This window comes from Embleya scabrispora (genome assembly GCF_002024165.1).
In the GTDB taxonomy this organism is placed as follows: Bacteria; Actinomycetota; Actinomycetes; order Streptomycetales; family Streptomycetaceae; genus Embleya; species Embleya scabrispora_A.
The window spans coordinates 615,880-846,565 of record NZ_MWQN01000001.1; the positions used below are offsets into that span (position 1 = coordinate 615,880).

At 71.7% G+C, this 230,686-nt stretch carries 193 protein-coding genes, 5 tRNA genes, 2 rRNA genes and 1 pseudogene (2 of these 201 running past the window's edge); 68 read left to right on the forward strand and 133 right to left on the reverse strand.

Going from position 1 to position 230,686, the window contains the following annotated elements; all coding sequences use genetic code 11:
- Together B4N89_RS03015 and B4N89_RS03020 are read right to left on the reverse strand one after the other, a co-directional pair.
- Positions 1 to 1,077: the 5' portion of an NAD(P)/FAD-dependent oxidoreductase gene (locus B4N89_RS03015; RefSeq protein WP_078974321.1), read on the reverse strand. It extends 321 nt beyond the left edge of the window; only the first 1,077 of its 1,398 coding nucleotides appear in the window; its start codon is at positions 1,075 to 1,077; the stop codon falls past the left edge of the window.
- A gap of 500 nt (positions 1,078 to 1,577) precedes the next feature.
- Positions 1,578 to 3,026, reverse strand: coding sequence for an aldehyde dehydrogenase family protein (locus tag B4N89_RS03020; RefSeq protein WP_078974322.1), 1,449 nt, complete (start codon positions 3,024 to 3,026; stop codon positions 1,578 to 1,580).
- A 293-nt stretch (positions 3,027 to 3,319) separates the two neighbouring features.
- Here B4N89_RS03020 and B4N89_RS03025 point away from each other — a divergent pair, with 293 nt between their 5' ends.
- Positions 3,320 to 4,780 carry an APC family permease gene (locus B4N89_RS03025; RefSeq protein ID WP_078974323.1) on the forward strand — a complete coding sequence of 487 codons (1,461 nt, stop codon included), beginning with the start codon at positions 3,320 to 3,322 and terminating at the stop codon, positions 4,778 to 4,780.
- 34 nt (positions 4,781 to 4,814) lie between these two features.
- Here the strand turns inward: B4N89_RS03025 and B4N89_RS03030 are convergent, their stop codons facing one another.
- Both B4N89_RS03030 and B4N89_RS03035 read right to left on the reverse strand, forming a co-directional pair.
- Entirely contained in the window at positions 4,815 to 5,420 is a 606-nt protein-coding gene (locus B4N89_RS03030; protein WP_078974324.1) for a CGNR zinc finger domain-containing protein, read from the reverse strand.
- Between the two features lie 71 nt (positions 5,421 to 5,491).
- The gene (locus B4N89_RS03035) at positions 5,492 to 10,090 is read right to left on the reverse strand and encodes a HEAT repeat domain-containing protein (RefSeq protein WP_078974325.1); all 4,599 of its coding nucleotides are present in this window, start codon (positions 10,088 to 10,090) and stop codon (positions 5,492 to 5,494) included.
- Between the two features lie 214 nt (positions 10,091 to 10,304).
- On the opposite strand from B4N89_RS03035, the gene B4N89_RS03040 reads away from it, so the two are divergent.
- The gene (locus tag B4N89_RS03040; RefSeq protein WP_078974326.1) at positions 10,305 to 11,213 is read left to right on the forward strand and encodes a GNAT family N-acetyltransferase; all 909 of its coding nucleotides are present in this window, start codon (positions 10,305 to 10,307) and stop codon (positions 11,211 to 11,213) included.
- A gap of 22 nt (positions 11,214 to 11,235) precedes the next feature.
- Here B4N89_RS03040 and B4N89_RS03045 read toward each other — a convergent pair whose 3' ends face one another.
- Together B4N89_RS03045 and B4N89_RS49585 are read right to left on the reverse strand one after the other, a co-directional pair.
- Positions 11,236 to 12,411 (reverse strand): chitinase, encoded by a 1,176-nt coding sequence (locus B4N89_RS03045; protein ID WP_201260955.1) that lies wholly within the window; start codon positions 12,409 to 12,411, stop codon positions 11,236 to 11,238.
- A gap of 274 nt (positions 12,412 to 12,685) precedes the next feature.
- Entirely contained in the window at positions 12,686 to 12,859 is a 174-nt protein-coding gene (locus B4N89_RS49585; RefSeq protein WP_161500604.1) for a hypothetical protein, read from the reverse strand.
- A gap of 420 nt (positions 12,860 to 13,279) precedes the next feature.
- Between B4N89_RS49585 and B4N89_RS03050 the strand changes: the two genes are divergently transcribed.
- Complete coding sequence (locus tag B4N89_RS03050) at positions 13,280 to 14,026, forward strand: GntR family transcriptional regulator (RefSeq protein ID WP_078974328.1); 747 nt, start codon at positions 13,280 to 13,282, stop codon at positions 14,024 to 14,026.
- Between the two features lie 109 nt (positions 14,027 to 14,135).
- The gene (locus B4N89_RS03055; protein ID WP_078974329.1) at positions 14,136 to 15,299 is read left to right on the forward strand and encodes an ROK family transcriptional regulator; all 1,164 of its coding nucleotides are present in this window, start codon (positions 14,136 to 14,138) and stop codon (positions 15,297 to 15,299) included.
- A 169-nt stretch (positions 15,300 to 15,468) separates the two neighbouring features.
- On the opposite strand, the gene B4N89_RS03060 is transcribed toward B4N89_RS03055, so the two are convergent.
- Complete coding sequence (locus B4N89_RS03060) at positions 15,469 to 15,915, reverse strand: nitroreductase/quinone reductase family protein (protein ID WP_078974330.1); 447 nt, start codon at positions 15,913 to 15,915, stop codon at positions 15,469 to 15,471.
- The gene (locus tag B4N89_RS03065; protein WP_078974331.1) at positions 15,912 to 16,550 is read right to left on the reverse strand and encodes an NAD(P)-dependent oxidoreductase; all 639 of its coding nucleotides are present in this window, start codon (positions 16,548 to 16,550) and stop codon (positions 15,912 to 15,914) included. Before B4N89_RS03065 ends, B4N89_RS03060 begins: the two co-directional genes overlap by 4 nt.
- A 101-nt stretch (positions 16,551 to 16,651) precedes the next feature.
- On the opposite strand from B4N89_RS03065, the gene B4N89_RS03070 reads away from it, so the two are divergent.
- Complete coding sequence (locus B4N89_RS03070; protein ID WP_078974332.1) at positions 16,652 to 17,053, forward strand: winged helix-turn-helix transcriptional regulator; 402 nt, start codon at positions 16,652 to 16,654, stop codon at positions 17,051 to 17,053.
- A gap of 40 nt (positions 17,054 to 17,093) precedes the next feature.
- Here the strand turns inward: B4N89_RS03070 and B4N89_RS03075 are convergent, their stop codons facing one another.
- The 6 genes from B4N89_RS03075 to B4N89_RS03100 all read right to left on the reverse strand — a co-directional run bounded on the left by B4N89_RS03075 (position 17,094) and on the right by B4N89_RS03100 (position 24,062).
- Positions 17,094 to 18,143, reverse strand: coding sequence for an SIS domain-containing protein (locus B4N89_RS03075; protein WP_078974333.1), 1,050 nt, complete (start codon positions 18,141 to 18,143; stop codon positions 17,094 to 17,096).
- 226 nt (positions 18,144 to 18,369) lie between these two features.
- Positions 18,370 to 19,437 carry a hypothetical protein gene (locus tag B4N89_RS03080; RefSeq protein WP_101896979.1) on the reverse strand — a complete coding sequence of 356 codons (1,068 nt, stop codon included), beginning with the start codon at positions 19,435 to 19,437 and terminating at the stop codon, positions 18,370 to 18,372.
- 609 nt (positions 19,438 to 20,046) lie between these two features.
- Positions 20,047 to 21,282 (reverse strand): ABC transporter permease, encoded by a 1,236-nt coding sequence (locus tag B4N89_RS03085; protein WP_078974334.1) that lies wholly within the window; start codon positions 21,280 to 21,282, stop codon positions 20,047 to 20,049.
- Positions 21,276 to 22,049 (reverse strand): ABC transporter ATP-binding protein, encoded by a 774-nt coding sequence (locus tag B4N89_RS03090; protein WP_078974335.1) that lies wholly within the window; start codon positions 22,047 to 22,049, stop codon positions 21,276 to 21,278. Before B4N89_RS03090 ends, B4N89_RS03085 begins: the two co-directional genes overlap by 7 nt.
- Entirely contained in the window at positions 22,046 to 23,464 is a 1,419-nt protein-coding gene (locus tag B4N89_RS03095; RefSeq protein WP_101896980.1) for a peptidoglycan-binding protein, read from the reverse strand. The genes B4N89_RS03090 and B4N89_RS03095 overlap by 4 nt, the downstream gene beginning before the upstream one ends.
- Before the next feature lie 10 nt (positions 23,465 to 23,474).
- Positions 23,475 to 24,062, reverse strand: coding sequence for a hypothetical protein (locus B4N89_RS03100; RefSeq protein ID WP_143657809.1), 588 nt, complete (start codon positions 24,060 to 24,062; stop codon positions 23,475 to 23,477).
- A 307-nt stretch (positions 24,063 to 24,369) separates the two neighbouring features.
- Here B4N89_RS03100 and B4N89_RS03105 point away from each other — a divergent pair, with 307 nt between their 5' ends.
- Positions 24,370 to 25,023 carry a response regulator transcription factor gene (locus tag B4N89_RS03105; protein ID WP_078979072.1) on the forward strand — a complete coding sequence of 218 codons (654 nt, stop codon included), beginning with the start codon at positions 24,370 to 24,372 and terminating at the stop codon, positions 25,021 to 25,023.
- A complete protein-coding gene (locus tag B4N89_RS03110) occupies positions 25,020 to 26,333 on the forward strand; it encodes a sensor histidine kinase (RefSeq protein ID WP_235618443.1) in 1,314 nt (437 codons plus the stop codon). Before B4N89_RS03105 ends, B4N89_RS03110 begins: the two co-directional genes overlap by 4 nt.
- A gap of 591 nt (positions 26,334 to 26,924) precedes the next feature.
- Here B4N89_RS03110 and B4N89_RS03115 read toward each other — a convergent pair.
- Positions 26,925 to 27,482 (reverse strand): DUF4291 domain-containing protein, encoded by a 558-nt coding sequence (locus B4N89_RS03115; protein ID WP_078974337.1) that lies wholly within the window; start codon positions 27,480 to 27,482, stop codon positions 26,925 to 26,927.
- Positions 27,483 to 27,755: 273 nt separating this feature from the next.
- Here B4N89_RS03115 and B4N89_RS03120 point away from each other — a divergent pair, with 273 nt between their 5' ends.
- Entirely contained in the window at positions 27,756 to 29,486 is a 1,731-nt protein-coding gene (locus tag B4N89_RS03120; RefSeq protein WP_143657810.1) for a hypothetical protein, read from the forward strand.
- A 197-nt stretch (positions 29,487 to 29,683) separates the two neighbouring features.
- Here the strand turns inward: B4N89_RS03120 and aceE are convergent, their stop codons facing one another.
- Positions 29,684 to 32,368 (reverse strand): pyruvate dehydrogenase (acetyl-transferring), homodimeric type, encoded by a 2,685-nt coding sequence (aceE, locus tag B4N89_RS03130; protein WP_078974339.1) that lies wholly within the window; start codon positions 32,366 to 32,368, stop codon positions 29,684 to 29,686.
- A 166-nt stretch (positions 32,369 to 32,534) separates the two neighbouring features.
- Here aceE and B4N89_RS03135 point away from each other — a divergent pair, with 166 nt between their 5' ends.
- Complete coding sequence (locus B4N89_RS03135; protein WP_078974340.1) at positions 32,535 to 33,203, forward strand: GntR family transcriptional regulator; 669 nt, start codon at positions 32,535 to 32,537, stop codon at positions 33,201 to 33,203.
- Between the two features lie 74 nt (positions 33,204 to 33,277).
- Here the strand turns inward: B4N89_RS03135 and B4N89_RS03140 are convergent, their stop codons facing one another.
- Both B4N89_RS03140 and B4N89_RS03145 read right to left on the reverse strand, forming a co-directional pair.
- Positions 33,278 to 33,664 carry a hypothetical protein gene (locus B4N89_RS03140; RefSeq protein ID WP_078974341.1) on the reverse strand — a complete coding sequence of 129 codons (387 nt, stop codon included), beginning with the start codon at positions 33,662 to 33,664 and terminating at the stop codon, positions 33,278 to 33,280.
- 176 nt (positions 33,665 to 33,840) lie between these two features.
- Positions 33,841 to 34,047 carry a DUF2191 domain-containing protein gene (locus B4N89_RS03145; RefSeq protein ID WP_078979074.1) on the reverse strand — a complete coding sequence of 69 codons (207 nt, stop codon included), beginning with the start codon at positions 34,045 to 34,047 and terminating at the stop codon, positions 33,841 to 33,843.
- Positions 34,048 to 34,312: 265 nt separating this feature from the next.
- Here B4N89_RS03145 and B4N89_RS03150 point away from each other — a divergent pair, with 265 nt between their 5' ends.
- From B4N89_RS03150 to B4N89_RS03165, 4 genes are read left to right on the forward strand one after another with little or no spacing between them, the layout of a single operon-like run.
- A complete protein-coding gene (locus B4N89_RS03150) occupies positions 34,313 to 35,059 on the forward strand; it encodes an amino acid ABC transporter ATP-binding protein (protein WP_201260775.1) in 747 nt (248 codons plus the stop codon).
- Between the two features lie 13 nt (positions 35,060 to 35,072).
- On the forward strand, positions 35,073 to 36,035 hold the full coding sequence (locus B4N89_RS03155) for a glutamate ABC transporter substrate-binding protein (protein WP_078974343.1): 963 nt from the start codon (positions 35,073 to 35,075) through the stop codon (positions 36,033 to 36,035).
- A gap of 15 nt (positions 36,036 to 36,050) precedes the next feature.
- Complete coding sequence (locus B4N89_RS03160; protein WP_078974344.1) at positions 36,051 to 36,695, forward strand: amino acid ABC transporter permease; 645 nt, start codon at positions 36,051 to 36,053, stop codon at positions 36,693 to 36,695.
- On the forward strand, positions 36,692 to 37,501 hold the full coding sequence (locus B4N89_RS03165) for an amino acid ABC transporter permease (RefSeq protein WP_078974345.1): 810 nt from the start codon (positions 36,692 to 36,694) through the stop codon (positions 37,499 to 37,501). The genes B4N89_RS03160 and B4N89_RS03165 overlap by 4 nt, the downstream gene beginning before the upstream one ends.
- A gap of 59 nt (positions 37,502 to 37,560) precedes the next feature.
- On the opposite strand, the gene B4N89_RS03170 is transcribed toward B4N89_RS03165, so the two are convergent.
- A complete protein-coding gene (locus B4N89_RS03170; RefSeq protein WP_143657811.1) occupies positions 37,561 to 39,282 on the reverse strand; it encodes a hypothetical protein in 1,722 nt (573 codons plus the stop codon).
- Positions 39,283 to 39,573: 291 nt separating this feature from the next.
- Positions 39,574 to 41,178: an alpha/beta fold hydrolase gene (locus B4N89_RS03175; RefSeq protein WP_078974347.1), complete on the reverse strand. Its 1,605-nt coding sequence runs from the start codon at positions 41,176 to 41,178 to the stop codon at positions 39,574 to 39,576.
- Positions 41,179 to 41,379: 201 nt separating this feature from the next.
- Here B4N89_RS03175 and B4N89_RS03180 point away from each other — a divergent pair, with 201 nt between their 5' ends.
- The gene (locus B4N89_RS03180) at positions 41,380 to 43,314 is read left to right on the forward strand and encodes a CHAT domain-containing protein (RefSeq protein WP_078974348.1); all 1,935 of its coding nucleotides are present in this window, start codon (positions 41,380 to 41,382) and stop codon (positions 43,312 to 43,314) included.
- Between the two features lie 200 nt (positions 43,315 to 43,514).
- Positions 43,515 to 44,882: a purine-cytosine permease family protein gene (locus B4N89_RS03185; RefSeq protein WP_078974349.1), complete on the forward strand. Its 1,368-nt coding sequence runs from the start codon at positions 43,515 to 43,517 to the stop codon at positions 44,880 to 44,882.
- A 15-nt stretch (positions 44,883 to 44,897) separates the two neighbouring features.
- Here the strand turns inward: B4N89_RS03185 and B4N89_RS03190 are convergent, their stop codons facing one another.
- Both B4N89_RS03190 and B4N89_RS03195 read right to left on the reverse strand, forming a co-directional pair.
- Positions 44,898 to 45,533, reverse strand: coding sequence for an NADPH-dependent F420 reductase (locus B4N89_RS03190; protein ID WP_078974350.1), 636 nt, complete (start codon positions 45,531 to 45,533; stop codon positions 44,898 to 44,900).
- Between the two features lie 59 nt (positions 45,534 to 45,592).
- Positions 45,593 to 46,405, reverse strand: coding sequence for an inositol monophosphatase family protein (locus B4N89_RS03195; RefSeq protein WP_078974351.1), 813 nt, complete (start codon positions 46,403 to 46,405; stop codon positions 45,593 to 45,595).
- A 116-nt stretch (positions 46,406 to 46,521) separates the two neighbouring features.
- Here B4N89_RS03195 and B4N89_RS03200 point away from each other — a divergent pair, with 116 nt between their 5' ends.
- Entirely contained in the window at positions 46,522 to 47,433 is a 912-nt protein-coding gene (locus B4N89_RS03200) for a LysR family transcriptional regulator (protein WP_078974352.1), read from the forward strand.
- A gap of 938 nt (positions 47,434 to 48,371) precedes the next feature.
- Here B4N89_RS03200 and B4N89_RS51170 read toward each other — a convergent pair.
- Entirely contained in the window at positions 48,372 to 49,370 is a 999-nt protein-coding gene (locus B4N89_RS51170) for a DUF5753 domain-containing protein (RefSeq protein WP_235618445.1), read from the reverse strand.
- A 219-nt stretch (positions 49,371 to 49,589) separates the two neighbouring features.
- On the opposite strand from B4N89_RS51170, the gene B4N89_RS03210 reads away from it, so the two are divergent.
- Positions 49,590 to 50,000, forward strand: coding sequence for a PPOX class F420-dependent oxidoreductase (locus B4N89_RS03210; RefSeq protein ID WP_078979075.1), 411 nt, complete (start codon positions 49,590 to 49,592; stop codon positions 49,998 to 50,000).
- A 63-nt stretch (positions 50,001 to 50,063) separates the two neighbouring features.
- Positions 50,064 to 50,438 (forward strand): VOC family protein, encoded by a 375-nt coding sequence (locus tag B4N89_RS03215; RefSeq protein ID WP_078974354.1) that lies wholly within the window; start codon positions 50,064 to 50,066, stop codon positions 50,436 to 50,438.
- Positions 50,439 to 50,456: 18 nt separating this feature from the next.
- Here the strand turns inward: B4N89_RS03215 and B4N89_RS03220 are convergent, their stop codons facing one another.
- The 4 genes from B4N89_RS03220 to B4N89_RS03235 all read right to left on the reverse strand — a co-directional run bounded on the left by B4N89_RS03220 (position 50,457) and on the right by B4N89_RS03235 (position 54,673).
- Positions 50,457 to 51,599, reverse strand: a complete 1,143-nt coding sequence (locus tag B4N89_RS03220; RefSeq protein WP_078979076.1) for an FAD-dependent monooxygenase — start codon at positions 51,597 to 51,599, stop codon at positions 50,457 to 50,459.
- Between the two features lie 67 nt (positions 51,600 to 51,666).
- Positions 51,667 to 53,112 carry a hypothetical protein gene (locus tag B4N89_RS03225; protein WP_078974355.1) on the reverse strand — a complete coding sequence of 482 codons (1,446 nt, stop codon included), beginning with the start codon at positions 53,110 to 53,112 and terminating at the stop codon, positions 51,667 to 51,669.
- A gap of 128 nt (positions 53,113 to 53,240) precedes the next feature.
- Positions 53,241 to 53,768: an ATP-binding protein gene (locus tag B4N89_RS03230; RefSeq protein ID WP_078974356.1), complete on the reverse strand. Its 528-nt coding sequence runs from the start codon at positions 53,766 to 53,768 to the stop codon at positions 53,241 to 53,243.
- A complete protein-coding gene (locus tag B4N89_RS03235) occupies positions 53,765 to 54,673 on the reverse strand; it encodes an MEDS domain-containing protein (RefSeq protein WP_078974357.1) in 909 nt (302 codons plus the stop codon). The genes B4N89_RS03230 and B4N89_RS03235 overlap by 4 nt, the downstream gene beginning before the upstream one ends.
- A gap of 518 nt (positions 54,674 to 55,191) precedes the next feature.
- On the opposite strand from B4N89_RS03235, the gene B4N89_RS03240 reads away from it, so the two are divergent.
- Entirely contained in the window at positions 55,192 to 57,417 is a 2,226-nt protein-coding gene (locus B4N89_RS03240; RefSeq protein WP_078974358.1) for an SDR family oxidoreductase, read from the forward strand.
- A 93-nt stretch (positions 57,418 to 57,510) separates the two neighbouring features.
- On the opposite strand, the gene B4N89_RS03245 is transcribed toward B4N89_RS03240, so the two are convergent.
- Positions 57,511 to 58,089: a maltokinase N-terminal cap-like domain-containing protein gene (locus B4N89_RS03245; protein ID WP_078974359.1), complete on the reverse strand. Its 579-nt coding sequence runs from the start codon at positions 58,087 to 58,089 to the stop codon at positions 57,511 to 57,513.
- A 56-nt stretch (positions 58,090 to 58,145) separates the two neighbouring features.
- The gene (locus B4N89_RS03250; RefSeq protein WP_143657812.1) at positions 58,146 to 59,378 is read right to left on the reverse strand and encodes a hypothetical protein; all 1,233 of its coding nucleotides are present in this window, start codon (positions 59,376 to 59,378) and stop codon (positions 58,146 to 58,148) included.
- Between the two features lie 245 nt (positions 59,379 to 59,623).
- On the opposite strand from B4N89_RS03250, the gene B4N89_RS03255 reads away from it, so the two are divergent.
- Entirely contained in the window at positions 59,624 to 59,842 is a 219-nt protein-coding gene (locus tag B4N89_RS03255; RefSeq protein ID WP_078974361.1) for a hypothetical protein, read from the forward strand.
- A gap of 78 nt (positions 59,843 to 59,920) precedes the next feature.
- Here B4N89_RS03255 and B4N89_RS03260 read toward each other — a convergent pair whose 3' ends face one another.
- On the reverse strand, positions 59,921 to 60,346 hold the full coding sequence (locus B4N89_RS03260) for an EboA domain-containing protein (RefSeq protein ID WP_078974362.1): 426 nt from the start codon (positions 60,344 to 60,346) through the stop codon (positions 59,921 to 59,923).
- 430 nt (positions 60,347 to 60,776) lie between these two features.
- Between B4N89_RS03260 and B4N89_RS03265 the strand changes: the two genes are divergently transcribed.
- Positions 60,777 to 61,211 carry an SRPBCC family protein gene (locus B4N89_RS03265; protein ID WP_143657813.1) on the forward strand — a complete coding sequence of 145 codons (435 nt, stop codon included), beginning with the start codon at positions 60,777 to 60,779 and terminating at the stop codon, positions 61,209 to 61,211.
- 10 nt (positions 61,212 to 61,221) lie between these two features.
- Here the strand turns inward: B4N89_RS03265 and B4N89_RS03270 are convergent, their stop codons facing one another.
- Complete coding sequence (locus B4N89_RS03270) at positions 61,222 to 61,506, reverse strand: guanosine polyphosphate pyrophosphohydrolase (RefSeq protein ID WP_078974364.1); 285 nt, start codon at positions 61,504 to 61,506, stop codon at positions 61,222 to 61,224.
- A gap of 223 nt (positions 61,507 to 61,729) precedes the next feature.
- Here B4N89_RS03270 and B4N89_RS49590 point away from each other — a divergent pair, with 223 nt between their 5' ends.
- On the forward strand, positions 61,730 to 61,885 hold the full coding sequence (locus B4N89_RS49590; protein WP_160161830.1) for a hypothetical protein: 156 nt from the start codon (positions 61,730 to 61,732) through the stop codon (positions 61,883 to 61,885).
- Positions 61,886 to 62,229: 344 nt separating this feature from the next.
- Here the strand turns inward: B4N89_RS49590 and B4N89_RS03275 are convergent, their stop codons facing one another.
- Positions 62,230 to 63,183, reverse strand: a complete 954-nt coding sequence (locus tag B4N89_RS03275; RefSeq protein WP_078974365.1) for a hypothetical protein — start codon at positions 63,181 to 63,183, stop codon at positions 62,230 to 62,232.
- Positions 63,184 to 63,500: 317 nt separating this feature from the next.
- On the opposite strand from B4N89_RS03275, the gene B4N89_RS03280 reads away from it, so the two are divergent.
- The 3 genes from B4N89_RS03280 to B4N89_RS03290 all read left to right on the forward strand — a co-directional run bounded on the left by B4N89_RS03280 (position 63,501) and on the right by B4N89_RS03290 (position 66,253).
- Positions 63,501 to 64,088: a hypothetical protein gene (locus B4N89_RS03280; protein WP_078974366.1), complete on the forward strand. Its 588-nt coding sequence runs from the start codon at positions 63,501 to 63,503 to the stop codon at positions 64,086 to 64,088.
- Positions 64,089 to 64,229: 141 nt separating this feature from the next.
- On the forward strand, positions 64,230 to 65,558 hold the full coding sequence (locus tag B4N89_RS03285; RefSeq protein WP_101896982.1) for a sensor histidine kinase: 1,329 nt from the start codon (positions 64,230 to 64,232) through the stop codon (positions 65,556 to 65,558).
- Entirely contained in the window at positions 65,555 to 66,253 is a 699-nt protein-coding gene (locus B4N89_RS03290) for a response regulator (protein WP_078979077.1), read from the forward strand. The genes B4N89_RS03285 and B4N89_RS03290 overlap by 4 nt, the downstream gene beginning before the upstream one ends.
- A gap of 109 nt (positions 66,254 to 66,362) precedes the next feature.
- On the opposite strand, the gene sigJ is transcribed toward B4N89_RS03290, so the two are convergent.
- Positions 66,363 to 67,253, reverse strand: a complete 891-nt coding sequence (gene sigJ / locus B4N89_RS03295; protein WP_078979078.1) for an RNA polymerase sigma factor SigJ — start codon at positions 67,251 to 67,253, stop codon at positions 66,363 to 66,365.
- Between the two features lie 310 nt (positions 67,254 to 67,563).
- Positions 67,564 to 67,812, reverse strand: a complete 249-nt coding sequence (locus tag B4N89_RS03300; RefSeq protein ID WP_078974368.1) for a hypothetical protein — start codon at positions 67,810 to 67,812, stop codon at positions 67,564 to 67,566.
- A 481-nt stretch (positions 67,813 to 68,293) separates the two neighbouring features.
- On the opposite strand from B4N89_RS03300, the gene B4N89_RS03305 reads away from it, so the two are divergent.
- Positions 68,294 to 69,931: a TROVE domain-containing protein gene (locus tag B4N89_RS03305; RefSeq protein ID WP_078974369.1), complete on the forward strand. Its 1,638-nt coding sequence runs from the start codon at positions 68,294 to 68,296 to the stop codon at positions 69,929 to 69,931.
- 108 nt (positions 69,932 to 70,039) lie between these two features.
- Here B4N89_RS03305 and B4N89_RS03310 read toward each other — a convergent pair whose 3' ends face one another.
- Together B4N89_RS03310 and B4N89_RS03315 are read right to left on the reverse strand one after the other, a co-directional pair.
- Positions 70,040 to 70,504 carry a hypothetical protein gene (locus tag B4N89_RS03310; protein WP_078974370.1) on the reverse strand — a complete coding sequence of 155 codons (465 nt, stop codon included), beginning with the start codon at positions 70,502 to 70,504 and terminating at the stop codon, positions 70,040 to 70,042.
- The gene (locus B4N89_RS03315) at positions 70,501 to 71,067 is read right to left on the reverse strand and encodes a hypothetical protein (RefSeq protein WP_143657814.1); all 567 of its coding nucleotides are present in this window, start codon (positions 71,065 to 71,067) and stop codon (positions 70,501 to 70,503) included. The genes B4N89_RS03310 and B4N89_RS03315 overlap by 4 nt, the downstream gene beginning before the upstream one ends.
- Before the next feature lie 257 nt (positions 71,068 to 71,324).
- Here B4N89_RS03315 and B4N89_RS03320 point away from each other — a divergent pair, with 257 nt between their 5' ends.
- The gene (locus B4N89_RS03320; RefSeq protein ID WP_078974372.1) at positions 71,325 to 72,242 is read left to right on the forward strand and encodes an NAD-dependent epimerase/dehydratase family protein; all 918 of its coding nucleotides are present in this window, start codon (positions 71,325 to 71,327) and stop codon (positions 72,240 to 72,242) included.
- Positions 72,243 to 72,269: 27 nt separating this feature from the next.
- Here the strand turns inward: B4N89_RS03320 and B4N89_RS03325 are convergent, their stop codons facing one another.
- Entirely contained in the window at positions 72,270 to 73,055 is a 786-nt protein-coding gene (locus tag B4N89_RS03325) for a GNAT family N-acetyltransferase (protein WP_235618446.1), read from the reverse strand.
- A gap of 159 nt (positions 73,056 to 73,214) precedes the next feature.
- Here B4N89_RS03325 and B4N89_RS03330 point away from each other — a divergent pair, with 159 nt between their 5' ends.
- Complete coding sequence (locus tag B4N89_RS03330) at positions 73,215 to 73,436, forward strand: hypothetical protein (protein WP_078974373.1); 222 nt, start codon at positions 73,215 to 73,217, stop codon at positions 73,434 to 73,436.
- A 25-nt stretch (positions 73,437 to 73,461) separates the two neighbouring features.
- On the opposite strand, the gene B4N89_RS49595 is transcribed toward B4N89_RS03330, so the two are convergent.
- Both B4N89_RS49595 and B4N89_RS49600 read right to left on the reverse strand, forming a co-directional pair.
- Complete coding sequence (locus B4N89_RS49595) at positions 73,462 to 74,724, reverse strand: PrsW family intramembrane metalloprotease (RefSeq protein ID WP_078974374.1); 1,263 nt, start codon at positions 74,722 to 74,724, stop codon at positions 73,462 to 73,464.
- Positions 74,721 to 75,215 (reverse strand): hypothetical protein, encoded by a 495-nt coding sequence (locus B4N89_RS49600; protein WP_161500605.1) that lies wholly within the window; start codon positions 75,213 to 75,215, stop codon positions 74,721 to 74,723. The genes B4N89_RS49595 and B4N89_RS49600 overlap by 4 nt, the downstream gene beginning before the upstream one ends.
- A 401-nt stretch (positions 75,216 to 75,616) precedes the next feature.
- On the opposite strand from B4N89_RS49600, the gene B4N89_RS03345 reads away from it, so the two are divergent.
- Positions 75,617 to 76,645, forward strand: a complete 1,029-nt coding sequence (locus B4N89_RS03345; protein ID WP_235618447.1) for an alpha/beta hydrolase — start codon at positions 75,617 to 75,619, stop codon at positions 76,643 to 76,645.
- Between the two features lie 40 nt (positions 76,646 to 76,685).
- Positions 76,686 to 77,780, forward strand: coding sequence for an alpha/beta hydrolase (locus tag B4N89_RS03350; RefSeq protein ID WP_201260776.1), 1,095 nt, complete (start codon positions 76,686 to 76,688; stop codon positions 77,778 to 77,780).
- Between the two features lie 355 nt (positions 77,781 to 78,135).
- Here B4N89_RS03350 and B4N89_RS03355 read toward each other — a convergent pair whose 3' ends face one another.
- The 3 genes from B4N89_RS03355 to B4N89_RS03365 all read right to left on the reverse strand — a co-directional run bounded on the left by B4N89_RS03355 (position 78,136) and on the right by B4N89_RS03365 (position 81,245).
- A complete protein-coding gene (locus B4N89_RS03355) occupies positions 78,136 to 78,945 on the reverse strand; it encodes a PaaX family transcriptional regulator C-terminal domain-containing protein (RefSeq protein ID WP_078974376.1) in 810 nt (269 codons plus the stop codon).
- Between the two features lie 37 nt (positions 78,946 to 78,982).
- Positions 78,983 to 80,635 (reverse strand): AMP-binding protein, encoded by a 1,653-nt coding sequence (locus tag B4N89_RS03360; RefSeq protein ID WP_078974377.1) that lies wholly within the window; start codon positions 80,633 to 80,635, stop codon positions 78,983 to 78,985.
- A 154-nt stretch (positions 80,636 to 80,789) separates the two neighbouring features.
- Entirely contained in the window at positions 80,790 to 81,245 is a 456-nt protein-coding gene (locus tag B4N89_RS03365) for a PaaI family thioesterase (protein ID WP_078974378.1), read from the reverse strand.
- 170 nt (positions 81,246 to 81,415) lie between these two features.
- Between B4N89_RS03365 and B4N89_RS03370 the strand changes: the two genes are divergently transcribed.
- Positions 81,416 to 82,507 carry a Gfo/Idh/MocA family protein gene (locus B4N89_RS03370; RefSeq protein WP_078974379.1) on the forward strand — a complete coding sequence of 364 codons (1,092 nt, stop codon included), beginning with the start codon at positions 81,416 to 81,418 and terminating at the stop codon, positions 82,505 to 82,507.
- 13 nt (positions 82,508 to 82,520) lie between these two features.
- On the opposite strand, the gene B4N89_RS03375 is transcribed toward B4N89_RS03370, so the two are convergent.
- Complete coding sequence (locus tag B4N89_RS03375; protein ID WP_078974380.1) at positions 82,521 to 83,555, reverse strand: phosphotransferase family protein; 1,035 nt, start codon at positions 83,553 to 83,555, stop codon at positions 82,521 to 82,523.
- 89 nt (positions 83,556 to 83,644) lie between these two features.
- Positions 83,645 to 85,606, reverse strand: a complete 1,962-nt coding sequence (locus B4N89_RS03380) for a heavy metal translocating P-type ATPase (RefSeq protein WP_201260777.1) — start codon at positions 85,604 to 85,606, stop codon at positions 83,645 to 83,647.
- A 6-nt stretch (positions 85,607 to 85,612) separates the two neighbouring features.
- On the opposite strand from B4N89_RS03380, the gene B4N89_RS50620 reads away from it, so the two are divergent.
- Positions 85,613 to 85,834: a hypothetical protein gene (locus tag B4N89_RS50620; protein WP_201260778.1), complete on the forward strand. Its 222-nt coding sequence runs from the start codon at positions 85,613 to 85,615 to the stop codon at positions 85,832 to 85,834.
- A 106-nt stretch (positions 85,835 to 85,940) separates the two neighbouring features.
- Positions 85,941 to 88,706: a hypothetical protein gene (locus tag B4N89_RS03390; protein ID WP_143657815.1), complete on the forward strand. Its 2,766-nt coding sequence runs from the start codon at positions 85,941 to 85,943 to the stop codon at positions 88,704 to 88,706.
- A 241-nt stretch (positions 88,707 to 88,947) separates the two neighbouring features.
- Here the strand turns inward: B4N89_RS03390 and B4N89_RS03395 are convergent, their stop codons facing one another.
- Positions 88,948 to 89,376 (reverse strand): DUF5709 domain-containing protein, encoded by a 429-nt coding sequence (locus tag B4N89_RS03395; RefSeq protein ID WP_078974384.1) that lies wholly within the window; start codon positions 89,374 to 89,376, stop codon positions 88,948 to 88,950.
- Positions 89,377 to 89,516: 140 nt separating this feature from the next.
- Here B4N89_RS03395 and B4N89_RS03405 point away from each other — a divergent pair, with 140 nt between their 5' ends.
- From B4N89_RS03405 to B4N89_RS03425, 5 genes are all read left to right on the forward strand, one after another.
- Entirely contained in the window at positions 89,517 to 90,116 is a 600-nt protein-coding gene (locus B4N89_RS03405) for a hypothetical protein (protein ID WP_161500606.1), read from the forward strand.
- Positions 90,117 to 90,337: 221 nt separating this feature from the next.
- Positions 90,338 to 90,616, forward strand: coding sequence for a hypothetical protein (locus tag B4N89_RS03410; RefSeq protein ID WP_143657816.1), 279 nt, complete (start codon positions 90,338 to 90,340; stop codon positions 90,614 to 90,616).
- 110 nt (positions 90,617 to 90,726) lie between these two features.
- Positions 90,727 to 91,389 carry a nitroreductase family protein gene (locus B4N89_RS03415; protein WP_078979082.1) on the forward strand — a complete coding sequence of 221 codons (663 nt, stop codon included), beginning with the start codon at positions 90,727 to 90,729 and terminating at the stop codon, positions 91,387 to 91,389.
- A gap of 134 nt (positions 91,390 to 91,523) precedes the next feature.
- Positions 91,524 to 92,051: a hypothetical protein gene (locus B4N89_RS03420; RefSeq protein ID WP_078974388.1), complete on the forward strand. Its 528-nt coding sequence runs from the start codon at positions 91,524 to 91,526 to the stop codon at positions 92,049 to 92,051.
- A 75-nt stretch (positions 92,052 to 92,126) separates the two neighbouring features.
- Positions 92,127 to 92,357: a hypothetical protein gene (locus B4N89_RS03425; RefSeq protein ID WP_078974389.1), complete on the forward strand. Its 231-nt coding sequence runs from the start codon at positions 92,127 to 92,129 to the stop codon at positions 92,355 to 92,357.
- A 293-nt stretch (positions 92,358 to 92,650) separates the two neighbouring features.
- On the opposite strand, the gene metK is transcribed toward B4N89_RS03425, so the two are convergent.
- Together metK and coaBC are read right to left on the reverse strand one after the other, a co-directional pair.
- Positions 92,651 to 93,844, reverse strand: a complete 1,194-nt coding sequence (metK, locus tag B4N89_RS03430) for a methionine adenosyltransferase (RefSeq protein WP_078974390.1) — start codon at positions 93,842 to 93,844, stop codon at positions 92,651 to 92,653.
- Between the two features lie 235 nt (positions 93,845 to 94,079).
- Positions 94,080 to 95,288, reverse strand: coding sequence for a bifunctional phosphopantothenoylcysteine decarboxylase/phosphopantothenate--cysteine ligase CoaBC (gene coaBC, locus B4N89_RS03435; protein ID WP_078974391.1), 1,209 nt, complete (start codon positions 95,286 to 95,288; stop codon positions 94,080 to 94,082).
- A gap of 206 nt (positions 95,289 to 95,494) precedes the next feature.
- On the opposite strand from coaBC, the gene B4N89_RS03440 reads away from it, so the two are divergent.
- The gene (locus B4N89_RS03440) at positions 95,495 to 98,929 is read left to right on the forward strand and encodes an SCO7613 C-terminal domain-containing membrane protein (protein ID WP_143657817.1); all 3,435 of its coding nucleotides are present in this window, start codon (positions 95,495 to 95,497) and stop codon (positions 98,927 to 98,929) included.
- Between the two features lie 18 nt (positions 98,930 to 98,947).
- On the opposite strand, the gene B4N89_RS03445 is transcribed toward B4N89_RS03440, so the two are convergent.
- The 13 genes from B4N89_RS03445 to pyrR all read right to left on the reverse strand — a co-directional run bounded on the left by B4N89_RS03445 (position 98,948) and on the right by pyrR (position 112,599).
- Complete coding sequence (locus B4N89_RS03445; protein ID WP_078974393.1) at positions 98,948 to 100,006, reverse strand: TIGR03617 family F420-dependent LLM class oxidoreductase; 1,059 nt, start codon at positions 100,004 to 100,006, stop codon at positions 98,948 to 98,950.
- 102 nt (positions 100,007 to 100,108) lie between these two features.
- Positions 100,109 to 100,372, reverse strand: coding sequence for a DNA-directed RNA polymerase subunit omega (gene rpoZ, locus B4N89_RS03450; protein ID WP_020551792.1), 264 nt, complete (start codon positions 100,370 to 100,372; stop codon positions 100,109 to 100,111).
- 91 nt (positions 100,373 to 100,463) lie between these two features.
- Positions 100,464 to 101,021, reverse strand: coding sequence for a guanylate kinase (gene gmk / locus B4N89_RS03455; RefSeq protein WP_078979083.1), 558 nt, complete (start codon positions 101,019 to 101,021; stop codon positions 100,464 to 100,466).
- A gap of 28 nt (positions 101,022 to 101,049) precedes the next feature.
- Positions 101,050 to 101,373 carry an integration host factor, actinobacterial type gene (mihF, locus tag B4N89_RS03460; protein ID WP_026218483.1) on the reverse strand — a complete coding sequence of 108 codons (324 nt, stop codon included), beginning with the start codon at positions 101,371 to 101,373 and terminating at the stop codon, positions 101,050 to 101,052.
- A 544-nt stretch (positions 101,374 to 101,917) separates the two neighbouring features.
- Positions 101,918 to 102,613, reverse strand: coding sequence for an orotidine-5'-phosphate decarboxylase (gene pyrF, locus B4N89_RS03465; RefSeq protein WP_078974394.1), 696 nt, complete (start codon positions 102,611 to 102,613; stop codon positions 101,918 to 101,920).
- A gap of 111 nt (positions 102,614 to 102,724) precedes the next feature.
- Positions 102,725 to 103,774 carry a dihydroorotate dehydrogenase gene (locus B4N89_RS03470; RefSeq protein WP_201260779.1) on the reverse strand — a complete coding sequence of 350 codons (1,050 nt, stop codon included), beginning with the start codon at positions 103,772 to 103,774 and terminating at the stop codon, positions 102,725 to 102,727.
- Positions 103,774 to 104,625, reverse strand: coding sequence for a dihydroorotate dehydrogenase electron transfer subunit (locus B4N89_RS03475; protein ID WP_078974395.1), 852 nt, complete (start codon positions 104,623 to 104,625; stop codon positions 103,774 to 103,776). The genes B4N89_RS03470 and B4N89_RS03475 overlap by 1 nt, the downstream gene beginning before the upstream one ends.
- Before the next feature lie 8 nt (positions 104,626 to 104,633).
- Positions 104,634 to 107,945, reverse strand: coding sequence for a carbamoyl-phosphate synthase large subunit (gene carB / locus B4N89_RS03480; protein ID WP_078974396.1), 3,312 nt, complete (start codon positions 107,943 to 107,945; stop codon positions 104,634 to 104,636).
- Complete coding sequence (gene carA, locus B4N89_RS03485) at positions 107,938 to 109,071, reverse strand: glutamine-hydrolyzing carbamoyl-phosphate synthase small subunit (protein WP_078974397.1); 1,134 nt, start codon at positions 109,069 to 109,071, stop codon at positions 107,938 to 107,940. The genes carB and carA overlap by 8 nt, the downstream gene beginning before the upstream one ends.
- 5 nt (positions 109,072 to 109,076) lie before the next feature.
- Entirely contained in the window at positions 109,077 to 109,673 is a 597-nt protein-coding gene (locus tag B4N89_RS03490; RefSeq protein ID WP_078979085.1) for a hypothetical protein, read from the reverse strand.
- 23 nt (positions 109,674 to 109,696) lie between these two features.
- Complete coding sequence (locus B4N89_RS03495; protein WP_078974398.1) at positions 109,697 to 110,983, reverse strand: dihydroorotase; 1,287 nt, start codon at positions 110,981 to 110,983, stop codon at positions 109,697 to 109,699.
- Positions 110,980 to 111,960, reverse strand: coding sequence for an aspartate carbamoyltransferase catalytic subunit (locus B4N89_RS03500; protein WP_078974399.1), 981 nt, complete (start codon positions 111,958 to 111,960; stop codon positions 110,980 to 110,982). Before B4N89_RS03500 ends, B4N89_RS03495 begins: the two co-directional genes overlap by 4 nt.
- 3 nt (positions 111,961 to 111,963) lie before the next feature.
- Positions 111,964 to 112,599, reverse strand: coding sequence for a bifunctional pyr operon transcriptional regulator/uracil phosphoribosyltransferase PyrR (pyrR, locus tag B4N89_RS03505; protein ID WP_078974400.1), 636 nt, complete (start codon positions 112,597 to 112,599; stop codon positions 111,964 to 111,966).
- 386 nt (positions 112,600 to 112,985) lie between these two features.
- Here pyrR and B4N89_RS03510 point away from each other — a divergent pair, with 386 nt between their 5' ends.
- Positions 112,986 to 113,489 (forward strand): transcriptional regulator, encoded by a 504-nt coding sequence (locus B4N89_RS03510; RefSeq protein WP_078974401.1) that lies wholly within the window; start codon positions 112,986 to 112,988, stop codon positions 113,487 to 113,489.
- A 111-nt stretch (positions 113,490 to 113,600) separates the two neighbouring features.
- On the opposite strand, the gene B4N89_RS03515 is transcribed toward B4N89_RS03510, so the two are convergent.
- The gene (locus tag B4N89_RS03515; protein ID WP_078974402.1) at positions 113,601 to 114,617 is read right to left on the reverse strand and encodes a LacI family DNA-binding transcriptional regulator; all 1,017 of its coding nucleotides are present in this window, start codon (positions 114,615 to 114,617) and stop codon (positions 113,601 to 113,603) included.
- A 409-nt stretch (positions 114,618 to 115,026) separates the two neighbouring features.
- On the opposite strand from B4N89_RS03515, the gene B4N89_RS03520 reads away from it, so the two are divergent.
- Complete coding sequence (locus tag B4N89_RS03520; RefSeq protein WP_078974403.1) at positions 115,027 to 116,379, forward strand: MFS transporter; 1,353 nt, start codon at positions 115,027 to 115,029, stop codon at positions 116,377 to 116,379.
- A 1,673-nt stretch (positions 116,380 to 118,052) separates the two neighbouring features.
- Here the strand turns inward: B4N89_RS03520 and B4N89_RS03525 are convergent.
- Positions 118,053 to 118,712 carry a TetR family transcriptional regulator gene (locus B4N89_RS03525; protein WP_161500607.1) on the reverse strand — a complete coding sequence of 220 codons (660 nt, stop codon included), beginning with the start codon at positions 118,710 to 118,712 and terminating at the stop codon, positions 118,053 to 118,055.
- 141 nt (positions 118,713 to 118,853) lie between these two features.
- Here B4N89_RS03525 and B4N89_RS03530 point away from each other — a divergent pair, with 141 nt between their 5' ends.
- Together B4N89_RS03530 and B4N89_RS03535 are read left to right on the forward strand one after the other, a co-directional pair.
- Positions 118,854 to 120,485: an MFS transporter gene (locus B4N89_RS03530; RefSeq protein ID WP_078974405.1), complete on the forward strand. Its 1,632-nt coding sequence runs from the start codon at positions 118,854 to 118,856 to the stop codon at positions 120,483 to 120,485.
- Positions 120,486 to 120,707: 222 nt separating this feature from the next.
- Positions 120,708 to 121,208, forward strand: coding sequence for a MarR family winged helix-turn-helix transcriptional regulator (locus tag B4N89_RS03535; protein WP_161500608.1), 501 nt, complete (start codon positions 120,708 to 120,710; stop codon positions 121,206 to 121,208).
- Here the strand turns inward: B4N89_RS03535 and B4N89_RS03540 are convergent.
- From B4N89_RS03540 to B4N89_RS03565, 6 genes are all read right to left on the reverse strand, one after another.
- Positions 121,168 to 121,719, reverse strand: a complete 552-nt coding sequence (locus B4N89_RS03540) for a methyltransferase domain-containing protein (protein WP_101897237.1) — start codon at positions 121,717 to 121,719, stop codon at positions 121,168 to 121,170. The two genes, B4N89_RS03535 and B4N89_RS03540, sit on opposite strands and share 41 nt — an antisense overlap.
- Positions 121,720 to 121,931: 212 nt before the next feature.
- Positions 121,932 to 122,279: a DUF202 domain-containing protein gene (locus B4N89_RS03545; RefSeq protein ID WP_201260780.1), complete on the reverse strand. Its 348-nt coding sequence runs from the start codon at positions 122,277 to 122,279 to the stop codon at positions 121,932 to 121,934.
- Complete coding sequence (locus B4N89_RS03550) at positions 122,279 to 122,653, reverse strand: YidH family protein (protein ID WP_078974408.1); 375 nt, start codon at positions 122,651 to 122,653, stop codon at positions 122,279 to 122,281. The genes B4N89_RS03545 and B4N89_RS03550 overlap by 1 nt, the downstream gene beginning before the upstream one ends.
- Positions 122,654 to 122,753: 100 nt before the next feature.
- Positions 122,754 to 123,182, reverse strand: coding sequence for a transcription antitermination factor NusB (gene nusB / locus B4N89_RS03555; RefSeq protein ID WP_078974409.1), 429 nt, complete (start codon positions 123,180 to 123,182; stop codon positions 122,754 to 122,756).
- Complete coding sequence (gene efp / locus B4N89_RS03560) at positions 123,182 to 123,748, reverse strand: elongation factor P (protein WP_078974410.1); 567 nt, start codon at positions 123,746 to 123,748, stop codon at positions 123,182 to 123,184. The genes nusB and efp overlap by 1 nt, the downstream gene beginning before the upstream one ends.
- A gap of 72 nt (positions 123,749 to 123,820) precedes the next feature.
- Positions 123,821 to 124,948 carry an aminopeptidase P family protein gene (locus B4N89_RS03565; RefSeq protein ID WP_078974411.1) on the reverse strand — a complete coding sequence of 376 codons (1,128 nt, stop codon included), beginning with the start codon at positions 124,946 to 124,948 and terminating at the stop codon, positions 123,821 to 123,823.
- Between the two features lie 222 nt (positions 124,949 to 125,170).
- Between B4N89_RS03565 and B4N89_RS03570 the strand changes: the two genes are divergently transcribed.
- Entirely contained in the window at positions 125,171 to 127,111 is a 1,941-nt protein-coding gene (locus tag B4N89_RS03570; protein WP_078979087.1) for a trypsin-like peptidase domain-containing protein, read from the forward strand.
- A 73-nt stretch (positions 127,112 to 127,184) separates the two neighbouring features.
- On the opposite strand, the gene aroQ is transcribed toward B4N89_RS03570, so the two are convergent.
- The 12 genes from aroQ to rpsD form a co-directional block, all read right to left on the reverse strand.
- Positions 127,185 to 127,628: a type II 3-dehydroquinate dehydratase gene (aroQ, locus tag B4N89_RS03575; RefSeq protein WP_078974412.1), complete on the reverse strand. Its 444-nt coding sequence runs from the start codon at positions 127,626 to 127,628 to the stop codon at positions 127,185 to 127,187.
- Positions 127,625 to 128,719: a 3-dehydroquinate synthase gene (gene aroB, locus B4N89_RS03580; RefSeq protein ID WP_078974413.1), complete on the reverse strand. Its 1,095-nt coding sequence runs from the start codon at positions 128,717 to 128,719 to the stop codon at positions 127,625 to 127,627. The genes aroQ and aroB overlap by 4 nt, the downstream gene beginning before the upstream one ends.
- A complete protein-coding gene (locus B4N89_RS03585) occupies positions 128,716 to 129,342 on the reverse strand; it encodes a shikimate kinase (RefSeq protein ID WP_078974414.1) in 627 nt (208 codons plus the stop codon). The genes aroB and B4N89_RS03585 overlap by 4 nt, the downstream gene beginning before the upstream one ends.
- Positions 129,343 to 129,346: 4 nt before the next feature.
- The gene (gene aroC, locus B4N89_RS03590; RefSeq protein WP_078974415.1) at positions 129,347 to 130,531 is read right to left on the reverse strand and encodes a chorismate synthase; all 1,185 of its coding nucleotides are present in this window, start codon (positions 130,529 to 130,531) and stop codon (positions 129,347 to 129,349) included.
- A 185-nt stretch (positions 130,532 to 130,716) separates the two neighbouring features.
- A complete protein-coding gene (locus B4N89_RS03595) occupies positions 130,717 to 131,451 on the reverse strand; it encodes a prepilin peptidase (protein ID WP_078974416.1) in 735 nt (244 codons plus the stop codon).
- A gap of 179 nt (positions 131,452 to 131,630) precedes the next feature.
- On the reverse strand, positions 131,631 to 132,476 hold the full coding sequence (locus B4N89_RS03600) for a shikimate dehydrogenase (protein WP_235618448.1): 846 nt from the start codon (positions 132,474 to 132,476) through the stop codon (positions 131,631 to 131,633).
- The gene (gene mltG / locus B4N89_RS03605) at positions 132,473 to 133,639 is read right to left on the reverse strand and encodes an endolytic transglycosylase MltG (RefSeq protein WP_078974417.1); all 1,167 of its coding nucleotides are present in this window, start codon (positions 133,637 to 133,639) and stop codon (positions 132,473 to 132,475) included. Before mltG ends, B4N89_RS03600 begins: the two co-directional genes overlap by 4 nt.
- Positions 133,636 to 134,133, reverse strand: a complete 498-nt coding sequence (ruvX, locus tag B4N89_RS03610) for a Holliday junction resolvase RuvX (protein ID WP_078974418.1) — start codon at positions 134,131 to 134,133, stop codon at positions 133,636 to 133,638. The genes mltG and ruvX overlap by 4 nt, the downstream gene beginning before the upstream one ends.
- A gap of 133 nt (positions 134,134 to 134,266) precedes the next feature.
- On the reverse strand, positions 134,267 to 136,936 hold the full coding sequence (gene alaS, locus B4N89_RS03615; protein WP_078974419.1) for an alanine--tRNA ligase: 2,670 nt from the start codon (positions 136,934 to 136,936) through the stop codon (positions 134,267 to 134,269).
- Positions 136,936 to 137,295 carry a DUF6167 family protein gene (locus B4N89_RS03620; RefSeq protein ID WP_078974420.1) on the reverse strand — a complete coding sequence of 120 codons (360 nt, stop codon included), beginning with the start codon at positions 137,293 to 137,295 and terminating at the stop codon, positions 136,936 to 136,938. Before B4N89_RS03620 ends, alaS begins: the two co-directional genes overlap by 1 nt.
- Positions 137,296 to 137,298: 3 nt before the next feature.
- The gene (locus B4N89_RS03625; RefSeq protein ID WP_078974421.1) at positions 137,299 to 137,733 is read right to left on the reverse strand and encodes a DUF948 domain-containing protein; all 435 of its coding nucleotides are present in this window, start codon (positions 137,731 to 137,733) and stop codon (positions 137,299 to 137,301) included.
- A 185-nt stretch (positions 137,734 to 137,918) separates the two neighbouring features.
- Positions 137,919 to 138,530 (reverse strand): 30S ribosomal protein S4, encoded by a 612-nt coding sequence (rpsD, locus tag B4N89_RS03630; RefSeq protein WP_078974422.1) that lies wholly within the window; start codon positions 138,528 to 138,530, stop codon positions 137,919 to 137,921.
- Positions 138,531 to 138,784: 254 nt separating this feature from the next.
- Here rpsD and B4N89_RS03635 point away from each other — a divergent pair, with 254 nt between their 5' ends.
- Together B4N89_RS03635 and B4N89_RS03640 are read left to right on the forward strand one after the other, a co-directional pair.
- Positions 138,785 to 139,558: a DUF2470 domain-containing protein gene (locus tag B4N89_RS03635; protein ID WP_078974423.1), complete on the forward strand. Its 774-nt coding sequence runs from the start codon at positions 138,785 to 138,787 to the stop codon at positions 139,556 to 139,558.
- A gap of 326 nt (positions 139,559 to 139,884) precedes the next feature.
- The gene (locus tag B4N89_RS03640) at positions 139,885 to 141,384 is read left to right on the forward strand and encodes a threonine/serine ThrE exporter family protein (RefSeq protein ID WP_235618450.1); all 1,500 of its coding nucleotides are present in this window, start codon (positions 139,885 to 139,887) and stop codon (positions 141,382 to 141,384) included.
- Positions 141,385 to 141,462: 78 nt separating this feature from the next.
- Here B4N89_RS03640 and B4N89_RS03645 read toward each other — a convergent pair whose 3' ends face one another.
- Positions 141,463 to 142,251 (reverse strand): NAD-dependent epimerase/dehydratase family protein, encoded by a 789-nt coding sequence (locus B4N89_RS03645; RefSeq protein WP_078979090.1) that lies wholly within the window; start codon positions 142,249 to 142,251, stop codon positions 141,463 to 141,465.
- Between the two features lie 552 nt (positions 142,252 to 142,803).
- Between B4N89_RS03645 and B4N89_RS03650 the strand changes: the two genes are divergently transcribed.
- A complete protein-coding gene (locus B4N89_RS03650; protein WP_078974424.1) occupies positions 142,804 to 143,532 on the forward strand; it encodes an alpha/beta hydrolase in 729 nt (242 codons plus the stop codon).
- Positions 143,533 to 143,551: 19 nt separating this feature from the next.
- Here the strand turns inward: B4N89_RS03650 and B4N89_RS03655 are convergent, their stop codons facing one another.
- The 8 genes from B4N89_RS03655 to B4N89_RS03690 all read right to left on the reverse strand — a co-directional run bounded on the left by B4N89_RS03655 (position 143,552) and on the right by B4N89_RS03690 (position 156,410).
- Entirely contained in the window at positions 143,552 to 146,125 is a 2,574-nt protein-coding gene (locus B4N89_RS03655; RefSeq protein ID WP_078974425.1) for an ABC transporter permease, read from the reverse strand.
- Positions 146,126 to 146,455: 330 nt separating this feature from the next.
- Positions 146,456 to 147,817 (reverse strand): replication-associated recombination protein A, encoded by a 1,362-nt coding sequence (locus tag B4N89_RS03660; RefSeq protein ID WP_078974426.1) that lies wholly within the window; start codon positions 147,815 to 147,817, stop codon positions 146,456 to 146,458.
- Positions 147,818 to 150,519: 2,702 nt separating this feature from the next.
- Positions 150,520 to 151,335, reverse strand: a complete 816-nt coding sequence (locus tag B4N89_RS03665; RefSeq protein WP_078974427.1) for a vWA domain-containing protein — start codon at positions 151,333 to 151,335, stop codon at positions 150,520 to 150,522.
- A gap of 104 nt (positions 151,336 to 151,439) precedes the next feature.
- Entirely contained in the window at positions 151,440 to 151,952 is a 513-nt protein-coding gene (locus B4N89_RS03670; protein WP_078974428.1) for a hypothetical protein, read from the reverse strand.
- Positions 151,949 to 152,437, reverse strand: coding sequence for a hypothetical protein (locus B4N89_RS03675; protein ID WP_143657818.1), 489 nt, complete (start codon positions 152,435 to 152,437; stop codon positions 151,949 to 151,951). The genes B4N89_RS03670 and B4N89_RS03675 overlap by 4 nt, the downstream gene beginning before the upstream one ends.
- 207 nt (positions 152,438 to 152,644) lie before the next feature.
- The gene (gene aspS, locus B4N89_RS03680; RefSeq protein ID WP_078974430.1) at positions 152,645 to 154,444 is read right to left on the reverse strand and encodes an aspartate--tRNA ligase; all 1,800 of its coding nucleotides are present in this window, start codon (positions 154,442 to 154,444) and stop codon (positions 152,645 to 152,647) included.
- A complete protein-coding gene (hisS, locus tag B4N89_RS03685; RefSeq protein WP_078974431.1) occupies positions 154,441 to 155,700 on the reverse strand; it encodes a histidine--tRNA ligase in 1,260 nt (419 codons plus the stop codon). Before hisS ends, aspS begins: the two co-directional genes overlap by 4 nt.
- Before the next feature lie 14 nt (positions 155,701 to 155,714).
- Positions 155,715 to 156,410: an MBL fold metallo-hydrolase gene (locus tag B4N89_RS03690; protein ID WP_078979091.1), complete on the reverse strand. Its 696-nt coding sequence runs from the start codon at positions 156,408 to 156,410 to the stop codon at positions 155,715 to 155,717.
- A gap of 315 nt (positions 156,411 to 156,725) precedes the next feature.
- Here B4N89_RS03690 and B4N89_RS03695 point away from each other — a divergent pair, with 315 nt between their 5' ends.
- Complete coding sequence (locus tag B4N89_RS03695) at positions 156,726 to 157,568, forward strand: peptidylprolyl isomerase (protein WP_078974432.1); 843 nt, start codon at positions 156,726 to 156,728, stop codon at positions 157,566 to 157,568.
- Positions 157,569 to 157,674: 106 nt separating this feature from the next.
- Positions 157,675 to 158,904, forward strand: coding sequence for a DUF349 domain-containing protein (locus tag B4N89_RS03700; RefSeq protein WP_078974433.1), 1,230 nt, complete (start codon positions 157,675 to 157,677; stop codon positions 158,902 to 158,904).
- Between the two features lie 1,162 nt (positions 158,905 to 160,066).
- On the opposite strand, the gene B4N89_RS03705 is transcribed toward B4N89_RS03700, so the two are convergent.
- The 8 genes from B4N89_RS03705 to ruvC all read right to left on the reverse strand — a co-directional run bounded on the left by B4N89_RS03705 (position 160,067) and on the right by ruvC (position 169,586).
- The gene (locus B4N89_RS03705) at positions 160,067 to 162,766 is read right to left on the reverse strand and encodes a RelA/SpoT family protein (RefSeq protein WP_078974434.1); all 2,700 of its coding nucleotides are present in this window, start codon (positions 162,764 to 162,766) and stop codon (positions 160,067 to 160,069) included.
- A 153-nt stretch (positions 162,767 to 162,919) separates the two neighbouring features.
- Positions 162,920 to 163,468: an adenine phosphoribosyltransferase gene (locus B4N89_RS03710; RefSeq protein WP_078974435.1), complete on the reverse strand. Its 549-nt coding sequence runs from the start codon at positions 163,466 to 163,468 to the stop codon at positions 162,920 to 162,922.
- Positions 163,468 to 164,631: a protein translocase subunit SecF gene (secF, locus tag B4N89_RS03715; RefSeq protein ID WP_078974436.1), complete on the reverse strand. Its 1,164-nt coding sequence runs from the start codon at positions 164,629 to 164,631 to the stop codon at positions 163,468 to 163,470. Before secF ends, B4N89_RS03710 begins: the two co-directional genes overlap by 1 nt.
- The gene (gene secD / locus B4N89_RS03720) at positions 164,631 to 166,397 is read right to left on the reverse strand and encodes a protein translocase subunit SecD (RefSeq protein WP_078974437.1); all 1,767 of its coding nucleotides are present in this window, start codon (positions 166,395 to 166,397) and stop codon (positions 164,631 to 164,633) included. Before secD ends, secF begins: the two co-directional genes overlap by 1 nt.
- Before the next feature lie 172 nt (positions 166,398 to 166,569).
- On the reverse strand, positions 166,570 to 167,034 hold the full coding sequence (gene yajC, locus B4N89_RS03725; protein ID WP_161500609.1) for a preprotein translocase subunit YajC: 465 nt from the start codon (positions 167,032 to 167,034) through the stop codon (positions 166,570 to 166,572).
- A gap of 150 nt (positions 167,035 to 167,184) precedes the next feature.
- Positions 167,185 to 168,273 carry a Holliday junction branch migration DNA helicase RuvB gene (gene ruvB, locus B4N89_RS03730; protein WP_078974439.1) on the reverse strand — a complete coding sequence of 363 codons (1,089 nt, stop codon included), beginning with the start codon at positions 168,271 to 168,273 and terminating at the stop codon, positions 167,185 to 167,187.
- 109 nt (positions 168,274 to 168,382) lie between these two features.
- Entirely contained in the window at positions 168,383 to 168,982 is a 600-nt protein-coding gene (gene ruvA, locus B4N89_RS03735; protein WP_078974440.1) for a Holliday junction branch migration protein RuvA, read from the reverse strand.
- A 55-nt stretch (positions 168,983 to 169,037) separates the two neighbouring features.
- Positions 169,038 to 169,586, reverse strand: a complete 549-nt coding sequence (ruvC, locus tag B4N89_RS03740; protein WP_078974441.1) for a crossover junction endodeoxyribonuclease RuvC — start codon at positions 169,584 to 169,586, stop codon at positions 169,038 to 169,040.
- A gap of 341 nt (positions 169,587 to 169,927) precedes the next feature.
- Here ruvC and B4N89_RS03745 point away from each other — a divergent pair, with 341 nt between their 5' ends.
- On the forward strand, positions 169,928 to 171,229 hold the full coding sequence (locus B4N89_RS03745) for a mannosyltransferase family protein (RefSeq protein ID WP_107504156.1): 1,302 nt from the start codon (positions 169,928 to 169,930) through the stop codon (positions 171,227 to 171,229).
- Between the two features lie 76 nt (positions 171,230 to 171,305).
- Here B4N89_RS03745 and B4N89_RS03750 read toward each other — a convergent pair whose 3' ends face one another.
- The 7 genes from B4N89_RS03750 to pgsA all read right to left on the reverse strand — a co-directional run bounded on the left by B4N89_RS03750 (position 171,306) and on the right by pgsA (position 177,191).
- Positions 171,306 to 172,061 (reverse strand): YebC/PmpR family DNA-binding transcriptional regulator, encoded by a 756-nt coding sequence (locus tag B4N89_RS03750; protein WP_078974443.1) that lies wholly within the window; start codon positions 172,059 to 172,061, stop codon positions 171,306 to 171,308.
- A gap of 75 nt (positions 172,062 to 172,136) precedes the next feature.
- Positions 172,137 to 172,748: a pyridoxal 5'-phosphate synthase glutaminase subunit PdxT gene (gene pdxT / locus B4N89_RS03755; RefSeq protein ID WP_078974444.1), complete on the reverse strand. Its 612-nt coding sequence runs from the start codon at positions 172,746 to 172,748 to the stop codon at positions 172,137 to 172,139.
- A gap of 90 nt (positions 172,749 to 172,838) precedes the next feature.
- On the reverse strand, positions 172,839 to 173,783 hold the full coding sequence (gene pdxS, locus B4N89_RS03760; RefSeq protein WP_078974445.1) for a pyridoxal 5'-phosphate synthase lyase subunit PdxS: 945 nt from the start codon (positions 173,781 to 173,783) through the stop codon (positions 172,839 to 172,841).
- 87 nt (positions 173,784 to 173,870) lie between these two features.
- Positions 173,871 to 174,410: a hypothetical protein gene (locus B4N89_RS03765; protein ID WP_078974446.1), complete on the reverse strand. Its 540-nt coding sequence runs from the start codon at positions 174,408 to 174,410 to the stop codon at positions 173,871 to 173,873.
- Positions 174,411 to 174,445: 35 nt separating this feature from the next.
- Positions 174,446 to 175,567: a glycosyltransferase family 4 protein gene (locus B4N89_RS03770; protein WP_078974447.1), complete on the reverse strand. Its 1,122-nt coding sequence runs from the start codon at positions 175,565 to 175,567 to the stop codon at positions 174,446 to 174,448.
- Positions 175,564 to 176,490, reverse strand: coding sequence for a phosphatidylinositol mannoside acyltransferase (locus B4N89_RS03775; RefSeq protein ID WP_078974448.1), 927 nt, complete (start codon positions 176,488 to 176,490; stop codon positions 175,564 to 175,566). Before B4N89_RS03775 ends, B4N89_RS03770 begins: the two co-directional genes overlap by 4 nt.
- Positions 176,487 to 177,191 carry a phosphatidylinositol phosphate synthase gene (gene pgsA / locus B4N89_RS03780; protein WP_380010304.1) on the reverse strand — a complete coding sequence of 235 codons (705 nt, stop codon included), beginning with the start codon at positions 177,189 to 177,191 and terminating at the stop codon, positions 176,487 to 176,489. The genes B4N89_RS03775 and pgsA overlap by 4 nt, the downstream gene beginning before the upstream one ends.
- A gap of 236 nt (positions 177,192 to 177,427) precedes the next feature.
- On the opposite strand from pgsA, the gene B4N89_RS03785 reads away from it, so the two are divergent.
- Positions 177,428 to 179,587 (forward strand): elongation factor G-like protein EF-G2, encoded by a 2,160-nt coding sequence (locus B4N89_RS03785; protein WP_078974450.1) that lies wholly within the window; start codon positions 177,428 to 177,430, stop codon positions 179,585 to 179,587.
- Positions 179,588 to 179,673: 86 nt separating this feature from the next.
- On the opposite strand, the gene B4N89_RS03790 is transcribed toward B4N89_RS03785, so the two are convergent.
- The 5 genes from B4N89_RS03790 to thrS form a co-directional block, all read right to left on the reverse strand.
- Positions 179,674 to 180,969: a glycoside hydrolase family 15 gene (locus B4N89_RS03790; RefSeq protein ID WP_143657819.1), complete on the reverse strand. Its 1,296-nt coding sequence runs from the start codon at positions 180,967 to 180,969 to the stop codon at positions 179,674 to 179,676.
- A 220-nt stretch (positions 180,970 to 181,189) separates the two neighbouring features.
- Entirely contained in the window at positions 181,190 to 182,440 is a 1,251-nt protein-coding gene (locus tag B4N89_RS03800; RefSeq protein WP_078974453.1) for a glycosyltransferase 87 family protein, read from the reverse strand.
- Positions 182,437 to 182,841, reverse strand: coding sequence for a thiol-disulfide oxidoreductase DCC family protein (locus B4N89_RS03805; RefSeq protein ID WP_078974454.1), 405 nt, complete (start codon positions 182,839 to 182,841; stop codon positions 182,437 to 182,439). The genes B4N89_RS03800 and B4N89_RS03805 overlap by 4 nt, the downstream gene beginning before the upstream one ends.
- A gap of 64 nt (positions 182,842 to 182,905) precedes the next feature.
- Positions 182,906 to 183,466: an HIT family protein gene (locus B4N89_RS03810; protein WP_078974455.1), complete on the reverse strand. Its 561-nt coding sequence runs from the start codon at positions 183,464 to 183,466 to the stop codon at positions 182,906 to 182,908.
- 100 nt (positions 183,467 to 183,566) lie between these two features.
- Positions 183,567 to 185,546 (reverse strand): threonine--tRNA ligase, encoded by a 1,980-nt coding sequence (gene thrS / locus B4N89_RS03815; RefSeq protein WP_078974456.1) that lies wholly within the window; start codon positions 185,544 to 185,546, stop codon positions 183,567 to 183,569.
- A 282-nt stretch (positions 185,547 to 185,828) separates the two neighbouring features.
- Between thrS and B4N89_RS03820 the strand changes: the two genes are divergently transcribed.
- From B4N89_RS03820 to B4N89_RS03830, 3 genes are all read left to right on the forward strand, one after another.
- A complete protein-coding gene (locus B4N89_RS03820; RefSeq protein WP_143657820.1) occupies positions 185,829 to 186,239 on the forward strand; it encodes a hypothetical protein in 411 nt (136 codons plus the stop codon).
- A gap of 62 nt (positions 186,240 to 186,301) precedes the next feature.
- Positions 186,302 to 187,021, forward strand: coding sequence for a DUF3105 domain-containing protein (locus B4N89_RS03825; protein ID WP_235618453.1), 720 nt, complete (start codon positions 186,302 to 186,304; stop codon positions 187,019 to 187,021).
- Between the two features lie 23 nt (positions 187,022 to 187,044).
- Positions 187,045 to 187,710: a DUF305 domain-containing protein gene (locus B4N89_RS03830; RefSeq protein WP_235618454.1), complete on the forward strand. Its 666-nt coding sequence runs from the start codon at positions 187,045 to 187,047 to the stop codon at positions 187,708 to 187,710.
- 108 nt (positions 187,711 to 187,818) lie between these two features.
- On the opposite strand, the gene B4N89_RS03835 is transcribed toward B4N89_RS03830, so the two are convergent.
- The 8 genes from B4N89_RS03835 to B4N89_RS03870 form a co-directional block, all read right to left on the reverse strand.
- Positions 187,819 to 188,439: a DedA family protein gene (locus B4N89_RS03835; RefSeq protein WP_078974458.1), complete on the reverse strand. Its 621-nt coding sequence runs from the start codon at positions 188,437 to 188,439 to the stop codon at positions 187,819 to 187,821.
- 308 nt (positions 188,440 to 188,747) lie between these two features.
- Complete coding sequence (locus B4N89_RS03840; RefSeq protein ID WP_078974459.1) at positions 188,748 to 189,776, reverse strand: LacI family DNA-binding transcriptional regulator; 1,029 nt, start codon at positions 189,774 to 189,776, stop codon at positions 188,748 to 188,750.
- Positions 189,763 to 191,274, reverse strand: coding sequence for a glycoside hydrolase family 1 protein (locus tag B4N89_RS03845; RefSeq protein ID WP_078974460.1), 1,512 nt, complete (start codon positions 191,272 to 191,274; stop codon positions 189,763 to 189,765). Before B4N89_RS03845 ends, B4N89_RS03840 begins: the two co-directional genes overlap by 14 nt.
- Positions 191,275 to 191,325: 51 nt before the next feature.
- Positions 191,326 to 192,219, reverse strand: a complete 894-nt coding sequence (locus B4N89_RS03850) for a carbohydrate ABC transporter permease (RefSeq protein WP_078974461.1) — start codon at positions 192,217 to 192,219, stop codon at positions 191,326 to 191,328.
- A gap of 1 nt (position 192,220) precedes the next feature.
- Entirely contained in the window at positions 192,221 to 193,249 is a 1,029-nt protein-coding gene (locus B4N89_RS03855; protein ID WP_414646354.1) for a carbohydrate ABC transporter permease, read from the reverse strand.
- A 590-nt stretch (positions 193,250 to 193,839) separates the two neighbouring features.
- A complete protein-coding gene (locus B4N89_RS03860; protein WP_078974462.1) occupies positions 193,840 to 195,144 on the reverse strand; it encodes an extracellular solute-binding protein in 1,305 nt (434 codons plus the stop codon).
- Positions 195,145 to 195,453: 309 nt separating this feature from the next.
- Positions 195,454 to 195,525, reverse strand: a tRNA-Val gene (locus tag B4N89_RS03865).
- Between the two features lie 114 nt (positions 195,526 to 195,639).
- Entirely contained in the window at positions 195,640 to 196,131 is a 492-nt protein-coding gene (locus tag B4N89_RS03870) for a TIGR02611 family protein (RefSeq protein ID WP_078974463.1), read from the reverse strand.
- 364 nt (positions 196,132 to 196,495) lie between these two features.
- Between B4N89_RS03870 and B4N89_RS03875 the strand changes: the two genes are divergently transcribed.
- Complete coding sequence (locus B4N89_RS03875) at positions 196,496 to 196,909, forward strand: SsgA family sporulation/cell division regulator (protein ID WP_026218464.1); 414 nt, start codon at positions 196,496 to 196,498, stop codon at positions 196,907 to 196,909.
- A gap of 468 nt (positions 196,910 to 197,377) precedes the next feature.
- On the opposite strand, the gene B4N89_RS03880 is transcribed toward B4N89_RS03875, so the two are convergent.
- The 5 genes and pseudogenes from B4N89_RS03880 to B4N89_RS49605 all read right to left on the reverse strand — a co-directional run bounded on the left by B4N89_RS03880 (position 197,378) and on the right by B4N89_RS49605 (position 202,007).
- On the reverse strand, positions 197,378 to 197,914 hold the full coding sequence (locus tag B4N89_RS03880; RefSeq protein ID WP_143657821.1) for a hypothetical protein: 537 nt from the start codon (positions 197,912 to 197,914) through the stop codon (positions 197,378 to 197,380).
- 212 nt (positions 197,915 to 198,126) lie between these two features.
- The gene (locus tag B4N89_RS03885; RefSeq protein ID WP_078974465.1) at positions 198,127 to 198,867 is read right to left on the reverse strand and encodes a GNAT family N-acetyltransferase; all 741 of its coding nucleotides are present in this window, start codon (positions 198,865 to 198,867) and stop codon (positions 198,127 to 198,129) included.
- 160 nt (positions 198,868 to 199,027) lie between these two features.
- On the reverse strand, positions 199,028 to 199,852 hold the full coding sequence (locus B4N89_RS03890; RefSeq protein ID WP_078974466.1) for an aminotransferase class IV: 825 nt from the start codon (positions 199,850 to 199,852) through the stop codon (positions 199,028 to 199,030).
- Between the two features lie 260 nt (positions 199,853 to 200,112).
- Positions 200,113 to 201,102 (reverse strand): annotated as a pseudogene (locus tag B4N89_RS03895) (chorismate-binding protein); the annotation flags it as partial.
- Between the two features lie 605 nt (positions 201,103 to 201,707).
- On the reverse strand, positions 201,708 to 202,007 hold the full coding sequence (locus B4N89_RS49605; protein WP_201261029.1) for a hypothetical protein: 300 nt from the start codon (positions 202,005 to 202,007) through the stop codon (positions 201,708 to 201,710).
- On the opposite strand from B4N89_RS49605, the gene B4N89_RS03905 reads away from it, so the two are divergent.
- The 5 genes from B4N89_RS03905 (at position 201,973) to B4N89_RS03925 (ending at position 204,267) form a co-directional block, all read left to right on the forward strand.
- Positions 201,973 to 203,550: a DUF4328 domain-containing protein gene (locus tag B4N89_RS03905; RefSeq protein WP_235618455.1), complete on the forward strand. Its 1,578-nt coding sequence runs from the start codon at positions 201,973 to 201,975 to the stop codon at positions 203,548 to 203,550. The two genes, B4N89_RS49605 and B4N89_RS03905, sit on opposite strands and share 35 nt — an antisense overlap.
- A 309-nt stretch (positions 203,551 to 203,859) precedes the next feature.
- Positions 203,860 to 203,932 (forward strand) — tRNA-Gly (locus B4N89_RS03910).
- 49 nt (positions 203,933 to 203,981) lie between these two features.
- Positions 203,982 to 204,055: transfer RNA gene (locus B4N89_RS03915), tRNA-Cys, on the forward strand.
- A 36-nt stretch (positions 204,056 to 204,091) separates the two neighbouring features.
- A tRNA-Val gene (locus B4N89_RS03920) sits at positions 204,092 to 204,163 on the forward strand.
- 32 nt (positions 204,164 to 204,195) lie between these two features.
- Positions 204,196 to 204,267: transfer RNA gene (locus B4N89_RS03925), tRNA-Val, on the forward strand.
- A gap of 48 nt (positions 204,268 to 204,315) precedes the next feature.
- On the opposite strand, the gene B4N89_RS03930 is transcribed toward B4N89_RS03925, so the two are convergent.
- On the reverse strand, positions 204,316 to 205,299 hold the full coding sequence (locus B4N89_RS03930; protein ID WP_078974469.1) for a helix-turn-helix transcriptional regulator: 984 nt from the start codon (positions 205,297 to 205,299) through the stop codon (positions 204,316 to 204,318).
- 104 nt (positions 205,300 to 205,403) lie between these two features.
- Here B4N89_RS03930 and B4N89_RS03935 point away from each other — a divergent pair, with 104 nt between their 5' ends.
- Complete coding sequence (locus B4N89_RS03935; protein ID WP_078974470.1) at positions 205,404 to 206,966, forward strand: MFS transporter; 1,563 nt, start codon at positions 205,404 to 205,406, stop codon at positions 206,964 to 206,966.
- A gap of 76 nt (positions 206,967 to 207,042) precedes the next feature.
- Here the strand turns inward: B4N89_RS03935 and B4N89_RS03940 are convergent, their stop codons facing one another.
- A complete protein-coding gene (locus tag B4N89_RS03940; protein ID WP_101896988.1) occupies positions 207,043 to 208,854 on the reverse strand; it encodes an MDR family MFS transporter in 1,812 nt (603 codons plus the stop codon).
- The gene (locus tag B4N89_RS03945; RefSeq protein ID WP_235618456.1) at positions 208,851 to 209,291 is read right to left on the reverse strand and encodes a MarR family winged helix-turn-helix transcriptional regulator; all 441 of its coding nucleotides are present in this window, start codon (positions 209,289 to 209,291) and stop codon (positions 208,851 to 208,853) included. The genes B4N89_RS03940 and B4N89_RS03945 overlap by 4 nt, the downstream gene beginning before the upstream one ends.
- A gap of 1,650 nt (positions 209,292 to 210,941) precedes the next feature.
- On the opposite strand from B4N89_RS03945, the gene B4N89_RS03955 reads away from it, so the two are divergent.
- From B4N89_RS03955 to B4N89_RS03970, 4 genes are all read left to right on the forward strand, one after another.
- Positions 210,942 to 212,198 (forward strand): CaiB/BaiF CoA transferase family protein, encoded by a 1,257-nt coding sequence (locus tag B4N89_RS03955; protein ID WP_235618457.1) that lies wholly within the window; start codon positions 210,942 to 210,944, stop codon positions 212,196 to 212,198.
- Between the two features lie 151 nt (positions 212,199 to 212,349).
- The gene (locus tag B4N89_RS03960; RefSeq protein ID WP_078974474.1) at positions 212,350 to 213,807 is read left to right on the forward strand and encodes an OB-fold domain-containing protein; all 1,458 of its coding nucleotides are present in this window, start codon (positions 212,350 to 212,352) and stop codon (positions 213,805 to 213,807) included.
- A 2-nt stretch (positions 213,808 to 213,809) separates the two neighbouring features.
- The gene (locus tag B4N89_RS03965) at positions 213,810 to 215,003 is read left to right on the forward strand and encodes an acetyl-CoA acetyltransferase (RefSeq protein ID WP_078974475.1); all 1,194 of its coding nucleotides are present in this window, start codon (positions 213,810 to 213,812) and stop codon (positions 215,001 to 215,003) included.
- 289 nt (positions 215,004 to 215,292) lie between these two features.
- A complete protein-coding gene (locus B4N89_RS03970) occupies positions 215,293 to 216,939 on the forward strand; it encodes a PP2C family protein-serine/threonine phosphatase (RefSeq protein WP_078974476.1) in 1,647 nt (548 codons plus the stop codon).
- A gap of 299 nt (positions 216,940 to 217,238) precedes the next feature.
- Here the strand turns inward: B4N89_RS03970 and B4N89_RS03975 are convergent, their stop codons facing one another.
- Together B4N89_RS03975 and B4N89_RS48855 are read right to left on the reverse strand one after the other, a co-directional pair.
- Entirely contained in the window at positions 217,239 to 218,657 is a 1,419-nt protein-coding gene (locus B4N89_RS03975; RefSeq protein WP_078974477.1) for a hypothetical protein, read from the reverse strand.
- 230 nt (positions 218,658 to 218,887) lie between these two features.
- The gene (locus tag B4N89_RS48855; protein WP_143657823.1) at positions 218,888 to 219,109 is read right to left on the reverse strand and encodes a hypothetical protein; all 222 of its coding nucleotides are present in this window, start codon (positions 219,107 to 219,109) and stop codon (positions 218,888 to 218,890) included.
- On the opposite strand from B4N89_RS48855, the gene B4N89_RS03980 reads away from it, so the two are divergent.
- Positions 219,108 to 219,995, forward strand: coding sequence for an aminoglycoside phosphotransferase family protein (locus B4N89_RS03980; protein WP_078974478.1), 888 nt, complete (start codon positions 219,108 to 219,110; stop codon positions 219,993 to 219,995). The genes B4N89_RS48855 and B4N89_RS03980 overlap by 2 nt on opposite strands.
- Before the next feature lie 103 nt (positions 219,996 to 220,098).
- Here the strand turns inward: B4N89_RS03980 and B4N89_RS03985 are convergent, their stop codons facing one another.
- Together B4N89_RS03985 and cspE are read right to left on the reverse strand one after the other, a co-directional pair.
- On the reverse strand, positions 220,099 to 220,578 hold the full coding sequence (locus tag B4N89_RS03985; protein WP_078974479.1) for a hypothetical protein: 480 nt from the start codon (positions 220,576 to 220,578) through the stop codon (positions 220,099 to 220,101).
- A gap of 224 nt (positions 220,579 to 220,802) precedes the next feature.
- Positions 220,803 to 221,006 carry a transcription antiterminator/RNA stability regulator CspE gene (gene cspE / locus B4N89_RS03990; protein WP_020557813.1) on the reverse strand — a complete coding sequence of 68 codons (204 nt, stop codon included), beginning with the start codon at positions 221,004 to 221,006 and terminating at the stop codon, positions 220,803 to 220,805.
- Between the two features lie 1,256 nt (positions 221,007 to 222,262).
- Here cspE and B4N89_RS52515 point away from each other — a divergent pair.
- Entirely contained in the window at positions 222,263 to 223,645 is a 1,383-nt protein-coding gene (locus B4N89_RS52515) for a hypothetical protein (protein WP_143657824.1), read from the forward strand.
- A 200-nt stretch (positions 223,646 to 223,845) separates the two neighbouring features.
- Entirely contained in the window at positions 223,846 to 225,492 is a 1,647-nt protein-coding gene (locus tag B4N89_RS04000; protein ID WP_078974481.1) for an acyl-CoA synthetase, read from the forward strand.
- Positions 225,493 to 225,587: 95 nt separating this feature from the next.
- On the opposite strand, the gene B4N89_RS04005 is transcribed toward B4N89_RS04000, so the two are convergent.
- The 4 genes from B4N89_RS04005 to B4N89_RS04020 all read right to left on the reverse strand — a co-directional run.
- The gene (locus B4N89_RS04005; RefSeq protein ID WP_078974482.1) at positions 225,588 to 227,129 is read right to left on the reverse strand and encodes an acyl-CoA synthetase; all 1,542 of its coding nucleotides are present in this window, start codon (positions 227,127 to 227,129) and stop codon (positions 225,588 to 225,590) included.
- 149 nt (positions 227,130 to 227,278) lie between these two features.
- A complete protein-coding gene (locus B4N89_RS04010; protein ID WP_078974483.1) occupies positions 227,279 to 228,139 on the reverse strand; it encodes an oxygenase MpaB family protein in 861 nt (286 codons plus the stop codon).
- 1,232 nt (positions 228,140 to 229,371) lie between these two features.
- Positions 229,372 to 229,488: ribosomal RNA gene (gene rrf / locus B4N89_RS04015) — 5S ribosomal RNA — on the reverse strand.
- 126 nt (positions 229,489 to 229,614) lie between these two features.
- Positions 229,615 to 230,686 (reverse strand): 23S ribosomal RNA (locus B4N89_RS04020) (it continues 2,056 nt past the right edge of the window).

A 230,686-nucleotide genomic window follows, 5' to 3' on the forward strand; every position in this document is an offset into this window, starting at 1 on the left:
CACGCCGCCCCACGCGTGCGAGAAGGCGACGTCGGCGAGCGGCGGGAAGGTCGCGGCGAACTGCTCGGCGAGGATGTCGAAGGTCTCCGGGCGCTGGGTCAGCGCCTCGTCGACCCTGCTGCCGAACGGGTAGATGGCGTCGTAGCCGCCCCACAGGATGCGGTTGTCGGCGGTCTTGCGCAGGTAGTGGAACTGGTTGCCCGCGTCGGTGACGCCGTGCTCGCCGGTCCAGCCGATCGCGGCGAGTTGTTCGTCCGTCAGCGGCTCGGTGGTGAGCGCGTAGTCGTACACCGGGACCATGCTCAGACCGAGCCGGCGCAGCAGCGGCGGGTAGATGTTGGTGGCGAGCGCGACCCGGCGGGCGGCGACGAGCCCGTAGGCGGTGCTCAGCCGGACCGCGTCGGCGGGCTTGGTGTCGATCGCGGTGACCTCGGTACGCTCGACGATCCGCACACCGGCGTCCAGGCAGGCTCGGCGCAGCCCCCAGACCAGGCGCGCGGGATCCAGGAGCGCGTAGTCGGGCTGCCACACGCCCGCCGCCCACAGCGGCGAGTCGACGTAGCCGCGCAGCGCGTCCCCTTCCAGGTATTCGGCCTTCTCCCCATACCGATGGGCAACCCCCACCGACGCCCGCAGGGACTCGGCCTGCCAGGGAGTGGCGGCAACGGCGACCTTGCCGGTACGCCCGAATCCACACTCGATCTCATGCGTGTCCAGGTCACGCTCGAACGCATCGAGGTTGCGCGCGCCCAGGCGCTGCAACGTATCGATCTCGTCCGGCCACCGCTGCAGCCCGTTGGCCAGCCCATGGGTGAGACTCGGCGAACAGAACCCCCCGTTGCGCCCGCTGGCGGCATGTCCACAGGTGCCCTGCTCGAGCACGAGCACATCCCGCCCGGGATCGCGCTGCTTGGCGATCAACGCGGTCCAGAGCCCGGTATACCCGCCACCAACCACGGCCAGATCGACCCGAACGTCCCCTACGAGCCGCGCCAATGGCTCGGGACGCTCGATCCGATCCAACCAAAACGGTTCCTGGGCAGCATCACGCAAGGCAATGCGGTGACTCGGGCTCATGCGGTTCCCTACGGGGTAGTGACCGGTATTCCAAAGGCAGCCAAATTCGCCCTCAACCGCCGGCCGGGGCTGTCGGCCTCAAACGCCGGCCGGGCTACTTGGCCTCAAACGCCGGCCCGGCTCAAGTGGCCTCAATCGCCGGCCCGGCTATCTGGCCTCAAGCGCCGGCCAGGCTTTTGGCCTCAAACGCCGGCCGGGCTATCCATCGCTCGGTCCGCGAAATCCAGCCCGGCCGGCGTTTGAGGCCACCTCGGCCGAAGGCCGGGTCAACCCAGCCCAGCCGGCGCGGGAGGCCAAACAGCCCGGCCGGCGTTTGAGGCCACCTCGGCCGAAGGCCGGGTCAACCCAGCCCAGCCGGCGCGGGAGGCCAAACAGCCCGGCCGGCGTTTGAGGCCAAACAGCCCGGCCGGCGTTTGAGGCCACCTCGGCCGGAGGCCGGGTTACTCAGCCCGGCCGGCGATTGAGGCCAAAAGCCTGACCGGCGATCGAGGCCCGGGCGTTTACAGGTTGATCACACCCGTGCGGAGATCGGACATGTCCAAGAGCGTGTGCTTGCCCCCGATCCGCCCCCACCCCGTACCCCGATTCCCGGCCCCGCCGAACGGCATGTTCACGTCCCAAAAACACGTGCTGTCGTTCACCACGACCTGCCCCACCGCCATCTCCTCCACAAACCGATACGCCGCCCGCATACTCCGCGTGAACACCGCCCCCTGAAGCCCCAACTTGTCGTCGTTCGCCAGGCGCAACGCATCGTCCTCGTCCACCGCCGTGATGATCGGCACCACCGGCCCGAACGACTCCTCCCGCGACAGCAGACTGTCCACGGGAACCTCGTCCACCACGGTGAACTCGTAGTACAGCTCGGTCGGCATCCCCACCCGGCGCTTGCCGCCCAACAGCACCTTCGCGCCCCGCTCGTGCGCATCCGCGATGTGCCGATCCATCTTCGCGGCCACACCCTCGTTGTTCAGCGACCCCAGATTCGTGGCCGCATCGAACGGGTCACCGAGCACCACATCCTCGGCGGCCCGCAACACCGCCGCCACGAACGCGTCGTGCACCGCGTCGACCACGATCACCCGCTCGGTGGCGCAGCAGACCTGCCCGGCGCACAGGTACGCGCCGTACACCGCGGCCTTGGCGGCGGCAGCCAGGTCGGCGTCCTCCAGCACGACGAGCGGCCCGTTGCCGGAGCACTCCATGATCGAGCGCTTGAGCCCGGCGGCGGCCTGGATCTTGGCGCCGGTGGCGGAGGACCCGATGAAGCCGATCGCGTCGATGCCGTCGTGCCGCACGAGCGCGTCGCCCGTGGCGCCCTCGCCCGGGAGGATGTTGATCAGGCCCTCGGGCACCCCGGCGGCGACGAACGCCTCCATCGCCTTGAGCACCGTCAGCGGCGTGTTGGCCGGCGGCTTGACCACGTGCGCGTTGCCCGTGGCCAGCCCCGGGGCGACGAACTCGGCGAGCATGAGCAGCGGGAAGTTCCAGGGGGTGATGATGCCCCAGGTGCCGACCGGCGCGTAGAAGGTCCACATGCGCTTCGTACCGTCGGTGGAGGGCATCGTCTCGCCGTGCAGCCGGACCGCGTCCTCGGCGTGCAGGTGGAAGAGCTGCGCGGCCTCCTCGATGTCGGCGACCGACTCGGCGAGGGGCTTGCCCTGCTCCAGCGTCTGGAGGCGGGCCAGCTCGTCGACCCGCTTGGTGATCTCGTCGCCGATGCGGTGACACAACTCCGCGCGCTGCCAGACGTTGACCCTGGCCCACGCGCGCTGCGCGGTGTTGGCGGCGCCGACGGCCCGGTCCAGGTCGGCGGCGGTGGGCACCGGGACGGTGGCCACGTGCTCGCCGGTGACCGGGCTGATCACGTCGTAGCCCTCGGTGCCGGAGCCGTCGACGTAGGCGCCGTTGATGAAGAACTGGTGGCGGGCGGGGCCGTTGCTGCTCATGCGGGGGGATCCCTCTCTGTCCTCGGGCGGCGTGGGTTCAGACTTCATCAGCAACTTTGACCTGTCAATAGATCTCAATGAGCAACTTCGACGGCCATCATTTGTCGAACGAACAAACAACAACCCTTGACGTGGTTGAAAACCCGGATCTATAACAGGGCCATCAGCAGGGCAACCGGCAGGTCCGACGACGGCGCCGACAGCAGCGCGTCCGGAGCCCGCGACTCCCTCCCCCAAGCGGCCGTCCCCCGGGAACCTCCACCGGCCGCTCCCACCCCGCGAAGGGGAAACGTATGTCCGCAGCACCACAACCGGCCGCGCCCGGCTCGACCGGTACCGCCGCCGACACCGTGGCCGACCCGCCCGCGCTCGCCAAGAAGATGCGCTGGTACGACGGCTTCGCGATGTCCCTGACCATGCCCGCCGCGCTGATCGCCTCGCTCGGCGCCTCGATCGGCGGCCTCGGCGCGTGGGGCGCGATCGCCCTGTGGGCCGGTTCGATGCTCCTGGCCACGATCGCCAACTGGATCTACACCGAGTTGGCCGCGATGTTCCCCGAGTCGTCCGGCGGAATCGCGCACTACGCGACCGAGGGTTGGAAGAAGCGCGCGCCGTTCGTCGGCCCTTTGGCCAGCATCGGCTATTGGTTTCCCTGGACCACCGCGCTGTCCGTGTACGCGGGCATCATCGGCTCGCTGGTCCAGGCCCAGTGGTTCCAGGGCCAGGACTGGACCCTGGATCTGGGCTTCGCCGAGCTGACCTTCCCGATCGTGGTCGGCATCGCGGTGATCGTGCTGCTCTTCGGCGCGGCGATGTTCGGCCTGCACGTCGCGATGTGGGTCGTCTACGTCACCGGCGGCATGCTGCTCGTCCCGCTCGTGGTGTTCATCGTGCTGCCGTTCGCCAGTGGCGACTGGAGCGCGAGCAACCTGCACTGGAATCTGCACGGCGCGGCCGGCATCCGCGAGTCGCTGGTGTGGCTGTACGTGATGGCCTGGACGTCGTTCGGCGTCGAGGTCTGCGCGACGTTCGCCCCGGAGTACAAGGACACCGTCAAGGACACCTCGCGGGCGCTGCGCGCGGGTGTGCTGTTCTCGCTCGGCGTGTTCATCCTGCTGCCGCTGGCGCTGGCCGGCTACGTCGGCGAGGAGAAGATCGGGCTCGACCCGACCACGTTCTACGTCGGCGCGTTCAACGACCTGGTGGGCGGCGCGGCCGACCTGATGGTGGTCTTCCTGATCGCCTCGCTGCTGCTGATCATGATCACCGGCCTGGCCGACGGCTCGCGCGTGCTCTACAACATGGGCAAGGAGGGCACCACGATCAAGCAGGTCGGCGTGCTCAACCGGCGCGGCGTGCCGGCGCGGGCGCTGATGATCGCCCTCGTGGTCAACGTGGTCATCCTGATCGCGCTCAAGACCCCGCTCGCGATCATCGTGACCGGCAACCTGGGCTACATCCTCACCCACGTACTGGCCATCTCGGGCTTCGCCATGCTGCGCAGGGACCGCCCGGACCTGCCCCGACCGATCCGGCTGCCGAGCTTCTTCGTCCCGCTGGCCTGGCTGCTCGCCGCTTTCCTGGCCGTGGTGTTGGTGGTCGGTGCGACCGGCTTCTCCATCACCGGCTACGGCGGCTTCAAGGAACTGGGCATCGCCTGCGGGGTGTTGATCGTCGGCGTGGCGCTCTGGCTCTACCGCACCAGGGTCCAGGACCCGCGCGACGCGGCACACGTGGGTACGGCCGAACGGTAGTTCCGATCGGCCGGCCGCCGTTCGCGTCCCCGTTTCACGAGGCGGTGTGCAGGTTCTGTTTCGGAGTTCGGCCCGTTTGCTTCTTTGCCCGGTTGCCGCAGGTGTTCATCGAGCACCAACGGCGGGTGCCGGGGCGGGATTCGTCCAGGAACAGGGCTCCGCAGAGCGGGCCGGCGCAGGCTCTGACGCGGGTGATCGCGTCGGAGTCGACCAGGTCGATCGCGTCCCGGGCGACCAGCGACAGGGTGGCGGAGAGTGGGTCCGGCGCGCTCCAGCGCACCCGCCCCCACGCGTCCACCGCCGGGGCCGGGGTCACGGCGGCGGCGGCGCGGTTGACCCGCTCTCGGCCCACGGATCGCCAGGCGGCCAACCCCTCGCCCCGGCAGGCCACCACGATCAGTTCGTGGATGGCCTCGCGCAACTGCCGGGCGTCGGCCACCGATACGGCGGCGAAGGGGGCGACGGCGACGATCCCGCCGCCCGGGCCGAACTGCCGTACCCACGCGAACAGGGCTTCCGCGTCCGGTAGTTCCTCGACCTCCTGCGGCGTACCCCGGCGGCTCAGGGTGCGGATGAAGTCCAGGGCGAGCCGGCCCGCTCCGTGGCGGAATCGACGGGTGTCGGCGGCGGATCGCGGCATACCCGACAGCGTACTCGCGAACCGGTTTGACCGGTATGGCCCGGAACGCCGGCGCGGAGTACCGCGACCGGCTATTCGGGGGCCGCCGCGATCCGGTCGCGCAGTTCCAGATAGCGGCCGCGGCGATCCGGGCGGGCGTGCGCGGCGGCCTTGCGCAGTGCCGGCAGGACCGCGACCCCGATCCGGGCCAGGCCCTCGCCGGCGGCTTCGCGGATCACCGGGTCGGCGTCCGCGAACAGGGTGATCAGGGACGGCACGGCCGGCTGCCAACCGGCGTGCGACAGCGTGCGGATCGCGCCTCGGACGACGTCCCGTCGCGGATCGTCGAGCAACTGCTCGGTGTGTCGCAGGTATTCGGTGCGGTCGAGCACCCGCCGCGAGATCCGGTGTGCGTGCAGGCGCACACGCGGGTGCGCGTGACCGAGCAACTCGGCGACCAGGGCGCGTACTTCCGGATCGGCGCCGTGTTCGTCGGCGAGCCGGGACAGCGCCCGTCGGGCCTGCTCGGGGGCGTCGGCCCTTACCGTGGCGATCAGTCCGTCGCGGGTGGGGCGCTCGGCACCGGGCGGCACGGTCCGGGTGCGCAGCGACACCAGGGCAAGGCCGTTGCGATCGGGGCCGGGTGCGCGGAGTACGCCGCCGACCAGGGTCAATCGGTCGGCGAGCGCCATGCGCCCCTCGGCGCGCAGCCGGCGTACGGTCTCGGTCAGTTCCGGAGTGCGCCGCATCGTGCGATCGAGCAGCAGGTCGAGGCAGCCCAGGGCGCCGGCGTCCAGTCGGGCGCGGAGGGCTTCGGCGAGGACGTCGGCGGACATCGCGCGGGTGGCGGAGAGTACCGCCGCCCGCACCGTGGGCGTGCCCTGCTCCCACCACGAGACGAGCTGCGGAGCCGCGCGTTCCAGGTCCTCCGGGGCCATGACCGCGCACAGTCGCGCGGCCCGGGTACGGGCGAGGTCGGCGTCCGGGCGGGTGAGCACGCCGGCGGGGTCGGTGTCGTCGACGAGGTCGAGCAGGGTGGTGGCGAGGGGTCGCAGGAGGTGCGCGGGCAGGTCGACGGCGCCGCGCAGGTGGGCGTCCAGGACCACGCGTCGGGTGGCCGGCTCGGCCCAGTCGCACAGGGTCTCGGCGGCGGCCGTGCGGCGGCGCGGGTCGGCGGCGGCGAGCAGGGCCACCAGACGCTCGCGTTGCGGGGTCGAGCGTGGCTGGTCGAGGTCCTCCGCGTGCGGGAGACGGGTGGCGGCACCGGTGCGGGCGGACCGCCGGGCCCGGGCGGCCCGTTCGGCCGACATCCACGGCGGCGCGTCGATCGGCTGGAGTCGGGTCAGCCAGTCGAGCAGGGGTGCGCGGGTGTCGGGCGCGGCGCTCGGGAACGCGTCGATCAGGGCGGCGAGCCGCGTCCGGGAGTCCGGGTCGGCGGCGGTCTCGGTCTCGGCCCGGAACGCGGCGAGCGTCTGCGGCGAGCGCACGGCGGCATCGAGCCCGGACCGCCAGGCATCGAGCAGCGCGACCCGTTCGAGGTCCCGGGCCCCGGAGCCGCCGGCGTCCGGCCCACCCTCCGGTCGGAACGCCTCGTCGAGCAGCGCGACTTCGGCCTCCCAGGGGTTCGCTCCCGACCGCGCTCCGGCGAGTGCGCGCTCCACGTCCTCGCGAGTGCGGACGGCTCCGCAACCTCGCAGCACCGCCAGAGGGGCCCGGCCCGCGAAGGCCGGGTCCGGCAATGCGCGGATCCGGCGGGCGAGGTCGAACGCGGCGATCTCGGCCAACGAGCCCGCGATCGCCTCCAGGATCGCGCCGACTCCGTCCACCGTGCCGAGTTCGGCCGCGAGCACGTCGTATGCGTCGGCGAACGCGGCGCGTTCGGCATCCGACCACGGCGCGGGACAGGCCGCCACCACGAACCGCAACACCGCCGCCCGATCGGCCGGCCGGCACCGCGCCAGAGCGAGCATCTGCGGCAACGCCCTTCGCAGGACCGCCTGTTGGTCGAGCGTCGCCGCCTTCGGCCCACGCCGGACCAACCGCACCACGGCCGGCACGTCGTGGTCGCGCCGGCGGGCCGGGGTGAGCAGATCGGCCCGGAGTTCCCGGTCCTCCTCCGACACCTCGGCCGCCGGCTTCGGCACCGTGATGTCGTGGGCCGCGAACTCCTCGGCCAGGTCCGGGAGGCCGCCGTCCCGCAGTTCGAAGTCCCCTCGCGCCAACCCGGCAAGCATCGGCTCCGCGACCGGCGAGCCTCGGCGCACCAGCGCCGCCATCGCACCGGTGGACCACTCCCGGTCCAGGGCCTGGATCAGCAGCGCACGTTCTCGCGCATGCGTCGCCCGCTCCGCCGCCTCCAGGACCCGTGCCCGGTACGCCGGTCCGAGCACCGCCCCGAGCGCCGCGGTCAACGAGTCGCGCAGACCGGGGTTGTCGTGCCGCCCGAGCCACCCGAGCAGCGCCGAGACCTGCCTCGGCGTGCCGGCGTCGATCAGCGCCTCCGCCGCCGTCTTCGCGACGTTCATCACCGGATGCTCCAGGCACGCCGCGATCGCCTCCCCCGCCCATCGGGCCCGCATCCGGCCCAGCGCGCGCAGGGCCTGACGCACCGTTCGCGGATCCGCGGAGGCGGTGAGCGGGATCAGGCTCGCGGACAACGAACGGGCGGCGTCCGGGTCCCGGGCGAGCAGCGCGATGGCGTGCTTCCGCACGTCCGGGTCGCGGTGCCGGATCAGGCGGTGGATACGGTCCTTGACGCCGGGCCGAGCCCGATGCGTACCGCACCCGGTCGCCTCGTGGCCCCGGGACAGCAGTTCGAGCAGGACGACCAGTTCGGCGTCGGTGACGCCCTCGCGGTCGATCACATCCAGCGTGATGCCGCGGACGAGTTCGGCGCGCGCCGCCTTCGGGTCGGTCGCGGCGAGCAGATACACCGGACGCAACGCACTGCGCCGGTACAGGCGTTCGCCGAGCCCGCCGATCGCCTCGACCACCTCGTCCGGCACCACCGGCTCGGCGATCTCCTCGCCCCGGTTCGCCACCAGGTCGCTCACCACCCGCAGCAGCAGGTCGGCGAGCGCCGGAATGGTCCGCGCGTCGCCGTTGCGGGCGATCCGGCACAGTGCGGCGACCGGACGGTCCGCGTCGATGTCCGCGGTGAGCAGGGCGAGTTCGTCCGGGTCCGGCATCCCGAGGTCGGCCGCGATCCGCTCGGGCAGTGCCCGTCGGTCGAGTCGGGCCCGCAACTCCCGGCGCCGGTGCGGATCGTCGGTGAGGTGCCACGACACCTCCAGCGCGAGGTCGGCCACCCCGCGCAGATGCGGCACCACCACCCCGCCCGGGTCGGCCACCCCCAGCCCTTCGCGCAACGCCGTGACCGTACGCGGCCCGCCGATCGCCTCCAACGCGCGCAACGCGGCCCGGGGCGCCCGGGGCAACGCGGCCAGTACGGCCTCCTCCGCGCCCGTGTACCGCAACGCGCGAAGGGCGGCCAGTACGGGCTCCGGCCGACCGTCACCGGCCAACCGAGCGGTCAGCATGTCGCCGACCGGCAGATCGGGGGCGCCCTGCGCGGCCAGCGCGGACAGCAGTTCCACGCATCGGGGCCAATCCGGGTGATCGTCCGCGACGGCGCTCAGCACCCGCAGCACCTCGTGCCGCACCGTGTACAGCACGATCGCCACGTCGACCGCGGCAACGCGGTGGTCGGCGAGCGCCATGGTGATCACGGCGGGCACGTCCTCGTCCCGGACGAAGTGCCCGCGCCGATGCATCGCCCCCAGACAGGCCACGATCGACTCTGCGAACAGCAGCGGATCCGCCTCGGCGATTCCCAACAGCTCGCCCACATCGCCGCGTTCGGCGAAGTCACCGATCGCGGCGAGGGCGCGCTGCCGCTGTCGTCCCGGCAACCCGGGATCCGCGGCCACCTCACGCAGCAGGCCGATCGTCCCGAAGCGCGCGGCGACCTCCACCGCGTCCGGAAACTCCGGCAGCAGTCGGCGCAGCGCCCGCTCCATCCCGGCCGGGATCTCCTCGGCGGCCCACGGCGCGGCCAACTCCGCCAACGCCCCCGCCACCACCTCGGCACCGGCGGCCGGATCCAGCAACTCGACCAGCCTGGCGCGGGCCTGCCCGGGCCCGATCAACGCATCGGCCAACGCCTGCCGCACCACCCGCAGCGCCGCCGCGCGCAACACCGGATCCGGCCGCGCCGACAGCCCGTCCAGCAGGGCCCCGACGTCGTCCACCGCGCCGGCGTCGATCCCCTCGACCGCCCGGTACAACTCCTCCCCCGCCGGCTCGGCCCGCACCGTCGCCTCGGGCCGGGCAAGGATCTCCGCCCGCAGCCAGGCGATCCGCACCCGGGCCGGCCACCCCGCGGCGCGCCGGTCCGGGAGGGGGACACGCAACCGCGCGTACACCTCGGCGAGCACCAAAGCCGCCTCGGCCGATCCGGCCGACACATGCGGCAACAAAGCCGCCGCCTCGCCGTCCGCACCACCCCCGGGCCGCCCGACCCGCTCCCGAAGCAACACCACCCCGAGGTGTCGCAGCGTCGGGTCCCCGTGCGCGACCAGGACCCGCAGCACCGGAATCGGGCACGGAACCCCGTCGAAGTACGCCGAGAGCCACGCGGCGCCGGCCCGCGCCACGGCAAGCGACACGGCGTCCTGCCCGGGGATCGTCATCGCTCGATCCTAGGCAGGCCCCGCAGCACGCGACGAGCGGGTTTTCCCACCCGCCCCGATGCTTGCCGTCGACACGCCGCGCCGGCTAGGTTCGCCGTCCGACCGCCGAAGACCCACAACACCGCGCACAGGGGACCGCCCACCAAAACACCAGGCACCAAGCAAGCACGAAAGCACCGAGCACCGAGCACCGAGCACCACCCCTGGAGCCCCCTTGCCGACGACCTACCTCACCCCGCTGACCGACCCGAAACGGAGCCCCAGCGCCCACCGCCTGGCCTGGCTGGCCGCCGACACCAACGGCATCCCACGCGGCTCCGCCTTCCTGCGGCTGTTCGACAAACCCGGCCAGGACCACCTGGCCGAGGTGGAGGTACACGTACACCCGGCCGAGCGCCGCGACGGCGTCGGCACCGCTCTGCTCCACGCGGCCGTCGAGGCCGCCCGACAGGCGGGCCGCCGCTCTCTGCTCGCCCAGGCCGAGGCGGACTCGCCGGGCGCGGCGTTCCTGTCCGAGCGGGGATTCCGGGACGTGCTGACCCTGATCTACGCCCGGCTGCCGCTGACCGACCACGAGCCCGACGACGCGGCGTGGGCCACGATCACCGAGCGGGACCACCCCGGCTACCGGCTGCGCTCCTGGGACGGCACCGTCCCGGACGCGCTGGCCGAGACCTTCGCCGCGTCCCGCCGCGCGATGGACGACATGCCGATGGGCGAGACCGACTACGGAACGGTCGTCTGGGACGTGGAGCGCGTCCGTGCGGCGGCCCGGGCCATCGCCGATCGCGGCGAGCTGCTGCATACGGTCGTCGCGATCGACACGGCCGACGGCACCATCGCCGGCTTCACCGAACTGGTCGTACCCGGCGACGGCAAGGGCGACGGTCAGCACTACAGCACGGGTGTCCTGCCCGAACACCGAGGCCGCGGCCTGGGCCTGTGGATGAAGGCCGAGGCCATCCGGCAGGCCAGGGAACGCCACCCCGACCTCACCGCGCTGCTGACCGACACCGCCGACGCCAACCACGCGATGCGCGCCATCAACGACGCCCTCGGCTACCGACCGACCCACCGGTCGACCGAGTACCAACTCGACCTACCGGTGGGCCGATCGCATTGACCGGAGCCGGCGCGGCGGAGAATCAGCAGGGCCCCAGGTCCTGCCACACCCCCCACTGCCCGGTCGTCCCCGGCTCCTCACCCTGCGTCCACCACTTGGCCTTCCACGAATGACCCTTGTATGAAACGGAGTTGCCACTCTGGTAGACCGCCGTGCGATCCCACGCCGCGATCGTGCAGTTGCCCGGCGGGGTGGTCGTCGGAGGGGCCGTGGTCGGCGGGGTCGTGGGCGGCGTGGCGCCCGCGAACCGTACCGAGAACTTGGTGAAGTCCCAGGGTGCCTGCGCAACACTGCTGCACACGCCCGACGTTCGTCCGCCGTTGTCCGGAGGCGTGCACTGCCGGTCGCGATTGACCGACCAGTTGGTGAAGCGCGCCATGTGATGGCTGATCGCGTAGTCGTAGACCGTCTGGAAGTCCGCCTGGTAGAAGTACTCGCCCGTGTCGCTGCGCCCGTTCATCTGCGAAATGCCTTCGTGGGCATAGGCGGTGGCGGCGTCCCAGCCGAACGTGCTGCGCAGGATCGAGTTGAAGTTGGTCAGCGCGGAGGTCTGCGCCGCCGCTCCGTTGAAGCCGCCGTCGAACGGCATGATCGAGAAGTTGTCCGGCGTGAAGCCCTGCGCCTTGGCCTCGTTGAGCATCTGCTTGCCGAACCAGCCGGTGCCGTCGGCGGTGCCGGCGGTGGTCACCGAGATGTAGATGCCGGGATTCTTCTGCTGGAGGATCTTGGCCGCGCCGATCTCGTTGTGGATGGCCGCGCTGTTCTCGTACTCCGGCTCCTCGAGGTCGAAGTCGAGCGCCTTGAGCCCGTACTTGTCGACCACCTGCTGGTACGCGGCGGCGGTCGCCTCCGGCGTGCCGCAGGTCTGACCGAGCTTGGTGCCGCCGTAGCCGCCGATGGACACCGAGACGTCACCGCCCTTGGCTCGGATCGCGGCGATCACGCCCGCCACCGCGGTATCGGTGGCGACCGGCTTCGTACCGTCCCAAGTCGGCGTACAACCACCGCCGTTGGGCGCGAGGATGAACGCGAGTTGGAACGCCTTCAGGCCGGTGGCGTCCATGACCGCTCCGGCGTCCGGCGGGTCGTTGTCGAGCGGCATGAGGTAGGGGGCGGCGGCATACCAGTTGCTCCCGACGCCACCCGGCGCGGACGCGGCGGGTCCGGCGGCGGTGGCTCCACCGGTGAGCGCGAACATCGAAAGCAACCCGGCGGACGCGGCGGCAGCGGCAAGTATGGGGACGAAACGACGTGCCACGGGGGACTCCTGTGGGGGACTTGGTATAGACCAATGGCCAAAGCGTGGCCCTCCCCTTCCGCACCGTCAATACATTGGACTGGACCAATTTCGCCACCCGTCGCACAACCACCCGGTCACCCCGCACCCCTCCCCGGACCCACCGGCCCCGGCCCGAACCGCGCGGACCTGCGCTCCCGCCGGCGGCCCCCGACACCTTCGACGGCTTCGGCTCTCATCCGACGACAGGCACATCACCCGGCCTCAACACCGCGGGACCGGTCTCGATCACCTGGATCGGCTCGTCGGCCGAGATCGAGGTCCTGAAGTCCGGCGCCACGAGATCGTCCGTCTTGTGCACCGAATCGATCCGCACAGCCAACCCCGACGGCGCCTTGCCCTCCTCCACACTGTGGAGGGCGCGACGGCGGCCGCGGAGCTCGTTCCCGAATGTTCGTGCGGGCGTTTCCGGGGGGAGCAAACCAGGTCGTCGGGGGGACTCCGCCGTGGCGCAGGATCGAGGGCGAGGCCTCGTCGGGAGTGTGGTCCGAGCGTGAGCGCCGCCGGAAACCGACCAGACGTTCGGCTCTCCCGTGATTCCCTCACCCCACATCCGCCGCCCCGGCGGGGTGTGCCTTCGCGCAGGTCGAGCAGGAGGGTGTCGCGGCGCATGTGGCGATGTGAGACAGGTCACCGGGAAGTTCATCCGACTTGGTCTGGACCTTTCGTGGTCCGGCGCGGTTATATTCAACCGTCTTTAGTAAACCGAGCATGCAATAAATCCGCGCCGCACAGGCGTCGGAGAGCCGAGGGGGCGTCCGTGAGCAGCATGGCGACAATGCCGGACGAGACGGCGGTCTTCGGCGAGCCCAAGTACTGGCAACTGCGCACCTCGCTGCTCAAGGCGATCGACGAGGACTTCAACTCCGGCGACATCCTCCCCAACGAGCGCGACCTCGCCGCGCGCTTCGGGGTCGCCCGGGCCACCCTTCGACACGCCCTGGAGCAGTTGGAGCTCGAAGGCCGCCTGGTCCGCAAGCGCGGCGCCGGCACCACGGTCGCCGGCCCCCGCGTCGACGTCTCCCTCGGCGCCGACGGCGAGGGCTGGCCGGGCGTGGACCTGCGCGACCGCGAGGTGATCGACTGCGCCACCGTGCCGGTCACCGAGGAGTTCGCCGACACCCTCAAGGGCCGCCCCTCGGCCCTGGTCCACCGCCTGCGCCGGCGCCAGTTCTCCATGCGCCAGGTGGTCGGCCTGGAATGCCTCTACGTCTCGCGTGCCGTCGTACCCTCCCTCTCCACCCGCGTCCCGAACTTCGAGCGCGCGTCGCTGATGTTGCGTCAGCTGCGCGGCCACCGCCTCGAAGGGCGCCACCGCGCGGTCGAGTTGGCCGTGGCCGAGGCCGAGGAGGCGCGCTACCTGGAGCGTCCGCCGGGTACCGCCGTCCTGGTCGTGACGACGACGTACACCGCGCTCGGCCGTACGGCCGCGGTCACCGTGGCCACCTACCGCGCCGACACCTGCCGGCTCGCCTTCGCCGAGGCCGGGCCGACCGCACTGCGCCCCGCGTCCTGATCCGACCCGAAATCCGGGTACCATCCGCGCCTGGCGACGACGGCGTGCACGACGGGCGCGGCGGCCCGGACGAACGTCCCGTGTGCGACGCGGGGAGAGGACACGAGCTGTGGCACAGGCGACCGGCGGGGATTCCTCCGTGGTCCGGCGGATCAATTCCGCGGCGACCCTGCGTGCGTTGCGCGGCGGCGAGGTGCTGACGGTGACCGCCCTGATGGAGGCCACCGGTCTGTCCCGACCCACCGTCGAGGGCGTCGTCGACGGGCTGCTCGCCGAGGGCCTGGTCGTGGAGACCACCACCGCCGAGGGCGAGGACGGCAGCCGTCCGCGCGGCCGTCCCGCCCGGCGCTTCCGGTTCCACGCGGAGGCCGGCCACCTGCTCGGCATCGACGTCGGCGTACACCGCATCCGGGTCGTCCTCGCCGATCTCGGCGGCACCATCATCGGCCGCGCCGCGCGCACCGTCGAGGAGGGCTGCGAGGCCGAGGACCGCCTGGAACGGGTCCGCGCCGCGGTCAGCGAGACCCTGCGGCGGGCCCAGGTCTCCCGCAATTCGCTCTGGGGCGTGGGCGTCGGCACTCCCGGCATCGTGGACACCGAGGGTGTGGTCACCCTGTCCTCGGCGATGCCCGGCTGGACCGGCCTGGACCTCGGCGGCCGGCTCGGCCGCTCGTTCAGCTGTCCGGTCCAGGTGGAGAACGACGCCAACCTGGCCGCGATCGGCGAGCGCTGGAAGGGCGTGGCGGTCGGCTCCGACGACATCGTCTACGTGATGGCCGGCCTCAGCCCCGGTGCCGGCTCGTTCATCAACGGTCGGCTGCACCGCGGCTTCGGCGGCGCGGCCGGCGAGATCGGCGCACTGCACCTGCTCGGCCGCCAGGTCACCCCGGAGAACCTGCTCTCCACCACGGGCACCCCCCTGCCGCCGCTGGACGAGGCGGCGGTCGGCGAGGTGTTCCGGCACGCGGCCGAGGGCGACCGCACCGCGGGAGAGGCGGTGGACCGCTTCGTCCAGCGCCTGATCCACGACGTCACCGCGCTGGTCCTGGCCCTCGATCCGGAGATCGTGGTGATCGGCGGCTGGGCGGCCGGCCTCGCCGACGCCGTCCCGCCCCTGACCGCCGAACTGCGGCGCCTGTGCCTGCGCATGCCGCGCGTCGAACTGTCCGCCCTCGGCGCCGACGGCGTGGCCCTGGGCGCCGTCCGCGTGGCCCTCGACCGCGCCGAACACCGCCTCTTCGCCGTCGAACACACCGGCTCGGCACGGGCCTAGGCCGGGTCCGCGCCGCCCGGTACCGCGCCTCGCCGCACCAAAAAACAGAATCAGTTGCGGCCCCTTGCCCGGCACGCCGATACACGTCACCGCACGCGCCCGCCCGAGGGCGTCCCCGACCGCAAACCGATCGGCGAGACGCCCACGACCCGGTCCGCGCACGCCCCACCTACCCCGCGTCGCCCACCCGCTCGATGATCACCACCGGAATCTCCCGAGCCGTGCCCTCCTGATAGGCGCGATACGACGGCATCGCCGCCACCATCGACGCCCACAGCCGCGGCTTCTCCGCCGGCGTCGCGGTCCGGGCCCGGGCGGCGAAGGCCTGCCCGCCGATCTCGACCGTCACCCTCGGCTCCGCGACCAGGTTGAGGTACCAAGCCGGATGCCGATCGGCCCCCCGGTTCGACCCGGTCACGATCCACCGGCCACCGTCGCGCACGTACACCAGCGCGGTCCGCCGCAGCAGCCCCGACCGGCGCCCGCGCGTGGTCAGCAGCAGGTCGTCCACGCCCTCCCGGGCCTGCCCGCCGGTCGCCACCAGGCGCCGGATGTGGTCGGCCACCCACGGGTCGGGGCTGTCCACCCCACGCTCGCCGGCCGGCCGCCCGGTCATCGGCCGTCCTCGATCCCGACGTGCACGCCGTGCAGGGTGGGGGTGTCCACCTCGTCGAGCAGCGCGATGGCGAAGTCCGGGTAGGAGACCCGGCTTTCGGCGGCACCGTCGGCCCGCCGCCACACGCCGGTGCGCGTACCGGCGTGGTCGAAGTCCCCGGCCGGGCTCAACACGACCCAGTCCGGGCCGCCGCCCGCCTCGCGCAGCACCGCGTTGCCCTCCCCGTGCGCCAGGTAGAACTGCCGGTACTCCTGCGGATATCCCGCCGTGTCCATCAACAGCACGCCGGACGCCGTCGGCAACACCGAGGCCAGCCCCACCCACACCAGCCGCCGTACGCCCGCCCGGTCGAGCCCTTCGCGCAGCGCCCGCACGGCGCGCGGAAAGAAGTCCGCGGTCGGCGCCGCCGGGTCGTACACCGCCGCGATCGCTCCGTCGTGACCCGCCGCGAGGTCGGCCACCGCGTCCGCGTCCGTCACGTCACCGGCGACCACCCGCACCCGCGCCCGGGCCGGATCCCCGTACTTCGCCGGATCACGCACCACCGCGGTGACCCCGTGCCCGCGCCGCAGCGCCTCGGCGATCGCGGCCCGACCGGTCCGACCACCCGCGCCGAAGACGATGATGTCGCTCATCCAATACACCCCGTATATCCGGGTCGATCCCTGCGTCGACCACCGCCACGCACGCTATCCGGGGGCGTGGTTACCTCCCGGGTACCGACTACGGTGGACCCATGAGCGAGGCCACGAGGGAACCCACGGGGGAACCACTGCGGGCGGACATGTTCGACCCGGTCTGCCCGTCGAACCTGTCCCCGATCCGGTTCGGCGACAAGTGGGCGGGGATGATCATCCGCTGCCTGGAGGGCGGCCCGCGCCGCTTCTCCGAGTTGCGCGTCCCGATGCACGGCGTCACCGCGAAGGTGCTCACCCAGTCCCTGCGCGCGCTCGAACGCGACGGCCTGATCAGCCGCACCGCGTCCGAGACCCCGGTCCGCCGGGTGACCTACGCCCTCACCCCGCTGGGTCGCGGCATGCTGGTCCCGATGGCCGCGGCCTGCGCGTGGGCCGCGGCCAACTGGGACGAACTGCTGGACGCCCGCGAGGCATCGACGGTCCTGGACCGTACCGCCTGAAAAAGGGCCCGGGCCGCCACTCCGCCCGAGCCCGCCACGCCTACCGCGTCTGCGTCACCTTCGCCAGCGCCCGCGGCGCGTCCGGGTCGCACCCGCGCCCCAACGCGATCTCGCGCGCCAGCAGTTGCAGCGGCAGGATCTCCAGGATCGGCGACACCTCCTCGGCCACCCCGCCCGGCAGCACGAAGCCCCGGCCGTACTCGGCCACCGGCTCGGCCGCGCCGACCAGGAACAGGTCCGCTCCGCGCTCGCGCAGCCGGTCCAGCACCGGCCGCAGTGCCCGCCCGCCCGCACCCTCCGGCGCCACCGCCAGGACCGGCCAGCCCGGGTCCACGATCGCGAGCGGCCCGTGCATCAGGTCCGCGCCCGAGAACGCCTGGGCGCCGATGTAGCTGGTCTCCATGATCTTCAACGCCGCCTCGCACGCGGTCGGATACCCGTAGCCGCGCGCCGTCGCCACGAGCCGGTCCGCGAACCGGTACCGCTCGGCCGGTGCCTCGATCTCGGCCTGCCGCTCCAGGACCGCCCGGGCCGCGGCGGGCAACCCCTGGGCCGCCTCCCCCGTACCGCCCCTGATGTGGTCCACGAGCAGGAACAGCGTGAGCAGTTCGGCCGTGTATGTCTTGGTCGCGGGCAGCGCGAGTTCGGGGCCGGCCAGTACGTCCAGGTGCAGATCGGACTCCTGGGCCAGCACCGAGTCGGCGTTGTTGGTCACCGCGAGGGTGAACGCGCCGTCCTCGCGGGCCTGCCGGGCGGAGGCGATCAGGTCCGGCGAACCCCCCGACTGACTCACCGTCACGACCAGACAGTCGGCCAGTCGCTGCCGGGCGCGGTATGCGGTCGTGGTGGACATCGAGGTGAGCCCGGCGGGCAGGCCGAGCAGGACCTCGGTGAGATAGCGCGCGTACAGCCCGGCGTTGTCGGACGTCCCGCGCCCGGTGAACAGGACGAACTTCGGGTCGCGGGCCCGGATCTCGGCCGCGGCCGCCCGGATCGGCCCGAGCCCGTCGGCCAGGATCCGGGCCAGCCCCTCGGGTTGCGCCGCGATCTCGCGGGCCATCACCGACCCGGGCACGGGGGAATCGAGCATGTGGGTGGTACCTCCGGACTGCGACGAAGCGGAGTACGAGGCGAGGGCGGTACGGGCGAACTCCCCGCCTCCGACCCGCCTCGACCCGCCCCGGAACGACCTCCGGCGCGGTGCCCCGAAGGTATCCACCGCGCCGAGCAGCGGGCAATATTGGTCTAGACCACTATCGAAGGCAGACAAAAGCGGGCACGCGCCCCGCGCATGCCCGCTTCCTCCGCCGATCCGGCTACGCGTTCTCGCGTGCCCGCCCGGCGACGACCCGGTCCGGATCGGCCTTGCGCAGATCCACCCTGCCCACCGGTACCGCCGTCGACTCGCGTCGCGCCTGTCGCCTGGCCCGCAGCCACACACCCGGCATCGCACCGAACGTACGCACCCGGGCCACCGGTACGGCCACCACCGCCCGCACCCGCTCCCGGGGCCCGTCCGTCCAGGCCAACCACCCCGGCCGGGTCCGCCCCGCGAGCAGACCGAGCACGATCGCCGCACCCACCGCGATCAGGTGCTCACGGCCGGCGAGGTTGGGCAGGATGATCGACTCCAGAACCATCGACCCGCCGGTGATGGTGAAGAGTATGGGCGCGCGGTGGATGATCGACAGGTACGTGAACAGGCCCACCACCGCCGCCGAAGGGCCGGTGTCCAGCACGTGCGCCGCCGAGGACGGCAGGCCGAGCGCGTGGTCCGGGCCGATCGCGATCATGATCCGGGCGCCCATCGTGCCCGCGAGCGTGGTCACGTACGCGACCATCAGCGTGCGGCCCGCGCCGAGCGAGAGCTGGGCGATCGCGAATGCCAGGAAGAGCTGGGTGATGCCGGCCCACACCGGCAGGTTCAGCGCGGGCACGAACAACGAGATCGGCGTGCGCAGCAGCGCCAACCACAGCGGCAGGTCGGCACTGACCCCGCCGACGAGGCGGACCACGGTCTTGCCGGCCGGGGTCTGCCCGATCGCGTGGAAGAAGATCACCGCCGAGCTGGCCACCACGGCGAGCGTGAGACCCTTGCCGCGACTGCGCCACAACTGACGCACCGGGTCGGCCACGATGCCGCGCCACTCGCCGCACAACGTGCGCCACAGGAAGAGGAGCAGCTGCCACGGTGCGGACCACAGCGCGCCGCGGACACCGCCGCGATCCGCCGTCGAGACGGTCCGGGTCGTCGTGTCGGCCCCGCCGGTCGTCTCCGTCGCGGCGGGCCGCCGTGACTCGACGAGGGTGCCGGTGGGTGCGGACCCGCCGCCGGCGGCGACGTCGTCGCCGTCGTCCCGGCGATCGTCGAGAACGCGCAACACTGCTGATCAACCCCCAACGACTCGTCGAGTCCGACAGCCCCGGACCCGAGCCGGTGGCGATGTGGTGTTCACCAAGCCCTGCCCTCTGCAGCGTCATCGTAGGACGAGGACACGACACACCGGTCGGGTGGTTTGACGCAGGGCGGGCGCTCCGCGGTTGCGACAGGTTCCGGTCGACCGGGCGATGCGGGGGGTGGTGAACCGCTGTTCCGTCTCACAGATTACCGACTTTCGCCGCCGGCCACTGTCAACCGAATCGATGACATGACCGGGGCGGCGTCATCATCTGGTCGTACGTTGCGTCTCCTCTCCCCCTCCCACCTGCACGTATGCGGAACGCGCGGCTTCGGTACCGCCGCAATCGCCCGCCCCCTCCCGTCGGTTGGCGGGTCTGCGGCGGCAGAGGAATTCCCGACGCGGGGCCCACACGTGGCGAAACCGCCCGAACTCGGAGGGTGATATCCGCGATCGGGCGGTCTCGTCGACGGTCGGTGGCGCGAGTCTGCGGGCGCGATGGTGAAACCTTGCCCAGCCGACACCCAGGAATTGCCCAGCCTTTGCCCAGTCCCACCCGATCGGCGGCCGGCCGGGGCTCCGCCGTGCCCTCGATCAGGCCCCGTTCAGCGCCTCCGTGGGTGGCAGTCGCGCCGCGCGTCCGGCCGGGTACAACCCCGCCAGTGCGCCGATCGCCACCGATGCCGCGACACCGCCCAGGATGGCCGGCCACGGCAGCACCAGCGGCCACCCCTTCGCGTGCGCGTACCCGCTCGTCACGATCAGCCCGAGCAGCACGCCGGCCACGCCGCCGAGGCCGGACAGGGTCACCGCCTCGGTCAGGAACTGGAGGCGGATCTGCCCGCGCCCGGCGCCCAGCGCACGCCGCAGGCCGATCTCCTGGCGGCGTTCCAGTACGGAGATGACCATCGTGTTGGCCACCCCGACCCCGCCGACGAGCAGCGCCACCGCGCCGAGTCCGACGAACAGGCCGGTGAAGGTGTTCTTGGCGGCCAACTGCGCCTCCAGCGCGTCCGACGGACGACTCACCTTGACCGCGCCGGGATCGGCCGGGTTGGCCGTCGCCGCGAGCACGTTGCGGACATCGGCGACCGCGTTCTCGTCGGAGCGCTCGTAGATCCGGGTCGGGTGCCCGTCGAAGCCGAGCAGGTCCTTGGCGGCCTGCCAGCCGACCAGCGCGGATCGGTCCACCTCGGGGGCCAGCGGCACCGGCTTCAGCACGCCGATCACGGTGAACCAGCGGTCGCCGATCCACACCTGCCGGTTCGGCCCGTCGACCCCGAGCAGCTCCGCCGCCCGCGCGCCGAGCACGACCGTGGGATAGCGGGAGGTGGCCGCGTTGAACCACTGCCCCTTGCCGACCCGGCCGCCGATCGTGCCGAGCAGATCCTCGCGGGCGGCCGCGACGGTGATGCCCTTGGTCTCGCGCGGGTCGATCCGGTCGGTGCGGCGTACGCTCCGGCCCTCGAGGTGGGCGGTCGCGCTCGCCGAGGTCACCGGACCGATCCGGCGCACCATGTCCACGGCCTCCTCGGGCAGTTGCAGCCGGGTACCGAACATGGTCTCGCCCGGTCCGACCGAGAGCATGTTCGTGCCCAGGCTGCGGATCTGGTCCATCAACCGGGCCTGGCTGGCCGCGCCGATGCCCAGGACCGCGACCATCGCGGCGATCCCGATGGCGATGCCCAGACCGGACAGGATCGCGCGCATCGGGCGCCCGCGCACGCCGAGCAGGCCGACCCGGACCACGTCGACCGGACCGAGCCGGGCGGTGTCCGGCAGCGGGACGAGGGTGGATCGCGGGCCCGGGTCCCGGCCGAGGATCACCATCCGGCCACCCCCGCCGGCTGCGCGCTCGGCACGCCGCTGTCCGCGTGGATGCGACCGTCCAGGATCTCCACCCGCCGGGGCAACGACCGGGCGATGCCCGGGTCGTGCGTGATCACCACGATCGTGGTGCCGTCCGCGTGCAGTTCGTGCAGCAGCCGCATCACCGTCGCACCGGAACGCGAGTCCAGCGCACCGGTCGGCTCGTCCGCCAACACCAGGGCGGGACGGGCCACCAGCGCGCGGGCGATGGCCACCCGCTGCCGCTCGCCGCCGGACAACTCCCTCGGGACGTGGTCGAGCCGACTGCCGAGGCCGACCCTGGCCAGCGCATCGGCCGCGCGTTCGCGCCGCTCGCGGACCGGGATCCCGTGGTAGTAGAGGCCGTTGGCGACGTTGTCCACGGCGGTGAAGTGATCGGTCAGGAAGAACTGCTGGAACACGAAGCCGATCCAGTTCGCCCGCACGCCGGAGAGTTGACGATCCGTCAAGCCGGCGATGTCGTGGGCGAGCAGGCGCACCGTGCCCTCGGTCGGCCGGTCGAGGGTGCCCATCAGTTGCAGCATCGTCGACTTGCCGGACCCGGACGGCCCCACCACCGCGAGCAGTTCGCCCGCCTCGATGGTCAGGTTCGCGTCGATCAGGGCGTGCACGCCACCCGGGTAGGACCGGCCGACGCCGTCGAGTTCGATCACGGGCGCCGCGCCGCCGGGGCCGGCGGCCGAGGCCGACTCGGCCGCGCCCGACGAGCTTTTGCGGTACCTCCTCATGCCTTGGGCACCCCGACCTTCAGTCCCTCGGTCACACCGTCGCCGGTGACCTCGACCCGTCCGTTGGCGAACATGCCGAGTTCGACCTTCAACAGCCGGGTGCCACCGTCGGGTTCGACCGCCTCGACGCCGTAGCCGCCCTCGGTGAGCGCGAGCAGCGCGTTGACCGGGACGGTGAGCACGCCCTTCTTCTCCTTGCCGGTGAACCCCACGGTGACCGGCGCGCCGTCCAACGTGCCGGCGTCCTTGGGCTGGTCGAGGGCGATGTCCACGGGGATGGTGGCCTTGTCGCCGCCCGACGGCGCGCCCGGGGTCTGGTCGCCCTCCTTGGCCACCGTGCCGACCTGGGTGATCGTGCCGCTCGCGGTCTTGCCGCCGGGCAGGGTGACCTGGACCTTGGCGCCCTTCGTGGCGAGCGTCTGCTTGTTCACGGGCAGGTTCACGGTGACCCGGCGGCCGGTGCCGCTCGCCTTGAGCAGGGGCCCCTGCGAACTCGCGCCGAGCGTGGCGGTGACCTCGCCGACCCGGACCGAGTCGGGCAGCACCACCGCGTCGCCGGGATCGAACCGGCCGGTCTGCTTGTGGCCCGTGTCCTTTTGCCACTTCTTCAGCGCGGTGGCGGTCGCGTCGGTGAACTTCTCGTCCACGGTGAATCCGCCGTAACCGAGCGCCTGGAGGTTCTGCTCCAGTTCGCGGACGTCCACACCCTTGTCGACGCCGACCGACAACGCCCGCCAGAACGGCGTCTCGCCGTAGAACAGCGGCACCTTGGTACCGTCCCGGCCGTAGACGCGGTCGCCGCGCACGAGGGTGTCGCCGACGCCGGGGAGCCAGGTGATGGTGCCGGGGCCGGGGTTGTTGCCGCCGTCGGGGGGTGCGTTGCCGGTGCCGGGCGCGTTGCCGGTGCCGGATGAGGTGCCGCCGCCGGTTGCGGAGCCTCCACCTCCACCTGATGTCGAGCCTGTGCCGGGGCCCTTGCCCGTGCCCGGGTTCGCGCCGGGGTTGCTGCCCGAACCCGCGCTCTGGCCGGAGTTGCCGCCGCCGCCGGATCCGCCCTGCGGTTTGTTGGCACCGCCGCCCGGCGTCTCCGGGTCCGCGCCGGGTGCCGCCGCGTTCACCGAGTAGGTGCCCGCGTAGCCGAGCTTGCCGTCCACGTTCTGCCGGTCGACCAGATCGGCGCGGGTCACCGGTACGGCGTCCAGCTTCGTGCGGTTCGCGGATGCGTCGGAGCCATCACCGCCGTCGGACAGCAGTACCGCCGCCGCGCCGCCCGCCGAGGCCAGGACCAGCGCCGCCGCCAGTGCGCGCCGCCGCCGGCGCCGGCGCCGCTCGCGCGGGTACGCCGTGCGATCGGGGGCCACCGGCCGCGGCGTGCTCTCCTCCTCGAACTGCTGCGGGGTGTCGATCGAAACCACGAGGCGGCCCCTACTTCTGCTTCTCGAACGGCGGGACCTTCTTGTTGCATATCTCGATCGCCTTCATGACCTTGTCGTCACTCGCGTCGATCGTCACCGCGGCGGCACCGCCGCCACCGTCGTCCATGTTCTCCACGCCGTTCTCCCGCATGCAGGCCGCCCGTTTGGCCTGCCACTCCTTGAACTTGGGGTCGTTGGGGTCGAAGTCCAGCTTGGGCTGGAACTTCTCGCACGCCTTCATCGCGTTCTCGGTCTTGCTCATGTCGCCGTCCATGGTCATCGCCGGCATCCGCATCGCGCCGCCCTCGCCCTGCTCCGGGTCGGGCATGTCGATGCCGTTCTCGCGCATGCAGCTCGCGAACTTGACCATCTGCTCGTAGCGCGCCTTGGCGTCGTCCTTGCCGGCGCCCTGCTGACCGCCCGCCTTCTGGTCCTTGCCGGCGCTGCCGCCGCCCGAGGCCACCTTGTTCTTCGCCGACCCGCCGTCGTCGCCCCCGCACCCGGCCGTGGTCAAGGCGAGGCCGCCCACCAGAACCATGCAGGCCGCCCACCGCAACACCAGGGGCCGTCCCGATCCCGTGCGCCCGAACCTCGTCATCACTGCCGCTCCCGCCTGTGGTCCCCGCCGTCGTCCGGCCCGGTGGTCCGGACGTCCGGTCGCACGTCCCGCCCACGGCGTCGTGGGCGGGGTGTGTGCGACAGCAGGTCTACGTGGCGGCGGGTTTCCCGGCCGTCACCCGAATTGGTTATCCGGAGCTAACACGGGGTCGCGTATAAACGGTGGGGGTCGACTCGAAGTCGGCCATTTCCCCCCAACCCCCGTCCCCCATTCCTCACCACTTGCCTTGTCCACCGGCCTGATCGACTCATCCGTCCACCGGGCCCCGAAGCGGAGCGACGAAACCTTGCGAGTCCTGGTGACCGAGGACGAGGAACTGCTTGCCGACCTGGTGGCCCGAGGGCTGCGCCGGGCGGCGATCGCGGTCGATGTGGCGTACGACGGCGAGAGCGCGTTGGAGCGGCTGGCGGTCAACGACTACGACGTGCTCGTGCTCGACCGCGACCTGCCCGGCACGCACGGTGACGAGGTCTGCCGGCGGGTGGTGGCCGGGCGGCTGCGTACCCGGATCCTGATGCTGACCGCCGCCGGGACCGTGCCCGAGCGGGTGGCCGGGCTGCGCCTCGGCGCCGACGACTACCTGCCCAAGCCGTTCGAGTTCGCCGAACTGCTGGCGCGCGTGCAGGCGTTGGGACGGCGAGCGGCGCCGGCGGTGCCGCCGGTGCTGGAGAAGCACGGCATCGTGCTGGACAGCGCGCGGCGCCAAGTCACCCGCAACGGCGAGTACGTTCGGCTCGCGCACAAGGAATTCGCGGTGCTGGCGACGCTGATGGCGGCCGACGGCGCGGTGGTCAGCGCCGAGGAACTGCTGGAGCGGGTCTGGGACGAGAACATCGACCCGTTCTCCAACACCGTGCGGGTGACCATGTCCAAGCTGCGGGCCAAGCTCGGCGACCCCCAGGTGATCCGGACCGTGCCGGGCTCGGGATACCTGATATGAGCGGCGTGGTGGCGATGCGCAGCCTGGCGGGCGATCTGCGACTGCTCCGGCGGGCGGTGTTCCGGCGGCCGTCGGCGCGGGCGCGACTGGCGCTCATGTACGGCGGCATGTCGCTGGTGGTGGGGACGGTGCTGTTGGGCATCGTGTACTGGTTCGTCGATCAGCGTGTGTCCCAGCGGCTGCCGACGGCGATGGCCAGGACGTTGGCGATCGACGCCTCGGGCGACACGACCACGTACGGCCCGGCCGCCCCCGTACAGGCCGCACCGGCGCAGCCGGCCGAGCCGGGGGCGTACGCCCAGACCTCGTTGCCCCTGGAGCGGATCCGCCGGGCCAGTTCGGTCGGCCAGGACGTGACGATGAGCCAGCTGCTGACCGTACTCGGGGCCGCCCTCCTCCTCCTCGCGGCGGCCTCGATCCTGGTCGGGTGGTGGATGTCGGGGCGCGTACTGCGCCCGGTGCACGGCATCACCGCGACCGCGCGCCGGTTGTCCGAACACAATCTGCACGAGCGGATCGCGATGCCCGGGCCGGACGACGAACTCAAGGAACTCGCCGACACGTTCGACGGGATGCTGGATCGGCTGGAGAAGTCCTTCGACAGTCGGCGGCTGTTCGTCGCCAACGCCTCACACGAGTTGCGCACCCCACTCACGATCCAGCGCACGGCGATCGAGATCGGCCTCGCCGATCCGCACTCGCCGGCGGACATCGTCGAGACCCGCGAGCACCTGCTGGCGCTGAACCGGCGCACGGAGCGGCTGATCGACGGGCTGTTGAACCTGGCGGTGAGCGAGCGCGGGAACGTCCGGGTGACGCCGGTCGCACTGGACGAACTGACCGCCGACGTCCTGCGCCAAACCCGTCCGGCGGCCGAGCGGGCAGGGGTCCGGGTGGACGCGAACCTGGCCGGGAGCACGGTCGCCGGCGACCCCCTGCTGCTTCGCCAACTGGTCACGAATCTCATCGAAAACGCGGTCCGCCACAACCACGCGGGCGGCTTCATCACGATCGGCGTCTCCCCGGGCTCGTTCCGCATCCGCAACACCGGCCCGGTCATCCCCGCCGCCCGCATCCCCGACCTCTTCGAACCCTTCCACCGCTTCCGCCCCAACCGCACCGGCTCCGCCAAGGGTTCCGGCCTGGGCCTCTCCATAGTCCAAGCCATAGCCCACGCCCACGCGGCCCGAATCACCACAACAGCCAATCAGCACGGCGGCCTGTCCATAGCAATAGCCCTCCCCACCCCCCGAACCCCTTGCCGAGCCAAAGCCCCGAAGCCGAAGGCATCGAACACTCACCCGAGTTGACGACGCCCGGCAAGAACTACGGGCGAAACCCAAACACCTGCACACAGCCCTCCGCCAACAGGGACAACACCCCCAACACCCCCGGCCACCCCACCCGCCCTCAGCCCGACCGCCGCTTGAGGCCACCCAACACAACCGGACACCCAACACCGGCCAAAACACTTCGCCCGGCCACTACCTCCGGCCGATCCGCCTCCCACAAAGCCCACACCCTCCAGCCCGGCCGGCGCTTGAGGCCACCCCAACGCAACCAGACACCCGACGCCGGCCAAAACACCCAGCCCGGCCACTACCCCCGGCCGATCCGCCTCCCACAAAGCCCACACCCTCCAGCCCGGCCGGCGCTTGAGGCCACCCCAACGCAACCAGACACCCGACGCCGGCCAAAACACCCAGCCCGGCCACTACCCCCGGCCGATCCGCCTCCCACAAAGCCCACATCCTTCAGCCCGGCCGGCGCTTGAGGCCACCCCAACGCAACCAGACACCCGACGCCGGCCAAAACACTTCGCCCGGCCAAGACCCCGAAATCCGAGTGGACGGAGGCACACGCCCGACGGCCCACCCGGGCACGACCACGACCCCGTCGGCTCAGCCGTCCGCGCCCACGCGCCGCGCCACCGCCGTCGGCAGCGGATACGGCTTTTCCGGCGGCAACAAGCGCTGCGCCTGGGCAACCCGCCCGTCCTTCACCAATCCGGCCAACCGCCGCACCAGCGGCGTCAGATCGGTGATCCCGACGACCCACTCCTCGTTGAAGGTCCGGATCAGCCCGCGCCCGATCCCCACCTGAATGCTGTAGTGGTTCAGCGCCGCCCCGCGCACCGACCGCTCCGGATCCCACTGCACATGCACATCGGCGCCCGCCACCGACCCCTCGGTCGACACCGCCCGCGCCAACGCCTCCTCGAACCCGGCCCGAGTCATCCGCACCGCCAACACCCGTTCCTGGCCCGCCTTGCGCCCCCAGTCACTGCGGTGCATCAACCACCGAAACGACGGCTTGATCCAGGTCATCCGCCCGAACGAGAACGGCGCCACGAACCGCCCCTCCCGCAACGCCGGTTCGGCGATGGCCAGCGCATACGCCTGGTACACCACCAACGAACGCGCATCGAAGTCGGCCCGAATCCGACGCAACATCACCATGCCCCGACACGCTGCCGGCCCCACCCTCCCCCGGCCACGCATTTTCCCCGTCCAACGCGATGTGCCATCTCTCACTACAACCTCTGACCCTGCTCGATCGTCGAACCGACCTCCAAACCACCCGAATCGACGGATCCCGCGACCGGAGGCAACTCTTCGCATGTCTTCGACAACTCTCCGCACAGCAGTGGCATTCGATTGCCCTTGCAGGTGTCCCAGGCACCTGGTTGCCTTCCTCCGCCCGGTAATCCCGGCAACACGAGGAGCGCACCCATGCCGATGCCCCGAAGGAAACCAATCCACAACCGTCGACTCACCGTCCTCACAGGCGGGATCGCCACCGCGATCCTGGCCTCCGGACTGCTCGCCGCACCCGCCTCCGCCGCATCCACGGCAATAGCCAGTCCCACCAACCTGCGGATGCAGCGGGCCCCGATCAACGGTTCGGGGGACAGTTGCGGATTCCTCGGTGCGATCGGCTCGTCCAGCACACTCGATCTCTTCGCAACGATCGGCGAACCGAACGGCCCGCTGATCGGCGCGCACTTCGAGGTCCACGAGGTCGGCAATGGCAACCCGACCGTGTGGGACGGTGGTTGGGACTCGGAGTGGCAGGGAACGCACGAGGCGATCGCACGTGTCCCGGGTGCCGTCCTCACCAACGGCAAGACCTACGCCTGGAGCGTCGAGGCAGGGCTCGCAAACCAACCCGACCCGGCACGCACCGTCGGCTGCACATTCACTTACGACGACACCCGACCCGGCACTCCGACCATCACCAGCACGGACTTCCCCGTGAACGGCGGGGGCAAGTACGTCGGGCAGGAAGGCGTCTTCATCTTCGACGTAGGTTCCGCAGGCCCCGACCTGACAGGGGTCGAGTACGCGCTCGACACCTCGCTGCCGGTCGGTGGGGGACGAAAGGCGATCTACGACGCGCCCTCGGGAACCTGGCGGACCCCACCCCTGACCTTTGGCCAGTGGGGGACCAACAATCTGTCGGCACAGACCATCGACCACGCGGGCAACCGTTCCTGGACCATGACGTACACGTTCTTCGTCCCGAGCAATCCCAATCCGCCCGCCCCCAAACCCGGTGACATCAACCGCGACGGCAAGGTGGACATCCTCTCCGTGGACGCCGCCGGCGCACTACGCTTCCACAGCGCAGGCGACAACCCGACAGCGGGCGGTCGAATCGCAGCGGCGGCCAACGCAGGGCTCGCGGAGGATGCCGGAGGACACCGCACGTGGGCCGGCACCCTCACCACGCACCGCGGCGGGGACGCCGCCGACAACCTCTACGCGCATGCGAACTCGTCACTGGGCGCATACCGCAACTTCCCCGGCCCACTTCCGGAGGACGGATTCTTCCTCACGAAGCGCAAGAGCGTCGTGGTCCGCCCGCAGACGTGTGTGGACCCTGCAGCGGTCGACGGAACCTGCACCGGGTACGCCGACTCCTGGTCCCAGGTGAAGCAACTCGTGGCTGCCGGCGATGTCGACGGCGTGGCCACCGGTGGTTCCAATGCCTCCACCCGAGACCTGTTCACGGTTGAGACCGACGCCGCCGGCAACGCGCAGCTCTGGTTGTTCAGCGGCACGATCCTTCCCAGCTCGTTCGACCACGCAACCCCCATCGGCCCCGCCACCCGGCAGAACCAGGACATCATGGTCCCCGGCGACGTCACCGGCGACGGACTGCCCGAGTTGTGGATCCGCGACCGCACCAACGGCAACGTCTACCAATACGCGTCCGTGAGGAAGGCCGACGGCACCGCCGACCTCGACGCCTACACCGCCACCCCGACGCTGATCGGCACCGGCTTCGACACCACCACCTACCCCAAGGTCTCCACCGACGGCGACTTCGACGCCGACGGCCACGCCGACCTGTGGGCCCGCACCCCCAACGGCAACGTCCACACCTTCCCCGGCGGCAACACCCCCGACCCGGCAACCGGCAACACCTTCGGCCCCGCCCAACTCATCGCCGGCAACTGACCCACCCACACAATCGGGGCCACCCCCTGCCATGGAGGCGGCCCCGGTCGTATCGGCGTCAGATGCCGACGTATTCGAATACCGCGCCGTCCGGGTGCCGCAATACCGCGCGGCGACCGTTCGGGGTCGGGGCCGGTGCGGCGATCGATTCGGCCCCACAGTCTCCCGCGCGGGCACGACGACCACCGCACCGGTCGTCATCCCGACGATCGGCCGTAGCGCCGCATCGCCTCCTCGGGCGCCCCGGGCCTGACCCTGCCCCGGCGGGCCAGCATCCGCAGAGTACGGATCACGATCGACGGGGCGTCCACCGCGAAGTGGGTGCGGGTCGCGGCTCGGGTGTCGGACAGGCCGAAGCCGTCCGTGCCGAGCGAGGTCCACTCCTGCCGGACCCATGGCGCGATCTGGTCGGGGACGGTGCGCATCCAGTCGCTCACCGCCACCACCGGCCCGGTCGCGTCCGCCAAGGCTGCGGTGACATACGGGACTTGGTCCTCCCCGGCGGCCAGCGCCTCGCGGCGCAGCTCGGTCCAGGAGGTCACCGACCACACCTGGGCCCGCACATCCCAGTCCTCGGCCAGCAGCCGCTGCGCCTCCAGCGCCCACCGCACCGCCGTGCCACTGGCGAGCAGTTCGGCGTCGGCCTCCGCGTCGGCGACGGGCGCGCAGCAGTGCATGCCCCGCAGGATCCCCTCGGCCGCCCCGATCCCGGGCATCGCGGGCTGCGGCAGCGGCTCGTTGTACACCGTCAGGTAATAGAAGACGTCCTCACCCGTGGGGTGCTCGGGCGTGGCCGTGAGCATCCGCCGCAACCCCTCCCGCACCACGACCGCGATCTCGTACGCGAAAGCCGGGTCGTACGACACGCACGCCGGGTTCGTCGACGCGATCAACTGGGAGTGGCCGTCCGCGTGTTGCAGCCCCTCGCCGGTCATCGTGGTCCGGCCCGCGGTCGCGCCGATCAGGAATCCGCGCCCCATCTGGTCGGCCAGCGCCCACAGTTGGTCGGCCACCCGCTGCCACCCGAACATCGAGTAGAAGACGTAGAACGGGATCATCGGCTCGCCGTGCGTCGCGTACGCGGTGGCCGCCGCCGTGAACGAGGCGACCGCGCCGGCCTCGGTGATGCCCTCGTTGAGGATCTGGCCGTCCACCGCCTCCCGGTAGGAGAGCAGCAGTTCGCGGTCCACCGCGTCGTAGGTCTGCCCGTGCGGCGAGTAGATCCCGGCCGTCGGGAACATCGACTCCATTCCGAACGTGCGCGCCTCGTCCGGCACGATCGGCACCCAGCGCCGACCCACGACGGGGTCGCGCATCAGGTCCTTGGCCAGCCGGACGAACGCCATCGTGGTGGCGATCTCCTGCTTCCCCGACCCCTCGAGCAGCGCCGCGAACGGCGCCGACGTCAGCGCCGGCGGCTCCGGCAGCGGGGTGAACGCGGTACGCCGGGCCGGGACCGGCCCGCCGAGCGCGCGCCGCCGGTCGGCCAGGTAGCGGGCCTCGGGCGAGTCCGGCCCCGGGTGCAGGTACGGCGGCAACTCGCCGGCCAGGTCGGCGTCGGACACCGGCAGGTCGAGCCGGTCGCGCATCACCCGGAATTCGTCCTGGCGCAGCTTCTTCATCTGGTGGTTGGCGTTGCGCGCCTCGAAGCCGGGTCCGAGCGTCCAGCCCTTGACCGTCTGCACGAGCACCACGCTCGGGCCGCCGCGGTGGTCGACCGCGGCCCGATAGGCCGCGTGTACCTTGCGGGGTTCGTGTCCCGCCCGCGAGAACCCGACCACCTCGGCGAGCCGCGCGTCGGCCAAGTGCGCGGCCACGTCGCGCAGATCGGGAGAGCCGCCGAGCAGGTTGTCCCGGATGTAGGCGCCGGCCGCGGCCGAGTAGGTCTGGAACTGGCCGTCGGGCGTGCGTTCCAGACGGCGGATCAGCTCGCCGTCGTGGTCGCGTGCGAACAGGTCGTCCCAGTCCCGGCCCCACAGCGCCTTGACCACATGCCAGCCGGCGCCGGCGAATACGCCCTCCAACTCCTGGACCACCCGCCCGTTTCCGCGTACCGGGCCGTCCAGGCGTTGCAGGTTGCAGTTGATCACGAAGACCAGGTTGTCCAGCCCCTCGCGGGCGGCCAGGGTCAGCGCCGCGGTGGCCTCGGGCTCGTCCATCTCGCCGTCGCCGAGGAAGGCCCAGACCCGGCTGCGCGACGTGTCCTTGATGCCGCGGTGGTGCAGATAGCGGTTGAACCTGGCCTGGTAGACCGCGGCCAGCGGGCCCAGACCCATCGATACGGTCGGGAACTCCCAGAAGCCGCCCGACGATCGTGGATGCGGATAGGAGGGCAACCCGCCGCCGCCCACCTCGCGCCGGAACCGATCCAGCTGGTCGACCGTCAGGCGCCCCTCCAGGAAGGCCCGCGCGTACACACCGGGCGAAGCGTGTCCCTGGAAGTAGATCTGGTCGCCGGGACCGCCGTCGGCCCGCCCTCGGAAGAAGTGCTCGAACCCGACCTCGTACAGCCAGGCCGCCGACGCGTAGGTGGCCATGTGTCCGCCGAGGCCGAAGCGGCTTGCCCGGGTGACCATCGCGGCGGCGTTCCACCGGTTGTACGCGGTGATCCGCTCCTCGAGGGCGAGGTCGCCGGGGTAGGCCGGCTCGGCCGCGGTCGGCACGGTGTTGACGTACGGGGTACGCGTCACCGGCGGCAGGTCGAGGCCGTGGTGCGCGCCGTGTTCGAGGAGGCGGGCCAGCAGCAGGCGGGCTCGGCCGGGGCCGGCGGCGCGTACGACGGCGTCGAGCGATTCGGCCCATTCCGCGGTTTCCTCGGGGTCCCGGTCGGGGAGCTGGTCGAGCTGCCCGGGCGGGATTCGGCTCGACGTGTGGGGTGACATCCGGGCCGCCTCCTTCGTATCGGTGAAGTCGGTGAAGGCTTCTGCGCGGGCCTCCGGGAGGCCGCTGCGTGCGGGCTTCCGGTCGAAGTCCGGCGGCGAAGCCCCTTCATTCTGCGCAATGATCGATCATTGCGCAAAAGCCGCCTCCCCCACCTACACTGGCGCGATGACCGAGCCGCGCCCGATCGCCGAGCCGCCCCGCCCGACCCTGGAGCGCCGTCCGCTGCGCGAACAGATCCGTCAGTACGTCACCGAGGCCGTGGTCGCGGGCCGTTGGGCCCCCGGCGAGCGCATCGTCGAACGCCGCGTCGCGGTCGAGCTGGGCGTCAGCCAGGCCCCCGTGCGCGAGGCGCTGCGCGAGCTGGAACAGCTGGGCCTGGTCGAGTCGGAGCCGAACAAGGGCGTACGCGTGCGCTCCTTCAGCGAGGCCGATCTGCGCGAGATCTACCCGGTCCGGGCCGGCCTCGAGGAGACCGCGGCCCGGCTTGCGCTGCCGAGGATCGACGACGCACGACTCGCCGCGCTCGATCGCCACGTCGCCGCGCTGCACGCGGCCTCGACGGCCGGGGACGCCGCCGCGCAGGTCCGGCACGGGGTGGCCTTCCACCGCGAGATCGTCGCCGCGTCCGGCAACGCGCTGCTCGGCTCGGTATGGGAGGCGCTGGGCATCGAGGTCTGGACGACGCTGTCGATCCGCGTGTACCGCATGGACCTGCACGAGAACGCGGCCGACCACGAGCCGATCGTCGCCGCCTTCCGCCGCCGCGACCCGGCCACGGGCGAACTACTGCGCGAACACGTCCTGGGCTACGGCGGCTGCGCGCTCTTGCCGTAGGCACGGCGGGGTACAGGGCACGCCGCGGCGCATCGGGTACGTGCGCCCCGCCCCTCCGGCCACGCCCCGCGCCCTCACCGCAGGACGCCGCGCTCCGCGCGCATATGCGGCGCGACCACATTGCGCGGCCGGTTGAACAGGATCACCGTCAGCTCGACCACCGCGACCGCGAGCGCCACCATGAACGCGATCAGCGACAGGTAGCCCCAGAACGCCGCCGGACTCTCCCCGTCCGCCGCGAACCACGGCGACACCGCGATCACTATGGACATGCACCACATCTGGATCGCCACCAGCGCCATCGCCCGCACCAGTCCGCGCCGCGCGGGATCGCTCAGCGGCAGCGCCCGGAACGCGAGCATGACGTCGTCGGCCACACGCGCGCTGCGCCACACGTCGCTCGTACGGTTCGTCAGACCCACCGAGGACATGAACGCGAGATAGGTCAGCCACAGCCGCATGCGCACAACCTCTTCCCCCGCGACCCGCCGTGTGGCTCCGTGTCACACGTGTCACCACCATTGTCGCCCAGCCCCTTCGGCCCACGCACAGGGCCTCCGGTCAAACGCGGGGCTTCCGGTCAAAAGGGACAACAGGGTGGTACGCGGGGTGGGATCGCCGCCGGGAGCGGCCCGCGCTACTCGGTGACCGGGTTGCGCCGCTCGCGCTCCTCGACCGTACGCCGGTGCTCCTCGACGTTGCCGGTCAGCGCCTCGGTGCGGTGTCCGCGGGCGATGTAGTCCAGGACGACCGCCTCGATCGCGTCCTGCGCGTTGCGGACGCCGGACAGGACCATGACCTCGATCACGGCGTTCGCGTCCAGGCTGATGTTGACCTTGGCCATCGACGACTCCCTCGACTCGACCCGCTCCACACGATCGCACGACTGCCCGCCCGTCGGCGCGACCGCTCCGCCGCCGAACCGCCTGCGGATTCCCGGGGTATCGCACGCACACGACCGTCGGATCACCCGCGAGAGGGGACTCTATCGGCCGTTAGGGGGGTTGGCGTCGTCGGTGCGACTGAATATGTCCCGAGTGGGTGGATCCTCCGGGCATGTGCGCTTGCGTACGGACCCTGCCCCCGTGTCGAAGGCGAGTCGGATACCTGTGACCTCGGAAGACCCCCTCGTCGTTCTCTCCGGCGTGAACAAACACTTCGGGTCGCTGCACGTGCTCCGCGACATCGACCTGACGGTGGCCCGCAACGAGGTGGTCGTCCTGATCGGCCCCTCCGGCTCCGGCAAGTCCACGCTGTGCCGCACGATCAACCGCCTGGAGCCGATCGACTCCGGCACGATCACCATCGACGGCCGGCCACTGCCCGCCGAGGGACGCGGACTGGCCCGGCTGCGCTCCGAGGTCGGCATGGTGTTCCAGTCCTTCAACCTGTTCGCGCACAAGACGGTCCTGGAGAATCTGACCCTCGCTCAGCTCAAGGTGCGCAAGCGCAGCAAGGCCGAGGCGGAGAAGAAGGCCCGCGAACTCCTGGCCCGGGTCGGACTCGCCGACCAGGCGCCCAAGTATCCGGCGCAACTCTCCGGCGGCCAGCAACAACGGGTCGCGATCGCCCGGTCGTTGGCGATGGATCCCAAGGTCATGCTGTTCGACGAGCCGACCTCCGCGCTCGACCCGGAGATGATCAACGAGGTCCTGGAGGTCATGCGCTCGCTCGCCGTCGAGGGCATGACGATGGTCGTGGTCACCCACGAGATGGGCTTCGCCCGCTCGGCGGCCAACCGGGTCGTGTTCATGGCCGACGGACGGATCATGGAATCGCGCACGCCCGAGGAGTTCTTCGACAACCCGGAGACCGACCGGGCCAAGGACTTCCTGTCCAAGATCCTCAAGCACTGACGGGGGGTCGGACATGCGCACCCACACCGCCTCCGCCGACGCGGGCACCGCAGCCCGCACCGGCGCGCCGCCGCGCCGCCGGCCCCGGTCCGCCGTCGTGCCGCTCGCGGCCCTGCTCGCCGTCGTGTTGCTCGCCGCGTGCGGCAAATCCGGTACGCCCCCGCCCAAGGGCCCCAAACCCAAGGACCTGCCGTCGTATCAGGTCGCCACCGACGTGAACCTCGACTCGCCCACGTTCCGATCGGCCAAGTCGCGCGGCAAGTTGGTCGTCGGCACCAAGGCGGACCAGCCCTACGTCGCGGCGCAGGACCCGGCGACCGGCTACTACTCGGGCTTCGACGTCGAGATCGCCAAGATGATGGCCGCGTCGCTGGGCTTCGGGGTGGACCGCATCGAGTTCAAGACGATCACCTCCGCCAACCGCGAGACCTCGTTGCAGAACGGCGAAGTCGACTACTACGTCGGGACGTACACGATCAACGACAACCGCAAGAAGCTGGTCGGCTTCGCCGGGCCGTACTACATCGCCGGCCAGGCGCTGCTGGTCCGCAAGGACGACAAGTCCATCAACGGCCCCCAGGACCTGGCCGGCAAGAAGGTCTGCTCGGTCGCCGGATCCACGCCGTACCAGCGGATCGTGGCCAACTACCCCAAGGCCACCGCCGTCGCCTACGACAGCTACTCGGTGTGCGTGGACAACCTGATCAGCCTTCAGGTCGACGCGGTGACCACCGACGACACCATCCTCAAGGGTTATGCCGCGAAGGTGCCGGACCAACTCCGGCTCGCGGGCGAGCCGTTCTCCAAGGAGCCGTACGGGATCGGCGTACCGCGCGGCGATCGCACCTTCCGACTCGCCCTGGACGACGCGATCGTCGCGCACGAACAAAACGGCGACTGGAAACGCGCCTACGACTCGACCCTCGGCCTCTCCGGCGTACCGGCTCCCCCGCCGCCGCCCGTGGACCGGTACTAGCGGAAGGCGTCGACCATGAATGTCCTGTTCGACAACTTCACCCTGTTCCGCAAGGGCTTCGTCGGTACCGTCGAACTGACCCTGGCCGCCGGGCTGATCGCACTGGTGGTGGGCGTGCTGATGGCCGGGTGCCGGGTCTCGCCGGTGCGGCCGATGCGGCTGATCGGCGGCGCGTGGGTGACCGTACTGCGCAACACCCCGCTTACGCTGCTGTTCTTCGCGGTGGTCCTGGGGTTGCCGCGATTCGGCGTGGTACTTCCCTTCTTCACCCTCGCCGTGCTCGCCCTGGGCTGCTACACCTCGGCCTTCGTCTGCGAGGCGGTGCGGGCCGGCATCAACACCGTGCCGGTCGGTCAGGGCGAGGCGGCCCGGAGTCTGGGCATGAACTTCGGCCAGACGCTCAGCCTGATCGTGCTGCCGCAGGCGGTGCGCGCGGTGATCCCGCCGGTCGGCAGCACGCTGATCGCACTCGCCAAGAACAGCGCCATCGCCGGTTCGTTCAGCGTGGTCGAACTGCTCGGCACGTACCGCACGCTCAACGAACTCGGCTACGACATCGTCGCCACGTTCCTGTGGATCGCGGTCGGCTACCTGATCATCACGCTGACGCTCAGCGCGGTGTTCCGGATCCTGGAGAAGCGTCTGGAGGTGGCCCGATGAGTGTCGAGGCGTCGGCGCTGTACGACATCCCCGGCCCGAAGGCACTGGCCCGGCACCGTACTTACGGCCTGATCGCCACCGTCGTACTGCTCGGCGTGCTGGCCTGGGTGATCTACAAGCTGATCGACACGGGCCAGTTCGCGGGCGACAAGTGGGCGCCCTTCGAATACGTGGGCGTGCAGAAGCTGTTGCTGCGCGGTCTGTGGCACACGATCCAGGTCTTCGCGTGGGCGGCGGTGTTGTCCCTGGCGTTCGGCGCGTTCTTTGCCGCGGGGCGGCTGTCCGACCATCGGGTGGTCCGCTGGTTCGCGGGCCTGGTGGTGGAGTTCTTCCGGGCCATGCCGGTGCTGGTGATGATCTTCTTCATCTTCATCGCGATGAAGGTCGAACCCCGCCTGGCCCTGATCGCCGGCCTGACCCTGTACAACGGCTCGGTACTGGCGGAGGTCTTCCGGGGCGGGGTCAACGCGGTCCCCAAGGGCCAGAGCGAGGCGGCCTACGCGCTGGGCATGCGCAAGACCTCGGTGATGATCCACGTCCTGATCCCGCAGGCCGTGCGCACCATGCTGCCCACGATCATCAGCCAGTTGGTGGTCACGCTCAAGGACACCTCGCTCGGATACCTGATCTCCTACGAGGAGTTCCTCTACGCCGGCAAGCAGATCGCCACGAACCTCGACTACAGCCTCCCCTTCATCCCGGTGGTCATCGTGATCGCCCCGATCTACATCGGCATGTGCATGCTCCTGTCCGGCCTGGCCCGCTACCTCGAAAGCCGGAGACGGCGACAGCACAGGGGCACCTGACCCCGCCCGAGATCGGGGCCGCCTCCATGACTGGGGGTGGCCCCGATTGTGTGGGTGGGTCAGTTGCCGGCGATGAGTTGGGCGGGGCCGAAGGTGTTGCCGGTTGCCGGGTCGGGGGTGTTGCCGCCGGGGAAGGTGTGGACGTTGCCGTTGGGGGTGCGGGCCCACAGGTCGGCGTGGCCGTCGGCGTCGAAGTCGCCGTCGGTGGAGACCTTGGGGTAGGTGGTGGTGTCGAAGCCGGTGCCGATCAGCGTCGGGGTGGCGGTGTAGGCGTCGAGGTCGGCGGTGCCGTCGGCCTTCCTCACGGACGCGTATTGGTAGACGTTGCCGTTGGTGCGGTCGCGGATCCACAACTCGGGCAGTCCGTCGCCGGTGACGTCGCCGGGGACCATGATGTCCTGGTTCTGCCGGGTGGCGGGGCCGATGGCGATGGCGCGGTCGAAGGAGCCGGAGCTCACAGTGCCGGTGAGCAACCAGAGCTGTTGGTTCCCGTTGCCATCGTCTTCCACGGTGAACACGTCGTCCGAGGACTCGCCGACTTGACCGGTCGGGACACCGTCCACGTCGCCGGCCGCGACGACCTGCTTCGTCCTATCCCAATCGGTGCCATACGTCGTGCAGGCACCAAGCGCCGACCCGGATTCGATGCATGTGTCGGGACGGAAGACCACCGAGCTGTCCTGGCTTGCGAAGTAGCCCTTGGCGGGCGTCGCACCAGGAGTATTGCTGTAGAAGTAGAGGGTGCCATCGGCATATGCGTACAGATCATCACCCGACTGGCCGCCTCGGTGGGTTATGAGGGCGCCGGTCCAGGTGCGCTTCCCCGCCGGCGTTTCGATCGGGCCGTTGTAGACCGTCGATACGACAACGCCGCCCGAGCCGGGAGTAGTTGCCGAGCTGTAGCCCTTGAGGGCACCTGTGGCGTCGGCAACGAGCACGTCGATCCTGCCGTCGTGGGTGACGTCGCCGGGCTTGGGTGCGGGCGGGTTGGGGTCACTCGGCGTATGGAAGCTGTAGGTCGTTTGTTGCGAACGGTTGCCGGCACGGTCGACCGTTTGGGCGAAGAGGTGGTTGGTTCCCCACTGTGCCACCGTGAGGGGTGGGGTGCGCCAGGTGCCGGAGGTTGGGTCGTAGATGGCTCGTGCGGCTCCGCCGACGGGGATGGTGCCGTTGAGGGAATATTCGACGGCGACTGCGTCGGGGGTGGTGGCGAAGAGGAACACCCCTGCCTGGCCGGCGTATTTGCCGCCGCCGTCGATCGGGAAGTCGGTGCTGGTGATCGTCGGCGGAGCGGCCGCCGTGCGGTCGTAGGTGAAGGTGCAGCCCGTGGCCCAGGTCGGGTCGGGGGCGTCGGCGCGGCCGGACCGGACGCTCCAGGCGTAGGTCTTGCCGTCGGTGAGCAGGGTGGCCGGGATGTACGCCTGGGCCTCGTGGGTGCCGTACGACTCCGAGACCCAGCCGCTGTCGAAGGTGGTCGGGTCGCCGTTGCCGACCTCGTGCAGTTCGAAGTGGGCGCCGATCAGCGGACCGTCGGCCTCGCCGACCGTCGCGAACAGGCCGAGCGAGCCGACCGGACCAAGCGCGCCGACGTAACCGCAGTCGCCCGTCGAGCCGTCGACCGGCACCGGGTTCATCCGCAGGTTCGTCGGACCGCCGGCCGCCGACGCGGGGGACGCCGGGACGGTCAACAAGCCGCCGGCCAGGACCGCGGTGGCAATGCCGCCCACCAGGGCGGGGAACCTACGGCGGTCGCGTGTGGGTTTCCTTCGGAACATGGCCATGGATGCACTCCTCGTGTCGCCGGGATCACCGGACGACGGAAGGCAACCAGTCGACTGGGACACCCGCAACGGAGATGTGGTGTCGCCGAGTCGGCGCGGTTCCGGATGGTCACGGACGGGTTTCGACGGGTTACTGCAAGCCGCCTGTATCCACCGGTATGGGCGGTCCGTGGCTCACCGCGACGATTGGCGGTGACGGGAGGTTGTAGTGAGGGATGCCACAGGTTCGCGGCTCGGGCGGGTGGGGTGGCCGGGCCCGGGCCGACTGTGGCCGCCCCACCCGCCGGCGCGTCAGTTGCGTATCGGGATCGTGAGCGTCGAGGGGTCGTACTGCGGCGATGTGAAGGTGAGTTGGCTGCTGAGGGGGTTGTGTTCGAGGTAGAGGGGGTCGACTGTGTCGATCACCGCGGCCAGGCTGTGGCCTGCCGGGACGTCGTAGGACGTGGCGGTCAGGTCGAGGCTAATCGGGAAGGGGGTGCCTGGGGTTTTGGCGTGGAAGGTGTACGGGGCGTGGGTGACGAGTTTGCCGATGCCCAGGGGGCCTACGTCGTATAGGTAGGCGAAGATCGTTCCGCTTTCGTGGGATGCGGTGATCGTGGTGTGCAGCTTTGTGGTGCCGCGGACCCTGGTTGGCGTGCTGTAGCGGTCGGATTGCCAGACGGCGGCGAAGGCCCTGGGCAGGAGCGGGATCGAGGCCGTGGGTGGGGCCTTGAGGAACTGGTCGAGGATGCTGGACAGGAAGATCGTGCCGCCGTCGGCCCCGGAGTCGATGCCGGTCAGGATGCGGCGGCTGTCGGTGAGTGCGAGGGTGCGGGTCGAGTTCGCCGCGGCGGGCCAGTTCGGGTAGCCCTCGTAGCCGCCGCCGGTGCGGGATTTCAGCTGTACCGCCGGCTCCCGGTCGATGCCGTTGTCGATGCCCCTGAGATGGTGGTCGAGCCAGCGGGTCGAGTCGGCCCAGACGTCGTTGGGCAGGCCGAGCAGGCCGCCCGCCTCGGCGGTGGCGTGGTCGCCGGGGCGGAATTCGAGGCGCTTGGGACCGGTCAACCGGCCGAAGAAGTCGGCGTATTGGTCGGGCGGGAAGAGCGAGTCGCCCCACGCGTTGCCGAGCATGATCGCGGGGGCGTTGGCGTTGATCCGGTCGAGGTGGGTCACCGGCGAGCGTTTGGCACCCCACGCCAGCATCTCCGGCTCCTTGGCGAGATTGCCGGAGAGGAAGTTCTTCAGGATTTCGGTGAGTTCGGCACTGGGCCGCCCGGTGAGGAAGCCGGCACCGCCCAACAGCGCGGCGGCCTGAGCGTGTTCGGTCCGGCCGGCGTATATCGACTCGATCAGGTCGGCCCAGCCGCTCATCGCGACGACGGCCTTGATCCTGGGGTCGAACGCGGAGGCGAGGAGGCTGATCCCGGCGCCGTAGGAGACGCCGGCCATGCCGATCCGGGCCGGGTCGGCGGGCGTGTTGGCCAGCGCCCAGTCGATCACCCTGGACGCGTCGGCGATGTCCGGCGGCCCGGCGGTCTCGATCTCGCCGCCCGATTGCCAGAAGCCGCGCGAGTTGTAGCCGATCACGACGTAGCCGCGCTCGGCGAGTTGTCGTGCCGGGACGACGTACTCGATCTGCGGCATCGCCCAACTGGTCGGCAGTACGACGACCGGGTAGCGGGTGCCGGGCGCGCCGCCGGTGGGGGTGATGATGTTGGCGGCCAGCTTGGTGCCGCCGTCGCCGGGGATGTCGACGAAGCGCAGGGACGAGCCGGCGGCGGACTGCACGACCGCCGCTGTGGTGGGGGCCGGGGCGGCGCCCGCCGGGGCGGCCGGGCCGAGGGCGGTCCCGGCGAGGATCGCGGCCGAGACGACGGCGGCCGCACGAGCGCGTGGGCGCAGGCGGAATCGACCCATCAGGGTCTCCTGACGTCATGGTCGGGGCGTGGCCCGACCCGCGGGAAGGCATGGTGAGACGACGCCTGGGGACGGCGTCGGAGGGTGACTCACGAGTAAGTTACGCGCCGGTAAACCAAGACGGAAGTACCACGCGACGATCGACTGAGGCACCCCCGCCCACCCGAGTACGGTGGTCCCGGCACGTGGGGGCAAGCGGGGGTGAACGTGGAGCGCGCGCAACACACCGAACGCGCCGCGGGAGTCGAGGACATCGGCACCGGCGCCGACGCCGAACGCGCAGCGCGGGTCGAGGACGCCGACGCCGAAACCCGCCGCGCCTGGGACCGAGGCGAACGCGGCCTGCTCCGCTGCATGGAGGCATCGGCGGCCGACGCGGCCCACCGCATCCTGCCCGGGGCCGCGGAAACGACCGGCGGGCCGCACGCAGTCGGCGGGCCGAACGCAGTCCACGGGCCGCAGGCGACCGACGGGCGAACCGCGCCCGGCGAGGCGAACACGGGCGGCGGCCCGGGCGGGACCGGCCGAGCGGAAGAGACCGCTGGGCCGGACGTGCCCGCCGGCCGAGGAACGACCGTCGGTCCCGGGCCGACCAAGCGCCCGGACATGGCCGGCGACCCGGGCGGAGCCGCCTGCCCGGCCGCCTCCACCCCGGGGGCCGTCTCCGACTCGGGAACCGCCTCCGCCCCGAACAGGATCGACCACCCCGGCGGCATCACCGGTTCGGCCGGACCTCCCACGCCGACTACTCCCGGCGGCCGGACCACGCACGACCGCCCCGGCACCACCCCCACCTCACGCCCGACGCCCGACTCGGCCGGATCCTCCGCGCCGACCGCGTCTGCCGGCTCGGGCACGACCGGCGGCCCGACGGCTCCCGGCGGTTCGGGCATCCCGAATACGACCGATCGCCCCGAAGTGACCACCGGCTCGGGCGGATCCGCCCCTCCGGCCACCACGAGGCCCGGATCGGGGCCCACCCGGGCCTCGGCCACGAGCGGTCGCCCGGGTCCCACCGTCGGCGCAAGCGCAGCCCCCGCCCACGGCCCCGACGTGGTCTCCGGCCCTCCCGTTCACGCCCTCCCCGAAGCCCTCACCCTCCTCACCGAAGCCCTCGCCGCCCTTCCCACCGACGATGCGCGCTGGCCGGAATTCGCCTACGCCGCCGGCGTCGCGTATGGCGTTCAGGCGGACCACGACGGCGACCCCCATACCCGCGACCAGGCTCGGATCTGCTTCCGGCGGGCCCGCCGTGCCGCGCCGGCGGATGCCCGCCTGTTTCGGGCCGCCACCCACGTGGGTGAGGCCCGCGTCGGCGCCGGCCCGGCCGGCGGTGAGTGGCGTGCCCTCCTCGACCCGCCCCCGGCCGCCGAAATCGCCGTCGCGCTGCGCCGGCTCGGAGCCGACGCGCTGGTCCAGCTCGTCCCCGGCGCCGCCGTCGTCAGCGGCGTCGACGGCTCGACCCGGCTGCTCGACCTGCCCGAACTCGACTACGGCCTGGACCTGCCCGGGAGCGATCGGGAGCTCCTGTCCGACTTCCTGGACGTGCTCTGCGCCTGGGCCTGGGACGCGGTGATGGCCCCCGTACTCGCCGCCGTCCCCGGCGCGTCCGGCCGCACACCGTCCCTGGTCCTGCTCCCCGCCGGCCTGTTCGACTCGGTGCCCTGGCACGCCGCGTGGTCGACCGTCGACGGCCGCCGCCGACACGCGCTCCAGGTCGCGCAGATCTCGTACACCGCCTCGCCCCGCCTGCTGTGCGACGTCGCCGCGCGCCCGCCGGCCGCCCCGCACCGCCCGATCGAAATCGGCCACGCCGCCGGCGACCCGATCGTGTTCGCCCCCGATCGCGCCGCAGGGTCCGCCGCCGAGCACCTGGCCGCCGGCGCCCACACCGTGGTGTCCACCCTCTGGCCCGTGGGCCCGACCACCGCCGCGCTGGTCCTGTACATGGCCCACCACTACCTCAACCGCCGCGACCTCCCGCCCGCCCAGGCGCTGCGCACCGCCCAACTCTGGATGCGCGACCCCAAACGCGGGATCCCCACCGCGATGCCCGCCGAACTCGCCGCGCACGCCCGGGAGATCACCCCGAACGACCTCACCGGCTGGGCCGCCTTCACCCACTCGGGCCGGTGAGCCGCCGCGCGCCCACCCCCACCCCGCCTTCCCAAGCCGCCCGCCGGGAGCGTACTGTTCGCCACGCCATCGCGGGAGCTCGGACCAACCGGGCTGAGAGGGCGGCATGGGGTGTCGGCGGCAAGCCGGCGCACACCCCGGGGCCACCGACCGCTTGAACCTGTCCGGGTAATGCCGGCGTAGGGAGAGCAGGTAGAGCCATGTCGGCTCCAGCAGTGGACGACGCGCGCCCCGCCACGGCACACACGGCCGCCGAGGCTCCGCTGGTCCTGGACACCGCGCCGCCGCGCACACTCGGCTTCCGCGACCAGGCCGCGTTCTGGGCCAACCTCGGAGTGAGCCTCCTCGGCTTCTCCGGCGCCCTGTTCGTACTGGCCCCGGCCGGCTATCCACAACTGTCCATGGTCGCCGCGATCGTCGCGGCGATCGGCGGCACGCTGCTCGGCACGCTCATGGTCGCGATCGCCGGCATCCCCGGCGCCCGCAGCGGCGCGCCCGCGATGACGGTGCTGCGCGGGTTGTTCGGCACGAAGATCTCGTACGTGCCGACCGTGTTCAACATCGTCCAGTGCATCGGCTGGGGCACCTTCGAGCTGTTGGTCATCTCGCTCGGCATCGAGGCGATGACCGACGGCGACGGCCCGCACTGGCTCTACATCGTCGCCGCCGGCACGGTCACCACCGCGATGACCCTGCGCCCACTCGGCATGCTGCGCATCCTGCGCCGCTACGTGACGATCGCGGTGGGCATCGCGATGCTCTACTTCTCGGTCCAGTTGTGGCGCGAGGGGCTGCCGCCGATGACCGAGGGCTCGTGGTCCGGCTTCTTCCCGGCAATGGACGCGGCGCTCGCGGTCGCGGTCTCGTGGGTACCGCTCGCCTCCGACTACACCCGCCACTCGCGCGGCACCAAGCCCGCGTTCTGGGCGGCGCTCGGCGGATTCTCCGTCACCAGCATCTGGTGCTACCTGCTCGGCCTGGTCGCCCTCGCCCAGGTGGGCGGCGACGCGGACAAGATCTTCGACTCGTTCCTGGGCGTCACCGCCGGGTGGGTCTTCTTCGCGGTCCTGGTCATCCGCGAGGTCGACCAGAGCTTCGCCAACGTCTACAGCACCGCGATGTCGATCCAGAACCTCGCGCCGCGCATCGACCGCCGGATCCTCTGCCTGGGCGTGGGCGCGCTGGTCACGGCATTCGCGCTGATGGTGAACGACTTCGACACCTACGCGAGCTTCCTGTCCCTGATCGGCTCGATCTTCATCCCGCTGCTCGGCGTACTGGCGGTGGACCTGTTCGCCGGCCGCGGCCGCTCCGGTTGGGACCTGGGCGACCGCTCGCCGGCCCGCTGGGTGATGCTCGCCCCGTGGCTGCTCGGCTTCTGCATGTACCAGCTGATCAACCCCGGCACGGTCGAGTGGTGGGTGGACTTCTGGACCCCGATCCAGGACACCCTGCACATCCACGCCCAACGCTGGACCTCGGCCTCCCTGTTCTCCTTCGCCCTCGCCGGCGCCACCGCGTACATCGCGGTCGCGTGGGACCGCCGACGGGCGGTCGCGACGCGCTGAGCCGAACCGGCCGGGTCAGCGGGCGATGGCAACGGCGAACGGGCGGAAGCCGTGCCGGCGCATGATGTGCGGTACCACCAGGATCATCGCCTCGGTGGCGCGAGCCGTGCCGATGCCACCAAGATCCTCGATCCATTCGGGCCGCCATCCCAGGTCGCCGAGCAGACCCGCCATGATCTCCTTCGCCTGCTCGTCGTCGCCCGACAGATAGGCGGTCGGCGGAGTGGCCAGGGTTTCGGGCGCGGTCATGACCATGAACAGCATGGTGTTGAGCGTCTTGACCACCCGCGTGTCGGGCAGCGCGGCCTGAAGTCGCTCGGCGAGGCTGCCGTCGCGGTAGACCAGCTCACCGGGCAGCCCGTCGTCGGCATCGCGGGTCGCGTTGGAAACGTCGACCAGGATCTTTCCGGCGAGTTCGGCGCGCAGGTCGGATAGCCGTTCCAGGGCGGTGTCCCCGGGCGTCGCGTTGATCACGACGTCCGCGTTGCGGGCGGTGGTGCGCTGGTCGGCGAAAGAGACGCGGGGGTCGGCGCCGGCGGCGTCCTCCGGCGAGCTCCGGTGGCCCAGGGTGACGCGGTGCCCGGCCGCGGCGAACTTGTGGGCCAGGTTCGCGCCGACGCGGCCGGCGCCCAGGATGCCGATGTTGGTCATGAGGTGATGCTCCTAGCGGTATTGGCGGGAAACGAACAGCGGTGAAGCCCGGGGCCCGCTCAGGCGACCGCCGACAGCACCCCAAGCGCCGCAGCGTGAATACCGGGCGCAGCGGCCAGGAAGTCCGGACTGCCCGTGGTCCACGGCTCACCCGCCAGGTCGGTGACGACGCCCCCGGCCTCGGCGACCAACAAAGCGCCGGCGACCAGCCCGGACCGAACATCGGAGAACTGCCAGAACGCGTCCATGCCCCCGCCGGCGACGTGAATGAGCTGCAAGGTCGCCGGCACGGACACCCGTACGACAAGACCGTTGACCAGCATCGCGGTAACCGATTCACCGATCCGCCGGAACGTGTCCCCGTCCTCCCCCGGCCTGGCCTGGCCGGTCCCGGTGAGCGCGGCGCCGAGGTCGGTCTTGGCGGACACTCGCAAAGGACGCCCATCGAGCCACGCGCCCCCGCCCGCGGTGGCGGTGTACGTGTCACCGGTCAGCGGCAGGTGGACCACGGTCAGCACCGGCCGGTTGTCCCGCACCAGGGTGGCCGTAACACCCCAGTCGGGCATCCCGTGTACGTGGTTGATGTTGCCCTCGGCCGGGTCGACGACCCACCACTCCCCGACCGGGAGCGGACCCCCGGCCAACTCGTCCTCGGCCCACCGCGATCCACGCCGCGCCCGCAGCAGCGGCTCACGCAGCACGTTCAGCACCGCGTCGTCGTTGGCGTGGATCTCCTCGACGATCTCGCTCGGACTCACGGCTCGGGCGTGCGGGGTGTAGCGGTCGCGCAGGGTCGCTCCGGCGGTCCGCACCGCGGCGGTCACCGTCGGCATCAGCGTCGTGTCGGCGTCGAAGGGCAGGGCTGTAGTCACGATCGGCTCCCGGGTTTCGATGGTCGCGGCGCGGCTTCCGCTCGCGGCGCACTTCGAAGCTAGAACCCCGATCGATTAACAACAAGTGCATGCTTCTCACTCGTAGAGTTACTCCCATGCAACTGGATCTCAACCTGCTCACGGCCCTGGACGCGCTCCTCGAAGAGGGCAGTGTCGCCGGCGCCGCGGCCCGTCTCCACGTGACCGCCCCGGCGATGAGCCGCTCGCTGGGGCGTATCCGCAAGGTCACCGGCGACCAGATCCTGGTCCGCACCGGGCGCCACATGGTCCCCACCACCCGTGCGCTGGCCATGCGAGCCCAGGTCCACGTACTCGTGCAGCAGGCCCACCACCTGCTGTCCACGCAACAGGAACTCGAACTGCCGGACCTGCGGCGCGTGTTCACCGTGCGCTGGCACGACGCCCTGGCCGACGCCTGCGGCACGGACCTGATCGCCGCCGTGCACCGCCAAGCCCCCGGCGTACAGGTGCGGCTGTCCGCCGAGCCCGGCACGGACACCCCGGAACTGCGCCGGGGCGAGGTCGACCTCGACTCCGCGTCCGCCCGGCCGACCCTCCCCGACATCCGCCACCGCCTCATCGGCAGGGACCGGCTCGTGGTCGCCGTCCGCCCCGGCCACCCGCTCACCGAAGGCCCCGTGAGCGTCGAGCGCTACTCGGCCGCCGACCACGTCACCGTCTCGCGGCGGGGGCGCCTGCGCGATCCGATCGACGACGCCCTGACCACACTCGGCCACGAACGACGCGTCGTCGCCGCCGCACCCACGGCCGCCCTCGCGATGCGACTCGCCCTGGACATCGGCCTGGCGGTCTGCCTCCCGGACGCGGTCACCCGCGCGGCCCGCGACCGAATGGGCCTGATCACCCTGCCCCTGCCGGTCCCGATGCCGGCCACACCCCTGTACCTGCTGTGGCACCAACGCCACGACGACGACCCCGCCCACACCTGGCTACGCAACCTGGCCACCGAAACCGTCCAGACACTATTCCGGCCGACGACCGGGTAGCGGGCGAAGGGGGCGGCGTCGCGTGGCCCGAAGGGCCTTCCCGGGTGGGTCAGGCGCTTTCGGCCGACGTTGCGCGTTCGGCTGCGGGGGACCGGTGCGGGGTCGGTCCGAGTCGGTGATGGGCCGCCGCCGGCGTTCGGGGCTCCAAGACTCGAAACCTCCCGACGAGACGCCCGCATTGCTCACCGAAAACCGGCTGGCAACAGGGGCAGGCAGGGCGCTCGGGTCGAGTCGCCCGAGGGGCCTTCCCGAGTGGGTCGGGTGGCTTCGGGTGCGTTTGCGGAGGGGTCGGAGTCCGGAATCGGATCCCGGTGGGGTGGTTGCGAGCTTCGAGCTTCGGTGACCTGCGGTTTTGCGGTGTCGGGGTGAAAAGTCGGGCGTCGAACGCCGGTTCCGTGTGCTCCAGCCGCCCCCGCACAGGAAGGGAGACCGAAACCATCGCATTGCAACCGGCTTCGGAAACTACAACTCCACAGAGGCCATCGAGAAGACCAAAAGTGCCCAGCAAAGGCCGAAACCGGATCCCGAAGCACCCCGATCGGCCCCCGCCCGCACCGACCTGCGGCTTTCGCTCACACCGAGGCAACAGCACCCACGCGATCCGGGTTCGTGAACTTCCGTCACCCTCACGCCCACCGCACCCGAAGCCACCCGACCCACTCGGAAGGGCCCCTCGGACGACCCGACCCGATTGCCCTCCCGCTCCACCGTTGCCAGCCGGTTTTCGCCGAGCAAGGCGCCCGTCTCGCCGGAGGTTCCAAGTCTTGGACCCCCGAACGCTGGCGGCGGCCCACCATCGACTCGGACAGACCCCGCACCAGCCACCCGCAACCAAAAGCGCAAGCCTCAGTGAAGGGGATTGGAGGCACTGCAACTCCATGGCTTTCGCATGCGGAGGTCCGTGACGAGAGCCGTCCATGCCTCGGGAGCGACGGATATCACTGCGGATTCCGGAAGTTCGGCGTCCCGGATGCCCAGGGTAGCGCCGACGATCGAAGCTTCGCTGCGACCGTCATTTCCGGTGTGATGGGACTTGAACCCACCAGACTTGCACTGAACTCGATGGAACGGCGCAACTCCTGCCGCCAGCTGGTGATCGTGGCGTGGGAAGCCATCTGGGACAACGCAGATGTATGAAGGCGATCGAAGGTGGTTCCGAGGCGTTCAACATCATCCGGCTTGTCAACCACGAGGGAGCCTACGAATTGTTCCAACCAGGCGGCATATCTACCTCGCTTGGGCTCCACGATCAGGCATGGAGCGGGTGCCACGAATCCCGCACCGTGCGGGAGGATTTGCACCCTGATGTGTGGATTCTCCGAGACGACTCTCACGAGGTGGTCGAGCTGATTCGCCAGAATCTCCGGGCTCCCGAACGGATTGTAGAGAGCATTCTCGGCGATGATGAACCAGGCGGGTCGGCCTTCGCGAAACAGTCGTTGCGCTCTGTCCATTCGCAGTTGCTGTCTCTCACCGGCTTCTGCGACGGAGAGCGTCGGGTCGAGCATGAGGATGACGGCGAGCGCATATTCCGCAGTTTGGAGCCGCCCGGGAATGAACGTCGTCTCGTAGCTGCGGAAACTGGCCGAACCCTGCTCCAGTTGGGTCAGCCGACGAAGACGCTCGGCTCCGTCCGTGATCAGGCCGGGCCACGCATGACTCGATTGCCCATCGGGCATCCCATCCAAGGCGGCAAACCCAAGCGCACTCAGCGGTCTCCCGAACAAATCCTCCAGTACGCGTTCATAGTCCGGGGTCGGATACGGCGGATCCGCGCTCTCCCACCGTCGGACCTGGCGCACGCTCACCGCCAAGCGCATGCCCATCGTGCGGGCGTGTTCCTCGAAGGCGTCGGCGAAACCGGCCTGGGAGTGCAGGCCGAGGGCGCGGCGGGCGGAGACCAACTTGGCGTTGGCTCCGAGCGGTCGTGCGGACATGGCAGCTCCGATTGATCCATCCCTACGCGCCCGCCCCGGTGTTCGCGTATGCGGGGATCGCAGGATGGCGAAATCACGCGCACACAAGGTAGCGAATCAGACACGCATCATGCGCCCGTATACCGGAGAAAGAGCCCTGCGGCCTTGACATCAAGTTCGCTTGAAGTTCTACGTTCGAGGTGAACGCTCCCGGCGGGGGAGCCTCCGGAGGGAGTGCCGATGGCGAGCTATACCGAGGTCGAACGTGCGTACCTGATCGGGCAGAGCCTCGGGCGGCTCGCCACCGTTGGGCCGAAGGGCGCGCCGCATGTGCGGCCCGTCGGGTTTCGGCTGAACGACGACGGGACCATCGACATCGGGGGGCCGAATCTCAGTGCGAGTCAGCGGTGGCGCAATGTCGAGCGCAATCCGGGCGTCTCCTTCGTCGTGGACGACATGACGCCGGACGAGCCGGGAGCGTACAAGCCGGGCTGGGGGCGCGGGGTCGAGATTCGGGGCCGGGTCGAACTGCTGCGGGACCACGAACCGCCGCTGCCCCTCGACTTCTTCAGCCGCGAGGTGATGCGCATCCACCCCGAGCGCGTCATGGGCTGGAACCTGGAGGACCCGCCGGGCGGCAGCGGATCCTGACCGGGCGCGCCGACATCGCCCGCCTGCTCGGGCGATGTCGGCCCTCGCGCCTACCCTGGCCGCATGAAGATCCGCCGCGTCGTACCCAGCGTCACCGCCACCGATCTCGGCCCCAGTCGGGAGTTCTATCAGGACTTCCTCGGCTTCGAGGCCGGCATGGACGAGCCCGGTTTCCTGATGTTCCGCTCGCCGAGCAACCCCACCGCCCAGGTGATGGTGGTCGTCCCCGACCAGTGCGACTGGGACGCGCAGTCCGGTCGCACGGCGATGTCCATCGAGGTCGAGGACGTCGACGCGGCCTATGCGCAGGCGCGCGAGCGGGGCTACGAGATCGTGTACCCGATCACGAACGAGGCGTGGGGCGTGCGGCGCTTCTTCGTCCGCGATCCCAACGGCAAGGTCCTCAACATCAACATGCACATCGACCGGTCGAGCTGACGCGGGCGAGACCGCGAATCACCGCGCGCCGATCGCCGCCCCCAGCGCGTGCCCGCCGAAGCCGTCGTCGGCATGCTGGGCCGCCCACCAGTCGACCATGCGTTCGGGGGTCATCGTGGTCCAGTCCGGGGTGTCCTCGACCATCGCGTAGCCCATCGAGCGGGCGACCCGCACCAGGTCCGCGCCCGCCGGGTGGCGCTCGGCCTCATAACGCGCCAACACGTCGTCCCACGACCCGGCCGGTCCCACCTCCCGGCACGCCGCCTCGAAGGCCACCGCGTCCTGGATGCCCTTGACCGCGCCGCTGGCCACATGCGGCCGAGCGATCGCCGCCGCGTCCCCGGCGACCAGCATGCGGCCGCTCGTGAACCGGTCCACCACGAGGTCGTTGATCGGCTGGATCAGCGTGTCGCTCTCGGGCGTCGAGGTGACCAGGTCGGCCCAGAACGGCGGAAAGTACGTGCGGGCCAGTGCCAACAACGCCGGACGCGGGTCGGCCGTGCCGCCCACCGCGCTGTACAGCCCCCACGAGATCCGGTCTCCCCCGCTGCTCGGGATCCGGTACATCACCCCCTGGCCGTTCGGGATGCAGATCGAGATCAGGTTGTCGATCGGCTCGTGGTTCCACGCGCAACTGCCTCGCCACATCACATAACCGGCGTACTGCGGCCGGATCTGCGGGAACACCGCCGTACGCACCGCCGAGCCGTAGCCGTCCGCGCCCACCACCACGTCGTAGCGCTCGCTCGTGCCGTCGGGCAGGTGGATCTCGCCGTCCGTACCGACCGTGACCGGTGTACCGCCGCGATAGTCGACCTCGGCCGGCACCCGGCGGCGCAGTCCGGCCCACAGCTGGCCCCAGTTGTACATCCGGAACGCGGCGGGCTGGTCCCACAACGACCGGCCGCGTGCCGACTCGCCGTCGTCGAGCAGCCAGGTGCGCCCGTTCACGTTGCGCCAGGGCGTGGTGTCGTCGAGGTAGCCGGCGGCGACCAGTTCGGCGTAGCGGTCCACGTGCAGCGCGATGCCCACTCCCCGGTCGGCGAGTTCGCCGGTGGTGCGCTCGTACACGGTGACCTCGGCCCCACTCCGTGCCGCCGCGAGCGCGAAGGCGCAGCCCGTGATGCTTCCGCCGACCACTGCGACCCGACCTATCGGCATGCCCATCTCCCTTGGTTCACATCCGACTTCGCACAGGCGTCCGGACCGGGCCGGACCCGGAAGGACCCTACGGGATGGCGGTCGCGATCCGATCACGTACACCGACCAGTTGTGCCCGGCGCGTCTCGTCGAAGGCGATCTCGGCCTCGGCGCTGCCCACATGAGCGGTGAGCCGGGCATGGTCGTCGATCAACGCGCTCAGGCACGGCAGCGCACCGGCGGCGTGTCCGCCCATGTCGGCGAGGACCTGAAGGGCGAGTTCGCCGACATACTGATCACCCGCCACGGCCGACATCTCGGCGACCAGGCGCGCGGTGAACTCGGCGTCTCCAGGCCCCAGATGCCGCCACAGGACACCCGCCACCTCGTACTTGCGCACCCTCTCCCGCTCGAACAGGCACATCGCCTGCCGAACCTGACGCTCGGTCAATCCACCGTGCGCGACCAGCCCCATCAGCGTGCGTGCCACCCGACGCTCGGACGAGCCGGGCTCGACCGGTTGTTCGGCCAACCAGCCATCGGCCTCCGCGCGGCCGTCGGGCAGGCGCTGTGCCGCGAAGACCGCCTCCAGATCCGGCGGCGGCAACAACCCGCGGGGTTCGCCCAGTTCTGCCGACAATCGCCGCGCCGCCGCGTCGTCCCGCCGGGCCCATCGCCCCGCCGCCGCCCGCCACACGTCGCGCGACAGACGCAACACCCGCAGACTCTCGGCACGCAGCGCGTCATCAGCGGCGTCGGCCTCCTCGGCCACCCCCGCCAACGCCGGCAGCAGTTCCGTCGGCCCGGTACGCCACAGCCGGATCGCCGCCGCCGCCATGTCCACGCCGACCCACCGCACGTCCCGGTCCTCGGCGGTCAGCAACGACCGCGCGATCTCGTGGCACTCCTCCTCGTCCCCGAGCAGCCGCCAGGCCCACTCCGAGCCCACCCGCACGTCCATCGGCCCACCATCGCGCCGCAACCGCCGCACCGCGTGCCCGAGATCGGCCCGGATCGCCTCGCACATCGCCCGCCGCCAAGCCCAGGGAAGGTCCCCGTCCCCGAGCAGGACCAGCGCCGCCGTCACCCGCACCGCCGGATCGGCGTCCTCGGTCAGGACCATGGCCGCGTCGTCGAACTCCCGCCCACGGCCGAGCAGCGCGATCGTGCCCGCCACCCGCACATCCGGATCGGCCGCCTCCGGCAACCACGCCGCCACGGTCTCGACCTCGGCCGTCGCCACGAACAACCGGGCCGCCGCGACCCGGACGCCCGATTCGGCATCCGTCAGCCACGACCGCGCATACGCGGCCACCGACGGCCAGGTCTCGCCGAACGGCGCCGAATCACGGAGCAGTTCGATCGCCCGCAGCCGGTTGTCGGCGGGGCCCGCCTCGGCAAGTCGCCACAGCAGCCGGACCGTCGGGCCGTCACGCTCGGCCCGAACCGCGTCGAAGATCGCCGTCCGCTCCGGCCCGGAGCTCGCCGCGATCCCCGACGCCACCGCACGCACGCACACATGTTCGTCGATCACCGGCCCACCGTGTCACACCCCGCAGCGCGGACCGAGCCGTTTGCGACCGAGAACCCCTGCACGAGCCCCGGCCTTTCACGACAACCGGCGGCGCCCGACGCCCCACGGCATCCGGCACAAGCGCGCCGTCAGTGCAATTCACCCTCCGTCTCCGAGTGCCCCACAACCTCGGCCGGGACCACCCCCGTCGACGCGGGCAAATGCATCGTCATCCGCACCACCACGCCCTCGGCACACTCGGCCACCTCGACCTCGTCGCACAGCGCCCGCGCTATCCACAGTCCACGTCCCGGCGTCTCCTGCTTGTCGGTCAGCCGAGGAAACGCGCGTCGACGGCAACCGCCGTCGCTACGACCGGCGTTCGCTCCGCCCCCCTCGTCCCCGATCGCGTGGATCTCACAGACCACCCGTCCGTCCCTGGGCACACAGCGCAGCAGCGCGGGCCGGGAGTCCGGGGTGACGGCGCACGCGGCGATCTCGTGTACCGCGAGCACCAGGCAGTCGGGGCGGTCGTCATCCAGGCCGACGGCGTCGGCGTGCCGGCGCACCACGGCGCGGACCAGACACAGGTCGGACGCGCCGAACGGCAGCACCTCCACCGGTCCGGCACCGATCCGCGCACGGGCGTGGGCGCGATCACGGTTCGGGCCGGTCACTGCGCTCCCCCACTACACTCCCCGGAAGGTCGGTCCTCGTCCAGGATCAGGCCGCCGGCCCCACTCCACCCGAGCAGGTCGACCACCTTGCGGACCGCCGGTCCCGCGGCCCGCAGGACCAGGTGCCGGTCCGGGCCGAGCGCGGTGGCGGCCCGATACAACGACTCCATCGTGCCGAGGTCGGCGAACTCCAGTGCGGACAGGTCGACGACCAGGTCCCGGCCCGAGTGGGCCATCGCGCGCCGCAGTGCGTCCTCCAGCAGGTCCCGGGTGCCCACGTCCGCCTCACCGACCAGGCGCAGTCCCTTGGTGGTGTCGGTGACCTGGAGGGTGGGCGGACGCGCGCGCCCGGTGCCGGCGACGAGCGGGTGCAGCCGTTCCTGGGCGTCGATCTGTACCGAACTGAACTCGCGCGGATCGTACAGGCAAATGCCCATCGCCCGGCGGCTCGGCAGGCCGAGGCCGGCGAGGCGTTCGAATTCGAGCAGGGCCGCGTGTTCGACGCCACCTGCTCGACCCCACGTCATGTCGCCGCATACGCGCAGACCGCGAAAGCCGTCGGCGAGGGCCTGATCCACCGCCGCGAAGAACGTCTCGGCCATTCCCTCGGGCGTGAACTCGCCCTCCCACAACGGCGTTCGGCCGACATCGACGACCACGAGCGAGCCGTCGGCCTCGCGGTCGTCGGGTCGGGTGGGACCTTCGGACAGCGTACTCATCAGCCAGGCCCGGTCGCGCCTGCCGAGCAGGCACAACACCCGGTCCTCGGCGGACAGTCCGTCCCTGATGTAGCTGTGCACCGCGAGCCGCGTGACAGCCTCGTCGGCCGACACGAAGCAGCAATGGCTGCCGTACTCCATCGCTCCCACCGCGGCCACCGTGGCCCCGGCCTGGGAAGTGTCCATCTGCGTATGCCCCCTGGTCGTGACGCGCCCCGGGCCGGGCCCGGGGCCCCCGTCTCGCACCAGACCGTAGTACCCGACGGGCACACCACCGGGCGCGAACAGTCAAGAAAGCTTCTTTCGGGGGCACCAACCCACCGGGCAGGGCACAATCTTTGGTTTCCGGCCGGCACCTCGGCCGGAGCGGCACCGGACCGGCCACCCGACCGGGGGGAACCGGACACGGGATGCGGCGGCCCCGACCCGGACCGCCCGGCGGCAGGCCCGTCGCGTCGTCGACCGCGCCGGCCGGCCGATCGTGAACCCGATCGGGTGACACCGGCATCGGTTGGCCCAATACCGCGTGGGTGACGGTCGTACGGCGACTAGCGTCCTGACGAATCCCACTCGTCCCAGGGAAGACATTGACCACGCATGCCCCGGCGCAGCGCGCCATCGGGCCCGACTCGCCGCGCGTCGACACCGTCGACGTGACGTCCCGTCAGGCCACGTGTGAACACCTGCAAGGAGTTGGCTGAGCCATGCGCGTCGCCATCACCGGAGCCACCGGATTCCTCGGTCTCCATCTGCTCCGCGAATTGCTGGACCGCCACCGTACGATCACCGTCCTGTCCCCCGCCGGCTCGCGCGGCGCCCTCGACCGGATCCGGGCCTTTCTGGAAGTCACCGCCGCTCCCGACGAGTTGGTGCGGCGACTCCCCGAGCGGCTGCGGATCGTCGAGACCGATCCGACCTTGCCGCGACTGGGCCTGGCCGGGCCCGAGTTCACCTCGCTGGCCGACTCGATCGATGTGATCTGGCACTGCGCGGGCGACCGCCGACCCGACGCCACGATGGCCGAGTTGTGGCCCGACACGGTTGAAGGCACCCGCCACCTGCTCCAGTTGGCCGAGGCGGGTCGGCGGCGTCCGCGCGTGTTGCACATCGGCACCGCCTATGTCGCGGGCGCCCGTCGCGAGGGCACGATCAAGGAGCAGCCGGCGGACGACTCGGCGGGGTTCGAGAACGACTACGAGCGGGCCCAGTACGAGGCGGAGACGCTGGTCCGGGACTGGGCGGCACGGCTGGGGCGTTCGGCGTTGATCCTGCGGCCGACCACGCTGGTCTCGGATCGTCCCGGGGTGCCGGCAAGCTCGCTGCGGCACGTGGTGGAGCGGGCCGAGGCGACCGGCGGGTGTGCGGCGTTCGGCTGGGCGGCTCGGCTGCCGGGGCGGCTGCGGCCGGTGTTGCGGTTGCCGGCTGCGCCGGACGGCCGGCTCAACTTCATGCCGGCGCACGAGGCGGCGCGGGTGATGACGCGGTTGGCCGATCTGACCGGCTCCGGCGGAGTGGACACCTACCACGTACGGCATCCGCACGACGTCCCGGTCGACGTGGTGCGCGAGGTGCTGGCCGAATTCCTGCCGGTGCGGCTGCGATTCGTCGCCGAGCCGCCCGTGAAGCCGAATGGCGTGGAACGGCTCGCGGAGGTGCACGCGGCGTGCACGCCGTATCTGACGCACCGTCGGGGCTATGACGACTCGGGGGTGCGGGCGTTGCTCGGCGAGCCGAGGTCGGCGACCGCGGTGGACCGGGACTACCTGGTGGACTGCGTCCGGCCCGGTCGCGGCGGGCGGCGCGACACGGCGTTGGAGCGGGCGTATCGCGATCCCGGTCGGGCCGGCCGGGCCGGATCGGTCGAACTCGGCGCCGTACTGCGCTTTCGCGGCCTGGCGCCGACCGTGGCGGACCTGCGTCAGGCGGTGGCGGCCCGGTTGTGGCGGGTACCGGTGCTGGCCTACCGCTCGGATGGCTCGTTTCGGCGGCGCGGGCCGGTGGACCCGGATCGGCATGTGCACGTGTATCCGGTCGGCCCGGGACGACTCGGCGCGGCGGTCGACGCGGCGTTGGCGGATCGGCTGCCCCGGGACCGTCCGGCGTGGGAGGCGCGGCTCGTGCACGGCTACGCGGGCGACGAGTGGGCGGTGGTGTTCAAGGCGCACCACGCGCTGCTCGACGACGCGTCGGTGGTCGAGGTGGCCCGGCGGCTGTTCGGGGTGGAGCCGATCGAGGCGGCGACGGTGACCGCGCTCGGGCCCGCGGTGCTCGGTGTCCGCGGCCACGCGCGCCGGCTGTCGCCGCCGTCCACCCGGCCGTTCGCGACCCGGGGGGCGACCGGCACGCGGCGGATGGCCTGGCTGGACCTGGACCCGGAACGCCTGCACGCGGCGTCGCGCCACCGTCGCGGGGTCGGCCCGGACGACGTCTTCCTGGCCGCGCTCGCGGGCGCGCTGCGCATGTGCCCCGGCGTACCGTGGCGGCGCGGAGTGCGGCCGGTCCGGGCGCTGGTGCCCTCCCCGTCCGGTGCGATGGGCGCCCCGGAGCCGGGCAATTCCGCCCGGCCGGCCCGGGTCCGTCTGCCGTGCGATCAGGCGGACCCGATCCGTCGCCTGCACCTGGTCGCCGAGGACAAGGCCCCGCCCGTCGACCGCTGGGGCTTTCGTACCGCCATGTCCCCCTGGCAGGTCGACCTGGCCGCCGGCTTCGTCCACGACTGGCCCCGGCACTCGTACGCCTTCCGCGGCTCCCCGGTGTTCGACGCGATCCCCCTCGGCGGAGTACCGCGCAGCGCCCCGATCGGCGTCTTCCTCGGTTCCTTCGACGGCACGATGCACATCACGGCCCTGGTCGACACGTGTCTCCCGGCCGGGTTGGCGGACGATCTGTGCGCGGCGTGGTCGGACTCCCTGGCCGAGCTTTCCCCATAGGCACCGCCCGCCGGTTCGATGGCACCGACCGGGTCGGTGCCATCGAACCCCGTGGCCCCGTCGTACCGCGCCGCAGCGCCGGGCTCGGCGCGGCTACCGCGGCGTAAAGGTCGCGAGCACTCCCCGCACGGCCGTCCCGTCCGGCCGGGTCCAGCCGGCGACCAGGCCGCCCGACGGCCCTTCCCCGGCCTCGACGGGTCGCAGGACCCGGTTCACCCGAACATCGAGCACACCGGCCGAGGCGCCGCCGTGCACCGTCACGCTCGGGTCCGGGGTGTCGCTCTCGCTCTGGTGTTGCGGCGTCGCCTCCCCGCGCAGGACCGCGTGCAACTGCCCCATCACCACCGGGTCCCGCACGCCGTCGTAGATCCACCGGGTACCGAGCACGCCATGCTCGGAGGTACCGATCAGCGCGTCGTCGGGGGCTCCGTCCCGCGCCGCGCCGCGATAGGCCAACGGCACGAGATACGCGGCCGATTCCGGGGCACCGGCGTCCACCACGATCATGAACTCGATCCCGACCTCGCCCTCCGGGTCGTCCAACCGGAATCCACCGGCCCGGAGCGGCGCCGGCGCCTCGGCCCCGCCGGCGTACCAACTCTGCCGGGGCAGCCAGTCGGCGAGCAGTTCCAGTTTTCCGGGCGTCATCGTGGTGTGGTGGATCGAGGCCATGCGTATTCCTCACACATCGGTTCGGTATCGAATCCGATCGAATCTATCCCGCCCCGCTACACCAGCAGCCGCCACACGTCCCGGTCGGCGGTGCTGCTCCAGACCGGGTCGCCGTGGCCGTAGTCGGGGATCACCGTGAAGGTCACCTTCGGATTGCCGCCGTCCCGGATCAGGTTCGCGCCTTGGGGGTGATCGCCGCGGCCCAGGGCGGTGTTGATCCAGGTGACCTCGGCGCCGATCGCCGACCAGTCGATGCGGTACACCGATTCCTCGCCCGCCCAGATCGCGGTGAGGTCGCGCAGCAGCGCGATCGGGATCAGACCGCCGCCGAAGCGGGCGGTGGCGTCGGCCCAGGTCGCGAGCGGGGTGTGGGTCAGGGCGTACCGGTCGTCGGACGGTGTCGCGCCGAAGGCGAAGGTGCCTGCGGCGAAGCCCTGTTCGTAGATCCAGTTGGTCGCCCCGGGCAGCTTGGCGGTGTGGACCAGGGCGAAGTGCGCGAGAGCGGCATGGGTGAACCGACTCGCCGGATCGACCGGACGAGGGACCGCGGAGGCGCCGTTCGGGTCGCCCACGGCACGCGCCAACAGGCCTTTCAGGCCCGGGTCGTTCGCGTACACCCCGCTCGCGAGTTGCGCGTCCAGCGCCGCCCTGGTCCGCGCGGCGCGGACGGCGAGGTCGCCCTCGTACGGGCCGGTCGTGTCCAGCACCATCACCCGGCGCGGCCCCGGCGCCCGATCCGCCGCCAGGTCGAGGGCGAGCGCGGCACCGGCGGAGTGGCCGAGCAGGTCGTACGGCACCCGCAGCGCAGCGTCGACCGCGTCGATCACCTTGCGGGCGTCCCGCTTGTGCGCGGCCAGGCCCCACTCGGCGGTGAGGTCGGCGGCGGTCGCGCCGTTCTCGCGTGGCGAGATGCCGACCACCAGGTAGCCGCGCGTGCGCAGGTGATGGGCGAGGTTGTGGGCGGTGGGTGTGAAGAAGTTCGACGCGAAGTCGAGGCCGCCGCCGGGAAGCAGATAGGCGACGCGCCGGGGCACGTGCCCGGTGTCCGCGACCACATCGACCACCAACGGCACGGCCGCGTCGCGCAGTTCGAGGGTGGTACGGATCCAGCCGGGCCCGTGTTCGCGGCCGCGCGCGACGAGTTCACCGCCCGAGTCGCCCAGCGCGCCCCCGATCCGCTCGACCGCGGATGCCGCCGGATCCCGCGTCCCCGCTCGCGCGCCGCCCGCCGTGCCCGCGCCGAGCAGCACCGGTGCCGCCAACGCCGCCAACACTGTTCTTCGCCGCATGTGGGTCCCCCGACTCCCGATTCGACCTGCCCGCCCGCACGCGGACCGGCCTTCAGCCTGCCGACCGCACCCGATCGCGGTCAACGACCGGGCACGGGACATCCGCCCGACGGGCCGGCATCATCGTCACCATGGAAAGACCTGGTGACGGATGGTTGACGATCACGGCGTATCGGAACCTGCGGGGCTGCCTCGGACCGGCGGCGGCCGTACGCGCTTGACTGCGTGAGCGCGGCATCGACTGGATGCCGTTCGCCGACGAGGAGATCTACATCGGGCTCCTGTGCGGAGTCGGCCCCGACGGTGGTTGGCAATGCTGGTACGACATCCGCGTGCCCCCCGAGGCGCTGCGCCGGCTCGGCCTGCATCCGGATCAGCCGTCCGCCGAGGTCACCGGTCCGTCGCCGCCGCGCTGGTGGCACGCGGCGGCCGAACGCCACGCCCGGGGGCACGGCGGCTGGTAGGGGGCATCCCGCGCCCGACCCGATCCGAGTGGACGCGGGCGGCCACACCGGGCCGGGTCGGGCGAGCCCGCCGGCCGGCTACCCGGGCTCGGGGCCGTCCTGCGTCCCCGCGAAGCGGGCCGCCGCGATCAGGTGGGGGTCGCCGGTACGGAGGGCGTCGGCGACCAGGGACATGGCCAGTGCCGGGTCGTGCCCGGTGATCCCGAGGTAGGGCAACGCGCGCAGTACGGCGCGGCGTTCGTGGGCGTCGCCGCGCCAGTACAGGGTGCGCAGGTGCGCGGACAGATCGTGGTGGGGCGTACGCGCCGCCAGTTCGGCCAGGGCCAGGACCCGGGCGGCGTCGTCGCAGGTCCAGCCGGGCAGGCCGATCAGCGGGGCCCGGCCGCAGGTGCGCCCGGCGGCGGCGAACACGGTGAAGTCGGCGAGGCTGGGCCAGTCCTGGCTGCCGGGTTTGGCGGAGGCGGTGAACGCGCTTCGCAGATCTGCGATCGGCGGGTGCGGCATGGGCGGATCCTCCCGAGGGCCGGTGGCGCGGGGTACGCACGTGTCCTGTGCAGTGCGTTCCCCATCCGGGAAGGTCCCCAATCGACAAACGCCGGGATCCCACGCCCACGATGTCACCGTGCCCACAACGGAGTTCCACCGCAGGTACCCGGCGGGGCCGCCGCAACCGCACGGGCGCCCCGCGCCGTCCCACGCCGCCCGCGAAACCGCGACCCCGCCCGTGGCGCCCGCCGTCGACACCGGCCGACCCGCTCCGTCCCGACGCGCCGCCCCGCTCCTCCCGACCGTCCCCCGCGCCTCTCCCTTTGTGCCCGCCGGAGCCGGCCCCCTTTCCGGGGGCGCGCGGGGGCGCACGGGGGTGGTGCAGTCTTGACCTTCAGCGGACCGTTCGTGGGCTGACGTGGGCGTTCGTGAGATCTACGGTTGCTTCATGGTCCGTGAACCGCTCGTCGAGGTCAGTGTCGTGATCGCCGCGCCCACCGAGGCCGTGTGGCATGCCCTCGTGGATCCGGACACGCGCGCCATGTGGTGGAGCTACCTCGACCTGGACGCACGGGTGAACGGCCGGCTCTCGGAGCGCTGGAGCGGGGCCGACGGCGAGGCGCGGTTGACCACCGGCCGGGTCGAGACGCTCGACCCCTGCCGACTGCTGCGCTTCACCTGGGCCGACGACGACTGGGCGGTGTCCACGACGGTGACCATCGAACTGACCAGGGCCCGCCCCGGCACCCAACTCCGGGTCCGCGAGACCGGCTGGAGCCGCCTGCCCGACGCGGCGAGCCTGGCCGCCGCCCACCGCGACGGCTGGGGTACGCACGTCGAGGACCTGCGCCGCTTCGCCGAGGCCACCGGCGGCCCCCGCTGAGCCCGCCGTCTCACCCCACCCGTACGTCCACGCTCCGCCCGTCGGGGTCGGTCAGCAGATGCCGCCCCCTCGGGAGCGGCGAGTCGACCAACACGAGCCCGAGCCGCAGATAGCCGGTCAACCGGTCCGGACGCGCCGGATACAGCTCCACCACGGTGCCGTCGTCGAGCGTCGCGGCGTAGTGCTCGGGACCGCTCCCGTGCCGCTCCCGGACCAGGACCAGGCCGAGCGACGCGTAGAACTCGCGGCACGCGTCGAGGCGCGACGTATAGACAACGATGAGGCCGAGCGACACGCCGGCGAGTCAATCACGATCGCGGCCCGCCCGGTAGCCGTGGCCCGCGCACCGGGCCGGGTCCTCCGTCCGAGGTACCCGGTCGCCGGGAGTCGACGCGAGGGCGGGCGGTAGGGTTGTCCCGCCGCTCGGACGACGAACGGCGGAGCGAGCCGTCTCCGGTTCGCGCCCTCGGTGCTGCCGAAGGCGCGGTCGGCCGGCTGCACCACCCTTGGGAGTCATCGTGTTGGACGCACTCGGCGCATTCGCCGAACTCACCCCTTTCCTCGCGGTCGCGGTCGGCTTCACGTTCGTGATCCGGGGCATCCTGCGCGCGGATCGGCGCGAGCGCGAGCACTACGCGAAGAAGGACGCCGAGACCCGCGCACACTCCTCCTGACCGTCCGGAGGGCTGTCGGGAGGACCGGTTGCGAGAACCGGCCGTAGGGGCCGCCGTGTCGGCCCACGCATCGGCCGCGTGTGCGCCCGCCGGATAATCCGCGCGCCGAACCGCCCTCCCGCGCTACGGTTTCGTCCGACCCCCGGTGCGCAGGTCGCGGATACTCCATGGAGCCCGCAAGGGCGGTGAAATGTACGGGGCCTCGAGTCCCGGTCTCCGCTGCCGCCTCGATCTCGGCGGGTCACCCACTCTTTCGGTATCCGCCCGAGGCCCGAGGCCGAAGCCGGCCGCAGCCGCCGGGTCACCCGACCCGGCGGCTGCGTTCGTCACGGCACCGGTCCGGGTCAGGCCGCCTTGGACCCGCCCCGCTCCTTGTCGATGAGCTCCTGGAAGTCCACCGTCGCGCTCGCCGGCGGCGGCGTCACGTCGACTTTGGTGCCCCAGTCCCGGTAGTCCACCGTGCTGCCCACCTCGCCGACCTTGGTCGGCGTGCTCACCGACTGCCGGACCGGGAGATCGGTCTTGGCGTCGATCCACACCTCGATGGTCGACGACGTGGCTCCGATGGCCTCGTTCGCCGCGCGCAGGCTCTCCAGGGTCTTGGCACTCAACCCGAGTGCCTCCGCGCCGAGTCGACTCGCCTTGGCCATGTCGACCGTGCCCTTGTAGTGCACGGTCGGCCGACCGGCCAGGTCCTCCCTGCCGACCTCGGCGATGTCGCCGGACCCCTTGAGCAACGACAGTTGACTGGTGGGATCCTGCTGGCCGAGGCCCTTGTTCATCAGTTCGCCCACCGCCGCGAGGGCGCCGGTCTTGTCCAGCGAACCCAGGGCGGTGAAGTCCATCTTGAGCCAGGACTTGCCGCCGGTGTCGGCGGCGAGCGCCGAGCCCATGTTCATGTACATCGCGGTCGGCGTCACCAGCGTCTCGATCTTCGCCGGCATGCCCGGGACGGCGCCCTGCGGCATCGCCATGGTCATCCGCAGCCCGCCCGCGTCACCGAACTTGATCGCGCCCTGCGCGTTCGAGCCCTTGCCGCCGGGCAACTTCTGCTGCACCGTGATCGCGACCGATTCGGTGCCGTGCACCTTGTCCACTGCGGCGAAGACCGCCGCCGCGGGGCCGGCGTAAGCCTTGTTTCCGCCCCCGCTCCCGCCCGAACCCTCCTCGCCCGGGCTTCGATCGCCGAAGCCCGACCCCGACCCGTTCCCGCATGCGGCGGTCACCAGCAGCAGCGCCACGCCGCCGATCGCCGTACCCAGCCCCCGTCGCAAACGCGGTCGTGCGCGTCCGGTCATGTCTTCATCCCCCTGATGATCGACTACACCGATCAACCTACCAACGTGTTCACCGGACGGTGCGGGAGAGGCGCCGGAGGTCACGGGCCGAGTGCCGGCGGACCGGCGCCCCCGTGGCGACCGGTGAACACCGCGGCCGGCCGTCGACCCCCTACCCCGGTATCACTCGCGGGTTGGCGCCGCGGTGTGATGCCCACCCGGCGGCCCGCCTCCTAGCGTGGAGTCCAGGGCGCCGACCGAGCGCCCGCCGGCAACGAACCGGTACACCCCGGCCCCGCCGAAGCCCTCGCGCCCGGCGCCCACCCCAAGGACCCGCCATGGCACCCACCGTCGTCCGCCCCGCCCCCGGCACCCGGCCCGCCTCGACCCCGACCCGGCCCCGCCGCCCGCTCCGCCGATTCGCCCCGGCCTCGGTGGCCGAGGCCGCCCGGCGCTCCGCGTACGCGTTCCTCGCGCTGCCGCTCGGCCTGATCGGCATCGTCCTGACGCTCGGCGGCCGTTCGTCCCGCGCCGCGCGCCTGCAACTCGCCGCGGCCCGCCGATTCCTGGACCCGCACACCGGTGGCGAGCACCACAGCGGTGCCACGACCGACCGGGGCGCCGCCGTCCCCGGCGCCGTCCGGGTGTTGCGGCACGCCGTCCTCGACACGGCGCTCGGTGTGCCCATGCCGGCCCTGGCCGCGTACGCCTACGGCAACACGATCCGCAACCTGACCTACCCGATCTGGTACGGCGACTCCGACTACCACGACGCGTGGGGCGGCCCCTCCCTGGCCGGGGTCTGGGCCGTGCACGCGGTCGGCGGCCTCGCCTTCTTCGCCGTCTGCCTGTGCCTGATCCAGGGCCTCACCAACCTGCGGGCAGCCGGCGCGCGTCGCACCTTCCGCACCGAAAGCCGGGCCTGAGCCCACCCGAACCGACGCCGATCCCCATCCGGCCACTTCCCGCGCCGACCCCCGGACGCCACCATGCACAACACCCTCGACGCCGACCCCGCCCCCGCCTCGTCCCACCGGCCGCCCCTTCCCGGCATACCATCACCAACCGTGAAGATCGTTCGGCCGGCGGCGATCCGGTCCGCGCTGCGCCAGGCGGTGTCGCCCTCCTCGGTGGCCCCGCTCGCGCCCACGCGCCGCACGGTGCGGGTGCTGACCCTGGCCGCCCTCGCGCTCACGGTCGTGGGGTGGCTCGACCTCCACCAGCACTACGACATGGGCGCCCCCGGAACCACGATCGCCGCGATCGCCCGCGCCGTCCCGGTCCTGCTGTGCCTGTACCGCCCGCTGCCGGCCTGGTGGTTGGCCCTGGCCGCGGCGATCGCCACCGCCGTACCCACCCACCCGGTGTCCTCCGCCGAGCCGTGGCCGTGGGCGGTGACGTCGGTGTTCTCCCTGGTCGTGGTGCTCACCGTGGTCGCCCTGCGCGCCCCGCGCCGCGTGCTCGTCGTGTTGTGGCTGGCCCTGCTCGCCTCGGGCACCCTGCTCGCCGCGACGCGCGGCCCGATCCGGGTCGAGGAACTGCTGCCGATCACGATCCTTTCCGCACTGGCCCCGCTCACCGCCGAGGCGATCGGCAGCCGGGGCGACGCGCAGCGCCGACTGGTCCTGGTCGAGGAGATCGGCCGGGCCGAACACGCCCGACGCGCCCTCTTGGAGGAACGCACCCGCATCGCCCGCGAGTTGCACGACGTGGTCGCCCACCACATGTCGGTGATCACCGTGCAGGCGGACAGCGCGCCCTACCGGATCGCCGACCTGCCGCCCGCCGCCGTCGACGAGTTCGGCACGATCGCCGCCGAGGCACGTCGCTCGCTCACCGAGATGCGCCGACTGCTGCACGTCCTGCGCCAGGACGCGGACACCGGCGCGGGAGCCGGCGGCCCCGGGGCGGAGCACAGCCCGCAACCCGGCCTGGCCGACCTGCCCGTACTGATCGAGACCGCACACCGCGCCGGCCTGGGCGCGCACCTGTCCATCGCGGACACCGTGCCCGCGCCGGACCGGGTCCCGGTGGGCGTACAACTGTCCGCGTACCGCCTGGTCCAGGAATCGCTGAGCAACGTGGTCCGGCACGCGCCCGGCGCCACGGTCCGGGTGAGCCTGTCCGGCGACCCCTCGGCACTGCGCATCGACGTCCGCAACTCCGCGCCCACGCACGGCGGTCGGCCCGTCGAACCCGCCTCCGCCGAGGCCGACCCGGACCGGGGGCCCGCCGCCGGCGGCCAGGGTCTGATCGGCATGCGCGAGCGAGTCGCCATGCTGGCCGGGGAGTTGCGTACCGAGGCGCTACCCGACGGCGGCTTCCACGTCGCCGCCGTGCTTCCCCTGCCGCCGGCCGACGCCGGCTCGGCCCCGTCGACCCCTGGAGTGGCATGACCACCGTATTGATCGCCGACGACCAGTCGATGATCCGCGCCGGCTTCGCCGCGTTGCTCGCGGCGCAGCCGGACCTGGAGGTGGTCGGCGAGGCGGCCGACGGACGTGAGGCGATCCGGCTGACCCGCGAGACGCGGCCCGACGTGGTGTTGATGGACGTACGCATGCCGGTCCTGGACGGCCTGGCCGCGACTCGCGAACTCCTGGGCGCGCCGGGCGAGTCCGGCCCGCTGCCGAGGGTGCTCATGCTGACCACGTTCGACATCGACGACTACGTGTACGAGGCGCTGCGCGCGGGCGCCAGCGGCTTCCTGCTCAAGGACGCGTCCCCGGCCGACCTGATCGCGGCGGTGCGCATCGTCGCGGCCGGCGACGCGCTCCTCGCGCCCTCGATCACCCGTCGGCTGATCGAGGACTTCGCCCGCAACCGCCCGATCACCCGGCCGAGTTCGACGCGCCTGGGCAAGCTCACCCCGCGCGAGACCGAGGTGCTGGGGCTGGTCGCGCAGGGGCGTTCCAACGGTGAGATCGCGGCCCATCTCTTTCTCGCCGAGCAGACCGTGAAGACCCACGTCAGCCGCATCCTCGACAAACTGGACCTCCGCGACCGGGCCCAGGCCGTCGTCTTCGCCTACGAGAGCGGCCTGATCGCCCCGGGCGGCACGGGCCTGTCCCGCCCGCCGCAGCCGGGGTAGCCGCCCGTCCCACTCCCGGCCCGGACGGGGACGGCGACCCGAGGCGCCGCGTGTCGACCCCGGGCGCCGTTCGCTCGCCCGGGGTCGACCCCGCCTCCGGCTCCGGCACCTACTCCGACCGCGGCTCCAGGTCCCGAAGCTCCGGGCGCTCCAGTCGCTGCGGGTCGGCGAGGATGTTGATCTCGACGATCCTGTCGCCCACGATGGTGAAGTCCATGACCCCCATCGGCCGGCCGTTCGGCGCGGTGAACAACCCCGGGGAGCCGTTGACCAGCACCGGCCGCGCGTACTGCGCCATCCGGGCGAAGGAGAGCGCCTGGGCGACCACCGCACGGGCGCCGCGCACGAGTTGCGACACCCCGAGCGCGCCGTCCCCGGTGTCGGCGCGCAGCAGTACGTCGGGGTCGAGCAGATCCAGCAGGGCTTGGAAGTCGCCGCCGCGCGACGCCGCGAGGAACGCGTCCACCACCCGGCGCTGGCGCGGCAGATCGGGCTTGGGCGCCGTGCCCTGAACCCGACGGCGGGCCCGGCTGGCGAGCTGGCGCGTCGCGGCGGTGGACTTGTCCACGATCGGGGCGATGTCGTCGAACGGCATCGCGAACATGTCGTGCAGCACGAACGCGAGCCGCTCGGCCGGCGGCAACGTGTCCAGGACCACGAGCATGGCCAACCCGACCGAGTCGGCCAGCACGGCCGACTCCTCGGGGTCGGCGCCGTCCACATCGGTCACGATCGGGTCCGGGACGTGCGTGTCCCACTCGTCCTCGCGCCGGGACTTGCGCGAGCGCAACATGTCGAGGCACACCCGGCCGACCACCGTGGTCAGCCAACCCGCAAGGTTCTCCACGCCGGAGATGTCGGAACGATCCAGCCGCAGCCACGCCTCCTGCACGGCGTCCTCGGCCTCGCTGAGCGAACCGAGCATGCGATAGGCCACCGCCCGCAGATGCGCCCGGTTCTCCTCGAACCGCTCGGTCACCAATCCCTGCTCCGGAATCATCCGCTTTCTCCCGTCCGGTTCCACCGCCATCACGATCACCGATTTCCAGACGATATGACACCAGCCCCCACGTCCCGAACAGCCCTCCCAACTCCCCGCGAATGCCTCGTCGGCCCCGCCTCCGAGCCGGGCGCGCCGATGCGCGGACGACGGTACGCCCGCCGCCGGAGGCCGGTCCGCGCAAACGGGACCACGAAGAACACCAGACCACGAAGAACACGGGACCACGAGAGAACGGGACCACGGGGACTACAGAGCCACGAGGGCCGTCCGGGCCGGGTGCCGCACCCGAAGGCCGAATCCGCCCGCTTCAGCCGATCCACACCAGGTTGATCACGCTCACCATCACCCGGTTCTCCTGCACGATGTACGTCGCGAACCCGTGCGTGGCGAACGCCGCCTCCAGGGTGTCGCGCAGCCCGCCGCTCATCCGCGCCCCCACGGTCCACGGGTCGTGCCGCAGCCGCCGCTCCAACTCCACCCAGGCCCGCCGCGCGGCGGCCGGGAGCGTACGCCGGATCGCCTCCGCCTCGACGTGGTACTCCACGCCGTAGCTCACCCCCGCACCCGCAACCACCGGCCGCCGGGGTGGATCGCGCGGCCGACGGCACCCGGATCTGCGGAAACGCTCATACACCCAAGCGTCGCACCACCCACACGGTCGCCCACCCGAGACCGGGAATCCCGTGCGGGACGCCTCCGCGCCGCCGCGAAAAATGGATGTCGCGCACCCACCCCGCACGCCTAGGCTTCGAACGCGAAGCAACGCACCTCCCGGTGCGCAGACGAGCGGCTACTTCCTCTCCAGAAGTGGGACCTGGTCCCACCGCCGCGCGTCATCTCGATCTCGGGAGGATCAACGTCGGGGTGCCCGGTGCGCAGACCGGGAATTCTTCCTTCGAATGGGGTGGTCCCGGGTTCGAATCCCGGTCGCCGGTCAGCCGGTGGTAGCTCAGCGGTAGAGCACCTTGAAAGCCCGGTCGCCTCGATCTCGGGCACCTCGACGTTGTCGCCTCCCCCACATTCCACGGGGGATCACCATGTCTCGATTCAACCTGCCCCGAGTCCGCTCGGCCGCCGTCTCGCCGGTGCGCGGCACGGGCTCGAAGACCGTCACCCACGAGGGCGGCACCGGTTACACCCGCGACGCGCGCAGTGAGTTGTTCCTGCTCGCGGTGGCGAACTTCGTCGGCACCGACACGTTCTACGAGAGCGGCGGCACCCGCGACGACCGGTTCACCCAGCTCGTCCACGAACTGGCGGTGTACGACGGCGAATGGCTGCTCGGCCTGCTCACCTGGCTGCGCCGGGACGCGAACATGCGCACCGCCGCCATCGTCGGCGCCGCCGAAATGACGCGCGCCCGGCTGGAGTTCGGGCTGCCGGGCCTGTCCCGCCGGGCGGTGGACGCGGTGTTGCGCCGCGCCGACGAGCCCGGCGAGCTGCTGGGTTATTGGACCTCGCGGTACGGCCGGGCCATTCCCAAGCCGATCAAGCGCGGCATCGAGGACGCCGTGCGCCGGCTGTACACCTCGCACGCGCTGCTCAAGTACGACACCGCGAGCAAGGGCTACCGCTTCGCCGACGTGCTCAACCTGACCCACCCGCGTCCGGCGGCCGACAAGCCGTGGCAGGGCGCGCTGTTCGGCTACGCGCTCGACCGCCGGCACCACCCCGACACGGCGACCCCGCCGGCGTCGGATCCGGTGCTCACCGCGCGCGCCGAGCTGATGGCCGTGCCCGCCGCCGAGCGCGCGGCGCTGCTGCGCACGCCCGACGCGGCCGAGCGGCTGCGCGCCGCCGGCATCACCTGGGAGGCGCTGGCGGGTTGGCTGCGGGGGCCGATGGACGCGGCCGCGTGGTCGGCGGTGATTCCGTCGATGGGCTACATGGCGCTGCTGCGCAACCTGCGCAACTTCGACGAGGCCGGTGTCGACGACGTCCTCGCCGCGCAGGTCGCGGCTCGGCTGGCGGACCCCGAAGAGGTCGCGCGTTCGCGGCAGTTGCCGTTCCGGTTCCTGTCCGCGCATCGCGCCGCGCCGTCGCTGCGCTGGGCGTACGCGCTGGAGCAGGCGCTCGGTCACGCGCTGGCGAACGTCCCGAAGCTGCCCGGGCAGACGCTGATCCTGGTGGACACCAGTTCCAGCATGGAGTCGGGCTTCTCCCGGGACGGCACGCTGATGCGCTGGGACGCGGCGGCCCTGTTCGGCATCGCGCTCGGTCAGCGCTGCGGGTACGCCGACGTGGTGTCCTTCTCGAGCACCCGGCGGTATTGGGAGGACAAGCCCGGCGCACACACGAAGACCTATCCGATGCGTCGCGGCGAGTCGTTGCTGCGCTCGCTGGAGCGTTGGAAGCAGGACGGCTACTTCCTGGGCGGCGGCACCGACACCGCCCTGGCGCTGCGTCGGGAGTATCGGGCGCACGACCGGGTGCTGATCGTCACCGACGAGCAGGCCGGGCCCGACACCCGCGAGGTGACCGAGTCCATCCCGGAGAACATTCCGCTGTACACCTGGAATCTGGCCGGCTACCAGGCCGGGCACACCCCGTCGGGCAGCCGCAACCGGCATACCTTCGGCGGCCTGACCGACGCCGCGTTCACGATGATCCCGCTCCTGGAGGCGGGCCGGGACGCACGGTGGCCGTGGGAGGCGACGGCCGGCACCGCGGCCTGAGTGGTGCCGGGCGCCGCACGACGCGTCGCCCGGCACGACCCGATCCGGTACCGTCCGAATCGATCCCCGAAACGTCCGCGCGCCCGCCCCCGGGCGCGCGGCGTGCGTTCACGCGCGCAACTGCTCGCACGCCCGGCGCAGTTGCTCCAGCTCCCGACGCGGGAAGGGGCGTTTCCAGTCCGCGAACCACCCGTCCTCGCCACGATCGGCGTCCACCCGGTCGAAGCCGCGCAGCACGCAGCGGGCCAGCGCCTCGATCGGGTGCCGCGCCTCCCACAGCACCGAGCCCGGCCGCGAGCGCCGCGACGTGTCCGGGTACTGGACGATCCGGATCTCGACCGCGTCGCCGTCCGGACTCAGGTGCCACACACAGCCGTTCGGCTCGGCCTCGAACCTCACCTTGTGGTCGCCCGATTCGCCGAGTGCGAGCCGGGTCACCGCGCCGATCAACTCCTCGGGCGCGGGGGTGACGTACGAGACGAGCATCTGCGCCTCCGCATCCGCGTCCGCGATGACGCAGTCGGCCCAACCGGCACCCGACAGGGTCCACGTGAACGACAGCGATGCCTTCATTCCGGACATGTTGCCGGCCACCGCGGGATCGGCGCACGAATCGCCCGTATCCGCCCCGCGCCATCGGTCTCGCCGCGGATCCGTACGTCGAGCACCGCCGCCGCGCCCACCCGCGCGTCCCGCACCGCTTCGGCCCGCGCCGCCGCGTAGTACAGCCCGGACGCCGCGTCGCCGGGCCCACCCGGCCCCACCGCGGCCGGCCCGGCGGCCAACGGGCCCGGATCGCGCGGGACCCGGTACCGAACCGTCCACACCACCGCGGCCCCCGGCCCGATCGGCGCGCCCGGCTCCGGCTCGGTGACCGCGACCCGCTCCGTGTCGAACACCCGGATCCGGAAGCGCTCGGCCCACCGGCCCCGATTGCGCACCAATAGTCGTGCCTCGACCACCTCCCCGGGCCGAGCCGCCACTCGCGCGCGCTCGAACCCGACCTGCACGGCGACCCCCGGATCGCCCACCCGCTGGCCGGCCAGGTCGGCTCCGCACAGCGGCCCTTCGCAATAACCGTGACGCTCGTCCGGAACCTCGGTCCCGCACAGTCGGCAGTGCCCCGTTGCACTCATCGCTGCCCCCGAAAAGTCGATCCCCCCGTCCGCAGAGACGGCCGACCGACCATCCCCGTTCCGTGTCCACCCCCGGATAAGGGAAGGCCCTCGTTCCCTCACCCGTTCCCGCACGGTTCCGGGCCCGTTCCCCGCCGGTTCCCTTCCCGCCCGCCGGGCCCTTCCCGCTCGCCCTTCCCCGCTTCCTCTCCCTTCCACCTGATCGCAACCTGCACTAACGTGCCGCCACGCCCGCCCCGCACGACAACGGAGTCCCCATGGCAACCCCCCTCAGCGGCGCCAAGATCGTCGTCACCGGCGTCACCGGCCAGGTCGCCGAACCCGTCGCCAAGATCCTCGCGCGCGACAACGAGGTCTACGGCGCCGCCCGTTTCCAGGACGACGAGGCCCGAGCGCGCCTGGAGGCCGCGGGCGTCACCTGCGTACGGATCGACCTGGCCGCCGGCGACGTCGCCGCCCTGCCCGCCGACGCCGACTACGTGGTCAACTTCGCGGTGGCCAAGAACGGTGACTGGAATCTGGACCTGGACGCGAACGCCGGCGGCGTACTGTCGCTGATGGAGCATCACCGGGCGGCCCGCGCCTTCCTGCACTGCTCGTCCACCGCCGTCTACCAGCCCGCCGGCCACAAGGAGTTGGCCGAGCACGCGGCGCTCGGCGACAACCACCGGGTCTGGTCGTTCCTGGAGACGTACAGCATCTGCAAGATCGCCGCCGAAGGGGCCGCGCGCTGGGGCGCGCGCCGATTCGCGCTGCCGACCACGATCGCGCGCCTGTCCGTGCCGTACGGGGACAACGGCGGCTGGCCCGGCATCCACCTGGAGATGATGCTCGGCGGCGTGCCGATCGACGTGCACTCGAACACGCCCAGCATCTACCACCCGATCCACGTCGACGACATCGCCGGCACCCTGCCCGCGCTGTTCGCGGCGGCCAAGCCCGAGGTCACCACCGTCAACTGGGGCGGCAGCGATCCGGTGAGCATCGAGGAATGGTGCGGCTATCTCGCCGAACTCACCGGCGTGAAACCCGAGTTCAATGCCACGAGCGAGACGATCGACTCGGTCACCCTCGACCTGACCGCGATGCACACGATCACCGGCCGCACCACCGTGCACTGGAAGGACGGGATGCGCCGAATGGTCGAGGCACTGCACCCGGAACTGCTCGCGTAGCGCCCGGCGGTTCCCGCCGCCGAGGGTTCACACGAGGATCGGATGCTCGCTGACGGGCCCGAGTACCCGAAAGCCCGACTTCCGGTACACGGGCTCGCCTTCCGCCGACGCCTGGAGCACCACGACCGAGTGTCCCTCCGCTACCGCCGTGTCGAGCGCGGCCCGGGTCAGCGCCGCGCCGTAGCCGCGCCGGCGCTCGGCGGCCACGGTCGCGATGTTGTACACACCCGCGACGCCGGCGTGTAGGAACACCTCGGCGGTGGCCACCGGACGGTCGTCCACGTAGCCCACCAGGTAGCGCGCGGCGGAGACAAGGGCCGCGTCGGCGGTCAGTTCGGCGAAGCGCACCACGTCCGGGACGGCCGGCGTCCACAACGACGCGAGCACCGCCGCATGGTCCAGCAACCCCGTACGCGTGCGCACCGCTTCGATCCGCAGCCCCGCCGGCCGCTCCGCCGCGCCGGGCTCGCTCGGAGACGGTTCCGCCCACATCGCCACCTCGCGCTCGCCGACCGGCAGCCCGTACGCGGGCAACCGCTCGGCCAGGTCCACCGGCCGCGACCCCTGGGTGACCCACCACGAGAACGGCCGCCCGGTCGCGGCGACCCGGCGGACCGTACGTTCGACCACCGCCCCCACCGTCTCGGCGCTCGCGCGCGTGCCCGCGACGATGTTGTACGTGTCGTGCCCCAGGCCACTGTCCGCGACGACCACCTCGTCGTCCTCGAACACGCGCATCCCCGGGGTCACCCGGTGCAGGTGGCACGCGTGCTCGGCGAGATTGCGGTCCATGGCTTCGATGTGCGCGCGCATGCGAGCATTCTCGCCGCTGTCACGCGCGAGGTGATCCGATGCCCGCTATTCATCCGCGGTCGGTTCACATTGTCCGCTGCACAGGAGACCATGGAGTGCAACTGCCTCATGGCGGCTGCCCGATGGCAACCGCCCTACAGGCAGGTAGGGAGGAGCACCATGGACGGACTCGTCGTACTCGCCGTGTCCGCGTGTCTGCTCGGCCTGACCGTGCTCCTGGTGGTGCGCTCGCTCGGCCGACGCGACATCGGCACCGCACCCCCGGATCTGCTGCGCGAGAACGCACTCGCCGACCTCGAAGAGGCCGAGTGGACACCGAGGGACGAACAACCCCGGCGGACCGACACCGCCGGCGCTCCGGACCCGCGCACCTGCCGGTGATCGCGGGCCCCGGCGCCACGACCCGCTACGGCATCTCCGGTGTCTCCGGTACCTCCGGACCCGGAGGTGTCTCGGGTGGGGTCTTCGCCCGCCCGGTCGGGGCGTTCGGCGGCGGCTCCGCGTCGGCGGCCACCACCTGGGCGCGGGCCCGGTCGATCCGCCGATGCCAGCGCGCCACCCCGGGATCGTGCTCCGGATCGACGGACCGGGACAGCGCCACCCCGTAGCCCAGTTGCGCGCGCTGGAGCCGACTGCGCGCCCGGGCCGCCTTGCGCCCGTGCTCGCGCCGGGCCGCCTCCACCGCGTCCTTCCGGGTCCTGTTCGACGCGAGCGCGGCCAACTCGCGCAGCGGCAGCAGTTCCGGCTCGTTACCCACCGCGCGGGCGAACCGCCGGAACTCCTGCCGGGCCGCGAGCCGGTAGACGTAGCTCGCGACGGCCAGCACGACCAGTCCGTTGAGCACGATCTGCACGATGGTCAGATACCAGTCGGTGCGCCGCAACACGATCTCCGCCAGCGGCGAGTTGTTCACGAAGTGCAGGCTCCAGGCGACCACGTACAGCGCGATCGCGGCGGCCAGTCGCACCGGCAGCGGCCGACGCACGCCGACCAGCACGTACGCCACGCCCGCGCCGGTCATCGCGGTGAACGCCGCGTGGCTCCACAACCCGTTGACGACGGCCCGGACGAAGAAGCTGGCCACGACGCCGCCGGTCCAGATCTCGCCGGACTGGATCGCCGCGTTCAGCCCGTACAGGATGTTCTCCACGACCTGGAAGCCCAGGCCGACCAGCGCGCCGATCACGAAGCCGTCGAGCACGCTCTCGAAGACCCGGCGATTGATCAGGATGAGCGTCACCACGCCGAGCAGTTTCAGCGTCTCCTCGACGATCGGCGCGGAGATCGAGGCGCCCCAGTCGGTGGAGAACTCCGGATCGAGCTTGGCCAGATAGCTGAGCAGGTTGTCGTTGGCCACCAGGGCGAACCCGGTCGCCACCAGGCCGCCCCACAACACCGCCGCCACGCAGAACGACAGCGGCTCGCGCTCGAACAGGTCGAGGTGGGTGATCACCGCGAGCGCCGGGATCAGCCACAGCGTGTTGATTCCCACGCTCAATACCAGCGCACCCGACGGAGCCGCCGAGGACAGCCGGACGAAGTTGGGCACCACACTCGCCGCGCCGAGCGCGAGCACGATCGGGTAGAGCCAGAACGCCGCCCGCGCGGGCCGCACGATGCCGCCCGCGTCCCGGCGACCGCGACGATCGGTCAGCGGAGCCACACTCACGACGCGACCACCTCCACCGAGTCGAGCATGGTCACCACGTCGTCGGCGATCGCGGCGGTCAGCGGTGCGGTGTGCCGGGCGGTGAGCGACACAGCCAGCCCCTGGCCGCCGGCGACCAGGACGGTCAGCGTGCCGGCCGCGGTGTGTCCGGTGATCGGCGCGACCACGCCGGTGAGGCCGCGCGCGGTGGTCACCGCGGCGGGGTCGCCGCCGACCCGCCCGCGACCGGTCGCCGCGTAACGGCGCGCCGCCGCCCGGAACGCGCCCGCCGCCGAGGACTGCCGGCCCAGCGGGGTCAGCCGATACGTGGTCGCCCCCTTGACCAGCACGCTGACCAGATCGGCCTGGGACGCGCCCCGGTCGACCTGCCAGCCGAGCGCGGGCTGGTACCGGAACGTGCCCAGCGTGATCACCTGCCCGGCCCGCACCGGCGCGGCGCCGACCACGGAGCGGTTGAGCAGGTAGGGGACCGCGATCAGGATCACCATCACGACGGCGACGACAAGCGTCCCCCGCAGCCCGTGCGGCCCCCGCGTCAGGCGCGACCACAACCCGGAATCCGGTTTCGCGGAGTTCGACGAGTTCGCGGAGTCGGACGAGTCGGACGAGTTGGACGAGGGGGGTCGCGGGACCGGTGCTGTGACGGACAAGCGCGGCTCCTGTCGGTGGGAAACCTGCGGGGGCAGGGTCTGCGCCGGTACCCGCGCGAGTTCGGAAAGTCACTCCGCCATCGGCCGAACGAGTGATCCGGTCACGGTGAAATTACGAAAACGTTGTTTACGTCCCGCCGATTGATGGACGGCTGTTACAGAGCAGCCCGATCACCGTTTCGCCGCCCGGTTAAGGTCGTTTTTGTCAACAGCACCCCCTGACGTCTGCCGGAGCTCTTCCCTTGAACCCCCTTTCCGCACGCCGTCCTCGCGCGACGGCGCTGCTCGGCGCCGTACTGCTCGCGGTGACCGCGGTCGCGTGCGGCTCCTCGTCCGGCGACTCCACGGTCGACCACGCCAAGAGCACGGCCACGCCCCGGCAGTCCGGCGGGCAGTCCTCCGGCGCGCCCGCGAAGCCCCCCGCCCCCGGCAAGGTCGTCATGCCGGCCGGGCCCACGACGAACTTCACCACGGCGACGACCACGCCGGTCGGGCCGATCATGATGACGAGCTACACCGGCCCCAAGTCGGGCGTCACCGGCAAGGTGTGGGTGTGGCTGCCGCCGGAGTACAACGACCCGGCCTTCGCCAAGCACGGCTTCCCGGTCCTGACGCTCTACGCGGGCGGACAGAGCAACGGCTACAACACCTGGACCGACAACCAGCTGCCGATCCAACAGATGGCGGTAACCGCGACGAAGGCGGGCAAGACCCACCCCTTCATCATGGTGATGCCGGTGCAGAACCTGGAAAAGGACGAGAAGCGCAGCCTGGAGTGCAGCGACATCCCGGGGCAGCCGAAGATGGGCACGTGGATGTCGCAGGACATCCCCGACCTGGTCAAGGCCAACTTCCGCACCCTGCGCGACCCGGCGGGCTGGGGTCTGATGGGCGCCTCCACGGGCGCGTTCTGCAGTGTGAAGCTCGCGCTCCGCCATCCTGAGCAGTTCAAGGTCGCGGTGCCGATCGACGGCTACTTCAACCCCGACAGCCCGCTGTGGAAGGGCCACGAGGCGGAGCGGCTGGCCAACAGTCCCGATCACATGATCGCGGAAGGCAAGGCGAACATCGACGTGCTCGCGACCGCGGGGGGTGGGGACGCGGCCGAGGTACGCCTGGTCAAGGCCTTCGTCGCCAAGGCGGCGCCGCCCGTTCGCATCGAGTACTACGAGCAGCCCGCCGGCAGGCATCTCACTTCGCACTTCAAGAAGATGATTCCCGACCTGCTCGGCTGGCTCGGCCGGCACATGTCCCCACCCACCGCCGACTGACCGTGTCCGGATCGTCGCTGAATCACCCTGGAAGACGACAGTGAGTCTGACCGGTACCCCCTTCTACATAACGACCATCGTGCTGGCGATAGCGGCCGTGGTGCTGGCGCTGTTCGCGTGGAACCACATCCCCGGTCCCAAGCCGGTCAAGGTCATCGCTCGGCTGTTCATGCTGGTCACCTGCCAGTTCACGGCCATCCTGATGGTCTTCGTCATGGTCAACAACGCGAACAGCCTCTACGACACGTGGGACGACTTCCTCGGCACGGGCGGCAGCCACGTGGTCGAGGCCCGCGAGCCCGCCCCGCCGCCGGCGCCCGAGCAGAAGCTGCTCACCAAGTTCGATCCGGCCGGTGACGGCAAGATGGGCGAGGGCGTCCAGGAGACCACCCTCAAGGGCCCGCAGTCGGGGGTCGAGGCCGAGGTCTACGTGTGGCTGCCGCCGCAGTACAAGGACCCGGCGTTCGCGGACAAGAAGTTCCCGGTCGTGGAACTGCTGCCCGGCTACCCGGGTTCGGCCAAGGCCTGGTTCGGCACACTGGACGTCAACAAGCAGCTCAAGGGCATGATGGCCAAGGGCGAGGTGGCCCCGTTCATCCTGGTCTCGCCGCGCACCAAACTGCTCGCGGGCCAAGAGGACACCGGCTGCGCGGACGTCCCGGGCAAGGCCAACGCCGACACCTGGATCTCGGGCGACGTGCGGCGCATGGTGATCGACAACTTCCGCGCCGAGTCCGACCCCAAGCACTGGGCGATCGCGGGCTACTCGGCCGGCGCCCACTGCGCCACCCGGATGGCCCTCCTCCACCCGGACCGCTACGGCGCCGGAGTCAGCCTGTCCGGCTACAACGACCCCAAGGGCGAGTCCGACTCGGTAACGTCGAAAGACCCGGCCCTACGCGTCTCCTCCAACCCTTTGACCATCCTCAAAAACGCCCAACAACCCCCGAAGGTCGCCCTCTACATGGCCGGCGAAAAGGGCGACGGCCTAGGCGACGCCCAAGCCCTCAAGGCGATCGCCAAGCCCCCCACAGCCATCACAGTCGCCGAAATCTCCGGCGGCGGCCACGGCACCGACGTCTGGCGCCGAATGGTCCCCGACGTCTTCCGCTGGCTCACCAAAACCCTGGTCTGACCAACCCCGTAGAATCAGCCCGGCCGGCGCTTGAGGCCACCCAGCCCGGCCGGCGCTTGAGGCCACCCAGCCCGGCCGGCGCTTGAGGCCACCCAGCCCGGCCGGCGCTTGAGGCCACCCAGCCCGGCCGGCGCTTGAGGCCACCCAGCCCGGCCGGCGCTTGAGGCCACCCAGCCCGGCCGGCGCTTGAGGCCACCCAGCCCGGCCGGCGCTTGAGGCCACCCAGCCCGGCCGGCGCTTGAGGCCACCCAGCCCGGCCGGCGCTTGAGGCCACCCAGCCCGGCCGGCGCTTGAGGCCACCCAGCCCGGCCGGCGCTTGAGGCCACCCAGCCCGGCCGGCGCATGAGGCCAAGCGTCATACCTCGCGTACGTGGACCCCCGCCCCCTCCGCCAGGAGCGAGTGCAGGGCCAGAAACACCTTCCGCGCCTCCACCGCGTTCCAGTCCGCCGGCAACAACTCCGCCGGCAACCCCGGGTCGAGATACGGCAACCGCCGCCACTGGGTGAGCATCGGCACATAGGCCCGAAACGCCTCCCCCGGCGAAATCACCGCCCGCCCCCCAAGCTCCGCCGCAACCGGCCCATACGCATCCGTGAACAGCGCGTACTGCTCCTCGATCGCCTCGAAGTCCCACCACTCCCCCACGGCCTCGCCAAGCCGCACCGCGCTGGCCGCATCCCCCGTGAACAGGTGTACGTAGTCCGCCAGTTCGACCCGCTCCAGCGTCCGCCGAGCGTCCTCCAACAAGCGCGCCGGCGCGATCCACACCCCCGGCGACACATTGCCGAACCCCAGCCACGTCAACCGCGACCGCAACTGGTGCCGATGCGCCCGCTCCGACTCCGGCACCGAGAAGATCGCCAGCACCCACCCGTCCGAGAGCCGCGCCGGCTCCAGATTGCCGAAGATCCGCCGATCCCCCTCGTCGAAGATCGACTCCATCTCCGCACTCAGCCGATAGCCGGTCCCCTCCCGCCGCTCCTGGATGAGCGTGCCGCGCTTCTTCAGCCGCGAGATCGCCGACCGCACCGCCGGTGCGTCCACGCCGAGTTCGCCCATCAGCACGATCAGGTCGGCGATCGAGATCCACCCGCCGAGCCCGCGCACGAACGCGCCGTACACGGTGTTGATCAGGGAGCTGGGCCGGGCCGAGGTCTCCGCCATGGTCGCCTTCCTCGCGGAGTCTGGTTCGGCGGTGATCCTATCCGGGCGCGGGCCCCGCCCCGGCGACCGGCGTAACCTCGGCCGCGCGCCGCCGCAGCTCCCCGCGCCGCAGCTTGCCGGTGTTCGTACGCGGCAACTCGTCCACGAACTCGATCAGACGCGGGTACTTGTACGGCGCCATCGTCTGCTTCACGAACCCCTGCAACGCCCGCGCCGTCGCCTCGTCCGGACTCACCCCCGGGCGCAGCACCACATACGCCTTGACCACCAGCCCCCGCCGCACATCCGGCGCCCCGACCACCCCGCACTCCACGACGTCCGGATGCGCGGCGAGCACCGCCTCGACCTCGGGACCGGCGATGTTGTACCCGGAGGAGACGATCATGTCGTCACTCCGCGCCTGGTACCAGAAATAACCATCCCCATCCCGTACATACGTATCACCGGTGATGTTCCACCCGTCACACACATAGTCGGCCTGCCGAGCGTCATCGAGATAGCGACACCCCGTCGGCCCCTTCACCGCCAGCCGTCCCGGCGTCCCGTCCGGCACCGGCGAGCCGTCCGGCCCGAGCACCGCGGCCCGAAAACCCGGTACCGGCAGCCCGGTCGCCCCCGGCCGGATCGTGTCGTCGGCCGCCGAGACGAACACGTGCAGCAGTTCGGTGGCGCCGATCCCGTCGATGATCCGCGTCCCGATCGCGTCGTGGTACGCCTGCCAGACCCCGACCGGCAACGCCTCCCCCGCCGACACGCACCGCCGCACGCCCGCCAGCAGATCGACGAGCCCGGCGTCGAGGATGGCCCGATATGCGGTGGGCGCGGTGAACAGTACGGTGACGCGCCGCTCGGCCACCACGACCGCCAACTCCTCCGGCGTCGCCCGCTCCAGGAGCAGCGTGGCCGCGCCCGCCCGCAGCGGGAACACCACCAGCCCGCCGAGCCCGAAGGTGAAGCCCAGCGGCGGCGTCCCGGTGAACAGGTCGGTCCGCTCGGGCCGCAGCACATACGCGGAGAACGTGTCGGCGATCGCCAATACGTCGCGATGGAAGTGCATCGTCGCCTTGGGCCGTCCGGTCGTCCCGGACGTGAAGGCGATCAGCGCCACGTCGTCGCACGCGGTGTCGACCGCCTCGAACACGGTGCTCTTCGCGGCGCAGCGCGCGGCCAGCGTGCCCTCGCCCGCCCCGCCGTAGTCGACCACGCGCAGGCCGGGGGTGTCGGCGGTCTCCAGTTCGGCGGTGAAGCGGTGGTCGCACAGGGCGACGACGGGTCGGGCGATCCGGTGGATGGTGCCGAGTTCGTGCGCGCGCAGCAGCGGCATGGTGGTCACCACGACCGCGCCGGCCTTCAACGCACCGAACCAACTCGCGACCAGCCAGGGGTTGTTGGGGCCGCGCAGGAGGATTCGATGGCCGGGCAGCACGCCCAGGTCCTCGGTCAGCACGTGCGCGATCTGGTTCGCGCGGGTGAGCAGGTCGCCGTACGTCCAGGTCTCCGTCCCGGTGACCAGGCACCGCCGCTCGGCCCCGTGTTGCGCGATGGTGTCGTCGAGCAGGGCCACGGCGCAGTTGAGCCGGTCGGGGTAGCGCACCTCCGGCACATCGAAGACCAGTTCGGGCCACTGCTCGACGGGCGGAAGCCGGTCCCGGCAGAACGTGTCGACATGCGCGGAGGGACGGAGCTGCATGAGGGCACCTCATCCTGTTGTCATCGTGACGACAGTCAACGGTACGCGACACCAGCACGGCAGGACATCCCCGCGGCGCACCCACCCTCCACACCGCTCAGCCGACTCTGCCCGCCGCCGCACCCCCCCGATGGTCCGACCATCGGCCCCGCCCTCAAGCCGACGACCCCCCGTTCACCACGAGCACCGTGCCGCGGCCGATCGCACAGACCGTCTCGGTGCCATCCTCCGCGCACATGATCAGGGTGCAGTCGCACACCGCCTGCCGCCGCCCGGCGTGCACGACGTGCGCCTCGGCCCGCAACATCACCCCCTGCGCCGGCCGCAGGTACTGGACCTGGACACTGCCCGTCAGCACCGCCGCGCCCAGCGTGCTGCCCGCGGCGAACGTGATCGTGTTGTCCGCCGCGTACGCGAGCACGCCGCCGTGCACATACCCGTTCTGCTGCCGGAGTTCGTCCCGCACGTCGACCTCGAGGACGGCCCGTCCGGCGCCGAACGCGGTGATCCGGGCACCGACGAGCCGGCTGAACGGCTGGGCCGCGAGCACGGCTTCGGCGAAGTCGAGCCCGAGGGAGCCGGCCGGCGGGCCGTCGGGGGTGTCGGTCATGGCGCTACCACCGTTCGTTCGGGAACCGGATGCCCAACCATCGATACCAGAGTCGGCCCGCCCGCCCACCGGATGCGCTTCGTCACACGGCACCACGATGGCGAAGTTGGACAGCTTCCCTTACCGTAGGCCCCCGTTTCGGCTCGGCCCACAACAAGGAGAGCGACATCATGGCGCGGGAAAAGCTGGGTGTGGCGATCGTCGGGACCGGATTCGGGTGCATCACCCACCTGCCGGCGTTCCGGGACGCCGGCTTCGAGGTACGCGCCCTCGTCGGCCGGGACCCCGCCCGCACCACCGAACGCGCCGAACGCTTCGACGTCCCGCACGCGTACACCGACCTCGACGCGGCGCTCGCCCTCGACGGCGTGGACGCGGTGAGCGTGGCCACTCCCCCGCACACCCACGCCGAGATCGTGCTCGCCGCGATCGCGGCCGGCAAGCACGTGGTCTGCGAGAAGCCGTTCGCGAGCGACGCGACCGAGGCGGCCCGGATGCTGGCAGCCGCCGAACAGGCGGGCGTGGTGCACCTGTTGGGCACCGAGTTCCGCTGGCAGTCGTCCCAGGCGCTGCTCGCCCGGCTGATCGCCGCCGGCGCGATCGGCGAACCCCGGCTTGCCACCTGGCTGTTGCACATTCCGGTACTGACCGGGCCGGCCGCCGAGGTGCCCGCGTGGTGGGGCCGGGCCGAGGACGGCGGCGGCTGGCTCGGCGCGCACGCCTCGCACTGGATCGACCAGATCCGGCACACGCTGGGCGAGTTCGAGGGCGTCAGCGCCGGCCTGCCGCTGGTCGCGGATCGGCCGGGGCAGAGTGCGGAGGACACGTTCAATGTGCGCTTTCGCACGGTGACCGGGGTGGAGGGATCACTGCAGAGTTCGGCCGGCGTCTACGGTCCGCCGCTGATGACCACGCGCGTGGCGGGCACGCACGGCACGGCCTGGGTCGAGTTCGACGACGTGTGGCTCGGCGACGCCGGCGGCGACCGCCGGGTGGACATCCCCGAGGACCTGGCCAACCCGGACCCGATCGCGCCCCCGTCCGACCTGATGCACACCGCGTACGACCTGCTGCACTCGATGGGCATCGACCGCGCGCCCTACGCCCGTCTGGCCGGCACCTTCGCCGCGCTGATCGCCGGCGACCCGATCCCCGACCACCCGCGGCCCGCCGACTTCGCCGACGGCGTGGCCGGCCAACGTGTCCTCGACGCGATCCGCGCCTCCGCCGCGACGGGCGGCGCATGGGTGACCTGCGGCTGAGTACGCCCGCGGCTCAACGCCCCCGGGTGCGCGAGTTCAACGAAGTCGTTTCGCTCGGCCGGAGCGGGTGGTCGAACCGATCGAGCAGCAGCGCGAGATACTCCTCCAGCCGGGCCGCCAACAGGTCGGACGTCAGATCCGCCCGGCCCGCCTCCCGCCACGGCACCGCCACCTTCTCCGCATCCGGGGCGAACGCGAGCGCGTCGAGCAGCCGCCAGTACAGGTGGTCCGCCGGATCGTCGGCGAGCCGACCGCCGGCCGCGAGGTAGGCGGCGGGGAAGGACATCCCGACGGCGGGCCCGTGCAGCAGGGCCAGTGCGGTCGCGCAGTGCGCCACGTCCAGATCGGCCGGCCCCCACGAGGTCTCGACCCAGTCGACCACGCCGGAGATCCGCACGTCGGCGCCGTGCCCGACGAACAGCACATTGCCCGGATGGAAGTCGCGGTGCAGGAAACACCCCCGGAACGCGGGCGGTTCCCGGCGGATCGACTCCACCGCCCGACGCCAGACCTCGGCCCGGCCGGTCGCGGCCGGCACACCCACCCGCTCCGGCGCAGTCCAGGCCTGATAGTCCCGGGGCCGGCTGTCCTCGGTGACCGGCACCGCGTGGATGGCCACCAACTGCCGGGCGAGCAGGCCCATCCGCACCGCCGCGCCCTCCTCGCCCAGCCGAATCCCGCCCGGGAGCAGCGACATCAGCAGGGACGGATGGTCGCAGTAGACGCCACCCGCATCCACCGCCAGGCAGCGCGCCACCGGGACGTCGATCCCGGCATCGGTGTCGGCGAGCAGTGCGAGCATCGCCGCCTCCCGAGCCAACAGTCGCTCGGCGTGCCGGAGAAAGAACGGTTTCACGAACGACCTCAGTACCAGGGCCCGTTCCCCATCGTCCCCGACCACCCGCAGCCGCCGCATCACCGACGTCCACCCACCGACCAACCGCTCGGCCGCCACGACCCGCTCGCCCGCCGGTAACGCTCGCTCGACCCACGCCCGCGTGGCGCGCCACTCCGCCGCGTCGTCGCCGCCTTCACCATCGCCAATCACCCCGGGAGCCTAGCGCCGTGGTCGCGAGCCGGTCCTCCGACCGGAACAGCCGCTCCGACCGGAACAGCCGCGCCGCTCGGGCCCTGGGTTCACTCCTCCAACGCCTCCGGGCGCAGATCCAACCGGCGCAACAACTGGGCGTTGAGGGCGACCACGACGGTGGACAGGCTCATCAGGATGGCGCCCACCTCCATCGGGAGCACGACACCCGCCCAGGCGAGCACGCCGGCGGCGAGCGGGACGGTGACGATGTTGTAGCCGGCCGCCCAGACCAGGTTCTGCCGCATCTTGCGATAGACGGCGGTGGACAATCGGCGTACGCCCAGCACCGCGCGGGGGTCGTCGGAGGCCAGCACCACGCCGGCCGACTGCACCGCGACGTCGGTGCCCGCGCCGATCGCGATGCCGACGTCGGCCCGGGCCAGCGCCGGGGCGTCGTTGACACCGTCGCCGACCATGGCCACCCGCAGGCCCCGGGACCGGAGTTCGGCCACCTTGGCATCCTTGTCACCCGGCAGCACCTCGGCGAAGACCTCGTCCACCGCAAGATCCCGACCCACCCGGGCGGCCACCTGGCGCGCGTCCCCGGTGAGCATCCCCACCCGGATCCCGGCGGCATGCAACTCCCGCACCGCGTCCCGGGATTCGGGCCTGATCTCGTCCTCGAGGGCCAGTACCCCGACGACCTCGTCGTCGGCCGACACATACAACACCGCCGCACCGCGCCCGACCCACTCGTCGGTGGTCGCCGCCACCTCGTCGGGCACCCGGACGCCCGTCTCCCGCAGCAGTGCGGGCCCGCCGACCCGCACCCGGACACCGCCCACGTCCGCCTCGACCCCGCGCCCGGTCATCGACCGGAATCCGGTCGCGGAATCCGGCCGCCCGCGTTCCTCGGCGGCCCGTACGATCGCCCCGGCGAGCGGATGTTCGCTGTCCCGCTCGGCCGCGCCGGCGAGCAGCAGCACCCACGATTCGTGCCATCCGGGCACCGCGACGACCCCGGCCACCGCCGGCGCGCCGCGGGTGAGGGTGCCGGTCTTGTCGAACAGGACCACGTCGACGTCGCGCATGCGTTCCAGCGCGATCCGATCCTTGATCAGGATGCCCTGCCGGGCCGAGAGTTCGGTGGAGATCGCGATCACCAGCGGGATGGCGAGGCCGAGCGCGTGCGGGCAGGCGATCACCAGGACGGTGACCGTTCGCTCGATCGCCGATCCGCCCTCGCCGAGCAACGACCAGACGAGCAGGGTCAGTACGGCCGCACCCGCCGCGTAGTAGAACAGCAGCGCCGCCGCCCGATCGGCCAACGCCTGCGCGCGGGACCGGGATTGTTGCGCCTCGTCGACCAGCCGCCGGATTCCGGCCAGTTGGGTGCCCTCGCCGATCGCGGTCACGGTGACCCGTACCGCGCTGTCCGTCGCCACCGTGCCGGCGACCACGGTGTCCCGCTTTGCGCGCGACACCGGCCGGGATTCGCCGGTGATCATCGACTCGTCGAACTCGGCGGCGCCTTCGGCGATCGTCCCGTCCGCCGGTACGCGCCCACCGGAACGCACGAGCACCGTGTCGCCGATCTCCAGTTCGGCCGCCGGGACCTGCTCGAACTCCCCGTCCGGGCCCACCCGTTCCGCTTCGTCGGGGAGCAGCGCGGCAAGCGCGTCCAGGGCTCCGGAGGCGGCGCCGAGGGCTCGCATCTCCAGCCAGTGGCCGAGCAGCATGATGTCGACCAGCAGAACCAGTTCCCACCAGAAGTCCAGGTCGTGCGAGGCGATCTCGACGGTGGAGGCCCAGGACGCGCCGAACGCGACGGTGATCGCCATCGCGATCAGGGTCATCATCCCCGGTCGCCGCGAGGCGAGTTCGTCCCGGGCGCCGGTGAGGAACGGCCATCCGCCGTAGCCGAACACGACGGTGCCGAGCAGCGGCGGAATCCAGGATGACCCGGTGAACGAGGGCTCGTGGTAACCGAGTACGTCCGCGAGCATCGGGCTCAACACAAGCACCGGGACCGACAGCAGCAGACTCAGCAGAAACTTCCGCCGAAACATCTCGGCATGACCCGCGTGGCCGTTATGACCGGCATGACCCGCGTGACCGGCGTGACCGGCGTGACCGGCGTGACCGGCGTGACCCGCGTGACCGGCGTGACCGGCGTGATCCTCTCCCCGGCCCGCATGCTCGCCCCGGTCGATCCGCCCGCGCTCCATCGTGTTCCCTTCCCTCGACTCCTCGTCCGCCGCCCACTCGTCACATATACCACCCAGGGGTATACATAACCCCGACCGACCCGCGCTGATTCCTTGTGATTCCGGCAGAACCGTCCGCATCTCGAGCCTGCGGCGGTATAACCAGAGACCAGCCCCTCTCCCCCGGGAGGCCAAAATGGTGCGTCAACCCCGGTCCCGCAGCGTCGACTGGTTGTGGTGGGCGACCTCGTCGGGTGAACTGCAGCCCTTCCTGGACCATCCGGACCACGATCAACAGGAGATAGCCCGGGAAAAGTCGGCGGTCGCCGTACAACTGGCCCGCCTCGGCGACCCGCTCGTCGACTGTCTGGCGGCAATCGCCCCCGACGTCCTCGCCGACGCCCTGTGGCGGTTACCGAACCCCACCCGTACGGACACTCTGCGTGCCCTGCGGGTGCCGCCCGCTCGGCGCCCCACCCCCGCGATCGCGGAGCACGCGCTCAAGCGGCTGCGCAAGCAGACCGCGAGCGTGCGCGGCTACACCGCGCAGGTGGTCACGCTGCCCGTGCTGCGGGTGTTGCTGCCCGCGACGCTCGACACCGACTCGGGCGCCCTGGACGGTGAGATCCTGGAGAGCCTGAAGACCTCGGGGTTCACCCCCGACCTGGTCCGGCTCACCGCGCTCGCCGACTGGGGCTTCAGCTGCCAGGCCGCCGCGCTGCTGCGTCTCGCCCTCACCGAGGCCGATCTCGCGCTGCCCGGTTGGCCCGCCGACGTGATCACCGACATCGTGGCCGCCTGCCGCCGGTTCGAGGAGTTCTGCCGCAACCGCATGTGTGGCGGCGAGGAACCCCCGTCCCCGCTGCGCTCGCTCGACGACGCGCTCGGCCGGGCCCGGGCGGCCGCAGACTCGATCACCGCCGCCGTCGCGGCCGGCCGGGCCCCGGAGGACGCCGACCTGACGATGCTCACGCACGTGGGCCCGGCGGTGACCGAGGCCCGCGAGGCGGTCGGCGCGCTGGTCGGCGCCGAGCCGGACACCCTGCCCGAGGACCGACCGGGCCTGGCCGCCGCGATCACCGCGCACGAGGCCGCCGTACACGCCCGCGAACTCGCCGGGGTGGACCGCTTCCGACACCTGGCCGGCCCACCCGCGCACGAGCCGGCGATCGACGAACTCCGCGAGCTGGCCGCCGACCTGAGCGAGCGTCACGAGAACTGGGAACCGGACGACCGACGCCGCGTGGGTGCCCTGGCCGACCTCGGCGCGCTGATCGACGCGATCGCGGCGGACCGGGACGACGGCGTGGACGAGCTGGCCGAGACGGTCCGCCCCCATCTGCCCGACCCGACCATCGTCAACGCCGCGTTGCGCGGCCGGTTGTCCTGGCACCGGACATGGGACACCACCCCGAACGCCGAGCCCGAGACCGAAACCGAGACCCCACCGTCGGACGCTCCCGAGCTCCCCTCCGAACCGCCCGGCGTCTCCGAAGCGCCGCCGAAAGCGCCGGCCGCCGAGACCGCGTCGACCGAAACGGAGGACATCCGGGAGGACCCGGTCGAGCGGGGCGAGAAGGCTCCGTCCGGCACCGACGCGGACGAGACGACGGCGCGGACCGAGGGAACCGAGCGGACCGGCCGGACCGAGGAACCCGAGCCGGCCGCGCAGACCGGGCGGACGGGCCGACCCGGGCGGGCCCCCCGGAACGACCCCGCAGACCCACTGCCCTCACCCGACCCCGAATCCGCCGCTCTGCTCGGCGAGTTGATCGCTCGCGGCGACTACGCCTCCGCGCACGCTCACGCGGCCGACGATCCGGAACGCCTGTCCGCGCTGCGCGCCCTCGCCCTCGCCGACGGCGCACGTTCGGACACGGGCGCGCTCGCGATGTCGCTACGGGACGAACTCGACGAGATGGCGATGCGCTCGCCGGGCCACGACCGCGCGACCCAGCTGCTGACCGTGGCCGCCGCCGCCCGCGCCGCCGTGTTGTGTGGACACAGCACGTACGGCCTGCTCCAGGAGGCCGCCGCCGGCCTGAGCGACCTGCCCGCCGTGGCCGCCCTGGCCCGACACATCGCCACCGGCTCCGCGCAGGGCCTGCTCGGCGGCTCGCGCAACCTCGGCGCGCTGGCCGCCCTGGCCGAGGCCGAGGAGGGCGCCGCGACCTGTGCCGCCGACGCCGCCGAGGCCCTGCTGCATCCGCGCCACCTGCGCTTCCCGCGCGCGACCTCGATCGCCCAGCTGTGGTGGCGTCCCGAGGACGGCCTGCTCGGCCGCATGTTGCGGCTCGCGGGCGGCAACGACCGGCGCGATCTGGAGGAGGTCGCCGAGACGTTGCGCCGGCTCACCAAGCATCACGAGTTGGAGAACCGGCTGTCCGCGATCGACGAGGAGTTCCGCAACGGCAAGGGCCATCGCCTGGAGGGCCCGGCCCGTCGGCGACTGCTCGAATACGCGCGCGAGTCGCTGGGCACGATCGGTCGCTGGGTGGACGCGATGCGACGGGTGGTCGAGACCGAGGCGGAGGCCGAGTCCTGGATCGCCGGACCGCTCACCGACCTGCGCCACACCCTGATCGCCGACCGCCCCGAGGCCGAACGCGAACTCGCCGACCTCGCCGCGCACACCGGCGACCCGGTCGTCGCCGGCGCCGCCCGAGCCGCCGCCGCCAGCCTGGCCGCGACCCTGGACCTCCTCGACGGGCGTCCGCTCACCGGCCCCGAACCCGCACCGGCATCGGTCCTGGGCACCCCTCCGGAGCCCACCCCGTCCACGGACCACTCCACCGAGCCGCCACCCGCATCCGCAGCCCTCGCCCGAACGACCCTCGACCCCCGGTCGGCCGAAACCCCGCCCACGGGACTGGCCGCGGCCCGAGTCCCACCCCGCCCCACGAACCCCCCACCGCCCAACCCAACCGCCGCGACCCGCCTACTCCCCCCGGACGCCCACTGACCCACGAAAACACCCGGGCCGACCACCACGCCAAGCAGCACCCGAACCCGAGCCCGCACCACGACGATCCCGAGCCCACACCAGACCGGCGCATCCCGGCCGGGCCCACGCCTACATCGGGCGCATCCACCCTGGGCCCGCACCACACCGGCACCACAGCGCGCATCGACACCATCGGCCCCAAGGGACCCACCCGCACTCGCGCACCGGTCCCGGCCTCCCGCGCCCGCCCGCCGGCGGCCTACGGGACCTCTTCCTCCGGGATGATGTGCATCGCCGCCTCCTCGGCCCCGGCCGCGCCGCCGTCGATGCCGACATCGCGGGCGATCGCCTCCGACTCGGTGTCCTCGTGCACGCCCTCGTCCGCCGCGACCAGCCGGCCCGCCCTGGGATCGGGGCCGCCCTCCCACTCGTCCGAGACCGCGTCGTCGTCGGCGATGTCCGGCTCCTCCTCGGCCAACAGCTGGTCGAGCGATTCGCCGCGTCGGGACTCCTCCGGCGTATTGCCGTACCGCTCCGCCGCCGACCAGCGATCGGGCGGCACGATCCCGGTGTCGAGCGGGTCGTACGACAGGTCGTCGGTGGACAGCGTGTCCTCGGGACCGAGGACGCCGTCGTCGCCGGGAGTGTCCGGAGAATCCTCGTCCGGGTCCCACGTGTCGTCGCTCATGGCCTGCCACCTTCCCTGATGTGCTCGTGCCCGCGTGCCCGGGACACAACCCTGTCCCCGGCGACCCGAGTGACGGTGCCCAGCGACCGCCGGTTCATTCGGGGCTGCTCCGCGACGTCCCCACCTGGCAGCATGTGCCCGTGCCGACGAGCCGAGTACGTATCGCCGCCGCCCTGGGCGGCCTGCTCCTGTCCGCGACCGGCTGCGACACCGGCGGCGGGGGCGGATCCGCCGCCGAATCCGGCCCCGGGGCCACGAAGCGCGCCCGCGTCCCGGAGCCCACGCAGGTCGCCGAGCACCGGCCCGATCCGCCGGTGACCGTCGACTGCGCCGGCCGGATCGCCACCCAGGCCGCGCCGCCCGTCGGCTACACCGTGCTTCTGGGCGACGTCGCCCTGGAGACCGACCGCCGATTGCAGACGAGCCGGACGACCGGGGCCGAGTCGGCCCACCCCCTGTTCGCCAAATCCGGCCTGGTCGTGCGCGGCGGCACGGTGGTCGACCTGGAGGTGGTGCCGACCCCCGGCCACGGCGCGGCGATCGGCTGGGGCAATCGCGACACTACCGCCGGCGCGATCCGCGTCCCCGACTGCACCGAGGGCACAACCGGCACCGGCGAGCCGGCCTGGGTCGCCTTCGCCGGCGGTTTCCACGTCGACCGCCCCGGCTGCGTCACGCTGATCGTGCGCTCGCGCGGCCTCCGTACCAGGGCCCACATCCCGGTCGGCGCCGACTGCTGAGCCGACCCCCTCCGCCCGACCGGTTGGAGACCGGTCACGAATCCATGGCTCGCGGCCCACCCGAGCGCTCGTTCCAACGAAGTAGGCGGCTTCACCCGTCTCATGCCTGAGACTGATTTTTCCTGACGGATTTGGACGATCTTTGACCGCCGGCGCAGGGTGGTCCAGGGGGCCAGGGACGGAAGGCCCGGTCCTGCACGGCCGGGGAGGGAGCGAACACGATGCACGAGGCAGCGAACGGGATGCACGAGGCGCAGACGCGCGAGACGAATCGCGACGATTGGCGGACCCTGCACACCGGGACCCGGGAGTCGGCGGCCCGAGCGCTGCGCACCGACCTGCTGCACGCGGGCATCACCGAGGCCGACCTGTCCCGGCGGGTGACCGAGGCCTGGGCGGGCTCCGTGGTGACCGTCGCGAGCACCGGCCGGCAGTTCCGCGTCACGCGCACCGTCGCCGCCGCGCCGACCGTCTCGCTGAGCGACCGCGGAGCGAGCTGACATCGCGCCGAGCGCGCGAGGCCACCCAACCCGAGACGGCCCCGGCCGACCCGAGACGATCCGAGGCGGGACCTTCCACCGCACCCCCCTGTCGTGCTGTGCTGTGCGCCATGGTCGATGAACCCACATACCCCACGGTTCCGCACCGGCACCGAGGCGTCCCCGCTCACGAGGCGGAAGCCCGCAGCCGTGCCTTCCACGACGTGATGGCCGAGCGTCGAACCGTCCGCGACTTCTCGTCCCAACCGATCCCGGACAACGTGGTCGAATGGGCGATCCGTACCGCCGGCACCGCGCCCAGCGGCGCGAACGTCCAGCCCTGGCGCTTCGTCGTGCTCACCGATCCCGAGCGCAAGCGGCGGCTGCGTGAGGCCGCCGAGCAGGAGGAGCGCGAGTTCTACGCCCATCGCGCCTCCGAGGAGTGGCTGGCGGCGCTCGCCCCCATCGGCACCGACTGGCACAAGCCGTTCCTGGAGGACGCGCCGGCGGTGATCGTGGTGTTCGAGGTGCACAAGGGACCCGACTCGCCGCGACCGTACTACACGAAGGAGTCGGTCGGCATCGCCGTCGGTCTGCTGCTCGCCTCGCTGCACCAGGCCGGGCTGGCCACGCTGACCCATACGCCGAGCCCGATGCGCTTCCTCAACGAGGTGTGCGACCGCCCGCCGGAGGAGCGCGCCGCGGTGGTCATCCCGGTCGGCTACCCGGCCGAGGACGCCCGCGTCCCCGACATCCACCGCAAGCCGTTGGAGCAGGTCCTGGTCCGCCTCTGACCGCCGGCGCGGTCCGGTCCGAACCGTCCTCCGAAGCCCTCGGCGCGACCCGAACACCTGCGCCGAGGGCCGCCCCTCTGCGATCCTGAACCGGCACGTTCGGGTCCCGGTCAGCCTACGAACGGGGGGCGTTGATGAGTGTCGTCGCGGGGAAGATCATCGACGAGTCGATCGTCGTGGCCGCCGACTCCCAGGTGACCTGGGGCCAGGCCAAGACCGAGGGCACCAAGCTGTACAAGATCGGCGAGAACCTGATCTTCGGCGGTGCCGGACTGCTGCGCGACATCAATCTGATGCGCCTGTTCCTGGACACGCACACCCCGGCGTCCGCCGAGGAGCGCGACGTCCTGGAGTTCTACGCCGAGTTCGTCGAGTGGGGCAAGCGCAAGCTGTCCAGTTTCGAGCCCAAGTCGGAGTTCATGTTCGCCTTCGACGGCAAGCTGTTCGAGACGGGCGGCGACTTCGACGTCTTCTACTACGATTACGGCGCGATCGGCTCGGGGTGGGAGTACGCCCGGGCCGCACTGCACCTGGGCCACACCCCTACGCAGGCCGTCGCCGTCGCGTGCGACCTGACCATCTTCTGCATGCCGCCGGTGACGGAGTTCCGCATACCACGCCATCCGCAACAATCCGCCGGCCGGGAGCACGAGGTCATCTGAGCACGATCTTCCATGGGGTCCGCCGCAATCCGGAGCTAACCCTGTGTTTACGTGGACTCTCGTAAGCTCTTGTCCATGTCCGAACAGCCCATCCCGGCGGACCTGATCGAACTGCAGCGCGCCCGTGACGCCGCCTACGAGGCGATCGCCCGATCCGCGGGGCAGGTGTCCGAACACGAGCTCGCCCGCCTGTGGGCCGCGGCCCACGACGCGGTCGCGGCCCTGCACGCCCATCCGGCGATGATCACCAATGCCGACCGCACCCACCTGATGACCCGCCTGCGCCGCGCCGCCCAGGCCGCCTGACCCACCGGCGACCGGCGGCATCGACCTGCCACCGACCGCCCTGTGCTGCCTGGCCCCTGCCTGCTCGCTCACGTGGGTCGTGTGGCCCGCGCTCCCCGGGGCCGATGTTCCGCCAGGCGCTCGTGTTCCCCGCCGGCCGCGGCACGGTCCCGACGCCGGCCGACAGCCCTGGGCACGCGTCGCGGACACGACCGCAGCAGGCGGAACCCCGACCGCGCAAACGCCGCCGGCCGCGACGCCGACCCCCGAAAGGGTCGGTGTCGCGGCCGGCGGCGTGCGAGCGGAGCGCGGGCTCAGAGGCCCGCGGCGGCCTTGAGCGCGTCCACGCGGTCGGTCCGCTCCCAGGTGAAGTCCGGGAGGTCGCGGCCGAAGTGGCCGTAGGCCGCGGTCTGGGCGTAGATCGGGCGGAGCAGGTCCAGGTCGCGGATGATCGCGGCCGGGCGCAGGTCGAACACCGTGCCCACGGCGGCCTGGATGGTCTCCACCGGCACCGCCTCGGTGCCGAAGGTCTCCACGAACAGGCCGACCGGTGCGGCCTTGCCGATCGCGTACGCGACCTGCACCTCGCAGCGGCGCGCCAGGCCGGCGGCCACCACGTTCTTGGCCACCCAGCGCATCGCGTACGCGGCGGAGCGGTCCACCTTGGACGGGTCCTTGCCGGAGAACGCGCCGCCACCGTGGCGGGCCATGCCGCCGTAGGTGTCGATGATGATCTTGCGGCCGGTCAGCCCCGCGTCACCCATCGGGCCGCCGATCTCGAACCGGCCCGTCGGGTTGACCAGGAGCCGGTAGTCCTTGGTCTCGATGCCCAGGTCGGTCAGCTCCGGCTCGACCACGTATTCGCGGATGTCCGGCGCCAGGAGCGAGTCCAGGTCGATGTCGGCCGCGTGCTGCGAGGAGACCACGACCGTGTCCAGGCGGATCGGACGGTCGCCGTCGTACTCGATGGTGACCTGGGTCTTGCCGTCGGGACGCAGGTAGGGGATGGTCCCGTTCTTCCGCACCTCGGCCAGGCGCTTGGCCAGCCGGTGGGCGAGTGTGATCGGCAGCGGCATCAACTCGGGCGTGTCGTCGCACGCGTAGCCGAACATCAGGCCCTGGTCGCCCGCACCCTGGCGGTCCAGCTCGTCCTCGTCGCCGTCGACCCGGTTCTCGTAGGCCGTGTCGACGCCCTGGGCGATGTCGGCCGACTGCGCGCCGATGGACACCGAAACACCACAGGAGGCGCCGTCGAAGCCCTTCTTCGAGCTGTCGTAGCCGATCTCCAGAACGCGCTCGCGCACGATCGTGGGGATGTCGGCGTAGCCCTGGGTCGTGACCTCTCCGGCCACATGCACCTGACCGGTGGTGATCAGCGTCTCGACGGCGACCCGGCTCTTGGGGTCTTCCTTGAGGAGAGCGTCCAGGATGGAATCGCTGATCTGGTCGGCGATCTTGTCCGGGTGACCTTCGGTCACGGACTCAGAGGTGAACAGGCGGCGGGACACATCGCTCCCTGGGGTTGCAGCGGCTGCTGGCTCTGACAAGTGGGCCCGACCATCCCGACAAGTCCGCACCGGAACGGCACGGACGGGAAGGAACGGACGGGTCCACCGAAATGCTGGAGCCGAGTTTATCCCCCCGACCCCCGCAAACGGGCGGGGTGCCCCCCGAGAAGATGGGCGTGGCGTTGCTCACTTTGTGTCAAATTGCAGCCATCAAGCGTAGGGATCGACCGACGAACTAGCCGAAACGGGACACGACGAGATCCCAGACGACCTCCGCCAAGTCCTCCTTCGGGCCATGCGGAACGGGCGTCTCGGTGCCGTCGGCGGCCAGGATCACCGCCTCGTTGACATCCGTACCGAAGGTCAACTCCTCGCCCACCCGGTTGACCACGAGCAGGTCGCAACCCTTGCGCGCGAGCTTGGCGCGCCCGTTGGCGAGTACGTCGTCGGTCTCCGCGGCGAAGCCGACCACCACCTGGCCGGCCCGGGCCCGGTCCCCGGAGATCTCGGCGAGGATGTCGGGATTCTTCGCCAGCGCGATCGGCTCCGGCTCCGCGTCGGTCTTCTTGATCTTGCCGCCCACCCGGTTCGCCGGGCGGAAGTCGGCGACGGCCGCGGCCATCACCACGCAGTCGGCGTCCTCGGCGGCCTTGGTCACGGCCTCGCGCAGATCCACGGCGGTGCCCACGTGCACCACGTCGGCGCCCGCCGGGTCCGGCAGGCCGGTGTTGGCCTCGATCAGGGTCACCCGCGCGCCGCGGGCGATCGCGGTGCGGGCCAGCGCGTACCCCTGCTTGCCGGACGAGCGGTTGCCGAGGAAGCGGACCGGGTCCAGCGGCTCGCGGGTGCCGCCGGCGCTGACCACCACGTGCCGCCCGACCAGGTCGGGCGCGGTGACGCCGCGGGCCACGGCGCGCCGGACCACCTGGAAGATCTGCTCCGGGTCGGGCAGTCGGCCCTTGCCGGTGTCCTTGCCGGTCAACCGGCCCACCGCGGGCTCGATCACGATCGCCCCGCGCCGGCGCAGCGTCGCCACGTTGTCGACGGTGGCCGGGTGCTCCCACATCTCGGTGTGCATCGCGGGCGCGAACACCACCGGACATCGCGCGGTGAGCAGCGTGTTGGTGAGCAGGTCGTCGGCCAGCCCGTGGGCGGCCTTGGCGAGCAGGTCGGCGGTGGCGGGCGCGACCACGACGACGTCGGCGCTCTGGCCGATCCGTACGTGTGGGACCTCGTGCACCGCGTCCCAGACCCCGGTGGCCACCGGCTGCCCGGACAGCGCCGACCAGGTGGCCGCACCGACGAAGTGCAGCGCGGACTCGGTCGGCACGACCCGGACCTCGTGGCCCGACTCGGTCAACCGGCGCAGGAGTTCGCACGCCTTGTACGCGGCGATGCCGCCGGCGACGCCGAGGACGACGCGGGGTCGGGGTCCGCTACTCATCGCTGCTCCTGCTCCTCCGACGCGGCCGGTCCGGGTGCGACCGGCACGGCGAGCCTACGTCACGGCCCGGGACGGCCCGATCTCGCCTCGCGCGGACCGGTGTTGCGGCCGGAGTACCGGGCGGGATCCGAGTACGAGTACGGATGTTCCGCGAGGAATCCGCTGCCAGCATCGGTGGTCACGAGCCCACCGGGGAGACGACGTCGATGCTGAACGAACAGGTCCTGGACGATCCGACACGGTGTCCCGGCTGCGCGGTGCGCCTGGACGAGCCGCGCACCGAGCGCTGCCGGCAGTGCGCGATCCTGCTCACCGGACCGGCCGCCGATCAGCTGTGGCAGATCAGCGTGTCGGCCGCACGACTGCTGCGCCAACGCGAGGGCCTGCTGATGCGGATGCGCGCGGAGACGTGGCGGGCGCCGCGCACGTCGGCGCCGCGGTCGACACCGGCGGGCGCGCCGGCGGCCGTCGCGCCGACCCCGGTGCTCCCGGCCCCGCGCACTCCGGCGCCCACTCCGGTGCCCGCGTCGCCCACCGCCACACCGGCGCCCGCTCCGACACCCTTCGGCCGGGTCCGGGAGAGTGCCGAGGTCGGGCGTCGGCGGGTCGCCCGGATCGTGCTGGGCTCCGGGGTGCTGCTCGTGGTGCTGGCCGCGCTGGTGTTCGTGGCGGTCACCTGGAACCACACCGGGACCGCGGGGCGCGCGCTGGTGATGGCGCTGGCACTGGTCCTGGCCGCCGCCGGCACCGGGGTCGCCGAGCAGCGCGAACTGCCCGCCACCGCCGAGGCGATGGCCGCGCTGACGGTGGCGATGGGACTGCTCGACGGGTACGCGGCGTGGACCGCCGACCTCGCGGGTCTGCGCGGCGGGGACGCGCTGCTCGTGTCGGCCGGCACCCTGCTCGCGGTCGGCGGCGCGGCGGCGCTCGGCTCGCTGGTCGCGCCGCTGCGGGCCTTGCGGATCTCCGCCGCGCTGCTGTTGCAGGGGCCGCTGCCACTGGTGATCGCCTGGTTCGGGGTGGGGCGCGGATCGCTGCTGCCGCTCGCGATCGGGCTCGGGGCGCAGGCCGCGGTCGATGTCGCGCTGCTGCGCCGAACCTTCTCCGACGCCGCGCGCGGGTTGCGGATCGTGGCCGAGGTGGGGGTGCTGTGCTACTGGCTGGCCGCCGTCGGGCTGACCTTGGCCGAGGGCCCGGGCGGGGCGTCGGCGGGCACGATGTCGGCACTGGCCGCGCTCGCCGGCGGGATCGCGTACACGCTGCGCGAGGCGCCGGTGGTGCGACACCTGGCGTCGGGGAGCGCGATGGTGGGCGCGCTCGCGGCGGCCGGGTTGTTGCTCGCGTCGCTGCCGGGACGGGACGACTCGGGCAAGTCGGACACCCCCGTCGCGTGGGTCGGCGTGGTGCTCCTCGGGGCGGTCCTGGTCGCGATGGCGCCGCTGTTCGCGGTGCCGCGCGAGTTCCGGGCCGGGCCGCTCGCGGTGCTCGTGCCGCTCACCGTGGCGCCGGCGTTCTGGGTGGCCGCGGCACCGCTGGTGGCCCTGTTCGGCCCGCTGTCGTGGCTCGGCCGGCCCTGGACGCTGTACCCGGTCGACGCGCACGCCCGGGACGCGCTCCTGTCCGGCACCGCCGGCTGGAGCTTCGGCGCGGCGCCGCTCGCGCTGCTACCCCTGGCGGCGCTGACCGCGTTCGCCGCGACGGCCCTCCTGCGCGGCCGGCCCGGTCCGACCACGACCCGGGCGATCGGCGCGACCGCCGTCGGGGCGCTGTCGGTGGTGGTGCCGCCGGCGCTGGACCTGCCGCTGTGGGCGGCGCTCGGCTGGCACGTGGCGACCGCGATCGGGTGGGCCTGCGCGGGGCGGGTCCGGCCGTGGTTGCCGTTGCTCGCGCTGGGCCACGGCGGGCTCGCCCTCGTGTGGGCGACGGCCTACTGGCAGACGTCCATCGTGGTCTGGGCCGTGGGCGCTACGGGCCTCACGCTGCTTGCCGTCCTGTCACCGGGACGCCCCGCGGTCGAGCCGAACGCGGCGCCGGCGCCGGGGGATGCCACGCCGACGAGAGAGGCGAACAACTCGGATGAACCATCCCAAGAAGGCGTGTTCTCCGACAAAGAACCACGAGAGGATCCATACGTCGCACCCGCCGGCACCCGCCCCTCCCCTGGCTTCGGCCCCGGGCCCGACCCCGCCCTCGTCCCGCGCGTGCCCATGCGCCTGCTCGTTCGTCCGCTCGCGGCCGGGTCGGCGCTCGCCCTCGCCCTCTCCGACGTGGCGATGGCGACCGGGCACACCGGTGCCCGGACCACGCCGACCGCTCTCGCCCCCGCCGTGCTCGGCGCCCTGGTCACACTGATCGCGGTGGCGCTGCGGCCGACCGCGCGCACCACCAGGGCGCTGACCCTGGTCGGCGGCGTCGGCTGGACCATCGGCGGCTTGGTGGCGGCCCGCGCCCCGGGCCCGTTGGCCGTCGTGCTCGCCGCGGGCCTGGCGGTGTGCCTGGTCGGCGCGCTCCGCGACCGGCCGGCGCCGCGAATCGCCTGGGCCGCGGTCGCCGCGCTGTGCTGGGTCGGCGCGAGCGCGGCCGGCGCGGCCGCCTTCGGCGCGGATCGACCCGTCGTCGCACTCGCCGCCGTATCCGCCGCCGCCCTGCTGTTCCCGCTCGCCGCCACGCTCGGCGGCCCTCTCGCCTGCCCGTCCCCGATCGTGCTCGCCGTCGAGGCCGCGGCGGGCCCGTCCCTGCTCGTCGCGCTCGCGACCGGCGCGCCGACCTCGCCCGTCGCGTTGGCGGTCGCGACGGCGGCGGCCCTGTGCGGCGCGCGGTTCGGCCACCCGGCGCCGCGGCCGGTGTGGCCGCCCGCCGCCGTCGTGCTGTGCACCGCGACGGTGCCGGCCGCGCTGTACCGGCTCGACGCGTCGAACGGCGCGACCGTCCTGGCCGCGGCCGGCACGGCGATGCTCCTGTACCTCGCCGGCGCCCGGCTCCCCCGCCTCGGCCCGGCCGTGCCGATCGCCGCCGCCGCGGCCGTGTGCGCCGCCGGCGCCGCGACCCTGTCCGTGGCCCCGGGGCGGATCTGGCTCGTCCTGGCCGGGGCCGGCCTCACCGCGCTCACCACCCCGGCCGGGCCGCTGCGCCCGCCGGCCCGGATCGCCGCGGTGCCGCTGCTGTTCGTCGCCTACTGGGTCCGGCTCGCCCTGTTCGACGTGCCCCACCCGGAGGCGTACACCGTGCCGCTGGGACTGGCCCTGCTGATCGAGGGGCTGCGCCGGCGGCGGGCCGATCCCGACACCACCTCGTGGGCGGCCTACGGCGCTCCGCTGGCCGTGTTGCTGCTGCCGTCGTTGCCGCTCGCGGTGGCGCAGGGCGAGCCGGTCCGACCGAGCCTGCTCGGGATCGCCGCGATCGGCACGCTCCTGGTCGGCGCCCGATTCCGACTCCGGGCGCCGCTGTTCCTGGGCGCGGCGGTGCTCGCGGTCATCGGCCCGGTGCACCTGGTGCCGCATCTGGCGCCGGTGTACGACGCGGTGCCGCGCTGGGCGATCCTCGGGACGGCGGGGCTGCTGCTGATCGTGGTCGGGGCGGGCTACGAGCGCCGGGTCCGCGACCTGAAGCGGCTGCGCCGCGCGGTGGGCCGGCTCCGCTGACCCGGGCTCCGGCCCGGCTCAGGTCCGGGCGCGCAGTTCGTCCAGGACCTCCGCCACACACGCCGGGTCCGCCCGGTACGGCAGATAGAAGCCCAGTCGATCGGCGATTCCGTAGGCGCGCGAGGCCAGTTCGGCCGCGACGTCCTTGGGGTCGCCGATCGCCACCACCCGGCTCAGCAGCGTGTCGTCGACCGCGTGCGGGATGTCCGACCAGCGGCCGGCCCGGATCAGCGCGTGCAGTTCGACCTGGAGCGCCCCGTATCCCTCGACGTCGAGCACCGGCCGATAGGCGGGCGTGGAGGCGTAGAACGCGACCATCGCCCGCGCGCCCTTGATCGCGGCGCGCATCTCCTCCTCGGTGCGCCCGGCGGCGACGATCACGTCGAGCATCACGGAGAACCCCTCACGGGTGCGCTGCGACAACACCAGGCCGTCGTTCACCGCGTCGGTGAGCGGGCCGCGCACGAACAGGTCGGTGTTGAGCGGGTGCACGAGCAGCCCGTCGGCGTGCTCGGCGACCGTGGTGATCATCCGCCGACCCACCCCGCCCGCGAGCAGCGGCGGCAGCCCGTACGGGTTCGGGCCGGGGCGCAGCGTCGGCGGCATCAGGGTCAGGTCGAAGAACTCGCCGTGGAAGTCCAGCGGCGTCTCCCGCTGCCAGCAGGTGAGCACCGCCCGCACCGCGCGCAGCGTCTCGGCCATCCGGGCCGCCGGGCGCGACCACTTGGCGCCGTAGCGGCGTTCGATGTGTGCCTTGATCTGGGTGCCCAGGCCGAGCCGGAAGCGGCCGTGCGAGGCCAGGTGCAGGTCGTACGCGGTGTGCGCGAGGTGGGTCGGACTGCGCGGGAAGGCCACCGCGATGTTGGTCATGATGTCCACGCCCGCCGCGGCGGCGGGCACCAGCGGCAGGAAGACGTCGTTGGGGCCCTCGAAGGTGAAGACTCCGTCGAAGCCGGCCTCGCGCAACTCCCGGGCCCGGTCGCCGGCGCGGGCCAACGGCGCGTCCAGGAGGGTGTCCACCGCCAGTCGGCGCGGGTTCGGTTGCGGCGTCGGCGTGTCGCCCTCGATCCGGTCCACTGTGCTCCCCCACCCTCCGGCTCACCCGCGTGTGCGGGCCGGGATACGCCGAGGGCCCGACGGTTTCCCGTCGAGCCCTCGGCAATGCGTCGTGTGACGCGCTCAGCCCTCGATGGGCTCGGCGGTCAGCATGCCCGAGTTGATCTCGCGAAGCGCGATCGACAGCGGCTTCTCGTGCACGTGCGTGTCGACAAGCGGACCCACGTATTCCAGCAGGCCCTCGCCGAGCTGCGAGTAGTAGGCGTTGATCTGCCGAGCACGCTTCGCCGCGTAGATGACGAGGCTGTACTTGGAGTCGGTCGCCTCCAGAAGCTCGTCGATGGGCGGGTTGATGATGCCCTCGGGTGCGGTGGAAGAAGCTGACAAGGCAGGGGCCCTTCGAAAAGCTGTGAAAGCTGTGGGTGAAAGTCGGGCTGCCTGGTGCCGTCTGGCGACTACTGCCGGGCAGCCCGAACGATCAAGATACGTTCATCAAGGCTAGCAGTTCGCGTACGACGTCTTCGACGGACGTGTTGACCAGCGTCATGTCGAATTCGGATTCCGCGGCCAGCTCGACCTTCGCGGCGGCCAGGCGCCGCTCGATGACCTCGGGGGATTCGGTCCCCCGGCCCACCAGACGGCGGACCAGTTCGTCCCACGAGGGCGGGGCGAGGAACACCAGGCGTGCCTCGGGCATCGCCTGCCGCACCTGCCGGGCGCCCTGCAGGTCGATTTCCAGCAGGGTCGGAACATCGGCGTCAAGCCGTTCGAGCACGGGCTGTCGCGGGGTTCCATAACGGTTCCCGGCGAATTCGGCCCATTCGAGCAATTCATCCGAGGCGACCAGTTTGTCGAACTGATCGCCGTCGGTGAAGTGGTACTCCACACCGTCGGTTTCCCCGGGACGGGGTCTACGTGTGGTCGCGGACACAGACAGCCAAACCTCGGGGTGACGGCGGCGCAGGTCGGCGACCACCGTGCTCTTGCCGACCCCGGAGGGGCCGGAGAGCACGATGAGTCGACGGGTGCCGTGCACGGTACGGGGATCGTTGCCGGCGCCCGCGTCAGGACGCGGAGCCACCGAATTCCCGTTCGAGTGCTGCGATCTGGTTCGTGCCGAGACCGCGGACGCGCCGGGTCTCGGAAATGTTCAGCTTCTCCATGAGTTGCTTGGCGCGCACCTTGCCGACGCCGGGGAGGGATTCCAGGAGGGCGGAGACCTTCATCTTGCCCACGACCGGATTGTCCTTGCCCTCCTTGATGACGTCGCTGAGCGAAGCACCGGAGTTCTTGAGCCGGTTCTTCACCTCGGCGCGCTCCCGCCGAGCCGCAGCGGCTTTGGCGAGCGCATCCGCGCGTTCTTCGGGGGTCAGGGGTGGGAGAGCCACGCCGTGTCACCTCGGACTTCGTTGCGATCCTCAAGGCCGCCCGGCTCGGACGGCCACCAACAAACAGTGGAACCTAGCTGGTCAGAGCGTCCGCGGCAACGCGCGACACTCCACCGGGCCGGCTCACGAGGGAGCCTAGTCGGCGAATCGGTCTGCGTCGCCCGAATCGATGGGAAAAGCCCGGCTACCTGCACCAAAACCCGAACCTGACGGAGCGTCGGACGATTTCGAGGCGGCCGGGAGGCACATCCGCACCCCCGCACCCCCTCCCGACGCTCTTGCGCGGCGCGGCACGCGCGGCGGCGTCGGTGCCAGCGCTCTTCGCGGCGGCGCGCGTGGGCTCGGTGTGCCGCGGCCGTCCGGAGTGGCCCTCGGGGCGCCCGGGGGCCGGGTTCGGCCCCCGGGCCCGAAGGGGCGGGCGGGGTCCACACGGCCGTTTCAGTGGCATCCGTGGGCCATCCCACGTTCGTGCCGCGTCCACCGGGCTCCGGTAGTGAGCGGCGAGCGCGACAACCGGGACGAACATGGTCGTCCCGCCGTCCCGCTACCGCGCGGCCAGCCCCGCCGCGATGGTGCGCGCCGCCTCGGCGACGTCCGCCGCGCCGGTGATCGGCCGGCCGATCACCAGCAGGTCCGCGCCGTCCGCCAACGCCTGCTCCGGCGTGGCCACCCGACTCTGGTCGCCGAGCGCCGCCCCGGCCGGCCGTACGCCCGGGGTGATCAGCACGATGCCGGCCCCCACCTCGGCCCGCACCGCCGCCACCTCACGCGGCGAGCACACGATCGCCCGGGCCCCCGCCGCGACCGCGAGCCCCGCCAGCCGCCGGGCCGCCTCGATCGAGGGACCGGCCAGCCCGACCGCGACCAGGTCGGCCTCGGCCATCGAGGTCAACACGGTCACCGCGACGATGTTCACCTCGGGCGCCGCGTCCGCCGCGGCCCGGATCATCGCCGTCCCGCCGCTCGCGTGCACCGTCAGGTACGTCGGCGCCAGCCGGGCCACCGAACGCACCGCGCCCGCCACCGTGTTCGGGATGTCGTGCAGCTTCAGGTCCAGGAACACGTCCCGGCCGCCGCTGGCCTCCCGGGCGCCCGAGACCGCGTCCGCGCCGTCTCGCAGGAAGACCTCGAGGCCGACCTTGACCGTGCTCACGTACGGGCCCGCGGCCTTGGCCCACGCGAGCGCGCGGTCCAGGTCCGGGGCGTCCAGGGCCACCGCCACGGGTGCGAGGTTGCTCATCGGAATCCCACTCTCCTCGAGATCGAAAATTCGTCCGCCCACGAGCCCGGACACGGCGATGCCGGCACGAACCCCGTCCGTACCGGCATCGCCCCCACTCACGTCGCGCGCTCAGCGGTGCGCGTACCCGATCGCCGCCTCCAGCGATCCGAAACCGCGGGCGATCAACGCCGCCCGCAACTCGTCCAGAATCCGCACCGGCGAGGACGGATCGTTGAAGATCACCGTGCCCACCGACACGGCCGCCGCGCCGGCCAGGATGAATTCCAGCGCGTCCAGCCCGGTCCGGATGCCGCCCATGCCCACGATCGGCACCTGCGCCATCTGCCCGTCCAGCATGGCCGCGTGCACCTGGTAGACGCAGCGCACCGCGACCGGCCGCACCGCCGGGCCGGAGAGCCCGCCGGTGATGCCCGCGAGCACCGGCTTCATCGTGTCCGGGTCGATCGCCATGCCGAGCAGCGTGTTGATCATCGACAGGCCGTCGGCGCCCGCCTCGACGCACGCCCGCGCGATGTCCACGATCGACGTCACGTCCGGCGAGAGCTTGGCCAGGACCGGCACCTGCGGATCCGCCACGTCACGGACGGCCCGGATCACGTCGTAGGACGTGGCCGGGTTGCAGGCGAACACCTGGCCGCGGTTGGCCACGTTCGGACACGAGATGTTGGCTTCGATGCCGACCACGCCGGGCGCGCCCTTGAGCCGCTCGGCCAGCGCCACGAAGTCGTCCACGTGCCCGCCCGCGATGGACACGATCGTGCGCCCGCCGCGCGCCGCCAACCAGGGCAGGTCGCGCTCGACGAAGGCGTCGATCCCGGGGCCCTGGAGGCCGATCGAGTTGAGCATCCCGGACGGCGTCTCGGCCATCCGCGGGGTGGCCCGACCCGAACGCGGGTACGGCATGATCGTCTTGGTGACCACCGCGCCGATCGCGGCCGGCTCGAAGAACTTGGCCAACTCCTTGCCGTATCCGGCGCAGCCCGAGGCCGTGGTCACCGGGTTCGGCAGCAGCGTGGAGCCGATCCGGGTGGCCAGGTCGATCCCGCCGCCCGGCAGCATGATCGTGGACGGCGGCGCGTCGTCGAAGTCGCCCGCGTCCTCGTTGTCGGCGAAATTGTCGGCGAAGTTGTCGGCGAAACCGCCGTAGCCGTCGGTCATCAGTGCGCTCCCATCGCCGCTGCGCCCTCGATGTCCGCCGGAATCGTACCGGCGTCGTCCCAGCGCACCTTGGTGCCGTCGAAGCACGGGCCGTCCACACACGAGCGGACGAACCGGCTGACGCCGTCGTCGCCGACCACCGGGAGCACGCACGTCATGCATACCCCGACGCCGCACGCCATCGATTCCTCGACCGCGGTGAACACCCGCGCGTCGTGCGCGCTCGCCACCTCCGTGACCGCGCGCAGCATGCCCATCGGCCCGCACGCGTAGACGACGTCGGCCTCCACGGCGGTCAGCACCTCGGGCAGCGGCCCGGTGACGAAGCCGCGCACACCCTCCGAGCCGTCGTCGGTGGTGACCACCACGTCCTCGGTGATCGCCTGCGCCTGGTCCACGCCGTACAGCCGCTCCGCGGTCGCCGCGCCGAGCACGAAGGCGACCGAGCCGCCGTCGGCGACGATCCGCTCGGCGAGCGCGAACATCGGCGCGCTGCCGTAGCCGCCGGCCACCATCACCGCGCTGACCGGCTCGCCCGGCAGCGGGAACGGCGTGCCCAGCGGCGCGACCACGTTCACGCTGTCGCCCACCCGCAGCCGGGCCAATTCGCGGGTGCCGCGCCCGGCCTCGGCGAAGACCACGTCGATGGTCTCGGCGGCCGGGTCGGCGCGGTGGATGGAGAACGCGCGACGCAGCAGCATCGCCGAGTCCACGCCGCCGATCGCCACGGCGACGAAGTGACCGGGTTCGACGCGGGCGGCGATCCCGGGGGCGCGCAGCACCAGGCGGTGGTACGCGCCCGCGGGTTCGCGGCCGACGATCTCCGCCTGCACCTGCAGGGGAAGTGCCATCGGTGTCGTCAGCCCTTTCGGTGGGACGTGATGTGGTCGGCGTGCTCCTGGAGCGAGCGGACCCCGATGTCGCCCGCGATCAGCGACTGGATGCCCTGGACCGCCGCGGCGAAGCCCTGCACCGTGGTGATGCTGGGGATGCCCCGGGTGACCGCCGCGGTGCGGATCTCGTAGCCGTCGAGTCGACCGCCCGTGCCGAACGGGGTGTTGACGATCAGCTCGACGTCGCCGTCGTGGATCAGCTGCACGATGGTGCGCTCGCCGGCCGGGCCCGGGCCCTCGCTGTGCTTGCGCACCACGGTGGCCGGCACGCCGTTGCGGCGCAGCACCTCGGCGGTGCCCTCGGTGGCCAGGATCTCGAAGCCCATGTCGTGCATGGCCTTGACCGGGAACACCATCGAGCGCTTGTCCCGGTTGGCGAAGGACACGAACGCGCGCCCGGTGAGCGGGAGCGAACCGTACGCGCCGGCCTGGGACTTGGCGTAGGCGGTGCCGAAGACCGCGTCGATGCCCATCACCTCGCCGGTGGAGCGCATCTCGGGGCTGAGCACGGTGTCCACGCCGCGGCCCTTGGTGTCGCGGAAGCGGTTCCAGGGCAGGACCGCCTCCTTGACCGCGATCGGCGCGTCCATCGGCAGCGTGCCGCCGTCGCCCTCGGCCGGGAGCAGGCCCTCGGCGCGCAGTTCGGCGATCGTGGCGCCGAGCGAGACGCGCGCGGCGGCCTTGGCCAGCGGCACGGCGGTGGCCTTGGACACGAACGGCACGGTCCGCGAGGCGCGCGGGTTGGCCTCCAGGACGTAGAGGATGTCGCCGGAGAGCGCGAACTGGATGTTGATCAGGCCGCGGACCCCGACGCCGCGGGCGATGCCCAGGGTGGCCGCGCGCAGTCGCTTGATGTCGTGCGCGCCCAGCGTGATCGGCGGCAGCGCGCAGGCCGAGTCGCCGGAGTGGATGCCGGCCTCCTCGATGTGCTCCATCACGCCGCCGAGGTACAGGTCCTCGCCGTCGTAGAGCGCGTCCACGTCGATCTCGATGGCGTCGTCGAGGAAGCGGTCGACCAGGACCGGGTGTTCGCTGACCAGGCCGGCGTTCTGCTCCAGGTAGGTCGCCAGGGAGGGTTCGTCGTAGACGATCTCCATGCCGCGCCCGCCGAGCACGTACGAGGGGCGCACCAGCACCGGGTAGCCGATCTCGGCGGCGATGGCGCTGGCCTCGTCGAAGGAGAACGCGGTGCCGTGCTTGGGCGCGAGGAGACCGGCCTCGGCCAGCACCCGGCCGAACGCGCCGCGCTCCTCGGCGAGGTGGATCGCCTCGGGCGAGGTGCCCACGATCGGCACGCCCGCGTCCTTGAGCTTTTGCGCCAGACCCAGCGGGGTCTGCCCGCCGAGCTGGACGAGTACGCCCGCGACCGGTCCGGCCTGGGTCTCGGCGTACACGATCTCGAGCACGTCCTCCAGGGTGAGCGGCTCGAAGTAGAGCCGGTCGGAGGTGTCGTAGTCGGTGGAGACGGTCTCCGGGTTGCAGTTGACCATCACGGTCTCGTAGCCCGCGTCGTGCAGGGCGAACGCGGCGTGCACGCACGAGTAGTCGAACTCGATGCCCTGCCCGATGCGGTTGGGCCCGGAGCCCAGGATGATCACCGCCGGCGCGGTGCGCGGCGCGACCTCCGTCTCCTCGTCGTAGGACGAGTAGTGGTACGGGGTGCGCGCGGCGAACTCGGCGGCGCAGGTGTCCACGGTCTTGTACACCGGCCGCACGCCGAGCGCCTGGCGCACCTCGCGCACGACCTCCTCGCGCATCCCGCGGATCGCCGCGATCTGTCCGTCGGACAGGCCGTGCCGTTTGGCCAGGCGCAACACCTCGGGGGTGAGCTCCGCCGCGTCGCGGACCTCGCCGGCGATCTCGTGGATCAGGTACATCTGGTCCAGGAACCACGGGTCGATCCGGGTCGCCTCGAACAGCTCCTCGGGCGTGGCGCCGGCCCGGATGGCGTCCATGACCACGTTGATCCGGCCGTCGGTGGGCTTTTCGGCGGCGACCAGCAGCTCGTCCTTGGCGCCGACCTCGGAGACGAAGTCGAACTGCGAGCCCTTCTTCTCCAGCGAGCGCAGCGCCTTGTTCAGCGCCTCGGTGAAGTTGCGGCCGATCGCCATCGCCTCGCCGACCGACTTCATGGTCGTGGTCAGGCGGTCGTCGGCGGCCGGGAACTTCTCGAAGGCGAAGCGCGGGACCTTGACCACGACGTAGTCGAGCGTGGGCTCGAAGCTGGCCGGGGTCTCCTTGGTGATGTCGTTGGGGATCTCGTCGAGCGTGTAGCCGATGGCGAGCCGGGCGGCGATCTTGGCGATCGGGAAGCCGGTCGCCTTGGAGGCCAGCGCCGAGGAGCGCGAGACGCGCGGGTTCATCTCGATCACGATCACCCGGCCGTCGTCCGGGTTGACCGCGAACTGGATGTTGCAGCCACCGGTGTCCACGCCGACCTCGCGGATGACCGCGATGCCGATGTCGCGCAGGTTCTGGTACTCGCGGTCGGTCAGCGTCATCGCCGGTGCCACGGTGATCGAGTCGCCGGTGTGCACGCCCATGGGGTCGAAGTTCTCGATGGAGCAGACGACCACGACGTTGTCGTGCTTGTCGCGCATCAGCTCCAGCTCGTACTCCTTCCAGCCGAGGATGGACTCCTCCAGGAGCACCTCGGTGGTCGGCGACAGGGTCAGGCCCTGGCCGGCGATCCGGCGCAGGTCCTCCTCGTCGTGCGCGAAGCCGGAGCCGGCGCCGCCCATGGTGAAGGAGGGGCGCACCACGACCGGGTAGCCGCCGAGGGTGTCGACGCCCGCGAGCACGTCCTCCATCGAGTGGCAGATGACCGAGCGGGCCGACTCGCCGTGTCCGATCTTCTCCCGCACCCGCTCGACCACGCCCTTGAACAGGTCGCGGTCCTCGCCCTTTTGGATCGAGTCGAGGTTGGCGCCGATCAGTTCGACGTTGTACTTCTCCAGCACGCCGTTCTCGCTGAGCGAGACCGCGATGTTGAGCGCGGTCTGCCCGCCGAGGGTGGGCAGCAGCGCGTCGGGGCGCTCCTTGGCGATGATCTTCTCGACGAACTCGGGGGTGATCGGCTCGACGTAGGTCGCGTCGGCGATCTCCGGGTCGGTCATGATCGTGGCCGGGTTGGAGTTGACCAGGATCACCCGCAGGCCCTCGGCCTTGAGGATGCGGCACGCCTGGGTGCCGGAGTAGTCGAACTCGGCGGCCTGGCCGATGACGATCGGGCCCGAGCCGACGACCAGGACGGACTTCAGGTCGTTGCGCTTAGGCACTCTTGGTCTCCATCAGCGTGACGAAACGGTCGAACAGGTAGGCGGAGTCGTGCGGTCCGGCCGCCGCCTCCGGGTGGTACTGCACGCTGAACGCGGGCCGGTCGAGCAGCCGCAGGCCCTCGACCACGTCGTCGTTGAGGCACACGTGGCTGACCTCGGCGCGCCCGTAGGGGGTGTCCGAGACCGTGTCCAGCGGCGCGTCCACGGCGAAGCCGTGGTTGTGCGCGGTGACCTCGACCTTGCCGGTCGTGCGGTCCTGCACGGGCTGGTTGATGCCGCGGTGGCCGTACTTGAGCTTGTACGTGCCGAAGCCGAGCGCGCGGCCGAGCAGCTGGTTGCCGAAGCAGATCCCGAAGAACGGGGTGCCCTGGTCCAGGACGCCGCGCAGCAGCTCGATCTGCGAGGTCGCGGTGGCCGGGTCGCCGGGGCCGTTGGAGAAGAACACGCCGTCGGGGGCGACGGCGTTGACGTCCGCCAGGGTCGCGGTCGCGGGCAGCACGTGCACCTCGATGCCGCGCTCGGCCATCCGGTGCGGGGTCATGCCCTTGATGCCCAGGTCGAGCGCGGCGACGGTGAAGCGCTTGGTGCCGATCGCGGGGACCACGTAGGCGGTGTCGGTGCTGACCTGTTCGGCGAGGTCGGCGCCGGCCATCTCGGGGCTGGTGCGCACCCGCTCCAGCAGCGCGGCCTCGTCGGCCCGCGCGGCGTCGCCGGAGAAGATGCCGACGCGCATCGCGCCGCGCTCGCGCAGGTGGCGAGTCAGCGCGCGGGTGTCGACGCCGCTGATCCCGACCACGCCGTAGCGCGTCAGTTCGTCGTCGAGCGAGCGGCGCGAGCGGTGGTTGGAGGGCACCCGGGCGGGGTCGCGGACGACGTAGCCGGAGACCCAGATGCGGGACGATTCGGGGTCTTCGTCGTTGACGCCGGTGTTGCCGACGTGCGGGGCGGTCATCACCACGACCTGGCGGTGGTACGAGGGGTCGGTCAGGGTCTCCTGGTAGCCCGACATGCCGGTGGAGAACACCGCCTCGCCGAACGTCTCCCCCACCGCGCCGTAGGCGCTGCCGCGGAATGTGCGTCCGTCCTCGAGGACGAGCACCGCAGGCGTCGTGGCCCGTCCGGTCATTGCGGTCACGTGACCGATCCTTCCTGGTGGTTCATTACAGCCGTGCCGGCGGTCGCCGGCGGATCCCCGGCGATCAGCCGGGTGATGGTCTCGATCCACGCGTCGTGGTCGTCGGGGTGGTCGCCGCGAAAGCCCGAGTCGAGCGTGGTGTCGCCGTGCGTCCAGGTGATCACCAGCAGGCCGCCCTCGGGCAGCACCTTCCCGGCGATGCCCTTCTCGTGCCGCACACCGGTGAGCGCGGCGGCGGGGACGAAGAAGTCCGTCGCGGCGGGTCGCTCGACCACCAGGCCGTCGGCGCGCAGGGTCAGCTCGACCGGGCTGCGGGTGCCCAGGCCGTGCGCGACCACCCGGTCCAGCCAGTCGCCGGCCGTGGTGCTGCCGAAGTAGCGGCCGACCAGCGGCGGCAGCAGCGGCGCCGAGCCCGACTCGGGCGCGGTGTGCAGCTCGGGCAGCGCGGCCTGGCGTTGACCGCGCTTCTTCCAGGCGCGCCACATCAGCAGGTAGATGCCGAGCACGAAGACGAGGCAGATGCCGATCCAGAGGATGCGACCGCCCCAGTCCGTCACCTCCGCCGACTTGCGGTCGGCGGCGAGCAGCAGCATTTCGTGGTGGGCGTTGCCGGATGTCACGCGAGCTTCCCGTCGATCACCGTGGGTTCGCCGCGCAGGAACGTGGCGACCACCCTGCCGGGCAGGACCAGACCGGCGTAGGGGGTGTTACGGCTGCGCGAGGCGAGTTCGGACGGTTCGACCGTACGCCGTGCGCCCGGGTCGACCAGCACCAGGTTGGCTGGTTCGCCGACGGCGATCGGGCGGCCGTGTCCGTCGAGCCGGCCGATGTCGGCGGGGCGGGTGGACATGCGGTCGGCCACGCCGGCCCAGTCGAGCAGGCCGGTGTCGACCATGGTCTCCTGCACGATCGACAGGGCCGTCTCCAGGCCGAGCATGCCCATCGCGGCGACCGCCCACTCGCAGTCCTTGTCCTCGCTGGGGTGCGGGGCGTGGTCGGTGGCGACCGCGTCGATCGTGCCGTCGGCGAGTGCCTCGCGCAGCGCGGTGACGTCGGCGGCGGTGCGCAGCGGCGGGTTGACCTTGTAGACCGGGTCGTAGCTGCGCACGAGTTCGTCGGTGAGCAGCAGGTGGTGGGGGGTGACCTCGGCGGTGACGTTCCAGCCCTTGGACTTGGCCCAGCGCAGGATCTCCACGGAGCCGGCGGTGGAGACGTGGCACACGTGCAGGCGCGAGCCGACGTGCGCGGTGAGCAGCACGTCGCGGGCGATGATCGACTCCTCGGCGACCGCCGGCCAGCCGCGCAGGCCCAGTTCGCCGGAGACGGTGCCCTCGTTCATCTGGGCGCCCTCGGTCAGCCGGGGCTCCTGCGCGTGCTGGGCGACCACGCCGTCGAACGCCTTCACGTACTCCAGGGCGCGGCGCATGATGACCGCGTCGTCGACGCACTTGCCGTCGTCGGAGAACACCCGTACGCGGGCGGCGGAGTCGGCCATCGCGCCGAGTTCGGCCAGGCGCTTGCCTTCGAGGCCGACGGTGACCGCGCCGACCGGGTGCACGTCGCAGCGACCGGACTCCTGGCCGAGCCGCCAGACCTGCTCGACGGTGCCGGCGGTGTCGGCGACGGGGTCGGTGTTGGCCATCGCGTGCACGGCGGTGAAGCCGCCGAGGGCCGCGGCGTTCGCGCCGGTGGCCACCGTCTCGGCGTCCTCGCGGCCGGGCTCGCGCAGGTGGGTGTGCAGGTCGACCAGGCCCGGCAGGAGGATCTGCCCGGCGGCGTCGACGACGGTGGCGTCCTCGGCGGTGAGGCCGGCGCCGATCCCGGCGATCAGGCCGTCGCGGATGAGCACGTCCTGCGCGTCGCCGCCGAGGACCTTGGCGTCCTTGATCAGGTACGTGCTCACTTGGCGATCTCCTCGGTGCCGGTGGTGCTCGGGGCGCTCAGGGCCGGCTCGTTGCCGCCCAGGAGCAGGTACAGGACCGCCATGCGCACGCTGACGCCGTTGGTGACCTGTTCGACGATGGTCGAGCGGGTCGAGTCGGCGACCTCGGCGGCGATCTCCATGCCGCGGTTCATCGGGCCGGGGTGCATCACGATGGCGTGCTCGGGGAGCATCGCCATGCGGCGCAGGTCCAGGCCGTAGCGGCGGGAGTATTCGCGCTCGGTGGGGAAGAACGCGGCGTTCATCCGCTCGCGCTGCACGCGCAGCATCATCACCGCGTCGGACTTGGGCAGCGGCGCGTCCAGGTCGTAGGACACCGTGCAGGGCCAGGTCTCCACGCCGATCGGGAGCAGCGTGGGCGGCGCGACGAGGGTGACCTCGGCGCCGAGGGTGGCGAGCAGGAGCACGTTGGAGCGGGCCACGCGGCTGTGCAGGACGTCGCCCACGAGGGTGATTCGGCGGCCTTCGAGGTCGCCCCGGCCGCCGGCGAGCCTGCGGCGCATGGTGAACGCGTCGAGCAGGGCCTGGGTGGGGTGCTCGTGGGTGCCGTCGCCGGCGTTGACCACCGAGCCGCGCAGCCAGCCGGAGCCGGCCAGGCGGTGCGGCGCGCCGGAGGCGTGGTGGCGGATGACGACCGCGTCGGCGCCCATCGCCTGCAGGGTCAGCGCGGTGTCCTTGAGCGATTCGCCCTTGGAGACCGAGGAGCCCTTGGCGGAGAAGTTGATCACGTCGGCGGACAGCCGTTTGGCGGCGGCCTCGAAGGAGATCCGGGTGCGGGTGGAGTCCTCGAAGAACAGGTTGACCACGGTGCGGCCGCGCAGCGTCGGCAGCTTCTTGATCGGCCGCTCGGCGATGTGCGCGAGTTCTTCGGCGGTGTCGAGGATCAGGATGGCGTCGTCGCGGGTGAGGTCCGCGGCCGAGATCAGGTGGCGCTTCACTGGCTACTTCTCCGCGTCGGTGTGGGCGGCGGGGTCGGCCGCGCGGGTGCCGAGCAGGACCGCGTCGCGGCCGTCGTACTCGGCCAGGTGGACCTTGACGGTCTCGCGCTGCGACGTGGGCAGGTTCTTGCCCACGTAGTCGGCGCGGATCGGGAGTTCGCGGTGGCCGCGGTCGACCAGGACGGCCAGTTGCACCGCGCGCGGGCGGCCGATGTCGTTCAGCGCGTCGAGCGCGGCGCGGATGGTGCGGCCGGAGTAGAGCACGTCGTCGACCAGGACCACGAGCTTGCCGTCGATGCCCTCGGCGGGGATCTCGGTGCGCTCCAGCGCGCGGGCCGGGCCCAGGCGCAGGTCGTCGCGGTACATGGTGATGTCGAGTGCGCCGACGGGGACCTCGGCGCCGTCCTCGATGGAGGCGAGTCGTTCGCCGAGCCGGCGGGCCAGGGCCACGCCGCGGGTCGGGATGCCCAGGAGCACCACGTCGTCGGCGCCCTTGGCGCGTTCGACGATCTCGTGGGCGATGCGGGTCAGTGCCCGGTTGATGTCGGAGGGATCCAGGACCGTACGGGCGGTGGCCGGGTCGAGGTCCTTCGGACGGGCGGCCGACGTGCCGCCAGGGGTGTTGCGGGGTGCTGTCATGGAAAACAGACCTCCTTCCCCGTCTCACAGGACGGGCTTTAAAGGACGCCGGGGTACGTCCCTCACAGTATCAGCCGACATCATCAGTCTTTCGGCCGCCCGGATCGACGGATCGAGCCCGGGCATATGCCGTGGAAGCTCGCGTAAAGGTGCCTCTCACCTGCACGAATCCGGCTTTGTAGGCCGTTCGGCTTGACGGACGCAAATTACTCTGCGTAACCTCACAATGAGTCACCAACGGGCCGAACGCGACAGTCGCGACGTGCCGAACCTCGCAGCTTCGGGGAGAGTTCGAGGTACAGAAAGCCGGCCCGGAGGTAGCCACCCCATCGGTTCGGCCAACCACCGGTGGACCTTCACGGTCAGTCACCTGTTTTGGGAGCGAGATGTCCAGCGACTACGCCAAGCAGCTCGGGGCGAAGCTCCGCGCGATCCGGACCCAGCAGGGCCTGTCCCTGCACGGCGTCGAGGAGAAGTCCCAGGGCCGCTGGAAGGCCGTCGTCGTCGGTTCGTACGAACGCGGCGACCGTGCGGTAACCGTGCAGCGCCTGGCCGAGCTCGCCGACTTCTACGGCGTCCCGGTGCAGGAGCTGCTGCCCGGCGGCACTCCGAACGGCGCCGCCGAGCCGCCGCCGCGCCTGGTGCTCGACCTGGAGCGGCTGCAGACGGTCCCGTCGGACCAGGCCGGCCCGCTCCAGCGCTACGCGGCCACCATCCAGAGCCAGCGCGGCGACTACAACGGCAAGGTGTTGTCGATCCGCCAGGACGACCTGCGCACCCTGGCCGTGATCTACGACCAGTCGCCGAGCGTGCTGACCGAGCAGCTGATCGGGTGGGGCGTGCTCAACCCGGAGGCGCGTCGGGCCGTGGAGCACCAGACCAACGCGTGACGACGTGACGGCGGAGTCCGACTCCGCCGGAGGCACGACACCGCGGGAACCTCGAAGGGTCCCGGAGCCGGTCGGCTCCGGGACCCTTCACCTTATGTACGCGCGGCGGCCTCAGCCGGATTCGCGGACCACCACCCGCGGGTGCACGACCATCCGCCCGCCGGGACGGTAGTCGCGGCCCCGGATCAGCGTGGTGATCGCGTCCGAGGCGCCGGAGCCCATCGTCCGGGTGTGCATCGAGACGCTGGTCAGCCGCGGCCAGACCAGGTCGCAGAACGGCAGGTCGTCGGCGCCGACCACGGCCATGTCGTCGGGCACCGACCAGCCGCACTCGCGCAGCGCGGAGATGATCATCAGGGCGAAGTCGTCGTTGCCGGCGAAGACCGCGGTGGGCGGTTCGCTCTCGCGCTGCCATCGGCGCACGATCGCCAGCACGTCCTCGCGCACGTAGCCCACGTCCACCCGGCGCAGCGACACGCCCGCGTCCTCGGCGGCGGCCTGGGCGCCCGCCCAGCGCTCCTCGCCGAGGAAGGCCAACGGTCCGGACGGGACCAGGCAGGCCAGCCTGCGGTGGCCGCGGTCGATGAGGTGGCGGACCGCGACGCGGCCGGTGTCGCGGTTGTCGAAGATCGCGGTGGGCACGTCCGGGTGCTCCTCGCGCCCCCACGCGAAGATCGCCCGCACCCCCGCCCGCTTGAGCACGTCGACCGCGCCTCCGGTGAGCCGATTCGATTCCGCCATCACCGCGAGCGGGCGCAGCGCGGCCCACTGGCGGGCCGCGTCCGCGCCGCGCGAGGTGCGGTCGGCGTGGATGAGCAGGCTCAACTCGTGCCGGTTGAGCGCCTCCGTGAGTTCGTCGATGAACGCCTCGAGGAGTTGCCCCATGGGTTGCAGCGGCAGTGGGAAGAGGACCACGTCGCTGTTGCCCGAGCGCAGCGAACGGGCGGGCGCGCTGGGCGCGTAGCCCAGTTCGCGCACCGCGAGCATGACCCGCTCCCGGGTCTGCGCGCTGACCCGGACCCCGGGCGGCGAGTTGAGCACGTAGCTCACGGTGGACCTGGAGACGCCGGCGAGTCGGGCGACGTCCGAACTGGTGGGGGGTTTGGCCCCCGCCTCCGGCACGCTCATCCGCGACCCCCTGGGCGGCAAGTGACCGACTTCGTGCTCGTCATCTCGACGACACCCCCTACCGCACCCGCGCGCGGGGCCGGCCCGCGCGCAACCGATGACCACCGGATCACGGGGACGCGCGATCCGTTACCGCTTGGTTAGCCGGCACAACCTTGGCCGTAATCGCTCGAATGCGCTACCGACGCGTGTCGGTCGTTACAAGATCACTCGCAGTGACGATTCGCTGCGCAGTGCACTGCGTTCAAAGCTTGAACGATCAAATCGTTATCTAGTCGGGCTGATTTCATGTTGTGGACCCATTCCCCTGCTTATTCGTGTCACCTAGGCTCCGATCCCAACACCACGTCAAACGATTCGGGACCTCCGTGCAGGGAGGGTTTCGAGTCCCCTCCATCGGACGGTCCACATGAGTTCGACCACCACAGAGGAGCCCGGCTCCTCGTCGCCGGCACCGGTGTCCGTCGCGGACCCCGAGAACACCGGGTACAAGGTCGCTCCGCTCTACGCGACGTTGCCCCTCGCCAACATCGCGCTCTACATGCTGTGGCTGGGCGTGGGGGTGTACCTGCTCCCGATCCAGGTCATCCACATCAAGGGCGTGCCCGACCAGGAAGCGCTGAAGTGGCCGATCTTCTGGGGCGCGCTGTTCGCCACGATCGGCAATCCGCTGTTCGGCAAGCTCTCCGACATCACCCGCTCGCGGTTCGGCCGGCGCTCGCCCTTCATCCTGTTCTGCGCACTCGTCGGCGCCGCCGCGCTGTGCTTCCAGGCCAACGCGAACTCGATCGCGGCGGTGGGGCTGACCTGGGGCCTCATCCAGTTCATCATGAACGGCTACCAGGCCGCGGTGACTGCGGTCATGCCCGACCGGGTGCCGGCGAGCAAGTACGGCCGGTTCTCCGCGATGATCGGCCTCGGCATCCCCGTGGGCACGATCGTGGCCTCACTGCTGCTGGCCGGCGTCGACCTGAGCATGATCGGGATCGACGCGCGGATCGGCGGCTTCGACGGCCGCTTCGCCGACCCGTCCGACGGCGGGGCCAAGGGCTTCTACCTGATCGCCGCGATCCTGGTGGCCGCCGCGCTGATCTTCGTGGTCGTCAGCCCCGACCGCTCCACCAGGGACCTGCCGCGCGAGCCGTTCGCGTTCGTCGCCTTCGTCAAGGGCTTCTGGGTCTCGCCGCGCGAGCACGCCGACTTCTTCATCGCCCTGCTCTCGCGCCTGGGCGTGATGCTCGGCTACATGGTGGTGCTGCAGTTCAACTTCTTCATCCTGCTGATGTACGTGAAGATCCCGCAGGCCGAGGTGGTGTCCAAGCTGGGCACCCTCACCGTGATCAACGCGGTGGTGACCATCGTCGCGGCCGTGGTGATCGGCCCGATCGTGGACCGCGTCGGCCGGGTCAAGCCGTTCGTGATCGCCTCCGGCGCCGGCGCGGCGCTGTCCCTGGTCATCCCGATGATCTGGGCCACCGAGGACGGCATGATCGCCTTCCAGATCGCCAACGGCCTGTTCTTCGGCATGTACATGGCCGTCGACATGGCCCTGATCACCCAGGTCCTCCCCCGCCCCCAGGACGTCGGCAAGGACATGGGCCTGATCAACATAGCCAACGCCGGCCCCCAAATCGCCGCCCCGTTCCTGGCCCCTTTCCTGGTCGACGACCTGGACCTGGGCTACAAGGGCCTCTTCGCCTTCGCCGCCGCCATCTCCCTCCTGGGAGCCCTGCTGGCCCTACTGGTCAAGCGCGTGCGGTAGCGGCAGGGGCCATGCGGGGGCCGGATCGGGACTGCGCGTCACACCGGGGTTGGGTCGGGCTGCGGCGTCGCACCGGGGTTGGGTCGGGCTGCGGCGTCGCACCGGGGTTGGGTCGGGACCGCAGCATCGCACCCGACCCAAGGTGGGACCGGAGCATCACGCCCGACCCAACGCGGGACCGCAGCGTCACGCCCGACCCAAAGCGGGACCGCAGCGTCACACCCGACCCAAAGCGGGACCGCAGCGTCACACCCGACCCAACGCGGAACCGCAGCATCACACCGGGCCCGAATCGGAACCGCAGCATCACACCCGACCCAACGCGGAACCGCAGCATCACACCGGGCCCGAATCGGAACCGCAGCGTCACACCGGGCCCGAATCGGAACCGCAGCGTCACACCGGGCCCGAATCGGAACCGCAGCATCACACCGACCCAACGCGGAACCGCAGCATCACACCCGACCCAACGCGGAACCGCAGCATCACACCGGGCCCGAATCGGAACCGCAGCGTTGCTTCTTATTAGGCGCTTCGCGCCGGCTCGCGAGGCACCGCTTTTCTGCTCCCCCGCTTCGCTCCTCCGCAGAAAAGCGGCACCCCGCTCGCGGCTGTGCGCCCCTCCGCTTCGCTCCGGGTCGCCCAGCCTAAAAAACAAGCGGCGGCTCCGCCGCTCTCCGCGCTTCGCGCGTCGATCACCACCTCGGCCAGGGTCGTGGGCGCTGACGCGCCGACGGGATGCACCAACGACTCGGGTCACCGGGGAAAGCCCGTGTCGCGAGGGTGGCCAAATCGCGAATGGCCCAGGTCGCGCCGGGAGCCGGGCTCTCCCGATCGCCACGCCCGTGGCGCGTCAGCGCCCACGACCCAGGCCGCCCACGCGATCGACGCGCGAAGCGCGGAGAGCGGCGGAGCCGCGATTTTTTGGGTCGGATGGCCCGGAGCGAAGCGGAGGGACAGCCGGCCCCGAGCGAGGGGCCGCTTTTCTGCGGAGGAGCGAAGCGGGGGAGCAGAAAAGCGGTGCCTCGCGAGCCGGCGCGAAGCGCCCAACAAGAAGCAACGCTGCGGACACGACTCTGGTGTCCCGCGTTGCTCGCGTCGCGATTCCGGCTACCCCACGGCCCACTTCACGACCGCGCCCCCCATCACGCTCACCTCAGCGACTCCGGCCACCCCCCAGCCCGCCTCACGACCGCGTCCCCTCATCCCGCCCACCTCGCGAACCCGGCCACCCCCCAGCCCACTTCACGACTCCGCCCCCCAACTCACTCACCTCGTGACTCCGGCCACCCCCCAGCCCGCCTCACGACCGCGCCCCCCGTCACGCCCACCTCGCGACTCCAGCCACCCCAAGACCCACCCCACGACCCCGGCGCCGCACTCCACGCACCCTGCGCCCCCAACGCCCGCGCGCGCCCCACTCACCCCGCCCCCGGCTACCCACCCCCCGCGCCCCGCAACTCAGGCGCCCCACCCCACCCACCCCACCACCCCGACCAAATCACCGCGCAACTCCGGCCCCCCCAACCGCCTCACCCACAACTCCCGCGCCCCACGCCCCGGCGCACCCGCCCTCCGCCCTCCGCCCTCCGCTCCCGTAACCCACCCACCCGCCCTCCACCCCCGTGAGCCGGCGGCAGGCACGGTGGCCAGGTGTCCGCCCTTGCCCGCGGTCAGTCCCGGCGTAGTTCGCCCGCTGTCCAGCGGTCGGCGAGGAGTGTGGCCATGTCGTCCCACGCGGCCTCGACGATTCGGGACAGGCCGGCGGTGTCCATGACCTCGTCCTCGGTCCATTCGTCCATCGCCACCCGCATGACCGAGTGGTACAGGGTCACCAACAGCGCCGGGCGCCGGTCGAGTTCCGGGGTCAGGCCCTCGCGGCGGGCGATCTCCGCCGCCATTCGCCGCTCCAGCTCGATCGCGTTGCGCAGCGAGGCGGCCAGCAGTACCGGGGTGCCTTCGATCAGTCGGCGCATCCGCAGGAACTCGTGGCCCGCGCCGTCGGCCGGCTCGTCGCCGAACTCCGACAACACCTCGGTACCCGCGCGGCGCAGCGCGGTCAGCGGCGCCTCGTCGGCCGGTCGGGTGGCCAGTGCGGACAGGAACAGTTGCTCGAACTCCATGGCCCGGGCCAGCGCCACCTCCTCCTTGCCCGCGAAGTAGCGGAAGAAGGTGCGCCGGGAGACCTCCACGGCGGCGACGATCTCGTCGATGGTCGTGGCGTCGTATCCCTTGCGCAGGAACAGCTCCTGCGCGGCGTCCACCAGGGCCTCTCGCGTGCGTTCCTTCTTGCGCTCGCGCAAACCCGTCGCGGCGCCGGCCGTGTCCCGCACGTTGCGTCTTCCTCTCCTTGGTCCTGCACAGTATGGCACTTGTCACTGCGTGCAACTTGAGTGATTTGGCTACTTGGCACACGGTGCCATATCGTTCGATGGTTCGATACGACGCTGAACACGGATGGATGTAGGGGACGCATGAGCCAGACTTCGACGGCGGCGACACCGGACGCACCCCCTCCGGATCCCGCCACTCCCCCCGCCCGCAAGGGCATGCAGGGTCATCCCTGGCTCACCCTCCTCGCGGTCGCGTTCGGCGTGATGATGGTGGCCCTCGACGGGACCGTCGTCGGCATCGCCAACCCGGCCATCTCCAAGGACCTCGACGCCTCGCTCGCCGACCTGCAATGGGTCACCAACGGCTATCTGCTCGCGCTCGCGGTGTGCCTGATCCCGGCGGGCAAGCTCGGCGACCGCTACGGGCACAAGACGATCTTCCTGATCGGCGCGGCCGGCTTCGCCGCCACGTCGCTGCTCATCGCGTTCTCCCAGTCGGTCTCGATGCTGATCGCGTTCCGGGTGCTCCAGGGCGTGTTCGGCGCGCTGCTCCAGCCCACCGCGCTCGGTCTGCTGCGCAACAGCTTCCCCGGCAACAAGCTGAACATGGCGATCGGCATCTGGGGCGCGGCGATCTCCACCGCCACCGCCGCCGGTCCGATCGTCGGCGGTCTGCTCGTCGAACACGTCAGCTGGCAGTCGGTGTTCTACATCAACGTGCCGATCGGCGTACTGACGCTGGTGGTCGGCATCTGGGCGCTGGCCAACAGCCGGGTGGCCGGTGCGAGCAACCGGATCGACTACCTCGGCGTGGTGCTGTTGTCGGTGGCGATGTTCTGCCTGGTGTGGGGCGTGATCAAGAGCGGCGAGAAGGGCTGGGGCAGCGCCTACACGCTCGGCTTCATGGCCGCCGCGGCGATCCTGCTCGCGGTCTTCGCGCTGTGGCAGACCCGGGCGGCCGAACCGCTGATGCCGATGGGGATGTTCCGCAACCGGTCGTTCTCGATCGGCATCGTGCTGATGATCTTCATGGCGTTCGCGATGTTCGGCGCGATGTTCTTCATCACCTTCTACCTCCAGGGCGTCAACGGGCTCAGCCCGACCGAGACCGGCGTACGGATGTTGCCGATGTCGGTGGTGATGATGATCGGCTCGCCGATCGGCGGCCTCGCGATCACCAAGCTGGGCCCGCGTATTCCGATCATCGCCGGCCTGGCGCTGTCCGCGACCGCGATGGCGCTGCTGGCCCGGCTGGGCGAGGACGCGAGCTTCGGCGCGACCATGCTGCCGTTCGTGCTGCTCGGATTCGGGCTCAGCCCGATCATGGTGGGCGCCACCGACATCATCGTCGGCAACGCCTCGCTCGAACTCTCCGGCGTGGCCTCCGGGATCCAGCAGGCCGCGATGCAGGTCGGCGGCGCGCTCGGCACCGCCGTGCTCGGTGCGGTGGTGGCGGCCAAGGTCTCCTCGGTACTGCCGGACCGGTGGCCCGCGGCGGCCGGCGACTACGCCTCGATGCCGCACGGGCAGCGCGAGGGGATCGAGGGCTCGGTCGCGCAGGGGTTCCCGCCGCTGCGACCGGACCTGCTGGGCGGCAGGCAGTTGGACGGCCCGGCGACGGAGGCGGTCCGACACGCCTCGGCCACCACGTTCCTGGACGGCATGCAACTGGCCTTCACCATCGCCGCGATCACGATGGCGGTCGGCATCGTCCTGGCCCTGTTCGTCCGCCAGGGCGAAAAGCGCGAGGGCGCGGTCGCCGTACACGTGTAACGGGCGGTCGCCGCGCCTTCCGGGCCGGGCCGCCCGCGCGGCGTCCGCGCACCGCCGGTCGGGCATGGCATGCCGTGGCGATCGGCATGGCCTGCCCCGTCCCACCGGCCCGTTGCGGCATGATCCATGGGTAATGGTCATTCGACCTGCGCGCCGTTCCCGACCTCGGTCGGGGGCGGCGTCGTGGGTTTCCCCGGCAAATTAGACAGGTATTCTTACCTCGTGCAGCAAGACACCTCCTCCGGGCCCGAACTGGTGACATTGCTGGTCACCGCCGTGCGCGGGATCAGCCAACTGTTCTCCGACCGCATGACGGCCGCCGGTTTCGACGAGATCCGGCCCACGCACGGCTTCGCGCTGACCCTGATCGGCGAGGACGGCACCACCGCCACCGAGCTCGGTCGCCGACTCGGCATGACCAAGCAGTCGGCCGGCGAAGTGGTCTCACACCTGGCCCGGCACGGCTACGTCGACCGCAAACCCGACCCCGCCGACCGCCGCGCCCGTCGGATCACCCTCACCGAACGCGGCCGCGAGTGCCTGCGGGTGATCTGGGCCGAGCTGTCCTGGATCCAGGGCGCCTGGACCAAGGCGGTCGGCGACGACGGGGTCGAGGTACTCAAGGACGGTCTACGCGCGGGCATGCGCCAACTCGGCGCCTCCGGCGAACTCCCCGACAACCTCAGCCAGGCGTGGTGGTGGCGCGACGCCCGCAGCCTGTAGGCCGCGGCGCCCCCACCCCTGCGCCGGGCCGGGGTGGGTGTCGGTGACCTGGGCCGGTTCCACCGGCTGCGCGTACTCCCCGACGAACTCCCGCACCCTCGCCGGCATTTCGCCCCGCTGCCGGTCGGTCCCCCCATCGCACTCGCGTAGCCGAACGCGGCGATCCGCTCCACGCCCGCGTCATGGGCCACGACTCGCGGCGCCGGAAGAGGGTCCGCTCCGCGCGCTCGAACCAGGGGCTGCGGGCGACCGCCGGGCGGTCATCGCGCAGGCCGCCGAACGGGCACTCGGCCACCTCGTACAGCCGGTCCACCAGCGCGTTCCCCTGATCCCGCGCGTTCCACGGCAGCGCCGGCACCCCGGCCGGCCGCAACACCCGCGCGATCTCGCGCAGCGCCGGCTCCGGCTCCGGCTCGAACCGGTGGCACGCCCGGGTCACGGTGACCACGTCGACCGTGCCCTCCGGCAGCGGTATCGACTCCGCCGTGCCGACCGGCACCCCTTCGACCATCCGGGCGAACGTCTCACGCACCGCGCCGACGGCTCCATCGCCGCGACCCGCGCCCCGCGCTCGGCCGGCCGGCGGGTCGATGTGCCGGTGCCGGCGGCCGGATCGAGCACCGAGGTGCCCGGCCCGATCCCCGCCCCGGCGTACAGGTGATCCGTCGCCTCGTTCGCATGGGACGGTCGCACCCCGGCCCCGCGCGGCCGACAAGGGCGCTGTCAGGGCCGGCCGACCAGCACCGCCGCCGCCAGCACGCACGCCGCCGACACCGTCAGCAACGTCGCGCGGATCGCCCGGTCGCCGACCGCCGCCGTGCCGCCCCGAACCGCGTGGTCGACCTGTCGGTGCCGCAGCAACCCCACCACGTATACCCCGAAGCCGGCCGCCATCACCACGAACCCCGGCAGCATGAACCACCAGCGCCCCGGTACGTGGCCGGCCCGTACCAGCAGCGCCCCGTTGGCGACGAACGCCAGCGACGTGCGCGACCACGCCATCCGAGTGCGCTCCGGCTGCAGCCCCGGATCCAGGGGCGCGCCCGGCAGCGCGACGGGGCGGCGGCCCATCAGGACACGAGCATGAGCACGACGCTCACCACGATCACGATTCCCAGACCCGCCGACACCACCAGCGGCAGCGCGGAGAACGGCAGCGCCCGGCCCAGCCGCATCGCCCGCTCGACCTGGTACCAGCGCCGGTACGCGGTGGCCGACAGGGTCAGCGCCAAACCGACCAGGGCCAGCCCGAGCATCAGGCGCTGCGCCCGCGAAGCCAGGTCCGGCACCAGTTGCACCACCGCCACCCCGCCCGCGAGCAGGGAGAGCGCGGTGCGGATCCAGGCCAGGAACGTGCGTTCGTTGGCGAGGGTGAACCGATAGTCGGGCTCGTCGCCGATTTCCCGCAGCCGGGAGCCCTTCCGATCGGATTTCATGATCTTCATTATCGGCACAGGACCCCGACCGCCTCATCCGGGCCGGCGCGAACGCAGCGAGCCGCCCACCCGGGCGGGGTGGGCGGCTCGACGGGTCCGGCGGCGGACGCTAGCGCAGCAGCGTCGGCTTGAGATCCTTTATCCGGGCCAGCAGGCCGTTGACGAAGGCCGGCGACTCGTCCGTGGAGTATTCCTTGGCGAGTTCGACCGCCTCGTCGATGGCCACGACGTCGGGGACGTCGCTCTCCCAGAGCAGTTCGTAGATACCCAGGCGCAGGACGTTGCGGTCCACGCCGGGCATCCGGTCCAGCGTCCACCCCACGGCGTAGGTGCCGATCAGGTCGTCGATGCGCTTGCGGTGCTCCTGGACGCCCTCGACCAGGCGCATCGTGTACTCGGCGACCTGCGGCTCCGCCTTGTCGGCCCGGAAGCGGCCGACCCAGTCCGCGAGGATGGTCACCGGATCGACACCGCGCTGGTCGGCCTCGAACAGGATCTGCAGCGCGCGCTTCCGGGTCTTGCTGCGGGCACCGGCCACTAGCTGTTCACGCGGCCCAGGTAGTCACCGGAACGGGTGTCGACCTTGACCTTCTCGCCCGTGGTGATGAAGAGCGGAACCGCGATCTCGAAGCCGGTCTCCAGCTTCGCGGGCTTGGTGCCACCGGTGGAGCGGTCGCCCTGGACACCCGGCTCGGTGTACTCGATGAGCAGTTCGACCGACGCCGGCAGCTCGACGTAGAGCGCGGCGCCCTCGTAGATCGCGACGGTCGCGTCGAAGCCCTCGAGCAGGTAGTTGGCGGCGTCGCCGACGGTCTCGGGCGAGATCGGCAGCTGCTCGTAGGTGTCCGTGTCCATGAACACGAAGTCGGAGCCGTCCTTGTACGAGAACTGCATGCCGCGCTTGTCCACGGTGGCCGTCTCGACCTTCGTGCCGGCGTTGAAGGTCTTGTCCACGACCTTGCCGGAGAGGACATGCTTGAGCTTCGTACGAACGAACGCGCCGCCCTTGCCGGGCTTGACGTGCTGGAACTCGACGACGGACCAGAGCTGGCCGTTGTCGAGCTTGAGCACCATGCCGTTCTTCAGGTCGTTGGTCGTGGCCACGAGTGTGGTGTCTCCTGCGTGCTTCTGGGACCGGATTCTCGCTCGTCGGACGAGGCGGCGGGCGCCGGCCCGCTACAGGACGAGCAATTCCTTGGTCGTGATGGTGAGTAGCTCGGGGCCGCCGTCTTCGAGCGGACGAACCACCAGGGTGTCCTCGATGCGGACACCGCCGCGGCCCGGGAGATAGATCCCCGGTTCGACGGTGACCGGCATGCAAGCGTCCAGCTTACCGGTCGCCGTCGGACCCAGACGCGGGTCCTCGTGGATCTCCAGACCGACACCGTGTCCGAGGCCGTGTCCGAAGAAATCGAGGAAGCCGGCCTGCGCGATCACATCGCGCGCGGCCTTGTCCACCGCGACCGCCTCGACCCCCGGCGCCAGCGCCTCCCGGCCCGCCTTCTGCGCGGCGAAGACCACACTGTAGATCTCCTGCTGCCAGGCCGAGGGCTCGGTGCCGATCACGAACGTGCGGGTCATGTCGCCGTGGTAGCCGCGGTAGCGCGCGCCGAAGTCGATCTTGAGGAAGTCGCCGTCCTCGACCCGGCGGTCCCCGGGATCGTGGTGCGGAATCGCCGAGTTCGGCCCGGTGGCCACCACCGTGGGGAAGGCCACCGCGTCGGCGCCGTGATCGGCCATCCGCCGCTCCAGCTCCATCGCGATGTGCCGCTCGGTCCGGCCGACCAGGATCGACTCGATCATCTCGCCCAGCGCCCGGTCGCCGATCTCACAGGCGATCCGCAGCGCGGCGATCTCCTCGGGATCCTTGATCCGCCGCAGGTCCTCGACCACACGACCCAGGTTGACCAGCTCCCCCGCGGCGCTCTCCTCGGCCAGCACCCGGCCCAGCTCGCGGTACAGCTCGACCGTGACGTGCTGCTCCTCGATGGCCAGGCGAACCGCGCCGGAGCGTGCCGCGCGGGTGGTCAGCGCCTGCGCGCAGGCCCGCTCGACCAGCAGTTCGACACCCGGCGACTCCTCGGCGGCCTGGGCCGCGTAGCGGCTGTCGGTGCACAACACCGCGCCCGAACCGGTCCCCTCGCCCGGTGCGCCCGGCGTGTACACGAGCAGCGCGGCGTTGGAGCCGGTGAACCCGGTCAGGTATCGCACGTTGACGAGGTTGGTGATCAGGGCGACGTCGGCGCCGGCACCGGCCAGGCGGGAACGCAGTCGATCACGGCGTCGATCATGGGCCTCGGGCATGGGAACAGCGTAGACCCGTGAGGTGTGGGTAGCCCGGTGTGACTCGACGGGACTGCATCCTTCGGGCTCGCGCCAGCGCGGATGCGCGTTCGGACCAGCGCAAACGCCCGAAGTCCGGACAGCGGCCCGGGCCCGGTTCTACCCTCTCCTGCGAGGGGGTGGGCTTCAGTGGAAATCAGTGGAAATGACGGAACTGCCACGTCTGTGGCGGACGAGCGGTTGATGGCCCGATTGCGCGCCGCAGCCGCGCGCTATGCGGGGGCCGAGGCGGATCGGTCCACGATCGAGCGGCGACGCGCCGACGGTCGGCGATTCCCCGACGACGACCACCGGCTGCAACTACGCGCGGCCCGACTGGTGGAGCAGCACGAGGTGCCCGGGCAGGTGCTGCTGGCCACGTCGCCGGAGGAGAGCGGACCCGGGCTCGCCGAGCGCATCATCGGCGCCACCAACGATCTGCAGAGCCTGAACTTCCTCGCCCGCGGCATGCGCGCCGCCGCGTGCGTCGCGCGGATCTGGTACTCCGCGGGCGGACCCGTGCAACCGCAGGCGACCGGCTTCCTGGTCTCGCCGAGCCTGTTGCTGACCAACCATCACGTCTTTCCCGACGCGGCGACCGCTCGCGGCGCGTTCGCCGAGTTCGGTGCGGAGATGGGCATCGACAACGACCTGCCCGCGCACACCACCCGCTTCACGCCGGACCCGGACACGCTGTTCCTGACCGACGAGGATCTGGACTTCGCCCTGGTGGCGCTGCGTCCGGGCGGCGACGGGCGGCCGGCCGGGCAGGTCTTCGGGCATCTGTGGCTGCTCGCGGCCGAGGGCAAGCTGGTGCTCGGCGATCCGGTGAACGTGATCGGACACCCGGACGGGCGGCTGAAGGAGATCGCCATCCGGCAGAACCGCTTCACCCAGCGCTTCGACGACTTCATCCAGTACGAGACCGACACCGAGCCGGGCAATTCCGGTTCGCCGGTGTTCAACGACCAGTGGGAGGCGGTCGCGCTGCATCACAGCGGGGTGCCCGCGCACGACGCGTCCGGGGCCGTGCTGAACCTGCACGATCAGCCGTGGCGGCCCGAGCAGGGGCAGGCCGAGATCAAGTGGATCGCCAACGAGGGGGTGCGGATCAGTGTGATCCTGGCCCGCCTCGCGGCGCTGTCCACGGGCGACGCGCAGCGGGCGCTGCTCGCCGAGTTGGGTCCCGGCTCGGGCCTGGGCACGGCGCCGGCGCTGCTGTCCACGGTGCCCGCTCCCCGGCCGCCGATCGAGGTCGCCGAGGCGGTCGCGGTCGCCGGGGCGAGCGGCCGGCCGGAGGCGTTCGGGGGCCGACTGCGTCTGGTGTTCGTCCACGGGCGCAGTCAGCAGGGGCGCGATCCGGACGAACTGCGGCGCGGCTGGGCGGCGGGGCTGAACAGCGGGCTGACCCTGGCCGGGCTGCCGACGATCGATCCGGCCGACGTGTGGTTCCCCTATTACGGCGACCGGCTCGTGCAGGTGATGGAGTCGGCGCTGCCGGGCGAGGCGCCGCTGTCCGCGTCGGCGCGGGAGTTGTACGACCGGCTGCTCGACGAGGCCGCACGGCGGGCGGGCATGCCCCCTCCGGAGGCGGCCGAGCCGGCGACCGAGAGCATCTGGGACCACGTGGTGCGCACCACGCGTGAGCCGCTGGGCTGGATCGCCGCGCACACCGGGGTGGACCGGCTGGTGATCAAGGCCGCGTTCAAGGACGTCGCGGCCTATCTGGATCAGGACGACTCGCGCACGGCCGTGCTCGACCAGGTGCTCGCCGGGATGCCCGCCGACGGTCCGGTGGTGCTGGTCGCGCACAGCCTGGGCACGGTGGTGGCGATGGATCTGCTGACCCGGCTGGGGCCGGCGGTGCCGGTGGCCGGGTTGGTCACCGTGGGCAGCCCGCTGGGGATGGACACCGTCTATTCGCGACTGCGGATCGGCGGGCCGCATCTGCCGCCGATCGCGGGGCCGTGGTTCAACGCGTGGTGCCCGACCGATCCGGTCGCGATCGGGTGTCCGCTGGCCGACGACTGGAGCGGCCTGGTCGCGGAGTGCGCGGTGGCCAATCCGCTCGATCGCGCGCACGACATCGGCGCGTATCTGGGGCATCCGGAGGTGGCGACGGCGATCGGGCGGTTGCTCGGGTGAGGTCCTTCGAGCGGCGCGGCGGTCCGGCCCGGGGTGTCACCCACGTGGGTGACACCCCGGGCGGAAGCGAGGCTCAGCCGTCGAGTTCCTCGGCGAGCGCGCGCAGCGCCAAGCGGTAGGAGCCGAGGCCGAAGCCGGCGATCGTGCCGCTGGCGACCGCGGCGACCACGCTGGTGTGCCGGAAGCTTTCGCGCGCGTACGGGTTGGAGATGTGCACCTCGATGAACGGCGCGGTGCGCTGGGCGACCGCGTCGCGCAGCCCGTAGGAGTAGTGGGTGAACGCGCCGGGGTTCATCACCACCGGGATGCGGCCGTCGGCGGCCTCGTGCATCCAGCGGATGATCTCGCCCTCGTCGTTGGTCTCGCGGACCTCGACGGCGAAGTCGAGTTCGGCGCCGAGGCGTTCGCACTCGGCGACCAGGCCCTGGTACGAGGTCGCGCCGTAGACGTCCGGCTCGCGGCTGCCGAGCCGGCCGAGGTTGGGGCCGTTCAGGACCAGCACCCGGCGCGCGCTCACGCCGAGACCTCGGCGTAGGCGGCGACCAGGAGCGTCGGGTCGGGGGCCTCCAGGACGACCGGCTTGGCCAGGCCGTCGAGGACGATGAAGCGCAACATGTCGCCGCGCGACTTCTTGTCCACGCGCATGGTCTCCAAAAGCCGGGGCCACGCGTCGCCGCGGTAGGTCAGCGGCAGGCCGACGGCGGCGAGCACGGTGCGGTGCCGGTCGGCGGTGGCGTCGTCGAGGCGACCGGCGAGCCGGCCCAGTTCCGCGGCGTAGACCATGCCGACGCTGACCGCGGCGCCGTGCCGCCACTTGTACCGCTCGGCCTTTTCGATCGCGTGCGCGAGGGTGTGGCCGTAGTTCAGGATCTCCCGGCGGCCGGCCTCCTTGAGGTCGCCGGAGACCACGTCGGCCTTGACGCGAATGGCCCGGGTGATCAGCTCGGCGGTGTCCTCGCCCAGCGGGTCGCGGGCCGCCTCGGGGTCGGCCTCGATCAGGTCCAGGATCACCGGGTCGGCGATGAATCCGGCCTTGATCACCTCGGCCAGGCCGCTGACGTAGTCGTTGCGCGGCAGCGACTCCAGCGTGGCCAGGTCGGCGAGCACGCCGGCGGGCGGGTGGAACGCGCCGACCAGGTTCTTGCCCTCGGCGGTGTTGATCCCGGTCTTGCCGCCGACGGCCGCGTCGACCATGCCGAGCAGCGTGGTGGGCATCGCGATCCAGCGCACGCCGCGCAGCCAGCTCGCCGCGACGAAGCCCGCCAGGTCGGTGGTGGCGCCGCCGCCGATGCCGACGATCACGTCGGAGCGGGTGAACCCGGTCTGGCCGAGCACCGACCAGCAGTACGCCGCGACCGCGACGTCCTTGGCGTCCTCGGCGTTGGGCACCTGGATGGCGATCGCCTCGTAGCCCTGCGCGGCCAGGTCCTCGCGGACCGCCTCGCCGGTGGCGGCCAGCGCCTCCGGGTGCAGGATCGCCACCCGGCGGGCGGAGGTGCCGATCAGCGCGGGCAGTTCGCCGAGCAGGCCGGTGCCCACGAGCACGTCGTAGGGCTCCGAGGTGCCGCCGACACGGATCCGGACGGGTTCGGCGGGGGTGCCGCTCATCGCTTCACGTCTTTCTCGGGCGTGGTGGGCTCGGGTCGGGCCCGGTGGGATGCGGTCTCGAGGGTGTGCCCGATCTCGGCGGCCACGTCCTCGGGGGTGCGGCCGGCGGTGTTCACCGTGACCGCGGCGACCTCGGTGTACAGGGGGCGGCGCGCGGCCATCAGCTCGCGCCAGCGGGCCCTGGGGTTGCCCATCAGCAGCGGGCGCGGCGCGTCGAGGCCGACCCGCTTGACCGCGTCGGCCAGGTCAACGTCGAGGAAGACCACGTGATGGCCCGCCAGGAGGGCGCGGGTGGCCGGGTCCAGGATCGCGCCGCCGCCCAGGGCGAGTACGCCGGGGTGATCGGCCAGCGCGTCGGCGACCGCCCGGTGTTCGAGCGCGCGAAAGTGCGGCTCGCCCTCGTCGACGAAGATGTCCGGGATCGGCTTGCCCGCCCGCGTCTCGACGTCGGCGTCGGTGTCGCGAAAGCCCACCCCGTGCGCCGCGGCGAGCAGCAGGCCCACCGTCGTCTTGCCCGCGCCGGGCGGCCCGACCAGGACCACCAGCGGATGGGCGCCCCCGTCCCGGCCGGGCGTGGTGTGCGCGCCGTCGGCGATGTCCCCGGCGTCCCCGATGTCTGCCATGGCGCTACCGAATCTCCAGCGCGTCCAGGTAGCCGCGCACGTTGCGGGCGGTCTCGGCGACCGAGTCGCCGCCGAACTTCTCGGTGACCAGGTCGGCCAGCACGAGGGCCACCATCGCCTCGGCCACGATGCCCGACGCGGGCACCGCCGCCACGTCGGAGCGCTGGTGGTGGGCCTGGGCCGGCTCGCCGGTGCGCACGTCGAAGGTGGCCAGGGCGCGGGGCACGGTGGCGATCGGCTTCATCGCCGCACGCACGCGCAGCACCTCGCCGGTGGACATGCCGCCCTCCACACCGCCGGAGCGGTGCGAGGTGCGGCGCGCGCCGTCGGCGGTGTTCACGATCTCGTCGTGCGCCTTCGAGCCGCGCACCCGGGCCAACTCGAAGCCGTCGCCGAGTTCGACGCCCTTGATCGCCTGGATGCCCATCAGCGCGCCCGCGAGGCGCGAGTCGAGCCGGCGGTCCCAGTGCACGTGGCTGCCCAGGCCCGGGGGCAGTCCGTAGGCGAGCACCTCGACCACGCCGCCGAGCGTGTCGCCGGCCTTTTGCGCGTCGTCCACCTCGGTGACCATCGCGGCCGACGCCTCGGGGTCGAAGCAGCGCACCGGGTCGGCGTCCAGGCGCGCGGTGTCGTCGGGGCCGGGGAACACGCCGGCGGGCGCCTTGGCCGCACCGAACTCGACCACGTGGCTGACGATCCGGATGCCGGCGACGCGCTCCAGGAACGCCTTGGCGACCGCGCCGAGCGCGACCCGGGCGGCGGTCTCGCGGGCGCTGGCCCGCTCCAGGATCGGCCGGGCCTCGTCGAAGCCGTACTTCTGCATGCCCGCCAGGTCGGCGTGGCCGGGGCGGGGACGGGTCAGCGCGGCGTTGCGGGCCTGCGCGGCCAGCACCTCCGGGTCCACGGGGTCGGCCGACATGACCGTCTCCCACTTGGGCCACTCGGTGTTGCCGACCATGATCGCGACCGGGCTGCCCTGGGTGAGGCCGTGCCGGACGCCGCCGAGGAAGGTGACCTCGTCGCGCTCGAACTTCATCCGCGCGCCGCGCCCGTAGCCCAGTCGGCGGCGCGCGAGCGCGTCGGCGACCAGGTCGGTCGTGACGGGCACGCCGGCGGGCAGCCCCTCGAGGGTGGCCACGAGTGCGGGGCCGTGCGACTCCCCGGCGGTCAGCCAGCGTAGGTTGCCCACGAATGCTCCTTCTTGCGCATCATGCGTGCCGGGTCCGGACGGCGGCACGAGGGCCCGGCACGCTGCGCCGAGCGCCACCTGGCGGGATCCGCCCGGCGAATCTCCGCCCGAATCCTTTCATGCCCGAGGCGGGCCCCCGTCCCCGCGTCCATCTTCCGGACAGCGCCGCGCGGACCGACACCGTCTCACCAGGCGAGATGCAATCGGGACAACTCGGCGCCGCACAACACGCCGCCGAGCGCGCCGAGCAGCAACCACGGGCCGAACGGCAGCCGGCTGTCCCGGCGCGCGCGGCCCACGAGTATCAGCGCCCCTGCGGTCAGCCCCGCGAGCAGCACGGCCAAGAACGCGCCGGTGACCAGCACGCCCCAGCCCAGCCAGGTCAGATGTATGCCGAGCACGCCGGCGAGCTTGACGTCGCCCATGCCCAGGGAGCCGCGGAAGAGCGCGGCCAGGCACAGGTGGTAGCCGGCCAGCGTGACGCCGCCGAGCAGGGCGCGCCGGTAGGCGGTGAAGTCGCCCAGGGCCAGCGACTCCATGCCGAGCAGGGTCAGGCCGGTGGCCAGAGTGACCAGAAGCACCGGGTCGGGCAGCCGCAGGGCGCGCATGTCGACCACGGCGAGGGTGACCCCCGCGACGGCGAGCACCAGGAACGCGAGCAGGTCGAGTCCGGGCCCCAGGCGCCAGGCGAGCAGGGCGCAGACGAGCCCGGTCAGCGCCGCGAGCGGCAGCGCGCCGAACCGGCCGCTCGCGGCCGACACGGGCTCGACGGGCAGGGCCGGCGGACGACCGGGCGGGGCGATGCCACCGACCGAACCGGCGCCGGGGCTTCGGGCGAGCAGGAGATGGATGGGACGGGGCAGCCCGAGCCCGGCAACGAAACCGAGCAACGCGCACAGGAGAGTGAGTCCGAGGAACACGCTTGCGACGATACGCAGGATCGTACGCCGGTCACGTTCCGTCGTCCCCAACCCCGACCCGAAGATCACACCAAACCCGAACCCTGGGGACAACCCCACCCCCACAACCAAGCCCGCCAGGCCGCCGGGCCCGGCGAGCCCGGATCAGGGGATCCGCGTCGTCCGGCTTGCCTTGCTCGTCAGCTTCGGCCCGCCAGAGCCGCTTCGCCGGCCGTGCGCATCGCGGTGAGTGGGCCCGGGCGGCCCGTCATCAACTCGACCTGGAGGACCGCCTGGTGCACGAGCAGGTCCAGGCCGCCCACCACCGTGCCGCCCGCGTGTCCCCACGCGCCCGCGAGCGCGGTGGGCCACGGATCGTAGAGCACGTCGAAGAGCACGCCGGGCCCGGCCGGCACCTCGATCGCGAGATGGTCGACCGCGCCCTTGGGCGTCGTCGCCACCACCAGCGGCGCGGCCAGCGCCTCGGCGGCCTCAGTCCACGGACGCACGGTCACCGCGACGCCGAGCCGTTCGCCGGCCGCGTGCATCTCGCGCTCGCGCTCCGCGCCCCGCACGTACACCCGCACCGGCCCGTCCGTGACCTCGCGCAGCGCGGCCAGCGCCGAGGTCGCGGTGGCACCCGCGCCCAGCACCGCCGCCGACTCGACCCGCTCCACGCCACGCTCGCGCAATGCCGCGACCAGGCCCGGCACATCGGTGTTCTCGCCCACCCGGCGGCCGTCGGCGGCGCACACCACGGTGTTCACCGCGTCCACGTCCCGCGCGACGGCACCGATCTCGTCGAGCAGCGGCCGGATCGCCCGTTTGAGCGGCATGGTCAGCGAGAGCCCGGCCCACGACGCGTCGAGTTCGGCGACGAAGCCCGGCAGGGCCGCCTCGTCGATCTCGAACGCGTCGTAGGACCAGTGGGTCAGCCCCAGTTCGGCGTACGCCGCCCGGTGCAGGACCGGGGACAACGAGTGCCGGATCGGCGAACCGAGCACGGCGGCGCGGCGCGGAATCGGGGTCGGGGTCGGGGACGTCACGGGGTCGGGTGTTCCTTGATCCACTTCGCCAACTCGGCCTTGAACTCCTGGAACTTGGCGTCGCTGTCGGTGAACTTGGTGGTGCCCACGATCGGGTCGACGGTGACGAAGTACAGCAGGTTGCCCGACGGCGGTGCCAGCGCCGCGTCGATCGCCGCCTTGCTCGGGTTGCCGATCGGCCCGGGCGGCAGGCCCTTCTTGACGCGCGTGTTGTACGGGTTGCTCGCGTCGTTGAGTTCCTTGTTGGTGAGCTGGATGTTGCTCTTGCCGAGGTAGTAGTTGACCGTCGAGTCCAGGCCCAGCGACATGTTCTTGCCGAGCCGGTTGTAGATCACCTGGGCGACCTTGCCCTTGTCGTCGGTGGTCTTGCCCTCGGCCTCGACCAGGCTGGCGATGATGATCAGGTCGTAGGGCTTCTTGTTCATCGCCTGGGCCTTCGCGGCCAGACCGACCTTGTCGTACTCCTTGACCGCCCGGCCCACCATGTCCTTGAGCACCACCAGCGGGTCCATCCCGGGCGCGGCGATGTACGACGCGGGGAACAGGAAGCCCTCGATGTTGCCGTTGGCGTAGTCCGGCAACCCGAGCGACGGGTCCTTGGCGGCGGCCTCCACCTTCTCCTTGGGCACGTTGAGCGACTTCGCCAGCGACTCGAAGACCTGCGAGGAGCGCAGTCCGGGCCGCAGGATGAAGTCCTTCTTGTTCTTCGGGTTCACCAGGATCTCGAAGGCCGACTTCGCGGACATGTGCTTGGCCATCGTGTACGCGCCCGGCTGGATCTTGGACGCGCGCTGGTCCTTGTCCTCCCGGGCGACCTTGGTGAACGCCTCGACGCTCTTGGTGACCCCGACCCGCTTGAGTTCGTTGGCCATCTGCGGCGTGGCCCAACCCGGCTTGATCTCGACCACGAGCGAACCGGAACCGCTGCCGCTGTAGTCCGGCGGCGGGCCGAAACGGTCCTTCAGGAAACCGTAGGCCCAGTAACCGCCACCGCCGAGGATGGCGAGCACGATCACGAGGGCGAGGGAGACCGCACAACCGCTGCGGTTCTTCTTCTTGCGGCCCCGTCCGCGCCGCCCGCCCCGCGAACCGTCGTCCTTGCCCCGTCGCCGGCTGCGCGGCTCCGACTGCTCCGAATCCATCCGCAGTCCGAGATCGCTCATGCCGTGGGCCTTTCAGAGTCGGATGCGGACCCGGCCGGAGCGGGGAGCACGGCCTGGCCCGGAGGACGTCCGGAACCTCGCTCGGTGTCGAGCGCGTTTTGCAGGATCACGATCGCGGCCGCCTGGTCGACGACTCCGCGGGCCTTCTTCGCCTTGACGCCGGAGGCCTGGAGCCCTCGGGTCGCGGTGACGGTGGTCAGTCGCTCGTCGACCATACGCACCTCGATCGCCGGGTCGAGCCCGGCCACGAGTCGGCCGGCGAACAGCCGCGCCTTGGCCGCGGCCGCGCCCTCCTTGCCGGAGAGCGAACGCGGCAGCCCGACCACGACCTCGATCGCCTCGTACTCGGCGACGATCTCCAGGACTCGGGCCACATCGCGCCGCCCGGCGGGCACGGTCTCCACCGGGGTGGCGATCAGTCCGTGCGGGTCGCTGGCCGCGACGCCGATGCGAACGTCTCCCACGTCGACCGCAATTCGTACTCCGCGTCTCAAGGTCGGCTCTCCGTCACAGACTCTGCGTCACTGACTATTCGGGCATGACGCCCCGGCATACAAGTCCCCCGGGGGTGCGGGAGTCCGGTTCCAGACTTCCACACCCACCGGGGGAACGAGGGTAGGGGACGACTCAGGATGTACGTTCGGCGACTGTCCGGGTGACCGCGGCCAGCGCGTCGGCCACCTTCGTCGGGTCCGAACCGCCGCCCTGGGCCACGTCGTCCTTGCCGCCGCCGCCTCCGCCGAGGGTCTGCGCCGCGACACGAACCAGCTCGCCGGCCTTGACGCCACGCTCGCGCGCGCCGTCGTTCGCGGCGACCACGACCATCGGCTTGCCGTTCACCACCGACACGACCGCGACCGCGGCCGGGCGACTCGCGAGCCGACCGCGCACATCCAGCGCCAGCTTGCGCAGGTCGTCGGGCGTGGTGCCGTCGGGCAGTTGGGCGACGGCCAGCGCCACGCCGTGCACGTCCTGCGCGCCGTCGACCAGACCGGCGGCGGCCTGGAGCACCTGCGCGCCGCGCAGCGCGGCGATCTCCTTCTCCGCGTCGCGCAGCTTGGCCATGATCGAGGCGACCCGCTCGGGCAGCTCCTCCGGCCGGCCCTTCACCACGTCGGTGAGCTGGTTGACGATGGTGTGCTCGCGCGCGAGGAACTTGTACGCGTCGGCGCCCACCAGCGCCTCGACCCGGCGCACGCCGGCGCCGATCGAGGACTCGCCGAGCAGCTTGACCAGGCCCAGCTGCGCGGTGTTGTGCACGTGCGTGCCGCCGCACAGTTCCTTGGAGTAGTCCCCCATCGTGACCACGCGGACGCGGTCGCCGTACTTCTCGCCGAACATCATCACGGCGCCCTGCTTCTTCGCCTCGTCCATCGACATCACCTCGGCGGTGACGTCGAGGTTGCGCGCGAGCACCTCGTTGATCTTCTGCTCGACGTCGGTGAGCACGCTGCCCGGCACCGCGCCCGGCGCGCCGAAGTCGAAGCGGAAGCGGCCCGGCGCGTTCTCCGAGCCGGCCTGCGCCGCGGTGGGGCCGAGCGCGTCGCGCAGCGCCTGGTGGGTCAGGTGCGTGGCGCTGTGCGCGCGGGCGATGGCGTTGCGCCGGTCGGTGTCGATCTGCGCGAGCGCCTTGGCGCCGACCACGACCTCGCCGACCTGGACCCGGCCGCGGTGCACGGTGACGCCGGCGACGGGGGTCTGTACGTCGCGGACCTCGACCACGGCGCCGGTCTCCAGCCGGATGCGGCCGGTGTCGGCGAGTTGGCCACCGCCCTCGGCGTAGAAGGGGGTGTGGTCGAGCACGACCTCGACCTCGTCGCCCTCCTGCGCGGCGGGCGCGGATACGCCGTCGACGAGCAGGCCGACCACGGTCACCTCGTTGGCGGTGTCCAGGTAGCCGGTGAACACGGTGCCGCCGGCCGAGTCAGCGACCTCGCGGTACACGGACAGGTCGGCGAGGCCCTGCTTGCGCGCCTGCGCGTCCTTCTTGGCCCGCTGCCGCTGCTCGTTCATCAGCCGGCGGAAGCCGTCCTCGTCGACCGCCAGGCCCTGTTCGGCGGCGATCTCCAGGGTCAGGTCGATCGGGAAGCCCTCGGTGTCGTGCAGCAGGAACGCCACCTCGCCGGGGAGCACGCGCGAGCCCGCGCTCTTGGCCTTGACGATCGACTCGTCGAGCAGCGCGGTGCCCTCCTGGAGCCGGGCCAAAAAGCGCTTCTCCTCGGCCACCGAGACCGCGTCGATGCGCTCGGCGTCCTCGATCAGGTTCGGGTACTGCGGACCCATCGCCTTGATCGTGGTCTCGACCAGGTCGTGCAGCGTCGCACCCTCGGCGCCCATCAGCCGCATGTTGCGAATCGCGCGGCGCATCATGCGGCGCAGCACGTAGCCGCGGCCCTCGTTGCCCGGCACCACGCCGTCGCCGATGAGCATCACGGCGGTGCGCACGTGGTCGGCCACCACGCGCAGCGACACGTCGGTGGTGTGGTCCTGCCCGTACACCTTGCCGGTGAGTTCGGCGGCGCGGTCCAGGATCATCCGCGAGGTGTCGATCTCGTACAGGTTGTCGACGCCCTGGAGGATGCACGCCAGGCGCTCCAGGCCGAGCCCGGTGTCGATGTTCTTCGCCGGCAGGTCGCCCAGGATCGGGTAGTCGTCCTTGCCGGTTCCGGCGCCGCGCTCGAACTGCATGAAGACCAGGTTCCAGATCTCCAGGTAGCGCTCGCCGTTGACCGCCGGGCCGCCCTCCTCGCCGTACGCGGGGCCGCGGTCGTAGTTGATCTCCGAGCACGGGCCGCACGGGCCGGGCACGCCCATCGACCAGAAGTTCTCCGACTTGCCCAGGCGTTGGATGCGCTCGGGGGGCACGCCGATGACGTCGCGCCAGATGCGCTCGGCCTCGTCGTCGTCGAGGTAGACGGTGATCCACAACTTCTCGGGGTCCAGCCCGTAGCCGCCGTCGGCGACCGAGTTGGTGAGCAACTCCCAGGCGAGCGCGATCGCGCCCTCCTTGAAGTAGTCGCCGAACGAGAAGTTGCCGCACATCTGGAAGAACGAGCCGTGCCGGGTGGTCTTGCCGACCTCCTCGATGTCCAGCGTGCGCACACACTTCTGCACGCTGGTGGCCCTCTTGAAGCTCGGCTTGACCTCGCCCAGGAAGTAGGGCTTGAACGGCACCATGCCGGCGTTCACCAGGAGCAGCGTGGGGTCGTCCGCGACCAGTGACGCCGACGGGACGACGGTGTGTCCGCGTTCTTCGAAAAACCGCAGCCAGCGCTTGCGGATCTCTGCCGACTCCATCAGGTGCCGTCCCTTCGGTCGTACCGTGCCTTGCCTTCGTACAGCTCGCGCGGGTCGTAGTGGTCCCGCCCGTCGTGCCGGTGCTCGTGCGGCTCGCGCGTGCCGGGCAGTATCCGCCGGCTCGGGGCGGGCGGCAGGGCCGCGGCGGCGACGTCCGCGCCGATCGCCCGGTACAACTCCTGCTCGCGCTCCGCCATGCCCGCGCGGACCTCGTCCGCGAAGTACTTGATCGCCTCGCCGATGCCCGTGACGTTGTCGGCGACGCCCTCGGGCGTGTACTTGTACGCCTTGTCCTTGACCTTGCGCGCGGCCCAGACGCCGGCGCCGGCGCCGACCGCGATCCAGAACAGTCTCGCCATCGGTCAGCTCCTTCCGCGCATGCTGCGCTGCCGCGCGACCTTCTGCGCCTTCGCCGCGGTTCGCACCCGGCGGCTGAGCTCGGCGCGCTGCTGCGCGGACAACGCGCGGCGCACGCCGTAGCTGAACGCGGCGGTCTTCACGAGTGGCCCGCCGAGTGTGGCGGCGACCGTGGAGGACAGCGCGGTGGCGTTCGTGGTCATGGTCTGCACGTTGCCCGCGATCTGGTCGACGCGGCCCATCTGGGCGTTGGTCGCCCGGACCGTCTCGGTGACCTCGTCCAGCAGCGGGACCGCCCGGTCCGCCACCCCCGCGACCAGGGTCGTGGCCTCCTTGAGCACCTTCGCCAGCTTCACCAGAGCCACCGCGAGAAAGGCGACCAGGATCGCCCAGAAAACGGCGATGATCATCAGCGCGACTTCGCCACCCGACACCGTCATGCGCTCCTTGAGAAGTGGGATCAGTCGAGGCGGCGGATACGCGTCGCCCACCTCGGAAAACCCGACCCTACCGCGACCGCGCGGGTCCCCTCGTCCGAGGAAACCCGCGCGGTCGGCGTGGCGTGTGTCGCGACCCGGTGTCGTGTGCCGATCGATCTCCGGTGTCGGTTTGTCGATGTCGTCGGTCAGCGGGAGTAGTACTCCACGACCAACTGCTCGTCGCAGATCACCGGGACCTCGCGGCGCTGCGGGAGGCGGTCGAGGCGGGCCATCAGTTTGTCGAGGCGGGCCTCGATGTAGCGCGGGGTCTCGGCGGCGGCGAATCCGCCGGCCTGGACCACCTGGAACAGCGGCTTGGTGCGGCTGCGCTCGCGCACGGCGACCACGTCGTCGGGCTTGAGGCGGTAGGAGGGCTTGTCCACCTTGCCGCCGTTGACCTCGATGTGGCCGTGGGTGACCATCTGCCGCGCCTGGTAGACGGTGCGCGCGAAGCCGGCCCGGAGCACGAAGGCGTCGAGGCGGCGCTCGAGGTCGACCACCAGTTCGTCGCCGGTCTTGCCGGCGTGCTTGTTGGCGCGGTCGAACGCGGCCCGCATCTGGACCTCGGAGATGTCGTACTGGAAGCGCAGGCGCTGCTTCTCCATCAGCCGGGTCTTGTAGTCGGAGGTCTGCTTGCGACCGCGGCCGTGCTCGCCGGGCGGGTAGGGCCGGTTCTCCAGGTACTTGGCGGCCTTGGGGGTGAGCGCCACACCGAGCGCGCGGCTGCGGCGGATCTTGGGGCGCGTCTGGTTGGTCAAGGTCGGGTCCTCCGTGCGGGGCCGTTCGGGCGGTTCGGATGGTCGGGGCGTTGCGGGTGTGGCCGGTGCGGTCCTGGGTCGGGGCGCGGGGCCGGGGCGGTGGGCCGCCGGGCGGGCCGTCTTGCCAAGATCGGGGTACTTAGGTAAGCCTAACCTTAACGAAGACGCGGCCGGTAGCCCACTCGGGGGTCGCAAACGAGCGCCGTACCCGGCGCCCCACCCGCCGTACCTGAGCGCCACACCTGGAGGACGCCATGTCTGTTCCCACCGAGGCCAACGCCGGGCGCACCGATGTCTCTTCCCGGCGGCCGCGCACCGCCGAGCGGGCCCGCACGCTGGCCGCCCACGCCGGGTCGGCCACGCTGGACCTGCCCGGCGACCGGGAGGAGCATGTGATCCCCGCCGCACGGGCCGTCGAGGCCGACGGCTCACTGCTGCTGCTCGTCCCCGGCGAGACCGCCGCGGTGGTGCTGACGTCCCGGGACGACACGGCCGCCGTGCTGCATCTGGTCGACGTCGCGCCGGTGGCCGTGCCGCACCGGGTCCGGGCGCACTGCTGGATCGCGGGCTGGCTGAGCATCCCCACCGGCCCCGACGCCGAGCACGCCGCCGCGCTGCTGGCCGAGGCGGCCCCCGACCCCACCGCCTCCGAGCGCTCCGGCACGGTCGTGCGCCTGGAGGTCGGTGAGGTGCTCGTCGACGACCTGTGGGGCACCGGTCACGTCGAGCCCGACGACTACGCCGACGCCGCGCCCGACCCGCTGGCCGGGCACGAAGCCGAACTGCTCCAACACCTGGCCGCGGCGCACGGCAACGACCTGTACCGGCTGGCGATCGTGGCCGGCGCGCCGGCCTGCGCGGACCGGGTCGCGCCGGTGTCGCTGGACCGACACGGCATCCGGCTGCGCACCGGCGGCCCGGACCGCACCTGTGACGTGCGCTTCGAATTCGAGCACCCGGTGGCCGACCCGACGGAGCTCGGCGGTGCGCTGCGCCGACTGCTGCACGGGGTCCACGGGGAGAGCTGAGGCTTCCGCCCGCCGCTTCGGGGCGGGCACGCGTCGGGGGCCGGCCGTCCGGCTCGCGGACGCGCGCGGGAGTGCTCGCGGTTTCGGCGCGGGCCTCGTCCGCCGACCCCTCCGGCCCGTGGCCTGGCATGATGCCGCGCCCGCCGGGCAGTCTCCTCCTTCGTGATCGGCCGTGCCGGGCCGGGGCGCGGGTCGGGAACCGGCTAACGTTTCCGGTCGCGGCACCGGGTGGGGATCCACCCGGACGGATCGCCACGGCCGACCGGTCGACGGCGCCGCCGGCGCGGGCCGGATCGCGGCGGGAACGGCGGAAGGGACGACACGGGGTGTCGGAGCAGCACGCGCGACACGAACCGGACGGATCGGCGGACGAGGTCGGCCGCGCCCATCCGGGCCCTCGTGCGCCCTGGGAGCCGGAGCGGCCGGCGGCGCCGCGATCCGGCGCGAGCCCGTGGCAGGACCGGCTGCGCACCCAGCTGCGGTTCAGCGGACACACCGCGAGCATCCCGATCGTGCCCGCCCCGGAGAAGCCCGAGGCCGGCCCCTCGGTCCCGCGCGTGCTCGATCTCGCGCTGCGCACCGGCGAGCTGCTGCTGGCCAGCGGCGAGGGCGGGGAGGACGTCGAGGCGGCGATGCTCGGCATCACCGACGCGTACGGCCTGGAACGCTGCCAACCCAATGTGACCTTCGTCGCGATCACCCTGTCCTACCAGCCATCCCTGGTCGAACCGCCGGTCACCGGCGAGCGGGTGGTGCGCCGCCGCGCCGTCGACTACACCCGGCTCGACGAGGCACACCAGCTGGTCGAGGCGATCACCCGATCCGAGTTGACCCTGGAGGAGGCGTACCACCGCCTCGCCGACATCCGCCGCAACCGACACCCCTACCCGCGCCCGCTGCTGCTGCTGTCCGCCGGGCTGATCGCGGCCTTCGCGAGCGTGATGGTCGGCGGCGGACCGATCGTGGCCGTCGCGGCCTGCGTCGCGGCGCTGATCGGCGAGCGGTTGGCGCAGATGCTCGCCGAGCGCGGCGTCCCGGAGTTCTACCAGTTCGTGCTCGCCTCGATGCCGGCCGCCGCGATCACGGTGGGAATGATCAAACTCGGCGCGGGGATCAACCCGTACGCCGTGGTCACCGGCGGGCTGTTCGCGCTGTTGCCGGGGCGGGCCCTGGTCGCCGCCGTACAGGACGGACTGACCGGCTTCTACATCACCGCCGCGGCCCGGTTGCTGGAGGTCTTCTACCTGATCGTCGGCATCATCGTGGGCATCTCGATCGTGCTGTACATCGGCGACCAGGTGGGCGTGAAGTTCACCGTCGAGGGGACCTTCAACCTCAACGGCAACCCCCGCATCGTGCAACTCCTCGCGGCGGGCGGGGTGTCGTTGACCTTCGCGGTGCTGGTCCAGGTGCGTCGGGTGCTGCTGCCGATGGCGGCGGCGGGCGGGGCGGTCGGCTGGGCGGTGTTCCAGGTGCTGCGCGAGGCGGGCGCGGCGCCGGTCCTGGCCACGGCGGTGGCCACCGGGCTGCTCGGACTGCTCGGACAGTTGCTCGCCCGCTGGCACGGGACGTCGGCGCTGCCGTACGTGATCCCGGCGATCGGCCCGATGTTGCCGGGCAGCGCGATGTATCAGGGCATGCTCGGGCTGGCCCTCGGCCACACGGACAGCGGCTGGCGCAGCCTGGTGAACGCGGCGTCCCTGGCCCTGGCGCTCGCGGCGGGCGTCAACGTCGGCTCCGAGGCGGCCCGCTTCGTCCTGCCCTCGCCCCCGCCCCGCACCGGCCGGGAGATGCGGCCGGCGTCGAAGCGCACGCGAGGCTTCTGAGCGACCGTCGCGGCGAGTGGAGGCCGCCCCCGTCCGGATCCCGATCCGCGTCGAGGGCACGGGCGCGGCCGGGCGGGCTCACGGCCGCAGGTGTCGCAGCGTGAACTCCGGCAGCGCCATGGCGCCGGCCTGCGGGGCGGCCGGGTCGGCGGGGGCGTCCGCGCCGGGGATCCGGGCCGCGTATCGCTCCGCGTCGTCGACCGGGGTGTAGGCGAGTTCGGCGGGGGTGGGCAGGGCCCAGAACCGGCGGGCGTTGGCGGAGACGGCGTAGACGGCGGTGAATCCGCCGCCGGCCGGTGCGGCGAGCGCGGCGCGGACGAAGCCGACGCAGTCGCGCGGACTGAGCCAGGTGGCCAGATGGCGGGGCTCGACCGGCTCGGGCTCGAAGCTGCCGATGCGCAGGCAGAGCACGGACAGGCCGAACTTGTCCGCGTACAGCTGCCCCAGCGCCTCGACGGCCACCTTGCTCATCCCGTACAGGCCGTCCGGGCGCACCGGATCGTCCGGTCCGATCTGCCGGCCGACGGGGTGGAAGCCGGTGACGCGGTTGCTGCCGGCCAGCACGACCCGGGGCACGTCGGCGCGCCGGGCCGCCTCCAGGACGTTGTGCGTACCGAGGATGTTCGCCCGAACCAGATCCGGAAGCGGCGCCTCTTCGGCGATCCCGCCCAGATGCACCACGGCATCGACCCCGGCGAAGGCGCCCTCCAGGCCGGGCGGGTCGAGGAGATCGACGGTATGCACCTCCTCCCCCGGCCCCTCGGCGCGCAACGGCACGAGGTCGAGCAGGACCAGCCGCTCCACGTCGGCACGCAACCCGCGCCGAAGCACCTCCCCGATCCGCCCGGCCGCCCCGGTGACAGCCACACTCCGCACCCGCATCGCACACCTTTCGCCGGCCGATCCACCGCAAACACCCTGCCCGCCCCACCCCGACCCAACCAGCCCCCGAGAGGGGCCGCGGATCGATCGCGATCGCAACCGCAGGACAGGGACGGGGCTCGCAGGCGGTCGCCCGCAGGTGCGACGAAGCCTGCGGACAGCCGCCCACAGGTGCACCGAAGCCCACGGACAGTCGCCTACAGGTGCGCCGAAGCTCGCGGACGGTCGCTCGCGGGTGCGTGCGCGAGCATCTTCTCGGTCGCGAGCGCGGGCGACCGCGGTGCTTGGTGCGGGTGACGCCGGTCAGGGCGCGGGCGCCGAGCGTCGGGGTCCGGGTGGACCGGGGCGCGTTCCCCGGCGGGTGCGTACGGCTGCCGGTGGCGGGGGCGTGGATGTGGGTGGGAACGACCGTACGGTGGGAACGACCCGTGCGGTGGGAGCGTTCGGATTCTGGGGCCGGTGGTCGAGGAGCGGTCCCGAATCGACGCGCGTGGCCCCGGACGCCGGGACCACGTCGAAGCAGAGAGGGTTCCCCGCATGCCGGACGCGCACGCATCCACCGGGCCGTTCGCCGCCCTGCGCAGGTGGTCGCCGCCGCGCGAAACGCCCGTGCGTGCGGTCGTCCTGGTCCTGCCCGGTGGCCGGGCGCACGGCCGGCAACCCGCCTCCACCCGCAACCTGGCCTATCGACGCATGGTGCCGATAGCGCGCTCCGTACACCGCGCGACCCACATGGCGGGCGCCGAGACCTGGCTGCTGCGCTACCGGGTGCGCGGCTGGAACGAACCCGAGCGCGACCCGGTCCAGGACGCGTGGTGGGCCCTCGACGGCATCCGTGCCCGATACCCCGACACCGAGGTCACCCTCGTCGGCCACTCGATGGGCGGCCGCACCGCGCTGCGGGTGGCCGGCCACGACAGCGTGCGTACGATCTGCGCGCTGGCGCCCTGGATCGAGGACGACGAGCCGTACGCGCAACTCGCCGGCCGGGACCTGGTCGTCGTACACGGCACGGCCGACCACACCACGAGCCCGAAGGCCTCGCACCGCTACGCGCTGGCCGCGCGCGAGGTCTCCGACCGCGTCTGCCGATTCGAACTCGCCGACGGCCACGCGATGATGCGCCGCGCACCGGCCTGGACCGAACTGGTCCGCCGCACCGTGGTGGGCGCGGTAACCGGCCGCCTGGACCCCGAGATCGCCCGCGCCATGCAAACGCCGGCCCCGGACGGCCTCCGCGCCCCCGCAGTCAACGCGAGCAGCTAGGACGTGGCCGCAAGCCCCGCTATTCGGCGCCGATCGCGGTCAGGATGTCGGTGCGGGCGGCGGTGCGGGCCGGCCAGACCGCTGCGACGACGCCCACGACGACCCCCAGGGCGAGGAATCCGGCGACGCCGGCCCAGGGCACGACCAGGACCAGATTCGGCAACTTGCCGCGCAGCGTGCCCAGGATCCCCCAGGCCAGGAACGCCCCCACCAGCAGACCGAGCACCGCACCGAAGACCGAGATGACCGTCGACTCGACCCGGACCATCGTGCGCACCCGCGCGCGGTCCAGTCCGATCGCGCGCAACATGCCGATCTCCCGGCGGCGTTCGAACACCGACATGGCCAGGGTGTTGATCACGCCGAGCACCGCGATCAGCACCGCCATGGCCAGCAGCCCGTACATGATGTTGAGCAGCAGGTCGACCGTGCGGCTGAAGGACTTCCGGATGGCGGCGCGGTCCTCCACCCGCACGAGCGGGTTGTCGCCGATGGCGCGCTCGATGGCCCGCGTGGTCGCGGCGCTGCCGCCGTCCTCGATGCGCACCATGACCGAACGGATGTCGCGGTCGACGGTGTGCCGCTCCAGGAGCGCGACCGGCACCGTCACCTTGGTCAGCTGTTCGAGGTCGCCCTGGATGCCGCCGACCTTGACGCTGCCCCGGGCGCCGTCGGGGTAGCCGATCGGGATCACCGAGCCGACGCCCCACCCCCGCCGCTTCGCGGTGTCGGCGCTGATCAGGATCTCGCCGCGGCGCAGCGCGTCGGCGGCGGCGGTACGGCCGCCCTTGGAGGTGGCGAGGCCGTCGAAGTCGATCAGGTGCTCGATGCCCCTGGGGTCCACTCCGATCACCGCCGCCTCGTGGCCGTCCAGCAGCACCGAGTCCCGGATCAGCGGCGAGATCGCGGTGATCCCCGGCACGCGGGCGACGGCGGCCGGCACGCCCGCGTCGAGCGAGGCGCCGTTGACCGTGGCGATCCGGTAGTCCGCGGCGATCTCGGCGATCGCCCGTTCCTCGACGGCCTGCCGGATCGACGCGCCGAGCATGGTCAGGCCGGCGATCAAGGACAGCCCGATGGTCAGCGCGGACGCGGTGGCGGCGGTGCGTCGGGGATTGCGTACCGCGTTGCGCCGGGCCAGCCGACCGGCCACCCCGAACACACGATCCAGCAGCGGCGTGCCCACGGCGACGGCGGGCCGGGCCAGTGACGGGGTGAGCACGAGGACGCCGATCAACAGCAGGAACGCACCGAGCCCGACCGGGACCCGGCCGCTGTCGCCGGCCGCCGAACGGCCGTACACGATGAGCGCCGCACCGACCGCCGTCACCAGCGCCCCCAGCGCGCCGCGACCCCGCAGTCCGCCGCGGCCCGCCGGTCGCTCCACCGCGTTGAGCGCCGCGACCGGGGGGATCCGCGACGCCCGCCGAGCCGGCAACCACGCGGCGAGGAGGGTGACCGCGCCGCCCACGAGCAACGCGACCGCGATCGTACGGCCCTCCACGATCAGCGGGCCTGCGGGCAGGTGCGCGCCGAATCGCTCCAGCAGCGCCCGGAGCGCGCCGGCCATCGCGATGCCGGTGGCGAAGCCGAGCAGGGAGGCGATCACGGCGACGGCCGCGGCCTCGAACAGCACGATCCGGGTGACCTGTCCGCTGCGGGCTCCGACCGCGCGCAACAGGGCCAGTTCGCGGGTGCGTTGGGCGACCAGCATGGTGAAGGTGTTGGCGATGATGAAGGTCGCGACGAACAGCGCGATGCCGGCGAACGCGAGCAGCGCGATCGTCATCTGCCGGGTGCCGGCCTCGATCATGTCCACCTGCTCGCGGGCGAGCGTACGTCCCGAGGCGACCCGCAGATTGTCCGCGTCCGGCACCACCCGGCGGGCCGCGGCGCGCAACGTCGCCTCGCTCGTACCGGGGACCGGGACCAGGTCGATCTCGGCGTAGCGCCCCGGCTCGAGCAGCAGCCGCTGAGCGGTCGCGGTCTCGAACAGCACGAGCGAACCGCCCGACGACACGCGCGGGTCGTCGGTCGCGAACACCCCGGTCAGCCGGGCCGCGATCATCGGCCCGCCGAGCGCGACGCGCACGGTGTCGCCGACCCGGAAGCCGCCCTTGTCCGCGGTGCGCACGTCGAGCGCGATCTCGGCGGCGGCGGCCGGGCCGCGCCCGGACCGCATCGGAAAGCGGGGGTCGGTGCCGTCGCCGACCGGCACGAAGTTCGTGCCGATCGTCGTCCACCCCGACCCGAGCAGGTTGCCGTCCCGGTCCACCACTCCGGTGAACCCCTCCAGCACACCACGCGCCCGCGCGACGCCGGGCAGCGCGCGCAGCCGGGCGAGGGTGTCCTCGGTGAGTGTGGGTTCGGGCCGACCGTGCGCGCGCGAGCCGGCGCGGTCGACGTTGTCGTCCAGGACGGCGACGGACACGTCCGCGAAGCTCTTGGAGGCGGTGTTCTTGAACGCCCGCCCCAGGGTGTCCGACAGGACGAGCGTGCCCACGACGAACGCCACACCGAGCAACACCGCGACGGCGGTCATCGCCAATCTGGTCCGGTGTGCGACGACATTGCGCAGCGCGAAACGAAACACGGGCAACTCCAGGAGGGCCGGGCACGAACAGCGGAATCCCGCTCATCCTCACCCGCCCCCACCAGCACGGACGTCCCCCACCGGTAGCCCCTCGCACCCCCCGATCCATCCCCCTGGAGCCCGACCCGACCCCCACGAGACGGACCCCGCACCCCTCGACGCATCACCCCACGCGCCCGGGGCGCGAGCCTGCGGCGCCTGCGCATCGGGGCGCCCGTCTCGCGGCCGTCGCCTCGACGCGGCGCTCGCGGACCGGGTACGCGCAGCGCTGTTCACGCCGAGGCGCGAGGCGTGGGGTGGGGATGGGGGTGGCGTGGCGTGGGCCTCGCGTCAGGACGTCGGCGGGGTCGGCGTGTTCAGGCGGGTGCGGAGCCACGTGGTGATGTCGGCGTAGCGGGCCTCGGCGCCGTGGCGGGTGGGCTCGTAGTAGGTGCGGCCGTGGATGGCGTCGGGCGCGTATTGCTGAGCCGCCACGCCGTCGGGGTCGTCGTGCGGATAGATGTAGCCCTGCGCGTGGCCGAGTTTGGCGGCGCCCTTGTAGTGCCCGTCCCGCAGGTGCGGCGGGACGGGGCCGGCCAGTCCCTTCCGGACGTCGGCGAGTGCGGCGTCGATCGCGAGGTAGGCCGCGTTCGACTTGGGGGCGAGGGCGAGGTGGATGACCGCCTGGGACAGCGTGATCCGCGCCTCGGGAAAGCCGATCAGCGCAACCGCCTGCGCGGCGGCCACCGCGACCTGGATGGCGGTCGGATCGGCCATCCCGATGTCCTCGCTCGCCGAGATCATCAACCGCCGGGCGATGAAGCGCGGGTCCTCCCCCGCCTCGACCATCCGCGCGAGGTAGTGCAGCGCCGCGTCCACGTCCGAACCTCGGATCGACTTGATCAACGCGCTCGCCACGTCGTAGTGCTGATCCCCGTCCCGGTCGTACCGCACCGCCGCCCGGTCCACCGCGCTCTCCAGCGTGGCCAGGGTGATCGACTCCTCGCCCTTGTCGGCGGCCGACCCCGCACCCGCCTCCAGCGCGGTCAGGACACGCCGCGCGTCACCACCCGCGATCCGCAGCAGGTGCTCCTCGGCGTCGGAGTCGAGGGTGAGCGTCCCGGCCAGACCCCGTTCGTCGCCGAGCGCACGTTGCACCACCTCGCGCAGATCGTCGTCCGTCAACGACTCCAGGGTCAGCAGGAGCGACCGGGACAGCAGCGGGCTGATGATCGAAAAGTAGGGATTCTCGGTGGTCGCCGCGATCAGCGTCACCCAGCGGTTCTCCACGGCCGGCAACAGCGAATCCTGCTGGGCCTTGGAGAAGCGGTGGATCTCGTCGAGGAAGAGCACCGTGTCCCGCCCCTGGGACCCGGCGTGCCGACGCGCGTCCTCGATCACCGCGCGCACCTCCTTGACGCCCGCCGTGATCGCGGACAATTCCACGAACCGCTGACGGGTGACGTGGCTGACCACATAGGCGAGCGTGGTCTTGCCGGTACCGGGCGGGCCCCACAAGATCACCGAACTCGGCGCGGTGACCCGACTCTCCGACGCCACCAGCCGACGCAACGGCGACCCTTCACCCAGCAGGTGCCGCTGCCCGACCACCTCGTCCAGATCACGCGGCCGCATCCGCACGGCAAGCGGCGCAAGCGAGGGGTCCTTGGCCTGCCGCGCCTCGGCGGCGGCAGTAAAGAGATCGGCATCCACGCCCCGACCCTAACCCCCACCCCCGGCAACCCGCCGCGCAACGACACCGGGCCGGCAACAGACCCGAAGCAGCGGTCACGACGGTCACACCCCGGAGGGGACCGCGAGCGATCCAACGACTCGGGATCCCCGGCCGGAGAGGCACATTGCCCCCAGGCAGGCGCCAACAAGGGCGGATTGGAAAACGACCGGGTCGAGCCCACCGCCGAGGCTTCTCGAACGGGCCGGTACCTCCGGCACACGTTGCCCTTCAGCCGGCGGGTATGCCGGCCCGTCGTCGTGACCGGTCCGAGTCGGTGGTGGACCCCCGCCGGCGATCGGAGTTCCTAGGCGGAGGGCTCCCGGCGAGACGGGCGCGTTGCTCGGCGAAAAAGCGGCCAACAGCGGCGGTCCAGGGAGAGACTCGGGTCGAATCTGCCGGGCTTACGTCCCCGCGTGGGGCCGGGTGCCCTCGGCACCCGTTGCACCTTCGCCTGTGGGTGGCCGGTGCGGGGTCTGTCCGAGTCGATGATGGACCGCCGCCGGCGCTCGGGACTCCAAGACCCGAGGCTCCCGACGAGACGCGCACGTTGCTCGCCGAAAACCGGCCGACAACGGGGGGCGGGGAGGGCACTCGGGTCGAGTCCTCCGGGCAACCTTCCCGAGCAAACCGAGTGCTTTCAGCGCCCGTTGCCCTTCGCTGGCGGGTGGCAGGTCCGGGGTTGGTCCGAGTCGATGATGGGCCGCCGCCGGCGCTCGGGGCCCCAAGACCTCGGGCCCCGACGAGACGGCCGCATTGCTCGCCGAAAACCGGCTGGCAACGGGGGCAGGGTGGGTGATCGGGTCGAGTCCTCCGAGGAACCTCCCGAGTGGGTCGGGTGTTTTCGGCGGGCGGTGGCATGTGAGTGACGAAGGTTCACGAACCCGGATCGCGTGGGACGTCGGAACCTCGACGTGAGAGAAAACCGCAGGTCATCGCGGGCGACGGCTGTTTAAGATGCCTTTGGAATCCGGTTTCGGCTCTCACCGGGCACTTTCGGTCTCCTCGACGGCCTTCCCTGGGGCCGCAGCACCCGGAGCCGGCCCAATGGCGCGGTTTCGGTCTCCACTCCGGCGTTGAGGGGGTCGAAGCGCACGAAACCGGCACTCGGCGCCCGACTTTCCACCCCGATCCCACAAAACCGCAGGTCACCGAAACTCGAAGCCCATTACGGCCGATCGCGATCCGATTCCGACCCCAACTCCCCTCCAAACGCCCCCGAAGCGCCCCGACCCACCCAGCAAGGCTCCTCGGAGGACCCGCCCCGACCGCCCTCCCTGCCCCCCGCTGCCAGCCGGTTTTCGCCGACCAACACACCCGTCTCGTCGGGAACCCCGGGGCTCGAAGCCCCGAACGCCGGCGGCGGCCCACCACCGACTCGGACAAACCCCGCACCGGCCACCCGCAGCCAAAGACGCAACGCGCGCCGGGAACACCTGGCCCACTCGGAAAGTCTCCCCGGCGAACTCGACCCGAGCCCCCTCCCTGCCCCCCGCTGCCAGCCGGTTTTCGCCGACCAACACACCCGTCTCGTCGGGAACCCCGGGGCTCGAAGCCCCGAACGCCGGCGGCGGCCCACCACCGACTCGGACAAACCCCGCACCGGCCACCCGCAGCCAAAGACGCAACGCGCGCCGAGAGCACCCGGCCCGCTCGGGAACGCAGCCCGGCAGACTCGGCCCGAGTCTCCTCCCGGCTCGCCGCTGCCGGCAGCTTTTTCGCCGAGCAACGCCTCCGCGTCGCCGGGAGCCCGAACTCTCGGGGCCACGAACGCCGGCGGCGGCCCGCCATCGACTCGGACAGACCCCGGGCCGGCACACCCGTCGGCCGAAGGGCAACGCGGGCCGGGGGCACTCGCCCCACCCGGAAAGGCCCACCGGCAGACCCGACCCGAGCACCCTCCCGGCCTCCCGCTGCCGACCGATGCGCGCGTCTCGTCGAAAGCCCGGGTCTCGGAGCCCCGAACGCACCGAATCGGACAAACCGCGCACCGACCACCCGCCAGCGAAGGTGCAACGAACACCGAAAGCACCCGGCCCGCTCGGGAACGCAGCCCGGCAGACTCGGCCCGAGTCTCCTCCCGGCTCGCCGCTGCCGGCAGCTTTTTCGCCGAGCAACGCCTCCGCGTCGCCGGGAGCCCGAACTCTCGGGGCCACGAACGCCGGCGGCGGCCCGCCATCGACTCGGACAGACCCCGGGCCGGCACACCCGTCGGCCGAAGGGCAACGCGGGCCGGGGGCACTCGACCCACCCGGAAAGGCCCACCGGCAGACCCGACCCGAGCATCCTCCCGACCTCCCGCTGACGGCCGATTTTCGCCGACCAACGCGGCCGCCTCACCGGGAGCCCCGAATCCCCGGGCCCCGAACGCCGGCGGCGGCCCATCCCGTGTGCCGGACGGAGCCACACCAGCCACGCGCAACCCGAAGCGCAACGCCCGCCGAGAACGCCCGACCCAGCCGGGAGGCTCCCCGGCGAACTCGACACGAGCGCCCTCCTGCCCGCCGCTGCCGGCGGGGTTTCGCTGACCAACACCGCGCTCGGACCTTGAACGCCGGCCGCAGCCCACCACCGGCCCGGGCAACCCCCGGGCCGGGCCGGCCGGCCCGCAACCGTAGCCGACGCCGGCCCGACCCGGCCCGGTCCGCTGTTGGGGCCGGGGGGCCGTCCGTGGCTGCCTGGGTCAGTTCAGGACGCCGGCTGATTTGGCTGTTTGGAGCCATTCGGGGAATTCGTTCATCAGGTTGTCGTACAGGGTCGCGTCGGGCATGCGGCGGGGGTCGGCGCCTGCTTCGAAGAAGCCTGCGTTGTCGACCACGCGGAACTTCGGTGCGGGCAGGTCGTCGAGGCGGTGCAGGAAGCGGAATTCGTCTCGTCCGAAGCCGATGAACTGCCAGAAGATGGGCAGTTCGGCCGCCTTGCACAGGGTCTTCTCTGCGGCCTTGGCGTTGTTCGGCGCCCCGTCGGTCTGGAAGATCACGAAGGCCGGGTCGGTCGCGCCGCACGAGCGGTAGTGCGCGATCACCGCCTCCATCGCGGACACGTAGTCGGTGGTGCCCATGTGGCCGAGCTTCTTGTGCAGCGCGGCGATGCGGCCGCCGTAGTTGTCCAGCGAGATCTCCTCGGCCGCGTATGCCTTCGTGTCGAAGAAGATCACCGGAACCGTGCCGTCGTCGTCGAAGTGCGCGGCTGCGGCCAACACCCGGTCGGCGAGCGCCTGGACGCTGCCGTTCTTGTAGAACGGCGCCATGCTGCCCGAGCGGTCGAGCACCAGGTAGACCGCCGCCCGCACGCCGGCCAGCCTGTTCTTCTCCAGGCTGACCCCGGCCGCCTTGTAGAGGCTGACCAGACCGGGCGCGGAACGCTCGATCTTGTCGAGGCTGACCGCCGAGCCGCTGCCGCTGCGCACGGTGGCCGAGGGTGTCGCGCCGACCGTGGGCGGATCCGCCGGGGACGGTGCGGGCTTCGACTTCTTGCGACCGAACAGCGAGAAGGGCATGGCGAGGCTCCCAGCAGTCGAACGAGTCGGGTGGCCGCCCCCTCCCGGGGGCTTCCCGCGCCTACGCTCCCAGATGCCCCACCCCACGAACAGGGGCAGATCCCTCACGAATCGGCCATGTCGCACCCCGCCCGCCGGCGCCGAACCCGGTCGGCGGTCCACCCCGGCGGCACCACCACCACCTCGCCGACATCCCCGGCCCACATCACCTGCGGCCCGAACGCCTCGGCCAGCGCGACCACCGCCCGCTCCACCGCGCCCTCCCCCGGAGCCCGACAGGTCAGCCCGGACGCCGGCTCGTCGGCGCCGATCCGCTTGCGCTCACCCGCGACCGCCAGCGCGAGACCGCCCAGATGATCGCCGTCACCACCCCCGGGCCGCTCCGGAAGCGGATCGGCCACCTCGGCGCCGTCGACCCACAGACTGAACCAGCAGCGCGCCGACAACCCTTCGCCCCGCAACACCCCCAACACATCGCCGACTTGCGGATACGACGCGGCCCGCGCCTCCTCCAGGAGATCGGCCGGCACCGGCGTACCGAACGACTCGACGAACTCCAGGCCACCCTCGCCGTCGGTGAACCACCGCAGCGGATTGATATGCACGGTGTGGCTCATGCGACCTCCCGATTCGAGCCCCGACCTCGACCCGCTCCAGCATCCCGCCCGCCTCCGACATGCGAGCCGCCCCGAACCCCCGCCTCGGCCCCGGCACCTGTCCCGACGGCAACGGGCGCACCACCTCCGCCTGTTGCACCATCACCGGCCCCGCCGCTCGCCGCCCGCTCCAGCGCCGCCGCGCGCCGCCGCCGCGACGCGTAGAACCACTCCTGCCACTCCCGCGTGCCCTCGATCGCCTGCACGCGCGCCATCGCGTACAACCGCACCGGTGGCGAGCCGCGATATCGCATGTTGGCCATCGTCCCGTCGGGCTCGGTCAGGAAGCGACCGATGGCGCCCTGCGTCCAGCCGCGCCCCAGCACGGTCGACCGCGTCACGTACTCCGCCGGCGCCCGCCGCTTGGTCAAGTCCACCGCCATGTCGTCCTCCCCGAGGTAGTCCGAACCGATCCCCGCGACCGGCTCGACTTCCAAGGTAGGCACCGACGCCCGCGCTCGCTCCTCCCCTGTGCAGAAGCGTTTTTCCTACGCCCGCCCCCCGGACTTTCTTACGCCCACCCCCGGTTTTCCTACGCCCGCCCCCCGCCTCCACACGCTCCCGCCCCGTCCCGCCAGAACCCACCCGGCCCCAACGCCGAAGGGCGGCCGAGCCCTTGGCCCGACCGCCCCACGACATCCACCGACAGGCGGTTACGCCTTCCCGGCCTCCTCGGCCTTGGCCGCACCCTCACCCGGGCCCGACTTCGGCTTCGCGTCGATCCCCGCCTCCCGCCGCTGCTGCACCGTGATCGGCGACGGCGCCCCGGTCAACGGGTCCCCACCGGAAGCCGTCTTCGGGAACGCGATCACATCCCGAATCGACTCCGCCCCGCCCAACAACGCCACCAGCCGGTCCAACCCCAACGCGATCCCACCATGCGGCGGCGGCCCATACGCGAACGCGTCCAGCAGGAACCCGAACTGCGACTGCGCCTCCTCCTCCGACATCCCGATCGCCGCGAACGCGCGCTCCTGCACGTCCCGACGGTGGATACGGATCGAACCACCGCCGATCTCGGTGCCGTTGAGCACGATGTCGTACGCGTTCGACAGCGCCTCGCCCGGGTTCTTGTCGAACCCGTCCAGCCACTCCGCCGTCGGCGCCGTGAAGGGGTGGTGGATCGCGTGCCAACCCTGGTGGTTGCCGGCCGCGTCCTCGATCGGCTCGAACATCGGGAAGTCGACGACCCAGAGGAAGTTCCACTTCGACTCGTCGATCAGCGACCCGCGCCGGGCGATCTCCAACCGCGCCGCGCCGAGCAGTTCGAGCTGCGCCGTGCGCCGCCCGGCCGCGAAGAAGATGCAGTCTCCCCTGCTCGCGCCGGTCGCCTCGACCAGCCCGGCCAGGTGCTCCTCGGACAGGTTCTTGGCCACCGGGCCGCGCAGTTCGCCGGTCTCCGCGTCGACCAGCACATAGGCGAGCCCGCGCGCCCCGCGCGCCTTGGCCCAGTCCTGCCAGCCGTCCAACTCCTTGCGGGTCTGCGCGGCACCGCCCGGCATCACCACCGCACCGATGAACTCGGCCTGGAACACCCGGAAGGAGGTGCCCTCGAAGTAGGCCGTCAGGTCCACCAGTTCGCACCCGAAGCGGGTGTCCGGCTTGTCCGAGCCGTAGCGCGCCATCGCCTCGGCGTAGGGCAGCCGGGGCAGCGGCAGCGCGATCTCCACGCTGTGCACCTCGCGCCACACCCGCGCGATCAGCTTCTCGGTCAGCGCGAGGATGTCCTCGGCGTCGCAGAACGACATCTCGACGTCCAGCTGGGTGAACTCCGGCTGCCGGTCGGCCCGGAAGTCCTCGTCCCGGAAACAGCGCGCGATCTGGTAGTAGCGCTCCATCCCGGCCACCATCAACAGCTGCTTGAACAACTGCGGCGACTGCGGCAGCGCGTACCACGAACCCGGCTGCAACCGCACCGGCACCAGGAAGTCGCGGGCGCCCTCGGGGGTGGACCGGGTCAGGTACGGCGTCTCGATGTCGAGGAAGTCGTGGTCCTCCATCACCTCGCGGATCACCCGGGTGACCTTCGAGCGCAGCCGCAGGTTGCGCGCCATCGACGCGCGCCGCAGGTCGAGGTAGCGGTGCTTGAGCCGCACCTCCTCGTTGACCGTGCCCGGGGTGTACTCCTCGATCGGGAACGGCAGCGGCGCCGCCTCCGACAGGATCTCGAAGTCGTCCACGACGACCTCGACCGCCCCGGTGGGGATCTCGGTGTTCTCGTTGCCGTCGGGACGCACCCGCACGTCGCCGGTGACCCGTACGCAGAACTCGGAGCGCAGGTTGTGCACCGTCTCCAGGTCGCGGAAGACCACCTGCACGGTGCCCGAGGCGTCGCGCAGGTCCACGAACGCCACGCCGCCGTGATCGCGCCGCCGGGCCACCCAGCCGGCGAGCGTCACGGTGTGGCCGGCGTGCTCGGCGCGGAGCGTCCCGGCGTCATGGGTGCGGATCACTGAAGCTTCTCCTTCAAGACGGTGACGACCCGGTCGAGCGGAACCGGGGTCTGGTCCCCGTTCGACAGGTCCTTGATCTGGGCGACGCCCTCGGTGAGGTCACGATCGCCGACGACGATGGCGTAGCGGGCGCCGGATTGCGACGCGGCCTTCATGGCGCCCTTGAGCTTCTTCCCGCCGAACGCCATGTCGGCGGGGATGTCCTCGATCCGCAGCTGGGTGATCATGGCGAAGACCGCGCGGCGGGCCGCGTCGCCGATCGCCACGCCGTAGACGTCGCAGTCGGCGGGGGTCTCCACGGTCTGGCCCTCGGCCTCCATCGCGAGCATCGTGCGACCGATGCCCAGCGCCCAGCCCACCGAGGGCAGGTCGGGGCCGCCGAGGTCCTCGGACAGGCCGTCGTAGCGCCCGCCGCCGCCGATCGCCGACTGCGCGCCGAGGCCGTCGTGCACGAACTCGAACGTGGTGCGGTTGTAGTAGTCGAGGCCCCGGACCAGCCGGGGGGTGTCCTCGTACGCGATCTCCAACTCGTCGAGCATGCCGCGCACGAACGTGTGGTGTTCGGCGCAGGCCTCGCACAGGTGGTCGGTGATCAGCGGGGCGTCGGCGATCAGCGCCTGCACCTCGGGCCGCTTGTCGTCGAGCACGCGCAGCGGGTTGATCTCGATCCGCGCGTGCGTCTCCGCGTCCAGGTCGAGCGCGCGCAGGAACTCCTGCAGCTTGGCCCGGTAGACGGGGCGGCACTCGCGGCAGCCGAGCGAGTTGAGCAGCAGCCGGAAGTCGCGCAGGCCGAGCTTTTGGAAGCCCTCGGTGGCCAGCGCGATCATCTCGACGTCGACCAGCGGGTCGTCGCTGCCGATCGCCTCGGCGCCGACCTGGGTGAACTGCCGGGTACGGCCGGCCTGCGGGCGCTCGTAGCGGTAGTACGAGCCGAAGTACCACAACTTCACGGGCAGTCGGCCCGCGTACAGATTGTGCTGGAGCACCGAGCGCATCACCGCCGCGGTGCCCTCGGGGCGCAGCGTCAGCGAACGGCCGCCGCGGTCCTCGAAGGTGTACATCTCCTTGGTCACGATGTCGGTGGACTCGCCGACGCCGCGCAGGAAGAGGCCGGTCTCCTCGAAGGTGGGGGTCTCGATGTACTGGAAACCCGCGTCGCGCAGTTCCAGGCCGAACTGGATGCGGATCCGGTTGAACGTCTCCGAGTACGGCGGGAGCATGTCGAAGGTGCCCTTGGGGGCGTTGAAGGTACTCACGGTATGAAAATCCGTCACATTCCTCGGTGCGGTCCCGCGGGCGGCGTCAGCTCTTGCAGATACGGATTGCTCGCGCGCTCGCGGCCGATCGTCGTCTGGGGGCCGTGGCCGGACAGGACGACGGTCTCGTCCGGCAGGGGCAGACACACCCGGGACAACGAGCGCAACATCTGCGCGTGATCGCCGCCGGGCAGGTCGGTGCGTCCGATGGAGCCGGCGAACAGCAGGTCACCCGAATACAGGATGGGCGGGATGTCCGCGCTTCCCTGGGTGCCGAAGGCCACCGACCCCTGTGTATGGCCGGGCGCATGATGGACCGTCAGCTCGAGGCCCGCGAGTTCGAGCACGGCGCCGTCGGTGAGCAGGCGCACGTCCTCGGGTTCGGTGAAGGTCAGCCCGCCGAACAACTGCTGTCCCACGCCCAGCGACAGGCCCTTGGCCGGGTCGGAGAGCAGATCGCGGTCGTCGGGGTGGATCCACGCGGGCACCTTGTGCTCGGCGCACACCGGCACCACCGAGAACATGTGATCGATGTGCCCGTGGGTCAACACCACCGCCACCGGGCGCAGCCCGTGCTCGCGGACGATGTCCTGTACGCCGTCGAACGCGTCCTGCCCGGGGTCGACGATCACGCACTCCTCGCCGGCGCCCGGAGCGACCACGTAACAGTTGGTCTGGAAGGACCCTGCGGGGAACCCGGCGACGATCACGTTCGTCCTCTCGGTCTCGGGGTCTTCCGGCGACGGGGGCAAGCACGGAAGTATGCGGCGGACGTGGGAATCGGATACGAGACTACCGGCGCGCGGGGGCGGATCGCGAACCGGTTCCGGGGGTGCGTGCCTAGACTGTGCGCGAGCTGCGGCCGGTTCCGCACGTGTGGGATCACCGCAGGTCGGGAGCGGTACACGGATCCCGTCACGGTGCCGGAAGCCGTCGTCCGGCGCAGGCTCGGTCGCACGTCCGTCCGGGTCGAGTCCCATCCACATCGAGTCCGTTCGAACCATTCGAATCCAGGAGAGCACGCGGTGGTCACCAAACAGCAGCGCCAGCGACAGCTCGCGCGCGAGAAGTTCGAGCGCCAGCAGGAGCGACGCGGGACCGCGCACGCACGTCGGCGCCGACGCAATCAGATCGTCGCCGCGGTCGCGGCGGTGGTCGTGGTGGCGGGTGGCGGGGCGTGGCTCGCGGTGGCGACGAGTGACGACGACAAGGACGACAAGAAGACGAACGCGGCGGACACCCCGCCGAGCACGCAGCCCTCCGCGCCGCAGACGCCGCCGCCCGCCGCCAAGCCGAAGACGTGTGCGGCGCCGGCGCCGGGTGATCCGACGAAGGAGCAGTTCCCCGCGGAGCCCGCGATGTCGATCGACACCGCCGGCGCGTACACGATGACGCTCAAGACCACCTGCGGCGAGGTCAAGGTCGCCCTGGACGCGGCCAAGGCACCGCACACGGTGAACTCGTTCGCGTTCCTGGCGGGCAAGAAGTTCTTCGACCACACCAAGTGCCACCGGCTGACCACGGGCGGCCTGGCGGTGCTCCAGTGCGGCGACCCGACCGGCACCGGCACGGGTGGTCCGGGGTACAAGTTCGTCGACGAGAACCTGGGCACCGCCGGCGCGGACGGCACCGCGGCCTACCCCGCGGGCACGGTGGCGATGGCGAACTCCGGTCCCGGCACCAACGGCAGCCAGTTCTTCCTGGTCACCGGGGACAGCAAACTGCCGCCGAACTACACCCCGTTCGGCAAGGTCACGGGCGGGATGGACGTCCTGCAGAAGATCGCCGCCGCGGGCACCGAGGACGGCAGCAGCGACGGCGCGCCGCACGAGAACGTGGTCCTCGACAGCGTGACCGTGGCCAAGTAGCAACCGACCGCACGCGTGTTCCACCGCGACTCCCCGGGCACGGCCCGGCCCGCGCCCGGGGGGTCCTGTGTAGAGTGCGCCGCATTCAGCATCGAAGGAGGCCGCTGTGAGCAGCGACCCGTGGGGCCGCGTGGACGAGCAGGGAAACGTCTTTGTCAAGACGGCGGACGGTGAACGCTCCGTCGGTTCGTGGCAGGCGGGTTCCCCGGACGAGGCCCTGGCCTACTTCCGGCGCAAGTACGAGGGACTCGCCGTCGAGGTGGAGTTGCTCGCGCGGCGGGTACGGACCACCGACCTCGCGCCCAAGGACGCCCACCACGCGATCGAGCGCCTGCGCGCGAGCATCGTCGACGCGAACGCGGTCGGCGATCTGGAATCGCTGGTCAAGCGCCTGGACGCGCTGGTGACCGTGGTGGATTCCAAGCGTGAGGAGCGCAAGGCCACCCGCGCGAAGGCGCAGGAGGAGGCGCAGGGCGCCAAGGAGCGGATCGTCGCCGAGGCCGAGCAACTGGGCCAGAGCACGGACTGGCGACCGGCCGGCGAGCGGCTGCGCGCGCTGGTGGACGCCTGGAAGGCCGTGCCGCGCCTGGACCGCAAGGCCGACGACGAACTGTGGCACCGATTCTCCCAGGCCCGGTCCAACTTCGCCAAGCGCCGCAAGGCGCACTTCGCGGAGCTGGACGGACAGCGCGACAGCGCCAAGCGGGTCAAGGAGAAGCTGGTCGAGGCGGCCGAGGCGCTGTCCACGTCCACCGAGTGGACCGACACCGCGGCGCGGTACCGCGACCTGATGAACGACTGGAAGGCCGCCGGCCGGGCCCAGCGCGACGTCGAGGAAGAGCTGTGGCAGCGCTTCCGGGCCGCGCAGGACGTCTTCTTCGCGGCGCGCAGCGAGGTGTTCGCCGAGCGCGACTCCGAGCAGCGGGAGAACCAGGCCGCGAAGGAGGTGCTGCTCGTCGAGGCCGAGGCGATCCTCCCGGTGACGGACGTCAAGGCGGCCCGGGCGGCGCTGCGCTCGATCAACGACCGCTGGGAGGCCATCGGCCACGTCCCGCGTGACGCCCGGCCGAGGATGGAGGCCCGGCTCCAGACGGTCGAGCGGGCGATCCGCGAGGCCGAGGAGGAGTTGTGGAAGCGTACGAACCCGGAGGCCCGGGCTCGCGCGCAGGCGGCGGTGGATCAGATCCAGGCGTCGATCGACAAGCTCACCCAGCAGGCGGAGAAGGCCCGCGCGGCGGGCAACGAGCGCAAGCTGCGCGAGGCCGAGGAGTCGATCGCGGCCCGTGCGGAGTGGCTGGCCGAGGCGAACAAGGCGCTGGAGGAGTTCTCCGGCTGAGCACGCTCGGCGGGGCGCGCGGATTCGGCAGGCCGCGCACATCGTGGGGTCGAGCAGGCGGAGCGACTCGCACGGACCGAGCGGGCCCCGCGATTCGAGTGGCACGGGCACTGCCCGAGGCGGTCGGCCACACGAACGGCGGCGGCTCCGAAAACGGTGACGCGCCTCGCTCGTGCGACCTGCGGCCGATCGTGCGCGCGGACCGTTTGCGCAGGCCCAGCCACCGCAGAACGCGGTAACGCATACCCACCACGGGCGGACCCGGACCGGCGACCAGCCGGTCCGGGTCCGCCCGTGGCTCTATCGGCCCGTTATCAAACCCACGCACCCGACGTACATGCGCCGAGGCCGAACTACCCCTCGATCTCGCGGCAGAGGCACGACACCTCACCCCACGTCCACCCGCCCCCGCCGCACCCGCCAACACATCCGGCATGCGAACACCAGGTCCAGGCCACCCCCCGGCCCCACAGCCAGGGCACGACGCCCCACCGCACGCCCACCCACCGCACACCACCCCAGCCGCGCCCGCCAACACATCGGGCGCGCGAACGCCGGGGCCAGGCGGCCACTCGATCACGCAGCCGGGTAGGACGCCTCGCGGCACGTACGCCCGCCGCACACCACCCCAGCCGCACCCGCCAACATCCGGCATGCGGACACCAGGTCCAGGCCGCCACCCGGTCACGCAGCCAGTGCACGACGCCCCACCGCACGTACGCCCGCCGCACACCTCCCCAGCCGCAGCCGCCAACATCCGGCACGCGAACGCGAGGGCCAGGCCGCCACTCCGCCCCGCGGCCAGGGCACGACGCCCCACCGCACGTGCACCCGCCGCAGCCGCCGAGCCGATGATGCGATCGCCGGTTCCCCTTTGCAGTTTCGGCCTACCGGTCGGCGTGTGCCGGGCTGTTCGGCCACGCGCATCACCCCGCACACCTCGTGGCCGGCGATCTCGGTCCGGCAGTCCCGGCGCGCGCGGCCGTGCCCTCCGCGCTCCCGCCCGCATCCCGCACGATCACGACCGACGGCTCCCCGACCGCCCCGCGGTCATCGCAGAAGCCCCGAGAGCGGCCCACAGCACCCCGCCCCGCTCCCCCGGACGCAATGGCCGAGCGGCGCCGGAAAACCCTCCCGACGCCGCCTCTCGCCCCGCGACGGGCTACTGCTGCCGCCCGCTGGTCACCCGGTACGCGTCGAACACGCCCTCGACCCCGCGCACCGCCTTGAGCACGTGCCCCAGGTGCTTCGGATCGCCCATCTCGAAGGTGAACCGGCTCACCGCGACCCGGTCGCGCGTGGTGGCCACCGACGCGGACAGGATGTTCACGTGCTGGTCCGACAACACGCGCGTGATGTCGGACAACAACCGGGACCGATCGAGGGCCTGCACCTCTATCGCCACCAGGAACACCGAGGACGCGGTCGGCGCCCACTCGACGTCGACGATGCGCTCCGACTGCCGGGACAACGACTCCACGTTGCCGCAGTCCTGGCGGTGCACCGAGACACCGTTGCCCCGGGTGACGAATCCGATGATCGGATCACCGGGCACCGGTGTGCAGCAGCGGGACAGCTTGACCCAGATGTCGTCGACACCCTTGACCACCACGCCCGGATTGCCGGTCGAGCGCGGCCGGCGCCGGGTGGTGGTCGGCCGGGTCGCCTCCGCCAGGTCCTCGGTCGCGCCCTCCTCGCCGCCCAGCGACTCGACCAGGCGCTGCACGATGGTCTGCGCCGAGACGTGCCCCTCGCCGATCGCCGCGTACAGCGAGGAGATGTCGGGGTAGCGCAACTCGTGCGCCAGCGTCACCAGCGTGTCCCCGCCGCCCGACATCAGCCGTTGCAGGGGCAGGCCCTGCTTGCGCATGGCCCGGGTCAGGCCCTCCTTGCCCTGCTCGATCGCCTCCTCGCGGCGCTCCTTGGAGAACCACTGGCGGATCTTGTTGCGCGCCCGGGGCGACTTCACGAAGCCGAGCCAGTCGTGGCTGGGCGCCGCGGTCTCGCTCTTGGAGGTGAACACCTCCACCAGGTCGCCGTTGTCCAACCGGCTCTCCAACGGCACCAGCCGGCCGTTCACCCGGGCGCCGATGGTGCGGTGCCCCACCTCGGTGTGCACCGCGTAGGCGAAGTCGACCGGGGTCGAGCCGGCCGGCAGCGCTATCACGTCGCCCTTGGGCGTGAAGACGAAGACCTCCTGGCTGGAGAGGTCGAAGCGCAGCGACTCCAGGAACTCGCCCGGATCCTCGGTCTCCCGCTGCCAGTCCAGGAGTTGGCGCAGCCACGCCATGTCGTTGGCCGGGTCCTCGCCCTTGCGCGCGGACTTGGTGTCGGTCTTCGCGGCGCCCTTGGCGCCGACCGCCTCGGCCTTGTACTTCCAGTGCGCGGCGATGCCGTACTCCGCGCGGCGGTGCATGTCGAAGGTGCGGATCTGCAGTTCGACGGGCTTGCCCTCGGGCCCGATCACCGTCGTGTGCAACGACTGGTACATGTTGAACTTGGGCATCGCGATGTAGTCCTTGAACCGCCCGGGCACGGGGTTCCAGCGCGCGTGGATCGTGCCGAGCGCCGCGTAGCAGTCGCGGACCGAGTCGACCAGGACCCGGATGCCCACCAGGTCGTAGATCTCGGTGAACTCGCGGCCGCGCACGATCATCTTCTGGTAGACCGAGTAGTAGTGCTTCGGCCGCCCGGTCACGGTCGCCTTGATCCGCGCCGAGCGCAGGTCGCCCTGCACCTGGTCGGTGACCAGCGCCAGGTATTCGTCCCGCTTGGGCGCGCGCTCGGCGACCAGGCGCACGATCTCGTCGTACATCTTGGGGTAGAGGATGGCGAAGGCCAGGTCCTCCAGCTCCCACTTGATCGTGTTCATGCCCAGGCGGTGCGCCAGCGGGGCGTAGATCTCCAGCGTCTCGCGGGCCTTGCGCTCCTGCTTCTCCCGCTTGAGGTAGCGCATGGTGCGCATGTTGTGCAGCCGGTCGGCGAGCTTGATCACCAGGACGCGCGGGTCCTTGGCCATCGCGATGACCATCTTGCGCACGGTCTCGGCCTGCGCCGCCTCGCCGAACTTGACCTTGTCCAGCTTGGTTACGCCGTCCACGAGCATCGCGACGGTGTCGCCGAAGTCGCGGCGCAGCGCGTCGAGGCCGTAGTCGGTGTCCTCGACGGTGTCGTGCAGGAGGCCGGCCATCAGCGTCGGCGGGTCCATGCCGAGTTCGGCCAGGATGGTGGCGACCGCGAGCGGATGGGTGATGTACGGGTCGCCGCTCTTGCGCCGCTGGCCGCGGTGCCAGCGCTCGGCGGTGGTGTAGGCCCGCTCGATCTGGCGCAGGTCGGCCTTCGGGTCGTTGACCCGCACCACCCGAAGCAGCGGTTCCAGGACGGGGTTGTAGACGCTGTTGCGCTGTACGCCGAGGCGGGCCAGGCGGGCGCGGACCCGGCTGGGTCCGTCCACCCGCAACGAGCGCGAGCGCTCGCCGGTGCGCGAGGCGCCGGCCGCGCTCGGCGCCGCCTTGGCGACCGGTCGCGGCCCGCGCGCCTCGGGTCCGGCGGCGCCGGCCGCGGGGCCGCTGTGACCGTCGCTGCCGCGGGGGCCGTCGGCGCTCTCCTCGGACGCGGGACCGCGGGTGTCGGCCGCGCCGGGCCCGCTCGCGGGCGGCTCGGCCGATGCCGCGGGGCGCTCCTGCGGCGGTTCGGCGTGCGCGTCGGCGCGGGCCCGGGCGGGAGCCTCCTCGGCTCCTCCGGCGCTCACCGGCGGATGGCCCGCAGGCCCCGGTGTGGCACGTGTGGCGTCGTCCGAGGGAGCCGCGTGTTCGACGGCATCCCCCGAGGACGACGCGACGGGCGCGACCTCGTCCGGCAAGGGAACTCCTCCCACAGATGACGGAAATTCCATCGTACTGACCCGCGCCGTCGACACTCGGCCATCCGGTTCGGCGGCCGCCGAAACGGCGGAGGCCGGAGGCTCCCCACCTGGGGCGCCTCCGGCCTCCGAGCACCGGCCGCGGGCGGCGTGTCACACGACGATGAACGACTCCAGCGCGCCGTCCGGCAGCACCGGCGCGAGCCGGGCCCGGCCGTCCAGGAAGCCGAGTTCGAGCAGGACCTCGACCCCGACCACCTCGGCTCCGGCCCGCCGGATCAGGTCGATCGTGGCCTCGACGGTCCCGCCGGTGGCGAGCACGTCGTCGATCACGAGCACCCGGTCGCCGGCCGCGAACGCGTCCTGGTGCACCTCGAGGGTGGCCGAGCCGTATTCCAGCTCGTAGGACTGCGCGTAGGTGGCGCACGGCAGCTTGCCCGCCTTGCGCACCGGCACGAATCCGGCCCGGGCCCGCAGGGCGACCGGGGCGGCGAGGATGAAGCCGCGGGCCTCGATCCCCACCACCTTGTCCACCCGGCCGGCGCAGCGCTCGGCCAGCGCGTCGACCAGGGCCGCGAAGGCGACCGGGTCGGCGAGCAGCGGCGAGATGTCCTTGAACACCACGCCCGGCTTGGGCCAGTCCGGCACGTCCCGGATCCGACTGTCGAGCAGTTTGCGCAGCTCGTCGGGGTCGGTGGCCATCAGCGCTTCCTCTTGCCGCCGGGACGGGTGCGCGCCCGGCCGCGCGCGGCGCCGGCGCGGGGCGCGCCGCCCTGCGCGGGTACGGTCTCGTCCTCGTCCGCCTCGGTCTCCTCGTCCACGTCCGGGTGACCCTCGGCCTGGTCCGCGGGGATGCCCGCGGCTTCGGCGGCCTTGGCCGCCTTCGCCTCGGACGCCCGACGCTGGGCCACCTTCTTCGCGAGCAGCCGCATCTCCGGCGACCGCTCCTTGAGGTCGGCCAGGATCGGCGTGGCGATGAAGATCGAGGAGAACGCACCGGCGGCCAGGCCCACGAACAGCGACAGCGCGATGTCCTTGAGCATGCCCGCGCCCAGCAGCCCGCCACCGACGAACAGCAGCGAGGCGACCGGGAGCAGGGCGACCACGGTGGTGTTGATCGAGCGCACCAGGGTCTGGTTCAGACCCGCGTTGGCCGCTTCGCTGTAGGTGCGCTTGGTCTGCTTGGTGATGTTCTTGGCGTTTTCCTTGACCGTGTCGAATACCACGACCGTGTCGTAGAGGGAGTAACCGAGAATCGTCAGCAGACCGATCACCGTGCCCGGCGTCACCTCGAAGCCCACCAGCGCGTACACGCCGATGGTGATCACGATGTCGTGGAGCAGGGCGACCAGCGCCGCCACGGCCATGCGCCACTCGAAGGCGAAGGTGAGGTAGATCACCACCAGGATCATGAAGATCACCAGGCCCTGGAGGGCCTTCTTGGAGATCTCCTTGCCCCAGCTGGGACCGACCACCTGCGTGTTGACCTTGTCCGGCGCGACCTTCAGATCCTTGGCGATGGCCGCCGCGATCTGCTTGGTCTTGTCCGCGTCGGACTCGGCGAGCTGGATCCGCAGACCGTCGCCGCCGACCTTTTGCACTATGGCCTCGGTGCCGTCGGTGAACGGCTCGACGGCCTTGCGGGCGTCGTTCTGCGAGGCCGAGGTGTTCTGGATCGTGTAGACCGATCCGCCCTTGAACTCGATGCCCTCGTGCAGCCCGCGGCCGAGCAGGCCGCCGACCGCCAGCACCAGGATCAGCGCCGAGATCGAGTACCAGATCTTCTTGCGACCGACGAAGTCGAACGAGACGTCGCCGTGGTGCAGCCGGACGCCGATGTTCTTGAGGTCGGAGAAGCGACTCATCACGCCTCCTTCACGCCGGCCGCGCGCCCGCGGGGGCGGCGACCGCGATACGACTGGCGCTGATTGGCACCGAGCGCGACGGGATCGAGGCCGGACCACTTGTGGCCGTCCGCGAAGAACCTGCGCCGGGCGAGCATCGTCATGAGCGGCTTGGTGAACAGGAACACCACCACGACGTCGAGCAGCGTGGTCAGGCCGAGGGTGAACGCGAAGCCCTGGACCTTGCCGACCGAGACGATGTAGAGCACCGCGGCGGCCAGGAACGACACCGCGTCGGACACCAGGATGGTGCGCCGGGCGCGCGGCCACGCCTTCTCCACGGCGGGTCGCAACGTGCGACCCTCACGGATCTCGTCCCGGATGCGTTCGAAGTACACGATGAACGAGTCCACCGTGATACCGATCGCGGCGATCGCGCCGCACACCGCCGGCAGGTTGAGCGCGAAGCCGATGCTTCGGCCGAGCAGACACATGATGGCGTAGGTCAGGGCCGCCGAGACCACCAGACTCGCGATGCTCACCAGGCCGAGGCCGCGGTAGTAGAACAGCGAGTACAGGATGACCAGGACGATGCCGATCGCACCCGCGATCAGACCGCCCCGGAGCTGGTCGCCACCGAGCGAGGCGGACACCGTGGTCACGTCGCTCTTGGTGAAGGACAGCGGGAGCGCGCCGTACTTGAGCACGTTCGACAGGTCGTTCGCCGAGCTGCGGGTGAAGTCGCCCGAGATCACCGCGCTGCCGCCGGGGATCTCCGACTTGACCGACGGCGCGGAGACGACCACACCGTCCAGGTCGATCGCGAAGCGGTTGGTCGGGTACTTGCCCTGCGCCAGGTCACCGGTGATCTTGGTGAACTTGTTGGTGCCGGAGTCGCTGAACTTCAGCTCGACTTCCCAGCCGCCGACGGTGCCGTTCTGCGGCAGCTGCGCCTTCGAGGAGGACACGTCGGTGCCGGGGATCAGCACCGGGCCCAGGATGTACTTCTCGGCGTTCTCGCCCTGGGTGCGGCTGCACGCCACGGTGGGCTTGTCCTCCGGGATGGGCTCCGCCCCCAGGCCCCGGTTCTCCGGGCGGTTGCAGTCCAGGTCGGCGAACTTCGCGCGCAGCTCGGGCGTGATGCCGTTCGCGTCGGCGCCGGCCGGCGGGGTGCTCGTCGGAGGCGTCGCGGGCGGAGTGGCGGGCGGAGTCGTCGGCGGCGGCGTCGGGGCACCGGACGCGTCCTTCAGGTTCGGGATCACCCGGCCCTGCGGCTTGTTCGACTCGGTCGCCGGCGGCGCGCTCGCGGACGGGGTGCCGGCCGCGGGCGGCGCGCTCGCGGGCGGCGTCGACGGCGGGGTCAGCGGCAGCTTGGTCCCGCCCTGGGGAGCGACCGGCGCCGCCTCGAGCACGGGACGGAAGAACAGCTTCGCGGTCTGTCCGACCTGCTCCGCCGTCTCCTTCTCGTTCTTGCCCTTGGGGATGCTGATGACGATGTTCTTGTCGCCCTCGGTCTGCACCTCCGCCTCGGACACACCGAACGCGTTGACGCGCTGGCGGATGATCTCCACCGCGGTCTGCATGTTCCTCTTGTTGACCGCGCCGTTACGGCCCTGGTCGGCCTTTGCGGTGAGCGTGACACTCGTGCCGCCCGCGAGGTCGATGCCCAGACGTGGGGTCTTGTCCCCGGTCGAGAACATGATCGCGTACAACGCCACGATCACGACCCCGATGAAGGCAAGGACCCGTCCCGGGTGCCCTCGGGAACTCGATTTCGGTGCTGCCACCTTCGCCCAATCTCCCTCTCGATGCCGCCGCGTCGGGATTGCCCCACGGTCGCCGGCACGGCACGGCGCCCGACGGATGGTCGGGCGCTCTCGTATCCGGGGTGTCACCCCCGGTCACATGACTGTATTGCGCTGCGGTGGCCCGAGGGCCACCGCATCCACACGAGCCGAGCTAGTCCTGCTTGTCGTCCTTGCGCAGCCGGTCGCCGGTCTCGGACGCCTTGGTCGCGCCCTCGGCCTTGGTCACGTCCACGGTCTTGCCGTCCTCGGCGTCGGCGTCCTCGCCGGCCTCGGGCTTCTTGTCCAGACGCACGGCGTCGTCGCCGGTCTCGGCGGCGTCGTCGTGCTCGTCGTCGGTCTCGTCGTCCTCGGGCTCGTCGCCGGAGGACAGGACCGCCGCGATGGCGCTCTTCACGAAGCGGCAGTGCACGTCGGGGGCCACCTCAAGGATGACGGAATCGTCCTCGACCTCGGTGACCGTCGCGTACAGACCCGCGATCGTACGGACCTCGGCCCCCGGAACCAGCGAGTTCTGCGTTTCCATGGCCTGTCGCTGGCGTGCCTTCCCGGGCTTGATGATCAGGAAGTAGAACACCACGACGATGATTACTGGCAGGAGGAGGGTAAGCGGGTCCACGGCTTGAAACGATTCCTTCCCAAGGCCGCGCGGCGGCCCGGACGGTGACACTCGGCCGGCCACGGCGCGGCAGCCTCGGCGGAGTCTAGACGGGTACTTACTACAGGAACAACGACTACCGGCCGCGTGCGTTCCCGACACGCAGCGGCCTCACTCGGTTGCATCCTTACCGGTCACGGCGCCGTTGTCGAACAACACGCTCTGTTGCGCACCCTGCCGATCGGGCAGCGCACCCTGTGGGGGGTTCAGTCCCAGATGCGCCCACGCCTTGGCGGTGGCCACCCGGCCGCGGGGTGTGCGGGCCAGGAAACCGCTGCGGACCAGGAACGGTTCGGCGACCTCCTCGACCGTCTCGGTCTCCTCGCCCACCGCCACGGCCAGCGTGGACAGGCCCACCGGACCGCCGCCGAACAGCGCGGTCAGGGCCTGGAGTACGGCCCGGTCCAGCCGGTCCAGGCCCAGCGCGTCCACCTCGTAGACGTCGAGCGCGCGGGCCGCGATGTCCCGGTCGACCTTGCCGTTCGCCCGCACCTGCGCGTAGTCGCGGACGCGGCGCAGGAGCCGGTTGGCGATCCGCGGCGTGCCCCGCGAGCGGCCGGCGATCTCCGCACCGCCCTCGGCGGACAACTCGACGTCGAGCAATCTCGCCGAACGATTCAGCACCCGTTCGAGTTCGGCGGGCGCGTAGAAGTCCATGTGTCCGGTGAAACCGAACCGGTCGCGCAGCGGCGGCGGCAGCAGCCCGGCCCGGGTGGTCGCGCCCACAAGGGTGAACGGCGGCAGGTCCAGCGGGATGGCGGTGGCCCCGGGCCCCTTGCCGACGATGATGTCGACCCGGAAGTCCTCCATCGCCATGTACAACATCTCTTCGGCGGGCCGCGACATGCGGTGGATCTCGTCGAGGAACAGCACTTCGCCCTCGGACAGCGAGGACAGGATCGCGGCCAGGTCGCCGGCGTGCTGGATGGCCGGGCCCGAGGTGATCCGGATCGGTACGCCCATCTCGGCCGCGATGATCATCGACAGCGTGGTCTTGCCGAGTCCGGGCGGGCCGGACAGCAGTACGTGGTCCGCGGTCGCGCCGCGGCCGAGCGCCGCGGTCAGCACCAGGGACAACTGCTCGCGCACCCGCTCCTGGCCGATGAACTCGTCCAGGTTCTTCGGGCGCAGCGCGGCCTCGACGGCCTGCTCCTCGCCGTCCGCCTCGGCGGTCACCAGGCGTTCGCCGTCCTGCGTCATCGTGTTCCGCCCAGGGTCGTGGTCGTACGGCCTGCGTTCATCCTGCCCGACGCCGGCGACATCCCCGGCACCGCGCGTGCCGCGTCGTCGCCGGCTCGCCGGGAGGGGTTCATCGGCGGTTCAAGCCGCGCAGGGCCGATTTGAGCAGTGCGCCGATGTCGGGGGTGGCGGCGCCGTCCGCCTCGGGGGCGACCGCGTCGACCGCCTCCTCCGCCTCGCGGCCGGCGTAGCCCAGGCCGACCAGGGCCGCGTGCAGCTGGTCGCGCCAGCCCGCGCTCACCGGGCCGGCGACGCCGGCCGCGCCGGTGGGCGCGCCGAGCTTGTCCTTCAGGTCCAGGAGCAGCTTCTGCGCGCCCTTGGGGCCGATCCCGGGCACGGCGGTGAGCGCCTTGGCGTCCTTGGCGGCGACCGCGGCGCGCAGCGCGTCGGGGCTGTACACGGCGATCATCGCGAGGGCCAGTTTCGGGCCCACCCCGTTGGCGGTCTGCAAGACCTCGAACGTGCGCTTCTCGTCGTCGTCGGCGAAGCCGAACAGGGTGAGCGAGTCCTCCCGGACCACCAGCGACGTGGCCAGCCGGGCCGGTGTGCCGACCCGCAGGCCGGCGAGCGTGGTGGGCGTGCACTGCACGGCCAGGCCGACCCCGCCGACCTCGACGACGGCGGTGTCGGGGCCGATGCCGGCCACCGTTCCGGAGACGAACGCGATCACCCGAGTGCTCCTGCGTGGTTGGTGAGGTGGGGCGGTGTGGCCGGGGCGGCCCCGGTCAGCGGCGGGTGCCGCGCGGGAGTCGGCCGGCCGGGGTGCGGGCCGCGGCGACCGCCGCCGCGAGCCGGTCGGAGGCGCCGCCGCGCCAGATGTGGCAGATCGCCAACGCCACCGCGTCGGCGGCGTCGGCCGGTTTCGGCGGACCGTCCAGGCGCAGGATACGCGTGACCATGGCGCCGATCTGGGCCTTGTCGGCGCGCCCGCTGCCGGTCACCGCGGCCTTGACCTCGCTGGGCGTGTGCAGCGTGACCGGCAATCCGCGCCGCGCGGCGCACACGATGGCCACGGCGGAGGCCTGCGCGGTGCCCATCACGGTGCTCACGTTGTGCTGGCTGAACACCCGCTCGACCGCGACGCAGTCCGGGCGGTGCCGCTCCAGCCACTCCTCGATGCCCTGCTCGATACCGAGGAGTCGGGCGTCGATCGTGGCGTCGGCGGGTGTGCGCACGACGCCGGCCTCGATCATCCGCAGCGGTTTGCCCACCGCGCCGTCGACGACCCCCACGCCGCATCGGGTCAGACCGGGGTCGACCCCCAAGACCCGCATGCCGCGCCCCTCTCGTGTCGTCCTCGCGTCGGATTCGCGCCGTTCCCGTGTGGTTCGCGCGTCGTCGCCGTGTCGTTGCCCGTCGCGCTGCGGCGACCGACACCCGATACGAACACGTGTTCGCCCGGGGAAACCCTAGTGCAGCCGCGCTGATCCCCTCGGTATCGCCACTCCGTGATCACTCGTTCGAGCGACACGTAGGCTTGCCCCGGTCGATAACGCCCCGATGACAGCCCTGTGACGATCGTTCCCCAAGCGGCCCGGTCGTCGCCGGGGAGCCCGCACGGGCAGCGCTAGGGTCGCTTGCAGACTGCTCCCCGCTCGCCGCCCGGAAGGTTTTCATGCCGTCGCCGTCCATGCCGGTCGCCGTGACCCCGCCGGCCGCCGAGAAGGGTGCGACCAGGATGCCGGCGGCCCCCGACACCGTGTTCGCGGACGGCCTCGCCGAGCGGGTGCGGCGCGGCGCCACCGAGGTGCTCGGTCGCGCGCGGGTGTCCTTCCGTCCGGCCCGCACGGCGGTGTTCGGGTATCTGATCGCGCGCGCGGTCAACCTCGTGGTGCTCGCCCTGATGGCGCTGGCGACGGGCAAGCCGTTCTGGTCGATGCTCGGCTCCTGGGACGGCGTGTGGTTTCGCGACATCGCCGACTTCGGCTACGTGGACAAGATCCCGGTCTCCCCGACCGGCAAGCCGTACTGGACCAACGTCGAGTTCTTCCCCGGCTACCCCTGGGCGGTCCGCCTGGTCTGCGACCTGACCGGACTGTCCGCGCTCAACGCCGGCATGGTGGTCACCCTGATCGCCGGCGTGGTGGCCGCGTGGGGGTTGTACGCGCTCGGGCGCGAACTGACCGGCAGCCACCGGGTGGCCACCCTGTTCGCGCTGCTCTGGGGGGTGGCGCCGGGTTCGATGGTGCTCACCATGGTCTACTCCGAGGCGCTGTTCGTGGCGTTCGCCTCGTGGGGTCTGCTGGCGGTGGTGCGCCGGCAGTGGACCCTGGCCTGCGTGTTGTGCCTGTTCGCGGGGCTGACCCGCAACACCGCGTTCGCGCTGGTCGCGGCGCTGGGGGTGACGGCCCTCGCGGTCGTGCTGCGGCGGCGGGAGGACGGCACGCGGGTGGGCCTGCTGGCCCCGGAGGCGCGGCGCCCGGTGGTGGCCACACTGATCTCGCCGCTGGCGTGCGTGGGCTTCATCGCGTGGGTGGGCTGGCTGGCCGGACGCCCCGACGGGTGGATGTGGATCCAGGACAAGGCCTTCAACCTGCGGTTCGACGCGGGCATAAGCACCGTCCAGTGGATGAACAAGTACCTCACCCACCTGGGCCGACCGATCTACGTGGTCTGCACGTTCGTGATCATCCTGTCGGTGGCGCTGATGATCTGGTCGTTCCGCGACCGCCGGATCCCGCTGTCGGTGCACGTCTACGGCGCCGTGGTGATGTTCCTCGCGCTGACCACGAGCAACGGCTGGTTCTTCCACTCCAAGCCGCGCTTCATGCTGCCGGCGTTCACCATCCTGCTGCCGCTGGCCCGGCTGATGGTCAAGTGGCCGCGCGGGGTGGTGATCTCGATCCTGGTCGCGGGGGCGGCGTTCTCCGGGTGGTACGTGGGCTTTCTGCTGTACGTGATAAACACCAACCCGTAGCCGCGAGTCGCACCCGAACGTGCGTGGGGCCGACGGCAACCGCCGTCGGCCCCACGCACGTTCGGAAGAGTCCGACCTACTCGGCGTTCAGGCTCTCCATGACGTCGTCCGGAACGTCGAAGTTCGCCCAGACCTCCTGGACGTCGTCGCTGTCCTCCAGGGCCTCGATCAGCCGGAAGATCTTGCGCGCGCCGTCCTCGTCCAGCTCGACCGTGACGCTGGGCAGGAAGTTGGCGTCGGCCGAGTCGTAGTCGATCCCGGCGTCGACGAGCGCGGTGCGCACGGCGACCATGTCGGTCGCCTCGCTGACCACCTCGTACGTCTCGCCCAGGTCGTTGACCTCCTCGGCGCCGGCGTCCAGCACCGCGCCCAGGACGTCGTCCTCGCTCAGGTCGTTCTTCGGCACGATCACCACGCCCTTGCGGGTGAACATGTACGACACCGACCCCGGGTCGGCCATCGAGCCGCCGTTGCGCGTCATCGCGACGCGCACGTCGGACGCCGCGCGGTTGCGGTTGTCGGTGAGGCACTCGATCAGCACCGCGACACCGTTCGGTCCGTACCCCTCGTACGTGATCGACTGGTAATCGGCGCCGCCGGCCTCCGCACCGGAGCCGCGCTTGACCGCGCGGTCGATGTTGTCGTTCGGGACCGAGGACTTCTTGGCCTTTTGGATGGCGTCGTAGAGCGTCGGGTTGCCGGCGACGTCACCGCCGCCGGTGCGAGCCGCCACCTCGACGTTCTTGATCAGCTTGGCGAAGAGCTTTCCGCGCCTGGCGTCGATGACGGCCTTTTTGTGCTTGGTGGTCGCCCACTTCGAGTGGCCGGACATCCGCCTCTACTCCTTCGGGTCGCGGGTGCGCTGCACGGACCTGTACAGGCTGGAAGATCCTACCGGCGCGCGGACTCAGAGCGTGGCACGGACCATGTCCACGAAGTAGGCGTGCACGCGCCGGTCGGGGGTGAGCTCCGGGTGGAAGGACGTGGCGAGCAGGTTGCCCTGGCGAACCGCCACGATCCGGTCGGCGTACGGCTCGGCGCTCAGCCGGGCCAGCACCTCGACCTCGGCGCCGACCGACTCGACCCACGGGGCCCGGATGAACACGCCGTGGATGGGGTCGTCGCCCTCGAGGCCGGCGAACGGGACGTCGGCCTCGAACGAGTCGTTCTGGCGCCCGAACGCGTTGCGCCGCACGATCATGTCGATTCCGCCGACCGTCTCCTGGTCCTCGCGGCCGTCCAGGATCTTGTCCGCGAGCATGATCATGCCCGCGCACGAGCCGTAGACCGGCATGCCCTCGGCGACTCGCGCGCGCAGCGCCGGGAACAGGCCGAAGGAGACCGCGAGCTTGGACATCGTGGTCGACTCGCCACCGGGTATGACCAGCGCGTCGAGGTCGGCGAACTCCTCGACCTTGCGCACCGGGCGGGCGATCGCGTCGAGTTCGGCCAGCGCGATGGCGTGTTCGCGCACGTCGCCCTGGAGTGCGAGGACACCGATGATGGGAGTGGTGGACACGTCAACCTCGTCCGGTCGTAGGTACCGGGCCGGGCCCGAACGCGGATCGCGTTCGGGCCCGGCCCACGGCATGTGCGAAGTGCGGCGGGACTACCAGCCGCGGCCGGCGTAGCGCTGCTCGGCGGGGAGGGTGTCGATGTTGATGCCGACCATCGCCTCGCCCAGACCGCGCGAGACCTTGGCGATCACGTCCGGGTCGTCGAAGTGCAGGGTGGCGTCCACGATCGCCTTGGCGCGCTTGGCCGGGTCGCCCGACTTGAAGATGCCGGAGCCGACGAACACGCCCTCGGCGCCGAGCTGCATCATCATCGACGCGTCGGCGGGGGTGGCGATGCCGCCCGCGGTGAACAGCACCACCGGCAGCTTGCCGGCCTCGGCGACCTCCTTGACCAGCGCGTACGGCGCCTGGAGGTTCTTCGCGGCGACGAACAGCTCGTCCTCGTCCAGGACCGAGAGCGCCTTGATGTCCTTGAGGATGGTGCGCATGTGGCGGGTGGCCTCGACCACGTTGCCGGTGCCGGCCTCGCCCTTGGAGCGGATCATCGCCGCGCCCTCGGTGATCCGGCGCAGCGCCTCGCCGAGGTTGGTCGCGCCGCACACGAAGGGGGTGGTGAAGCGCCACTTGTTGATGTGGTTCGACTCGTCGGCCGGGGTGAGCACCTCGGACTCGTCGATGTAGTCGACGCCGAGCGACTGGAGCACCTGGGCCTCGGCGAAGTGGCCGATGCGGGCCTTGGCCATCACGGGGATGGACACGGCGCCGATGATGCCGTCGATCATGTCGGGGTCGGACATGCGCGCGACGCCGCCGTCCTTGCGGATGTCGGCCGGCACGCGCTCGAGCGCCATGACGGCGACCGCGCCCGCGTCCTCGGCGATCTTCGCCTGCTCGGCGTTGACGACGTCCATGATCACGCCGCCCTTGAGCTGCTCGGCCATGCCGCGCTTGACCAGGTCGGTGCCGGTCTGGGGGGTTGCGGGGGTGGTGGACACGGATGACCTCACACAGATGCGATCGACGACGGTTGGCTCCATCGTACGGGTGATGTGGATCCTAATGTCATGCCACCCCGGCGAATTACCCGGGCCAATCTGTCCATGGTGGCCTGCACGTGGCTCCTGTCAGGACCCACCGGGCTGCAACGTGCGGGGTTCCTCGTCGTCCATCTCGAAGGTGACGGGGTACGGGGCGTGGCCGGCCAGCCGCAGGTAGCGCACCAATCGGTGCCGGCGCACCGCCCGCGCGCCGCGCACCGCGTCGTTGTGGAATCGCCGCGCCATCGGCACGCGGCGCACCGCGGTCTGCAGTTCCGCGACCAGTTCCTCGCCGCCGGGGCGGGCCCGGAGGTCGTCCGCCTGGGCCGGGTCCTCGAACAGGATCCGCAGCGCCCGGGTCAGATCGCTCTCGGCGACCTCGCGCTCCTCCTCGGCGGCGTTGCGCGCCTCGTGCGCGGCGCCGGCCAGCACGAGCGAGGACGCCGGATCCAAGAGCCCCGAGGTGGCGATCTCCTGTGCCACGGCCGAGCGCCGCAACAGCTGCGCGTCCAGGGCCGCCCGGCTGGAGTCCACCCGCGCGTGCAGCCGATCGAGCCGCCCCGCGGTCCAACTCAGGTACACCCCGACCGCGAGCACGGCGAGCAGGATCCAGATGACAGTCATCATCCGGCGACCCTAGTACGCCCCGTCGAGGCCGATCGCTACGCGGCGGGTGCGCCGGCGGTGACCGTTTCGTAGACGCCGAGGATGTCCGTGCCGACGGTCTCCCAGTCGTAGCGCCGCACGTGCTTGCGCCCGACCTCCCGCAGTTCCTCCCGCCGCGCCGGATCCCGCAGCAAGGCCACCGCCGAGGCGGCGAGCGCCTCGGCGTCCTCCACCGCGAACAACTCCCCCGCCCGCCCGCCGTCCAGCACCTGGCGAAACGCGTCCAGGTCGCTCGCCAGCACCGGCGCCGCCGCCGACATCGCCTCGACCAGGATGATCCCGAAGCTCTCGCCGCCCGTGTTCGGCGCCACGTACACATCGACGCTGCGCAACAGCCGCGCCTTGTCCAGGTCGCCGACCATGCCGAGAAAGGTGACCTGTCCGCGCAGCGCCTCCGGCAGGTCCGCGACGGCCTCCTCCGCGTCGCCGCGCCCGGCGACCAGCAGCCGCACGCCGGGAAACGCCTCGACGATCCTCGGGAACGCCTCGATCAGGGTGGGAAGTCCCTTGCGCGACTCGTCGATCCGCCCGATGAAGCCGATGGTGGGCGCCTCGGGCGTGCCCTGCCACGCGGGCTCGACGGGCGCGTCGGCGAAGAAGCCGACGTCCACCCCGTTCGGGATCACCACCGCGTCGCCGCCCAGGTGTTCGACGAGCGTGCGGCGCGCGTACTCGCTGACCGCGATCCGCGCGCTGATCTTCTCCAGCGCGGGTTGCAGGATCGGGTAGGCCGCGATCATCGCGCGCGAGCGGGCGTTGGAGGTGTGAAACGTGGCCACCACCGGCCCGGACGCCGCCCAGCACGCGAGCAACGACAGGCTGGGGGTGGCCGGTTCGTGGATGTGCAGCACGTCGAAGTGCCCGTCGTGGATCCACCGCCGCACCCGCGCCGCGGACAGGAACCCGAAGTTGAGCCGGGCCACCGAGCCGTTGTAGCGCACCGGCACGGCGCGGCCGGCCGGCACCACGTAGTCCGGCAGCGGGGTGTCGTCGTCGGCCGGCGCCAGCACCGAGACCTCGTGGCCGCGCGCGATCAGGTTCGCCGCCAGGTCTCGCACGTGGTACTGGACACCGCCCGGCACGTCCCACGAGTAGGGGCAGACGACGCCGATCCTCACTTGGCCCCCTCGATCCGGGCGAGCCGGCGTCGGTCCAGGTCGGCGAGCCACAGCGGCTGGAGCATGTGCCAGTCCTGCGGGTCGCGCGCGATCGCCCGCTCGTAGGCGTCGGCGACCTGCTGCGTCATCACCGCGATCTTCTCCCGGCGGGTGCCCTCGGCCGGCACCTCGATCTCCGGGTGCAGCGTGCCGCGGACGACCTTGCCGTCCCACGGGAGGGTGACCGGGATCAGCGCCGCGCCGGTCTGTACCGCCAGCGCCGCGGGCCCCGCCGCCATCCGGGTCGGCTCGCCGAAGAACGTCACCGGCACCCCGGCGGCGGTCAGGTCGCGGTCGGAGAGCAGGCACAACAACCGGCCCTCGCGCAGCCGCCGCGCCAGCGTGCCGAACGTGTTGCCGTCGCCGCCGGTCAGCGGCAGCACCTCCATGCCCAGCGACTCGCGATAGGCCACGAAGCGCTGGTAGAGCGACTCCGGCCGGAGCCGCTCGGCGACGGTGGTGAACGGGTAGCCCTTGAGCGTGATCCAGGCGCCGGCGTGGTCCCAGTTGCCCATGTGCGGGAGCGCGAAGATGACGCCCTTGCCGCGCGCGCTGCACTCGTCGAGCAGCGTGACGTCGCACTCCATCCGGGACAGCACCGTCTCGCGGTCCCACACCGGCAGGCGAAACGCCTCCTGGTAGTAGCGCAGGTAGGACCGCATGCCCTCGCGCGAGACCTCGCGCACGCGCTCGGGTGTGGCGTCGGGCCCGAGCACGCGGCGCAGGTTGGCCTCCAGTTGCCGCACCCCGCCGCCGCGCCGGCGCCACGCGACATCGGCGATCCGCCGAAAAACCGCGTCGGCGACCGGTTCGGGCAGCCGCTTGACCACGGACCAGCCCAGGGCGTACCCGGTGTCGGCCAGCCGCTGCCCGATCTCGGTCATGCCTTGTCACCTCCGGGCAGCGCGTTGTCGATCGCGGACGCCGAACGATGCACCGCGATCATCCGCTGGAAGACGGTGATCACGCTGCCCACGGCGATGAACCAGAGCGCCGCCTCCTGGATGTAGGGCACACCGAGGCCGTCGAGACCGGTCGCCACCAGCGAGATGACCAGCCGTTCGGCCCGCTCGATCAGGCCGGACACGTCGCACGCCAGGCCCAGGCTCTCGGCGCGGGCCTTGCAGTACGACACCACCTGGCCGGAGCCGAGGCAGACGATGGCCAGGATCGACATCCGCAGGTTGTCGCCGTCGCCCGCGAACCAGATCGCCAGCGCGCCGAAGATCGCGGCGTCCGCGACCCGGTCGAGCGTGGAGTCGAGGAACGCCCCCCACTTGGTCGAGCGACCCAACTGGCGCGCCATGTTGCCGTCGACCAGGTCGGAGAAGATGAACGCGGTGATGACGAGCGTGCCGGTGAGGAACCAGCCGATCGGGAAGAACACCAGCGCCGCGACGACCACCCCGAGGGTGCCGATCAGCGTCACCGTGTCCGGACTCACGTTGTGGCGCAGCAGGAAGCTCGCGAACGGGGTGAGCACACGCGTGAAGAAGGCACGAGCGTATTTGTTGAGCATCGCCTTCCCGAAGGATTGCCGGGGCGGCGGGGGATCCGATGGACTCGACCCGCCTGGTGCGCCCATCGTACTGACGCGGTCGCACGTCCCGAGCCCCCCGTCGTCCGGGCGTGCCGCACCCGGGCGCGCCGCGTTGGAGAAGGGCGCGTACGGCGAGGACACTTGTACTCGGTCCGGCGTCGGGGCAATGCTGCCGTTCAGGAATCGTTTTGCGGACGTTGGCGTACCGACGACCGACTTTGCACCTGCGCGTCCGGGACGTCGGAGACGACCACACCAGATGGACAACCAGGAGGTGGCACATGGCGGATAAATCCGGATCCAGCGCCGGAACCGTCGGCAGGGTAACCGCACCCGCGAGCCCGAACGCGGTACGCAACGTGGTGCTGGTGGGCCACACGGGCGCGGGTAAGACGACATTGGTGGAGTCCCTGCTCGTGGCGACCGGGACGATTCCCCGGGCCGGTCGCGTCGAGGACGGGACAACCGTCTCCGACTACGAGGACATCGAACACCGCCAACACCGGTCGGTGGCGTTGTCGCTGTGCCCCCTCGAGTACGAGGGCGTCAAGATCAACCTGCTCGACACCCCGGGCTACGCGGACTTCGTCGGCGATCTGCGGGCCGGACTGCGCGCCGCGGACGCGGCGCTGTTCGTGGTCTCGGCCGCCGACGGCGTGGACGGCTCCACCCGGATGATCTGGGACGAGTGCGCCTCGATCGGCATGCCGCGCGCGATCGTGATCACCAAGCTCGACCAGGCCCGCGCCGACTTCGACGAGATGGTGCTGATCTGCCGCCGCGTGTTCGGCGACCCCGACTCGGACACCGTGCTGCCGCTGTACCTGCCGCTGCACGGCGAGGACGAGGGTGTGGCCGGTCTGATGGGCCTGCTCACCCAGCGCGTCTACGACTACTCCTCCGGCACCCGGGTGAGCCTGGACCCCGATCCCGAACACCTGCCGCTGATCGAGGACGCCCGCAACCGGTTGATCGAGGCCATCATCGCGGAGAGCGAGGACGAGTCCCTGATGGACCGCTACCTCTCCGGCGAGCGGATCGACGTGGACACGCTCATCGGCGACCTGGAGACGGCGGTCGCCCGCGGCTCGTTCCACCCGGTGCTCGCGGTCGCGCCGGGCGGGCTGGGCACCATCGAGCTCCTGGAGGGCATCGTCCGGGCCTGTCCCGCCCCGCCCGAGCACGAGGTCCTGCCCGTGACCACGCCCGACGGCAAGCCGCGCGACCCGCTGACCTGCGACCCGGAGGGCCCGCTGGCGGCGGAGGTGATCAAGACCACCTCCGACCCGTACGTGGGCCGCATCTCGCTGGTCCGGGTCTTCTCCGGCACGCTGCGCCCCGACATGACGGTGCACGTGTCCGGACACGGGATGGCCGATCGCGGGCACGAGGACCACGACCTGGACGAGCGCATCGGCGCCATGTCCGTCCCGCTGGGCAAGCAGCAGCGCTCGCTGAACCGGGGCATCGCCGGCGACATCGTCGCGATCGCCAAGCTGACCCGGGCCGAGACCGGCGACACCATCTCGGACAAGGACGATCCGCTGCTGATGGAGCCGTGGATGATGCCCGACCCGCTGCTGCCGGTCGCCATCCGCGCGCACAGCAAGGCCGACGAGGACAAGCTCTCCCAGTCGCTGGCCCGCCTGGTCGCCGAGGACCCGACGCTGCGCCTGGAGCACAACACCGACACCCACCAGCTGGTCCTGTGGTGCATGGGCGAGGCGCACGTCGAGGTGCTGCTCGACCGGCTGCGCAGCCGCTACGGGGTCGCGGTGGACGCGGTGGCGCACCGGGTGTCGCTGCGCGAGACGTTCGCGGAGAAGGCGAGCGGGCGCGGTCGACACGTGAAACAGTCCGGCGGGCACGGGCAGTTCGCGATCTGCGAGATCGACGTGGAGCCGCTGCCGGGCGGGAGCGGGTTCGAGTTCGTGGACAAGGTCTTCGGCGGCTCGGTGCCGCGCAACTTCATCCCGTCGGTGGAGAAGGGCGTGCGCGCGCAGATGGACAAGGGGGTCGCGGCCGGTTATCCGATGGTGGACCTGCGGGTGACGCTGACCGACGGCAAGGCGCACTCGGTCGACTCCTCCGACATGGCCTTCCAGATGGCGGGCGCGCTCGCGCTGCGCGAGGCCGCCGCGAGCACCCGGATCCACCTGCTCGAGCCGGTCTCCGAGGTGCGGGTCACCGTCTCCGACGAGTACGTGGGCGGCGTGCTCAGCGACCTCAGCTCGCGCCGCGGCCGCGTCGTGGGCACCGAGCCCATCGGCTCGGGCCGCACCCTGATCCGGGCCGAGGTCCCGGAGATCGAGATCAGCCGCTACGCGATCGACCTGCGCTCGATCAGCCACGGCACGGGCCAGTTCGCCCGCACCTACTGCCGCCACGACCCGATGCCCCCGCAGTTGGCCGCGAAGGTCACCGCGGACACGCAGGCCTGACGCTCGACTTGCGCGGCACGACCGGTCGGTTCGACGAGCCGGCCGGTCGGGTCGCCGCACCGGCGGGCCGCCGCGCCGCCGGGACGTCAGGGGATCGGCAACGATCGGTCCAGGGCGGTCAGGGTCAGCAGTACGCCGGCCGAGGTCCAGGCCAGGGGGGCCACCGACGCGGGTTTGCCGTCGGCGGAGACCTTTTCGGGCAGGGAGCCGGCCGCGGTGCGGTGGTCGGCCAGCCAGTCGAGTCGCTGCCGCGCGCCGGCCCGATCCCCGCTCGCGGCGCTGAACAGCGCGAACGACGCGGTCTCCGGGGTCCACGCCGCCGTCGGGTCGCCGGCCCAGTGCTCGCCCGGCAGGATGCCCCCGTTGGGCAGCGTGAGCCGTTCGGCGGCGCCGCGGACGGCGCTCGCGACCCCCGCGTCGGCGGGCGCGAACGGCGGGCCCAGCCAGGTCACCGCCGTATCCGCGCCGCCCTTGGCGGAGGCCGTGCGCGGGTAGTCGTGCCGGCCGAAGGTGTCCCGGATCGCGCGGTCGAGTCGTTGCGCGGGCCCGGCCCAGCGTTCGGCCGCGGCCGGGTCGGTCCGGCGGGCCAGGTCGACGGCCGCCCGCAACCCGGCCGACAGCGGCGCGGCGGTGCCCAGGGTGACCTGGTCGGTCCGCGTCTCCCAGTAGTCCGGGCCGCGCGGCGGCAGCCCGTTCGGGCGCAGCCGCCCGGTCACCGCGTCGCCGGCGGCGCGCACCATGGGCCACAGTTCGGCGAGTGCGGCGGTCGTCTCGGGGGCCTTCGGGTCCTGGTGGACGTACCAGAACCAGACCGCCCACGGCACCCAGCCGTTGCCGTCCAATTGGGCGGCGCGCTTGTCCCCGACGGGGGCGCCGTCCAGCCGATAGCGCGCCTCCCAGGTGCCGTCGGGGCGTTGCAGCGTGGCCAGCCGGCGCAGTACGGCGAGCGCGTCGCGGCCGTGCCCGGTGGCGGTGTACGCCGCCGCGACCCACGCGGCGTCGCGCGGCCAGACGTACTTCCAGATGCCGTACCAGGCGGCGGCGACCGACCCGTCCGGCTGGGTCAGGGTGCGCATGTCCAGCAGCGCGCGCTCGGCCATCTCGCGGTCGCGCGGCGTCGCTCCGGGGACGCTGCCCCGGCCGAGCCAGGCGCGCTCGGCCTCGGTGGGCGCGACGGGCGGCGCGTCGGTGGGCAGCGCGATCGGGCCTTCGGGGCCGGGTATGACGCCGCCGAGGAGCAGCGGCCGGGTGGTGGGCGGGGGTGGGGCGGCGCCGCCGACGAAGACGACGATGCCGGCGGCGAGCAGCACGCCGATCACGGCGATGCCGAGGGAGCGGGCCCTGCCGAGCGAACGCCCGAGCCGGGGCCTCCTGTTCGCCACGTTCGCCGTCTCCGCCCCCGTGCCCCCCGTCGCCTTCGTGGCAACCGGACCGTTACTCGTTCGGCCCAGTCTAGGCATCGTCCGATCATCGTTCGAACGCGCGTCGGCGGAGTCTCCCCTCACCCACCGCGCCCTCGCCCGCATCGCGCCCGCCTCGCCGTACGACCCGTGACCACGAGCCGGAGCGGGCGGGGACGGATCAGCTGAAAGTACGACGAGTCTACGAAGTCGGATCCGCGTCGGGCTCGGCAACCGGCGTCAAACCGGTCGAACAGGTGATTCGCCGGCGCTCCGCGGCCAGGGACCAGGCGCCGGCGACCAGCACGGCCAGGCCGACCAGGACATACGCGTTGCCCACGAGCAGCTGCCACCCGTGCAGGTTCAGCTCCCCGCCGTCGCCGAACGGCACCGTCCACACGATCCCGCTCGGCAGCACCCCCGAGACCCGGGCCCGGTGCATCGGATAGGCCGCGGCCACGGCGAGCACCGCGACCAGCGCGAGCGTGGCGGCCGCGGCACGGGTGCGCCGAACCCGGTCGATCAGCACCACGACCAGCGGCAGCGCCCACGCCCAGTGATGCGTCCACGAGATCGGCGACACCAGCAGCGCGGTCAGCGCGCACAGGCCCACCCCCGTGAGCGCGGCCCCGCGCCGGGCCGCCCGTACCGCGAGCGTCATCCCGACCGCCGCGACCGTCAGCGCGAGCGCCGGCCACAACCACCCGGGCGGCGCCTGGGCGCCGAACTGCCGGGTCACCGCGCCGTGCACGGACTGATTGCCCGGGAACTGCGCCAGGCCGATCCGGGTGTCGTCCAGGAACAGGCCGCCCCAGTAGTCGACGCACTCCCGGGGCAGTACCGCGAACGCCGCCACGAACGTGCCGGCGAACACGCCCAGCGCGGTCAGCCCCTCGCGCACCCGTCCGGTCAGCAGCAGATAGGGGATGAAGATCGCCGGCGTCAGCTTGAGCCCGGCCGCGAGGCCCACCCCCACACCGGCGAACCGGGTTCCGCGCGCCCGCGCGAAGTCGGACAACACCAGGACGAGCAGCAGCAGGTTGATCTGGCCGAAGCGCAGGTTCTCCTGGACCGGCTCGGTCCACAGCAGCGCGGCGGCGGTCAACGCGGTCGCCTTCACCCGGTCCCCGAGCGGCCCGACGATCCCCCACGCGAGCCACGTCGCCACGACGAGCAGCACGAGGTTGCCCACCACGCCGATCACCTCGACCGCGCCCCACGGCAACCACGCCAGCGGGGTGAACGTCAGCCCGGCCCACGGCGTGTAGGTGAACGGCAACCGGCCGGGCCGGATCGTGTACAACTCGCCGTCGCCGGCGAGCACCTCCAGGCCGCCCTGGCGATAGACCTTCAGATCGCCCAGCCACCACATGTCGGCGGATCCGAACGTGCCCAGCAGCAGGTACGCGGTGATCGAACACGCGGCCACCGCGAGGGCCGTCCGGCGGGTCACCCGGCGGCGTTGACGGTGTCCGGCCGCAGGTGGGCCGGCATCGCACACGCGGGCGTGCCGCCGGGCATCCGGTCGCGGTTGTCCGCCACCAGCCGGTACACCCCGTGCGCCGCGATGCTGACCGGCTGCACCCGCAGTGCCGCGCCGGCCAGGGCCCACGGCCCGCCCGCGTTCATCAACAGCTTGGCCACCGCGTGGTGGCCGCCGTACACGGTGCCGACGGGGGTCACCCACAACACCTCGTGCTCGGCGCGGTGCTGCGCGACGCCCAACTCCTCCAGCTCGGCGAACTGCCAGGCCACCACGTCGGCGTCGAACGGAATGTGCTTTTGCGCGAACTCCACCGACCGGGTGCAGAAACCACAGTCGCCGTCGTACACGAGAACCGGTCGTGCGCTCAAAGTTCTTCTCCTCAACAACCGCTGACAACCACTGTCAACCGCTCGGATCCTGCGGGTGGACGGGTCAGTCGACCGGCCAGGCGGTGGCCAACATCTCGCGCGTGTCCGCGAGCAGTTGCGGCAGCACCTTGGTGTGCCCGACCACGGGCATGAAGTTCGTGTCCCCGCCCCAGCGGGGAACCAGGTGCTGGTGCAGGTGCGCGGCGATGCCGGCCCCGGCGACGTGGCCCTGGTTCATCCCGATGTTGAAGCCCTGCGCCCCGGAGACCTTGCGCAGCGTGCTCATCGCCGACTTGGTGAACCGGGCGAGCTCTATCGTCTCGGCGTCGTCGAGGTCGGTGTAGTCGGCGACGTGCCGGTAGGGCACCACCATCAGGTGGCCGCCGTTGTACGGGTACAGGTTCAACACCGCGTAGACCTGCTCACCCCGCGCGACGACGAGCCCGTCGACATCGCTCAGCGAGGGAATCCGGCAGAACGGGCACCCGTCGTCGGGCGTCGGCCCCGACGGCTTGTTCTCACCCTTGATGTACGCCATCCGATGGGGAGTCCACAGCCGGGCGAAGGCATCCGGCCCCCCAACCCCATCCTGGATCTCGGGCTCGCTCGTCATGCCAGGAAGCATATGCCGTGGGCACACACCGACCACGACCCGGTGACGGGCCGACCGCGGCCCGGCGATCGCACTGCCTCGCGATCACCGGGCCGAGGTCGACGACGTCGCGTCAGACCTGGACGCGGTCCTGGACGGCCTTGACGATCTCGGCCACCGCGGCGTCGACCGGGACGCCGTTGTTCTGCTCGCCGTTGCGGTAGCGGAAGCTCACCGCGCCGGCTTGGACGTCCTCGTCGCCCGCGAGCAGCATGTACGGGATCTTGTCGCGGTTCGCGTTGCGGATCTTCTTCTGCATGCGGTCCGCGGAGTCGTCGATGTCGACCCGGATGCCCTGCGCCCGGAGCTTGGTCGCGACCTCCTCCAGGTAGGGCACGTGCTCCTCGGTGATCGGGATGCCGACCACCTGGACCGGCGCGAGCCACGGCGGCATCTTGCCCGCGTAGTGCTCGAGCAGGACCGCGAAGAACCGCTCGATCGAGCCGAACAGCGCACGGTGGATCATCACCGGCTGCTGCCGCGTGCCGTCGGCGGCGGTGTACTCCAGGTCGAAGCGCTCGGGCAGGTTGAAGTCGACCTGGATGGTCGACATCTGCCAGGTCCGCCCGATCGCGTCCCTGGCCTGGACCGAGATCTTCGGCCCGTAGAACGCGGCGCCGCCCGGGTCGTCGACCAGTTCCAGACCCTGCTTCTGCGCGGCCTGGCGCAGCGTCTCGGTGGCCTCGGTCCAGTTCTCCTCGGTGCCGATCGACTTCTCCGGGTTCCTGGTGGACAGCTCCAGGTAGAAGTCGTCGAGGCCGTAGTCGCGCAGCAGGTTGAGCACGAAGGTCAGCAGCGAGTCCAGCTCGCCCGCCATCTGGTCGCGCGTGCAGTAGATGTGCGCGTCGTCCTGGGTGAAGCCGCGCGCGCGGGTCAGCCCGTGCACCACGCCCGACTTCTCGTAGCGGTAGACGGTGCCGAACTCGAACAGGCGCAGCGGGAACTCGCGGTAGGACCGGCCCCGGGCCCGGTAGATCAGGTTGTGCATGGGGCAGTTCATCGGCTTGAGGTAGTAGTTCTGCCCCTCGTCCAGCTCCATGGGCGGGTACATGCCGTCGGCGTACCAGTCCAGGTGGCCGGAGACCTCGAACAGCTTGCCCTTGGTGGCGTGCGGCGTGTAGACGAACTGGTAGCCCGCCTCCTCGTGCCGGCGCCGCGAGTAGTCCTCCATGGTGCGGCGGATGATGCCGCCCTTGGGGTGGAAGACGGCCAGGCCGGAGCCGATCTCCTCGGGGATGGAGAACAGGTCCAGCTCGGCGCCGAGCTTGCGGTGGTCGCGCTTCTCGGCCTCCTCGAGGAAGGTCGTGTAGGCCTTGAGCTCGTCCTTGCTCGGCCACGCGGTGCCGTAGATGCGCTGGAGCTGCTTGTTCTTCTCGCTGCCGCGCCAGTAGGCGGCGGCCGAGCGCATCAGCTTGAACGCGGGGATCAGCCGGGTGGTGGGCAGGTGCGGACCCCGGCACAGGTCCTTCCAGCACAGCTCGCCGGTCTTCGCGTCCAGGTTGTCGTAGATGGTCAGCTCGCCCGCGCCGACCTCGGCGGACGCGCCCTCGGCGGCCTCCGCGGCGGAGCCCTTGAGGCCGATCAGCTCCAGCTTGTACGGCTCGTCGGCCAGCTCCGCGCGCGCGTCCTCGTCGGTGGTGACCCGGCGGGCGAAGCGCTGCCCCTGCTTGACGATCTCCTGCATCTTCTTCTCGATGCGCTTGAGGTCGTCGGGGTGGAACGGTGTCTCGACGTCGAAGTCGTAGTAGAAGCCGTCCTTGATCGGCGGGCCGATGCCGAGCTTGGCCTCGGGGAACAGCTCCTGTACGGCCTGCGCCATCACGTGCGCGGCGGAGTGGCGCAGGATGTTCAGGCCGTCGTCGGAGCCGATCAGGACGGGCTCGACCTCGTCGCCGTCGACCAGGACGTAGGCCAGGTCGACCAGTCGGCCGGCCACGCGCGCGGCGACCACCGAGCGGTCGCCGTCGAAGAGCTCGGCGGCCGTCGTGCCCGTGGTCACCACCCGCTCGTCCCGGTCCGGGTCGCGGCTGATGGTCACTCGGGCTTCGGACACCGTTCGTCTCCTGACGTGTGGTTGGCGGATGTCGCGCGGCGCGGCTCGGCTCGCTGCTGCGCCGATGCCCTCGCTCGCACACCGATGCTATCGAGCCGGGAGCGGGAACCTTGCCTCGGTTTCCCCACGCCGGGCGGGCGCCGGCCCGGCGTAGAAGCGTCGGGGCGGAGGTGGCGGCGGAGGCACCTGCGCAGTCGTGTCGCCGTCACGTCGCCGTTGCGACGACGAAAGATCGAGCCCCGACTTCCCACAGGGTCACTCCTTCGGGTGAGAATAGGGCCCGTGACGCAACGGATGGCCTCGCTGTCAGTCCCGCTGCGGCCGGTCATCCGGCTGTTGGCCGGGGCTGTGCTGGCGTGCGCCGCGCTCCTGGGCAGCGCGTTCCCGGTCCACGCCGAGTCACTGCCGTCGACCGCGACCATTCCGACGGTGTGTCCCTTCCATCACTCGGCGCACGAGCAGCGGGACGTGGGCGGTCCGGACGACAAGGGCGACGGTTCGGGACGCTGCGGGGATCGCTCGCACGCGTGTGTCCCGGCCACCGTCCCGCCGCTGCCGCCGGTGTTCGCGCCCGCGCCGTGCTCGATGTTGCCGCCGTGGCTGGCCGATCCGGACGCCGTCGGCATCGCGCTCGCACCCACGCCCGCGAAGGACGCCCCCGATCTGACGGTGCTCTGCGTCAGTCGTACGTGATCCGCGCGGCACACCCTCGCACGGTCCACAGACGTATCCCGGAATCGGAATAAGGCGGAGCCATGGGGCAACAGTCCCCCAACACCTCGAAGAAGCAGAGCAAGGCACAGCGATCCGCCAGGATGGCGGCGACGCGTGAGCGGGTGGCCGCGCAGCGCGAGGCGGAGCGCAAGGCCGCGAAGCGTCGTTCGGCGATCATCTTCGGCGCTTCCGGCATCGCGGTCCTCGCCCTGGTGGCGGGGTTGACCGCCGTGGTCATGTCGTCGAGCGACGACGACAAGAAGTCGAGCGCGAACAACGTCATCGCCGACGTCCGGCCCGACCCCAACACCAAGAGCGACATAGCCGGGGTGAGCACCTACACCGCGGCGCAGGGGCACATCTCCAAGCCCAAGGACGTCACCTACCGGCAGGTGCCGCCGGTGGGCGGCGAGCACGACCCGGTCTGGCAGAACTGCGGGATCTACGACGCGCCGATCCCCAACCGCAACGGCGTGCACTCGCTGGAGCACGGCACGGTCTGGATCACATACCAGAACAACCTGCCCGCGGACCAGCTGGACGTGCTGAAGTCCAAGGTCAAGGGCAAGACGTACATGATGCTGAGCCCGTACGACGGCATCGACAAGCCGATCGTCGCCTCGGCGTGGGGCCTGCAGTTGAAGCTGGACAACGCGAGCGACCCGCGCCTGGACCAGTTCATCAAGGAGTACAAGGAAGGCAAGCAGACTCCGGAGCCCGGTTCGCCGTGCACGGGCGGGGTCGGGAAGCCGACCTCGTGAGGCCGCGCGCACGTGTCGCGACGATGATCGCGACCGGGCTGCTGGCCGTGCCGGTCCTGGCCGCGTGTTCCTCGGACGACGCGGGCAAGCCGGCCGCCCCGCCCGCGCCCGCGCGCGCGCTGGGTCCGGCGCCGGCGGCGGTGCCGAATCCGCCGGCGGACGACTCGGTGGAGGCGGGGTTCGCGCGCGACATGCGCACGCACCACGCGCAGGCCGTGCAGATGGGGATGATGATCCGCGATCTGACCCAGGACGACGCGACGCGCAAGCTCGCGTACGACATCGCGCTGACCCAGCAGGAGCAGATCGGCCGGATGGCGTCCTGGCTCCAGATGTGGGGCCTGACACTCGGCTCGACCCGGCCGGTCATGCAGTGGATGACGCCGGGTTCGATGCCGGGCCACTCCGGGCACGGCACGCCGGCCGCCGGCGCGGACACCCAGCTGATGCCGGGCATGGCCACGCAGGCGCAGTTGGACAAGCTGGCGACGTTGCACGGCAAGGACGCCGAGGTGATGTTCCTCCAGCTGATGATCGCGCACCACGAGGCGGGTGTGGCGATGGCCCGCGAGGGCGAGGCGCGCGCGCAGGTCCAACAGGTGAGGGATCTGGCGAACACGATGGTCGTCGGGCAGAGCTCGGAGATCGACCTGATGCGCTCGATGTTGACGGAGCGCGGGGCGGGTTAGGCGCGGGGCGGGTGGGACGGGCCCGGTGTACACCGGGCCCGTCCGCCCGCCCGACCCGCGTGTGGGGCACGGGATGCGAATCCCGTGCCCCACACGTGTCGGATCGGATCACGCCTCGGCGGTCGCCTCGCCGGCGTGGCGTCGGCGGCGGACCTCGCGCACGACACGTGCCGGCACGCCGACGATCAGCGGGACGGAGGCGCCCAGCGCCATGCCGCCGAGGGCGACCAGGAGCGGGCTGTCCGCGACGATGTGGCCGGCCAGCGTGCCGACCGTCATCGCGTACGACACCGAGATGAGCGCGCCGAGCAGGGTCGCCGCGCGGAACTGCGGTCGCGGGTAGCCGAGTCGGCCGGCGAGCATGTTCACCGCGGTCCGCCCGCCGGGCAGGAACCGGGCCGCGACCAGCGCCGACATGCCACCCTTGGCGAGCGCGTTGCGGGCCAGGTCCATCGCCTTTTGTCGGCGCGGTCCGAGTACGGCGTCGCCCCCGCGGCGAAGCCGTGCGCGGCCGACCGCGTAGGCGCACTGGTCCCCGACGAAGGCACCGATCCCGGCGGTCAGCAGGACCAGGGCCAGGTAGCGCACCTCGCCGTCGGCGACCGCGGCGGCGGCCATCACGAGTTCGTCGCCGGGCACGATGGGCACTACGGCGTCGATGGAGACGATCAGTGGCATCACCAGCCACAGCCAGGGCGAGAACAGCAGCCCGGTCCCGGCGCCGGTCACTGGAGTACCCCCGACCACGCGCAGCGGATCGGGGGACGGGTATCGGTCACCGGGAGATCATCGCGCGATCCCCCATCCGGTGGAACATCGGGTCCGGGTCACCGACGCTCACGGGACGTGATACGGCCGGAAAAGTCCCGATCCCGGCCCTCGGTTCGCACCCAAATTCGGGTCCTCACCATGTCGACTTCCCGACATCGGCGCGCTTTTGGCACTCGGGTCGGCGTTCCGTGACGGCGTGACGGCGTCACGGCGTCACGACCCGATGGCGTCACGACCCGACCGCGTCACGGCGCGACGTCACGGCCTCACGACGAACGCCGCTCGACCAGCGTCGTGCCCAACACCGCGGACGTCCCCAATCCCCCGCCGCCGATCCGTTCCAGCAGCAACCGCGTCATCAACCGGCCCTGCTCCGCGACCTGTTGCCGCACCGTCGTGAGCGCGGGCTCGGCCCACCCCGCGACATCCGCGTCGTCGAAGCCGACCACCGCGACATCCTCGGGCACGCGCCGGCCCGCCGCCGCCAACGCCGCCATCGCGCCGACCGCCATCAGGTCGGACGCCGCGAACACCGCGTCCAGGTCCGGCGCCTCGGCCAGCAGCGTGCGCATCGCGGCGGCCCCGCCGGCCCGGCCGAAGTCCGCGTGCGCGACCAGCGCCGGCCCGGGTACCGCGTCCAGGTAGCCGCGCAGCCGGTCCACGCCCGCACACATGTCCTGCGGGCCGGCGATCGTGGCGATCCGCCGTCGCCCGCGCGCGCTCAGATGCTCCACGGCCGCGCGCGCACCGCCCACGTTGTCCGCGTCCACGTACACGAAGTCGGCACCCGGGCCGAGCGGTCGCCCGCCCACCACCACGGGCATGCCCGCGTCGTGCAGACGACCCGCCAGCGAGTCGTCGCCGTGCAGCGACACCAGCAGCGCCCCGTCCACGTGGCCGCCGCGCAGATACCGCTCCAACCGGTCCTGCTGCGCGGCCGTGCGCACCATCATCAGCACGAGCTGGTTGTCGGTGTCGGCCAGTTCGGCGCCCACGGAACGCACGATCGCCGACAGGTACGGATCACCGAAGAGCCGGGTCTCCGGCTCCTGGACGACCAGCGCCACCGAGTCGGTGCGCCGGGTGACCAGCGTGCGGGCCGCGCGGTTGGGTACGTAGCCGGTCCGCGCGATCGCCGCCTCGACCACCTCGCGCACCCGCGGGCTGACCTTGGGCGAGCTGTTGATCACCCGGGAGACGGTGGCGCGGGACACCCCGGCCACCGCCGCCACCGTCTCCAGGGTCGGCGGTTCGGCCGCCGCGGCGACCTTGCTCCGACCGTCAGTCCTGGTCAATGCTCCCCAATCCGTCCGAGGCCGGCTCGGCTTCGGGCACCCGATTGCCGGCGATCACCGCCGCGTACCAGCGTGCGCTGCGCTTGGGCGTGCGCCGACCGGTCGCGAAGTCCACGTGCACGATGCCGAAACGCTTGGTATAGCCGTACGCCCACTCGAAATTGTCCAACAAGGACCACACGAAGTAGCCCCGGACATCCACCCCGTCGTCGACGGCCCGGCCCACCGCCGCGACGTGCGCCGCGATGTAGGCCGTGCGTTCGACGTCCTCGATCGCGCCGGTCGGGTCCATCCGGTCCTCGTAGGCCGCGCCGTTCTCGGTCACCATCAGCGGCAGCCCCGGCGCCTCGGCCCGCAACCGGCTCAGCACGTCGTACAGCCCGCTCGGGTCGACCCCCCAGCCCATCGCGGTGCGCTCGCCCGGCACCTGCGCGAACCGCACGTCCGCGCACGCGGGCCACGGGGAGTATCCGCTCGCGCCGTGCCCGTCGTCCCGGAGCCCGGCGGCTCGGGCGGTCCCGGTGCCGTCGTCCTCGGCGCCGCCCACCAGGAGCGGCGTGTAGTAGTTCACCCCGAGCACGTCGATCGGGCGGGCGATCTCGGCGAGATCGCCGTCGCGGACGAACGCCCAGTCGGTCACCGAGGCGGTGTCGCGCAGCACATCCGCCGGATACTCGCCGCGCAGCAGCGGACCGAGGTGGATCCGATTGGCCAGGCCGTCCACCCGGCGCACCGCGTCCAGGTCCGCCGGCCGGTCCGAGAGGGGGCGCACCGCCGCGGGATTGAGGGTGATCCCGATGCGGTGCCCGGCCGGCAGTTCGGCCCGCAGCGCCGCGACGCCGAGCCCGTGGGCGAGCAGCAGATGGTGGTTCGCGCGCAGCGACAACTCCTGGTCGGTCGCCCCCGGCGCGTGTACGCCCGATCCGTGGCCCAGGAACGCGGAGCACCAGGGCTCGTTGAGCGTGGTCCAGTCGCGTACGCGGTCACCGAGCCGCGCGGCCACCAGGCGCGCGTAGTCGGCGAATCGGGCCGAGGTGTCACGCGCGCCCCATCCGCCCGCGTCCTGGAGCGCCTGGGGCAGGTCCCAGTGGTACAGCGTCGCGTACGGATCCACGCCGTGCGCGAGGAGTTCGTCCACGAGCCGATCGTAGAAGTCCAGCCCGGCCGCGTTGGCCGGGCCGCTCCCGGTGGGCCGCACCCGCGCCCAGGCGATGGAGAACCGGTAGGCGCCCAGGCCGAGTTCGGCCATGAGGGCGACGTCCTCGCGATAGCGGTGATAGTGGTCGGTGGCCACATCGCCGGTGTCGCCGGCGTGCACCCGGCCCGGGACGCGGCTGAACGTGTCCCAGATCGACGGTGCCCGGCCGTCCTCGGCCGCGGCGCCCTCGATCTGATAGGCGGCGGTGGCCGCGCCCCAGACGAATCCGGGCGGGAAGCGATCGGCGAGCCGGGTCGACGAGGTCGGGGCGTGGTCGGTCGGGGCGGCGTGGTCGGTCATGATCGGATTCCCTTGCGTTGGAGGTGGGTTGGCCGGTTCGACGCCGTGTCCTCAGCCCTTGACCGCGCCCTGCATGATCCCGCCGACGATCTGTCGGCCGAGCAGGCCGAAGACCACCAGGACGGGCAGCGTGCCCAGCAACGTCCCGGCGAGGATGATCGATTGGTCGTGCACGTATCCCCCGCCGAGCGAGTTGATCGCGACCTGCACGGTCGGATTGCTCGACGACAGCGCGATGATCGGCCAGAAGAAGTCGTTCCACGTGGTCATGAAGGTGAGCAGGCCGAGAACCGCCATCGCCGGGCGGGCGATCGGCACGACGATCGACCAGAAGATCCGCGCGTAGGAAGCGCCGTCCACCCGTCCGGCCTCGATCAGTTCGTCGGGCAGCGCCTCCATCAGGTACTGCCGCATGAAGAACACGCCGAACGCGGTGACCAGCGTGGGCAGCACGACGGCCTGCAACTGGTTCACCCACTGCAACTTCGCCATGATCATGAACAGCGGGATCAGCCCGAGCTGCGGCGGGATCATCATCGTGGCGACGGTGATCCCGAGCAGCGCGCCGCGGCCCCGGAACCGCAGCTTGGCGAAGGCGAACCCGGCCAGCGTCGAACACAACACGGTGCCGGCGGCGACGGTGACCGACACGATCGTCGAATTGACCAGTGCCTGGACCATGTCGGCCTCGTCGAGGGCCTTGTCGAAGTTGGCGAACAGGTTGCCGCCGGGCGTGAAGGGCGGCGGCACGTGGTTGATGTCCGCGTTGCTGCGGGTGGCGGCGACGATCGACCAGTAGAACGGGAAGATCGAGAGCAGGGTCGCGAAGCCGAGGATCAGGTATACGAGCGGCCCACCGTGGAGTTGACGCGAGCGCTTGGACCGGCGAACGCGCCCGGACCGCCGGGGGCGAACTCGCGGCGGGGCGACGGATGTACCGGCCATGTCAGCGGCCCTCCCGGATTTCGCGACGCGAACGGCGACCGGCGACAAGCGCGTTGGCCCCGATGACGAGAAGAATGATCAGGAACGTGGTCCACGCGATCGCGGACGCCTTGCCGAGCGCGTAGTTGCTCCACCCGGTCTCGTACATGTAGAGCCCGATGGTCTGGTACTGGTGCGAGGCCCCGCCGCGCACGCCGATCGGGCCGCCCTGGAGCAGCAGCGGCTCGGCGAAGATCTGCATCGCGCCGATCGTCGAGACGACGACGGTGAACACGATCGTGGGCCGCAGTCCGGGGAGGGTCACGTGCCGGAACTGGTGCCAGGATCTCGCCCCGTCGAGCGCGGCGGCCTCGTAGCGATCGTGCGGAATGGCCTGCATCGCGGCGAGATAGATCAGCGCGTTGTAGCCGACCCAGCGCCAGGTGACGATGGTGGACACGGCGATCTGCGAGGTCCAGGTGCCGTTGTACCAGTCGACGTTGTCGACGCCGAACAGGCCCAGGAACCAGTTGACCATGCCGTAGTCCCGCCCGAACAAACCACCGAAGACCAGTGTCGCGGCGGCGACGGACGTCGCGTAGGGCATCAGGATCGCGACCCGGAAGAAGGTCCGCCCCCGCAACCGACGGTTGAGCAGGTGCGCCAGTCCGAGCGCCATGCACAACTGCGGCACGGTCGAGATCACGCCGATGGTGAAGGTGTTGCGCAGCGCCTTCCAGAAGAAGGGGTCGTGCCAGAGGTTGGTGTAGTTCTCCAGACCCAGCCACGTCATCTCATCCGGGTTCTGCAACCGGACGCGGTGCAGCGAGATGTAGCCGGTGTAGAGAAGCGGGAACAGCCCGAAGGCAACGAAGAGCACGAAGAAGGGCGCAACAAACCCATACGGAGCCGCCGCATCGACCCCCCGTCGCCAAACCTGACGGGACGTCGGAATGCCGGTGCCCGCCTGACAACGCGAGCCGGACCGGCCTCGGAACCCGGGCCAACGCGGGAACCGAGTCGCAGGAGCGGAAGGTGGTGGAGCCGCCATCGGGATCACTCCGGGCAGGGTGAGGTGGGTGAGCGGGCGTGGGGGCGGGGTGGATGTCGGGGACGGCGTGCGAGCGAACGAGCAGGACGGGCGTGGGACGGGCGGGCGTCGGGCCAGACGTGGGCGCGAGCGGTTGTCGAGCACGGGCGCGGGGCGGGCGGGCATCGGGGCGGACTCGCTTCTGAAGGAGCGTGCGGGCGGATGGCCTGACCGAGGAGGGGGCAGCCGGGCCGCCGAAGGAAGCAAACCTCGCAGCGGCTCCGACCCGGCGCACACTGGCGAGCGCCCCATCACCGACCCGCGATCCGACGCGAAGCCAACCGCCCACCCCAGCAAGGCGGTCGGCCACCCGATTCGGGGCGGGAATCGACCACCGGCTCGCCGTGGCGGTCGACCACCCGGCTCGGTGCGGGGAAGTCGACCACCGGCTCGGTGCCAAGGGGTGGCCACCGGCTCGGTGGCGAGTCGGTGGCCACCGGCCCGGGACGGGGGTCGGCCGCCGCTCGGAACGGGGGTCGGCCGCCGCTCGGTGCCGGCGTTCGTACCCGGCCTCGCCCCACACACGTCGCCCGACGCTGCTGCTGCCGCCGTCAGCTCGCTAGGGCGTTTCGGACCGCGTCGCGCGCCCGCTTCCACGCGTCGTCCGGCTTGACGCCCTGGGCCTCCACGGACGTCAACGCGGTCGTGATGTTGTCCTTGATGTCGTTGTGCCGAACCCCCGTGACCTGTACGGGCATCCGCTCCGCCGCCGTGCTGAAGATCGCGCCGATGGGCGCGTTGTTGAAGTAGGGATCCATCGTCGCCTTGACGCTTTCGATCGCCCCGGTCTTGGACGGGAAGTTCCCCTGCTTCCGGAACATCTTGGCCTGCTGCTCGGGCGCGGTCAGCCAGGCGACCAGTTCGGCCGCTTCCCTGTGGTGCTTGCCGCCCTTGGGGACGGCGAGGTACGAGCCGCCCCAGTTCCCCGTACCACCGGGCCCCGCGGCGACGTCCCACTTGCCCTTGCCCGCGTCACCGGCCTGGGTCTTGATGTACCCGATCATCCACGCCGGGCACGAGAGCGAGGCGAAGCCGTCGGCCGAGAACGCCTGGTTCCAATCGCTCTGGAACTGCTGCAACGCAGCCGAGAGTTTCCCGTCGGCGGCCTGCGCGGCCAGGTCCCACGCGTGCTTCACGGTCGGATTGGTGTCGTAGATCGGCTTGCCGGCCGCGTCGTAGTAGGACTCCTGCTGCTGCCCGATGATGGCGTTGTACAACCCGGTCACACTGTCCAGGTAATGCGTCTTCTTCGGCGCGTTCGCCTGGAACTGCCGCCCCAGCTCGACGTATCCCTCCCACGTCGACCATCGCCGCGCCAACTCCTCGCGATCGGTGGGCAGTCCGGCCGCCCGGAACAGATCGCTGCGATAGCAGATCGCCATCGGCCCGATGTCGGTCCCGGCCCCCAGCACCTTTCCATCGGCGGTGGTCGCCGCCTTGCTCTTCCACGGCAGGTACTCGGCATTGCCGCCCGCGAGGCCCAGCGAGTTCAGATCGACCCACTTGTCGGCCTGGTTCCGCACCACGTCGGCGATCCGCCCGACCTCGATGCCCTGGATGTCGTCGATCCCGCCCCCACCGGCGAGCCGCGTCTGCACGGTACGCCAGTAGTCCTCCTCCTTCTCGGTGTCGTGCTGAACGATCCTGACGCCCGGGTGCGTCTGCTGATACTCGGAGTACAACCCGGCCTCCTCGAAGCCGAACGTGCCGAACAGCCCGACGTTCAGGGTGACTTTGCCATCCCCCGAGCCGGACCCCCCGTCACTCCCGCACCCGGCGAGAACGGATCCGACCAACAGCGCGGTACACAGAGCGGACAGGGCCCTGACTCGACCACGAACGTAGCGCGTGCGCATGAAAAGACCTCCTGATGACCCTGCATCCGGGACGGCGATGGGCGAGGTACGTCGTGCGGCGGTACGAAACTGCGGCGGTGCGATCGCCCGAAGCGACCCGACACGAACGGCACGGCAACACGGAACACGCGCCATCGAAGCGGCCGGGCCCTACATCGTGAGAGCGCTCTCACAACGTGCTCAGGAGCTTGTCCTGCCCCATCACCCTTGTCAATACTTCGAAGGCCCCACACCCGCCCCGGGCCCACAAACCCCACCGAACACCCAGAAGCCCCGGACCACTTTCGTGATCCGGGGCTTCGGCAAGCGTGGGCGATACTGGGATCGAACCAGTGACCTCTTCGGTGTGAACGAAGCGCTCTCCCGCTGAGCTAATCGCCCGGGTGCAGGGAGAACATTACCGCATGGGTGGGGGCGGTTGTGACCGCCCTCCAGGGGTGGGGCGCGCGGGCCGCCCCGAGTGTGGGGCGGCGGCTCGCGCGGGTGGGGCGGGGGTCAGAACGGGAGGGCCATGCCGTATTTCCACAGGTACAGGGACACCGCGGCGGCGATCAGGAGCAGGCCGATCGCGAGCATGATCATGTTGCGGCGGCGGGTCCTGGGGTCGAGGGCGCGGGTGGCGGCCCTGGTGACCTTGTCCTTGGTCCACAGCAGCGTGCGCTGAGCCCAGACGAATTCGGTGCCCAGGACGGCGAGGCCGAGGAAGATGACCGCCCAGCCGGGACCGGGCAGCGGGAGCATGATGATGCCGCCCACGATGATCGCGAAGCCGATGATGGCGACGCCGATCTGCCAGGTCATGTGCAGCGGCTTGGAGCGCTTGATGAAGGCCGGCGCGCGGGAGCCGAATGGTTTCGCCTGGGGCGCCCCGGTGGTTGTGTCGTCCTTCGTCGCGCCCTCGGGTGCCGCCGCTCCCGCCGGGTCGTCCCCGTCGGCGGTGGGCTCCCCCGCGGCGTGCGCGTTGTTCTCCGCGACCCCCGTGTCCATCGTCCGTCTTCCTCTCTCGTCGTACCGGCCGTCGTCCACCGGATGCCTCCTTCGCCCGGGGCCGGCGCCGACCTCGGCCCGGCCTGGCTTGACAACGCTACAAGGGGGCAGAGGTTCGGTGCAGACCTTGCGGTCGGGGACCGACCCGGGCGGGTCGCTCCGAGCGATCGGAGCGACCCGATCCGATCGCCTGTTCCCTTCCGGAAATCATGCGGGCGAACGTTACACCTCCGCATCGCTCTTAAGGAGTACCCAGACGCCCGTATATCGGGCAGAGACGTTTACAAGAGGTCCGCAGGTGGGATGTTGCGAACGCCGACGTGCGAATCCCCGAGCGCACACTGAGCGAAAGGCCATGGCGCTTATGAACACCACGGTCAGCTGTGAGCTGCACCTGCGCCTCGTCGTCTCGAGCGAGTCCTCATTGCCGGTCCCCGCGGGACTGCGCTACGACTCTTCGGACCCGTACGCCGTGCATGCGACCTTCCACACGGGTGCCGATGAGACGGTCGACTGGGTCTTCGCCCGCGACCTTCTCGCCGACGGGCTGCGTCAGCCCTCCGGCACCGGCGATGTTCGTGTGTGGCCCTCTCGGAGCCACGGACAGAGCATCGTCTGCATCGCCCTCAGTTCTCCGGAGGGCGAGGCCCTGCTCGAAGCGCCCGCACGGGCCTTGGAGTCGTTCCTGAAGCGTACGAACGCTGCCGTGGCCCCCGGCAACGAGCACCGCTTCTTCGATCTCGACCGGGAGCTGTCGCAGATCCTCGCCGAGAACTGAGCTCGGCCACGGCGGGCACGCCCCTGTCCGCGGCGCCGGGTCCACACGTCAGCGCTCCGCCGCACCCATCGTCCACACGGTGGGGGCGGCGGAGCGTTTTCACGTCCTTGGCCGGCGGACGGCCACGCCGACGACCCGGACCGCCCGCCCGGCAGGCGGGCGAACGGTCGGACGAGCGGGCGGACGAACGGGCCGGTGATCCGAATACGCTTCCGATCCGGGCTCGCCACAAAGAAAGCGCGCATTCGAACACATTTTCCGGCACGGCGCGCGCCGCATAGGTCCGACTCGGGCCGGACTATCCCCCCGCATAGGCATCGCGTCGACGCGGTCACAACCGCATGGGAATGCGTTCACATTCACCGTCCCCGACCGCTCCCGTTGTGCGCGGACACGGATTAGCACCTCACGCTGACCCGCGGTAACCGACGGTATCCCAGGAAATCCGCAAATCGGGATTCCCCGACTTCAGATCCCGCGCCTGCGCAGCAGTTCCTCGATCTCCGCGAACTCGTCGTCGCCCCCGCTCGCGCGCGAGGATCGCCGCGAGCGCGGCGCGGCGGCCGGCTTCGGCTGCCGGCCGCGCGGCGGCGCGCCGCCCGAACCGCCCGCCCCCGCCACCGGACCGCCGCCGCCGAGCAGCGCCGACAGGTCGAGGTCGGACGAGGTGGTGGACGCCGTGCCGCTCGACTCCGTGGACTTCTTCTTTCCGCCGACCATGCGGGTGATCATCAGCAGGATCACGGCGAACGCGAGGATCGCGACGCCGCCCCACGCCTTGAGGCCGAAGGCGAGGTCGGTCGCCCAGTCGGCCACGGCGCTGCCCACCCGGCGGCTCAGCGTGGCCAGGCCGGTCAGGTACAGGCCGATCGGGAACAGCGCCGCGGCGGTCCACCGCGTCGCGTTCAGGAAACGTCGTTGGCGAGCCCTTTGTACCGCGATGACCAGGCCCAGGCCCGTCAGCGCCATGCACAACGCGCCGGTCACCACATCTGCGCCGGACATGCGCTCGGCCTCCTCGTTCGAAAGCTGCGAAGCTTCGTTGTCGGTCGGCGTCGATCGGAATCGGTCGACGGCCGTTGCCGTCCTGCGTCCATCGTGGCCGTCTCGCTCCGCGAACACCACGATCGACCGTCGGTTCGGTACTCGGGGAGGACACCGACCGACTCATCTCCTCCCCGTGGAGTAGACCCAGGATCAGGGATGTTCCCCACTTCTCACAGGATGGGTTTCCCCCAATAACGCGTACGCGGCGCGAATCGAGCCCCGGTGAGCACCTTCGTGAGCTCCGGGGTCCGGGCCTCGTCGGGCAGATCGATGGCCAACTCGGGCAGCCCCCGGGTGGCCGTCACGTGGCCGGCGGCGCGCAGGAGCGTCGCGGCGGCCTCCGGGTTGCGCGCGGTCAGGGCCAGGACGACGCCGTGCGCCACCCACACCGCCGCGCCGTCGCCCAGCGTGTACGGGGCGGGGGCGGTGGGGTGGTCGAGGCGGGCGTGCGCGCGGGCCCGGGCGGCGGGTTCGGACCACCCCGCCGCGCGCAACGTCGTCGCGCTGCGGTGCAGTTCCGCGGCGCACCACGCCTCGCGTTCGTCGGTGTCCATCATCCGCACCCCGTGCGGCAGGCCGGTGGCGCGCACCGGGGCCACCAGTCGGGTGCTGTCGGGCGCGTAGCCCAGGGCCGAGACCAGGCCGGTGGCCGCGCGGTTGCCCTCGGGTACCGCGGCGGCCATCCGGGTACAGCGCCGCCCGCGCATGATCTCCTCGGCCGCGAGCATCGCCACGCACCCGTGCCCTCGGCGGCGGCGCGACGGCAGCACCTGGATGTGCAGGATCCATCCGGTGCCGGCGCCCCACGGGCCGAGCGGGGTCAGGTGTACGCCGCCGACGGATCGGCCGTTGGCGCAGATCGAGTACACACCGTCCCGGCCCGGTCCGGCCGGTCGCAAAGTGGTGGTCATCGCGTCCCCCCGCCTTCCCGATGTCGCGCCCCGTCATCGGCAGTGCTGCCCGCGCGCGGACCCGGTCAACCTGCGCCGGAGCGCCGACCACGAGATCACGGGCGCGGATCGGGACGACCGGCGTATCGGCTTGGACGGGGGCGGGCGGGCCGACGTCCGGTCAGGGGTCGATGTCGGCGGCGGCGCGGGCGGTGAAGATCTCCATGGCCTTGCGGGTGAGCGGGCCGGGCGCGGTGCGGGTGTGCTCGTCGATCCGGTGCACCGCCTGGATGTCGCGCAGCGAGGAGGTCAGGAACACCTCCTCCGCGTCGACGAGCGCGGTCAGCGGCAGGTCGACCTCCTCGGCGCCGACCCACTCCAGGACCAGTGCGCGCGAGACGCCGGCCAGGCAGCCGGCCGACAGCGGCGGGGTGGCCAGGCGGCCGTCGAGGACCACGAACACGTTGGAGCCGGTGCCCTCGCACAGGTTGCCCGCGGTGTTCGCGAACAGTGCCTCGCTCGCGCCGTGCCGGGCGGCGTGGCCGAGCATCACCACGTTGTCGGCGTAGCTGGTGGTCTTGAGCCCGGTGGTCGGCGCGTTCTCGTTGCGGGTCCACGGGACGGTGACCACGGCGGTGCTCTCGCCGCGGGGTTTGGCCGGGGCGAGGGCGACCACCAGGGTCGGCGCCGCTTGGCCGCGCTCGGAGCCCAGCGGCGAGCGGCCGCCCGTGTAGGTGATCCGCAGTCGGGCGATGCCCGGCAGCGGGTTGGCCGCCAACACCTCGGCGCACGCGTGGCGCAGCAGGTCGTGGTCGGGGTCGGGCAGCCCGAGGCCGCGCGCGGAGCGGGTCAGCCGGGCCAGGTGCCGGGTCGTCGCGAAGGCCTGTCCGCCGCGCGCCTTCAGCGTTTCGAAGACGCCGTCGCCGACGGTCAGCCCGTGGTCGTCCACGCGGACCACCGCGTGTTCGTCGTCCACGAGGCGGTCGTTCAACCAGATCCTGCTCATGCGCCCTCCGAGGTGTCCGCGGGGTTGTGTACGACGCGATCCCGCGCGGCCCGATCCTGCCCGGTCTCGGGACCGGATGGGTATCCGGGGGCGGCCGGCGCCGCGGACCGCGGGCGCTCGCCGGGGCGCTCCGTGGCAGTCGCGCGCTCGCGGGCGCCGATGTGCTCCGGGCTCGCGGGGTGTTCCCGGCCGCCGGCGTCCGCCGAGGCCGGCGAGTGCTGCGCCGCGGCGTTTGGCCGGTGGTCGGCCCCGACCGGCTCCGCCGGGTACTCCCCCGTCGCCACCGCGAGCAGGTTGCGCGCCTTGAGGCGGGTCTCCTCCCACTCGCGCTGCGGGTCGGAGTCGTAGGTGATGCCGGCGCCGGTGCCGAAGCACAGTCGGCCGTCGCGGACGAAGAAGCTGCGTATGCCCACCGCGAGCGAGCCCTCGCGGCGGTCCGCGTCCACCCAGCCGATCGCGCCGCAGTAGGGGCCGCGCGGGACCGGTTCCAGTTCCCCGATGATGCGCAGCGCGCTGCTCTTGGGGGCGCCGCTGACCGAGCCCGGCGGGAACGTCGCGGCGAACAGTTCGGGCCAGCCGACGCCGGGGGCCAGCGTGCCGGCGACGGTGGAGACCAGGTGGACCAGGCCCGGGTGCCGTTCGACCACGCACAGTCCGGGCACGGTGACCGAGCCGATCGCGGCGGCGCGGCCCAGGTCGTTGCGGACCAGGTCGACGATCATCACGTTCTCGGCGTAATCCTTGGGCAGCAGGTCGGCCTCGGTCCGGCCGGTGCCCTTGATCGGGCCGGAGCTGATCCGGTCGCCGACGCGGTGCAGGTACAGCTCCGGCGAGGCGCACGCGACGTGTACGCCGTGCTCGGGCAGTCGGATCACCCCGGCGTACGGGGCGGGGTTGCCCAGCGCGAGCCGGCCCGCCAGGCCGACGATGTCGGCGCCGGCGGGCAGCGGGGCGCTGAGCATGCGGCACAGGTTGACCTGGTACACGTCGCCGGCGGCGATGTACTCGCGGATCCGGCGCACCCCCGAGCGGTACGCGTCGGCGCCGAGCGAGTCGGTCCACGTGTGGGCGGGCGGCCCGGTCCACGGGGCGGCGGGCAGCGGGGCCGGGCGCACGTGGTCGAAGCGGGCGCAGATCGGGTCGCCCTCGAAGTCGGCGACCACGGCCCAGAAGCCGTGCGAGTCCAGGGCTGCCGGGTCGCGGGTGACATCCCGCAGTCCGGTGGCCAAGCGCCCGCCGAGGTGGGCGATGGGGGGAGGCTGGCTCACGTGTTCGTTCCGGGGTCGCGACCGCGGCACCTGCTTGAGGATCGGCGCGCGGGTCAGGTCGCCATTGTAGAAGGCGGCCGATCGGCTCGGGTGGCCCGGGCGGCCGGCGTCGGCCGCCGCGAGCGCCCCCCGTACGCCGGTGCGACGCGCCCGGAAGTGCCCTGAATCGATTCTCCGTTCCCGTGTGGCGCTCGGGCACGGCATGATGCGGCACGGGTGGATGGAACCCGGCGCCCCCGAGACCGGCGACCACCCCTCCCGGTCGGTTCGTCCGACCCGTCGAAGTCTCCACCGCATCACGCGATCGAAGGACGTTCATCCGTGCACTGTTCCGCCTGCGACACCTGGTCTACGCGGGCCGACCGCTGTTCGTACTGCGGCGCCGTTCCGGCCGCCGCGCCGCAGCAGGCCGGCGCCGTGTCGGCCCCCGTGGTCACCGGGTCGACCGCGGCCCCGGCGGCGCCCGCGGCGCCCATGCCGCCGGATCCGTACGCTCCGCCCGCACCCGCGCCCACCGGGGTGTATCCCACCGGTGTTTATCCGGGTGCCTATCCGCCCGCGCCGGGTGCCTTCGCGCCGCAGGCGCCCTACGGCATGCCGGGGGCGTATCCGGCCTCGCCTTTCGGGGGCTGGATGCCGCAGCCGTTCCGCTCGTTGCGCGGGCTCGCCGTGACGTTGTACATCCTGCTGCCGCTGTCGGCGGTGTTCGCGGGGTTGTGCGCGGCGGCGTTCTTCCACCGGGCCGACGTGCTCGGGCAGATCGTCGACGCCGGCGACCTCGGTGTCACGGACTCGCTGCGCACCAGGGCCGAGGACTCGGACTCGCTGGTGGCGGCGGCGATCACGTTCCTGGTGCTGTCGATGATCGCGACGGCGGTGCTGTTCATCATCTGGATGTATCGGGCCCGTGCCAACGTGGACCTGTTCGGCCCGTCGAAGCAGCACCTGTCCACCGGGTGGGCGGTCGGCGGTTGGCTGGTGCCGGTGGTGAGCCTGTGGTTCCCGAAGCTGATCCTGCACGACGTGTGGCGTGCGAGCGACCCTCGGACCGCCGAGCGCGGCGGTCGTACGCCGGGGCGGCTGGCGCTGTTGTGGACCTGGTGGGTGCTGCTGGTCGGCGCTTCGGTGTTGTTCTTCGCGAGTCGGCTGTCCTACCCGCTGGGTGACGACATCGAGTTGTCGGACGCCGATCGGCTGAAGACCATCGACGTCCTGTCGGGGGCCGCGGACATCGTGTTGATCCTTGCGGCGGTCGCGGCGATCCTCGTGGTCCGGAAGATCACCACGTTCCAGCACGAGCGCGAGGCGCTGGCGTTCGCGTCGGGGCTGGTGCCGGCTCCGGGAGCGGCGGGCGGTTTCCCGGCGGGGGCGCCGACGCCGTGGGCGGCCTATCCGGCGCAGGCGCCGACCGGGCAGTACTTCGCTCCGCCGGTGCCGACCGCGCCCGGCGCGTTCGCTCCGCCGGTGCAGGCCGCGCTCGGCGCGCCGCCGGTCCCGCAGGCCCCGGTGGAGGGTGCGACGGTCGCTCCCGCGACTCCGGCCGAGCCGACGCCGGCCGCGTCCGCGCCTGTCACGGCCACGCCGGCGGTCGCCCCGCCGCCGCGCCCTGCGGCGCCGCCGACGGCGGGGACCGAGGCTCCCGCCGCCACGTTGGCCGACACAGCCGAGCCGAGCGACGCGGCCGAATCGGCAGAAGCGGCGCCGGCCGACGAGATCGGCACGGTCGAAGCGGCCCCAACGGTCGTACCGGCTGCGGAAGCCGAGTCGATCGAAGCCGCGACAGCGGTCGTGCCGGCCGCTGAGGGCGAGTCGATCGAAGCGGCCACCACAGTCGTGCCGGCTGCCGAGATCGGATCGGCTGATGCAGCGACAGCCGTCGCACCGGATGCGGCGGTCGAAGCAGCGACGGCCATTGTCCCCGCCGTAGACGTCGAGCCGGCCGGTGCGGCGACAGCCGTTGTCCCGGCTGCGGAAGCCGAGTCGGACGAGGCGGCGACAGCCGTCGTGCCGGCCGCAGAGGGCACGTCGATCGAAGCGGCCACCACAGTCGTGCCGGCCGCCGAGGTTGAATCGGCTGATGCAGCGACAGCCGTCGCACCGGATGCGGCGGTCGAAGCAGCGACGGCCATTGTCCCCGCCGTGGACGTCGAGCCGGTCGGTGCGGCGACAGCCGTTGTCCCGGCTGCGGAAGCCGAGTCGGACGAGGCGGCGACAGCCGTCGTGCCGGGCGTGGATGTGGAGGGGGCTGCTGTGGGGGTGCCGGCCGGGTCCGTTTTGCTGGATAAGTCGAGTGCGGGCAGGTCCGAACCGCGGCAGGTTCCCGCTCAGTCGCCGGTCGCGGCGGTCGAGCGCGCGGGGGCGGATGAGGTGCCGGCTTCCTCGGTTGCGGTCGATGCCGAAGCGGCGACCTCCGGGGAGCGCCGCGGGTGACCTCGGGACGCTCGGCGCTCGCGCGATGGAGTGCGAGGTCCGGCCACCGGCCGCACGGCGGCTGAACATCTGCCGTCGGGATGGCGGACGGGTGGCGTCGTGACGGCGGCCCGATGCGCCGGTCGGGTCCCCGTCGGCGCTCGCCGAAGGCCGGTTCGAACCCTCTCGGTTCGGGCCGGCCTCGGTCGTTTTCGCAGGTTGCGCGGGTCGCGCGGCGGGGTGCGCGGGGAATCGGTTTTTGTGATGGCCCTCGGATCCGCTAAAGTTCTCAACGTCACCGGGGCGCGGAAACGCAACCCGGCCCGACAGGCGGACGTGGCTCAGTTGGTAGAGCATCACCTTGCCAAGGTGAGGGTCGCGAGTTCGAATCTCGTCGTCCGCTCGGAAGAAGTAGAGGAATGTGGTGGGCAACCACTATGGTTCCTTCACTTGGTGGAGTGGCCGAGAGGCGAGGCAACGGCCTGCAAAGCCGTCTACACGGGTTCAAATCCCGTCTCCACCTCCAAGAGAACCCGGGCCTGGTGCCGAGGGTGATCTGCCCGCGCGATTAGCTCAGCGGGAGAGCGCTTCCCTGACACGGAAGAGGTCACTGGTTCAATCCCAGTATCGCGCACGCTGCACAACCGTCGTACCGCTACATCACCCGCGCGATTAGCTCAGCGGGAGAGCGCTTCCCTGACACGGAAGAGGTCACTGGTTCAATCCCAGTATCGCGCACGGGCAGTATCGAAGGGCCGGAGGATCTCGATCCTCCGGCCCTTCGGCTTACCTCGGCGGATGTTCGTGCGGCGGGCTCGGTACGAAGTCGGGCGCGGCCAGCCGGGCCAGTCGCTCGCGCGTCGCCTCGCCCTGGGGCACGTAGACGCTCATCCGCTGGCCCGGTGAGGTGGCGAGGTCGGTGGGCATCCCCCGGACGTGCAGGAGCCCGACGTCGCGGTGGCGGAAGAGTTTGGTGCGGGTGCGGGTGAGCGAGACCGGATGGGCCGCCCAGGCCGTCGCGAACTCGGGACTGGCGGCGGTCAGTTCGTCGACGAACGCGGTCCACAGCGGATCGCCGACGTTGCGCGCGTAGCTGCCGCGCAACACGCCGACCACGCCTTCGCACGCCTGCCGCCACTCGTGGAAGGGGTTGCAGCACGCGGGTCGGGTGAACAACTCCCAGATCAGATTGCGCCGCTCCCTCGGTGCTGCCACCAGGCTCGGGAACATCCGGGCGTAGAGCGCGTTGTGGGCCAGTACGTCGTAGCGGCCGTTCAGCACCACCGCCGGCAGCGTGGCGAAGTCGTCGAGGACGGTCTGGGTGTCCGAGTCGACCTCGTCCTCGGCGCGCAGCGTGGCCAGGCTGGGTATGCAGGCCAGCCGCTTGACGTGTTCGTACTCGACGCAGTCGAGCCGCAGCGTGCGGGCGATGCCGCCGATGACCTGGGCGCTGACGTTGATCGGGCGGCCCTGTTCGAGCCAGGTGTACCAGGTCACGCCGACGCCGGACAGTTGTGCGACCTCCTCGCGGCGCAGCCCGGGCGTGCGGCGCCGGCGGCCGGCGGGCAGACCGACCTGCTCCGGGCTGATCCGCTCGCGTCGGCTGCGCAGGAAGGCGCCCAACTCGGCCCGGGAGGCGGCGCGTTCGGGGCGGACGTATTGTGGCGCGGCCCGCCCGGTAGTGGCGGTCGGAGCCGGCCGGCTCGGCGGGTCGATCCGTTGCGGGGCGGCCGGGCGGTGGGTGGCGTCGGTGCGCGGGCTGCCGGTCATCGACCCATCCTGCGCCGATCGTCGCCTCGATTGCCAGGTGCCTGGTGATACCGGGATAACCAGGCTACTGGTCCGGGTACCCGGCGGCGGGCAGAGTCGCTGCCATGAACGATACGGATGTGAAGTCGGGTGGTGGCGCCCGGCACGGGGACGGGGAGCGGGTGGCCACGTCGGCGGTCGGGGTCGTGGAGTCGACCGCTCCCGACGAAGGAGGCTTCCAGGCGGCGAAGGGCCGCCGGGAGGGCGGGAATCGGGTCGGGGGCGCGGGCACGCTGCTGCTCGTAGTGCTGGTGGCCGGGCAGTTCATGGCGGTGCTCGACTCCTCGATCGTCAATGTGGCGGCTCCGGTGATGCGTTCGGACCTGCATACGTCGGGCGCCGGGCTGCAGTGGGTGATCGCGGGCTACACGATCGTGTACGCGATGTTGTTGATCACCGGGTCGCGGCTGGGCGCGATCTTCGGGTACGGGCGGGCGTACCTGGCCGGGCTCGCATTGTTCACGGTGGCGTCGCTGGCCTGTGGGCTGGCCGGTTCCACCGGGGAGTTGGTGGCGTTCCGGTGCCTCCAGGGCGCGGGGGCCGCGTTGTTGGTGCCGCAGGTGTTGACGCTGATCCAGCGCCGGTTCGAGGGACGGCGGCGAGCCGCGGCGATGGGGCTGTACCAGACCGCGATAGCCGGCGGCGCGGTCGTCGGGCAGATCGTCGGCGGGGTGCTGGTCGACGCGGATCTGTGGGGCACGAGCTGGCGGCCGGTGTTCCTGGTCAACGTGCCGATGGGGGTGCTGTTGCTCGTGGTCGGGTGGCGTGCGCTGGGCGGCGACCGGCCGGGACCGGACGAGCGCACGGGCTGGGGTCGGCTGGACGTGCCGGGTGTACTGGTGCTGGCGCCGGCGATGTTGGCCCTGGTGGTGCCGCTGGTGATGGGGCACGAGCAGGGCTGGCCGGTGTGGGGGTGGCTGGTGCTCGCCGCCGGGCTGGCCGGGATGGGCGCGTTCGCCGTGGTGGAGCGCCGGGTGTCGGCGCGCGGCGGGTCGCCGTTGGTGCCGGGCGCGGTGTTGCGCTCCCCCGGGCTGCTGTCCGGCGGGATCATGCTGCTGGTCGGGGTGGCGAGCTACAACGGGTTCCTGTTCACCCTCGCGCTGCACCTGCAGTCGGGGCTCGGCGACAGTCCGCTGCGGGCCGGGCTGACGTACGTGCCGTGCGCGATCGGGTTCGCCGTCTCCGGGTTGTGGTGGGGGCGGTTGCCCGAGCGGATTCGCGCGCACCTGGGATATCTGGGCTTCGCGCTGGTGTCCGTGTCGTATGTGGGCATGGCGGCCTCGGTGCACGGCGGGCGGGACGGCGGCGTGGCGCTCGCGGTCGGCCTGGCCGGGATGGGCCTGGGTCAGGGCGCGGTGCTCGGGCCGCTGATGGCGAGCGCGCTGGGGCGGGTCCGGCCCGAGCACGCGGGTGACGCGAGTGGGGTACTGGTCACGCTGATGCAGTTCGGCGGCGTGGTGGGGGTGGCCACGTTCGGCACCATGTTCCTGTCCACGACGGGCGCCGGCGCGCATGCCTCGGCGCACGCGGCGGTGCTCACCTTCGTGGTGCTGGCCGTGGCGAACCTGGGCGTGGCGCTGTGGGTCGGCCTCGGCATGGTGCGCAGGCGGGCGGGTCGGCTCGGGTGAGCCGGCGGTGTGCCGGTACCCGATCGTGCGTGCGCCGGACGGACCCGGTCGGATCCGTCCGGCGCACGCACGAGGGTCAGTCGTTCTCGGGCCAGCGTCTGCCCGCGGCGCGGCGGGCCTCCTGTTCGGGTGAGGTTTCCGTTCGCGCGGCCGTTCCGGTTCCGGTCGCGGCGGGCTCCCGGGGCGCCTCGGCGCCGGCGGCGCGCTCCGCCTCCTCGGCGGCCTTCGCCTCCAGGCCGGACATGGTGCGCAGAGGTACTTCCTTGATGAAGAAGACCAGGACGAACGCCACCGCCATGACGCACGCCGCGATCAGGAACACCAGGTGCATCGCCTCGGAGAAGCCCTCCTTGAACGGCGCGGCCAATCTCGGGTCGAGGTGCTGGATGAACGACGAGTCGCTGAGCACTCCGGAGCCCTGCGCGCCGCCCGGGCCGGGATTGCGGACCATCTCGATCACCGGCCCGTTGGCCGGATCGGCGAGCACGGCGGGGTCGGAGAGCGCGGCCTTGAACGCGGGCGTCTGCGCGTCGCGGGTGAACGCCTTGGCGATCTCCCCGGAGACGTTGCTGAACAGCACGGACAGGAACACCGCGGTACCGGCGGTGGCGCCCATTTGCCGGAAGAAGGTGGCCGCCGAGGTGGCCACGCCCATGTCCCGGGGCGGTACCGCGTTCTGCACCACCAGGATCAGCGTCTGCATGCACTGACCGAGGCCGATGCCGAGCAGGACCATGAACATGCTGGTGGTCACGAGGGAGGTGCCGGCGTCGACGTAGAGCGCGAACAGGCCCATCGCTATCGCCGCGATGCCGGTGCCGAGGATCGGGAAGATCTTGTACCGGCCGGTCTTGGAGGTGATCTGGCCGGACAGGATGGACGAGCCCATCATGCCGACCATGACCGGGATCATCAGCAGGCCGGCCTTGGTCGGGCTGGCGCCCTTGACGATCTGGAAGTACTGCGGGATCAGCATGAACCCGCCGAACATCGCCATGCCGAAGATGACGCCGATGAGCGACGCCAGACTGAAGATGCGGTCGGAGAACAGGCGCATCGGGATCAGCGCGTCCTCGCCCATGCGGCGCTCGACGAGGATCCAGCTGACCACGCCGACGGCGCCGATCAGGTAGCAGGCGAGCGAGACTCCCGAACCCCAGCCCCATTCGCGGCCCTGCTCGGCGACGATCAGCAGCGGGACCACGCCCATGGCCAGGGTGATCGCGCCGAACCAGTCGATCCGGTGCGGCCGGCGGGTGTGCGGGATGCGCAGCACCTTGCCGACCACGAGCAGCGCGACCACGCCGACGGGCACGTTGACCAGGAAGACCCAGCGCCAGCCCGCGATGCCCAGGATCTCGTCCTGGCCCGCGAAGAATCCGCCGACCAGCGGTCCGAGCACGCTGGAGGTGCCGAAGACGGCGAGGAAGTAGCCCTGGTAGCGGGCACGTTCGCGGGGCGCCACGACGTCGCCGATGATCGCGAAGGCGAGCGACATCAGGCCGCCGGCGCCGAGGCCCTGGAGGGCGCGGAAGCCGGCCAGCTCGTACATCGAGGTGGAGAACGTACAGGCGGCCGAGCCGACCACGAAGATCGTGATGGCCGCGAGGTAGAACGGTCGCCGGCCGTACAGGTCGGAGAGCTTGCCGTAGAGCGGCGTGGCGATCGTCGAGGTGATGAGGTAGGCGGTGGTCGCCCACGCCTGTTGGCTGAGCCCGTGCAGGTCGTCGGAGATGGTGCGGATCGCGGTGGAGACGATCGTCTGGTCGAGCGCGGCGAGGAACATGCCGGCCATCAGGCCGTACATGATCGTCATGATCTGGCGATGGGTGAGGCCGCTGTCTTCCGCTGCCGGCTGCGGCCGGACCTGCGGTTGCGTGTCGGTCATGCGGTGGGGCCTTCCGGCGCGCCCGGCGCGGCGTCGCGCGCCGGTGCCTGTTCGCGTTCGAGGTCGTCGTTGAAGCGGGCCAGGAGATGCACGAACGTCCGGCGTTCGTCGGCGGACCAGTCGCGGGTGACCCGATCCAGCTCGGCCTGGCGGCGGCTGCGGTACACCTCGAACGCCTGCTCGCCGGCGTCGGTCGCGGCGAGGAGCGTGCCGCGACCGTCGTTGGGGTCCGGGCGGCGCTCGACGAGACCGCGCTGGACCAGCGAGGCGATCTGTCGGCTGACCGTGGACACGTCCAGGTAGGTCATCGCGGCCAGGTCGGTGACCCGGCGGGGCCCCTCGATGACCAGATAGGCCAGCAGCAGCCGGTCTCCCCCGTCGGGAATCGGACCGCTTTCGGCGCGACTGCGCGCCTTGGCCGCGGCCGAGAGCCGCATGAGACGCGCGATTTCGCGTCCCAGTTCGTCGGGTGCGCGGCCGGCTGTCGGCTCGTCACACGGTGTCGTCGCGGTATCGATGACCGCCCCCCTTGTCGCTCGCCGTGCGTTATCTGCATGGCTCAACCAACAATACCGCGATTCACCGCCGGGACCGATTCGGCAGGCGCGGCGCGGCGCGGCGCGCGGGAGCGCGGGGGCGGGGTGGGGGGCGGCGCTCGGGGGCGCGGGGGCGGGGTGGGGGCGGCGCTCGGGGGCGCGGGGGCGGGGTGGGGGGCGGCGCTCGGGGGCGCGGGGGCGGGGCGGGGCGGGGCGCGCGGCGCGGCCGGACGCGAGGCGCGCGCGGCGGGAGGTACGGCGGAACACAAGGCGCGGCACGGGGCGGGTGCGAAGTGGGCCGGATGCGGGGCGGGGCGCGGACGCGGGCGGCCGGAAGCAAAGCACGGCGCGGGGCGCGCCGGGACGCGAGGCGCGGCACGGGGCGGTGTGGGACGCGGCGTCGGGCGCGGCGCGGCCTCGGGCGTGGGACGCGGCGTGGCGTCAGGCGTGGAACGCGGCGTGACGTCAGGCGTCAGGCGTCGGGCATAGGACGCGGCGGGGGGCGCGGCGCGCGGCGCGGGGCGCGGCGTCGGACGTGGGACGCAGCGTGGCGCGGCGCGGCGTCGGGCGTGGGACGCGGCGTGACGCGGCGCGGCGCGGCGTCGGGCGTGGGACGCGGCGTGGGACGCGGCGTGGCGTCGGGCGTCAGGCGTCGGGCATAGGACGTCGGGCGCGGCGTCGGCCGTGGCGTCGGGCGTGGGACGCGGCGTGGCGTCAGGCGTCAGGCGTCAGGCATAGGACGTCGGGCGCGGCGTCGGGCGTAGGACGTGGAACGCGGCGCGGGGCGGGGTGCGGCACGGCACGGGGCGGCGCGGGGCGGGGCGGCGCGGGGCGGCGCGGGGCGGGGCGGGGCGGGGTGCGGCGCGGGGCGGGGCGGGGCGGGGCGGGGTGCGGCGCGGGGCGGGGCGGGGCGGGGCGGGGCGGGGCGCGGCACGGAGCACGGCGGAACACGAGGCAGGACGAGAGGTGCGGGGCGGGGGGATTGGGTGGTGCCGGGGGTTGGCTGTTTGGCGGGCTGTGGGGCGGCTTCGGGGGGCGGGGACCGGGGGCGCGGTGCTTGCGCGTTCGGGCGGCGGGAGGTCCGCGTTCCAGCCGCTGGGCCGGGCGTCGGGCCGGGCTTGCCGCTGCGGTCTGTGGTTGTGACGCCAACTCGGCTGTGGATGCGGCGAGTTCGCGGATCGGGTCGAGCGCCGGTCACGCAGGGCACGGGGGGCCGGCTCCGCGTTCCGCGAATCGGAGCGTACTCGATCGTTCGCGCATCGTGATCGGATCGGGGTCGCCTCGGGCCGACGTCAAGTCGACGAGACTTCACGCGGCACTCGAAGCGGGCGCGTGACGAGCGGCACGGGACTCGACCCATGCTTATCTGACTGCCCGTCAGCTATGGTGACGAGGTGCCTGCCTCGCGACTATTGGGCACTCGTGCGAGGTGCCCTGTCGGCACCGCGCCGAGGGTCCGGGTGCCGGGGCCGGCCGCACGGCTGCAGCAGGCTCGGCCGGCCGGCCGACCGCGCGGCACACGTACGACCGCACGACAGGGAGTGAGTGACCATGCGCTTGGGCGAGGTGGCAGGCGCCGACCTGCAACGCTTCGGAAAACCGCTCGACGGGATCCGGGTCCTGGCCATCGAACAGATGCAGGCGCTCCCCTACGCCACCCAGATGCTGGCCCGCCTGGGCGCCGAGGTGGTCAAGATCGAGTCGCCGGGCATCGGCGAGTCCGGGCGCGCCGCGCTGCCGATGATGAGCGATCCGCTCGGCCGCAGCGTCGGCGTCACCTTCCTGCGCAACAACCTCGGCAAGCGCAGCGTGACCGTCGACCTCAAGCATCCCGAGGGCCGCGAGATAGTGCTGCGCCTGGCCGAGAAGGCGGACATCGTCTGCGAGAACTTCAAGCCCGGTACGGCCGGCCGGCTCGGCCTCGGCTTCGAGGACATCGCCGCCGTCAATCCCCGCGCGATCTACCTGTCGGTGTCCGGCTTCGGCAACACCACCGAGTCGCCCTACGCCTCCTGGCCCGCGTATGCCCCGGTCGCCGAGGGCATGGCCGGCCTGTACGACTTCAAACGGGACCCGAACACGGCGCCCGTGGTGTCCCCGCTCGGCGCGCTCGGCGACTCCGGCTCGGCGCTGTTCGCGGTGATCGGGGTGCTCGCCGCGCTGCGCCACCGCGACGCCACCGGCGTCGGCCAGTACGTGGACATCTCCATGTTCGACGCCATGGTCGCGCTCAACGACGCGGGCATCAGCTACTGGTCGATGGGCCTCAAGGACCCGGGCCTGGCCCCGCTGATCAACCACTCGTTCCGGGCCTTCGACGGCTACTTCCTGATCCAGTGCGCCCGTCCCCACATGTTCGCGGCAATGGCCGACCTCGTCGGGAAGCCGGAATGGCGCACCGACCCCCGGCTGAGCGGGCCGCAGGCGTGGTTCGACCACATCGAGGACATCCTGCGCCCCGGCATCGAGGAGTGGGCCGCGGACAAGTCGCGCCTACAGGCGTGCGCGGCGCTGAGCGGCGTCGGGGTCGCGTCGGGACCGGTGTACAACCCGGGCGACGTGATCGACGACGAGCACGTCCGCAATCGCCACATGCTCGTCGAGATGGAGCGCACCGACGGGGAGCCGGCGCCGATCCTGTCCCCGGGCAACCCGGTCAAGCTCTCCCGCGTCGCCGAGGGCCCGGAGAGCCGGGTGCCGTGGGTGGGCGAGCACACCGCCGAGGTCCTGGGCACCGAACTGGGCATGTCCCGCGAGGAGATCGAGCGACTCGCGGCCGCCGGGGCGATCGGGCTGGAGACGCCGTAGCCGACGGCCCGACCCACCGACCACCGCGGCGGCGCCCCGGACACCCGGCGCCGCCAAGGCACCACGCAGCAGCCGAACAACCAGACATCCCCAGAACCCCAGAAACCCAGCAACGCGACGAACCCGAGTGGAACGAGGCGGAAGCGGAGAAATGACGACTGACGGAACCGCAGTTTCGACGGGACGCGGCATCCTCGGATACGGGGCCTACCTGCCCTACCGGCGCCTCGACCGCAAGACCATCGCCGCCGTGGCCGGCACCGGGGGCGGCAAGGGCACCCGTACGGTCGCGTCCTTCGACGAGGACACCACCACCCTGGCCGTGGAGGCCGCCCGCAACACGCTGCGCGCCACGCCCGGGGCCGACCCGCGCGCCCTGCTGTTCGCCACGGTCGCCCCCGCGTACACGGACCGCACCAACGCGACGGCGATCCACGCGGCGCTGCGCCTGGACGGCTCGGTGCCGGCGATGGACGCCGGCGGCTCGGTGCGCTCCGCGGCCGGGCTGCTCCGGCTCGCCCTGACCGGCGCCGACAGCGCGCTCGTGGTCGGCGCGGACATCCGGGTCGGCCTGCCCGGCAGCCCCGACGAGGCGGCCGGCGGGGACGGCGCCTCCGCGCTCCTGGTCGGCGGCCCCGCCGACGGCCCGGTCCTGGCCGAGTATCTGGGCGGCGGCGCCGCCACGGCCGAGTTCGTCGACCGCTGGCGCACCCCCGGCGACGTGCGGTCGAAACTGTGGGAGGAGAAGTTCGGCGAGAACAACTACCTCGCCGCGGGCCGCCGGGCCTGGACCGACGCGCTCAAGGCGACCGGGCTGACCGCGGAGCAGGTCGACCACGCGGTGGTCGCCGGCCTGCACGGGCGCGCGGTCGCCGGCCTCGGCCGCCGACTCGGGCTGCGCGAGGGGGCGCTCGGCGACGACCTCTCGGGCACCGTCGGCAACACCGGCGCGGCGCACCCGGGCCTGCTGCTGGCAGCCACGCTGGAGACCGCCGCCCCGGGCGCGGTGATCGCTCTGGTCGTGCTGTCCGACGGCGCCGACGTGTTCCTCTTCCGCGCCGGCGACGCGCTCGCGGCCTATCGGCCCACCCGCACGGTCGCCGAGCAGATCGCGGGCGGCGCGCCGCTGCCGTACGGGAAGTACCTGGCCTGGCGCGGGCTGCTGCCGGTCGAGCCGCCGCGCCGACCCGAGCCCGCGCGTACCTCTTCCTCGGCCGCGGTGCGCTCGGTGGACTGGAAGTACGGCTTCGTCGGCGCCCGGGACCGGGAGAGCGGCGCGGTGCACCTGCCGCCGCAGCGGGTGTCGATGACCGGTGGCAACGTGGACGACATGGAGCCGGTGCCCACCGCCGATGTGCTCGGCACGGTCAAGACGTTCACCGTGGACCGGATGGCCTACTCCCCCAGCCCGCCCGTGGTGTTCGCCGTCGTGGACTTCGACAACGGCGGCCGACTGCCGATCGAGTTGACCGACATGGACGCGAGCGAGGTCGCCATCGGGGACCGGGTAGAGCCGACGTTTCGCCGGCTGGGCACCGCCGACGGGATCCACAACTACTTCTGGAAGGCCCGCCCCGTGCGGACCGCCCGAGCCGCCGAGGAGGCATAGGCATGGGATCGCACGGCATCAAGGACCGCGTCGCCATCATCGGGATGGGCTGCACACCCTTCGTCGAGCACTGGGACCGGGGCACCGACGACCTCCTGATCGAGGCGACCGCCGAGGCGTTCGCCGACGCGGGCGTGCGCAAGGAGCAGGTCGACGCGTACTGGCTGGGCACCGCGCAGTCGGGCATGTCCGGGTTGACCCTGGCCAAGCCGTTGCAGCTCCAGGGCAAGCCGGTCACGCGCGTGGAGAACATGTGCGCGACCGGGTCGGACGCGCTGCGCCAGGCCGCCTACGCGGTGGCGTCCGGCGCGTACGACGTGGCCATGGCGGTGGGCGTCGAGAAGGTCAAGGACGGCGGATTCCAGGGGCTGAACGCCTTCCCGATCCCCGGCGACGGCACCGCCCGCACCCTCACCGCGGCGGCGATGTTCTCGATGGTGGTGCCCGCGTACGGCGAGAAGTACGGCGTCTCCGAGGGCGAGATGCGCGAGGTGTTGTCGCACATCGCGGCGAAGAACCACTACAACGGCGCGCGCAACCCGCGCGCGCAGTTCCGCAAGGAGATCGCCGCCGAAAAGATCTCCGCGATGCCCAAACTCGCCGGGCAGCTGGGCGTGTTCGACTGCGCGGGCGTCGCGGACGGCGCGGCGGCGGCGATCGTGGTCCGGGCCGAGGACGCGCACCTGTACACGGACAAGCCGCTGTACATCAAGGCGTTGTCCCTGGTGGCGGGCAACGGCTCGGGGGTGATCGACCCGGAGTACGACTACACCACGTTCCGGGAGATCGCCGCCTGCGCCGAGGACGCGTACCGCCAGGCTGGGATCACCGATCCGCGCGAAGAGTTGGCGATGGCCGAGGTGCACGACTGCTTCACGCCGACCGAGCTGGTCCTGATGGAGGACCTGCGGTTCGCCGATCGTGGTACCGCGTGGAAGGACGTGCTGGCGGGTGCGTTCGACCTGGACGGTCGGCTGCCGGTCAACCCGGACGGTGGGCTGAAGAGCTTCGGGCACCCGGTGGGCGCGTCCGGGTTGCGGATGATGTTCGAGGCGTGGCTGCAACTGCGCGGCGCGGCACCGGCGGAGCGGCGGATCCCGGCCGACGGGCGCAGGTTGGCGCTGACCCACAACCTGGGCGGGTATCCGGGCGACATGGTGTCGTTCATCTCGATCCTGGGGAGCGAGTTGGGCTGATCCGCGCGGCGGTGGGGCCGACGCTCCGGACCGGTGCTCGGCGTCGCGACACGCCGTGGTGTGCCGCCGCTGTTCGAATCCGGTCGGGTGGGGTGTCCGGTTCTGTTCGCGTGGCCCGCGAGGGGCTCGATCGTGGTCGTGATCGAGCCCCTTTCGCCATCTCCGGACAGCCGAAATGGGCAATCCATCACAAGCATGCCGGTTCCCATGGTTTCATCCGCGTCCGGGCCTTTGATGTGCGACAGTTCATTGCACCCCTGCCAGGTCATGTCCGGAGGAGCGCGAGCGGATGCGCGAACGGCCAGAACACCCCGTGGACGCCGCCGCCGTGGTGGATCCGTCCCAGTGGCGCGCGCACATCGGCCGGATGCGGGCCGAACTCGACGCCCTGCGGGGCGCATTCGGCCTCGGCGCGGGCCCGGGCGGCCGCCCGGGCCCGGGTCCGATCCTCGCGGGCGCGGATCCCGCGACCGGCGACGACGCGTATCGGCGCGGCCTGTTGTGCGATCTGCTCGCGTGCAGCCTCGGGCAGGCGGCGGAGTACCTGGCGCGCCTGAGTCTGGACACCGACGACCCCGAGCATCGGCAGGCGCACGATCCGGGGCTTGCGGCCTGCACACCGGCGCGCAGCGCGGTCCGACCGTCGGATGTCGGGCCGGCGGCGCCCTTCACCGCCGCCACCGCCTCGACGCCCTTCACGCTCGACGACGTCGAGGACGCCGCGCTGCCCTGGCGGCACCTGCGCCGGTTGTTCGTCGAGCCGGATCCGAGCGGCCTGCTGCCCGAGCAGCGCGCGACCTCGGCGCCGCGCGGGGCCGCGCCCGGCTCGGGTCCGGTGGCCAGCGCCGAATGGCATCTCGATCGCGACGACGTGCGCTGGTCTGCGGAGATGTACGCGCTGTTCGACCGGGACCGGGCGCTGGGACCGCTGCCGCTGGCGGCGTTGGCCGAGCACGCGGCGGCCGAGGACCGGGCGTTCGTCGCCGATCTGGTGCACGAACTGCTCGAACAGGCGAACGGCGTCGAGGGCGAGTTCCGGATCGTGCGCCGCGACGGCACCCGGGTGTCCGTGCAGTTCGTCGGCGAACCGGTCCTGGACGCCGACGGCACCCCGCACGCGATCTGGGCCCTGCTGCGCGACATCACCGAGCTCCGGCGCGCCCAGCAGGCGTTGACCGAGACGCGGGCGCAACTTCTGGCTCAGCGGCGGCTGTTGCGCTCGGAGCATCGCATCGCCGCCGAGTTGCAGCGGGTGGTGATGCCGTGGTGGACCCGGCCGATCGAGTTGCCCGGGATCGAGGTGGCCACCCGCTACTTCCCCGCCGAGCAGGACTCGAAGGTGGGCGGCGACTGGTACGACGCGCTCGCGCTGCCGGACGGGGACGTGCTGCTCGCGGTCGGCGACATGTCCGGGCACGGGGTCGCGGCGGCGTCCGGGATGACCACGCTGCGCGGTGCGCTCCAGGGGGTGGCGATGACCGGGGCGGGTCCCGCCGCGATGCTGGCGGCGCTGAATCGGATCGTGGTGCATACGCTGCCTGCGGACAAGGTGGCGACCGCCGTGTGTGCCCGATTCGCGCCGGCGACGCGGGTGTTGACGTGGGCGCAGGGTGGGCATCCGCCGCCGCTGCTGTATCGGGACGGGGTCGGGCGCGCGCTGGCGGCGCCGTTCGGGGTGTTGCTCGGCGCGTTGAACGAGCCGGAGTTCGTCGAGGACCGGATCGAACTGCGCTCCGGCGACGTGCTGTTGATCTTCACCGACGGGCTGGTCGAGCGACGCGGGCGCGGTACGGAGGAGGCGGTCCGCGCGCTCTTGGGCCTGGGGCCGCTGGTGCTCGGGGCGAGTGCGCGGACGTGCGTGGACGTGGTGCTCAGTCGACTGGGGCACACCCGGTACGAGGACGACGCGTGCGTGATGGCGATGTGTGTGCGGTGAGGGTGGATCGTCGGGGTCGGGCCGGTGTGCGGTGGTGGTCGATCGTCGGGGCGGTCGACCGCGCGGCGGCGGACGCCCGCCGAGTGACGCCCGCCGCGCGGTGAGCCTGCCCGCCGGCGCCTGCCCGCGGGGCGACGGCCACGCCGTGTGACACCCGGCCGTGCCGTGACGCCCGCCCGTGCACAGTGGCGGGCGTCGGGTGGCGCCCGCCGTGCGATGAGGGCTTGTCGGGTGGCGTCGGGTGAGCGCTCGATGGGGGTTGCCCGGTCGGTGGCGGGTCGGGCGGTGGTGGGCGCCGTTCAGGTGCCCTCGGCGAGTTCCCGGCGGAGCGCGTGCACCTCGGGGACGTCGCGGTAGCGGTCGGTGAGTTTGCGCAGCGCCTCCAGGCGGTCCCAGGTGCGCTTGGAGTCGACCTCGCCGGCCGCCCGGACCGCGAGCCCCGCGTGGTGCGCGCCCCGGTCCGGTTGGCCGTCCAGAAGGCATGCAGAGGCCAGCGAGATCAGGTCGAAGGTCTTCGCCCGGTCGTGCCCCCTGGTGCGCAACTCCAGCGCTTTCTCGGCGTGTTCCTGCGCGCGCCCGGCCGCCGTCGGGTCCACCTCGGCCAGCGTGCGGTACACGAGGGCCTGCATGCCGTGCAGGTCGGCCGAGTCGAAGAAGACCACCCAGTCCGGATCCTCCTCCGGGCGCGACCGGCCGAACTCGGCCTCGGCCCGACCCAGCGTGCGCCGACAGTCCGCGGCCCGGCCGAGCGCGGCCTGCGCCCACGCCTCCACGGTGTGGAACATCGCGCGAGTGGTGGCGCCCGCCCGGTCGCCCGCCGTGCGCTGCGCCAGTTCGATCAGCGCGAGCGCGTCGGCCGGGCGCTCCAGGTGCACCATCTGCCGCGCCGCGCGCGACAACGCCTCGGCCGCGCGCGGGAGATCACCCGCCTCCCGGGCCGCGTGCGCCGCGATCACGAAGTAGTTCTGCGCGGTGGGATCGAGCCCCACGTCGTGCGACATCCAGCCGGCCAGTGCGGCGAGGTCGGCCGCCACGTGCCACAACCGCCGGGTGACCGGCAGCGGGTTGGGATAGGTCAGCAGATTGCCGACCTCGTTCAACTGGCCGATCACCGCCTTGCGTTGCAGTCCGCCGCCGCGATTCGCGTCCCAGGTGCGAAAGACCGTGACCGCGTTCTCCAGCGCGGTGACCTCCTCGGCGCCGATCGGGCCGGCGTCCGCGAGCCCGTAGGACACCGGATCGGCGGGTGCGCCGCGCTGGTGGGGCACCCCGAGGCCCGGGCTGAGCCAGCGATCGAAGTTGGCCACCAGCGCCGGACCGGCGACCAGCGCGAAACCGCCGCCGGTGAAACCGTGCCGGTTGAGCATCAGGTCCATGCCGGTGAACTCGGTCAGCGCGGTCACCGTACGATCCGTGCTCCACGGCAGGTCCTCCTGGACGACCTGCGCGTTGTGCCGGGGGCGGCCGGTGAGGCCGAGGTCCTCGGAGGTGACGACACGCCCGAGCCGCTCGGTGAAAAGCGCGGCCAGGACCCGGGGAACCGGGTCGCGCGGGCGCTCGCCGTCCTCCAGCCAGCGCCGGACCCTCGAGGTGTCCGTGGCAAGCTGGGGATGGCCCATCGCGGCGGCCCGCCGGTTGACGAGTCGGGCGAGTTCGCCCTTGGACCACCCGGTCAGGGCAAAGAGGTCCACCAGTTTGGTGTTGGGTTCCCGGCGCATTGCAAACCGCCCGTTGATGTGGGGACCGTGGCTCGAAAGCGTCCTCGGGAGGCCGCCTGCCGGACCGAGGCTAGTCGGGTACGGAGCAGCCGGCTCCGATTCGCCAGGGTTCGCCAGGGTGCGCCACGTGGATCACCACCCGGATTCGGGAGTGTTGTGGATGGTGGATCCGGCACGTGGGCCCCCACCCGTCGCGCGGCCGGATCCGCCCCTCGGCAGCGCAGGAAGGTTTACATGTCATCCACGACGTCCACCACCCCGGGCCGCTCGACCACCCCAGGATCCGCCGCCTCACGACCGGGCATTCCCGGCCCGAACAGGCGTATGCCCACCGGTGGTTCGGCACCCGCCGGCACGGTGGCGGCGTCGAACACGGCGATCTCGGCGAACGCCGCGGTCGCGACCGGCGCGGCCGTGGCCGCGGGTGGAGCGGGCCCGGGAGTACCTCGCATGCTGCAACAGGGTCCGGGCCCGGAGGCGGTCGCCGCGCTCGCCGCGCGGGTCTGTCCCGGTTTCACCGCCGGAGCGGTGCTGCGGCGTACGCCGCGCTCGTTGCTGCTGTCCGGTTCGGTCGGGCGCGGCCCGGTCGTGGTGAAGTACCTGACCGACCCCTCGCCGCATTGGCTTCAGCGTTTCCGGCACGAGGTCAACGCGTACCGCACCTTCACCCGCCAGCGGCCGCCGGTGCGGGTGCCCAGGCTGATCGCCGCCGATCCGGAGCGGCGCATCCTGGTGATGGAACACGTGGCCGGCCGGCCGGCGGCCAACGAGCGTCATCCGGGCACCGCCCTGGCTCGCACCGACGTACGCGCGGTCCTGCACACGTTCGCCACGCTGAACCGGTGGAAACCCCCGCCCGGGTCGTTCCCGCTCGCGTTCGACTATCCGGCCCGGGTCGACCGGTACCACAAGCTCGGCCTGCTCACCGATCGCGACGCCGGCGACCTGGCCCAGTTGCTCCGCGGCCTCAGCCGGGTTCCCGCGCAGTTCTGCCACGGCGACGCGGTGTTGTCCAACGTGCTGCTGACCGCGCAGGGCGCGGCGCTGGTCGACTGGGAGTCGTCCGGCTACCACCTGCCCGGCTACGACCTGGCCGTGTTGTGGACCCTGCTGGCCCGGGATCCGATGACCCGCAGGCAGTTGATCCAGACCGCCCAGCAGTCCGGCTCGCTCTCGCGGGACGCGTTCCTGGTCAATCTGATGCTGGTGCTGGTCCGGGAGATCCGGCTCAACGACGTGGGCCCGGTCGGCGAGGAGCAGCGCCGGTTGCTGCGGCGGCTGCACGACGACTGCGGGATGGTCCGCCGAGCGGTGCGCGCGGCGATCGGCACCCGGTAGCGCGGGCGGCGGGCCGGGGCTGCTCGGTCTCGCGGCGGGGGCACGTCGCCTCGCGGCGCGTGCGCCCGCCGCGCTGCGGCTCGCGGTGCGCGGTCCTGCGGCCTCAGCCGAAGGTGATCGAGTCGATCGGCTTGAGGAGTTGGAAGACGTCGTCGGTGATCGGGCGATCCCAGGTCACGATGCGCACCAGGACGTTGTCGCTGCGGTCGAACTCCACGCAGGCGAGCCGACCCTCGGCGTACTTGACCTTGCGCACGATCAGCAGGTCGTCGCCGAGCATGATCGGGGTGTCCTCGGTGGACAGCTCCTCGGGCATCTCCTCGTGACCGAGGGCGGCCACGAGCTGCTGGGCCTCGATCCGGCCGACGCCTTCCTCCCGCGCGGGCGAGCCGGGCGGCAGGTTGCCGATCAACATCGCGGGACCGCGGTTGGCCAGCAGGTCGTAGCGGACGAAGATCCCCTGGCAACTGCCGTCCTCCCCGGGCAACATGGCCACGACCACGGAACCGGGCCAGTCACCGAACGGGATGGCGAGAACGTCGAAATCCGGCCCGGACGGGGGGCGGCGGCGCAGGAAACCCATACAGACATGCTAGTGGCCCTCCAACGTGCCGCCGGCCACACCCACCGCCGCACGCGCGCCGGTTGCGGCGGGGCGGCCTCGGGCGGCCGGACCGCTGTGGCGTCGAACCGGCCGGAGCACCGTACCTACCGTGCATCGGCCCCGAAAAAGCCCCAAGGCCCGCACCCTGCACGGGCGCGGGCCTTGCTAGGTCTGCGGTCCGTTGCCGGAGCCGCGGGACCGATTCAGAGCGGGCGAACCATCTCGGCCTGCGGGCCCTTCTGACCCTGCGTGACCTCGAACTCCACGCGCTGGTTCTCCTCCAGCGAACGGTAGCCGTTCGTCTGGATGGCGGAGAAGTGGACGAAGACGTCAGCGCCGCCGTCGTCCTGCGAGATGAAGCCGTAGCCCTTGTCGGCATTGAACCACTTGACCGTACCGGTGGCCATGTCTTGATTCCTTCACGTAACCCACGGACACCACACCTCGTGATGCCCGGGTCGCGAACCGTCGAGTGGTCCCACTCCCCGCGTTACCCCGGGATGCCCTCGCTGTGAGGAGCGAAAAACGCCCACGGCTGTTGATGTCCGCAGGCGTTGGACGTGCGAGGGAACTACATCTACTGCTGCAACCGCGGACAACGCTACATGCCAAAGACTGCTCCGCAACAGCCCTTCGCAGTGCGAATCCGCCCGTCACCAAAGCGGTTAACGGGGGGCATAGCCGGCACACGCCGCACGGTTCATCCGCGTGGGTGACACAACTGGGCGCAACCGAGGGCTGACCAAGCGTCAGTCACCCGCACCCGCGGACCGGGGCGCACGACTGCCCGAAGCGCGCACGCGGGCGGAGCGCCGGAGTGGAGTGGGGGCTCGCCGAAAGGCCCCCGAAAGCCACCGAAGTACGGCCGACGGGACGGGGGTGGCCGGCGAGGTTCGGGGCGGGGGTCGGGGCCGGGGGGCGGAGAGGGTGCGGGGACGGGGCCGAGAGGCCGGGGCGGAGAGGGTACACGGGAACGGGGGTCGAGAGGCCGGAGACGGAGAGGGTCCGGGGGCGGGGGCGAGAGGCCGGGGGCCAAGGAACCGGCGGACTGGGGCCGGTAGCCGGCGAACCGGCGGCCCGGGCAGCCGAGAAACAGCCGGGGCTTGAGGAACCGAGGACCCGGAAGTGCCCAGGGTCCCGGGTCCCGAAGGGCGGCCCGGAATCCAAGGAACCCGCGGGGGTCGGGAGGCTTGAGGGGCCGAAGAGCGGGGACCCCGGCACCCGGGCCCGAAGGGCGCGGAGGGCCGAAGAACCGAGGAACCGAGGAACCGAAGGGCCGAAGGGCCGAGGAGCCGAGGGTGCCCGGGTCGGGAGGCTCGAGGAGCCGAAGAGCGGAGACCCCGGCACCCGGGCCCGAAGGGCCCGAAGGGCGCGGAGGGCCGAAGAGCCGAGAAACCGAAGGGCCGAAGGGCCGAGGAGCCGAGGGTGCCCGGGTCGGGAGACTCGAGGAGCCGAAGAGCGGGAACCCCGGCACCCGGGCCCGAAGAGCGCGGAGGGCCGAGGAGCCGAGGGTGCCGAAGGGCCCGCCGGGCCGTGGAGAGTCCCGTGGGAATCCGGTGGAATCGCCCGAACGGCCCTTGGACACACGGATGTTCACGTGGCCTTCGTGTGCGCGCCACCGTTTCACCGTTGGGCCTTCGCGGCTTGTGCCTACCGTTTTGTCATGGCTGCATCGACTGCCCCGCCTGCGCCCCCGGCCCCCACGTATGCGCCCTCGCCCACGCAGGTCGCGCCGGTTGCGCCGACTTCGGACGGGGCGGTGGCCCGAATACCCGTGCGGCTGCCCCGGGGGCTGCGGCCCATGGGGGCGGTGCCGGCGAGGCTGTACGGGTTCGTGGCGCTGGTCCTGACCGGCATCGTGGTGCTCGCCTCGGGGATCGCGGTCGGCGCCGGCAACGCCAGGTCCGGGCTCGACGAGGTCGCGCACACCTCGGCTCCCCGCGCGCGGGCCGCGGCCGACCTGTACTTCGCGCTCGCCGATCTGGACGCGCAGGTGGCCAACGTGCTCCTGGTCGGCTCGGACGAGCAGATCGGCAACCGGCAACTGGCGCTGCGGCAGATGCGCCAGCGGCGCGCCTCGGTCACCGAGAACATCCAGAAGCTCGCCGCGGGCGGTGCCTCCTCGCGGACCGTGCAGACGCTGATCGACGGGCTCGGCAAGTACGACGCGTATGTCGCGCAGGCCCGCCTTGAGGACGATCAGGTCGAGAACCGCCCCATCGCTCGCCCGCCGGTCGTCGCGCTCAACTACTTCGTGAACGCCACCTCGCTCCTGCACGACGAACTGCTGCCGGCCGCCGACGCGCTCGGCCGCGGCGCCGGCGAGAAGTTGGCCGCCGACGCGGACGCGGACCGTACCCACGCGCGCTGGGCGGCACTGGCGATCGGGCTCGTCGGCCTGGTGCTCGTGGTGATCCTGGTCGTCGGCCAGGTCTGGTGGGCCCGACGCTTCCGTCGGGTGGTGGTGCCGGGGCTGGCCGCGGTGACCATCGCGGTGGCCGCGCTCACCGGCACCGCCGCCGTCGTGTTCACCGACCACGCGTCCCGACTGCGCGACGCGGAGACCCAGGCGTTCGATCCGTTTCTGACGCTCGCGCGGGCTCGGGCGACGGCGTCGGAGGCGAACGCGGACGAGAGCCGGTTCGTGATCCTGCCCGAGCGGGCCCAGGCGTACGGCCAGGGTTTCAAGGACAAGTCGATCGAGCTCGACAAGGCCGTGCCGAACCGGCAGGTCGCCACCCGCCTGGAGGCCTTCCGGCGCGACGACCGGGCGCTGCGGGCGGCGGTGGCCGGGGGCCGGCTGGATGTCGCCGTCGGGCTGGCCACCAACGTCGGTCGCGGCAACCTGGCCTTCGACTTCTACGACTACCAGACCGCGCTGGCCGTGGCCGCGGAGGCGGAGCACACCGACTTCGAAAACCGCGCGGACGACGCCGCCGACGCGCTGACCGGCTGGCCGTGGGCGCCGATCGGGGTCCTCGGGGTGTGCGTGGTCCTGGTCCTGGCGAGCGCGCGACCGCGACTGCGGGAATACGCGAAGCGCTGAGCCTCGCGCTCATGGCGGTCGCGAAGAGCGCGCGCGGGCGGCCCGTACCCACGGGCCCGAACCGGCCCGCGCGACGCTGCCGGCCCATATCTTTGCCACAGTCAAGTGTTGACGACGGTCGCCGTCATCACAGTTTCCCGAGGGCCTCCAAACGATATTGCCTCTGGAATATCGACCGGCCCACGCCTTACGCTCCGCCCATGGAATTCAACCTTGCCGACCTCTTCGAGCGCGCGGCCGGGGAATACCCCGAACGCGAGGCGATCGTCGCGAACGGTGAACGCCGTACATATGCCCTTCTGGAGGAACGGGCGAATCGCCTCGCCCATCACCTTCAGGACTCCGGGGTCCGGCCGGGCGACCATGTCGCGGTCTACGCCTTCAACATCATCGAATGGGCGGAGGCGATGCTCGCGATCTACAAGATCCGGGCCGTCTGCATCAATGTGAATTTCCGTTATGTCGCGGACGAGCTGGCCTACCTCCTCGACCAGGCGAAGCCCGTCGCCATGGTCTTCCAGCGCCAGTTCACCGGACGCGTCGCCGAGGTCGCGCCCAAGGTCACCTCGCTGCGCCACCTGCTCGTGGTCGAGGACGGCACCGACGGCGGCGCGGCCGACCCGGTCACCGCGGAGTCCCTGGGCGCGCTGCGCTACGAGGACGCGCTGGCGGCCGGCTCCCCCGTACGTGACTTCGGCCCGCGCTCCGGCGACGACCTGTACCTGCTGTTCACCGGCGGCACCACCGGTCTGCCCAAGGGAGTGGTGTGGCGTCAGGAGGACGTCATCTTCGCCCTCGGCGGCGGCATCGATCCCACCAACGGGCAACGCATCTCACAGCCCGAGGAGATGGTCGAGAAGGGCCGCAACGGGCAGATGACCACCTTCCCGATCGCGCCGCTGATGCACGGGGCGACCCAGTGGGGGGTGTTGCAGAACCTCTCCAAGGGGCACCGTGTGGTGCTCATCGACAAGTTCGACGCGCACAGCGTGTGGGAGGGGGTCGAGGCAGAGAAGGTCAACGTCGTCCTGATCACCGGCGACGCGATGGCCCGTCCGCTCCTGGAGGCCCTGGACGAACCGCGCGACGGGCGTGCGGCCTACGACCTGTCCGCCCTGTTCGCCCTGTCCTCCAGCGCGGCGCTGTTCTCGCCGTCGCTGAAGGAGGAGTTCATGGAGCGCCTGGGGATCGTGGTCAGCGACGCGATCGGCGCTTCCGAGTCCGGCGCCAACGGCGTCGGCGTCGCGGTCAAGGGCCAGACCGAGCAGCAGAGCGGGATCACCGTCAAGGCGGTCCCCGACTCGGTCGTGCTCGACGAGGACCTGAACCCGCTGCCCGCCGGCGTGGTCGGCCGCCTGGGCCGCAAGGGCAACATCCCGCAGGGTTACCTGGGCGACCCGGTCAAGACGGCCGAGGTCTTCCGCACCGGCCCCGACGGCACCCGCTACGTGGTCCCGGGCGACTACGCCCGCCTCGAGGGCGACGGCCGGATCACCCTGCTCGGCCGCGGCTCGGCGACGATCAACTCGGGCGGCGAGAAGATCTTCACCGAGGAGGTCGAGGGCGCGGTCAAGGCCCACCCCGAGGTCTACGACGCGATCGTGGTCGGCATCCCGGACCCGCGCTGGGGCCAGACGGTCGCGGTGGTCGTCCAGCCCCGCGAGGGCCGTGTCCCGAGCCTGGCGGCGATCCAGGAGCACTGCCGGACCAAGATCGCCGGTTACAAGGTGCCCAGGGTGATGCGCGTGGTCGAACAGACCCAGCGCACGCCGACGGGAAAGCCGGACCTGCAATGGGCACTGGCGATCGCGTCGGCACCGGAGGAAAGCAATTCCGCTTCCGCCTAGCAGCACCACCGCCGCAGCCCGAAAGGTTCGCGGCACGAAAGTGAAACGCCGAATACACCGCCCGGGATTTCCCGGGCGGTGTATTCGTATATCGGTCAGACCGCTCGCTCGCGCCCCTCCCAATAGGGATCCCGAAGTCGCCGCTTCTGCAGCTTCCCATTCGGATCGCGCGGCATCGTCTCGACGAATTCCACGCTCCTGGGCCGCTTGTAACCGGCCACCTGTCCGGCACAGAACTCGAGCAGTTCCTCGGCCAGGGCGGGACCGGCCGCGAAGCCCTCGTTGGCCTCGACGACGGCCTTGACCTCCTCGCCCCAGTCCTCGTGCGGGATGCCGAACACCGCCGCGTCGCCGACGGCCGGGTGCCGCAGCAGCGCACCCTCGATCTCGGCGGGGTAGATGTTCTGACCACCGGAGATGATCATGTCGATCTTGCGGTCGCGCAGGTACAGGTAGCCGTCCTCGTCGAGCAGGCCCACGTCGCCGACGGTGAACCAGTCGCCGATCCGGCCCTTGCGGGTCTTCTCGTCGTCGTGGTGGTACGTGAACGTCCCGGCCCGCATGAGCATGTACACGGTGCCGACCTCGCCGGCCGGCAGCCGGTTGCCGTCGTCGTCGAAGATGCCGATCTCGCTGATCGGCCAGGCCTTGCCGACCGTCCCGGGCCGATCCAGCCACTCCTGCGCGGAGCAGAACGTGCCGCCGCCCTCGCTGGCGGCGTAGTACTCCTCGACGCAGGGCCCCCACCACTCGATCATCGCCCGCTTGACGTGCTCGGGGCAGGGCGCGGCACCGTGCACGGCGTGCCGCAGGGACGACACGTCGTACTTGGCCCGCACCTCCTCCGGCAGTTGCAGGAGCCGGTGGAACTGGGTCGGCACCATGTGCGTGGTGGTGACCCGGTAGCGGTCGATGAGCCGCAACATCTCCTCGGGCCGCCACTTGTCCATCAGCACCACGGCGTGCCCGATGTGCAACGACTGCTGCGCGTGCTGGAGCACGGCGGTGTGGTAGAGCGGCGAGCCGACCAGGTGCACGTTGTCGTCGTACGGCTTGACGCCGTAGATCAGCAACGTGCCGCCGTAGCGGGCCTCTTCGGGCGATCCGCCGGACAGCGGCCGACGCACGCCCCGGGGACGGCCGGTGGTGCCCGAGGTGTAGTTCATCGTCACGCCCACGCTGCGCTCGGTGGGCGGTTCGGCCGACTGCCCCTCGCTCAGCTCCGCGAAGGCCCGAAAGCCCGGCACGGCCCCGACGGCGAACCGCGCCGCGGCCGGCACCCGGGCCTCGTCGGCAGCGGCCACGATCGTGTCCGCGAAGCGCTCGTGCCCGATCAGCACCTTGGCTTCGCTGTCGGCGAGGATCCACGCGATCTCGGGACCGACGAGGTGGTTGTTGACCGGCACCAGGTACATCCCGGCCTGCGCCGCCGCCATGTAGGCCACGATGTACTCGGCGCAGTTCGGCAGGATCGCGGCGAACACGTCGCCGGTCCCCAGCCCGGCCGCCCGCAGACCGTGCACGAGCCGGTTCGACGCGGCGGACAACTCCCCCGCGGTCCACTCGGCGCCATCGGGGTCCACCAGCGCGAGCCGGTCCGGATTGGCCTGCGCATGAGCCCAGAAGCCGTTCGCCACGTGCGGTTCCCTTCGAGCTGCCCGGTTACTTGACAATGTCTGACATTGTGGCGCGAGCAAGCCCAGAAAGAAAGGGTGCCTTACTGATTCCTGACCAAGTCGGCCCGAGAACCGGGGCAAAGGCGAACCCGGGCCGGGGATCAGGAACCTCAGTCGCCGGAACCGAGCTTCGGCAGCCGAGCGGGCGACGGCTCGGCCTCCGGACCGAGCCGGTCCATCGCCCCTCTGATGTGCGGCGACGGGTACACCGCACGAATCACCGGCGTCGCGGCCCCGACGACCCGACGCAGCACCTTGAGCCCGGGCCGAGCCACCACCGACGGCAGCCCACGCGTGCCGTACAGCTCCTTGGCCCAATCGGGCAACGCGGCATACGCCAGCTCGGCGACCTGCCGCCACAACACCTCGCGCCCGAGCACCAGCAGGAGCGGCACGGGCGGTCGCCGAAGGAAGTCGAACACGTCCTGCGCCTCGTCCGACATGGCGAGTTCGGGCCGAATCCCGTCGAAGTAGCGATCGAGGTCGGCCAGCGACCCGGGCACGTCGTCCGCAGCGAGCCCGACCAGTTCGGCCGAACGACGCTGCTCGTCCACGTACCGATCGGCGAGCGCGTCGGTGAACGGGAACCCGGCCTGCCGGGCCACGGAGAGGTAGGAGCCCACCTCGGCGCAATGTATCCAGCGCAGCAACTCCGGGTCGTCTATGCGGTACTTCTCCCCCGTGTCAGGGTCGACGGCCCGCAACCCGGCATGGATCCGCCGCACCCGAGTCCCGGCCCGTTCCGCCTCGACCCGCGGCCCATAGGTCGTCACCCCGACGAAGTCCGCCGTCCGGAACAGCCGCCCCCAGGGGTCCTTCCGAAAGTCCGAGTTCTGCACCACGGCCCGCACCGCCCGAGGATGCAACGCCTGCAGATAAAGCGCCCGCACCCCGGCCACCCACATCACCGGATCCGCATGCAACTGCCAGGTAACGGAGCCCGGCCCGAACAACCCGGCCACCTCGGACACACCAGCCGCCTCGGACCCAGCCACCTCGTCAACGCCCCACCGCACGTCGCCCACCGACCCACCTTCCCGAACCCGAACTCCGCCTGGCAGTACGAGAGTACGACTCCAGCCGCACGCCCCCGAGCTCCGATCTCCGAGCACCGCACCACAGCGGAACTACCAAGCCAGGAGAGGGCGGGCACTCGAGCTGGGTTCGTGGGGCCCTGGGCCTTCCCGAGTGGGCTGGGTGCTCTCGACGTGCGTTGCGCCTTGGGTTGTGGGTGGCCGGTGCGGGGCTGGTCCGAGTCGGAGATGGGCCGCCGCCGGCGTTCGGGGCTCCGAGAGGAGGGTTCCCGACGAGATGCGCGCGTTGGTCGGCGAAAACCGGCCGGCAGCGGGGGCAGGGAGGGCGGCCGGATCGAGTCTTCCGGGGAGCCTTCCCGGGTGGGTCGGGGCGTTTTGGGTGCGTTCTTGGGGGAGTTGGGGTCCGAAACCGGATCGCGGTGGACGTCTTGGGCTTTCGAGTCTCGGTGACCTGCGGGTTTACCGGGCGGCCGTCGAACACGGGGTGTCGCGTGCCGGTTTCGTGTGCTCCGCCTCTCTCGGCTCCGGTGTGAAGACCGAAAGTGTCCTGTGGGGGTCGAAACCGGATCCCGAGACGCTCTAAACGGCGGCCTCTTGTGCTGACCTGCGGTTTTCTCTCGTGTGGAGGTTGCGGCACCCCACGGGATCCGGTTTCGTGAATCTCCATCACCCACATGCCGCCGCCGGCCGTAAACACGCGGCCCACTCGGGAAGGTTCCCCGGAGGACCCGACCCGGCCGCCCTCCCCGCCCCCGCTGCCAGCCGGTTTTCGCCAAGCAACGTGCCCGTCTCGTCGGGAGCTTCGAGTCTCGGAGCCCCGAACGCCGGCGGCGGCCGACCTCTGTCACCGGACAAACCCCGCACCGGCCACTCGCAACCCCAGACGCAACGCACGCCGCACCAAACCCGACCCCCCTCCCCGCCCCCCTCCCCGCCACCCGCCCCCGGCCGCTCTTCCCCCCGACCCGGGCACCCGCCCCGACGAACGGCCCACCCCACAGCCCCACACCACCGGCGGCGGCCCACTCCACGACCCGGACCAGCCCCGCACCAGCCGGCCCGCCCCCACCACACCCGGCTCCCACACCCACACCCCACCGGAAAAGGGAAACCGGCCCCGGAAAACGCAAAAGGCCCGTCCCTTTCGGGACGGGCCTTTCACACGTAGATTCCGGCGGCGTCCTACTCTCCCACACCCCTTCGAGTGCAGTACCATCGGCGCTGGAGAGCTTAGCTTCCGGGTTCGGAATGAGACCGGGCGTTTCCTCTCCGCCAAGACCACCGGAAAACCATCGAACCCACAACCATGGGCCGTTCGGTGAACCAGAAATCACATGCGGTGATTCAATTATCAAACAGGTTCCCCGAAACCGATTGCGGTTCGGGAACCACACAGTGGACGCGTAGCAACTGAGGACAAGTCCTCGGCCTATTAGTACCGGTCAGCTCCACCCCTCACAGGGCTTCCACACCCGGCCTATCAACCCGATCGTCTCTCGGGGGCCTTACCCAACCGAAGCTGGTGGGAGTCCTCATCTCGAAGCAAGCTTCCCGCTTAGATGCTTTCAGCGGTTATCCCTCCCGAACGTAGCCAACCAGCCATGCCCTTGGCAGAACAACTGGCACACCAGAGGTTCGTCCGTCCCGGTCCTCTCGTACTAGGGACAGCCCTTCTCAAGACTCCTACGCGCACAGCGGATAGGGACCGAACTGTCTCACGACGTTCTAAACCCAGCTCGCGTACCGCTTTAATGGGCGAACAGCCCAACCCTTGGGACCTACTCCAGCCCCAGGATGCGACGAGCCGACATCGAGGTGCCAAACCATCCCGTCGATATGGACTCTTGGGGAAGATCAGCCTGTTATCCCCGGGGTACCTTTTATCCGTTGAGCGACGGCGCTTCCACAAGCCACCGCCGGATCACTAGTCCCTGCTTTCGCACCTGCTCGACCCGTCGGTCTCACAGTCAAGCTCCCTTGTGCACTTACACTCGACACCTGATTGCCAACCAGGATGAGGGAACCTTTGGGCGCCTCCGTTACCCTTTGGGAGGCAACCGCCCCAGTTAAACTACCCATCAGACACTGTCCCTGATCCGGATCACGGACCCAGGTTAGACATCCAGCACGACCAGAGTGGTATTTCAACGACGACTCCAAGAACACTGGCGTGTCCCCTTCACAGTCTCCCACCTATCCTACACAAGCCGAACCGAACACCAATATCAAACTATAGTAAAGGTCCCGGGGTCTTTCCGTCCTGCTGCGCGAAACGAGCATCTTTACTCGTAGTGCAATTTCACCGGGCCTGTGGTTGAGACAGTCGAGAAGTCGTTACGCCATTCGTGCAGGTCGGAACTTACCCGACAAGGAATTTCGCTACCTTAGGATGGTTATAGTTACCACCGCCGTTTACTGGCGCTTAAGTTCTCAGCCTCGCCCCGAAGAGCTAACCGGTCCCCTTAACGTTCCAGCACCGGGCAG

Bases quoted from the DNA above. Each gene is read 5' to 3' on its own strand.
- B4N89_RS03020 (WP_078974322.1), bottom strand. From the start codon at position 3,026: ATGAGCAGCAACGGCCCCGCCCGCCACCAGTTCTTCATCAACGGCGCC.
- B4N89_RS03025 (WP_078974323.1), top strand. From the start codon at position 3,320: ATGTCCGCAGCACCACAACCGGCCGCGCCCGGCTCGACCGGTACCGCC.
- B4N89_RS03030 (WP_078974324.1), bottom strand. From the start codon at position 5,420: ATGCCGCGATCCGCCGCCGACACCCGTCGATTCCGCCACGGAGCGGGC.
- B4N89_RS03035 (WP_078974325.1), bottom strand. From the start codon at position 10,090: ATGACGATCCCCGGGCAGGACGCCGTGTCGCTTGCCGTGGCGCGGGCC.
- B4N89_RS03045 (WP_201260955.1), bottom strand. From the start codon at position 12,411: ATGTTCGCGCTCACCGGTGGAGCCACCGCCGCCGGACCCGCCGCGTCC.
- B4N89_RS03050 (WP_078974328.1), top strand. From the start codon at position 13,280: ATGGCGACAATGCCGGACGAGACGGCGGTCTTCGGCGAGCCCAAGTAC.
- B4N89_RS03060 (WP_078974330.1), bottom strand. From the start codon at position 15,915: ATGACCGGGCGGCCGGCCGGCGAGCGTGGGGTGGACAGCCCCGACCCG.
- B4N89_RS03065 (WP_078974331.1), bottom strand. From the start codon at position 16,550: ATGAGCGACATCATCGTCTTCGGCGCGGGTGGTCGGACCGGTCGGGCC.
- B4N89_RS03070 (WP_078974332.1), top strand. From the start codon at position 16,652: ATGAGCGAGGCCACGAGGGAACCCACGGGGGAACCACTGCGGGCGGAC.
- B4N89_RS03075 (WP_078974333.1), bottom strand. From the start codon at position 18,143: ATGCTCGATTCCCCCGTGCCCGGGTCGGTGATGGCCCGCGAGATCGCG.
- B4N89_RS03085 (WP_078974334.1), bottom strand. From the start codon at position 21,282: ATGGTGATCCTCGGCCGGGACCCGGGCCCGCGATCCACCCTCGTCCCG.
- B4N89_RS03090 (WP_078974335.1), bottom strand. From the start codon at position 22,049: ATGAGGAGGTACCGCAAAAGCTCGTCGGGCGCGGCCGAGTCGGCCTCG.
- B4N89_RS03100 (WP_143657809.1), bottom strand. From the start codon at position 24,062: ATGACGAGGTTCGGGCGCACGGGATCGGGACGGCCCCTGGTGTTGCGG.
- B4N89_RS03110 (WP_235618443.1), top strand. From the start codon at position 25,020: ATGAGCGGCGTGGTGGCGATGCGCAGCCTGGCGGGCGATCTGCGACTG.
- B4N89_RS03115 (WP_078974337.1), bottom strand. From the start codon at position 27,482: ATGGTGATGTTGCGTCGGATTCGGGCCGACTTCGATGCGCGTTCGTTG.
- B4N89_RS03120 (WP_143657810.1), top strand. From the start codon at position 27,756: ATGCCGATGCCCCGAAGGAAACCAATCCACAACCGTCGACTCACCGTC.
- aceE (WP_078974339.1), bottom strand. From the start codon at position 32,368: ATGTCACCCCACACGTCGAGCCGAATCCCGCCCGGGCAGCTCGACCAG.
- B4N89_RS03135 (WP_078974340.1), top strand. From the start codon at position 32,535: ATGACCGAGCCGCGCCCGATCGCCGAGCCGCCCCGCCCGACCCTGGAG.
- B4N89_RS03140 (WP_078974341.1), bottom strand. From the start codon at position 33,664: ATGCGGCTGTGGCTGACCTATCTCGCGTTCATGTCCTCGGTGGGTCTG.
- B4N89_RS03145 (WP_078979074.1), bottom strand. From the start codon at position 34,047: ATGGCCAAGGTCAACATCAGCCTGGACGCGAACGCCGTGATCGAGGTC.
- B4N89_RS03155 (WP_078974343.1), top strand. From the start codon at position 35,073: ATGCGCACCCACACCGCCTCCGCCGACGCGGGCACCGCAGCCCGCACC.
- B4N89_RS03160 (WP_078974344.1), top strand. From the start codon at position 36,051: ATGAATGTCCTGTTCGACAACTTCACCCTGTTCCGCAAGGGCTTCGTC.
- B4N89_RS03165 (WP_078974345.1), top strand. From the start codon at position 36,692: ATGAGTGTCGAGGCGTCGGCGCTGTACGACATCCCCGGCCCGAAGGCA.
- B4N89_RS03170 (WP_143657811.1), bottom strand. From the start codon at position 39,282: ATGGCCATGTTCCGAAGGAAACCCACACGCGACCGCCGTAGGTTCCCC.
- B4N89_RS03175 (WP_078974347.1), bottom strand. From the start codon at position 41,178: ATGGGTCGATTCCGCCTGCGCCCACGCGCTCGTGCGGCCGCCGTCGTC.
- B4N89_RS03185 (WP_078974349.1), top strand. From the start codon at position 43,515: ATGTCGGCTCCAGCAGTGGACGACGCGCGCCCCGCCACGGCACACACG.
- B4N89_RS03190 (WP_078974350.1), bottom strand. From the start codon at position 45,533: ATGACCAACATCGGCATCCTGGGCGCCGGCCGCGTCGGCGCGAACCTG.
- B4N89_RS03200 (WP_078974352.1), top strand. From the start codon at position 46,522: ATGCAACTGGATCTCAACCTGCTCACGGCCCTGGACGCGCTCCTCGAA.
- B4N89_RS51170 (WP_235618445.1), bottom strand. From the start codon at position 49,370: ATGTCCGCACGACCGCTCGGAGCCAACGCCAAGTTGGTCTCCGCCCGC.
- B4N89_RS03210 (WP_078979075.1), top strand. From the start codon at position 49,590: ATGGCGAGCTATACCGAGGTCGAACGTGCGTACCTGATCGGGCAGAGC.
- B4N89_RS03215 (WP_078974354.1), top strand. From the start codon at position 50,064: ATGAAGATCCGCCGCGTCGTACCCAGCGTCACCGCCACCGATCTCGGC.
- B4N89_RS03220 (WP_078979076.1), bottom strand. From the start codon at position 51,599: ATGCCGATAGGTCGGGTCGCAGTGGTCGGCGGAAGCATCACGGGCTGC.
- B4N89_RS03235 (WP_078974357.1), bottom strand. From the start codon at position 54,673: ATGGACACTTCCCAGGCCGGGGCCACGGTGGCCGCGGTGGGAGCGATG.
- B4N89_RS03240 (WP_078974358.1), top strand. From the start codon at position 55,192: ATGCGCGTCGCCATCACCGGAGCCACCGGATTCCTCGGTCTCCATCTG.
- B4N89_RS03245 (WP_078974359.1), bottom strand. From the start codon at position 58,089: ATGGCCTCGATCCACCACACCACGATGACGCCCGGAAAACTGGAACTG.
- B4N89_RS03250 (WP_143657812.1), bottom strand. From the start codon at position 59,378: ATGCGGCGAAGAACAGTGTTGGCGGCGTTGGCGGCACCGGTGCTGCTC.
- B4N89_RS03255 (WP_078974361.1), top strand. From the start codon at position 59,624: ATGCCGTTCGCCGACGAGGAGATCTACATCGGGCTCCTGTGCGGAGTC.
- B4N89_RS03260 (WP_078974362.1), bottom strand. From the start codon at position 60,346: ATGCCGCACCCGCCGATCGCAGATCTGCGAAGCGCGTTCACCGCCTCC.
- B4N89_RS03265 (WP_143657813.1), top strand. From the start codon at position 60,777: ATGGTCCGTGAACCGCTCGTCGAGGTCAGTGTCGTGATCGCCGCGCCC.
- B4N89_RS03275 (WP_078974365.1), bottom strand. From the start codon at position 63,183: ATGACCGGACGCGCACGACCGCGTTTGCGACGGGGGCTGGGTACGGCG.
- B4N89_RS03280 (WP_078974366.1), top strand. From the start codon at position 63,501: ATGGCACCCACCGTCGTCCGCCCCGCCCCCGGCACCCGGCCCGCCTCG.
- B4N89_RS03290 (WP_078979077.1), top strand. From the start codon at position 65,555: ATGACCACCGTATTGATCGCCGACGACCAGTCGATGATCCGCGCCGGC.
- sigJ (WP_078979078.1), bottom strand. From the start codon at position 67,253: ATGATTCCGGAGCAGGGATTGGTGACCGAGCGGTTCGAGGAGAACCGG.
- B4N89_RS03305 (WP_078974369.1), top strand. From the start codon at position 68,294: ATGTCTCGATTCAACCTGCCCCGAGTCCGCTCGGCCGCCGTCTCGCCG.
- B4N89_RS03310 (WP_078974370.1), bottom strand. From the start codon at position 70,504: ATGAAGGCATCGCTGTCGTTCACGTGGACCCTGTCGGGTGCCGGTTGG.
- B4N89_RS03315 (WP_143657814.1), bottom strand. From the start codon at position 71,067: ATGAGTGCAACGGGGCACTGCCGACTGTGCGGGACCGAGGTTCCGGAC.
- B4N89_RS03320 (WP_078974372.1), top strand. From the start codon at position 71,325: ATGGCAACCCCCCTCAGCGGCGCCAAGATCGTCGTCACCGGCGTCACC.
- B4N89_RS03325 (WP_235618446.1), bottom strand. From the start codon at position 73,055: ATGCGCGCGCACATCGAAGCCATGGACCGCAATCTCGCCGAGCACGCG.
- B4N89_RS03330 (WP_078974373.1), top strand. From the start codon at position 73,215: ATGGACGGACTCGTCGTACTCGCCGTGTCCGCGTGTCTGCTCGGCCTG.
- B4N89_RS03355 (WP_078974376.1), bottom strand. From the start codon at position 78,945: ATGGCGGAGACCTCGGCCCGGCCCAGCTCCCTGATCAACACCGTGTAC.
- B4N89_RS03360 (WP_078974377.1), bottom strand. From the start codon at position 80,635: ATGCAGCTCCGTCCCTCCGCGCATGTCGACACGTTCTGCCGGGACCGG.
- B4N89_RS03365 (WP_078974378.1), bottom strand. From the start codon at position 81,245: ATGACCGACACCCCCGACGGCCCGCCGGCCGGCTCCCTCGGGCTCGAC.
- B4N89_RS03370 (WP_078974379.1), top strand. From the start codon at position 81,416: ATGGCGCGGGAAAAGCTGGGTGTGGCGATCGTCGGGACCGGATTCGGG.
- B4N89_RS03380 (WP_201260777.1), bottom strand. From the start codon at position 85,606: ATGTTTCGGCGGAAGTTTCTGCTGAGTCTGCTGCTGTCGGTCCCGGTG.
- B4N89_RS50620 (WP_201260778.1), top strand. From the start codon at position 85,613: ATGACCCGCGTGGCCGTTATGACCGGCATGACCCGCGTGACCGGCGTG.
- B4N89_RS03390 (WP_143657815.1), top strand. From the start codon at position 85,941: ATGGTGCGTCAACCCCGGTCCCGCAGCGTCGACTGGTTGTGGTGGGCG.
- B4N89_RS03395 (WP_078974384.1), bottom strand. From the start codon at position 89,376: ATGAGCGACGACACGTGGGACCCGGACGAGGATTCTCCGGACACTCCC.
- B4N89_RS03410 (WP_143657816.1), top strand. From the start codon at position 90,338: ATGCACGAGGCAGCGAACGGGATGCACGAGGCGCAGACGCGCGAGACG.
- B4N89_RS03415 (WP_078979082.1), top strand. From the start codon at position 90,727: ATGGTCGATGAACCCACATACCCCACGGTTCCGCACCGGCACCGAGGC.
- B4N89_RS03420 (WP_078974388.1), top strand. From the start codon at position 91,524: ATGAGTGTCGTCGCGGGGAAGATCATCGACGAGTCGATCGTCGTGGCC.
- B4N89_RS03425 (WP_078974389.1), top strand. From the start codon at position 92,127: ATGTCCGAACAGCCCATCCCGGCGGACCTGATCGAACTGCAGCGCGCC.
- coaBC (WP_078974391.1), bottom strand. From the start codon at position 95,288: ATGAGTAGCGGACCCCGACCCCGCGTCGTCCTCGGCGTCGCCGGCGGC.
- B4N89_RS03440 (WP_143657817.1), top strand. From the start codon at position 95,495: ATGCTGAACGAACAGGTCCTGGACGATCCGACACGGTGTCCCGGCTGC.
- pyrF (WP_078974394.1), bottom strand. From the start codon at position 102,613: ATGAGCAACCTCGCACCCGTGGCGGTGGCCCTGGACGCCCCGGACCTG.
- B4N89_RS03470 (WP_201260779.1), bottom strand. From the start codon at position 103,774: ATGACCGACGGCTACGGCGGTTTCGCCGACAACTTCGCCGACAATTTC.
- B4N89_RS03475 (WP_078974395.1), bottom strand. From the start codon at position 104,625: ATGGCACTTCCCCTGCAGGTGCAGGCGGAGATCGTCGGCCGCGAACCC.
- carA (WP_078974397.1), bottom strand. From the start codon at position 109,071: ATGACCGGACGGGCCACGACGCCTGCGGTGCTCGTCCTCGAGGACGGA.
- B4N89_RS03490 (WP_078979085.1), bottom strand. From the start codon at position 109,673: ATGCTGCTGCTCGCCGCCGACCGCAAGTCGGCGGAGGTGACGGACTGG.
- pyrR (WP_078974400.1), bottom strand. From the start codon at position 112,599: ATGACAGCACCCCGCAACACCCCTGGCGGCACGTCGGCCGCCCGTCCG.
- B4N89_RS03510 (WP_078974401.1), top strand. From the start codon at position 112,986: ATGTCCAGCGACTACGCCAAGCAGCTCGGGGCGAAGCTCCGCGCGATC.
- B4N89_RS03515 (WP_078974402.1), bottom strand. From the start codon at position 114,617: ATGAGCGTGCCGGAGGCGGGGGCCAAACCCCCCACCAGTTCGGACGTC.
- B4N89_RS03520 (WP_078974403.1), top strand. From the start codon at position 115,027: ATGAGTTCGACCACCACAGAGGAGCCCGGCTCCTCGTCGCCGGCACCG.
- B4N89_RS03530 (WP_078974405.1), top strand. From the start codon at position 118,854: ATGAGCCAGACTTCGACGGCGGCGACACCGGACGCACCCCCTCCGGAT.
- B4N89_RS03540 (WP_101897237.1), bottom strand. From the start codon at position 121,719: ATGGTCGAAGGGGTGCCGGTCGGCACGGCGGAGTCGATACCGCTGCCG.
- B4N89_RS03545 (WP_201260780.1), bottom strand. From the start codon at position 122,279: ATGGGCCGCCGCCCCGTCGCGCTGCCGGGCGCGCCCCTGGATCCGGGG.
- B4N89_RS03550 (WP_078974408.1), bottom strand. From the start codon at position 122,653: ATGAAGATCATGAAATCCGATCGGAAGGGCTCCCGGCTGCGGGAAATC.
- B4N89_RS03565 (WP_078974411.1), bottom strand. From the start codon at position 124,948: ATGCCCGAGGCCCATGATCGACGCCGTGATCGACTGCGTTCCCGCCTG.
- B4N89_RS03570 (WP_078979087.1), top strand. From the start codon at position 125,171: ATGGCCCGATTGCGCGCCGCAGCCGCGCGCTATGCGGGGGCCGAGGCG.
- aroB (WP_078974413.1), bottom strand. From the start codon at position 128,719: ATGAGCGGCACCCCCGCCGAACCCGTCCGGATCCGTGTCGGCGGCACC.
- B4N89_RS03585 (WP_078974414.1), bottom strand. From the start codon at position 129,342: ATGGCAGACATCGGGGACGCCGGGGACATCGCCGACGGCGCGCACACC.
- mltG (WP_078974417.1), bottom strand. From the start codon at position 133,639: ATGAGCGATCTCGGACTGCGGATGGATTCGGAGCAGTCGGAGCCGCGC.
- alaS (WP_078974419.1), bottom strand. From the start codon at position 136,936: ATGGAGTCGGCAGAGATCCGCAAGCGCTGGCTGCGGTTTTTCGAAGAA.
- B4N89_RS03620 (WP_078974420.1), bottom strand. From the start codon at position 137,295: ATGGCGAGACTGTTCTGGATCGCGGTCGGCGCCGGCGCCGGCGTCTGG.
- B4N89_RS03625 (WP_078974421.1), bottom strand. From the start codon at position 137,733: ATGACGGTGTCGGGTGGCGAAGTCGCGCTGATGATCATCGCCGTTTTC.
- B4N89_RS03635 (WP_078974423.1), top strand. From the start codon at position 138,785: ATGTCTGTTCCCACCGAGGCCAACGCCGGGCGCACCGATGTCTCTTCC.
- B4N89_RS03650 (WP_078974424.1), top strand. From the start codon at position 142,804: ATGCCGGACGCGCACGCATCCACCGGGCCGTTCGCCGCCCTGCGCAGG.
- B4N89_RS03665 (WP_078974427.1), bottom strand. From the start codon at position 151,335: ATGCCCTTCTCGCTGTTCGGTCGCAAGAAGTCGAAGCCCGCACCGTCC.
- B4N89_RS03670 (WP_078974428.1), bottom strand. From the start codon at position 151,952: ATGAGCCACACCGTGCATATCAATCCGCTGCGGTGGTTCACCGACGGC.
- B4N89_RS03710 (WP_078974435.1), bottom strand. From the start codon at position 163,468: ATGGCCACCGACCCCGACGAGCTGCGCAAACTGCTCGACAGTCGGATC.
- secF (WP_078974436.1), bottom strand. From the start codon at position 164,631: ATGAGTCGCTTCTCCGACCTCAAGAACATCGGCGTCCGGCTGCACCAC.
- ruvB (WP_078974439.1), bottom strand. From the start codon at position 168,273: ATGACGCAGGACGGCGAACGCCTGGTGACCGCCGAGGCGGACGGCGAG.
- ruvC (WP_078974441.1), bottom strand. From the start codon at position 169,586: ATGCGGGTCTTGGGGGTCGACCCCGGTCTGACCCGATGCGGCGTGGGG.
- B4N89_RS03745 (WP_107504156.1), top strand. From the start codon at position 169,928: ATGCCGTCGCCGTCCATGCCGGTCGCCGTGACCCCGCCGGCCGCCGAG.
- B4N89_RS03750 (WP_078974443.1), bottom strand. From the start codon at position 172,061: ATGTCCGGCCACTCGAAGTGGGCGACCACCAAGCACAAAAAGGCCGTC.
- pdxS (WP_078974445.1), bottom strand. From the start codon at position 173,783: ATGGAGCCAACCGTCGTCGATCGCATCTGTGTGAGGTCATCCGTGTCC.
- B4N89_RS03765 (WP_078974446.1), bottom strand. From the start codon at position 174,410: ATGATGACTGTCATCTGGATCCTGCTCGCCGTGCTCGCGGTCGGGGTG.
- B4N89_RS03775 (WP_078974448.1), bottom strand. From the start codon at position 176,490: ATGACCGAGATCGGGCAGCGGCTGGCCGACACCGGGTACGCCCTGGGC.
- pgsA (WP_380010304.1), bottom strand. From the start codon at position 177,191: ATGGGCGCACCAGGCGGGTCGAGTCCATCGGATCCCCCGCCGCCCCGG.
- B4N89_RS03785 (WP_078974450.1), top strand. From the start codon at position 177,428: ATGGCGGATAAATCCGGATCCAGCGCCGGAACCGTCGGCAGGGTAACC.
- B4N89_RS03810 (WP_078974455.1), bottom strand. From the start codon at position 183,466: ATGCTTCCTGGCATGACGAGCGAGCCCGAGATCCAGGATGGGGTTGGG.
- B4N89_RS03825 (WP_235618453.1), top strand. From the start codon at position 186,302: ATGGGGCAACAGTCCCCCAACACCTCGAAGAAGCAGAGCAAGGCACAG.
- B4N89_RS03830 (WP_235618454.1), top strand. From the start codon at position 187,045: ATGATCGCGACCGGGCTGCTGGCCGTGCCGGTCCTGGCCGCGTGTTCC.
- B4N89_RS03845 (WP_078974460.1), bottom strand. From the start codon at position 191,274: ATGACCGACCACGCCGCCCCGACCGACCACGCCCCGACCTCGTCGACC.
- B4N89_RS03850 (WP_078974461.1), bottom strand. From the start codon at position 192,219: ATGGCCGGTACATCCGTCGCCCCGCCGCGAGTTCGCCCCCGGCGGTCC.
- B4N89_RS03855 (WP_414646354.1), bottom strand. From the start codon at position 193,249: ATGGCGGCTCCACCACCTTCCGCTCCTGCGACTCGGTTCCCGCGTTGG.
- B4N89_RS03860 (WP_078974462.1), bottom strand. From the start codon at position 195,144: ATGCGCACGCGCTACGTTCGTGGTCGAGTCAGGGCCCTGTCCGCTCTG.
- B4N89_RS03870 (WP_078974463.1), bottom strand. From the start codon at position 196,131: ATGGACACGGGGGTCGCGGAGAACAACGCGCACGCCGCGGGGGAGCCC.
- B4N89_RS03875 (WP_026218464.1), top strand. From the start codon at position 196,496: ATGAACACCACGGTCAGCTGTGAGCTGCACCTGCGCCTCGTCGTCTCG.
- B4N89_RS03880 (WP_143657821.1), bottom strand. From the start codon at position 197,914: ATGTCCGGCGCAGATGTGGTGACCGGCGCGTTGTGCATGGCGCTGACG.
- B4N89_RS03885 (WP_078974465.1), bottom strand. From the start codon at position 198,867: ATGACCACCACTTTGCGACCGGCCGGACCGGGCCGGGACGGTGTGTAC.
- B4N89_RS03890 (WP_078974466.1), bottom strand. From the start codon at position 199,852: ATGAGCAGGATCTGGTTGAACGACCGCCTCGTGGACGACGAACACGCG.
- B4N89_RS49605 (WP_201261029.1), bottom strand. From the start codon at position 202,007: ATGAACAGCACCGCCGTCGCGATCATCGACAGCACCAGGAACGTGATC.
- B4N89_RS03930 (WP_078974469.1), bottom strand. From the start codon at position 205,299: ATGACCGGCAGCCCGCGCACCGACGCCACCCACCGCCCGGCCGCCCCG.
- B4N89_RS03935 (WP_078974470.1), top strand. From the start codon at position 205,404: ATGAACGATACGGATGTGAAGTCGGGTGGTGGCGCCCGGCACGGGGAC.
- B4N89_RS03940 (WP_101896988.1), bottom strand. From the start codon at position 208,854: ATGACCGACACGCAACCGCAGGTCCGGCCGCAGCCGGCAGCGGAAGAC.
- B4N89_RS03945 (WP_235618456.1), bottom strand. From the start codon at position 209,291: ATGCGGCTCTCGGCCGCGGCCAAGGCGCGCAGTCGCGCCGAAAGCGGT.
- B4N89_RS03955 (WP_235618457.1), top strand. From the start codon at position 210,942: ATGCGCTTGGGCGAGGTGGCAGGCGCCGACCTGCAACGCTTCGGAAAA.
- B4N89_RS03960 (WP_078974474.1), top strand. From the start codon at position 212,350: ATGACGACTGACGGAACCGCAGTTTCGACGGGACGCGGCATCCTCGGA.
- B4N89_RS03965 (WP_078974475.1), top strand. From the start codon at position 213,810: ATGGGATCGCACGGCATCAAGGACCGCGTCGCCATCATCGGGATGGGC.
- B4N89_RS03970 (WP_078974476.1), top strand. From the start codon at position 215,293: ATGCGCGAACGGCCAGAACACCCCGTGGACGCCGCCGCCGTGGTGGAT.
- B4N89_RS03975 (WP_078974477.1), bottom strand. From the start codon at position 218,657: ATGCGCCGGGAACCCAACACCAAACTGGTGGACCTCTTTGCCCTGACC.
- B4N89_RS03980 (WP_078974478.1), top strand. From the start codon at position 219,108: ATGCTGCAACAGGGTCCGGGCCCGGAGGCGGTCGCCGCGCTCGCCGCG.
- B4N89_RS48855 (WP_143657823.1), bottom strand. From the start codon at position 219,109: ATGCGAGGTACTCCCGGGCCCGCTCCACCCGCGGCCACGGCCGCGCCG.
- B4N89_RS03985 (WP_078974479.1), bottom strand. From the start codon at position 220,578: ATGGGTTTCCTGCGCCGCCGCCCCCCGTCCGGGCCGGATTTCGACGTT.
- cspE (WP_020557813.1), bottom strand. From the start codon at position 221,006: ATGGCCACCGGTACGGTCAAGTGGTTCAATGCCGACAAGGGCTACGGC.
- B4N89_RS52515 (WP_143657824.1), top strand. From the start codon at position 222,263: ATGGCTGCATCGACTGCCCCGCCTGCGCCCCCGGCCCCCACGTATGCG.
- B4N89_RS04000 (WP_078974481.1), top strand. From the start codon at position 223,846: ATGGAATTCAACCTTGCCGACCTCTTCGAGCGCGCGGCCGGGGAATAC.